This is a genomic window from Rhizobium sp. G187 (assembly GCF_051549525.1).
In the GTDB taxonomy this organism is placed as follows: Bacteria; Pseudomonadota; Alphaproteobacteria; order Rhizobiales; family Rhizobiaceae; genus Allorhizobium.
Genome location: NZ_JBPUGM010000001.1, coordinates 455,970 through 682,447, shown reverse-complemented (window position 1 = coordinate 682,447; position 226,478 = coordinate 455,970). Strand labels below are relative to the sequence as shown.

The window sequence follows — 226,478 nt, the reverse complement described above, 5'->3', positions numbered from 1 at the left end:
TGGGCTCGCCATCCTGTCCGGTGACCGGCCGGCGGTCGTGTCGCGGCTCGCTGGAGACCTTGGCATTGCCGACTGGCATGCCGCACTCACACCGCGTGAAAAGGCCGAGGCCTGTGCTGAAGCGTCTGCCGAGGGCCGGCGCATGCTGATGGTCGGCGACGGGATCAATGATGCACCGGCGCTCGCCGCCGCCCATGTGTCGATGGCGCCGGCGACAGCGGCCGATGTCGGTCGCCAGGCCGCTGATTTCGTCTTCATGCGCGACGGCCTCGAAGCCGTGCCCTTTGCGATCGAAGCCTCGCGTCGCGCTGGCCAGCTCATCCGGGAGAATTTTGTCCTTGCGATCGGCTACAATGTCATTGCCGTCCCGATTGCACTTCTTGGCTATGCGACGCCCCTGATCGCAGCCGTTGCCATGTCGACATCCTCGATCATCGTTGTGGTCAACGCGCTCCGGCTGAACCGGCTCACCCTTGACGGTGCGACCGCTGCGCCATCGACTGCCATCGAACGCGCCGCGGTATCAGGCGATGCGAGGCTCGCTGCATGAATATGCTGATTTACCTCATCCCGATCGCGCTGTTTCTCGGCGGCCTCGGTCTGTTTGCCTTTCTCTGGTCGCTGAAGAGCGGCCAGTATGACGATCTCGACGGTGCAGGTTGGCGTGTCATCACGCAGGACGACGACAAACCCGGCGATTGACACTGCGTTGACAATCGGGGCCCAATTTCCGTCTTGCCGCATCGGGCAACGAATGCGAGAAAGCCGCATCCTGAATGTGCATGCGGAGGTCTTGACGTGCAGCAAGCGGAAATTGGTCTGATCGGTCTCGGGGTCATGGGCTCCAATCTGGCGCTCAACATCGCAGAGAAGGGCAATCGCATCGCGGTCTTCAACCGCACGCCGGCCCGCACCGACGAATTCCTCGGTGAAGCAGGCGATCTTGCCGACCGGATCATCGGTTGCCAAACGATCGAAGAATTTGTCGCCGCCATCCGTCCGCCGCGCCCGATCATCATCATGATCAAGGCCGGTGAAGCCGTCGACCAGCAGATCGAAGCGCTGATGCCGTATCTGTCGAAGAACGACATCATGATCGATGCCGGCAATGCCAATTTCCGTGACACCGTCGCCCGCTTTGAAAAGCTTGCCGGCACTGACTTTACCTTTATCGGCATGGGCGTGTCCGGTGGCGAGGAAGGCGCGCGCCATGGTCCGTCGATCATGGTCGGCGGCACGGAAGACAGCTGGAAGCGCGTCGAACCCGTACTGACCTCGATCGCTGCGAAGTTCAATGATGAGCCTTGCGTAGCATGGCTCGGCACGGATGGTGCTGGCCACTTCGTCAAGACGATCCATAACGGCATCGAATATGCCGACATGCAGATGATTGCCGAGATCTACGGCATCCTGCGTGACGGTCTCGGCATGTCTGCAGCCGAAATTGGCGAGATCTTCGGCACCTGGAACAAAGGCCGCCTCAACTCCTATCTGATCGAGATCACCGAGAAGGTCCTGAAGGCGACCGACCCGGAAACCGGCAAGCCGATGGTCGATATCATCGTCGATTCCGCTGGTCAGAAGGGCACGGGGAAATGGTCGGCGATTGAGGCACAGAACCTCGCAGTAGCAGCCAGCGGCATTGAGGCCGCCGTTTCCGGCCGCGTGCTGTCGTCACTGCGCGAAGAGCGCCTTGCTGCCGAAAAACTCTTCGGCCTACCAACACTCACCGAAGCGCCGAAGGACAAGGCCGCCTTCATCGCCGATCTCGAAAACGCGCTGCTGGCCGCCAAGATCGCGGCTTATGCGCAGGGCTTTGCCGTGATGTCGTCGGCATCGCAAGAGTTCAACTGGTCTCTGCCCATGCCGACGATCGCCCGCATCTGGCGCGCCGGCTGCATCATCCGCTCGCAGTTCCTCGACGAGATCACCTCGGCCTTCACCAAGGATCCGAACGTTGCCAACCTCGTTGTGACCCCGGCCTTCTCGGCCATGGTCAAGGAAACGGATGGAGCACTCCGCCGGGTCGTCGCCCATGCCGCGCTTTCCGGCCTCCCGGTTCCGGCCCTGTCCTCGGCCTTGTCCTATTTCGATACCTATCGCCGCGGCCGCGGCACGGCCAACCTGATTCAGGCCCAGCGCGACTTTTTCGGTGCCCATGGCTTCGAGCGTCTCGACGGCAAGGACATCCATCATGGTCCGTGGGCGGGCCAGTTCTAAGCCGAACACAATCCGGTGCCACTTGGCACGGATCAGGCCCGGGGCTCCATGGTCCCGGGCCTTTTCTTTCGAAAGCGCCATCGGTGGCGTCGCCCCGGTTCTGCCATGCTCTCCGTGGCGCTGGCGCGATGTGCTCTGCACTTTTGCTGGAATTGCTCTGGAAGCGTTGAGTGCAGTCTTGCGTGTGTACAACCGCGCTCGATTAAAATCCTAGGAATTTCCTTACTCACCATTTAACGAATCGCGCCTAGCGTCGGCCTTCGGTTAACGAAATCTCTCGTATTTCAGGCGTTGTTTCATGTTTTCCTTTCATTCGCAGTCGCTTTTGCTGGCGAGCGTGGCTATTCACGCCGTCTTTTCACTCGTCTTCCTGCGCCTATGGCGGCAGGGTGGGCGTCGGCTGGACTTCCTGCTTTGGGCTCTGGCCGCGATGAGCGGCGCGTTCGGCGCCATCTTGGCATCAACTGGAACGGCTCTTTCCATACCGTTTGGGCAGGGCCTGCTCCTGATGTCGCTTGCGCTTGCCTGGCAGGGCCTGCGCAGCTTCGATCACCGAGCGGTACATCTGCAATTTGCCACTATGGGACCGGTTCTGTGGGCCGCGTTTACCGCGAGCTTCGCTGTCTTCAACGAGGACAGCGGCCTTCGTTTCGTTTTCTTCGGTCTGATCTCTGCCCTATATTGTGGCCTGATCCTGCGCGAACACTGGATCTCTGCTCGCAGCGAGCGCCTGCCGAGCCGAGGCCTGATCGCTGCATGGTTCGCCGTTCATGGGATCACCGGTCTTGTCCTCGCGGGCAATGGTATGGCCGAACTCTTGACGGGGCAGGGTGATGTCATCGTGACGACACCTTCGCTGTGGAGCGACCTCCTCGAAGTGGAATTCCTGCTGAGTGCCTTCCTCGGCAACTTCAGTGCCTATGTGATGGTCAAAGAGCGGCTGCAGCTCGAGAACCAATGGGTCGCAGCAACCGACACCCTGACTGGCCTGGTCAACCGTCGCACCTTCCTCGACATGATGCAGACTTTGTCCTTCAAAATCCGCGGCGAGGGCGCCTTTCTCTATGTCGATGTCGACCACGTCAAGCGCATCAACGACCGCTTCGGTCATTCCAGTGGCGATGAAGTCTTGCGAAGCTGCTCGCAGCTGATGGCCCGTGAACTACCGTCGAATGCGTTGATCGGCCGCTTGGCAGGAGCGGAATTTGCCGCCTATGTCCCGGATTGTGATGTCGACCGGGCGGCGATGCTCGGCAGTTTGATCCACGATACGGTGGCTGAGCAGATGTTCTTCTTCGGTGCCGAGATGGTGACGGTGACCGTCAGCGTTGGCATTGCCCATGGTGCCATGCAGGTCACGCCCGATGAGTTGCTGAAGCGCGCGGATGCGGCACTCCATACGGCCAAGGTTCGCGGTCGCAACGCGGTCGTTGTCTGGGATGAAGGCCAAGCCCCAGCTTTTGGATAGGATAGGTTCGGGAACGGCAGCCGCGCTTAGTCCCAGCGCGGCTGACTGATACTCTGCAGCAGGGACGGCTCGATCCCGTCGATCCGCGCAATGACGGCCTTGGCAAGTTCACGCCCCGCCTGGCGGACGTCTTCATGCGCGGTGATGATTTCAGGTCGCACCCATTTCAGAATGGGAGTGCCTTGCTTGGCGACCAGATCAAGCTCCCGGCCAACCCGCTTGCCAGCTGCTTCGATGCCGGCATTGGCGGCAATGGCGCTGCTGCCCGAAGACAGGACCAGGCCATCCGGCGCCTCCGGTCCGCTCATCAGGCCCTGAACCATCGTCCGGATCTCCTCAAGCGAGGCGTCGATATTGATTGGCAGCGACACTTCCTGGGCGCCAAAAGCCGTCATCGCCTGACTGAAGCCTGCGCGAAGATGGTCGTAATAGGTGAGCTTGCTTGGCGGCGGCAAGAGTGCGATGCGCTTGCGTCCCCGCGCGACCAGACGTTCCACAGCTCCATAACCGAAAGCTTCATTGTCGAAGTCGTGGAAGGGGTGCGGTTCGCCGAGCCGTGTGCGCCCGTGGGTCGCAAACGGCATGTTGCGCTCCATCAGCAGGCTGACCCGCGAATCCTCCGGCTCCAGCCGCGATATGATCACGCCGTCGGCTGACCCCGTCTCGAGGATATAGCGCACGGGCAGCATCGGGTCTTTGGTATGGGCGTGTGGCGTGACCACGATATGGTAGGGCGTGCCTGCCAGCACTTCCGAAATGCCGACAACCATCTGGTTGGAAAAGCCAAGGATCTCCTCGTCAATCCCAAGAACCAGCGCAATCACATTGGTTTTGCCTGTGCGCAAACGCACGCCGGCGCGGTTCGGCTGGTAGCCGAGCTGGCGGGCCACCATCCGCACCCGTTCTTTGGTGTCTGCACCAATATCGGGCGCATCCTTGAGGGCCCGCGACACCGTGGTGATGCCGAGCCCGGTCATGAAGGCGATCGTTTTGAGGGTCGGTCGTTCCGAGGCCCCGCCCGGCTGCGCCGGCATTCGTTCTTGCTGTTCCGTCATGCTGTCCCGCCACTCGCTTTCGCCCGCTTATAGTCGGTCCCAAGCCCTGTGCAAACCGGCCCGGCGGCACCATTTTTCAGCGCCACAGCCGTTAAATCTGAAACGATACAGTTTGTTTGTCGAGCCTTTATTTGCATCCAGGATCGCAGTCGCTCAACTCATAGGCGTGCGAGGAAGCTGCTGCATTGCAAGAAGGATTCGTATTGCGGCGCGAGACGTTTCATCTAGTGTGTCCGCAATTGTGAGACATTTCAGTTATATTAATCGTGATGCGTTGCAATATTTTTCTGAATATCTCCTGTCTCCTTGCTCGTTCCGCCCTGAGGTTTTGAGCGGAAGGAAGGCTGTTAACAAAATTTCTTCCGCAGCCGGTTGCGTGTGTCTGACACTTCGCATAAGTTTTTCCGGCAACGTTTCAGTGAGGGAGGAGACTCATGAATATTCGTAGCTTTGCGGCAGCTCTAGCCGCTACCGTCGTTATGCCGTTTGCGGCAGCGCAGGCCACCGATCTTGAAGTAACCCATTGGTGGACGTCCGGCGGTGAAGCCGCGGCCGTAGCCGAGCTTGCCAAGGCATTCGATGCCACCGGCAACAAATGGATCGACGGCGCCATCGCCGGGTCCGGCGGCACGGCCCGCCCGATCATGATCAGCCGCATCACTGGCGGTGACCCGATGGGCGCCACGCAGTTCAACCATGGCCGGCAGGCTGAGGAACTGGTTGAAGCCGGTCTGATGAAGGATCTGACGGCGGTCGCCGAGAAGGAAAAATGGAAGGACATCATCAAGCCGGCAAGCCTGCTCGATAGCTGCACGATCGACGGCAAAATCTATTGCGCGCCGGTCAACATCCATTCCTGGCAGTGGCTGTGGTTGTCGAATGCGGCGTTTGAGCAGGCCGGCGTTGCCGTTCCGAAGAACTGGGACGAATTCGTCGCAGCCGCACCGGCACTCGAAGCCAAGGGTATCATTCCGCTCGCCGTTGGTGGTCAGCCCTGGCAGTCTGCCGGTGCCTTTGACGTCCTGATGGTCGCCATCGCCGGCAAGGAAACCTTCGAGAAGGTGTTCAAGGAGAAGGACGAGGAAGTCGCGGCAGGTCCTGAAATCGCCAAGGTCTTCAAGGCCGCTGACGATGCGCGCCGCATGGCCAAAGGCAGCAATGTCCAAGACTGGAACCAGGCAACCAACCTCGTCATCACCGGCAAGGCCGGCGGCCAGATCATGGGTGACTGGGCGCAGGGCGAGTTCGCGCTCGCCAACCAGGTTGCGGGCAAGGACTATACCTGCCTTCCTGGCCTCGGCGTGAACGAGATCATCTCCACAGGTGGTGACGCCTTCTACTTCCCCGTCGTTGATGACGAGGCTAAGTCGGCAGCACAGGACGTCTTGGCTTCGACACTGCTCTCGCCGACCACTCAGGTGGCGTTCAACCTGAAGAAGGGTTCGCTGCCGGTTCGTGGCGACGTCGATCTGGCCGCTGCCAATGACTGCATGAAGAAGGGCCTTGATATCCTTGCCAAGGGCAATGTTATCCAGGGCACCGACCAGCTGCTCTCGGCTGATAGCCAGAAGCAGAAGGAAGACCTCTTCTCCGAGTTCTTCGCCAATGCATCCATGACGCCGGAAGACGCGCAGAAGCGTTTCGCCGACATCATCGCATCTGCCGAATGATTTGACCGGATGACGATCGGCCGGGGTTCGTCCCCGGCCGTTCACTGGCCAATTTCAACCGGGAGAGCGACGTGTCGCTCGGCAGCGGACCGCGTGGGAGGAGGGGCGCCTTGTGGTGCTCTCGTCGCGGACCTTGCTCGATCCCGGTGTCTAGGACGAGGAGGACGGACCCATGGCAAGCGCTCGGCATGCCGGTCGACCCAACAAGCTGTTTCGCAATCTCAATGCCAAGATTGCATCGATCCCGATGGTGCTCACCGCTCTGGTGATCTTCCTCGGCGGGACCATCTGGACGGTGGTCTATTCCTTCACCAATTCGAAGCTCTTGCCGCGCACGAATTTCGTCGGCTTCGACCAGTATGAACGCCTCTGGGATGCGCCGCGCTGGGTCATGTCGATCCAGAATCTGGCGATCTACGGCATCTTGTCCCTGATCTTCTCGATCGTGATCGGCTTTGTTCTCGCAGCATTGATGGACCAGAAGATCCGCTTTGAAAACGCTTTCCGCACGATCTTCCTCTATCCCTTTGCGCTGTCTTTCATCGTCACCGGCCTTGTCTGGCAATGGATCCTGAATCCTGATTTCGGTGTTCAGTCGATCGTCCGTTCGCTCGGTTGGGAAAGCTTCACCTTCAATCCGCTCTACAATCCCGACATCGTCATTTACGGCATCCTGATTGCCGGTCTCTGGCAGGGTACCGGTCTTGTCATGTGCCTGCTTCTGGCCGGTCTGCGCGGCATTGACGAAGATATCTGGAAAGCCTCGCGTGTTGACGGCATCCCGATGTGGAAGACCTATCTCTTCATCATTATCCCGATGATGCGACCCGTGTTCATCACCACGCTCGTCATCATCACCTCCGGCATCGTCCGTCTCTACGACCTGGTCGTAGCCCAGACGAGCGGCGGCCCAGGCATCGCCTCCGAAGTCCCGGCGAAATATGTCTATGACTACATGTTCCAGGCACAGAACCTCGGTCAGGGCTTCGCTGCATCGACGATGATGTTGCTGACCGTCGCCATCATCATCATCCCCTGGGCCTATCTGGAATTCGGAGGTAAGAAGCGTGGCTAATCCCGGTTCTCTCAACACTGCGGCTGCCGGTTTCGATGCAGTCTCCGGCCGTCTGGAAAAAGGCCCCCGTGGCGCCAAGCCCAAGCGGACCTTTTCCGGCCGCAACATCATGCTCTACGGCTCGCTGATCTTCTTTGCGCTGTACTATCTGGTGCCGCTCTATGTGATGGTCGTAACATCGCTCAAGGGCATGCCGGAAATCCGTCTCGGCAACATCTTCTCGCCGCCGATGGAGATCACCTTTGAGCCATGGGTCAAGGCCTGGGCCACAGCCTGCACGGGCCTCAATTGCGATGGCCTGTCGCGTGGTTTCTGGAATTCCGTGCGCATCACGATCCCATCGACGCTGATCTCGATCCTGATTGCCTCCGTCAACGGCTATGCGCTCGCCAACTGGCGCTTCAAGGGTTCAGAATTCTTCTTCACCGTCCTGATTATCGGTGCCTTCATTCCCTATCAGGTGATGATTTACCCGATCGTCATCGTGCTGCGCGAACTCGGTATCTACGGAACCCTGACCGGCCTTGTTATCGTGCACACCATCTTCGGCATGCCGATCCTGACGCTGCTTTTCCGCAACTATTTCACGTCGCTGCCCGAAGAACTGTTCAAGGCGGCGCGCATTGATGGGGCAGGGTTTTGGCAGATTTATCTCAGGATCATGCTGCCGATGTCGTTGCCGATCTTCGTCGTGGCCATGATCCTGCAGATCACCGGTATCTGGAACGACTTCCTGTTCGGCGTCGTGTTCACCCGCCCGGAATATTACCCGATGACAGTGCAGCTCAACAATATCGTCAATTCGGTCCAGGGCGTGAAGGAATACAACGTCAACATGGCCGCGACGCTTTTGACCGGCGCGGTGCCGCTCATCGTCTACTTCATTTCCGGACGCCTCTTCGTCCGGGGCATCGCAGCCGGCGCAGTCAAGGGTTAAGCTCATGTCGCACAGTGTATCGATCAAGGACCTCTCTTTGAGCTTCGGCGCCGTCAAGGTGCTGGAAAACCTAAACCTCGACATCGTCGACGGTGAGTTCATCGTTCTCCTCGGCTCATCCGGCTGCGGAAAGTCCACGCTGTTGAATTGCATCGCCGGCCTGCTCGAGCCGACCGACGGGCAAATCTTCATCAAGGGCAAGAACGTCACTTGGGAGGAGCCCAAGGACCGCGGCATCGGCATGGTGTTCCAGTCCTATGCGCTCTATCCGCAGATGTCGGTGAAAAAGAACCTCTCCTTCGGCCTCCAGGTCGCCAAGATGCCGAAGGAGGAAATCGAGAAGCGCGTCCAGCGTGCCGCCGATATCCTGCAGATCGGCCCACTGCTTGACCGCAAGCCGTCAGCGCTTTCCGGCGGTCAGCGTCAGCGCGTGGCGATCGGCCGCGCTCTGGTGCGCGATGTCGATGTCTTCCTGTTCGACGAGCCGCTCTCCAACCTTGACGCCAAGCTGCGCTCGGAGTTGCGCGTCGAAATCAAGCGTCTGCACCACAATCTCAAGAACACGATGATCTACGTCACCCACGACCAGATCGAGGCCCTGACGCTCGCAGACCGCATCGCAATCATGAAGAGCGGCGTGATCCAGCAGCTCGCAGATCCCAACACCATCTACAATCAGCCGAGAAACCTCTTCGTCGCGGGCTTCATCGGTTCGCCGTCGATGAATTTCCTGCATGGCGAACTCGTCAACGAGGGCGGCAAGGTCTTCTTCCGCACGCATGATGTGCTGTTCTCACTGGACGGCTACAGGTCGCAGGAGCCGCTGACCGCCGGCCGTAAGGTCGTGCTTGGCGTCCGGCCTGAGCATATCAAGGTCGACGAGGAAACGGGCATCACCGAACTGCATGAGGCTGTCGTCGATATCGAAGAGCCGATGGGTGCCGACAATCTTCTGTGGTTGAAACATGCCGGCCATACAATGTCGGTCCGTATCAGCGGTACGCGGCGTTATGCCCCGGGTGCGCGTGTGCGCCTCGCTTTCGACATGGAGGTCGCCTCCCTTTTCGACGCAAAGAGTGAAGACCGAATCTGAGTGATCCCCCCTGCGTCCCGGACCTGCGTGCCGGGACGCCTTTTTCTTCCAGGACGCGTATCATGAATGAGTATACGAGCGGCGGCACCATCGATCTCCAGGGAGCGTGGCATCTGTCGTCCGTGGACGGCGACCACGGGGCGTCGATCAGCATCCCCGGTGATGTCCACTCGGCGCTCCAGGCTGCCGGCCTCATCCCCGATCCCTATTTTGCCCGCAATGAAGAAGCGGTGCAGTGGGTCGCCGAGCGCGACTGGGCCATAGAGCGCAGCGTCATGGTCCCGGATGTCGCTGGCAGCTGGTATCTCGATATCGACTATCTCGACACCGTCGCCGTGGTCTTCGTCAACGATATCCCGGTGCTCTCAGCCGACAACTGCTTCCGGCGCTATCGCCCCGATGTCAGCCACGCGCTCCAGCCGGGTGAAAACAAGATCCGCATCCTCTTCCATTCCAGCATCACCGCGGGCGCCGAGCGCCAGGCGCGCCAGCCCTTCTATATCCCGTATTCGACCGCGAATTCGCCGATCCCCAACGGCAATATGCTGCGCAAGCCGCAATGCCATTTCGGCTGGGACTGGAACATCGCCCTTGCGCCGCTTGGCCTTTATGGGTCGATCGCATTGAAACAGCTTGATCCCGCCCGCATCGAACATGTCGAGACGGAGCAGGTGCATCATGCCGATGGCCGCGTTGACCTGAAGGTGATCGCCACACTGCATTCGTCTGAGCCCGCAGTCGTGCCAATCCATTTTGATCTCGACGGCGAGCGAGTCCGCCTCGATGTCGGTATCGCCGCCGGCGAAACGAAGATCGTGCATGTCTTCGAGATCGAGAGCCCGCGCCTCTGGTGGCCATCGGGTTCCGGCGCGCAGGCGCTCTATACGCTGACCGTCGATCTGCCGACGGAGGTCGTCACCCGCCAGATCGGCTTGCGCACTGTCGAACTCCTCACCGATTCCGACGCAGCCGGCAGTCGGTTCGCGCTCAAGGTCAACGGACGCGAGATCTTCTGCCGTGGTGCCAACTGGATCCCAGCGGACGCGCTCTTTTCGCGCGCGTCGGAAGAGAAGACGGAAGACCTGCTGAATTCCGCTATCGCGGCCAACATGAACATGATCCGCATCTGGGGTGGCGGGTTTTACGAGGCCGACTGGTTCTATGACCTTTGTGACCGGCTTGGTCTGATGGTCTGGCAGGACTTCATGTTCGCCTGCAATCTCTACCCATGCACCGAGGACTTCCTCGACAATGTCGCTCACGAGGTCGAATATCAGGTCAAGCGCCTGTCGAGCCACGCCTCCATTGTCATCTGGTGCGGCGACAACGAGCTCGTCGGTGCGCTGACCTGGTTTCCGGAATCGCGCGACAACCGCGACCGCTATCTCGTCGCTTATGACCGCCTCAATCGCGTCATCGAGCAGGGCGTAAAGAAGTCCTTCCCGCAAGGCATCTGGTGGCCGTCGAGCCCGGCCTCCGGCTATCTCGACTACGGCGATGCCTGGCATGCCGATGGTTCGGGCGACATGCACTACTGGTCTGTCTGGCACGAAAACAAGAGTTTCGATAATTACCGAACCGTCAAACCACGCTTCTGCTCGGAATTCGGCTTCCAGTCCTACACCTCGCTGCCCGTCATCGAGAGTTTCGCCGACAAGAGCGACATGAACATCGCGTCGCCCGTCATGGAACTGCACCAGAAGAATGTCGGCGGCAATGAGCGGATCGCGGGCACCATGTTCCGCTATTTCCGCTTCCCGAAGGATTTTGCCAATTTCGTCTATTTAAGCCAGATCCAGCAGGGGCTCGCCATCAAGACTGCCGTCGAATACTGGCGGTCGCTGAAGCCCCACTGCATGGGTACGATCTACTGGCAGCTCAACGACACCTGGCCCGTCGCCTCCTGGTCCAGCCTGAACTATGGCGGCAGCTGGAAGGCCATGCATTACATGGTTCGTCGCTTCTTCCAGCCGGTCGCGGTCGCTGCCATTCCTTCCGAGGATGCCACTTCCATCACGCTTTCCATGGTCAATGATACGCTGGATACCGTCACGGTCGATGCCAACCTCTTCGTCCTGACGCTTTCGGGCGAGCGCATTCCGTTGAAAAGCGTGCAGGGCGATTGCGGCCCCGACGCTGCGGACATTCTCGTCACGCTGGATGCCAGCGAAATCCCGGCGGATGGTCTTCTCGCCTGGAGCTTCATTGCATCCAACGGCATGACCGGGGAGGGGCATTTTATCAACGGCACCTATAAGGCGCTGGAGCTCCAGCCGGCGGGTATCGAGACCACCGTCATCGCCACGAATGATGGTGCGTTCGAGGTAACTGTCACCGCAAAGGGGCTGGCGCTTTTCGTCATGCTCGAAAGCGAGACCGCCGGTCGTTATTCCGACAACGCCTTCGACCTCACGGCCGGTGAAAGCCGCCGCATCACCTTCACCCCGGACACGGCACGACCATCAGGCACCTTGCCGGCATTCCGCATCTACGATCTCTACAGCTGCCAGTCGGTGGAATGACAGGCGACACCCATAAGGCCCTGGGCGCCCGATCCAGGGAAAACGAGGAGGAGTACCCCTATGACCACGCTCGGATTTCAGCTTTACAGCGCCCGCAATTTTCAGCCCTTCAGCGGCATCTACCCGAAGCTCCAGGCCGCCGGTTACGGTGAGGTCGAAGGCTACGGCGCGCTTTACGCCTCGCTCGCCGATGGTGAGCTCGATGCCTTCCGCAAGGAACTCGATAACAACGGCCTGACTATGCCGACCGCCCATTTCGGCCTCGACATGATCGAGGGCGACCCTGATCGCGTGATCAAGATTGCGAAGACGCTCGGCATCGAGGCGGTCTACTGCCCTTACCTGATGCCGGACCAGCGTCCGACGGATGCCAGCGGCTGGTTCGCTTTTGGCCAGCGCCTACAGGCCGCCGGCAAGCCGCTGCGCGATGCCGGCCTCGTTTTTGGCTGGCATAATCACGACTTCGAATTCGTGGCTTTGCCGGATGGCTCCACCCCGCAGGAGCAGATCTTCGCCGGTGGCCCGGAACTCGACTGGGAAGCCGATATCGCCTGGGTCATCCGCGGCGGTGCCGATCCCTTTGCGTGGATCGAAAGCTACGGTAAGCGCATCAGCGCCGTCCACGTGAAGGATATCGCACCGGCCGGCGAGAATGCCGACGAAGACGGCTGGGCCGATGTCGGCCATGGCACCGTTGACTGGAAGGGCCTTGTCGCTGCGCTGAAGAGCACCCGCGTCAAGCATTTCGTCGTGGAGCACGACAATCCCAAGGACATCGACCGGCTGATCACCCGCTCGATCGCGTCCTTCAAAACCTATTGAACCCAGCGCACAGAGCAGGACATTCTTATGGCACGCGAACTCGGCGTCGGCATCATCGGATGCGGCAATATCTCCACCACCTACTTTACGCTCGCGCCGCTGTTTCGCGGCCTGAAAGTCGTCGCTTGCGCCGACATCAACATGAGTGCGGCGCAGCTGCGCGCCGAAGAATACGGCGTGAAGGCACAGACGATCGACGAGCTTCTCGCCAATGACGAGGTCGATATCGTCGTCAACCTGACCATCCCGGATGCGCATTACCCGGTCTCCAAGCGCATCCTCGAAGCCGGCAAGCACGTCTATTCGGAAAAGCCGCTGGTGCTCTCGCTTGAACAGGGCGAAGATCTGCGTGCGATTGCCAAAGCCAAGGGCCTGTCCGTCGGCTGCGCACCCGATACCTTCCTCGGCGGCGCGCATCAGCTGGCGCGTGCCTATATCGACAAGGGTGGCATCGGCCGAGTCACCTCCGGCACCTGCCACGTCATGAGCCCCGGCATGGAAATGTGGCATCCGAACCCGGACTTCTTCTTCCTGCCGGGCGGCGGCCCGGTTCTCGATCTCGGTCCTTACTATATCGCCAACCTGATCAACTTGATCGGTCCGGTGAAGCGCGTAGCAGCCTTGACCTCGATGGCCAGCGAGACCCGCACCATCACCAGCCAGCCACGCAATGGTGAGCAGATCCCGGTCAAGACGCCCACAAACATCCATGCGCTTCTGGAATTCCAGAACGGCGCAACGATCACGCTGTCCGCCAGCTGGGACGTCTGGAGCCATCGCCACGCCAATATGGAACTCTACGGCACCGAAGGCTCGCTCTACGTGCCAGACCCCAACTTCTTCGGCGGTGTCGTCGAAGCCTCCGGTCGCGACAAGGATATCCAGCCGCTTGAAGCCTGGGATCATCCATTCGGCATCAACAACCAGGAAAGCCCGCAAGGGCCGCGCGCCAACTACCGCACGGCCGGTCTCGCCGACATGGCTGTCGCCATTCTCGAAGGCCGCGATGCCCGCTGCTCGCTCGACCGTACCCTGCACGGCGTCGACGTCATGGTCTCGATCCTGAAGTCGGGCGAGACGGGAGAATTCGTGACATTGTCGACAACCTGCACCCAACCGGCAGCTCTGGGTATCGACGAAGCGCAGGCTCTGCTTCGCTAGACCCATCGCCAACCCCTCCCCACAAGGGGGAGGGCTTTTCCGCCGCCGCCTCTGGGCTTTTGCTTCGTCTCCGCTAAGTTGCGGCTGGCGGAGAACGGGAGCGTCCCCGATCGGTCTCCCCCCTTGTGGGGGAGATGGCCGGCAGGCCAGAGGGGGTCTTCGTTTCCGCCGGGCACATGCATCTGGGAGAGAACCATCCATGACCTATACCCCCGCCGAAAACCGCTATGAGCGGATGACCTATAATCGCTGCGGCAAGAGCGGGCTGAAGCTGCCGGCGATCTCGCTCGGCCTCTGGCACAATTTCGGCAATGACACGCCGCATGCCACCAAGCAGGCGATCTGCCGCAAGGCATTCGATCTCGGCATCACCCATTTCGACCTCGCCAACAATTACGGTCCGCCGCCGGGCTCCGCCGAGGAAGCCTTCGGTGAGATCCTCAAGACCGATTTCCGGGGTTACCGCGACGAGCTGATCATCTCGTCGAAAGCCGGCTACAACATGTGGCCCGGCCCTTACGGCGAATGGGGCAGCCGCAAATACCTGATCGCCTCCTGCGACCAGAGCCTGAAGCGCATGGGCCTCGACTATGTCGACATCTTCTATTCGCACCGCTTCGATCCCGACACACCGCTCGAGGAAACCTGCGGCGCGCTCGATCACATCGTGCGGTCGGGCAGGGCACAATATGTCGGCATTTCCTCCTATAATTCGAAGCGCACCCGCGAAGCCTACGAGATCCTGAAGAGCCTGGGCACGCCGCTCCTTATTCACCAGCCCAGCTATTCGATGATCAATCGCTGGATCGAGGAAGACGGGTTGATCGATACGCTCGAAGAGCTCGGCGTCGGCTCGATCGTGTTCTCGCCGCTCGCGCAAGGGATGCTCACCTCGAAATACCTCAACGGCATTCCGGAAGGCACCCGCGCGACGCAGGACAAGTCGCTCGATCCGGGCTTCCTCAACGAGCGCAATCTCGAAAACATCCGCGGCCTCAACAAGATTGCCGAGAAGCGCGGCCAGACTCTGGCGCAGATGGCGCTGTCCTGGGTGCTGCGTGGTGGCCACATCACCACGGCGCTGATCGGCGCGTCGAAGCCCTCCCAGGTCGAGGACTGCGTCAAGGCCATCGAGACGCCCGACTTTACGGCAGAAGAACTCGCCGAGATCGACGTCTTCGCCAAGGACGCCGACATCAACATCTGGGCCGCCTCCGCCGAGCGCAAGGGCCCGCCCAGGAAGAAGAAATAGAAACCAATCTCCCCCCTTGCGGGGGAGAACGGGATTTCAGCAGCTTAGCGTCAGCTAAGTGCTAGAAATCCCAAGAGAGGGGCTTGTCAGCCAGGCAGCCCCTCTCCTGAAAAATTGAGGGCTTGAGCCTTTGGCTAAGTCCCTGGTTTTTCTTAGTCTCCCTCAGGGGGGAGAGGTAAGTGCGGAGGAGGACACACGCCATGATCATCAACCCCATCCTGCCGGGCTTCAATCCGGACCCGTCGATCTGCCGCGTGGGCGACGACTACTACATCGCCACCTCCACCTTCGAATGGTTTCCGGGCGTGCAGATCCACCATTCGCGCGACCTCGCCAACTGGGAGCTTGTGACCCGTCCGCTTACCCGCGCAAGCCAGCTCGACATGCGCGGCAATCCCGACAGCGGCGGCGTCTGGGCGCCGTGTCTGTCCTATGCCGATGGCATGTTCTGGCTCGTCTATACTGACGTCAAACGCTTCGAAGGCTCGTTCAAGGACGCGCATAACTACATCGTCACGGCACCCTCCATCGAAGGCCCCTGGTCCGATCCCATCTATGTCAATTCCTCCGGCTTCGACCCCTCGCTCTTTCATGATGACGACGGCCGCAAATGGTTCACCAACATGCAGTGGAACCATCGACCGGAGGCACGCAACACCATTGGTCACGCCAAGTTCGACGGCATCCTGCTACAGGAATGGGACCCGAAGACGCAAAAGCTCATCGGCCCGATCAGGAACATCTTCGAGGGCAGCAGCCAAGGTCTCGTCGAAGGCCCGCATCTCTTCAAGCGCAATGGCTGGTATTACCTGACGACCGCCGAGGGCGGCACCGGCTACGACCATGTCGTGACCATGGCGCGCTCCCGCTCGATCGACGGCCCTTACGAGATGCATCCCAACACGCATCTGATCACCGCGAAGGACAACCCGGAGGCAGTCCTGCAGCGCGCCGGCCACGGCCAATATGTCGAGACGCCGGACGGTCAGGTCTACCACACGCATCTGTGCGGACGCCCCATGGCCCCGAAGCGCCGCTGCACGCTCGGCCGCGAAACAGCCTTACAGAAATGCGTCTGGAAGGAAGACGGCTGGCTCTATCTCGAACAGGGCGGCGTCGTGCCATCCGTCGAGGTGCCGGCGCCCAATGGTGCGGTGAAGCGCGAGGAACCCGTCGAGATCGTCAGGACCTTCGACAGCCCCGACTTACCATCCGAATTCCAGTGGCTGCGCACGCCGCATCCCGAGCGCCTCTTCAGCCTGACCGAGCGGGCAGGGCGCTTGCGCCTCTTTGGCCGTGAAAGCATCGGCTCCTGGTTCGAGCAGTCGCTCGTCGCCCGCCGGCAGGAGCATCACCGCTTCCGCGCCGAAACCCGTCTCGAATTCTCGCCCGACACTTACCAACAGGTCGCAGGCCTGACGCACTACTACAACCGCTACAAATTCCACGCGCTCGGCATCTCCACCGACGAAAAGCTCGGCCGCTCGCTGATCATCCTGTCCTGCCCGGGCGACTATCCCTCCGGCAAGCTGATTTTCCCGATCGGCATGGGCCAGTCGATCCCCGAGGGTGCCGTGGATCTCGCCATGGAGATCACCGACAACGACCTGCAATTCTTCTGGCGCGTCGCGGGCGAAGGCGCATGGCAGGCTATCGGCCCCGTCCTCGACGCCGGTGTCATCTCCGACGAAGGCGGGTTCGGCGAACACGGCTCCTTCACCGGCGCCTTTGCCGGCATGTTCTGCTTCGACATAACGGGGCGCGGCAAACCGGCGGATTTCGAGCGGTTCGTTTATCGGCGGGGGTGAGGGGCGCAAGCGTTTCCGTCGTCATCCTCGGCCCTGTGCCGAGGATCTGCTGACGTCGCAATCCACTCAACGGCAGCGCATGCTCGGGACATCCTCGGGTTCAACCCGAGGACGAGCATGACGGCGCCCAATGACAACCGTCACACCGCCGCCACGATCCGAGCCAACCATGCGGTGACCCGACTATCAATGCCGAAGAGGGACTGTACGCCATCCACATTGCCTGTAAGCTTCCGCAATGGACCATCATCACGCCCATCTCTTTCCTGGTGTCCCGCTCGCCCTCGGCTCCGCCGTGCTCTTCGGCGCCTCAGCACCTTTGTCCAAATGGCTGCTCGGAAGCGTCGATCCCTGGCTTCTCGCGGGCATCCTTTATCTCGGTGCGGGGATCGGCCTGGCGCTCGTCCATTGGGGGCGGCCGCTGATCGGGCTTGAGCGGGTCGAGGCGCCGCTGTCGCGGTCCGATCTTCCCTGGCTTGCGGCGGTCGTGACCTTCGGTGGCGTGATGGCACCGCTGTTCCTCATGCTCGGCCTGTCGCTGACGACAGCCTCCTCCGCCTCTCTGCTCCTCAATCTCGAGGGGCTGGCCACCATGCTGATCGCCTGGCTGGTGTTTCGCGAAAATGTCGATCGCCGCCTGTTGATCGGCGCTCTTGCCATCCTTCTCGGCGCCGTCGTCCTGTCATTCGATGGCGGCGGCTTTGAGCTCGATCCCGGCGGTCTGTGGATTGCGGCAGCCTGCCTGTGTTGGGGCATCGACAACAATCTGACCCGCAAGCTCTCCTCTGCCGATCCCGTACAGATCGCGATGATCAAGGGGCTTACCGCCGGCTGCACGAATATCATCCTTGCCTTCACGCTCGGCGCTGCCATCCCGGATGTGACGATTACTGCCATTGGAGCCATCGTTGGCTTCCTCGGCATCGGCGTCAGCCTTGTCATGTTCATGCTGGGTCTGCGCCATCTCGGCACGGCGCGCACCGGCGCCTATTTCTCGCTTGCGCCTTTCATCGGCGCCCTGATCGCCGTCATCGGTTTCGGTGAGCCGGTGACGCTATCGCTCGCCGTCGCAGCACTGCTGATGGGCTTTGGCCTCTGGCTGCATCTGTCGGAACGCCACGAGCATGATCATCTGCATGAACCTCTCGAGCACGATCATCTGCATACCCATGACGATCACCACAACCACGACCATGACGGCTCCGTCACCGAGCCGCATGCACACTGGCATCGCCACGCGCCGCTCCGCCACAAACACCCGCATTATCCGGACCTGCATCACCGCCATGGGCATGGGTAACATGCATCGGGAGGCGAATGAGCCAAACCACCGTCATCCTCGGGCTCGTCCCGAGGATCTGCCGACGTCGTAATGATTTCAACGGTAGCGGGTGCTCGGGACAAGCCCGAGCATGATGAGCCCGTCCTTCTTCACCCCAACCGTTCCGCATGCCACTTCAGGTGATCCTCCATGAAGGTCGAAATGAAGTAGTAGGAATGATCGTAGCGCTCATGCATGCGCAGCGTCAGGCCGATATCCGTGCCCTTGATCGCTTCTTCGAACTTCCACGGCGCGAGGCCCGTCTCCAGAAAACTGTCCGCCTTGCCCTGATCAACAAGGAATTCCGGGAAGCGCGCTCCATCCTCGACCAGCGCACAGGCGTCGTATTCGCGCCATTTGGCGCGGTCCGCCCCGAGATACTTTTCGAACGCATCCTGCGTCCAGTCGGCTGTCAGCGGATTGACGATCGGCGCAAAGGCCGAGCAGCTCTTGAAGCGCTCAGGGTTCTTCAGCGCGATCGTCATTGCGCCGTGGCCGCCCATGGAATGGCCGAAGATCCCCTGGCGGGTCATGTCGGCGCGGAACTGTTCGGCAATCAGCGCTGGCAGTTCCTCGGTGATGTAGGAATACATCTGGAAGTGTTCGGCCCAGGGCGCTTCGGTGGCGTTCAGATACATGCCCGCACCCTTGCCCATCTTCCAGTTGGTAAGTTCGTCCGGCACGTCATTGCCGCGTGGGCTGGTATCCGGGCAGACGACGATCAGGCCGAGTTCGGCGGCCATCCTGCGATACTCGCCCTTTTCCATGACATTGGCGTGGGTGCAGGTGAGGCCGGAGAGGTACCAGAGCACGGGCCGCTTTTCTGCAATCGCCTGCGGCGGCACGAAGACGGCGAAGGTCATTTCGGTACCGGTCGTTTCCGACGGATGGGAAAAGACGCCCTGCATGCCGCCGAAGGCGGTGTTCTGGGAGATGATGTTCATGGGTGTTGCTTCCTTGTCGTGCGAATGGGTCAGCCGGCCAGCGACACCGCCGCATTGACGGCAGCCGCGACCAGCACGGTGTTGAAGAAGAACGAGGTGGTGGCATGCACAAGATTGAGCTTGCGCATCGCTGTCGAGGTGATGACGACGTCAGAGGTCTGGGCGGTCATGCCAATGACCAGCGAGAAGTAGAGGAAATCATGGCCGCATGGGTTCGGCGTCGCCGGAAACTCCAGCCCGCCGCGCCGTCCGTTCTCATTTGTCCGCGAAGGCCGCCAATAGACATGGGCATAGTGCATCGCCGCCATGGTGTGGATCGTCAGCCAGCCGAGGACCACGGAGGCGAAAGCCAGCGCCAGCTCTGTGTAACCGCTCTGGCTATCGGTGCGGTTCAGCGCCAGAAACAGCGAGCCGATTGCGGCGACGATCGCCAGCAGGGTCACCGCGAAAATGGCGAAGGCTGGCGCATCTGCGGCGTCCGCATGCTGCTTCAAATAGGAAGGGGTCAGCCGCCGCATCCTGAGCAGCGACAGGATCAGGTAGAGGAAAAAGAACAGGATGGCTGGCAGTTCGATGATGAGAGCAGGTTGAAACGCTGCCGCAACGGGCAGGCTCGCGACCGCCAGGCCACCGGCCAGGGCAAAGGAACGATAACGGTGGTCGAGCACCGAATTCATCAGGTTTTTCAAAAGCGCAGCGCCTGTGGTCTTGCCCGGGTGATCAGCCCTACTTCTTGATGCGGCGGCAGAGCCTGTCAAGCGTTTCGAGGAAGGCGGAGCGGTCGCGTGGAGAGAAGGCTGCATTGTAGCCCTTGCTCTCGCCGGTCTCGCGCAGGTGCGCCCCGAGATCGCGCATGGCGGTCGCCATGCCGATATTGGCCTTGTCGAAGATCCGTCCCGTCGGGCCCGTCACCTGGGCACCGGCCGCGACGCAACGCCCGGCCAGTGGCACATCGGCCGTCACGACGATATCGCCTTCGCCACAGCGCTCGGCGATCCAGTCGTCGGCCGCATCGAAGGCGCCGGATACGATGACGTTCTTCACCATCGGATCGCGCGACGGCCTCAAGCCCGAATTCGCCACAAATGTCACCGCCAGATCGTGCCGCTCGGCGACTTTCAGGATCTCCGGCTTCACGGGACAGGCATCGGCATCGACATAGATTTCGGGCATTTGATCAGTCGTCAAAGAATCTGCGATAGTCTCGCGCCGCACGCAGGAGACGGATGAGCTCGATCCCGTCCCCGGTGTCGAGTGGCTGGTAGATAATCAGGTATCGCCGGAAGGGGAATAGCCGCATCGTCGGATATCTGGGAAATCGTTGGACGCCGAGATGCGGACGTTCCGCCAATACCCGGTATCGCTCTTCCAACTCTGCGACGAAGCTATCGGCTGCGGCCTCATTGTCCGCTCCGATGAAGGGCCAAATGCCGTAAAGATCCTCGACGAAGAGTGGTCTTCGCAGGATCCGCGGCATGGGTCACCGCCGCTTCCGAAATTCTGTGACCAGGTCGTCAGCAGATTCCATCATAACCGGAGGGCCACTTTCCAATCCGAGGGCCGCTTCGCGCTCCAGATCCGTTAGAAACCGCGCAGCCTCCGCCTCGCGTTGCTCTAGCAGATCAAGGCTGTAGCCGATGACGTCTGTCGTTGAACTGAACCGACCCGATTCCACTAGCCGCTCGACCAAAGCTGCTTGTCTGTCATCCAACATAATGCGGTCATGCTTCATCACGTCAACTCCGCGAGACTACGTCAGTCTATCATGATTTCGTATAACCAGCCATCTAGCGAAACGATCGTGAAAACCTACCCCCGCCGCAGCATGTCGACATGCGGAATATCATCCTCCAGATATTCCTCCGAGATCACCTCGAAGCCCAGCGACCCATAGAACTTCTGCAGATGGCTCTGCGCCGAAATCTCGATCGGCTCACCGGGGTGGCGCTTCTCCACCTCGGCAATTGCCTCGCGCATCAAGGCTTCGCCCAGTCGCTTTCCGCGATGATCAGGCGACACCGCCACGCGTCCGATGCGGGGGTGATGCTCCGGTGTAGGACGCCAGAGCCGTGCACAGGCCAGAAGAGCGCCGCCATCTAGCAGCCTCAGATGCAGGCAGTCCTTGTCGTTGCCGTCGAGTTCCGGATAGGGGCAATGCTGCTCGACGACGAAGACGTCGACGCGCAGCTTCAGCATCTCGTAGAGGTCGGTGGCGGAGAACTCGTCGAGCCTCCGCACGTCGACAGTGTAAAGCACTGACATCAATAGACCACGACGCCGCGGATCGATTCTCCCTTGTGCATCAGGTCAAAGCCCTTGTTGATGTCCTCGAGCGGCATGGTGTGGGTGATCATCGGGTCGATCTGGATCTTGCCTTCCATGTACCAGTCGACGATCTTCGGCACGTCGGTGCGGCCGCGCGCGCCGCCAAAGGCGGTGCCCATCCAGTTGCGGCCGGTGACCAGCTGGAACGGACGCGTCGAGATCTCCTGGCCGGCACCGGCCACGCCGATGATGACGGATTTGCCCCAGCCGCGATGCGAGCTTTCCAGCGCCTGACGCATCACCTTGGTGTTGCCGGTGCAGTCGAAGGTGTAGTCCGCGCCGCCGATCAGGTCGTTGCCGCGCTTGGTCAGGTTGACGAGATAGGGCACGATGTCGTCACCGACTTCCTTCGGATTGACGAAATGCGTCATGCCGAATTTTTCGCCCCAGGCCTTGCGGTCCGGGTTGATGTCGACGCCGATGATCATGTCTGCACCGGCAAGCCGCAGGCCCTGCAGCACGTTCAGACCAATGCCGCCGAGGCCGAAGACGATGGCCGTCGAGCCGATCTCGACCTTGGCCGTGTTGATCACGGCGCCGATGCCGGTTGTGACACCGCAGCCGATGTAGCAGATCTTGTCGAAGGGCGCGTCCGGATTGACCTTGGCGACGGCAATCTCGGGCAGAACCGTGAAATTCGAGAAGGTCGAGCAGCCCATGTAGTGGTGGATCTTGTCCTTGCCGATCGAGAATCGGCTGGTACCGTCAGGCATCACGCCCTGACCCTGGGTGGCACGGATCGAGGTGCAGAGATTGGTCTTGCGCGAGGTGCAGGAATAGCATTCGCGGCATTCCGGCGTGTAGAGCGGGATGACATGGTCGCCCTTCTTGACCGAGGTCACGCCAGGACCGACATCGACCACGATACCAGCACCCTCATGCCCGAGGATCGCCGGAAACAGACCTTCCGGATCGGCGCCAGAAAGGGTGAAATCGTCGGTGTGGCAGATGCCGGTCGCCTTGACCTCGATCAGCACTTCGCCCGCGCGGGGGCCTTCCAGCTGTACAGTCATGACCTCGAGCGGCTTGCCAGCCTGAACGGCGACGGCGGCGCGTACATCCATGATGTGTTCTCCCTTGAATTTGTCTCTGACTGCGACTTTGGCACGCCAATGCGGACGGGCTCAAGAGGGCGCACCCCATTTTGTCAATAGTCTGATTTTTCAGCCGAATCAGGTTGTGGTCGGTTCACGTCTCTATCAGCGGAACGTGGCGGCCGGCATCGCGGTTGAGCATGCCCGACAGGCGCGGATCTTCAAACACTTCGACCATCCGATCATAGACGGTAAAACCGGAGCGCTGGTAGAAGGGAAGCGCCGCTGGGTGGTCCAGATGGCAGGTATGCACCCAGAACCGGTCGATCGGTTTCGACCATGCATGGTCGATCGCGGCATTCATCAGAATACGGCCGGCACCTGAGCCGACCGCAGACGCGTCAACGCCGAAAAAGGCCAGTTCGCACTCGCCGGCCTTGCGGAAGTCAAGCTCCAGGAGGCCGATGCGCTCGCCATTTCGCATCAGGCCAAAGATCTCGACCGCTGCACTGGCGAGGATAGCCCGCAGGGCTTCGTCTTCCATAGAAAGGCGCGACACCCAGAGCCATTCTTCCCCGACCCGGCGATAAAGCGCGCGGTACTCTTCAGGGTCGGGCGAAGGCCACGGGACAACGGAGAGGTCTGCCTCGGAAGGAGCCGCACGAAGCGGTGGTTTCTCCCGCATCTCGAGGCATGTCACCACAGTGGCAAGCGTTCCGGGAGGCAGTTTCGAATAGCCGATCGGCAAGGGCGTATTGACGGTGTCCATGCCCTTTTGGACCTGTTCCGTCCGTTGAAGTCAAGCGCGCGATTGCGTGTCGATGGGGGCGGCGCCGTTCATGGAAAGAGCAGGCGGCAGGAATAGATCAGGCCATAAATGTGGATCGAAAGCGCTGCATAGTAACCAAAGCCCGTCATCAAACGCTCTGCCGGCGTCATCGGGACAAGTTCAGCTCGCGGTTTGGCATTTTTCGTCTTGATCAGGCTCAAGAGCGTGAACACGGCAAGCGAGCCGATGAGCATCGTGTAGGATAGCCCGAGTCGCCAGCCCGTCCACAGGATCGCAGCCGTCACGATGAAACTTGCGACTGCCAAAAGTCGTTCGGTCTCGAAGATCTGTCGCAGGACCTGCCCTCCATCAAAGCGATAGGTCGGCAGGAGATTGAGCAGGTTGAACCCGCCGAGAATTACCAGAAAGACAAGAATAGGCCCATCGGTATCGAAGCCGTGACCAACGCCATCGGCCGACTGATGTGCTGCAATCAGGATGGGGACCAGAAGTGCCGAAACACCGGCGCCCATCAATGCGCAGGTCGCCACCTCGAAACGGCTGTGATAGGGGCGCCCCCCGATGGCGATGCCGCCGAGCAGCGGCACGAAGATCATTCGCGCACTTGGATGACCAAATGTTCGATAAGCGATCATATGGCCAAGCTCGTGCAGGACGATCACCAATGTCAGGAAAATGGAAATCATCAGGCCGGCTTCATTGAGACCGAAGAACGGCCAGAGCATCAGGGTCGACCCGATCATCAGAACAGCCTGCCACAGGGGATGCTCGAAATGCGCGAGGCTTGAAGAGGCGCGTTCCTCGACATGGTTCTTCAGCGCCGTCATTTCCCGGCGCAGCAGAAACAGACGGAAGAGGTAAGGCGCAAGCCCGCGATAATCATCAGTAATCTCGAAGGTGACACGTGTATCGAGACCCAGTCGCTCGACCGTTCGGTGCTCACGATAGCCCTTCCAATAGGACACATCGAGCGCGCTATCGGCTACAATTCGAAGATCACAGGAGAAACTTGCCCCGGCGGTCATCGCTGCCCGGTCAACGGCCATGATCCGGCGTGTCGGCCGGCCATGCCGGTCCGGGTGGCGGTAGGCGAATTCCACGCGATCAGGCGCACCTTCCACAGGCTCGACAGCAATCACGGACGGGTGCCAGGCCGTCATGTCGCCGGCCGGCCTTGTGATATTCCACACCTCTTCGGCGCGCGCGTTCAGCACGCGCGTTACCCGGATCGACCTTCGACCGAGCGGAGCGGCCATCATCAGCCATAACAGACCGAGATTGATGACGAGCAAGAACAGTGCAGCCTGATGCGACGCCAATTCCGGTCTCCGGTGAAACGCTGATGCTCAAGCAATAGGTTCAAAACTCTGCCATTTACTGACCTTTATCATTCGATTTTTAAGCAAGACCGAAACTACGCGTGCATCGACAATCACTTTTGATTGTCGAATTATCAGCGGATTGAACGACAAGAGGGTTTCATGAGCGCTCAACGGCCATTGTTGCGCGCGACTGGCGATGCTCGCGCCACAGGATGAATAGTCCCGAACCGACGATGATCAGGATGCCGAGCCACTTCGAGGGCGTCGGAAATTCATCGAACAGGAGATATCCCAGAGCGACAGCCGCAATGATCTCGAAATACTGGAAAGGTGCCAATACTGATAGCGGCGCCAGCCGAAAGGCGCGCACCACAAGAAGATGGATATGCCCGGAAATTGTCCCGAGCAGAACGAGAAGTGCAAGGCCCAGCAGCGAGGCGGGCAAGGCAGGCGCGAGGTCGGCATCTCCCGTGACGGTACCTGCGATCAGTGCCGCCGACATGAAGACAGTGCCCCCGATACCCGCCATGGTTTGCATCGTCATCGGGCTATCGGCCTCACCGATGGCGCGATTGAGGAACATGTAGAGCGCAAAGAGGAATGCACAGGCGATGGGGAGCAGCGCCTTCACTCCGAAGATCGCATAGCTCGGCTGTATCACGATCATCGCACCGGCAAAGCCGACAGCGATTGCCAACCAACGGCGCCAGCCGACCCGCTCACCGAGGAACAGCGCCGAAAGTGCGGTCAGGATGAACGGTTCGACGAAATAGATAGCAAACACATCTGCCAGCGGCATGTATTTCACCGCAACGAAGAACATCAGGCTTGCCGCCCCGTGGATGACGCCACGCAGCAGGTTCAACCATGGCCGATTCGCCTTGAGCGCTCCGCTTCCATTCAGCCACAGGAGAAGCGGCAAGGTCGACAGCAACTGGAAGAAGAAGCGGTAAAAGGTGATCTGGCCGGGCGACATTGCCTCGAAGGTCGCCATATATTTGGCGATGGCGTCCATCAAAGGCAGCACAAGCATGCAGCCAGCCATCAGGGCCATGCCGCGAACGGGATCGGAGGCGGAGGAGTGCATATCGGATCTCGTCAGGCTCGGGACAGGCTTCAGGGGCGGGGCCTCCACCATGCACACAGGGCGCGCGCGATCAAGGCAGAGTAGACGTGGAAAAGGCTCGCGGCCCATCGTGCATTTCGGCGAGGTCTGGCTTGTCCAAGTCGTGTCGAAGGTGGCCATCGGCGGATCGAGCCGCTAATATGGCATCAGGATCACTCCGGCGAGGCTCAAAAACGCTCCTCCGCCACGATCATCAGGGAGCAGGGTATGGCCTCGCGCAAGACGTTTTCCCGCAACACCGATGCCAGCGACGACACGCTTGGCGGGCGCCTCTCCATGGCCCGTGATGCGGTGGAACTGACCCCGGCGGATGTCGCCAATCGTGTCGGTGTCCGGCGTGACACCTTGCTGGCCTGGGAATCGGATCGTTCCGAACCGCGCCCGTCCAAGCTCGTGGATCTCGCCGGCATTCTCGGTGTGTCGCCGATGTGGTTGATGACGGGCCTGGGTTCGGGGCCTGTGCAGGAAAGTCTCGATGTGCCGATCGAGGGCTTGCGCTTGCAATTGCAGCGCCTGACCGACGCCCATATGGAATGTGGCCGGCTGATCGCCGACTTGTCCCGACAGATCGACCGATTCGAAGCCCGCAGCCAGCGCGACGCTGCGCTTGGCGACCTTGATGGTCCGATGGATGGTCCGATCATGGGCCGCGCCTGAGGAACGACCTGCCGCGATCTTCCGTCAGTTGGCGTTGGTGGTCGGCCCGAACACCGTCTCGAAAGCCTCCCTCAGGCGAATGTCGACATCGGCCATCATCACGGGCAAACCGAGATCGACCAAACTGGTGACGCCATAGGTGCTGATTCCGCACGGCACGATACCCCCGAAATGGGAGAGGTCCGGTTCGACATTCAGCGAAAGTCCGTGAAAGCTCACCCAGCGGCGAAGGCGAATGCCAAGTGCCGCAATCTTGTCCTCCGTCATTGAGCCATCCGGCAAGAGCGGCTTGTCCGGACGGCGAACCCAGACGCCAACCCGATCCTCCCGCCGCTCGCCCCGCACATTCATGGCGTCGAGTGTCTGGATGATCACCTCTTCCAGCGCCGAGACATAAGCCCGTACGTCCTGGCGCCGCCGTTTGAGATCGAGCATCACATAGGCCACCCGCTGGCCTGGCCCATGATAGGTATATTCTCCGCCGCGCCCCGTGGCGAAAACGGGGAATCGGTCTGGCTCGACCAAATCCTTAACATCGGCGCTGGTTCCGGCCGTATAAAGCGGTGGATGTTCAAGCAGCCACACCAGTTCGTCGGCATGACCTTCGGCGATGGCGGCCACCTCACGCTCCATCTCGGCCACGGCGTCCTCATACGGAACGAGCCCGTCCGAGATCCGCCAGCGGACCGGCGGAGAGTCGGGTGAGGCATGCATGATATGGTCGAGATCGGTGCGCAGCATGGCGAGGTCCGTCGTTTCGAAAGGCAGATCGCGATCAGCGAGTGCCTGTGGAAAAATCCTGAATTTCCCTCTACTTGGCAACAAAGCCCCTGGCTTGCAAGGCGTGTCGGTGCCGCGCCGCGAGAGACTTTTCCACCGGAGAGAAGTTTTTTCAAAATTCTGTCATGGCGGGCTTGTGGACCCCCGGGGCTTTTGCTACATGCAGCCCCGCCGGAGCAATTCGGCGCCTACCACGATGCGGTCGTGGCGGAATTGGTAGACGCGCAGCGTTGAGGTCGCTGTGGGGCAACCCGTGGAAGTTCGAGTCTTCTCGACCGCACCAAAGAAACCCGGCTTCGGCCGGGTTTTTTGTTTTTTATCCGAAAGTTGACCCTAATGGTGTCCCATGTGGAAAAAATCCATGGGACAGCTTGCTCGGCAAATATCAAAACCCCACCCAAAGCGTGTCCGCCACCGCTATTCTCTGCCTTGCCGGCTTGGCGCGGGCCGAAACCATGACCCCAGGTTAGAGCTTGAGGGGTGAGGCCGCACTGGTCATGAATTCAGGCCGGAGTGAAGCAAATATCATGTCGTTTCGGTACGCTGGATTTCGGTCACCATGCCGAGACGTTCGGGGATCAGCCGCTAAGCGATGGTACTTGAACTGGGCTGAGGGCTGAGTCCCTAATAAAAAAACCCGGCCATAGAGGCCGGGTGACTATGTTTATCGCGTAATGGTCAGTGTTCAAGGCCGAAAGTTACTTGCTCTTGTTCTGACCTGGTGCACTTCCGCTGCTGCCCGGAGATATGCCTCCAGTATTGTTCTGGCCACCATTGTTCGTGCCGCCCGTATTGTTTTGGCCGCCGTTGTTGTTCTGCTGACCGCCGCTGGTTCCGCCGGATGTTTCGCCTGTATTATTCTGGCCACCGTTGTTCGTGTCGCCCGTATTGTTTTGGCCACCGTTGTTGCTCTGCTGGCCTCCGCTGGTTCCGACGGATGTTCCGCCTGTATTGTTCTGGCCACCATTGTTGGTATCCCCAGTATTATTTTGGCCGCCATTGTTCGACTGCTGACCGCCGCTGGCTCCACCTGTGGTGCCGCCGGTATCTGTTTGCGTGCCACCGTTGTCGGCCGGAGCGCCCGAAACGTCCGTCTGCGTGCCGCCGGAATCGGAAGTTGTGCTACCTGATTCGGTTGGCGTACCGCCGGAATCGGGCGTCGTATTGTCTGTATTCGATGTCGTGCCGCCAGACTCGGCCGGTGAGCTTGCCGCGCCGGTTGGTGTGCTGGCTGAGTCGGCCGACGGACTTGCGACTTCAGTGGGAGTGCTGTCTGCTGTGGGGGCGCCATCGACCGTATCGACGGGTATGCTGACAGTATCCGTCGGCGTGCTGCCGCTAGTGACAGGAATGATGGCGCCATCTGTGGGTAGGCTGCCTTCGGTTGGCGCCTCCGCGACCGGTGAGGTCGGCAGCTTCACCGTCTCGCCTTTAACAAAGCCAACCGTTTGTCTTCGACCGTTTTCCTTGCCGCTATCGGTGACGAAATCTTCGGGCAAGGTTGCAGTCGGCCCGCAAAGTGCAGCTTCAACGGTTCCGGGTTTCACGATCTTGCAATCGATCACCTGAGCAGAAACGGGGCTGAGTGCCGTCGCTGAAAGGAGCGCTGCGACCGACATTGATGTCAGGATGCATGCCTTGTTCATTGTTTACCCTTTATTAGCGTTTACAAACCCCTAATATTAGAGGGTGTACGTGAGCCAGTTGCGGGTGGCAAAGACTATTTTTGTATTCAGGTGGGTGGTTTCTCTGTTTCTCAACGGAAGTAGCGACGTTAGGTCGCCGCATGCCTTTCAGAGGGAATTTGTGTCACCCCTATGCGCGGGGCTGGCCAATGATTCGGTGAAAGCTTGAGAAAGCAGATGCCAGTGGTCATGGATTGATCAGGTGTATACTTGGTGCTCGGCGTGCTGAACGGGATCGATTTTCGCGGTAGGGAAGCAATCATCAGAAAAAAAACGTCTAATCTGTAAAATTGTATTCAATTGCTTCAGTCGATCGGAACCCCGGTCAGATTATAAGGATCCCAAGATCAACAACGGCCACCAACGGCCGGACACGATGGGGTTTGATATGAAGCGTCATTTCATTGCGGCAGCGTTGTCTCTCGCTGCCATGCTCGTCAGCCACCAGAGCTTTGCCGGCAGTTTTCTTCCTCAGACCCGATCGATCGCCGCGCCGAAGGGATTTGCGTCTGCCTGTAGCCGTTATGACTTTCTCTGCGGCACACGCTCCGTAAAGGCTTTGCCGAATAACGAGGCGATGGCCCTGCTGCGCAAGGTGAATAGCAGCGTCAATTCCCATGTTCGCCCGATGCATGATCGTGCTGGTCGCGATCACTGGGCCTTGCCGGTCAACAACAGTGGTGATTGCGAAGACTATGCGCTGGCGAAGAAGAAACAGCTGATCGAGGCCGGTTTCCCGGCCAACAAACTGGCCATGACCGTCGTTCTTGATCGCCGTGGCAACAATCATGCAGTGCTTATGGCGCGGCTCGCAGATGGTGACTATATCCTCGACAACCTCTCCGGCTCCGTCAAATCATGGAAAAGCACAGGTTATACTTTCCTGGCTCGTCAGAACTTCGACAATAAGCGCAGCTGGAAGGTTATTCTGGCCGGTCCCCGCGCCAGAACCTTCATCAGCGGCTGACCATGGGGCGGGGCTAGTCAGGACCCGCTTTTTAAGAGCGCCTGCGCGAGATACAGAAAAACCGCGCCGTCTGACGCGGTCTTTCCTTCCGGTCGTTTGTATCAATCAGCGTCGGACGGAATATGGCTGTCCACGCCGAGTGTGGTGATGAAGTTCTTCACCGATCCGACACCGCGGACACCAAGCACCCGCAATTCCAGCATGCGCCGTTCTTCAGCCGTATCGACCGCCCCGCGCAGGGTGACGATCTCGCCGTCGACATGGATATCAAGCGCAGAGATGAGGCTGTCGTCGAGGTCTTCAAGCGCTGTGGCCACATCCGCCTCCAACGCGTCTTCGTCCACCCGGTGGTCCGTTGTGGGTGCGTCAGGCATTGCTGGCGCGGGCTGAAAGCCGTCCGCTTCCACCGTATCGACACGGAAGCCGCCATTCCTGTCACGGTCGAAATTCGCGTCAGTCTCGCCATAGCTGCGGTTGGCGACGGGCTGGTCCACGGCGCCTGCGCCGTCGCTGTAAGGCCATCCGTCGGCGATGTTGCGCTGGTCGTAGTCGCGATAATCGGCCTCGCGGGAAAATTCGGTCTTTCGGTCATCCTTGGCCATCGGGTCTTCCTTCCTCGGTTGCTTCAACAGCTAACGGGTGAGAGCCCGATTTGTTGCCGCCAAGGGTGTCACCGCCGAGGATATAGTCGTGCGCGCCGTTTGCGTCAGCGATGCGCCTTCTCAAAGCGCTTCACCAGCCTGTCCCGCTTCAGGCGCGACAGGCGCTTCAGCCAGAAAATGCCATCGAGCTGGTCGATTTCGTGCTGCATGCAGATCGCAGGAAAGCCCTCCAGCGCCTCCTCGGTCGGCGTCCCGTCCAGGGTCTGGTAGCGAACGGTCACTCGGCGTGGACGTTGCAGTTCGTCGGTGAAGCCCGGCATGGAGACACTGCCTTCAACATGCGTCATCATCTCCTCGGAATGGGAAAGGATTTCCGGATTGACGAAATTCCGGCGTCCGCCGAGTTCGGCAAGATCAAGAACGACCAGGCGCAGAAAGATACCGCAATGGGCGGCCGTGATGCCGACGCCGGGGGCGGCCTTCATGGTCTCGTAGAGATTGTCGGCCAGAGTGGAGAGTTCGGCATTGAAGGTCGTCACCGGCATGCATGGGGTCGAAAGCGCAGCGTCCGGGTATTGGCAGATTGTCAATTTCGTCACGGTCTCGTCATATCCTGGGGCTTGGCGTGCAATGGGTCTATCTCTATCCGGGGATCAGGCTATCAGGATGTGCAGTGCTTTGCATCGGCGGCAGGAAATTCTCTCTATCCGCTTGTTGACAAAGGCGTTTCAGCGGCCATTCTCCGGGCGGAAGCGAAGCAGCGAGCAGGCGAGGGGCGGACATGACCGAGAGAGAAGACGAGATGCTCGATCGCCTCCCCACTGACGAGGTGCAGGCCGACATCTATGACGAGGAAGGCTCGATCCGCCACGACTTCCTGACCATGGTTGGCGCTGCCATCGCCGATCGAGACGTGCTCTATCTGCGGCAGACCGTTGCCAAACTGCATGAGTCCGAGCTTGGCCACTTGATTGAGGCGATTCAGCCCGACCAGCGTCATGCGCTGGTCAAGCTGCTTGGCACCGACTTCGACCTCACGGCCCTGACAGAAGTCGACGAAGCGATCCGCATGCAGATCGTCGACCAGATGCCGAACGCGCAGATCGCGGCCGCGATCGGCGAGCTCGATTCGGACGACGCCGTTTACATTCTCGAAGACCTTGACGACGAGGATCGCGAAGAGATTCTCGCACAACTTCCCTTCACCGAGCGGGTCCGTCTGCGCCGCGCCCTTGACTATCCGGAAAGCTCGGCCGGTCGGCGCATGCAGACCGAGTTCGTCGCCGTTCCCCCTTTCTGGACGGTCGGCCAGACGATCGACTACATGCGCGACGAGGAGGACCTGCCCGAGAGCTTTACCCAGATCTTCGTCATCGATCCCACCTTCAAGCTGCTCGGCGCCGTCAATCTCGATGCAATCCTGCGCACCAAGCGGCAGGTGAAGATCGAGACGATCATGCACGAGACCAATCACCCCATCCCCGCCGAGATGGACCAGGAAGACGCAGCCCAGCTCTTCGAGCAGTACGACCTTCTCTCCGCCGCCGTCGTCGACGAGAATGAGCGGCTCGTTGGTGTTTTGACCATCGATGACGTCGTTGACGTGATCCAGGAAGAGGCGGAGGAGGACCTGCTTCGCCTCGGTGGCGTCGGCGATGAAGAACTGTCCGACAGTGTCCGCGAAACCTCGCGTTCGCGCATCCCCTGGCTCGCGGTCAACCTGGTGACGGCCTTCATGGCCGCCTCTGTCATCGGCCTGTTCGAGGCTACGATCGAAAAGATCGTGGCGCTGGCCGTGCTCATGCCGATTGTGGCCGGCATGGGCGGCAATGCGGGCTCGCAAACCATGACCGTCACCGTCCGGGCACTTGCCACACGCGACCTCGACATCCACAACGCCTTTCGGGTTGTGCGGCGTGAGGCCGGTGTTGGCCTGATCAATGGCGCTGTCTTCGGCTGCGCGGTCGGGCTTGTCGCCGGTCTGTGGTTTCAGGATGTGTCCATCGGGGGGCTGATTACCACCGCCATGATGATCAACATGTTTGCGGCCGCCATGGCCGGGATCATGATCCCGATGATCCTGAGCCGGGCAGGGGCCGACCCTGCCGTCTCGTCAGCCGTCTTCGTCACCGCTATTACGGATATGACCGGGTTTTTCTCGTTTCTCGGACTGTCTACCTGGTGGTTCATGAGTTGAGTGGCGAAAAATTGACTTGTACGTAAAAGTCAATATGATGCCTTTCCCGAGAGGAAACGGCATATCGTGAAGAAATACTACAGCATCACCGAACTGACGCGTGAATTCGGCGTCTCGACGCGGACCCTGCGCTTCTATGAGGACGAAGGACTTCTGCATCCCGAGCGCCGTGGACGCACGCGTCTATACCGCGCCGCGGACCGCCGCCTCCTCCAGGAAATCCTGCGCGGTCGCCGCATCGGCTTCACGATCGCCGAAATCCGCGAGATCGTCCATGTCTACAAGGAGCCGCCCGGCGAGATCGGCCAGCTCAAGCTGATGATGAAGAAGATCGACGAGAAGCGTGAGGATCTTCGCCAGAAGCGCCGCGATATCGACGAGACGCTTACCGAACTCGATCAGGCCGAGGAAGCCTGTCTCACTCGCATGGTCGAAATCGGCGTCGGCAGCTGAGGCACACTCTTCGTCTTGGCGATGCTTCGGCCGCGCTTGCGCCCGTTGTTAGATCCGCTATCGGTCGTCAACCAGCCGTCACTCAGATCCAGCGACGTGTCCGGCGGCAATAGTATTCATAGTCGATCCCGAACCGTGCGAGGAGGTGCTGCTCTTCGCAACGGATGACGGCAAACCGAATGCCGATTGCGGCCAAAAGGGCCGCCAGCAGCAACCACCCATTGCCCATCATCAGTCCAAGGCCAATCGTCGCCAGCGTGTAACCGAGATAGATCGGGTTGCGCGTCAGCCGGTACGGCCCGGTTTTCACCAGATGGCGTGCACAGCCTGTGTTGGTGAACGGCGTCTGGTGCTCGAAGAGCGTCTTCATCGCCCAGATATCAAGAAGGACGGCGGCAATGAACAAGAGGAGCCCGCCCGTTCGGAACAGCCATGGATGGCCACTGCCCATGGGCAAGGGGGCGAGCTGGGCCGCGACAAGCGCGAGCAACAGGGCCATGCCGTAAAGGACGGGCGGCCAGGGATAACGCAGTGGCTTCAAACGGTAGGCATTCATGATGAAGACTCCGTCAGGGTGCCTGGCGGCTCTTCACGGTGCATTCACCCGCAAGCGCCAGTACGCGTTCATCCTGCTCCGGCAAGATTGCGCCAGACTGGAGTGGTTCCAGCAGAGACTGGGCCTGCAGCCGCTCCAGCGTACAGGCACAAAAGCGCTGGCAAAGGCCTGCTTCATTTCCTTGCTCAAGGCAGGCCGCCTCACAGCTGCTGCTGTAGGCGGCGACAGGATCGGCAGCCGGCGGCGGCACGATCATGCTTGCGCCATAGAGGAAGGCGATCAGCACCGGTTGATGCAGGAGGTAGACGGTCAGCGAGTGGCGTCCAGCCAGCCGTAACCATCCAGGGCCGGCTGGCAGTCGGGCGACGACTCCCAGCGCCTGACGATCGACGAGGAAGCGGGCAACGGCGATGCCGGCCAGCAGAGCGCCGACCCATGGCAGAAGCGGCACATAATCATTCGAACGCGGCATGCTCTCGGAGAGCCCAAGGAAGAGCAGGGGCGGGCTGTCGAAGAGGGCAGAGCGGGCAAATGACGGAAGGATAACCGCAACGGCCGCCACTCCCGCCGTCAGGATGGGCGGCAGGCGCAGGAAAACGAGGCCGATCACGCTCGACAGCGCAATGGCATGCAGGATGCCGAAGAAGATCCAGGCATCGGGCGTGAACCACAAGGTCGCCACAGAGATCGCCGCCGCCGCCGCCGCCACCAGACCGAGCCGACGGAAAAACGGCCCGGGGCGCAGCCTTGGAAAATGCGCCAGCACAAGGCTGAAACCGGCGAGGAAGAGGAAGGTCGAAGCAATCACGCGGGCGTAAATGCGCAAAAAGCCATGCGTTGATGTGCCCGGCTCAAGATAGCCGAAGAATTCGAGGTCCCAGGAGAAATGGTAGGTGGCCATGGCAATCAGCGCCATCCCGCGTGCCGCATCCAGAAACGGCAGACGCTGTCTCGGCGCCTCGGGCTCTGCCTTCATGCTGTCCGACACGGCTCGTTCCTCTTGATTTTTCACGCTTTGCACCATCGCCCTTGTCGAGATTTAGGCCCCGCTGGCTCAAAGGCAAAGGCGGCGATTTCATGGCACACCGCCGCCTCGTCCCAGTTTCCCCCTCAATCCGCGCCATCGGCCAGAAGCGCCCGCCGCGCTTCGGAGAAGAATTGCCGCCGGATCAGCACAATGAAAACCAGCGTCGTGGCAACCATGAAGACGTAAGGGCTCACAAACCAGCCGAGATAGCCAATCGAATAGAAGATTGCCCGCAGGCCCATGTTGAAATGGGCAGCGGCGATAATGTTCATCCGGATGGTCCGCTCGGCGGCAGCTGCCGCCCGCGCCGGGTCCAGCTTCGCCTCTTCGATCATCGGGATCGTGCCGAAGAGAATGGTGCAGTAGTTGAACAGCCGATAAGACCAGCCGAACTTGAAGAAGGAATAGGCAAACAGCGCGATCAGCCCGCAGACCTTCAGCTCGAACATGGCGCGACCGCCTTGCACGATATATGGAATGTCCTTCAGGATCGCATCCACCTGTTCGGTCGCTCCCAAGAGCGCGAAGCAGCCGCCGATGGCGAAGATCGTGGTCGAGGCGAAAAACGCCGTGCCGTTCTGCAACCCGCCCATGATCTGCGTGTCGATCATCTTCAGGTCTCGATCCATCGAATTGAGGATCCATTCGCGGCGACGCTCCGCCATGGCCTTGGTCAGGCTTGTGCGCGACAGGATCCGCTTCTGGCCGGTGATCCATGCATAGGCAAACCAGAGAGCCATGAACGTCACGACGGCGGCGTAGTCGGGAAGGGTCATCATTCGGCTCCATCTGTTGCTCGCCACCCATTATCGCAAGCTGGGCTCGCTTCACAATGGTCGGTTAATTTTGCTCACCGCCCCCCGAAATCCAACGGGCGCGAATTCATTGATGATTAACTATGTCGAGATTCAACCCGTTGAAATCATTGGAGCCCATGCGTAGGGCGCATGGCTGACCCGAAACTGGTGCCTTGCTTTTGCCATTTTTGCGGTTGCGAAACGCTCAGCGATTGACTAGTGAGATGGCCAGAAAGCGGTCGGGGGACGGCTTTCTTCAACATGTGGTTCCACTGGAGTATACATGGAAGACAGTTTCCAGAAGTCGTGCTGGGGCGTTACCTTCCGAGCTCTGATGGGTTTCGCCGGCATCATGTGCCTGGCTTACCTTTTCGGCAGTCTCTGACGCTTCACATGCAAGTCTCGACGAAAGGCGCGGTCTGATCGACCGCGCCTTTCGCGCTTTCAGCGGTTCTCTGCACCCGCAGGGGAAAACCGCTCGAAGCCAGCGTCAGCGCGGGAATGTCGCGCCAGTGAAAGCCAATGTCGATTGCGAGGTGCATTCGTGCTAGGCGATGCTCTAGCTTCAGTGCTTTGTAGCCTACATGCGAGGAGCCTCATGTTTCTTTCGGTTTTCGACGTGTTCAAGATCGGCGTCGGCCCCTCGAGCTCCCACACGATGGGACCGATGACGGCGGCCAACCGGTTTCTTGATCTCATTCTCTCCGACCAGTGGCCGCGCCCGGCTGGCGCGCAGGTTGCCGCGTTGAAGGCAAGCCTGCATGGTTCGCTCGCCTATACCGGGATTGGCCATGGCACAGGCAATGCCGTCATCATCGGCCTGATGGGCGAGGCGCCCGACACGATCGACCCCGACCGCATGGAAGGCATCATTGCAGACGTTGAGCGGACGGGTCGCGTCATGCCGCCCGGTCATCCGGCCTATCTTTTCCAGCCGAAGGACGATCTGGTCTACGACAAGAAGACCCCGCTTTCCGGCCATGCCAACGGCATGCGGCTCTCGGCTCTGGACAAGGATGGCCGCGTCCTGCTCACCCAGATCTACTATTCGATCGGCGGCGGTTTCGTCGTCACCGATACCGAGCTCCTTGCTATGCAGAAGCAGAAGAAGCAGGCGAGCACCCACAAGGTGCCTTACCCCTTCGCATCCGCAAAGGAGATGCTCGCAATGGCAGCGTCCTCGGGGCTGACCATCGCCCAGATGAAGCGGGCGAACGAGGAGGTCGTTCGATCCCGCGACGATCTCGATGCCGGCCTCGACCGGATCTGGGATGCGATGCTGAGCTGCATCGACCGGGGCCTGCGTCAGGAGGGACAGCTTCCCGGCGGCCTGAAAGTTCGTCGCCGCGCCAAGTCGATCCATGACCAGCTGCAGGAAGAATGGCGCTCCAACCGCCTCAATCCCGTGCTCGCCAATGACTGGCTTTCGGTCTATGCCATGGCGGTCAACGAGGAAAATGCGGCCGGTGGTCGCGTCGTCACGTCGCCGACCAACGGGGCTGCCGGTGTCGTACCCGCAACCGTCCGCTACTATCTGCATTTCCATCCGGATGCCGACCAGGAAGGCATTCGCGACTACCTGCTGACGGCCGCCGCCATCGGCGGCATCATCAAGCACAATGCCTCGATTTCGGGTGCCGAAGTCGGCTGTCAGGGCGAGGTTGGCTCTGCTTCTGCCATGGCCGCTGCCGGACTTGCCGCCGTCATGGGGGGCACGCCGGAGCAGATCGAGAACGCTGCGGAAATCGCGCTTGAGCATCATCTCGGCATGACCTGCGACCCCGTCGCCGGTCTTGTGCAGGTCCCCTGCATCGAGCGCAACGCGCTCGGCGCCGTCAAGGCGGTCACCGCCGCTTCACTGGCGCTGAAGGGAGACGGCCAGCATTTCGTGCCGCTTGATGCCGCGATTGAAACCATGCGTCAGACCGGCAACGACATGAACGAGAAATACAAGGAAACCTCGCTCGGCGGCCTGGCCGTCAACGTTGTTGAGTGTTGATGCGGGCAGGGGAGTAGCCTTGTCCTGAAACGCCTCCGTCGTCATCCTCGGGCCTGTCCCGAGGTTCTGCTCCGCGAATTCGCGATAGGTCAGGTTCATGCCGCCGAGCCGCTCCGACCACAGCAGAGGATGACCGCCAGGGCGCAATCCGTGGAAACTGTTGAGCGCGAGCCGCCTGCGGCATTGCATCCCTTGACCCGGCCGCTGGACCAGCTATCTCGGTAGCCATGGCTTTGCATCTTCTCAAACTCTGCGTCGGCGCCGACTCGATCGATGACTTGCGCAACTGGGTCGCCGAGCGCTCGCTGATCGCCGTTGCGGCCGGCATGGAGCCGCAGTCCTCCCATGTGACGCGTATGGTCCCCAAGCGCGTGGAAGAACTCCTCGACGGTGGTTCGCTCTACTGGATCATCAAGGGTCAGCTGGCCGCCCGCCAAAAACTCCTCGACATCAAGACGTTCACCGGTGGTGACGGGATCACCCGCTGCGAGTTGATCCTGGGTCCCGAGGTGATTGAAGTTGCTCCGGCGCCGCGCCGCCCCTTTCAGGGCTGGCGTTATCTCGACGCGGCGTCAGCCCCGCGCGACCTCTCAGCCTCCGGGGCCGATATCGAGGACATGCCGGATGACCTGAAGCGGGAATTGGCGGAACTCGGCCTGCTCTGAAGGCCTCCAGGGAAGAGCGCGCGATTTTCGGCAGGTCGAACGCATGCTATCACTGCATTGACTGCGATCGAACCGAAACGCCGATAGCGTGGCCTGGAGCCCAAGACCATGAACACGACCCAAGGCCTCCCCGCAAACACCGGCCGCGCCGATGAAACGCGTCGCTTGATCAAGGGCGTGCGACGGATCGCTCTGGGTATTCTTTTCCTGGCGCTCGCCTTCGGCGCCTATGTCGGTATCCTGATCCTGTCGGGCAATTTTCATGAGGTTCTGCCTGGACGCTTCTATCGCTCTGCCCAGCTTTCCGGCGCGCGACTGGGCGAAGAGATCGATCGTTACAACATCAGGACAGTGATCAACCTCAGAGGTGAAAATCGCGGCAAAGGCTGGTATGACGACGAGGTGGCAGCCACCTCAGCCCATGGCGCCACCCATGTCGATTTTCGCATGTCCGCCAGTCGCGACCTGACCCCGGAGCGCACCCAGGAACTGCTATCCATCCTCAAGAGCGCCGAGCAACCCATCCTCGTGCACTGCATGTCTGGCGCCGACCGGACGGGCCTGGCATCCGTGATCTTCCTGCAACAGGTCGCGGGGATCGATGAGGAAGAGGCCGAGTGGCAGCTCTCCCCGCTCTATGGCCACATCAATCTTCCCTTTCTCGCCGCCTATGCCATGGATGACAGCTGGGAGGCCCTGGAAAAGGTGCTCGGCCTCGATAGCTGAGGCTGGCCGTCCTGCACCCGTGCCGAACATCCGGTGACCGGATATCACGTCAAATCTGTCCTGAATTGGAACATCCCGCGCCTGGCGCATGGCTGCGTTGTGCTGGCATGCAGTTCTCATCAGATCACCCGGCAGATATGGGGGGTATCATCCCACCCGTCTGCCACGAAGGCTTCCAATGAAATCAATATTGCCGTTTCTCGCTCTCGCCCTCCTGATTCTGCCGCTGGAGGCCCAGGCGCAGACCGCGACCCCGATGCCCGCAAAAGTGGAGACGCGCTTGGACGAGGCCTGCGGCGTGCAGGCCCCCCAGTTCATCGAGGCCGTGTGTCAGGATAAGGGCGTTCCGAATCTTTTCGTGCTGAATCTTCCGGGCATCTGCGCGCAATATGGCAAGACGGACAAAATCCAGGCGGCGGTTGCGGCCTGCACCGGCAGCAATGTCTATGCCGATCTGTGGAAATACAAATTCGGCCAGCCCAATGGTTTCCTGGAGCATTTCAAGTCCTACATCGCCGCGATCCGTGAGCATGAAAGCGAAGGTGAAAACGGATCTGCGCTGACCGCGCCGGCCGAGGCCTTCCGCATGTCGGTCCTCGCCTGTGGCCTTGATGCGAAATGCCATCGCGAGCTTTACGATGCGCTCGGACCGGGCATGAAAGCTGCCTTCGCCAGAACCCCCTATTTCTGCGATTACGGCACTGAAACCAGCTTCAACGACGCGGGGTACCGCGATCAGTTCTTCGATATCGCCCAGCCCGGCGGCATCGCGCAGCCCATGTGCCGTGCCTATTACTGCCAGAACCGCAGCTGCGACACGCCTGCCGCCGACGCCGGTCCGTTCATCCTGTCGGAAATCTTCGTGCGGCAGTACGACATGATCTACAAGGCAATCAAACCCTGATCTCTGCGTTACCGCAGCGCCGCCGGCCCTGTTGCCGACGGAGCCCTTGGTTTACGATAGTGCCGCCGCGTCCGCTACCGGACCGGCGACGCGATGGTTTTTAAGCATCAGGAAAGTGACGGCGTGAGCGGCAAGAAACTCTATGGCAACGCGCAGTTATTTGCCGTCCGATCGCGTGGTGCTGTCATTGAGCTCCAGCGCATAGGGAAGGGCCAGAAGCGGCTGGCTCTTGCCTTTCCGATAGATCGGTTGATGTCCATCCGCGCCGGGGCGACCGGCGCGTGCCATGGTCGTAACCGTCAGTCGCTGGTTTGCACCAACATGTCCGCAATGGTCGCCACGCGGCAGACGGGCTTTAGGGCTGCAAGGGCCGTTTCGTGCACGTCTGCCGAAAAGGCAGCGCAGCCGTCCGACAAGACGGTCACGTCGAAATCGCGCACATGCGCATCCCGCACCGTGGAGGCGACACCGCCGTTGGTCACGATGCCGCAAACGATGAGTTTGCGAATGTCACATTTGCGCAGTATCCATTCCAGCCGGGTCATGTAGAAGGCGGAATAAGCGACTTTCTCGATGCTGATATCGGCCGGTGCCAGGCGATCGACGAGACGGTGCCCCCAGGAGCCGGGAACGAAATCGCCTTTTGCCAGGAAGGGCCGGAGCGTCTTCAGATGCGGCGAGATCAGCGGCTCGCCGCCCTTCAGCGGCACCAGCGTGAACTGGGTCGAGATGATCCAGCTGCCGGCAGCCCGCATCTGGTCTGCAAGCGGCGCCAGCCGCTCGGGCAGGGCCGCGATCTCCGCCGCGGTCTGACCCGCCCGCCCGTAAGCGCCGTTGGGATGGAGGAAGTCGTTCTGCAGGTCGACGATCAGAAGGCCGGTCTGTGCGGCGGATACGGTCTCGTGCATCAGCGCCTCTCGATGATCACGTTGCCAAGCTCATCGACCCGTGCCTTCAGGTCGGGATCGACCAGGACCGTGGCGTCAGGCTGCTCCAGAATAGCCGGCCCCTCGATCTCAGCCCCAACAGGCAGTTCCAGCCGTGCATAGATGGCCGTGTCGTGCCAGGCGCCATTGAACCAGACCGGGCGGCTGCCGCGGGTAGCTTTGTCCACCGAGCATTCGGCATCGGGGGCGAGCGCCTTCAGGCTGAAATGCGGGCGACGGCCGATCGCGGCGGTCCGCAGGTTGACGATCTTGGCCTTCAAGCCCGGCAGCAGGCGGCTGAAGGAGGCGCGGTAGGCGGCATCGAAGGCCTCCTGCACGATCTGTCGGGTCACGCCTGAGGTACCATTCGAAATCGTCACCGGCAGCGGCACCGAGACCGTATGGGTCTGCCCGACATAATGCATGTCGAGTTCGAACAGGATGTCGACCCGATCCATCTGCAGGCCGGCCTCTTCGACGACGCGGCCCGCGGCCTCGGCTTCCGCCACCATGCGGGCATCCAGCACGGCCTCATCCAGTTCATCGACCGTCAGGTTTACCGTCTGCACCTGATCATGGCGGATATCGGCAATGACGCAGCCGAGTGCTGATGTGACGCCCGGATACCGCGGCACGAGTGCGGCTTGCAGGCCGACATCCTTGATGAGCGCCCCGGCATGCAGCGCACCGCCGCCGCCGAAGGGAACGGCGACGAATTTTGCCGGGTCGTGTCCGCGTTCGATGGAGACGAGACGGATGGCGCCGGCCATGCGGCCATCCGCCACGCGAACGATCGCTTCCGCCGCTTCCATGACGCCGAGGCCACAGGGCCCCGCGACATGCTCAGAGATGGCAGCCTTGGCCGCCTCGACGTCGAGCCTCGACAGCTTGCCACCGATCGGACGCTCTGCATTGATGCGGCCGAGTACGATATTGGCGTCCGTTAGGGTCGGGCGGGTGTTGCCCTGGCCGTAGGCGACGGGACCAGGCCGCGAGCCCGCGCTTTCCGGCCCGACCTGCAGCAGGCCGCCGGCATCGACATGGGCGATCGATCCGCCGCCGGCGCCGATCGTGGTGATCTCGATCATCGGCATGCGCACGACGAGACCAAAATCGATCGTCGTTTGGGCGGCGAGCGAGGTCTGCCCATCGACAACTATCGATACGTCGAAGGAGGTGCCGCCGAGATCGCCGGTGATGATGTTGGGATAGCCTGCCGCCTTGGAGATCGCGGCGGCCGCAATCACACCAGCCGCGGGGCCGGACAGCGCGGTGCGGACCGGCAGCCGGCTTGCGGTTTCCGTCGACATGACGCCGCCATTCGACTGGACGATATGGAAGGGGCCGGAAAAGGCCTCACCTTTCAGCGCATCGCGCAGCTTGCCGAGATAGCCGCCGACAACAGGCTGGAGATAGGCGTTCAGCGCCGTGGTCGAGGTTCGCTCGAACTCCCGGATTTCCGGCAGGATCTGCGCGGATGAGGCAAGATTGCCGTTCGGCCAGACGGAGCGGGCCGCCTCCAGCGCCGCCAACTCGTTGTCAGGGTTGGCATAGGCATTGATGAAGCAGATGGCGAGGGCTTCGGCGCCGGCGGCGAGCGCCTTCAAGGCGGCGGCGCGAACTTCGTCGGGATCGAGCGCCTCGCGCACGGTTCCATCCGCCAGCACGCGCTCGTTCACCTCGAAACGCATGTCGCGTTCGATGACGGGCGTGAAGTCGCCCCACAGGCCCCAGGTATTCAAGCGGTCGCGGCGGCGCATTTCCAGGACGTCGCGAAACCCCTTGGTGGTGATCAGCGCGGTCCGCGCGCCCTTGCGCTCCAGAAGCGCGTTGGTGCCGACGGTGGTGCCATGCACGATGGAGCCGAGATTGGCAATGGCGCCGAAGGATTTCAACCCGTCGATGAATCCGACGGCCTCATCGCCACGATTGGAGGATACCTTGGCGGTGCGGAATTTCCCGGTTGCTTCTTCGTAGTAGAAGAGATCGGTGAAGGTGCCGCCGACATCCACGCCGACGACCGCGCCCTTGAGGCTCTTGATATGGCTGTTCATGCGGCTTTTCCTTCACGCAGTCTGTTGGTCGCCTTGGCATCGACCTCACCGTCCTTGGTCACCTCGACGCCGTAAAGCGTCCGGGCATTCTCCCGGCTGACGAAGCCCAGCCGGACATCGCGCGCGACCCTTTCTGGCGGACGTGTCCACGGGTTGCCGTAACCACCGCCGCCGGGCGATTCAATGCGCACCTTCTGCCCCGCACGAACGCGCACGTCCGTGACCTTGGAGGCGAGGGGCGGCGTGCGCTCGCCTTCGTCGCTCTCCCAGGTGAAGCGGTTGAGCCCGCCTTCCAGGCCGCCGGCGACGCCCGGCGGGGCATAGACACCGCGTTCGCCAAGCAGGAAGACATCGGCGTCGGTCAGCGTCTCGACTTCGTAGACGGAGCCGACACCGCCGCGATGGTAACCGGCCCCGGCCGAGTCCGGTCGCAGCGCCCACTGGGTGAAGACAATGGGATAGGAGGCCTCCAGGATTTCGGCTGGCGGAATGGTCGCCATGGAAATCGGGTTATTGGCGTGGTTGAGACCGTCGCTTTCCGGATTTCCGCCCAGTCCGCCGCCGAAGAAGGAGAACATCACATAGCGGGAGCCATCGCCGCGATAACCCGCGATCGACAGCGCATTGATCGTGCCGAAGGGGGCGGCCGTTGCCCGGGCGGGATCGGCCTTGGCGAGCGCTCCGAACACGACGCCGATGACACGCAAGATGGTTTCGGTGTAACCGCCGACCGGCTTTGGCGGCTTCACGCCGAGCAGGGTGGTCTCGGGGATCACGAAGGTGATCGGGCGCAGGCATCCGGCATTGGCGGGCACCGCGGTGAAGACGTGCTTCAGCGCCACGTAGCAGCAGGCGGCGGCCGTCGAATAGGCGATGTTGAGCGGCCCGGCACAAGGCGCCGAGGAGCGGGAGAAATCCAGCACCATCTCGTCACCTTTGATGGTGAGGTCGAGCGCGATGGTTAGCCGCTCCGGCGTGATGCCATCATTGTCGAGATAGTCCTCGAAGCTGTAGGTGCCATCCGGCAGCGCCCGGATGGCGTCGCGCATCATGGCATCGGCCCGGTCGGAGAAGACATCGAAAGCCTGAGCGACGGTGTTGTCGCCATAGGCATCGAGCAGTTCCGACAGCCGTCGTTCGCCGAGATCGAGAGCGTTCAATTGACCGTTGAGGTCGCCGTAATTGGAGGTCGGAACGCGGGAATTTGCGGCCAGGATATCGAGGAGGTCACGGTTCATCACGCCTTTCAACACCAGCTTGACCGGTGGAATGCGGACACCTTCCTGGAAGCTTTCTGTTGCCTTGGCGTTGAACCCGCCCGGCACATTGCCGCCGATATCCAGCCAGTGGCCGACGGAGGCGATCCAGCAATAGAGGGTTCCACCGCGAAAGACCGGGCGCACCAGACGGAAATCGTTGAGATGGGTGCCGCCGGCATAGGGGTCGTTGAAGAGATAGGTATCGCCAGGATTGAGATCACCGTCGACGGCCACCTTGTCGATCACGGCCTTGACGGCAAAGGCCATGGCGCCGACGAAGATCGGCAGGCCACGCGTGCCCTGCACCAAGGTGGCGCCGGTCTCCGCGTGATAGAGGCCATGGCAGGCATCGCGTGCTTCGGCAATGATCGGATTGAAGGCCGAACGGTAGAGCGTCGCGTCCATCTCGTCGGCGATCTGCTCCAGACGACCGTTCAGAATGGCGAGGGTGACCGGATCAAGAGCGCTTTTCATGCGGCGTCGTCCTTCGAATTGCCTTCAGCGGATGAAGAGTGGGCAGCGGTACCGGACTGCTCATAGCGACGGCCGAGATCGAGCATTTGCGGCGTGCCGATGAGATCGTTCAGCCTGTCGAAATCGAACATGCGGTTGGAGAAGGGCGTGTTGGTCCCATGCTCTTTCAGCGAGGCGTAGTAGTCCTGAGCGGTGCGCGCGAGTGCCCGCACGATGCCGCCTGGGAAGATCACGATGCTGTAGCCCATCTCGCCAAGTTCGGCGGCGGAGAACATCGGTGTATTGCCGCCCTCCACCATGTTGGCCAGTAGAGGTCGGCGACCGGCAAGGGCGGAGCTTACTGCTGTCAACTGTTCGGCGGAACGGGGCGCCTCGACGAAGAGAATGTCCGCGCCGGCTTCGGCGTAAAGGGCTGCGCGGTCGATTGCCGCTTCCAGCCCCTCGATGGCGACGGCGTCGGTCCGGGCGATGATCAGCGTATCTTCGGAGGCGCGGGCATCGACGGCCGCCTTGACCTTGCCGGCCATTTCCTGGGCCGAGACGATGCGCTTGTCCTGCAGGTGGCCGCAACGCTTCGGCAGAGTCTGGTCTTCCAGCTGGATGGCGCTGGCGCCGGCCCGTTCGAAGGCTTTCACGGTCCGCTGCACGTTGAGCGCATTGCCGTAGCCGTTGTCAGCATCGACGATCAGGGGTGTTTCCACCCGCTGGCGGACCAGGGCGATGACATCGGCAACCTCCGTCATGGAGACGAGACCGATATCCGGTCGACCAAGTAGGGTATAGGCGATAGCGGCGCCGGAGAGATACAGCGCGGAGAAGCCGGCATCCGTGGCGATCGACGCGGTCAAGGCGTCGAAGACGCCGGGCGCGACGATCGTTCTGCCGCCGGCGATGTGGTTTTTGAGGCTTGTCATGTCTTGTCCTTCATCGCGGGAGCGCCCCTTGAGCGGGTACGATCCGGCGGATTGGCCGCAGCTGCGGTGGCCGCGACGGCATTCGATGGGGCATCCGACACCCACTTGCTGACGCGCCAAGCGCTCGCCGAGCATTGAGGGGGATGGAGAGGTGGGAGAGGAGTTTGCGTCATCGCCGATCTTCCCCCTCAAAGCCCGAGATAGGCGCGCTTGAGGTCGGGATCGGCCGCGATCTCCGCCGCTGAGCCGGACATCGTCACAAGCCCGTTCTCGATGATGTAGGCGCGATGGGCGATCTCGAGCGATTGCACGACGTTTTGTTCGACCAGCATGATCGGCAGGCCATCGGCATTCAGCCGCTTTACCAGATCGAACATTTCCTCGACCAGCAGCGGCGACAGGCCGAGCGAGGGTTCGTCGAGGATCAGCAGCTTCGGTTCGGCCATCATGCCGCGGCCGATTGCCAGCATCTGCTGTTCGCCGCCGGAAAGCGTGCCGGCCATCTGCGTCATGCGCTGCCGAAGCTTCGGAAAAGTGTCGTAGACCCGTTCGATGTTGCTGGCACGTCCGGCGCGCCCGCGGCGATAGCTTCCAAGCTCCAGGTTTTCCTGCACGCTCATATTGGGGAAGATCTTGCGCCCTTCCGGGACATGGATGAGCCCGGCCTCCACGGCTGCGATCGGTGACCCGCCCAGTCTTCTGCCATCGAAGGTGATCGAGCCGGAGGCGAGGGGAAGCAGACCGGACAGCGCCTTGTTGAGGGTTGTCTTGCCGACACCATTGGCTCCCAGCACCGCAACGATTTCGCCGCTGGCGACGGAAAGATTGACGCCGCGCAAAACTTCGACACCACCATACCCGGTGCGGATGTCTTTCACCTCAAGCATGGGCGCCTCCGAGGTTGGCCATACGCGCGGCGGCGCCCTTGCCGAGATAGGCCTCAATGACAGCAGCATCATTGCAGACCGAGGCGGGTGTCCCCTCGGCAATCATCTGACCCTGCGCCAGCACATAGACCTCCTCGCAGAGGTTCATCACCGCCTGCATCACATGTTCGATCATGAATATGGTCACGCCATCGTCGCGGATTGCCCGAATGACGGGGATGATGTCGCGGATCTCTGAAGGGTTAAGGCCGGCCAGGACTTCGTCGAGCAGCAGCAGCTTCGGCTCCGTCGCCAGCGCACGGGCAAGTTCCAGCCGCTTGCGCCCGGCAACCGTGAGGCTCGATGCCTGCTGCTCCAGCTCCGCACCAAGGCCGACCCGTTCGGCGACAGCCCGGGCCTTGGCAATGGCGTCGTCCGTCTGCGGGTGACGCAGATAACTGCCAACCGTGATATTTTCCAATACGTTCAGCCCCTGGAAGGGTTGGACGATCTGGAAGGTGCGGGCAATGCCCATCTGTGCCCGCTGATGGGGTTGCAGTCCCGTGATGTCACGACCCTGCCAGAGGACCTGCCCAGCCGTTGGCTGCAGGAAGCCGGCAATCACGGCAAAAAGCGTGGTCTTGCCCGCTCCGTTTGGTCCGATCAGTCCCGTAATCGATCCTTCCCGAACCGATAGCGATGCCTGGTCCACGGCGGTCAGCCCGCCGAAGCGCATGGTGATGGTTTCGGTGCGCATCATCATATCGCGATCCTCCGGGCAAGACGCGGCGCAAAGCGGCGCAGCAGCCCAAGGACACCGCCCGACGCGAAGGCAACGACGCCGATCAGTACGACGGCAAACACCATCAGGTCGATGCCGGGAATGCGGCCGGCAAAGCTCTTGGTCAGTTCGCCCAGCCCATGCAGCGTGAAGGTGCCAATGAGGGGACCAAGCACCAGCCCGCGGCCGCCAACCAGCGGTGCGAGCAGTGCCTCGACCGAGATCCAGACCCCAAAGCCGATATTGGCATCGATATAAAGGAAGTTCTGCGCATAGAGGACGCCGGCGGCAGCCGTCATGGCGCCCGACAGGCTGATCGCCTTAAGCTTGACGGACAGAACATCGACACCAAGGGCACGGGCGGCATCCTCGTTCTCGCGCACGGCGACCAGATGCGGGCCGAAACGGGAGCCCGATATGGCCCGGCTGATGATGAGGCCAACAAAGACGAAGGCGAGCGCCAGCCAGAGGAACGATGCCCGGCTTTCGAACTGCATGTTGATAAGGCCGGGATCGAGCTTGAGCAGAAGCCCGGCCGCGCCGCCGGTCCATTCGGACGCATTGGCGAGGATCCGCATCAGTTCGGCGAAGGCGAGCGTGATCAAGGCAAAATAGGAACCGCGAAGGCCGGCCCGAAAACTCAGGAAACCAAGCACGAAGCCTGCAGCACCACCGGCGGCCACGGCGATCATGAAGGTCACCCACGCATTGAGGCCAAGATGGACTTGCAGCATCGCGGTCGTATAGCAGCCGACGCCGAAAAACAGCGCATGGCCGAACGATGTCTGGCCCGCCACACCGCCGAGGATGTTCCAGCCCTGGGCGGCGAGCGTGATGATCAACGACATCACCATGAAGTTGAAGAGGGTGTTGGACGCGGAGACGAGCGGTACGACCGCGAGCGCCGCCGTGACCAAGACAAGAGGGATATAACCGCTGAGCTTCATGCCTTTGCTCCGAACAGGCCGGTCGGCTTCAGGAGCAGGACCAGGATGAAGATGACGAATATGCCGATCTGGCCGAGGCTCTCGCCGAGCAGCAGACCGCTCAGGCTTTCCACCACGCCGATCAGCAGGCCGCCGATCATGGCGCCGGGAATGGAGCCCATGCCGCCGAGGACGACGATGGTGAAGGCGATGTTGACGAAAGCGCCGCCGACGCGAGGGTTGACATAGAAGGTCGGCATCAGCAGTCCGGCCGCAACGGCCAGCGCCGCGCAGCCGAGGCCGAAGGTCAGCGCATAGACATGGCCGACATCGATACCCATCAGGCTCGCTCCAAGCTTTTCCTTGGCGACGGCGCGGATGGCCTTGCCGGCATCGGTGCGGCTCATGATGAACCAGAGGACGGCGGTAACGACAAGCGAGCCGGCAAAGCCGACGAGGCGTGGCGAGGAAATCAGAAAGGGCCCAGCTTCGACTATGGAGAAGGAGAAGTCCGAGTTGATCGAGCGCGTATCCGAGCCGAAGCTCGCCAGAAGCGCATTCTCAATGAAGATCGACAGACCGAGCGTGATCAGCAGGATGTTGCCGTCGTCTCCCTTGGCTGCAGGCCCGATGATCAGTCGCTGCACGCCATAGCCGAGACCGAAGAACAGGGGCGCCAGCACAAGGATCGACAGATAGGGGTCGATGCCGCCCAGCATGTTCAGGCCCCAGACGGCGAACATGGCGCTGGCCAGGATTGCTCCATGGGCAAAGTTGATGATGTGCAGAACGCCGTAGACCAGCGTCAGGCCAAGCGCGATCAGCGCATAGATCGCACCCGTCAACAGCCCGTTGATCATCGCCTCGATGAGGATGGTAGGGGAATACATCGTCAGTCCAGATACTTGGGTTGCAGGTGGGCAGATCCCGCGGAAACGGGATCTGCCACGGTTTGGCAACCTCAGCCGTTAGCCGGGAACATCGGCTTGGCGTCGGCAAAATCCTCGGGATAGACGACCTTGATCTCGCCCTTCTGCACCTGCGTGGACACAGGCGCCGCACCAGTGTTCTGGCCATTGACGAATTTGGTTTCGCCATAGGGCATCAGATGGTCCTTGAAGGTTGAGGTGTTCAGCGCCTCGATGACCTTGCCGCGCTCTGCCGCACCCGCACGCTCCAGGGCATCCGCCAGCAGCGCAACGGAGGAATAGTTGAGCGGGATATTGTAGTTGTATGGCTTGCCGGCGGCCTCGACGCGCGCCTGGACGGCTTTCGAGCGTTCATTGCGCGGATCGTACCAGTGATTGCAGTCCATCACGCCTTCTGCGGCTTCCGGGAATTCGGCGACGAAGCGACGGTTGGAGGCAGCCCCGTTCAATACGGCATAGACCGCCTTCGGGCGCACGCGCTGCTGTTGCATGGTCCGCGCCAGGAGAACGGTTTCGCCGTAATAGGTGCTCGGTATGATGAGATCAGGGTTGAGGCTGCGGAGGCGCAGGGTCACGTTTGAGAGATCGCGCGACGGCGTCGGGACGGAGATCTGCTCCAGGATTTCGAAGCCGTATTTCGGCAGTTCGGTCGCCATCAGCTTGGCAAGGCCGGAACCGAAAAGGCCATCTTCATGCACCAGCACAACGGTCTTTGCCGGTTTGCCGGCGGCCTCGTTGATCCGCACGAGGTTCTGGATCGCCGCCGCCGTGCAGATCGAGAAGCCCGGGGCAAAACGGAAGGTATTCTTCAGGCCGCGTCCTGTGATCTGGTCGGACACGCCGACATCTACCAGGTATGGCAGGTCATAGCGGGAGGCTGCCTGCGAGGCGGCAAGGCAGATCGGGCTGGCAAAACCGCCGACAACAGCGACGACGCCTTCTTCCTGCATGCGCTCGACTTCCTGCGTGCCGGCTTCCGGATTGGAGCGGGCATCGCCGAACACCATCTCCAGCTTGGCGCCTCCCATCGATTGGATGCCGCCGGCCTTGTTGATGTCTTCGATCGCGAGTTCAGCACCCAGGCGGCCATATTCGCCATCCTGCGCCAGCGCGCCGGTGACCGGTTGAAGGATCCCGACCTTGATCGGCGCGGGGCCCTGAGCCCGAAGGATAGCGGGCGCAGAGAGCGTTGCAATGGCCGCGGCACCTCCCTTGAGGATGGTTCTACGTTTCAGATTTGTCTGTAGCAGTGTCATGTGTTGTTCTCCTCTTGAGGGGTGGCCGCTTCTCGCGGGCATTCTTCTTGTCGTTATTTTCATTGGCCTCGGTCAGGCCGCGGCTGTCAGCCGCCGTCCAGCGGCGTGCGCCGCTGTCGCCTGTGCGGGCAAGTTCCATATGGAAGGAATAGCGGTCGGGGCGGTAGAGCGCCTGCAGGTGCTCAATACCGCGGCCGGATGCTTCGTAGACCACGCGGGTCATGGACAACAGGGCAGCGCCGATCTCGACGTCGAGGGCGGCGGCCACATCAGGGCTCGCCAGCGTCGCGCTGACGATTTGCTGCGCCTTGTCGGCCACGAGGCCGGATCGCTCCAGAAGTTCCAGCAGCGGGGTGGAGGCAAGATCGGCCTCGGAATAAGAAATGCCGATGTGCTCGGGCACATGGGTCACGAGATAGGAAAAGGGCTGTCCATCGATGAGGCGCACGCGGATCGATCGCTGCAGCCGCTCGCCGGGCTCCAGCTTCAATTCCTCGGCCAGTGCCTGGGTGGCATTCACATAAGAGAACGCAATCAGCCGCACGCCCGTCTTCCTGCCCATTTCTACGAGATGGGTCAGGGCATTGGCGAGATCGGCCACGACAGGCATGCGTGCATGCCCGCCGCTGACGAAGGTGCCGGATCCAGGACGGCGCTCAATCATGCCGTCGCTTGCCAGCTTGTCGAGCGCGCGCCGCACCGTGACCCTGGAAACCCGATGCTCCTGTGCCAGTTGCGGCTCGCTTGGCAGCTTGGCCGAGTCCGGAACCTCGCCGCTCAAGATCTGTTCCCGAAGCAGGAGATAGAGCCGGTGGGCCTTCATGGGCTCTGCTGTGGCGCCGCTTCGAGTCATCATTTGTCGTTCCCAGAAGACTATTATCTGTACTATAAAAGATACAGATCGCTGTATTGTCAATCAGTTTCGGAGTGTCTGTGATCAGGCCGTGCGCGAGGTAGGTACAAGCCATGGCCGTGCGCCGGAATCCTTCTCCTGAAAGGCATGGATCGCCGCGAAATGGCTGAGCGTCAGGTCGATGTCGTCCCAGCCGTTCAGCAGTTTCGTGCGCCAGATGGGATCGACCCGGAAAGGGATTATCAGGTTTGCCGCACGGATCTCGCGGGCTTCGAGATCGACCCGGACGTTGCCATCGCCGTCTTCCAAGCCGGCCAGCAGCGCCTCACAATCTTCCTCCGATACCGTTGCAGGCAGCACGCCGTTGTTGACGGCATTGCTGGCGAAGATGTCGCCGAAGGACGGGGCGACGACGCAGGCAAAACCATAATCCGCCAGCGCATAGACAGCCGCTTCCCGCGAGGAACCGCTGCCGAAGTTACGTCGGGTCACCAAGATTCGTGCGCCCTGCCAGCGCAACGCATTGAGCGGGCAATCCGGCTTCGGCCGGCCGTTCTCGTCAAAGCGCAGGTCGTAAAGCAGGTAATCGCCGTAACCGTCGGCGCGCGAGCGTTTCATGAAGCGCGCGGGGATAAGCTGGTCGGTATCGATGCCGGAGATTGGCAAGGGACAGGCGATCGCCTCGAGAGCCTTGAAAGCATCCATTCAGCGTCCTCCTGTCAGGCCGGTTTCGCGGCCTGCGAGTAGGGGGCGCATGTCGGTCAGATGTCCGGTCACAGCCGCCGCCGCGGCCATGGCAGGAGACATCAGGTGCGTGCGGCTTCCAGGCCCCTGGCGTCCCTTGAAGTTGCGATTCGTGGTCGAAGCACAACGTTCCCCGGGTGGTACCAGGTCGCCGTTCATGCCGACGCACATGGAACAGCCCGCGTCGACCCATTCGAGCCCCGCATCGATGAAGATGCGGTGCAGGCCTTCCTCTTCCGCCTGACGTTTGACGACCGCCGAACCGGGCGATACCAGTCCCGGCACCCGGGCCCGCCGTCCAGCGAGAATGGCGGCTGCGGCGCGCAGGTCTTCGATGCGGCTATTGGTGCAGGAGCCGATGAAAATCCGGTCCACGGCGATCTCCGTCAGGGGCTGACCAGGCCGAATCCCCATGTAGTCAAGGGCTTCGCGCACGTGGGCTGCCCGTGCCGGATCGCTCATCCGGTCAGGGTCCGGTGCGTTGGCTGTGATCGGAGCAGCATCCTCCGGACTAATGCCCCAGGTCACGATGGGCGCGATCTCGCTCGCATTTCGCACTATCTCCCGGTCAAACGAGGCGTCTTCATCGCTGCAGAGTGCTCTCCAGTCCTCGACCGCCTGATCGAACATCGCGCCGGCCGGGGCATACGGCCGGGCCTTGATATACGCAAAGGTCGTCTCGTCCGGCGCGATCATGCCGGACCGTCCGCCGGCTTCAATAGACAGGTTGCACAGCGTGAGCCGGCCCTCCATTGTAAGGGCACGAACGGCGCTGCCGGCATATTCGATCGCGTGACCGGCTGCGCCGTCGGCGCCGATGGTGGCGATTATCGACAGGGCCATATCCTTGGCGAAAACGCCAGGCGGAAGCTGACCTTCGACACGAATGCGCATGCGTTTCGGCTTCTTCTGCCAAAGCGTCTGGGTCATCAGAACATGTGCAACTTCCGACGCCCCAATACCAAAGGCGAGCGCTCCGAAGGCACCGTGCGTTGCCGTGTGGCTGTCGCCGCAGACGATGGTGAAACCCGGCAGTGTCAGACCCTGTTCAGGCCCCAGCACATGCACGATGCCCTGTGCCGGATCAGACAAACCGAACAGCCGAAGGTCGTGCGTGGCGGTATTGTCGCGCAACTGGCTGATCATGCGGGCAATCGCGGGGTCGATCATGCTGAGATCCCGTGTTCGGGTAGGGACATAGTGGTCCTCGACACCGAAGGTAAGATCCGGCCGGGCAACGCTGGCGCCGCGCGCCTTCAGCTTGTCGAATGCATGAAACGAGCCCTCATGCAGCAAATGCCGATCTATGAAGAGCAGGCGTTGGCCGTCTTCCCGCGCTACTACGACATGTTGATCGAATACCTTATCGAACAGGGTCCGGGGACCCGCATCGGCGCTGTAAACCATTCTTGCCTTCCTCGCTGGCTGAGGGAGTTTAGGCACGAGCTTGATGAGAAATCAAATGTTGTTATAAAAATAATACAGCTTATTGTTTGTTCAAAATGGCAGGTAACTGTCTGATGCGGGGAATGGAGCCAATCGTGTCTCAGTGCGTTCGTGTTGCGGAAAAGGCCTTCGATTATCGGGTACCGCTCATTGTCGTCGGGGCAGGGGCGGCGGGCCTTGTCGCGGCCCTGTCCGCCCATGAGGCGGGCGAGGAGGTCATCGTTCTTGAGCGGGATCCGCTGCCGCGTGGTTCTACAGCCCTGTCGGCTGGCCTTATTCCAGCCGCAGCAACACGTTGGCAGTGCGCTGCCGGTATTTCCGACACGCCGCAGCTCTTCGCCAGCGACATTCTGCGCAAGGCGCATGACGAGCCGGATGCCATGATCGTGGATCATGTCGCGCGCCTGGCCGGACCGACAATTGAATGGCTGGCGGACCGTCACGGACTGAATTTTTCAGTCATTGAAGATTTTAGCTACCCGGGGCATTCGGCACGGCGCATGCATGGGCTTGCCTCGCGGTCCGGTGAGGAGTTGATCGACGCCCTGCGGGCGGCGGCGGAGGCCTGCGAGATCCCGGTGATCTGCGATGCGCATGTGACGACGCTCTTCGCGGACGATACGAATCGGGTTCTCGGTCTCGCCTTCGCGCGGCCCGACGGAACCCTGGAGGAAATTGGCTGCGATCGGTTGATCCTTGCCTGCAACGGCTATGGCGGCAATCGGACGCTGGTGGCGCAGCACATACCCTCGCTGTCGGAAGCCACCTATTTCGGCCATGCCGGCAATCAGGGCGATGCGCTCTTGTGGGGTCAGAGCCTGGGTGCTGCGACACGCCATTTGGGTGGCCACCAGGGTCATGGCTCGGTCGCCCATCCCGCCGGCATCCTGATTTCCTGGGCGACAATCACCGAAGGTGGCTTTCAGGTGAACATTCGTGGCGAACGCTTTTCCAACGAGGCAATGGGTTATTCCGAACAGGCCGCAGAGGTCCTCAAGCAGCCGGATGGCTTGGCCTGGACAGTGTTCGATGCCCGTATCGCTGCAATCACCAGACAGTTCGAGGATTTCCGCCGTGCGGAAGTCATGGGCGCTGTCGTCACCGCAGAGAGCCCGGCGCATTTGGCCGCTCGTATCAATCTGCCGGAAGACCGGTTTGTGAGCACCTTCGGGAAGGTGGAGGCCTGCAAACGAGGTGAGGCTTCCGACGCATTCGATCGTGATTTTTCGGGATCCCAGCCGCTGTCCGCGCCCTTATGCGCCGTGCGTGTCACCGGAGCCCTCTTCCACACGCAGGGCGGTCTGGTGATTGATAAGAGCGCCCGGGTTTTGAATCCGGACGGTTTCGCATTGCCGAACCTCTATGCGGCAGGCGGAGCAGCCTGTGGTGTTTCCGGCAATGACGCGTCGGGCTACCTGTCCGGCAATGGTCTTCTGACTGCTGTAACCCTGGGCAGAACCGCTGGAGCAACTAGAGCACGTGCAATCTCGGCGGAGCCGCCTGCGGGGGCAGGGGCATCGATCGACTCCTGCAAGGTGGCCATCCAGTCCGGTAGTACCTAGCAGCATCACGCTTCCAGGTCGTCCATCAGCGCGTGCTGCATCGCTGAAGAACCGGCGCGAGGCGGCGTTAGGAACGCCGATGCTGAAGCCCGTCCCCGGGACTTCCAGTAAGTGTAATGCACGATCGCGGGAATATCCGTCGGCGCGGCATGGTCACTGTCTTCATGACTGCACTTTCAGATGTCACAGGATTTCAACCGGCTTCGTCCACTGGATGAGGACGACGCAGCCTTCTGCTGAGGACACGGAATGTACGGTGCCTTCAGGGTTGGCGACAAGCGAACCTGGCCCATAGTGGCCGTTTTCATCGCTTTGCGAGCCCTCCAGAACCAGAATGGTTTCGAGCCCTGTATGCCGGTGCTGCGGCACGCTGGCACCGGGCGCATAGCGCAAGAGCGCCAGTTCCGGTTCACCCTGGATGAGACGGCAGATCTCTACACCATCGCGAAAATGTTCGAAGGGGGCTTCCTTCCAGCGGCTCGCCAGGAACTGTGCCATATGCAGGGTCTCACGCATCGAGTGCCTCAACAATCTGGTCCACTGTCGCCGCCCAGCCAACGATCGCGCCTTGTGCGGTCATCATGTCGATGGCGGCTTTCTTGAATTCGGGGAAATAGCTTTCCGTCGCATCGGTCGCGAGGAGGCACTCATAGCCCCGGTCGTTTGCCTCGCGCATGGTGGTTTGCACGCAGACTTCGGTGGTCACGCCGGCAAAGACGAGCTGGGAAATGCCCTTTTCCTGCAGGATGTCGCTAAGCGGGGTGGCGTAGAAAGCACCCTTGCCGGGCTTGTCGATGACCGTTTCCCCGGGCAGGGGTGAAAGGGCGGCGACGATGTCGGCCCCGTCCTCGCCGGCAATCAGGATGCGACCCATCGGGCCGGGATCGCCGATGCGCAGCGCCGGCTTGCCCCGTGTCCGCTTGGCAGGCGGGCAGTCCGAAAGGTCTGGCGCATGGCATTCGCGCGTGTGGATCACCGGCAGGCCGGCACGGCGAAAACCCTCGATCAGCCGCGCGGTGGCAGGGATGATCGCCTGCAGCAGCGTGACGTCATTGCCGAGCGTGGCGCCGAAGCCGCCCGGTTCGATGAAGTCACGCTGCATGTCGATGACGATGAGCGCGGTCTTTTCCGAGGTGATCGTGATGTCGAAGGGCCGTGCCTTGATAACTGCCATTAGTGATGTCCTGCCATATGTCTTCCAATCTCTCCGATATCGGCTCCGTCAGCTTGCGTCTCAAAGACGATTGCGCCTTCCGACATGACAAGGATGCGGTCGGAGAGTTCGAGAATCTCGTCGAGATCCTCGCTGATCAGCAAGACGGCAGCACCTCCATTGCGCGCCGCCATGATGCGCGCGCGGATTTCCGCCACGGCCGAGAAATCAAGACCGAAGCAGGGATTGGCGATCAACAGCAGGTCTACCGCTCCGTTCAGCTCGCGCGCCAGCACGGCACGTTGAACATTGCCGCCGGATAGGGATGCAATTGGCGTCTCCAGCGACGCAGTCTTGACCTTGTATTCGCCGATCAAGCGGGCTGCCAGGGCGGTCATGCGGCGCCGATCCAGCCAGAGTTCGCGTTTGTCTGCTAAGTAATCGAAATCGCGAAAGAAGATGTTCTCGGCAACGCTCATCTTCGGCGCGCAGGCATTGCGCAGCGGCTCTTCCGGCAATGTCCGCACATTCAACGCCCGCATTTCGCTCCGCGTGGCGCGAAACGGCGTACCACAGACCTGCACACTGCCCGTCGAAAGCGGCCGCTGCCCGGACAGGATCTCCATCAATTCCATCTGCCCATTCCCGGAAATGCCGGCAATGCCGACGATTTCTCCAGAGCGCACCGCGAGATCATCGATGGCGATGGTCTTGAGGCCAGACCGATCCGGCGCCTTGGCGCCCGAAACAGTGAGCACCGGCGCGCCGTTCATCGCGATACGGGCGGCAGGTCGCACCAGCTCCTTCTCGCCGATCATCATTGCCGCCATGTCTGCGGTCGTAAGCTCGGCGACCTTGCCGCCCCCGACATGTTCGCCGCGGCGCAGCACCGAAACCGCATCGGCAAAGGCGGTCACCTCGCGGAACTTGTGGGAAATCATCAGGCAGGTGAGTTCGCCAGCCGTGGTCAGACCGCGCACCATGCCGAGCAGTTCGTCGGCCTCTGCAGGCGTCAACACCGAGGTCGGCTCGTCCAGAATGAGAAAGCGGCGTCCGAGATAAAGCTGCTTCAGGAGTTCCAGCTTCTGCTTCTCGCCCGCCGCGAGGCGGCCGACCGGCACGTCCAGCGGAACCGTGAAGGGCATTTTTTGCATGAAGGCGGCAAGCGCGGCGCGCTCCTTGTCCCAGTCGATGCGGGCCGGCACATCGGCACGGCTGATCACCAGGTTTTCCGCTGCCGTCAGTGACGGTACAAGCGTGAAATGCTGATAGACCATGCCGAGGCCGAGATCGTGGGCGTCACGCGGGTCTCGCACCTCCACCTCGCGGTCGGCGACCATCATCTGGCCGGATGTCGGCCTGTAGAAGCCCATCATGCATTTGACGAGGGTCGATTTGCCCGCGCCGTTTTCGCCGAGCAGGACATGGAAGGAGCCTGCTTTGATCTTCAGCGAGACGTCATTCAGTGCCGTGAACGATCCAAACCGCATGGTCATGCCGACAGTTTCCAGACCGATGGCGCGCGTCGGCGATGTGTCTTGCTGCTGCGGGATGCTCATGGCAGTGCCTCGACGAGCTTGGTACTGTTGGAGACCGCGCCGAAGACGCCACCCTGCATCTTCACCATCTTGATCGCAGCCGTATGGTTTCCGGGATCGGTCGCCGCGCAGCAGTCTTCGAGAAGCAGGCATTCGAAGCCGCGATCATTCGCCTCGCGCATGGTGGTATGCACGCAGACATCGGTGGTGATGCCCGAAAGCACAATGTTCTCGATGCCACGGGTGCGCAGCAGGAGTTCGAGGTCCGTGGCGCAGAAAGAGCCTTTGCCCGGTTTGTCGATAACGGGCTCGCCGTCCAGGGGCTTCAACTCGTCGATGATTTCCCAGCCTGGCTCGCCGCGCACCAGGATGCGTCCGCAGGGACCTGCATCGCCGATGCCTGCGCCGATCTGCTGCGAACGCCAGCGCTTGTTGGGCGGCAGGTCGGAAAGGTCCGGCCGGTGACCCTCGCGGGTGTGGATGATGTGGTAGCCCTTGTCGCGCATGGTGGTCAGCACGGCCTTGATCGGCTCGATCGGCGCGCGGGTGAGCCCGATATCGTAGCCCATTTTGTCGACATAGCCGCCCGGCCCGCAGAAATCCGTCTGCATGTCGATGATGATCAGTGCCGTATTGTCCGGTCTCAGATCTCCATTATAGGGCCAGAGATAGGGATCTGCCTGAATGGTGGTCATCGTGGTCTCCATTCGCTTGCCGCCGGTGCGGCACTCTTCACTTGATGATGCTGAGTTCGCCGGGTGCAGACGGCATGGCGCGGGTGCGCGAGCTTGTCGCCACCAGGAGCCCGAGGGTGAGAACGTAAGGGGCTGCATAGAAGAGGTAGTAGCCGCTGGTGATGCCGACAGATTGCAAAGCCGGACCGAGCGCGCCGGCTCCGCCGAACAGCAGCGATGCATAGAGGCAGTTGATCGGGTTCCAGCGGGCAAAGATCACCAGCGCCACCGCCATCAGCCCCTGGCCGGAGGAGATGCCCTCGTTCCAGCTGCCGGGATAGTAGAGCGAAAGATAGGCGCCGCCGATACCGGCAAGCGCCCCGCCTGCCGCCGTACTCCAGAGCCGTACCTGGTTGACGTTGATGCCGAGTGCACGGGCCGCATCGGCGCTGTCGCCGGCCACCCGGATCGTAAGCCCGACACGGGTGTTCTTCAGCATCCAGGCCGTGGCGAAGGCAAGCAGGATGCCAGCAAGGAAGAGCACATTGACATTCAGTGCGGCCTGCACCTGGGGCATGCTTGACCAGAAACCGAGCGGGATGGTCGGCAGATCGGGTGCGACGGGCTGCACATAAGGCTTACCGAACAGGAAGGCGAGGCCCGTGCCGAAGATCATCAACGCAATGCCAATAGCAATATCGTTGACGCGCGGCAGGCGGCAGAGCCAGCCATGCAAGAGGCCGAAAAGCAGGCCAGAAAAGGCGGCAGCCAGGGTGCCGAGCCATGGCGATCCGGTCTGATAGGCGACTGCATATCCGCTCATGGCGCCGAAGACCAGCGTGCCCTCAAGCCCGAGATTGATACGCCCAGAGCGTTCCGTCAGGCACTCGCCGATGGACACGAATATGAAGGGTGTGGAGACACGGATTGCACCGCCAAGGATCGCAAGGGGCACGCCCCAAAACCCGATATCATCGGTCATTTCTGCCTCCGCTCAAGGAGTGCAAGGAAGCGGATGCGACCCTGCAGCGTGTCGGACAGGAGTATGGCGATAAAGACCATGCCCTCCAGAACCAGCACGGCCGCATCCGGCAGGTCCATGCGCCTCTGTATGAGCCCGCTCGACGCCTCGATACCGGCAAACAGAATTGCGGCGGGGATGACCGCCAGCCCGTTATGGCGGGCGAGGAAGGCAATGAGGATGCCCGTATAGCCGTAGCCTGCGGCCAGCGAGGCATTGGCCGAGCCGTGGATCGCCGCGACCTCGATCATGCCGGCGAGCCCTGCGAAGGCGCCGCCAAGTGCGGTGAAGCCGATGGCGAGCGTTCCGGCCGGAAGCCCCTGGATCTCGGCGGCGCGCACATTGCCGCCAACGATGCGGGCCGCAAACCCGATGGTGGTACGCTCGATCAGGATCCAGGCGAGAATGCAGGCGAGAATGCCGAAGGCAAGCCCCCAGTGGACGCCGATGCCCGGCATCTCGCCGATCCGCCAGGCGTCGGGCAGCGGTGCGGTGGAGGGTTTGTTCAGACTTGCCGGATCGCGAAAGGGGCCCTCGATCAGGTGATTCATCAGGGCTATCGCGATATAGGCCATCAAGAGGCTTGAGATCGTCTCGTTCACGCCGCGCAGGTAGCGCAGCGCACCGACCGTGCCGATCCACAGCGCGCCGATGGTCATGCCGCTCACCGCCATGAGAGCGATGCCGATGACAGCTGGAAGGCCCGGCATCAGCATGGCGACCACGCCTGCCGCCAGGCCGCCAAGAACGATCGCGCCCTCGCCACCGATGATGACGAGCCCGAGCCGCGCTGGTAACGCAACGCAGAGCGCCGCAAGCAGCAGCGGGGCTGCTCGCGTCAGCGTGTTTGTCCAGGAGAAGGCGGTGCCGAAGCCCGCCTTCAGGACGAGCCCGTAAAATTCAGCCGGCGACTTGCCGAACAGGGAGAGGAAGACCGCGAAGGCCACCATGCCCGCAAGGACCGCAGCCAGCGGCAGAAGAGCCGCCTCGATGCGGCGGGCGCCGGCCTCCGTAAGGAAGCCAGTTCGTCCGGAGAGCGATGCCATCTGATCGACCTGCAGGCTCATGATCGACAACTCCTGCCCGTGCTGTTCTCTCAAGAGGTGGAGCCGACCACGCCTTCGACGAGGTAGTTCATGCTCTCAAGCGCGACATCGGTCTCGACCAGCGCCTGGCCGGCGGTCGCCACCACATTGCCCTTGTTGTCCTTGAGCGGTCCGTTGATGGCGGCAAAACCGCCCTTCATGATCTCGGCCTGCACGGCCTCGAAGCGGGTGCGCGCCTCTGGCGTCACGGCCGGCCCGAGCGGGCTCATCTTGATGAAGCCGTCTGCCAGCCCGCCGCGCACGAAGTTCTCGATCTTGCCGCCCGCAAGCGTTGTCTTGACCATGTCAGTATAGACCTTGGCCCAGTTCCACTCCGCTCCGGTCAGATATTTCTCCGGCGCCAGCGCGCTCTGATTGGCGTGATAGCCGCACAGGTACATGCCGCGACCGGCTGCGGTCTCCATCACCACTTTCGGGCCGTCCACATGACAGGTGATGACGTCGACACCCTGGTCGGCAAGCGCATTGGTGGCTTCCGCCTCCTTGACCGCCAGCGACCATTCGCCGGTGAAAATGACCTGGCAGGTGATCGTGGGATCGACGGCACGCGCGCCGAGCAGGAAGGAATTGATGTTCAGGAGCACCTGCGGAATGGGCTTTGCGGCCACGAAGCCGATCTTCTTCGTCTTGGTTGCATAGCCGGCCGCGATACCGTTCAAATATTGGCCCATGCCGATATAGCCGAAATAGGAGCCGACATTCATCGGGTTGCTCGGCGTCCAAAGGCCGCCGCAATGCTGGAAGCGGACGTCCGGGTTCTTCGGCGCCAAAGCGAGGATGTGGGGATCGAAATAGCCGAAAGAGGTCGGGAATAGGAGTGTCGCGCCATCGAAGCTGATCATGCTCTCCATGGTCTTTTGCACATCGACCGTTTCGGGAACCTGTTCTTCCTCGATAACCGTCACACCCTCTATCGCACGGACGGCCGCCGCGCCTTCGGCATGTGACTGGTTGTAGCCGAAATCATCCTTCGGCCCTACATAGATGAAACCGACGGTAAGGCCGGCGGCACGCGCCGCACCGGTTGGCAGCAGACCGGAAAGGGCCGCAGCACCGGCAAGGCCTGCTGAGTTCATCAGAAACTGGCGACGATTAGGCATCGGGATCCTGGACATGTGCACGTTCCCCATTGTGTTCGTTGGGCCGGCACGGCCCCGGTTCTGTGGGCTCGGTCTCCGGCTGTCGGAGGCAGTAATCCAGTTGGACGCGCTTCTGTCTTGTGCTATGTTTTGGCCAGCCTGCTGCAAAAAATGCAGCACCGTAAACAGGGCCTTTCATGCGCTATCTCGCCTCCATCCGCTACATCGATGCAGTGGTGAAGGCCGGCTCGATCCGCGCCGCCGCCGACACGCTTGCCATCACGTCGACGGCGCTCAACCGGCGCATTCTGGCGATGGAGGAAGAACTGGGCGTGCCAATCTTCGAACGGCTACCGCATGGGGTGCGCCTGTCGGCTGCCGGCGAGATCTATATTCACCACATCCGCAACCAATTGTCGGACATGGAACGGGTGCGTTCGCAGATCGCAGATCTTTCAGGCGTGCGACGCGGCCATGTATCGATTGCCTGCAGCCAGGCACTCTTGCCCTATTTCTTGCCGAGTCAAATCGCGCTCTATCGCAAGGAACACCCGAACGTCACCTTCAGCGTCCACCTGAGGGATCGTGAGGCGGCTGAGCACGCGCTCGTGGATCACAGTGCCGATCTTGCTATCGTCTTCGAGCCTGTGCGTCTGACGGACTTCATGACGCTTATCCGTGTGCGCCAACCGGTGCATGTCGTCATGTCCCCTGACCATCCGTTGACAGCAAGGGCAAAGGTCAGGCTATCTGATTGTGTCGACTACCCGATCGCGCTGCCGACGACGGCCTATGGTGTACGCCATCTGCTCGACATTGCCATGCGCGTTGCCGGAGTGCGCCTCGATCCGGTTATACAGTCCGACAATTTTGAATTCCTGCGCAACCACGCGGTGATCGAGAACATCCTCACATTCCAGATCCCCATAGGTCTCTCGAACCAGACCTCGACCGGCTGGATGGTTTCACGCCCGCTCGATGGGCGCGACGTTCCCGCCGGCATCCTCTACCTCGGTCAGTTGAAGGGTCGCACCTTGCCAGTGGCAGCCGCACGTTTTGCCTCGCAACTCACCAACTGCCTCGCCAGCCAGTTTGAAGTCTCTTAAAGCCCTAACGAGATCGCCCCAGAGTTGGGGAGGTAATCCCGCCACCTTGGTCTCTGCTAGGGGCGCTGCCGTAATTTGCAGGGCCACCTTCTATGCGGGCGGTGTTGTCACCGCAATTTGCCGAGGCCGATAAGGACATGAGGTTCCTGGATTTTCCGGGGAGGTAGGCCGCGCTCCTGGCGATCGGTGGCCTTGCACGGTTCGTTTTGGAAACGGTATTGCTGTTCGCGCCCGATTGTGGAGGTACTTGTGTGTCCAATGGTCGACGCCGGGCGCCGCTTCGGACTTTCCCGCTCCATATGAGTGAAACCTCTTGGGTGACTTCCGCTTGGGAGCATAGAGATATTGCTGCATAGACGAAACCAGCAGGCGATTGGCGGCTCTATTGTCGCGGTGCCTACAGCAAGATTTCTTCGAGCACCGTGCCATGCTGATCAACCGTGCGCCAAAGCCAGAGCTTGGTTCCGGCGCATTTCACCACGACTTCATCCGGACAACAATTTCCCCGACGCGCGCCTGTCACCGCCTCAGATTGCGAAGGATCTGAGGTCCGAACTTGGCTATTCAACGACTGATAGGAAACGGCGATCCCACGCTCGAGCAGCATTTCCTCAACTTCAAGCAGGCTCAGGTCAAAACGTGACTGAAGCCAAACTGTTTGAGCAACGATCTGCGGCGGAAAGCGGCGACGCTTGATGCTGAATCTGCTGTCTGCAGTGCCGACATTAACGCCCAGCAGTCAGGTAATCGCGAGTCGGTTAGTGTAACAAAACCGTGCCGACTGCGCGCGCGGTTTGTAGCAACTTGTTCGATACGCGGTAGAACGTTTTAGGCCCGTCCATCTCAGCGCATTGACGCAATGCCTAACGTCTTCTACCCAACAGATACATCAAACACGGAGCACCGAGTAGGGCAGACACCAGCCCTGCTGGAATCTGGTAGGGCGCCGCGATGGTACGGCCGACGAAATCGGCGATGACCATGAGTCCGCCACCGATAAGGGCTGCCCCGATCATCTGCGGCAGTGCACGTTTAAAACCAGCTTCTCTCGCAAAATGCGGGGCCATAAGGCCGACGAAAGAGAGCGGACCAACGGTCAGCGTTGCTGCGGCCGTCATCAGACCGGCAAGCCCAAACAACATCAATCTCGATCGCGCCAGCGGTATGCCCACCGCAGTTGAAGGTGCCGGGCCGAGCGGCAGGATATCCAGCCAACGGCGCGCGGCAAATGCGATTGCGATCAGCACCGCTGCGATGATGACTTCCACTTGAGCCATCGAGCCGTTGACCAGATATGTCGAACCGCTCATCCAGCGCATGAGCAGAACGGCTCTCGGAACTCAGAACGCCGACGGCCGCGTCAACCATGGCGCTCAGTGCGGTGCCGGCCAGCAGCACCCGTTCCGGGGCGAAGGTAGAGCGACGTGAAGTCAGAAGTATGACGCCGAGAACCGCAACAGCGCCAGCGACGGCGAAGACAAACTGCCCTTAAAGACCGGGGCTGACGGCAAAAAGCGCGATCGCAACGCCAAAGTTGCGCCAGCGCTGATACCCAAGACCTCGGGGCTCGCCATCTCGTTGCCAGTCAGCTTTTGGAGAATGAGGCCAGCAACGCCAAGCATTGCCCCGGATGCAAAAGCCGCAAGGACCTTCGGTGTCCGGACCGCGAGAATGTCGCCGAGGAACTCTCCGGAGACAACAGCCAAGGTGCCGCCGGGACCGCGACCGATAAAGAGGCTGATGGCGATAACCATCAGGAGGCCAACGACAACAATGATGACGGGGACTTTTGAATTCCATCGGCGCAGGCTTTGACGCGCTGCTGATACCCATCCGACGTGCAACCTTGACAGCATCCTTCATCTCCTGCTCGTCGAGCCGATGGCGCCAGATCGGCTGCGCGATTGCGAATATCGCCACAAGATGACAATCGAAATATTCAAGTGTCTGTTGTTGCCTTGTCATGTATTTCAGTAATTCAATGAAATCTTTCTAATTTGTGGAAGAGTAGCGCATTTTTGTGATATTGAAACTATTCTCGCCTTCAGAGATTTAACGTTTGTGCACAGAATATCTTTTATGGTCTCATCGGTGTAGCGCTGTGTGAAATTGGACGATGTTGTCCGATCATCATTTTGAAATTGGTGGGGACCCCTGGTTTGGACAGGTACTGTTCGCGTTTTGAAATCCAGGCTGCGGTCGCAGGACGTCTGTCAAAGGTCTCGGTCTCGTGATAAGTCACGCCATCCTACATGCCCCCAGCTCGCGCTCGGTAAGCGACGCTGCCATCTTGCGCGCGCCGATAGTGCCCATGGGCGGCTCCGAGTTGGGTCCACGGATTACCGTATTTGGTCAACTAGACCAGATACGGTGCCGGAATTGGCGAAAATAGCGCTTAACGAGCATGAACAAGACGATGAAAAGGTCCAGCAAGTGTCTGTAAATCCTAAAAACGTCAATTATTTCATGGCTCCCGTTTTTGCCGTTGCGCCGATGATCGACTGGACGGACCGGCATTGCCGCGTCTTCCATCGCATGCTGACTCGTGAGGCTTTGCTCTACACCGAAATGATCGTGGCCGATGCGATCCTGCACGGCCCGCGCGACAAGCTGCTGGGTTTCTCGGTGCAGGAACATCCCGTCGCCCTGCAGCTCGGCGGCTCGGATCCGGTAAAGCTCGCCGAGGCGGTGAAGATCGCCGTCGACTATGGCTATGACGAGATCAACCTCAATGTCGGCTGCCCCTCAGACCGCGTGCAGTCCGGCACGTTTGGCGCCTGCCTGATGCAGACACCGGCCATTGTTGCCGATTGTGTCTCGGCAATGAAAGCGGTGGCCACCGTCCCGGTGACGGTCAAATGCCGGATCGGGGTAGACGATCAGGAGCCTGCCGATGTGCTGCCGGATTTTCTCCGCCGGATGATCGGGGCAGGGGCTGACGCAATCTGGATCCATGCCCGCAAAGCCTGGCTGAAGGGGCTGTCACCGAAGGAGAATCGGGAAATTCCCCCGCTCGACTACGAGCTTGTCTACCGGATGAAGCGCGAAAACCCTCACGTCTTTCTCGGACTCAATGGCGGCATTACCGATCTCGATCAGGCAAGTGAGCATCTGACCGTCATGGACGGCGTCATGCTGGGCCGGGCCAGCTACCATAATGCGACGCTGCTGACCGACGTCGATCACCGCATTTATGGCACAGCCCACGTGCCGGTCGATTGGGACGGTATTCGCGATGCGATGATGGCCTATGCCGATCAGGTGATGGCGGGTGGTGGACGACTGAATCACGTGACCCGCCATATGATCGGCTTGTTCCAGGGCTTTGCCGGAGCGCGGCGTTACCGGCAGATCCTGTCGTCCGATGCAACGAAGCCCGGTGCCTCGCCGGCGCTGATCGCGGAGGCATTCGCCGCCGTCGATATCACCGCCGGTCCGAAGCTCCAGCCCGGGCCGGCTGCCGAGGCCGCCGCCGAATAATCTGCGAAACAATCTGCGGTGCTCGCAGCGGAAGAAAGTACCGAAAAACGAAAACGGCGCCCGTGGGGCGCCATTTCCTTGTTCATGCTGGAGCAGCGATGTCGCGCTCCGGTCCTTGTCTATCAGCCGGCCTGGATATTGACGGCCTTCGGGCCCTTGCCCATGCGGTCCGGCTCGGTGTCAAAGCTGACCTGTTGACCTTCTGACAGGGTGTCGAGGCCAGATGCCTGAACGGCAGAGATGTGCACGAACACATCTTTTGCGCCGCCATCCGGCGTAATGAAGCCAAAACCCTTGTCCTGGTTGAAGAATTTGACGGTGCCCTTGCTGGCCATGGGAGATGTTCCTTGATGTCCCGAGTGTGTCTCAAGCCCACCCGGCGACCGGGAAAGCCGTTGGCGTCCCGCCGTGGCAGGACCGTCGAGTGGTCGCGATAACGGGGAAAGAACGTCTACAATCGGGGAGGAAGCCCCCCTTGACCGCTTGGCGGTCGCTACAGCCAGTCCAGTCTCCGGGATCCGTAGTGCCCGAACAATCAAAGACGTATGGGCAATTCCAGCTGGTGACAAGAGCGAAAGAGTTGGCCGCTTGCCGAAATTCCTCCGCAATCGACACGGATCCTCCCAATCGAGGGGGGCTTTTGTCGCGCGTATGCCTCCCGTTAATCGGTTTCGATTAGCATCGTCGTTAATCGTAACCAACGAAACGTGATAGCCGTCGCTTGATGACCGGGGGACGACACGGTAGTCACACCATCTCGGGATGGCGTGATGCAAGCAGAGGCAAGACGGGGTGCCAGAGTGATCGATCCCTATGACATGCTCGGTGTCGGGCGCGAAGCCGACGAACCGACCATCAAGGCAGCCTATCGCAGGCTCGCCAAAACGGCGCATCCGGATGCCGGCGGCGACGCGGACCGATTCGCCAAAATTTCCGCCTGCTACGACCTCCTGAAGGATCCCGTCCGCCGCAAGGTCTATGACGACACCGGCTATGACCCGCAGCTCGCCGAGCCGACTGACCTCAAGGGTCTGATGGTGCTCGAATCGCTGGTCAATGACATGATCCTTGACGAGCGCGAGCCGGGCAGCTTCGATCCGGTCGCCTCGCTGCGCCGCAAACTGACCGACGATATACTGAAGGCGCGCTTCCATATCCTCGAGCTCGAGCGCCATCGTGGCCGGGTGCGCAAACATATCGACCGTCTCGGCAAGCGCCCCGAGGCCGACGTCCTCGGCTCCATGCTGCGCGCCCGCACCCAGTCGATCACCGATGCGATCCGTGCCTCCGAGACCCAGATCCGGGCCATTGAGCGCGCCTATAGCATGCTCGACGGCTATTCCTACGAGATGGAACAGGCGGCCGAGGTCGAGGTCGAATTGCCCAAGGCAGCAGAATAGGCCGAGGCCTTGGCTCGTCGGCAATTTCCTCCGGCACGCGATTCTTTGGCGCCGGAGCGGCGTCATCCTCCGCGCCCCATCCAGATGCGAAGCCGAATTTGGAAACCCCGAAGGCCGGTCGATTACCTTAATTTGTAACACATACAGTCCTCCTTGCCTGATTCACGCATGGGGAAAAACATTATGGTTTCATCGATTTCATCCAGTTCCGGTAGCGTTGCCGTCTCGACCCTGTCCTCTTCCGGGTCGGTTTCACAGCTCAAGGCGCAGTTGGCGGCCAAGCAGTCGGAATTGGCGGCTGCGACCACTGAAGAGGAAAAGGCGACCCTCACCGAGGAAATCGCGACGCTGAAGGCAAGCATTGCCGCGCTCGAATCGACCGGTGCCGCCGATAGCGCCGCCAGCACCGGAAACGCGACCCAGTCCCAGACCAAGTCTGCGCCGACGGTCAGCGTCACGACGGCCGACCGGGCAGCACCGGAGGCGAAGATATCGTCGGCCGCCGCCGATGTGCTGATGTCGCTCCAGGCGAGCGGCGTCTCAAGCCGTGACGACGAGTCCGCGACCGAAGCTGCAACGGCCGCAGCCGAGGCCGAGGATGCGGCAAAGGCACAGGAGCAGCTGGACGCAGCCGCCGAGGACGAGAACCGCGTCTGATCCGCCGCGATCCGAACGAGCTTGAACGAGGCGAGGAGGGGTGCAAGCGGCTTGCACCCCTTTCTCAATATCGTCAGGCCACTTGCAAGCCGAGCGCGACTCTCATCCAAAGGTGTTGGGCGGGCAGGATCACGGGGTTGGGCATGGACGAGACGGGCCGGATGAACGGCGAGGGCAGGCGGCAGCCGCTGCGGCGGGGGCCCGGCCGGCCCCGGCAGAACCAGGATGACGAAATCCGCACCCGGCTTGTCGGCATCGCCTTTTCGTTCTTTGTCGCCCATGGCTATGAGGCGACCTCCGTCGCTGCCATTGCGGCTGCGGGCCAGGTCTCGAAGCGCACCGTCTACCAGCTCTTCCCCGGCAAGATCGACCTGTTTGCCGCAAGCGTCGCCCATCACCGCAGCCTGATGTTCGATGTCACGCCGCCCGATCAAGACACCGCCGCAGAAGAACAGCTGGCGCGGCTCTTCTGCATCGACATCGACCCGCAGACCGCCGCCATCCGCGAAGCCTTTCTCGCCCGCGCCGTCGAGGCCATGCGGCTTGAACCGGCGCTGGTGCCAATCATCGAGGCCGAGGGCGTCGAGGCCTCGCGCCGCGCACTGACCGACTGGCTGGCCGAAGGCAGCCGGATCGGCCTCCTGTCGATCGACGATCCCTTGGAGACGGCGCATATCCTGATGGAAATTGTCTTCGGCGCCATGGCGCTGAAAACCGGGCAGGGCACCGAATGGCCGGGCGGAGCCGACCGTGCCGCCTTCCTGCGCCGCTGCTTCCGGCTTCTGGTGACGGGCATCGGCGCCCGCTAAGCCGAGGAGCGCAGGAGGGCTCCGTCGCCACCGGAGACCGCACCAGGTTCGAGCAGGTCCGAACAAGTCCGCAGCCATCGCCAATTTTGGGGACAAGGTGTCAATGAATGTTGACACATCCATATGGTGTTTTAGTGTTGCGACATACTCAGGTGGGTTAGCCGTTGTTGAAGACGGTATAGGCTCGGTCACCCCAGTAAGACTGGCAGGCAGTGAACGGGTCGGGTTCGGCAGATCATGGATCGTCGAAGCAGGAAGTCGTTTCACTGGATGAGACTTCAAGCACAGCAATATGAGATTGGCTGGAGAACCCCCACATGCAGCAGGACGACTTTGTTTCGACGCGGGTCGAAATGATTCTATACTTTCCGCTGGCGCGCCGCGCCGAACTGGTACGCAACTCCGCCCACAGGCTGGACCAGCTGAACGGTCCGCCCGCCACCGAATTCTGGAGGGCACTGTGCCGGGACCTGGCCCAAGAGCTTTTGGCGCTGGGCCACCCCTATGACGAGGCACGGGATGAAATCCTGAATTTCCAGGATGCCGTTCATCTCGAATTGCGCCGGATGCATGATCACCAGAAGCGCCCTCTCGACCGTCAGATGACAGCCAGCTGAGCCCAGGCTTGCAAGGCCGCGCGACGGCGGATCCGGTTTGCCGGCTCCAGCCGCCGCAGCCTCCCGGCGATCTGTGCCGGAGCCACGCTGTCATGGCAGGTTTAGCGGAGGGAGGAGCAAATCCTGGCAAACTGCTTGGGATCGGGATCGCGGCGCAGCCAGGCGCGCAGTCCGGCGCGTTCGCGGTCGGGATGCAGGCCGGGGCGCGCATGCACCTGCTGCAGCAGCGCCATCGAGTGACGCAGGCGCTCGGCTTTGTCAGGGTCCGCAGGCCAGGGCTCGCGTGCCTCGCTCCCGTAGATGAAATCCATGATGACCCGGCTGACCACCGCCTGTTGGCGCACAAACGTCGCATCGACCCCATGAATGCAGGGCGGCAGTTCGGTGGCCCGCCAGATCGGTTCTCCGAGCGGAGTGACACGGCCCATGCAATGGCCGCTGCGGCGGCATTGCCGGGTGCGGCAGGTCGCCGGGTATCTGGCCAGGGCAACCATATTGCGCATCATGCGCAGGTCCAGCATTTCGGCATTGGGTCCGTTTGCGGTGTCCAGTTTGGGCATGGTGGTCTCCTTTCCGTGGGTTGGATGGGGTGGGCGGCTTCTCGTCTCCCCCACAGCGGGGGGGGGGAACTGAACTTTCAAAAACCCCAAGCTTCGCCGCCGGTCGGGATCACTCCCTCCGGGGATGGCTTTATTTGTCTCGGACGGGGCGCCAGAAGCAGCCTGTCTAAGTATAAGTATGTGGCTCCTTCCGGCGCCCCGTTCGGCGTCTATTCCCGCTTGCATGCGTCTCTCTGGCAAGGCGGCGACGGTCTTCGGGGTGATCCCCAAAGATGGACCGGGCTAAGGGTCCGGCTTGGCAACAACTCCCGAGGGAATGTCTGCCATAGCCTGGCCGGTGGCCCGGGAGGTTCCCGCCGGATGGTGCACCATTCCGACCGGGACCCTCGCCCGGGGGATGGGATCTGTCTTGCGACTGACCCCGATCCCCGCCGTTTGTTTCGCCCCGCCGTCAGGTCTTGTTCGCGACAGCGTTGGCGCCTTGTCTGTGTGCCTCTGAGGCACGCCCTTCCGATCGAGTATCCGGGTTCTGAGGCATCCGACCCCATTACCCTCGTCCAGCTCTTCGTCCGGAGGGAGACCGTTGCAAGCGGGCCGGGGTTTTATGCCTGCGACAGCACATCGCCCCGGCGCCGATCCCGCCTCGCCTGACATCGCATCGTCAGGTGTATCCGAGGGCGGAACGGGGAAGAGTCTACGAGAGGAAAAATGGGCGGGGATGAAAAAACTTTGTTTTGTTGATTTTGCTGCGGGATTTTCGGAATTCATCCCCGGGCAACTGCTGGAATTGAGGGGCTTTTGGTGGCCCCGCCTATCTCCCCCCTTGCGGGGGAGAAAGCGAAATCGAGGAATTGGCCCGATCAGGGCCAAACCTCAGATTTCGCAAGAGGGGGGCTCGGTCAGGTTATTGCCAACGGAACTGTGCCCCTCTCCAGGAAAATCTGAAGTTTAGGCGGCTTACGCGCGCCTAACCCTTCGATTTTCCGTCCTCCCCCGCATGGGGGGAGGTGGGATGCGGCGCTACACGGAGCGAGACCGTTGCAGAAGGCCGCCTCCGCTTCATGTTGCCTTGCCGCATCCAGGATTTGCGCTAGCCGCTCGCATGAACCTTTGGTACATCGTCTCGGGGGAATGCAGCTTGCACGGGGGACGTCACCGATGACAATTCGACCGCCCGACAAAGTGATGGCATGGCTCGGGCCGCTGGCATTGATAAACGTCTTCGTCTGGATTGTTCTATGGACGCCCGAAGCAAATCAGACGATTTGTGCCAAGTCCGATAACTGTTTGGTGGACTGGACTGGTGCTCTAAGCGGGTGGGCCGCAGCTTTCGGGGCACTGCTTGCCGGTTGGTGGACGATATCAGGTCTCCGAAAGCAGATAGAGCAGCAGCAGACCCAGATTGATTTCCAGCTCGGCGATGGTTCGCCAACAATACAACCCCTCGGGAAGAGAAATGATCATACGCGAGCACGATTCAAATTCGTGAATTGGAACAGACGTACGGTCACCATTACTAAAGTCACCGCAACAGCTGGTGCTTTCACCGCACCCTTGATCGCTGTTGAACATGAAGTCACTTCCGAAAAGGGGGTAAGCGAATATCCGGTGAGGCCCAACGGCACGTTGGATTGGAAGCCATTTATCAACGGTTGGCTTGATCGAAGCAAACCTGCTCCATTCTTGGACTTTAGGCTAAAATATAACGAAGAGGATCTCTCCATTTTTCCACCACACCCGCGAGAGCCGGTAACGATCCGGTTGACCGCCCGAGCTGTTGGTGAAGTGTCGGCTGTGGAGTGGCAACTTGAGCTTGTAATGGATCGATGGGGCGTTTTCCCAATTAGTGAGGCTTATCGTCTTGAGCATGACCAAGTGCTTCGTGAAGGGGGCTATGATCAATACTAGATTTAGTCTTCGTTCCCACCAGAGGATAGCATCACCGCCCCGGTCGTCCCGTTTCCCTTTGGTCCTCGCCTCACGCTTGCCGTCGGCTGTATCCTCGTAGGAGCCAGCGCGAGCGCGGATGATGGGGCGAGGAGCGGGGATGCCCCTCATCCGCCCTTCGGCACTGCCGGCTCTTCGCAGCGCTCAGCGCGTACGTTACTGCCATCGATCCATTGGATCGATGGCTTCGTTTCACGAACCGTGCCTCACCCCCGCAGGCGGGGAGAAGGAAGAGCCGTCACCGCCCCGGTCGCCCCGTCTTGCCCTTCGTCCGGCCCTTGCGCTTCTGATCCATCGGATCCTCGTAGGAGCCGGCGCCAGCGCGGGCGCGGATGATGGGGCGGGGGTCGTCTGAGCCCCTGGAGCCTGGGGTCCCCCCCTCTGCCGCCTGCGGCGACATCTCCCCCACAGGGGGGGAGAGCGGGCTGCGGCCCGACTCGGGCTTCGGCTTCTCCGGCAGCTTACCGGTCACCGGTTTTTCGGTGCGGCCAACGGTCATTTCGTCGAGCGTGTTCTTGCGGAAATAGGAGCTTTCCGGGCCCGATTTCGGCATCGGCACGGCGCCGTCGGTGCCGGGGCCCATGTCGTCGATATGGGGTTTGGAGAAATAGCTGCCCTTGCCCTCCGGCACGCCCGACTTGTTGCGGCCTGAGGTGGAGATGCGGGGTTGGTCAACAGACCCCTCTCCAGCCCGCCCCACAGGGGGGAGGGAGTCCGTCGCGTTTGGAGCGACCTTGCGGCTTCCTCCGCCGCCGCTCTCCGTTGCCTTCGCCTCCTGCTTGGCGATGGGGTCGTCCATGGCGGCGAGTTCGACGGCTTTGAGGCGCTTGATTTCGTCGCGCAGGCGGGCGGCCTTTTCGAAGTCGAGATCGGCGGCAGCGTCGCGCATGTCCTTTTCCAGCGCGTTGAGATGGCTCTGGAGATTGTTGCCGACGAGGTGGCCGCCATCGGCAAAGCCCTTGCCGGAGACGCCGGAGATATCGGCGCGGACGTGGTCGCGCTCGTAGACGCTGTCGAGAATGTCGGAGATGCGGGCCTTGACCGATTCCGGCGTGATGCCGTGTTCGATATTGTAGGCCACCTGCTTTTCGCGGCGGCGCGCGGTTTCGTCCATGGCGCGCTGCATGGAGCCGGTGATCTGGTCGGCATAGAGGATGACCTTGCCGTCGACATTTCGCGCGGCGCGGCCGATGGTCTGGATGAGCGAGGTTTCCGAGCGCAGAAAACCTTCCTTGTCGGCATCGAGGATGGCGACGAAGCCGCATTCGGGAATGTCGAGGCCTTCGCGCAGCAGGTTGATGCCGACGAGCACATCGAAGGCGCCGAGGCGCAAGTCCCGGATGATCTCGATCCGCTCCAGCGTGTCGATGTCGGAATGCATGTAGCGGACGCGCACGCCCTGTTCATGCAGATATTCGGTCAAGTCTTCGGCCATGCGCTTGGTGAGCACGGTGACGAGGGTGCGGTACCCCTTGAGCGCGGTTTCGCGGATTTCGCCGAGCACGTCATCGACCTGGGATTTTGCCGGACGGATCTCGACCGGCGGGTCGATCAGGCCTGTCGGGCGGATGACCTGTTCGGCAAAGACGCCGCCGGCGGCTTCCATTTCCCAGTCGCCGGGCGTGGCGGAGACGGCGATGGTCTGGGGGCGCATGGCGTCCCATTCCTCGAAGCGCAGCGGACGGTTGTCCATGCACGACGGCAGGCGGAAGCCGTATTCGGCCAGCGTCGCCTTGCGCCGGAAGTCGCCGCGATACATGCCGCCGATTTGGCTGACGGAAACATGGCTTTCGTCGATGAAGAGCAGGGCGTTGTCGGGAATGTATTCGAACAGCGTCGGTGGCGGCTCGCCGGGTTTGCGGCCGGTAAGGTAACGTGAATAGTTCTCGATGCCGGCGCAGGAGCCGGTGGCTTCGAGCATTTCGATGTCGTATTTCGTCCGCTGTTCGAGGCGCTGGGCTTCCAGCAGGCGACCGCCTTTTTCCAGCTCGGCGAGGCGCATTTTCAGCTCCTCCTTGATCGACTTGATCGCGCCGTTGAGGGCGGGGCGCGGCGTGACATAGTGGCTGTTGGCGTAGATCTTCACCGATTTCATGTCGCCGGTCTTCTTGCCGGTGAGCGGGTCGAATTCGGTGATCGACTCGATCTCGTCGCCGAACAGCGTGATGCGCCAGGCGGCATCCTCCAGGTGGGCGGGGAAGAGTTCGATCGTGTCGCCGCGCACGCGGAAGGAGCCGCGGACAAAGTTGATGTCCTGGCGCTTGTATTGCTGGGCGACGAGGTCGGCCAAGAGCTGGCGCTGGTCGATGCGGTCGCCGACCGACATCTGGAAGGTCATGGCGGTGTAGGTTTCGACCGAGCCGATACCATAGATGCAGGAGACGGAGGCGACGATGATGCAATCGTCACGCTCGAGGATGGCGCGGGTGGCGGCGTGGCGCATGCGGTCGATCTGTTCGTTGATCGACGATTCCTTCTCGATAAAGGTATCCGAGCGCGGCACATAGGCTTCCGGCTGGTAGTAGTCGTAATAGGAGACGAAATACTCCACCGCATTGTCGGGGAAGAAGTTCTTGAACTCGGAATAGAGCTGGGCAGCCAGCGTCTTGTTCGGTGCGAGGATGACGGCCGGGCGCTGGGTGGCTTCGATCACCTTGGCCATGGTGAAGGTCTTGCCGGAGCCGGTGACGCCGAGCAGGACCTGGGTTCGGTCGTCATTCGACAGACCCTCGACGAGGTCCTTGATCGCGGTCGGCTGGTCGCCGGCGGGCTCGAAATCGGAGGCCATGCGGATCTTGACGCCGCCTTCGGATTTCGCCGGGCGGGCCGGGCGGTGGGGCATCCACAGTTCGCCATTCTTGAACAGCGGATTGCCGCTTTCAATCAGCGCCGAGAGCGCCTCGACGGTGGCGGTCACGGCGCCGGTCGCCAGCGATTCGGCTTCTTCCAGCGACACATCCATGCCGGCGATGGGATTGAGGCCGGCAGCGGCGCGGGTCTTCGGGTCGGAGGACGCGCCGATCGAGACGCCGCGGGACGTCTTGGTCGAGGTGGTGTTCTTGGCGGTCGTTGGCTTGGCCTTTTCCAGCGCCACCTTTTCCGCATGGCGGCGGGCCTCGATCTCGATCTTCTTGCGGTGCTTGCCGGCTTTCGACGCCAGTTCCCGCTGGCTCTCGACGGTCGAAGCCTCGGCTTCCGCCTCCAGTTGCTTCACCCAATCCGAAACCGAGCCGGAGAGCGGCGCGCCTTCGAAAGCGGTCTGCGGGGCTTCCTCGAAACCGGTCGAGGGGGCGGAGGATTTGGGAGACTTGGCCATGGCCGGAATATGGAGAAGCCCGCGTGGGATTGGAAGGGGCGGCGGCGGTTATTCGGAACAAAAACGCAACGGGGAGGCGGGTTGTTGCCAGGGTGGTGGCAGGAGGAAATACCGGATTGAGTGAGGGATCTATTGCGAAGGCCCAACGGGTTGCGCATAGTGGGATGCAAGCTCGGGGAGATGCCGTATCAATCCTATCCTCAAGCCCGCGCTAGAGACGAGGTCGTCGGAACCCGACTGGTCCGCAGTCCGGGCCTCCGTGATTGTCCAGAACAGTGAACGCGCCATCACACTGCGACGGCTCAGGGGTCTCAAGGCTTTTGGCTGGGTGGGTTTCGCGTCGATCTGTGGCGTCGGACTCTGGATCAGCCATATCCGGTCCGAACCGGAGATCTTCGCCGCGACGCTGTTTCCGGCAGTGCTGGGGCTCGTAGCTTTCTCCCTGCTCATCGCGGCGAAGGAGCGCCGCCTCCAGACGGACTCCTATGTCGCGATTCTGCCCCTGCTGCTGCTGTCGCTGGATACCTGGTCGATCGTCACGCGGCGTCCCGCACGGCAGATCGCACGCATGCCGGGCCACTATTTCGTTCCGCGTGACGAGATCGATTGTGACTTTCATATCGAAGGCTCGATGCGCGGCATCCCATTCTCAGTGACGCAGGCTGTGCTGACACGGTCACCCGGTGACGAGACCGCCGAGACGACGTTTCGTGGCTTGATCGTCTGGACCCGGGCTTCGACTGCGTTTCCAGGCGACTTCGCGGCGCTGCGGCGGCCACCTCAACAGCGGTCGCTTTTGCGTGGCACGATGCTGCCGGATGGACTGATCCCTCTTCCGAACACCACGCATCTCGGGCGTTGGGCCTACGACTTCGTCACGACCGATCTGGGTGCGGCCAGCACCCGGTTGAAGGGAATGGTAGAGGCGACCAACGCCCTACTAACGCTCAAGCTCGAGGACTTGCCGCAGGTGGCAATCAGGGGCTCTGACATATATGTGCTGCTTCCTGCGGCGCGCTTTGGCTGGGATGGACAGGAGCCAGTGCCGGTTCTCGATGTCGAGATCCATCTGAAACCATTTGTCTTGAACCTCATGAACGTGGTCGCATCGTTGGCCATAGTGCGAGCTGTATAGACGCGACGCCTCTACGCCTCTACGCCTCTACGCCTGCATCAATCCGCCACTGTCAGCACAGTACCAGCCTCGGCCAGCAGCCGGTCGAAGGGCGCGGCCGGCGGGCTGTCGGCGATGATTTCGTCGACATCGGAGAGATGCGCGAGTTTGACAAGGGCGCGGCGGCCGAATTTGCTGGCGTCGACGGCGAGAATGATGCGTTCGGCCTGGCGCATGGCGGCCTGGACGGCGGCGACTTCCGCGTGGTCGTCATCGCCGATATCGCCGGCGCTGTCGATGCCGCTCACCGAGATCACGGCATGGTCGAACTTGAAGCGGCTGATGAACTCTGGCGTTTCGGCCCTGAAAACACCGGCATCGACGGGCCGGACGAAGCCGCCGGGCACGGCGACGGTGAAATTCGTGCCTTCCGCCAAAAGAGTTGCAACGCGCAGGCTGTAGGTGACGATCCGCAGGCCTTCATGACGCAGGAGGGCGTGGGCAACCGCTTCGCAGGTCGTCCCCGTATCGATGAACAGCGCCGAGCCATTGGCGATACCAGAGGCGACCGCCTCGCCGATCCGGGTCTTGGCTTCGGCGTTTTCGACGCGTCTGGCGCGCAGAACCGTCGGGTCAATCGGCTGGGCAAGGGTGACCCCACCATGCAGGCGGCGGACCTTGCCGAGATGTTCGAGTTCGAGGACATCGCGGCGGGCGGTCTGGGTCGTGACGTCGAAATGCCGGGCGACGTCTTCGAGCGAAAGATAGCGCGCCTGCTCAAGCTGCCGCAGCAGCGCGGTCTGGCGGCGCGTCTTCTTGTCGATTGTCGTCATCAAAATCATCCCCCGATGTCTGCGACCGCAGCCAAGGCCGCTGCGACAGCACGCTGAAGTCGCGCGCTGATTGCGATCATCTGTGGTGTCGTTCGGCGGTTTTGCCTCAGACGAGGGACAGGCGGGTGCGACCTGTTGTCTTACTGCGGCGTTCGACGCGCGCCGGACCGGCATTGTCGGCCAGCCAGTCGACCAGGGCAACCGCTGTCATGGCGCGGGCGAAAAGGAAGCCTTGTGCGGTGGTGCAGCCGAGCCGCTTGAGTTCGGCGGCATCTTCCTCGGTCTCGACGCCCTCGACGACGATGTCGAGCGAGAGCGAGCGACCGAGGCCAACCAGGGCGGTAATCAGCTTCTGGTTCGTTTCGCTCAGTGAGACGTCCTGGACGAACTGTCGGTCGATCTTCAGGCGATCAAGTTTGAGGCCGATCAGATAGGCGAGGGAGGAATGGCCCATGCCGAAATCGTCAACGGCAAGACGGTAGCCGGCCTGTCCGAGGGCCGTCAGCTGCGTGTCGGCATGAGCCGGATCGAGGATCGCTTCCTCTGTGATCTCGATCTCAAGCCGATGCGGTTCGACGCCATGCGCACGCGTCACGCGCTCCAGCATGGCATCGACGGGGTAGAGGGCGAATTCGCGCGGTGACAGATTGACGGCAACCGTGATGTCGGAATGGCCGAGCGCATCGAGCTTGCGCACCAGCAGGCAAGCATCGGCGACGATGCGGGCCGTCAGCGCCTCCGATTGGTCCGTCGCGCGCGCGGCATTGACGATTTCCGGCGGGGGGATGAAGCCGAGCGTTGGATGATGCCAGCGGACCAGCGCTTCGACGCCGGTGACGCGGCGAGAGCCGAGATCGACCTGTGGCTGAAACCAGGCGCAGAGCATGTCGCCCTCGATCGCCTTCAACAGGTCCTGTTCGATCATCCGGCCCCGTTCGGCGTTGCGGCGCAATTCAGGATCGAATTCGCGCAGCCCGCGGCGCTCCTGACGCTTGGCGTCATAGAGCGCCATGTCGGCGCAGGCGAGCAGATCCTCGGCATTTTCGGCATGGCAGGGATAGACCGCAAGTCCGCCGTTGAGGGCGATCGTCGACTGGCGCTGGCGCCAGGTCAGTGGCGAGCGGAAGGCCTCGAGCACGGCATCCGCATGGGCATGCCCGCGAGAACCCGCATTCTTGCCGGTGACGATGATGGCGAATTCATCGCCACCGAGCCGGGCAATCAGGCTGCCATCGTCCACCACCGAAGACAACCGGCGGCCGATCTCGCGCAGGAGCGCATCGCCGTTGCTATGGCCCAGCGTATCGTTGATCGCCTGGAAGCGCACGACATCGAAAATGACCAGAACGACCTGCTCTCCGAGAACGGCGGCCCGGGCGATGTCGCCGGCAAGGCGGCCATGAAAGTGGACGCGGCTTGCCAGATCGGTCAGCGGATCGCGATTGGCCAGGGCCTCGAGCCGTCTGTTCTGGCGCAGGATGTCGCTGTTGGCGCGCGTCAGACTATCGGCCAGTGCTGTCGCATCCCGCCGTGCCAGCTGGCTGCTGATGAACAGGCGCTCGGCCCAGAGACTGCGATGGATGAAGACCCCGATGATGAAACCAAGCAGGGTGCCGACCAATGCGGCATCCAGTCCACCCTGAAAGAGCAGGCTGACCATCAGCGATATGAAGATGGGCAGGGAATAGGACATGGCCATCGGCGTGTAGCCGATCTGGCGAATGACGGAGCCTGCTGCCATGCCCCCCATGATGATCAACAGCGAGGCATGCGCGCCGATGGCATCAAAGCGCGGGATCACAACGGGCAGGGCCGCCCAGACCATGCCCAGGCCGAACCCGCCGATCCACAGGACACGAAGACTGAGAAGAGGTGCCGATTGCAGAAGGCCGCGATGCTTGAGCAGCCAGAGAGACAAGGCACGAACGCCGATGACGATGAGGGCTGCCGCATACCAGAGAGCAACAGCAGGATCGGCCTCGCCCTGGCCGCGGAGAATGAGGATGGCTGCCGTCAGGCTGACGAGATTGAGAAGAAGCGCCGTGCGAAATCCGCCGACGATGTCTGCGACCTGCGCTTGCATCACAATAGGCAGAAATCGTCCGTCCCGGCCTTCCTGAATACTCATAAATCAACGCCTGTACAATTTGAATACACCCCAATAGCAGCTAGGGGTTTAACGCGTCGTTACAGTCGATGTGTCGATTCTAACCCAAAAAATCACGTATTTTCCAGCGTTTCTGCATATGCAGTTAGTTGAAATATCGACAGGTCGATTGGGTCCTCGCCAGCATTGTTGCAAGCGAAGCGAGCATTTCGGCTCCTGTTTATCGAAGTCTCGAGATACAACCTGCAGACTCCTTGCAGCAGTCGCAAAAGCGGCCAGTATCAAGACTTCGATTCGCGAGGCTCCTTGCCGATCACGCCCAATCTCCCTCGTTCCTCCGGTGCTCCGCTCATGCCAACTTTTTCGCCTGCCGCCCTCTGGCCCATCCTGCTTCTGTCCCTGTCGAACATCTTCATGACCTTCGCCTGGTATGGGCATCTCAAATACAAGACGTCCGCGCTCTGGATCGCCATCGTCGCGAGCTGGGGCATCGCCTTCTTCGAGTATTGCCTGGCGGTTCCCGCCAACCGGATCGGGGCCGAGGTCTATTCGGCCGCCCAGCTGAAGACGATTCAGGAAGTCATCACGCTGGTCGTGTTTTCGGTCTTCTCGGTCTTTTTTCTCAAGGAAAGCCTGACGATCAACCATGCCATCGGTTTCGCGCTGATCGCGACAGGCGCGGCTTTCGTCTTCCGCGCCTGAGGACGTTCGCCCACGCCGACCTTGGCGGCGGCGTGGGCACGCCCTTCATTCACCGGCAAGAGTGCCGGCTCCACTGGTCCTATGCGCCTGCCGGTCTCGGTACGCGCCCAAGCGACCAGGCGGGATAGACGATCATCAGCATCAGCCCTGTGTTCAGCACCATGTTGATGTGGCCACCGGCGAGGAAGGACCCGGTCGTGTCGACCAGATACCAGGCAAGCGTCCCCTCGATGAACAGCAGGCGCGCAAGGCTCGGATCAGCCGGCAGAAGACGGGTGGCGATCAGCCACATCATCACGCCCCAGCCGACCATGACGCCGCCGCTGATCGCCATGAACAACCGTGTCTCCTCGGCCGCGATCTGCTGAGCGCCATCGAAGGGAAAGAAGACGAGATCGGTCAACCAGACTGTCGGTAGCGACAGGGCGGGATGAGAGGCGAGGGCGACAAGTGCGCCAAGCAGGATGACGGCGACGCTGGCAAATTTCAGCCAGATACTGGCAGTGTCGATGGACATGACGGGTTCTCCTTTGCAATGTCACGGCCATGACGATCAGGCTTGGAAGCCCGAGGTTCAATTACCAGGGAGGTAAGTGACGAAAGGATGGGGCAGCCTTAGGGTGGGTTATGGAGGGGCTGATGCTGATCGAATTCGGCAGACATCTGAAGGATTGGCGCGGCAGGCGGCGCATGAGCCAGCTGCAGCTGGCACTGGTGGCAGAGGTCTCGGCCCGGCATGTTGCATTTCTCGAGACGGGGCGGGCAAAGCCGAGCCAAGCCATGGTGCTGCGCCTGGGCGAAGCGCTGGAAATGCCACTGGCGGCCCGCAACTTGATGCTCGATGCGGCCGGATTTCGGGCCACCTATGCGGCGCGGCCGCTGGAGAGCGAGGCCATGGCCGCGGTAAAAGCCGCAATCCGCCATATCGTCGACAATCACGCGCCCTATCCAGCCGTGGTGCTCGATCGCCATTGGACCGTGCTGGACGGCAATCGACCGGCAGGTGCCATGCTTGCCGCACTGGGACTACAAAAGGGCGACAGCCTGCTTTCCCTTGTGACGGAGCCGGGGCGCGGTGCAGCGCTGGTCGAAAACTGGCCGGAGCTGGCAAGCCATTTCATAAGCCGGCTCAGGATCGAAAGCGCCCATGTCGGCGGCGATCCCGTGCTTGACCGGGCGGCCTCGATTCTGGCGGCGGACCCGGCCTTGACCGGCGCGGTGCAGCATGGAGACATGCCGCCGGTCCTGCCGTTGAGGCTGAAGGTCGGCGGGGACGTGTATCCGATGTTCTCGACGATTACCCAATTCGGAACCGCGACGGATATCGCGCTCAGCGATATCAAGATTGAAATGTTCTTTCCTGCCGACGCAAAGACGAAGACCCTGTTCGACGAACTGGCAGCGACGGGCGACGCCGATGGATGAACCCGGCCGGCAGCAAACCTCAAGTGTTACCCGCAGGCGCGGTCGCCGATCCCGTCAGTTTGGCGGAACCGGCGTCGGTGCGCCTGAGGCGTCCAGCGCCACCATGACGAAACTGGCATGGGTCACCTTTTCCATCACATGGGTCAGATAGCGCTGAGCCCAGACCTCGACCGCAAGCGTGATCGATGTGTTCCCGACCCTGACGACATCCGTATAGACACAGAGCGTATCGCCGATCTTCACCGGAAGGGCGAACGCCATTTCGTTGACGGCAGCCGTCACGACGCGACCGCGCGCCCGTTCCGCCGCCCGGATGCCACAGGCCAGATCCATCTGCGCCATGACCCAACCGCCGAAAATGTCCCCGGCGGCATTGGCATCGGCCGGCATGGCGAGCGTGCGGAGGGTCAGTTCGCCGGTCGGCGCGGCATGGATTTCGGCGGTCATGGCTTGCTTTCACAGTCAACGGAGAAGACCGAGATGATCACGCTGCGCGAAATTAGGCAATCAGTTCAATAGTGTCATCCGCAACGATCACCTGAAATTTAGCAGTTATTTATTCATGCAAATTAGAATGGGTTAACATCAAAATTTTCCCCAAATCTAATGGGGGTACAAATGAAATCCATGTCCTTGTCCGTGCGGCTCTATGCGCTGGTTGCGCTGTCGCTGGCCGTACTGATCGGAACGCTGACCTACAGCCTGTTCTCATCCTATGATGCGTTGACACAGGAACGACGTCTGGGGCTTGCGCAGATCAACGACAATGCCATGGCCATCTTCAACAAGTACCACAAGATGGAGCTCGAAGGCTCGCTGACGCGCGAGGAGGCTCAAGCGCGAGCCAAGGACGTTGTTTCGGCCATGCGCTATGCCCCCGATGGCTACCTGTGGATCAATGACATGCAGCCGGCCATGGTGATGCATCCGATCAAGCCAGAACTCAACGGCAAGGATCTGAGCCAGAACAAGGATCCGAACGGCAAGCATCTCTTTGTCGAGTTCGTCAATGTCGTGAAGGCGCAGAAGGAAGGCTTTGTCGACTACTACTGGCCCAAGCCAGGATTCGATGCTCCGGTCGAAAAGTTCAGCCATGTCATCGGCTTCGAGCCCTGGGGCTGGGTGGTGGGCACTGGCGTCTATTCCGACGACCTTGCAGCACTCTTCCGCCAGACAGCGCTCAAATACGGTCTTTTGATTGCGGTTGCGATCGTTGCCATGCTGACCTGTGCCTATCTCGTCGTGCGCAGTGTCGTCCAGCCAATCAACCGGCTGAAATCGGCCATGAGCGATATTGCCGCCGAGCGCGTCGACACTGAAATCACCGATATCCGCCGCAAGGATGAGATTGGCGGCATGGCACAGACACTGGAGGTCCTGCGCGGCAGCGTTCGCGAACGCATCGACATGCGCCGCCGCGAGGCCGACCAGCAACACAGCCTTGATGGAGAGCGGGCCGAAAACGAGTACCGCCTGCGCAGCGCCTCTGACCGCCAGGCGCACGCAATCGGCACCATCGGCCAAGCCCTGGAGCGTTTGGCCGATGGTGACCTGACGGTGCAGATCGACGCGCTCGGCGCCGATTACGAAAAGCTCCGCCACGACTTCAACCGCGCCGTCGAATCGCTGTCGGGTGTCGTGTCGGCCATCAATCACTCCAGCGATGTCGTCACATCGAGTGCCGCCGATATCAGCGATGCGACCAACAACCTGTCGCGCCGAACCGAACAACAGGCGGCAGCCCTGGAAGAGACCGCAGCGGCCCTGGACGAGATCACGGCCACCGTGCGCACGGCAGCCGAACGGGCCGTCGAAGCCCGCGAACTGGTCTCCGAGACGAAACGCAGCGCCAACAAGTCCGGCGAGATCGTTCGCAATGCCGTGAATGCCATGGGCCGGATTGAGGGTTCGTCGCAGAAGATCAGCCAGATCATCTCGGTCATCGACGAAATCGCCTTCCAGACCAATCTGCTCGCGCTCAATGCCGGTGTCGAAGCGGCAAGAGCTGGGGAAGCCGGTCGCGGCTTTGCCGTCGTCGCCCAGGAAGTGCGTGAACTGGCCCAGCGCTCGGCCAATGCCGCGAAAGAAATCAAGGAACTGATCAGTGCCTCCGCCACAGAGGTCGGCACTGGCGTCAGTCTGGTGCGCTCCACCGGCGATGCGTTGCTGGAGATCGAGGCGCTGGTCAACCGCGTCAACGACAGTGTCGAGACCATTGCGACCGCCGCACGCGAACAGGCGACAGGCCTTGCCGAGATCAACACCTCCGTCAACCAGATGGACCAGATGACCCAGCAAAATGCGGCAATGGTCGAGGAGACCTCTGCAGCCGGACAGTCGCTGGCGCAGGAAAGCCACAAGCTGCGCCAGTTGCTGGCACGCCTGAAAGTGCATCATGCCGCCATGGCCGGCCGCCGCGCGGCCTGATCGAGCAACCGAGGCAATGAGGCATAAGGGCCGGTGCGACATGCGCCGGCCCTTATGCCAAATCCCGAACACAGATACCGATGGGATGGTTTAGAACAGCCCCCTGCGAGGCGCGACGCGCTGGGGGCTCCTTGCGCATCGGCCAAACGGCACAAGCAAGGCGCGGGGCCTGTCAGCACCACCTTCAGCCGACTTCTCGGCCCCGCTGGCCTCGTCGAGATCCTGGACCGATGTGCATCGCTCTTCAAACATCTCCTGGCCAACAGGACCGATGGAGCCGGTGTTCCAGGTTCCTATTTTCGAGGTTTGGTATTCACCTTTTGCTGAGGCTAATCTTTCTTAGTTCGCGTCAGGCCATCGCTTTGGTCGGCGGAATGGTTGCCGTTCATGGCGCGTTAAGCCGCCCGGGCTTAGCCTCCGGTTGATTGGCCCGTTTCGGGTCAACCGGGGAGAAATGAGTATGGTGTTTTCATCCCTTGCTACGCGCTCGGCCCTGGTCGTGCTCGCCATCGTTTCCCTGCAGGGCTGCAGTGGCAGCGACCGCGTACCGCTGCTCGACATCGGAGCCGGTCCCGCCCGAGGCGACGTGCTGATCGGACGGGTCGATCCGCGGCGCGATGGCCGCCAGTTGATTGGTCGTGTCGATGCGCCAACCGCCTATGCGCCAGCACGCGCCAACACGGCTGCGCAGTCCGGCATCGCGGAACTGTCCCCGACCTCCGCCCCAACAACGCAGTTCGAGCAGCCACTGGCGGCAGAGGCCACGGTCATTCCCGACGGTGGCGTCGATATGGATGCAGGTCTCGGTGTCGGGGCAGGGACCTATGCCTCGGCGGATCTTCCGAGCACCCAGCACACCTCCGCGGAACAAAGCCCGACAGGCGATGGGATCGAGCCGCAGATCGTCACGCCCGTGGGCGCCATGGCGATTGCCGAAGGCTCCACCAGCCAGCCGGTGGTTGATGGCATCGGCTTCGACGATCCCGAGCAGATTGCGACGGGACCAATCACCGACGGCAATGCCGCGCCAGCACCGATGCAACTTGCCTCCGATGGTGCCGGTGAGATCCTGCCGCTGTCGGTCGACAACGGCAACACCGGCATGACGGCAGACGAGTCGGTTGCCCCCGTCGAGCCGGAGGTGGATTGCTCGCTCTACCTCGACAAGCGGAATTGCCCGCGCGGTTGATGCGTTGGTGTACTGATCCGGGACCATTGGGGCTTGCCCTGTTGGGGGCTGGGGCATAGATCGGGCGCCACGACTTGTCCATTCGTGGCGCGGCTCATGCGCTACGACCTCCTCCGGAGCCATGCCATGCCGCCCTTAGCCGACCTCCTGATGTTTGCCGCCCTCCTGATTGTCGCCGGCGGCGTTGCAGGCCTGCTGGCCGGCGTTTTCGGCATTGGCGGCGGCGCAGTACTGGTGCCGGTCTTCTATCAGGTCTTCGGTTACGCCGGCATTCCCGACGAGATCATCATGCATCTCGCCGTCGGCACCTCGACCGCAATCATCGTGCCGACCTCGATCCGCTCCTTCAAGGCGCATCAGGCGCGGGGTGCGGTCGATATGGATCTCCTCAAGGGCTGGCTGATCGCCGTACCGCTTGGCGCAGTGCTGGCGACGGTTGTGGCCGCCTATGTCTCGAGCGAAGGACTGCGGTTGATCTTCGCCGTGATGGCGCTTCTCCTGGCGGCCCGCATGCTTTTTCTCACCAACCGCTTCCACCTCGGCACCGACCTGCCGGGCCAGCCGGCCCGCTTCATCACCGGCTCCGTGATTGGCCTCTTTTCCGGTTTGATGGGCATTGGCGGCGGCGTGTTCAACAACACATTCATGACGCTTTACGGCCGACCGATCCATCAAGCGGTTGCCACCTCGTCCGGCGTTGGCGTGCTGATCTCGATCCCGGCGCTCGTCGGCTTCGTTATCGCCGGCTGGGGCGAAGGCGGCCTGCCGGCGTTTTCAACCGGCTACGTCAACTGGATCGCTTTTGCGCTGATCATCCCGATTGCCATGGTGGTGACGCCCTATGGGGCCAAACTGGCCCATGCATTGAGCAAGAGACAACTGGAAACGGGTTTTGCCGTGTTCCTGCTGTTCGTTTCGGCACGGTTTTTCTGGAGTTTGTTTGGCGGGTGAGGGGATGGGACACGGCTTGCCTTCAGGTGGCAACTCAACCGGATAGTTTATTCAAATACTGTGATCTCTTCTCTTCCAAACGGGCCAACTCGGCGACGCCAGCCTGCCACTCTTGATAACCCGGATCATTCCTCATGGCCTCATAGTCTATCTCTGGTGAAATCACCGATAGCCTTTCAAAGCTCTTTTGATCCATGGCGGTATTCGCCACGACAAGCTCTCCACCGAGAAACTTCGCGATCTGCTTTGCTCGCGCCTGGGCCAGATCCGGGCCATTTGTATTTGTCAGTTCATTTTCGAAGAGATTTTGCAGCCTGCGCCCGACTGCATCATTCTCAGTGCGAACAACACCCTGATTATCAATGGTGGCAACAGTCCTGCCAGCCATCATCACTGTCGCATAGGGCTTAAGTCGCTGATCAGTTGATGGATCTGGATAGTGACTGTGTTCGATCTCCAGAGCTCGCTTTTCCATCTCCCGGAAACCTCGCTCCGTCGCAAGAAAGTCCTGATACTCTGCTTCGGGCAATTCCCAGATCGGGCGCCCTACAATTGTCTCGCTTCCGATATGCAAGGAAGACAAGACAATTAACTTGCCTTGAAAATTGATTGTTGCAGAAGATGGCAGCGTTCCGTCGATAACGCTCGGAGCCGGTGTTGAAGTCCCATCTCCGGCGTCGGTCGCCGGTTTTGTATCCAATGCTTCGAAGGTTTCCCAATGGAACTCGTCTGTCGTCTCACTTGATCGCGCAGTGCCCGCGACAGTGGCGACGGATAAAGAATATGATGTCGATCCAATAGCAGTCACTGCGTCCTCCTCATGGCTACCTCCGCAACCTAGGGTTCGCAACTTGCCTCAACCTTTTCATGCGTCGATGAAAAATACACGGAAAAATAGATATTCCGTTTCTCGCCCTCATCCCCGCCCGGTTTTCCGCAGCCTGCTTGCGGGCAAGCGGTAGCCTCGAAACGAACCGCCCACACACAAAGCAGACGGGCGGTTCGGCTCGGACCTCCCGCCCTTTGTGGCTCGTGGCTTACACCACGATCCCCGTCCGGTTGCTCGACATGGTGAGCTTGCGCTCTGCGCGCTCCTGCTGAGGCGAGCGGTTGTAGAGTTCGCGGTAACACTTGGAGAAGTGCGAGGCGGAAACAAAGCCGCAGGCGACGGCGACTTCAACAACCGGCATGGACGACTGGACGAGCAGGTGGCGGGCGCGGTCGAGGCGGATTTCGAGATAGTAGCGGGCGGGGGAGCGGCCCATCTCTTGTCTGAACAGGCGTTCGATCTGGCGGCGGGAGAGACCGGCGTCGTCGGCGATTTCGAGGAGCGACAGCGGCTCGGAAAGGTTTGCTTCCATCAGCTCGATGATCTGCAGCACCTTGGAATTCTGCACGCCGAGGCGCGCGCGGAGCGGAAGCCGCTGGCGGTCATTGGCGGAGCGAACGCGGTCAGTCAGGTGCTGCTCGCAGACACGGTTGACCAGGCCTTCGCCGAAATCCTGGCCAATCAGGTTCAGCATCATGTCGAGCGAGGCAGTGCCGCCGGCACAGGTGTAGAGATTGCCGTCGACTTCGTAGAGGTCGGCATAGACCTCCGCCTGCGGGAAGGTTTCGGAAAAGCCCGGCAGATTTTCCCAGTGGATCGCGCAGCGCTTGCCATTCAACAGGCCGGCCTGCGCCAAAACATGGGCGCCCGTACAGAGGGAACCGACGGCGACATTGCGGTTATAGGCTTCGCGCAGCCAGGCATTGACCGACTTGTTGTTGAACTCCTCGACATAGATGCCGGAACAGACGATCGCCATGTTCGGGCGGTTTTCACCCCCGAGGAAGCGGCGTTCGTCGGCCAGCGACGAGTTCACCTCGATGCCGATGCCGGAGGAGGAATAGACCTTCTGGCCATCGACCGAGGCGAGCCGCCATTCGTAAGCCGCATAACCCAGCATGCGGTTGGCGATGCGGAGCGTCTCTATGGCGCCGGCAAAGGGCAGGAGGGTGAAATGCGGAACGAGGAAGAAGACGAGCGATCGCTTCCGGCTCTGCTGCTGTTTGCTTGTGGTCATGCCCAATGTTCCCTTGTTTTTTGTCATGCTCGACTGGAAACGATCGCAGGGATGTTCTCTCCGCGACATTGGCATGAAATCGCGCGGCAGAAAAGTATTCGTGTCCGCTAAAATGCGACATTTTTCGCGGTTTTCGGTTTGCGACGGACCCAAATCCCGGATCGGGACATTCCTAGACAGTTTCTAGGGATATCAGGGCTTACCGTTGTTTTTGCAGATTGTACAACCTCGAGGATGATCGGCCTGTTTGCGACGCGGGGACACATCCGCGTCGCGACTGATTACGGAAGCCGGCGCCGATGGCCTGTGTCGCCGGCAGGCCAGCCCAAATCCTTGCGGAGATCGAACGGCATGGCCTGCAGCGCGGCCTGTTCGCGACGAAGACGGCGTGCCGTACGCATATGGTCGACAGCCCGCGCGATACGGTTGGAGACGAACGAGGAAAGGCGCAAGGGCAGGCTCGCGGCAATATGCGCGATCACTGCCGCAATTTCGGAGCCGCGGCCGGTTCGGACAGATGGTGTTTCGGCATGGAACAGGGTCATGACCTTCATCCTTTCGGGTTTGACGCTGACTGATGTGGCAGTCATGCTCCGCTCACGTCCATCAATCAATCGAATGTTTTTGATGCCGTGCATTCGTTTGACTGATGAATCCGCAGGGCACCGATGGTGAGCAAATCGCGCTGCACATGCAGCGGAAAACGATCAATCTCGCCTATGGCGACGCAGCGGTCGCTGATCAGTTTGCGGCGACGTTCGGCGCTGCGCCAGCATGCGAAGACCGGCTTGATTGAGAACAAAAGTGACATGGCGGCACCTCCTTCGGTTGGCCTGGTCGGAGTGTCCTGGGGAATTGACATTCAATCAAACGCAATAGTATCGTCCTTAGGATCAATTTTCCTGAAGGTCGGTCGCCATGACACTGATGCTCCGCCAACCCCTGCCTCTTCTCGACAATGATGTTTTGCGGACCTTCGTCGCCATTGCCGATACCGGCAGTTTCACGACGGCAGCCGACCGGGTGTTTCGAACACCCTCGGCGGTCTCGATGCAGATCAAGAAACTCGAAGAGCAGCTGAACGTGACACTCTTCCTGCGGGACGCCCGATCGGTGTCGCTGACCGAAGGCGGGGAAGTGTTGCTGCCTTATGCGCGCCGCATGCTGGCACTGTCCAACGAGGCTGTCGGACGCTTTCGCATGCCGGAAATGAAAGGCGTGGTGCGGCTCGGCGCACCCGACGACATCGGCGAACGCTTCATGCCCAGTATTCTCCGGCGCTTTGCCGAACTCTATCCGCTGATCATGGTCGACCTGACGGTTGATACGTCGGGCGCGCTCAGGCGGCGCCTGCAGGAGCAAAGGCTCGATCTGACGCTGGTCAATTGCGCCCCCGGGACGGTGGTGCATGAAGGGGAAGTGATCCATCAGGAACAGCTCGTCTGGGCAGGCGCCAAATGCGGCACCGCCCATCTGCGCGACCCGCTACCGGTGTCGATCTGGGAGGATGGCTGCTGCTGGCGGGCCGATGCGCTGGCGAGGCTCGACAAGGACAAGCGGCCCTACCGCATTGCCTATCTATCGGCGCATACCATGGCGCAGCGGGCAGCCGTCATCGCCGATCTGGCAGTCGCACCGCTTCCGCGCAGCTACCTCACCGACGACATGACCGCGCTGGGGGTCAAGCACGGGCTGCCGGAACTCGGATCTTTCGAGGTTCGGCTTTTGACCGGCAAGGAGACATCGGAGACGATCCAGGCGGTGGCCGATAGCGTGCGTTATGCCTTCTCCGAAATGATCGGCATGGCTGCGTAAGCGCTTGCGTAATTCGGCAATGAGCGAAATACGCAAGGGACGAAGCGCGATGCGGTTTGAGATGATGACGATCAGGATGTGAATGCCGTGAGTGACGGAACGAAGACCGACCTTCGGCTCGAGGATTTCCCCGGCCGGGCCTATGACAAGCTGCGCTATGGCGACACCGACCGCCAGGGCCATGTGAACAATGCAGTCTTCGCCACCTTCATGGAGACTGGCCGCGTCGAACTGATCTATGCCGAAGACGAGCCCTTGCTTGAACCCGGCTTTTCCTTCGTACTCGCCAAGCTCGATATCGACTACCTCGCCGAAGTGCTCTGGCCCGGCACGGTGGAGATCGGCACGCGGGTGTTGAAGGTCGGGCGCTCGTCGGCAACGATGGAACAGGCAGTGTTCCAGAACGGCATCTGCTGCGCGCGGGCGCTGACAGTCGTCGTGCATTTCGACCAGCAAACACGCAAGTCGCATCCGTTCAGCGAGGACCAGCGGTTTAAGCTCGAGCGATGGATGCAGGTTAAGTCAGACTAAGGTTGAGAGATGCGCCGTATCGCCGAGCGCGATCACGGCGCGGCTTTTCCAGACCGCATGTTCCGCGAGATGGGTGATACTGCCTGACGAGACCGGGAAGTTCACCCGTCCGAGGCTTTCGATCGGCATGCCGATCCACCAGGCGATGACGAAGGTAAGCGCGAAGCCGTGGGTGGCGATGATGTGGCAGCCGGCGGGATTGGCGAGGATCTCATCCATGGCGCGGTAGATGCGGGTCGCCACCGTGCGACGGCTTTCGGCGCCTTCGATGCCGCCAGTGTCATCAAGACCAGCCTCGTCCGGCACGGGCAGGCGGCGGGCGTCGAGCCAGGCTTGCGGCCGACCTTCGGCGACGCCGTAACTCATTTCCCGCAAGTCGCGCGTTCGGCGCGGTATGAGAGACAGTCTGCGACCGATGATCTCGGCGGCTTCACTGCAGCGCAAGAGGTCCGAAGAGAACAGGCTCGCAGAATGGTCGGCGCAAAGGGCGGCGAGGCGGGTCGCGATCACTGCCGCCTGGCGGCGGCCAAGGTCGGTCAGTGCGCTATCGTACCAGCCACCGACCTTGCCTTCGACATGGTGGACCGATTGCGGATGAGTGACGACATAAAGGGTCTTCATACGGGGCCTCGCAATCGCTGCGGGCCCCGCATGGGGAGGCGCGCTCAGCCCTGTTTTTCGTAGAGCAACTGGCTCTCCGTCAAGACCTCGTCGAGCCGGCGCCCGCCTTGAAAATGGGCGAGGTGATCGGGATAAGCGACACCATCCGGCACCTTGGGGCAGATTTCGGGCGCACGAAGTCGTGTCTCGACCGGGATGACGCCGGCCCAGACGCGAGCGTCGATATCGGCGGGATCGTCTGAGACGCCGCCGGTGCGGACCTTGGCTGAGGCCTCCTCGATGCGCATACCAATGACCATTGTGCCCTTGGCTTCCTGTGGGTCGGTTTCACGCAGTGTTTCCGTGCGGCCGGGATAGAAGCGGTCAACGACGGCTTTCAGTGCCTCGGCCTTTTCCTCCGGATCATCGATGATGTGGGCTGTGCCGAAGCACATGGCAGATCGGTAGTTGGCGGAGTGGTGAAAACCGGAACGGGCGAGCACGAGGCCATCGAGAAGAGCGACGGTGAGGCAGACGGGAATACCTGCCTTCTGGGTCTTCAACATGCGGCTCGCAGATGAACCATGCCAATACAGCCAATCGCCCTCGCGCCAGTGGATGGTTGGCGTGCAATAAGGTTGACCATCGATCACATAGGCGACGTGACAGAGGAGGGCCGCGTCGAGGACAGAATAAACCGCTTCGCGATCATAGGCCGCGCGTTCGTGCAGGCGTTTTGCCCGGTTGCGCGGGGTGACGGGAAAGGTTTCTGCGGCTGGTCTCTCGTTCATGCTTGTCTCCTTGGTCCAATGCGGTAAGGCATAGGCGACGCAATTGGTCTGAAGAAGATCCACCATGGCAAAGAAACTGCGAACCAATTCTGACTGGTCCGCCGCGACCCCGATGCTGCCAGCAGCCGGGCCAAGGCGACTGGCCCTGTATCGATCGTTGCGAGGGTTGATCGAAGGCGGGCAACTGGCGCCCGGCGATAAGCTGCCGACGACGCGGGATATCGCCAGCCGTTTTTCCATCTCCCGCGGCGCCGCGGTGGCCGCCTATGACATGCTTGTGGCTGACGGCTTTGCCGAAGCACGGGTTGGCGCAGGGACTTTTGTGGCAATGAACGTGCCGCAGGTGATGCTCCATGGCGGCAATACCGCGGCCCATCCGGTCGCTGGCGAATCGGCGCCTGAACGCATCGTGCCCAGGCAGGACGAGCCGCCTTTACCAGGTACGCTCGGCTGCTCGACAGCCGATGCGGCAACGCTGCGGGTCTTTCGCATGCTGATGAACCGGCATCTGACCAATCCGTCCGCCCGACACTTTCAATACAACGATCCGGCAGGGAGTCATGCACTGCGGGTCGAGGTTGCCCGCTACCTGCAGGCAGCCCGCGGTGTGGTCTGCACGCCAGACCAGGTCATCATGACAGCTGGCACGCAGCAGGCACTCGACCTCACCGTGCGCGCGCTCCTGACGCCGGGGGATCAGGTCTGGATCGAGGATCCCTGTTATGCGGCGGCCCGCGAACTTTTTGTCGCGTCAGGTCTGCAGGTGGTGCCTGTTCCGGTGGATCGCGAAGGCATCGTTGTCGATGCGGGGCGCGGCCTGGCGTCGACGGCCAGCGCCGTTTACGTGACGCCATCGCATCAATATCCGCTCGGCGTCACGCTCTCCATGACCCGGCGGCTGGCCTTGATCAATTGGGCGCGTGAGGCCGGCGCCTATATCATCGAAGATGACTATGACAGCGAGTTCCGCTTTGCCGGACCGCCACTGAGTGCCCTTCAGGGCATTGATGATGCGGGAAGGGTGATCTATGTCGGCACCTTCTCGAAAACGCTGCTGCCTGGTTTCCGCTTTGGATATCTCGTGGTGCCGGAGGCACTGCGTGATCGGGCGCTGACCATACGCCGCCTGGCCGATCGCTTTCCCTCGACGCTGGCCGAGGATGCGCTCACCGAATTCCTGCGTGACGGGCATTTCTCGGCGCATGTGAAACGGGCGCGGCGACGGGTGAGGGCGGCTCGCGACGCGCTTGTTGAAGCGTTGTCCAGTAGCCGGCTAATGGTGACCTCGCCGGAGCAGGGGCTGCATCTCCTCGCGGAACTCCCCGGGGATGCCGACGATGTCGCACTGGCAAGACAGGCTATGGACTGCGGTTTCGGCACCAAGGCCCTGTCGCCACTCTATGCGGCAGGGACAAGGCGGCGCGGACTGGTGATCGGCTTTGCCGGCTTTGCCCCCGACGCGCTGTCGGAGGCTGCCCGGCGCTTCGTCCAAACGCTCTGATCCGGGCGCTCCGGCTAAGGCTCAGGCGGCCTGGCGCCGAACGGAGGTGATGACGCCGTGCGGATCGCGGATCGTCTTGCGGCGGTTCAATTTGAAGAGATCCACGAGCGTCTTCATCTTTCCCGAGCCGCGTGCCATGACGCTGGCCGCATTTCCAATGCTGCTGACAAGCGCAGCATTGGCCTGGGTGGCCTGGTCGAGCTGATTGACGGCGGAACTGATCTCGCCAAGGCTGGTGGCCTGCTCGGTGGCTCCGACAGAGATCGCGTCAATGCTGCGGTTGATCGTTTTGACGAAGGCATCGATGCGCGCCAATGCATCGCCGGTTTCGGTCACGAATTTCACGCCCTGACCCACTTCGATCGAGGAATTGTTGATCAGGGCCGCGATTTCCTTTGCGGCCTTGGAGGACCGTTGAGCCAGTTCGCGCACTTCCTGGGCAACCACCGCAAATCCCTTGCCGGCTTCACCGGCGCGGGCAGCCTCGACACCGGCATTGAGGGCGAGAAGGTTGGTCTGGAAGGCAATCTGGTCGATGACGTCGATGATCTTGGAAATCTCACCCGATGCCTGTTCGATCCGGCCGATGGCTTCGATCGCAGACTGCACGACACGAACGCTATCGCCGGTCGCTGTCTGCGCTTCCCGAGAAACTTCGCGAGCCTGAGTGGCCTGGCGCGAGGCCTCTTTCACGGTTGCGGTGATTTGCTCAAGGGCGGCAGATGCCTCCTCGAGCGCGGCAGCCTGGCTTTCGGTACGGTTGCCCAGCGACAGGGAGTCGGCCTCGAGCCGATGACTGTGCTCGCTCATCTCGCCCGTTTCGCCAAGCACCTTTTCCAGTGTTTGCTGGAACTGGCTGATCGCGGTGTTGAAGTCGTTGCGAAGACCTTCGAATTCCGGGATGAAGGGTTCGTCCAGGGTGATGCGGATATTGCATTCGGCCAACCGATTGAGGCCCGCCGCGATCTCGTCGACCGCCCGGACACGACCGGTCACATCGGTCGCATATTTGACCACTCGTATGACACGGCCTTCATGATCGAAGATCGGGTTGTAGGACGCCTGGATGTAGACCGATTTGCCCTCCTTGCCGAAGCGCTGGAATTCGCCAGCGGCAAACTTGCCCGACCGCAGCATCTCCCAGAAGGCGTGATAGTCGGCCGAGGCCGCATAGGTCTTGTCACAGAATATCTGGTGGTGGCGGCCCACGATTTCGCTGAGCTCGTAGCCAACCGTATCAAGGAAATTCTGATTGGCGGAGAGGATCTTGCCGCTCGGATCGAACTCGATCACCGCCTGCGAACGGCCAATGGCTTCGAGCTTGCCGGTATTGAGCATCTGCTCCGTCATCTGCGCTGTGATATCGACGGCAACCTTGACGACGCGCACGACCTTCTCGCCCCGCTTGATTGGCATGTAGGAGGCCTCGATCCAGATTTCACGACCACCCTTGGCAATGCGCTTGTACCGGCGGCTCTCGGTTTCGCCCTTGCTCAGATCCAGCCAGAAGTTCCGATATTCTGCCGAACCGGCATAGGTCGGATCAACGAACATCGAATGGTGTCGACCGACGATTTCTGACAGTTCGTAACCGATGGCGGCGCAGAAATTTGCATTGGCATCCAGGATCTTGCCTTGCGGATCGAAGTGGATCATGGCCTGTGCCCGGCTCAAGGCCTCGACCACTGCGCTGTCCTGCGATGCAAATATGGAAAAGCCGTTCACGGTCCTGAAACTCCCTAGGGTTGTGGGTCTCAAGATAGGCGGGATGCCATTGTGGCGAAGTTAATCAGACCAGGTCGCTATAATTGATAAATAACATTTTTTGACGGCGGGATGCCCAAAGGCTAATTGTCGGATCATCTTGCCTGTCGCGTTCGCTCGTTTTGCGTTCAAAGGGCGGCATTTGCGCCCGCCAGCCAGATGGTGATGAACTGGCGCAGCATGTTTGACGATTCCGCGTGATCCGGGACCCATCCCGAAAGTCGATAGACGATCACTTCGTGGAACAGCGCCTGCAATCCCCGACTGAGAAGGAGACTGCGCTCTGCCGTGCAGTGGGGCAGGCGATCTGCAATCACGGCTGCGACCAATCTTTCCAGTTCCTGACACACACCGACAAACCGCTTGGTCCAGGGACCGCCGGACAGGCCGGACTGGCTGAGATAGAGCCGCGCGAAGGCCGGATCCTCGCCAAAATAGGCGAGCCATGGCTCAAAGACGTGGAACAACTGGGCGGCGAGGGGGGCGTCATGATCGTGACCGCAGAGGCTGCGGCTTTCAACGAGAAGTTCCTCGATCCGAGCAATGCCAAGGGCAGCCAAGAGATTGGTCTTGTCGCCGAAATGGGCGAAAATGCTCGCCTTGGCCACGCCGGCCCGTGCCGCGACCTGCTCGATGCTGGTGTCGTCGAAGCCAGCGGTTGAGAACAGCGCGCGTGCGGCCTCCAGGATCTGCTCTCGGGTCTGGCGGCTGCGTTCCTGGCGGAGCTTCATGAGCGAATCCTTCTTTGTCGCTTTGGACGACGAATATATTGACCGCGGTCAAATTTTGCGCATATTTTGACCGTGGTCAGATAATTGGAGGTCAGCATGCCGTTCCTGTCAAGCAGCGCTCAGCCGTCACGCCTCCTGGTGTTGAACGGGAATCCCGGTCGAGACACACTCTGCGCGGCCATGGCGGAAAAGATCGCCACTGTCGCACAGGATCGGGGACAGACGGTGCGGCTGGTGCATCTCGCGGATCTGACCTTCGACGCCAATCTGCAGGAAGGATATCGCGTCCGCATGGACTGGGAGCCGGACCTTCGGGCTCTGGCCGAAAGCGTCACATGGTGTGATCGGCTGGTCATCGTGCATCCACTCTGGTGGGGCTCAGCCCCCGGACGACTGAAAGGCCTGTTCGACCGGCTCCTGATGCCGGGTTTCGGCTTCGAGTATATCGAGGGCAAGGCGCTGCCAAAACCCTTGCTGAAGGGCCGCAAGGCCCGCGTGGTAATCACCTCGGATACGCCCACCTTCTTTTTAAAGTGGTTTTACGGCAATGGCTGGGTGAAGGTGCTCAGGCGGCAGATCCTGGCCTTTTGCGGCTTCTCGGATCTGAAAGTGATGTATTGCGCGCCTGTTCGAGGCGCACCGCCGGAGCGCATCGCTGGCTATATCGCACAAGCGCCGAAGATCCTGGATTGAGTTTCTCAATCCCGGCTCCGCCGGCGCCTCCGACCACCACCCTCGCCATCGCCTTCCGAGAGTATCTTGCGCTCTGGCAAGGTGACTGCCGCCGAAAGCTTCGGGAAGGGATCGACCTTGTTGGGCAACGCCATGGCGTCGATGAAGAGCTGCTGGAAATGCGGCTCCAATGCGGTTTCGATCTTTTCGATGCGGGTGACCGTGTCCTCGATTTCGCGCCGGTGGTCGCGGTTGAGGAGGGCCATCAGGGCGCCGGTGCCGGCTGCGTTGCCGACGGCCTTGACCTCCGAGAGTTCGCAATCGGGGATGAGACCAAGCACCATCGCGTATTTCGGATCGATGAAGGAGCCGAAGGCGCCGGCGAAGCGGATCGTGTCGACGGTTTCGACCTCCAGCTTTTCCATCAACAGCTTGATGCCCGCATAAAGCGCGGCTTTGGCGAGCTGGATGGCGCGAACATCGTTCTGCGTCACCGTGATCTTCTGGGCGCCGTCATGCAGCAGGTAGGAGAAGGTGCGGCCGTTTTCGAGGATGCGCGGGCTTTTCGCCGCCATGCCGCCGTCGACCACGCCATCGGTCGAGATGACGCCGGAGAGATACATTTCGGCAACGACCTCGATGATGGCCGAGCCGCAGATACCGGTGATTCCGGTTTTCTCCGCCGCCTCGGCAAAGCCTTCCTCATCCGACCACTGCTCGACGCCGATGACCTTGAAGCGGGGTTCGAGGGTTTCGGGGTCGATGCGGACGCGTTCGATGGCGCCGGGGGCGGCGCGTTGGCCACAGGAGATTTCAGCGCCTTCAAAGGCGGGACCGGTCGGGGAGGAGGCGGCGACGGTCCGCTCCCGGTTACCAAGCACGATCTCGGCATTGGTGCCGACATCGACCAGCAGCATCATTTTGTCCTGGCGGTGCGGGCCTTCCGAGAGCGTGGCGCCGGCGGCATCCGCCCCGACATGGCCGGCGATGCAGGGGAGCAGATAGGTGCGCGCACCGGGATTGAGCGAGAGCTCGATGTCGGAGGCCTTGCAGGCGACGGCACCGGAGACGGCGAGCGCAAAGGGCGCCTGGCCAAGCTCGGTCGGGTCGATGCCGAGGAAGAGGTGATGCATGATCGGGTTGGCGACGAAGACGGCATCGAGGATGTCGGTTCTCGCCACGCCGCCGGAGGCGCAGACCTGGTCGACGAGATCAGAGACGGCCTGGCGGACGGCTTTGGTCATGGCTTCGCGGCCATCGGGGTTCATCATTACATAGGAGACACGGCTCATCAGATCCTCGCCGAAGCGGATCTGCGGGTTGGACGCACCAGAGGAGGCGACGATGCGGCCCGAGAGCAGCGAGACGAGATGCATTGCGATGGTCGTCGAGCCGATGTCGCAGGCGATACCATAGGCCTCATTGTGCAGGCCGGGCCAGAGGGCAATCACCGTCGGGCGCGAGGTTTCGCTGTCGCGGTGGATCGCGGCAGTGACGGTAAAGCTTTCCTTGCGCAGGATTTTTTGCGCAAGCGGCAGGAGATAGGGTTCGATCTGGAGATCGGTATAACCCCAGTCCTTTTCCAGCATGACCTTCATGCGGTCGAGATCGCCGAGCGGCTTGTGCATGTCGGGTTCGTCGACTTCGACATAACAGAGATGGACGGCGGGGTTGCGCTCTATGACGCGGTCTGAAGCCGCCTTGCGCACGACCTGGGCATTGACCACGGTATCCTGCGGCACATCGACGACGAGGTCGCCCTGGATGGTCGCCGAACACGAGAGGCGGCGTCCCTCGGGCAGGCCGCGGACACGGTCGTAGCGCTCTTCCTTCGGGCCGACAGGCGAAATGTGGTCGTTGGACGAGGTGATGCCGTGTTTGGCGAACTGGCCTTCCTGGACCTCGATCTGGCAGCGCCCGCAAGTGGCACGGCCGCCGCAGACGCTCTCGACATAGACCCCGAGCGTGCGGGCCGCCTCCAGCACGGACGTGCCGACGGTGAAATGGCCACGCTTGCCGGAGGGCATGAAGAGGACGAGGGGATCGGTGGTCTCGGTCATCAGGGTCTTTCGGTTTCGAGGGACGTCTCCCTCATTTGCGTTACGAGGCGGTTTTACCCCCCTCTGTCACTGCGTGACATCTCCCCACAAGGGGGAGCGTGGTTTGCTCCTCTTCTCCCCAGCGGGGAGAAGAGGCCCGAAGGGCAGACGAGGGGGCTGCTCGTCGAGACGGTGGTTCGCCGCAATTATGGCTTCGCCCCTCATCCTGCGCGCTATGCCACCTTCTCCCGCAGGAAAGAAGAGAGCCGGCCGGCGTCTCGCCCACCTCGGGTAAGTTACTCCGTTGCAGCGCCCGAACCTGCCCGTGCCGCACGGCCACCACGACGGCCGGAGGCGGCCGCCGGGGCGGTGGTGGAGGCGGGGGCGCCGGCTTCGGCGGGCTTGTGATCGCGGTAGGTCATGATCCAGTTGCCGCAGTTCGGGTCAGTGCCGTTCAGGACGTTGGCCGCGCGCACGGCTTCCATTTCCTGCGGGCGGCAGGGGTTCATGATGGCCGACGTCATGCCCGCACCAATGACCATGGGGATGAAGCCGGCATTGATGCCGTGGCGGTGCGGCAGGCCGAAGGAGATGTTGGAGAGGCCGCAGGTGGTGTTGACCTTCAGCTCGTTGCGCAGGCGGTAAAGCAGCTGGAAGACCTGGCGGCCAGCATCACCCAACGCACCAATCGGCATGACCAGTGGATCGACAACGATGTCATGCGGTTTGATGCCGTAATCCATGGCGCGCTCGACGATTTTCTTGGCGACGGCGAAACGCACGTCCGGGTCCATGGAGATGCCGGTCTCGTCATTGGAGATGGCAACGACCGGCACGTCATACTTTGCGCAGAGCGGCAGGATGGCTTCGAGTTTCTCTTCCTCGCCGGTGACGGAATTGACCAACGGCCGACCCTTGGCGACCTTCAGGGCTGCCTCGATGGCGGCGGTGACGGATGAGTCGATCGACAGCGGCACGTCGACCAGCCCCTGGACGATCTCCATGGTCTTGACCAAGAGGCCCGGCTCGGTCTCGTTCGGGTTGACGGAGGTGACACCGGCATTGACGTCGAGCATGGTGGCCCCAGCGGCGACCTGTTCCAGCGCATCCTTGATAACCGTGTCGAAGTTGCCCTCGATCATTTCGGCGGCCAGCTTCTTGCGACCAGTCGGATTGATGCGCTCGCCGATGACGCAGAAGGGCTGGTCGAAACCGATGATGATTTCCTTTGTGGCGGATGCGACGATGGTGCGTGTCATTTCAGTCCTCCGGTCGGTGCCGGCTGTTGCGCGGCGATAAAGGGATGTGCCGGCATGTGCCGGGAGAAATCAATGCGGTTGCGGATGGGCAGCGCGGCCGGCGAGTTCCTGCTGATCCTGGACCGTGTCCGTACCGATCTCGTGCATCCGCTTGGCTGCGATGTCATCGGCGCGAGCATGCTCGCGCTTCCATGGCTGACGGCCTTTCAGCACGCCCGATTCGTGTACGATCTCGGCGACATACTCCTCCTGCCGGTAGGCCATCACATGCACGCCGGAGACGCCTTCGATCTCCTTGACCTCGTTGATGATGTCGATGCAGAGCTGCTTGCCTTCCTTCTTCTGGTCGGCGGCACCTTCGAGGCGTGCAATGACGTGATCGGGAATATGGATGCCGGGCACGTTGGAGCGGATCCACTTCGCCGTCTTGGCCGAAGCGAGCGGCCCGACACCGGCAAGGATGAAGCATTTCTCGTGGAAGCCGAGGTCGCGGACCTTCTTCATGTATTCGCGGAACATCGGAACGTCGAAGCAATACTGGCTCTGGACGAACTGGGCACCGGCCTCGATCTTTTTCCCGAGACGATAGGGGCGGAAATCATAGGGCGGCGCGAAAGGATTGATCGCGGCGCCGAGAAAGACCTTGGGCGGTGTGCTGAGCTTGCGGCCAGACAGGAATTTCGCCTCATCACGCATGGTGCGCACGGTCTCAAGCAAAGACATGCAGTCAAGATCGAAGACCGGTTTCGCACCCGGCTGGTCACCGGCCTGCACACCGTCACCTGTGAGGCACATGATGTTCTGGACGCCCATGGCGGCAGCCCCCAGGACGTCCCCCTGAATCGCGATGCGGTTCTTGTCGCGGCAGGCGATCTGCATGATCGGCGCATAGCCCATGCGGGTCAGCAGCGCGCAGATGCCAACGGACGACATGTGGCAATTGGCACCGGATGCATCGACCGCGTTGATGCCGTCGACCCATCCGTCGAAAACCTTGGCGCGCTCGTAGACGTCTTCAGGATCGGCGCTGTCTGGCGGGTTGAGTTCGGCGGTCACGGCGAATTCGCCGCGACGCAACACGCGTTCCAGGCGGCCGAGTGAGGAATGGCCGGGCAGGGGATCAAGCGGCAGATGGGCGCCAAGTGGATTTTCATCGATATGGGCCATGGCTCAGGCTTCCTTTGCCGAATTCTTTTCCCGCTCCGCAGCCGCCTCGGCGGTGACGCGCAGCCAGGAGGATGTTTCGCGCAGCGACTGGTTCACCGGCTTCTGCACCTTCAGGATCGCATCGCTGGCGACCATATTGCGCGAACCGTTCCAGGCCTGAACCCAGACGCAGGGCATATCGGGCTCGACTTCACAATTCCCATTGGCGCGCACGCCACCGCAAGGACCGTTGCGCAGTTGCTTGGGACAGTTCATCGGGCAGGACATGCCGGTGGACGACAGCACGCACTGGCCGCACATGCGACAGTCGAAGAGCAGGCCCTTCACATTGCGCTCGACGAAGGTGACCGGGGTCTCGACCCTGTTGTAGCCGAGTGCCTTCCACACAGGATGGAGGAACAGGAAAGCATTGGCGAAGTTGCGGTAAAACCATTCGAGGAAGCGCGAATTGCGCACGGCCCACAGGCGGATGGTGTAGGAACGGCGGGCGCGGCGGTTTGGCGAAACGCCAGAGGGCGTGAAGGCGCCGGCAGCAGCCTTGGCGCCGGGTGCGGCATTACCCTTTTTCGGCGGACCGGGCTCCAGGAGTTTCGGCTCAGCCATTGTCGCGGCCTCCGGCATGCACGAGGGCGACCAGTCGGGCCTTGTCATAGGCAGCTTCGATCTCGGCGACTGCGGCATCGGCTTCCGCGTCAAGATCGTCACCGACCGGGACCGGATCGGCCTTGCGCCAGTCGGCAAGATAAGCATCGGTTTCGGCAGCGCCTGAGCGCATTGCGGCCATGTCGATGGCCTCGGTGAAACGCAGAGACAGCTCACGCTTTGCGTTCGCGCGTCCCTTTTTCACGATGACCTGAGCGGGAATGTCCCGCCAGAAAACGACGATCTTGTCTGCCATGCCACTCTCTCCCTTTAAGGCCAGAATGCACGGGGGGCATTCGCCGGACTGCGCTTTTCACGACGTCGCTTGTCGCCAAAAACGACGCTGCCATGAGTCCGGTTGTTTTTACCAGATTCGTCGGGTGATACCGCACCAGATCCAGGACCAGAGCGTGGGCGGGAAACGCAAGGCGGATGGGCCTGCGGGTGGGACCGGACGGAGCGTGCCATTCAACGCGTCACTGATTGCGCGTGCGGTGATGTCGAGCGCAGCAAGGGTCAGCACAAGCGGATACGTGGAGATGAAATCGCCTTTGGCGGGACGCGTCCGGGCCTCATACAGCGTACCGCCCGTATCCGTGCCAGCATCGACGAGATGAATGGTTGCCCCGAAATTACCAGCGTCATTTTCACGCAAGGACCAATAACCGCCCATCTGGCCACGATAGTTCGGGTTGATCCCGGCATGCAAATTGATGACCGGGCAGGGCATGGATGCGAGCTGCGCTGCAGTCATGAGGCGTGTCGAGACGAGCAGGATGGCGGCGGGGTTCAGATCCCTGACAAGGCCTGCCGTCTCGCCGGCATTGATCGAGGTGACCGGATGGATCGGAACCGTCTCGGGCAAGGTTTTACCGATACCATGGGAGGCCAGAAGTTGACTGACGCGGCGGTCGGCGAAACGACGCAGGAGCCGGGCAGCGATCATGGTGCCGAGCTGACCGAGGGCGGATGTCCAGCCGAGCTTGCGGGCGCGGCGGCGGGTAATCTCGCCCTTTCCTTCCGGCTGTTCGAGGCAAACATGGACGTTAAAGCCGCGCCTTGCCAGGTCGGCGACGACGATGGTCGGGTTCATGCCACCGGCTGTCATGACGAGAACGATGGGACGGGCGTTGGCGGAATGTGTCGAGACTGGACCCGGCATCAGACCACGAGCATGATGACGGCACAGGCGGTGTAGACGACGAAACCGGCGACCAGCAGCGAGGCAAGCCCGATAACGCATCCGGCGATGACGCCAAGGCCGTCCCGCTGGGAATGGGCAAAACCGAGGACGGCGAGCGCAAAGGCCGGCGGCCAGTTGCCAAGCGGGATCGGCAGGAAGACGACGATGGCAAGGATGAGCGCGAGAAGGCCGATCAGCCGCTCGGCAAAGCGGCTTTCAAACAGCCAGAAGCGCGGAACAACGAGCTTCTCGGCCCAGCGCATCCATGGCACCAGGCGATTGACGATGGCTTCGAAGGTCTCCGGCTGGACACCGTAATCGCCCACACGGCTGGGAAAGAAGACTCGACCACCGGGAGAGGCCGTCATCTGCCACGCGACAAAGACCAGGGGCAGCCCCAGGATGAAGGTGCTCCCAGGGGGAAGGGGAACGAGATTGGGCAAGGCGAAGACCAGGAGGAAGGCGCCGAAAGATCGGTCCTGAAGCGCGATCGCGATGTCGCGAATCGTCACCTTGCGGTCCCGCGTACGGGCCAGCCGGACCAGAAGGTCCGAGAGATTTTCCGGTGTCTGCCGTTCTGTCGCGGTGGCGATCGTTGCGCCCCACGTTTCCGCCCTGTCGGTCATGCCTGCTTCTCTTGGTTTCTTCGTTGACCTGAAGGCGAGTGTCGCCGGATATGATTACAGGGCAATTAAGGGGGCCATCTCGATGAACCGCGATCGGGCCGGATGGTAAAGGCATGGTGAATGGTTTCTGAAGGAGCGCCTCATGCTATCCCGGCAAGCTTACAAGCTTACCGTCCTGCCTTGATTTCTCCCTGATCCTTTGCGACCGCTTCTCCTTTGAGTGTCGCTTGACCGGGGAGATTCGTCATGGCCCAGCAGATTCTGAACCACTCGGCGCGTATCGCGCTTGCGCTGTCCCTCGTGCTCGGACTGTCCGCTTGCGGCAATACCATCCGTGGCATCGGCAATGATGTCGGCAATGTCGTGGATGCCACGCAGGATGCTGGACGCAGCGTCGCAAGATCAGCGCGCTGACGGCGCTGATCCGGGCGCTCAGGACGCTCTGACTGCTGCCACGAGCTCTGGCTCCAGGTCGCCATAGCCGGTAAACCGGTATTCATAATCCAGTTTCAGATAGTCCGCGGCCCAGCGGGCCTTCTGCTGTAGCTCCGGATCTTCGGTCTGGGCCAGATACACGATTTTCGTGTAATTGCCGAACACCATGTCCCGGAGCTCCGGGTGACGATCGAGCTTCAGCGGTTCGATAACAAACGCCTCGAACTGTCGGGTAATCAGGTCGGTGAGGTAAAATGCGGTGATCTCTTCGCCGCATTCGGCCAAAAACTTCTGCGTGCCGGTGAAGAACGCATAGCAGTGCGGCCCCTCGACACGGCGGATACCTTCCTCGCGACAGATTCGGTCGATTTCACCCTGCGTGCCGCATTCGGCATAGCCGAGGAAGATATTGTCGTGGCCGGCTGCGCGAGCTTCGGCAATCTTTTCGCGCAGCGCCGGCGCGATCTTCTGCGGATAGACATGCCAGATGGCCGGCAGACATTCGAGTGTCAGGTGATCGAGCTGGTTAAGGGCTTTGACAGCCAGAATCTCACGCGCAATCGCGCCGCAAGCGATGACGTGAACCTTTTCCGTTTTGGCGCGTTGTTCCATCGTATTCCACTCGTGACACCAGAAGGTAGATCAACATGATGGCGAAAAAACTGACAGCCGGCGCAGCCCTTGTTCTCACCGTTTTCGCACTCGCATCCTGCGGCAACACGATCCGTGGCGTTGGCCAGGATGCCGCAAACACGGTCAATGCGACTCAGGATGCCGGTCGCACGGTCGACGGCGCAGCCTCGCGCTAAGGTCTAAAACGGGATCGGGGGACAGAGCATGACGCTCGAAGGTATTGCCAAGGTCAGTGCCATCTACATGATGACCGCAATTTTGATCGCCATGGGCCAGCTGGCCTATGACCGTCTGGCGCAGTCTACGCAGAACCCCGTTACCATCGAAGCCGGCCTTTAAGGCCGGCTTCGTATCACTTGCACCGACAGCTCTTGGCGCCGTCAGCCGATCAGGCGCGGGCGCCGAGGCTGTTGTGTTTGCGGGTGATGAAGTCCTTGGCTGTTTCCACGGCCACGGCAGCATCGCGACAATAGGCGTCTGCACCGACGGCCTTGCCGAATTCTTCGTTCAGCGGTGCGCCACCGACGAGAACGACGTAATCGTCGCGGATACCCTTTTCCTTCATCGTGTCGATAACGACCTTCATGTAAGGCATGGTGGTCGTCAAAAGCGCGGACATGCCGAGGATATCCGGCTTTTCGCGTTCCATTGCTTCCAGATAGTTCTCGACCGGATTGTTGATGCCGATATCGATGACGTCGAAGCCTGCACCTTCCATCATCATGCCGACAAGGTTCTTGCCGATGTCATGGATGTCGCCCTTGACGGTGCCGATCACGACCTTGCCCTGCTTCGGTGCGCCGGTGGCGGCAAGAAGCGGGCGCAGGATGTTCATCCCCGCCTTCATGGCATTGGCCGATAGAAGAACTTCAGGAACGAAGAGAATGCCGTCGCGGAAGTCGATGCCGACGATCCGCATGCCTTCGACCAGGGCCTGGGTCAGCACGTCATACGGTACCCAGCCGCGATTCAGCAGAATCTGCGTCGCTTCCTCGATTTCTTCCTTCAGGCCATCATAGAGGTCGTCATGCATCTGCTGCACAAGTTCCTCGTCGGAGAGTTCGGAAAGGATGATGTCGTCGTCGGCCATGTTGGTGCTTCCCGCTTTGCTTTTGCGCGCGATTCCGGTCGCGTTCGGCATGAGACTGCCTGAGGCAGAGTAAAACCGCAACTTGATGAAAAACTCTTTTCGAAAGCGACGCCGCGGATGTGAAAAGCGACGGTGTCAGGCAAGTGACAAGTCCCCCCGATGTCTGTGGAATGCAAGTCCTTGGCGCATAAAGGATGGTTTCGCGACAGGATTGGAATAGCATAAAGAAGGATGAGAGCAGCGCAGTCGAGCGCTCGAGCGAGGAAACAGGACATGGATGACATTTCGGCAGAACAGGGTGCAGGTCGACGCTCGCGCGGCGAGGGACGGGGAGCGGCCGCTCGCAGGGCGTCGCGCAGCGGCGCAGGTGCCGGTCCGTCCATGCCTTACATCACACGCAAGATCCGTACCTACGAAGTGCTGGATGAAGAAGGCCTGACGCTGATCGAGCGCAATGCCGACACCGTGCTTGAAGAAATCGGCATCGAGTTCCGCGACGACCAGGAGGCACTCGATCTTTGGAAACAGGCAGGCGCCGATGTGCGAGGTCAGCGTGTGCATTTTCCGAAAGGTCTGTGCCGCGAAATCCTGAAAACGGCGCCTTCCGAATTTACCTGGCATGCGCGCAATCCCGAGCGCAGCGTCCAGATGGGCGGCAATGCGACCGTATTTGCCCCGGTCTATGGCTCCCCCTTTGTCCGCGACCTCGAAGGCAATCGTCGCTATGCAACGCTCGAGGATTTCCGCAATTTCGTAAAACTCGCCTATATGGCGCCGTCGATCCATTCGTCCGGCGGCACGGTCTGCGAGCCGGTCGATATCCCGGTGAACAAGCGTCACCTCGATATGGTCTACAGCCACATCAAATATTCCGACAAGCCGTTCATGGGATCCGTCACTGCGCCTGAGCGCGCCGAGGATTCGGTTGCCATGGCCAAGCTGGTCTTCGGTGACGACTTTGTCGAAAACAACTGCGTCATGCTGAACCTGATCAATGCCAACTCGCCGATGGTCTTCGACGAAACCATGCTCGGCGCAGCCAAGGTCTATGCACGCCACAACCAGGCCTCTGTGATTTCGCCCTTCATCCTGTCCGGCGCGATGAGCCCGGTGACGGTTGCCGGGACACTGACGCAGATCCTGGCCGAAGTTCTGGCTGGGGCAGCCTTCACCCAGCTGATCCGTCCCGGCGCTCCGGTCCTGTTCGGCACCTTTGCCGCCTCGATTTCGATGCAGTCCGGCGCCCCGACCTTCGGCACACCGGAACCGGCGCTGGTTTCCTATGGTGCTGCCCAGCTCGCACGGCGCATGGGTCTGCCGTTCCGAACCGGCGGCTCGCTCTGCGCCTCCAAGGTTCCGGATGCACAGGCAGCGCATGAGAGCGCCAATACGCTCAACATGACACTGCTCGCCGGTGCAAATTTCGTTCTTCATGCCGCCGGCTGGCTCGAAGGTGGCCTGGCCGCCTGCTATGAGAAGTTCATGATCGACCAGGATCAGCTCGGCATGATGCAAAAGCTCGCCCAGGGCGTCGACTTGTCGGAGGACGGCCAGGCGATGGACGCAATTCGTGAAGTTGGACCGGGTGCCCACTATCTCGGCTGCGCGCACACCCAGGCCAACTTCCAGACGGCCTTCTATCGCTCGCCGCTCGCCGACAACAATTCCTTCGAGCAGTGGGATGTCGAGGGACGCAAGCGCATCGAAGATCGCGCCAATGCACTCTGCCGCTCCTGGCTCGAATCATACGAGCCTCCGGCGCTCGATCCGGCAATCGACGACGCGTTGTTGGCCTTCATTGCCAGCCGTAAAGATTCCATGCCCGACGCCTTTACCTGAAAGGGTCCCGCAGCCAGGGAGCAAGGCGGAGCAGACAAGGTCGCCGACATGATTCAGACGGAGGTCTGGCGACCGCATTACAAGTTCGAGGGGCCGCGATGAGCGGCCCTTTCGGCATGATGGAGAAGGCGAGGCAAATCCTTGTGGAGGCGGGGCTGCATGGTCTCGGCCATTTGCACTTCCAGGACCCGCAACATGCGCCACACCTCGCCAATGGCGAAAAGGCGGCGAGACTCATCTTGATTGGCCCCATCGGCGGCTCGTTATGGCCGGCTTTCTCCGCATGGCGAGACCGCCAGTCAGACGGTGGCGGAGACAATCCGCTGGACACCTGGTCGCGAAGAGTCATGGAAGGCGTTGCCAGCATGGTAGGGGCAACGGCCTATTTTCCGTTCGACGAGCCTTACCACCCCTTTCAGAACTGGGCGATGCAGGCCGAGGGTCTGGCGACTTCGCCGCTCGGTCTATTGATCCATCCGCGCTTTGGCTTGTGGCACAGCTATCGCGCAGCGCTGGGGTTTTCAGATCAGAGTGCAATCGGGGCGTGGCACTTGCTCAATCCGTCAGCGGAAAGGTCCAGGGCCGATATCTGCGGCAGCTGCGTCGATAAACCTTGCCTGACGGCTTGTCCGGTCGGGGCGGTTCATCTGGACCATTTTGACGTGACGACATGCCGGATGCATCTGGCAACCCTGGCACCTGGCCAAGGCTGCATGGGTGAAGGCTGTCTTGCCCGAAACGCCTGCCCGATCGGAGAAGCGTATCGTCCACCGGCAGAGCAATTGCGATTTCACATGGCGGCGCTGTCGCTACCGCCGAGAGGCCATATCACGCCGCAGAGCGAAGGCTGACTCCGGCGGAGGGGCGGCGCAAAAGGGCGCGCTGAGGCACAAGCTGCATCACTTCATCGGCAAAGCGGGCGGCATTGTCGAGCGCACGCGACAGGTTGGACACTTCCATCGGGTCGAGATCGTGGATCAAACCACCCTTGTCGAAGACATCGCGGTAGGCAGCGCGTTCGGTGATGGCGGTCCCCATGGTTTCAATGCCCCGGGCCGCGAGAAAATCCTTGGCCGCATGCAGCGCGCGTGTGGTCACCGCGGCGTTGACCCGGGTGAGCACGACGGAATGGGCGATCTTGACGTTGCAGCGCGTGTCGAGCTCGTTGAGAAGGTCCAGCACTTCCGCACCGCCCTGGGCATCCATGGCGCATCCTTGAACCGGAACCAGCACGCGGTCAGCCAGTGCAACCGCGCGGGCAAGAACCGTCTCACCGGAGGAGGGCAGGTCGATCAGCACGTAACCACCGGCCTTCTTCGCCTTCATCGTCGCCTCTTCGATGGTCTCATCCGTGACCTGCTGCACGGTCAGGAAGGGCGTGACGACTTGCTTGTGCCACCAGCGCGTCAGCCAGCCGCTCGGATCGGCATCAAGCATGGTGACACGGATGCCGCGGGTCGAAAGCTCCGACGCGAGCACGAGGGCTGCCGTCGTCTTGCCGGCGCCGCCCTTGGTATTGGCAAACGTTACTACTGGCATAAATCTTTCCCCGTGAATAAGGAGCCGAGGCCGGTCATTGTTTTGTGAGATGCGTCGCTGTTCATCGTCCGCGTAATGGATGATCAAGCGGCACGGTTAATCAAAGGTTAACGCAGTGCAGGATTTGTTAATGGAATGGCGCATTGGCCAAAAATGAGACCATCATGTCACTGATTGACCACATATGCGGCGCCTCCCGCCCCATTTTGGCGTTGCTTTTTACCTTGGTCGGTTCCAGCAGCGTTTCGGCCATGCCCGAATGTCGGCAGATATTCGAGGAATCGGTAGCTTACACCGTATGCAGCATCGATCCGAAAGAGGCGGAGATTCGCATCCATCTGGCCGATCCAAATCACGCGATTTATGGAGGGTTCGATCCGTTGCGCCGCCAACTCTGGGCCGAGCGCCGCGTGCTGTTGATCGCGATGAATGCCGGCATGTATCACGACGATCGGAGCCCGGTCGGCTATCACGTCGAATACGGTCAGGAGATCAAATCCGCAGTGACCGGTTCGGGCTATGGCAACTTCCATCTGCTGCCGAATGGTATTTTTTATATGCGAGAAGGCCAGCCGGGCGTCATGGAGACGAAGGCCTTTCTCCGCTCTGGCATCAAGCCTGATTTCGCGACGCAGTCTGGCCCAATGCTGGTCATCAACGGCAAGCTGCATCCGCGCTTCGTGCCGGACAGCGACAGTTTCAAGATCAGAAATGGCGTTGGCGTGGACGCAGAAGGCCGCGTCCATCTGGTCGTATCGAGGAGCCCTGTATGCTTCTACGACATCGCAAGGCTCTTCCGGGATCGACTGAAGTCACCGAACGCGCTCTATCTCGACGGAACGGTCTCTAGCCTCTTTGATGCAGCGACCAACCGCCGGGACCGGCTCTTTCCGATGGGCCCGATCGTGTCGGTCAGCGTGCCGATCCCACAATAGCGCTTGTCAGACCGCAGCCTTTGGATAGGCACGCTCAAGCCCGCCAGACCGCGTCAAACCGGCGCGGAAGGCCGCATAGGCGGGATGCTGGGCGGAGCGGGCAGCCTCCGTCAGGCGGATCTGCAGGCGCGCTGGCGCATTCAGGCCGATCCATTCGCCGGCGCGCTCAAGTTTCAGGGAATTCAGGAAAGGGGCCGCGGACGCCCTCTGCAGATAGAGATGAATGCCTTCCAGCAAAGCTTCGTCCTGCACCGGATTTTCGAACAGCAATTGCAGAAAACCCTGATCGGCATCCTGCAGCGCAGCGATCTTGTCAGCGACGGTGTCGCGATCCGGAAAAGCGGACATGAACTTACTCCTTGGTCGTCATCTCTCAACTGGTACCGTTACTGTCACGGCTCCATTAGCCAGATCTACAGCATGAAGACTTTGCCCGAGGCTTGCCCGAAGCGCAGCCAGGTCGAGAAATGCAAAACGGCGACCCGAAGGCCGCCGTTTTCAGGGTTCTCATCAGCCTGTCAGGCGCCGCGACGACGGTTTCGGCGGGAGCCCTCCTGGCTGCCCGATTCGGATGCGGTCTTGTTGCGCAAGGGTCCGATCCGCTCGACGATGACGTCAAGGGTCGGACGTGGCCCTGGCGTATAGTCATCAAGCGCCGCACGCATCGCGGCCAGATGGTTGCAGGAGGTGCCGCAGCAGCCGCCGATAATCTTCGCACCAGCGTCGCGGGCAAGCCGCGCATAATCGGCCATCAAAGGCGGCGTGCCGGAATAGAAGATCTCGGTGCCGCGGAATTCCGGAATGCCGCAATTGCCCTTGACGATCACGGTCGCCTCCGGATTGGCAGCGGTCATGTCGAGGAGGCTGGCCAGGATATCCGAAGCGCCCACGCCACAATTGGCACCAACGGCCAGCGGGCCCGCTCCGATGTCGCCAGCAACGCCATGGATGTCTTTGGGGTCAAGGCCCATCATCGTCTTGCCGGCCGTATCGAAGGAGCCTGTGAATGTGTAGGGCAGACCAACTTTTACGGCGGCCTCCGCCGCGGCCCGGATTTCCTCCGGCGAAGACATGGTCTCGATCCAGGCGACATCCACGCCGCCGGCCTTCAGGCCTTCCATCTGCTCGACGAAGGCAGCAACCGCTTCATCATAGGTCATGGCGCCGAGTGGGACCAGCAATTCGCCGGTCGGGCCAACCGAGCCGGCAACGATGACCTTGCGCGGCGCTTTGTCAGCGACAGACCGCGCGATCTCGGCGGCCTTTTTGTTCAACTCATGCACGCGGTCCTGCGCATGGTGGAGCTTCAGACGATGGCGCGTGCCGCCGAAGGAGTTGGTCAGAATGATATCCGCACCGGCATCGACAAAGTCCTGATGCAGCTTGACGATCTTTTCCGGCTGCGCATCGTTCCAAAGCTCTGGTGCTTCGCCTGCTTCGAGACCCTGAGCGAACAGGTTGGTGCCTGTCGCGCCGTCGGCGAGAAGCACGCCTTTTTCAAAAAGGAGATCGGTAAGCGGATTGGACGGGCTGGCCATGACGGATCCTCAAAATTGTTTGATAGATCATATAAAGAAGTCCTTATGTCCTTACAATCGCTAAAAACGACAACGGCCCCGCCATGAAGGACGGGGCCGCGTGATATACGCGACAAGGCTTCTTATTCGGCGGCGATCTGATGATCTTCATGGCTACGCGGCGTGACCATGGCAGCAATGATCTGCTGCAGGTCAATACGGCCGATCGGCATTCCCGCATCATCGACGATCTGGGCCGAAGTCTGACCGACTTCCGTCAACTGCCGGGCGGCCGCCTCAAGTACGGTCGCCCGTGGCAATTGCAGGCCATCGCCCTGAGCCGGTGAGGGGGACATGATGGTGTCGACACGAATGACCCGTCCGCGGTTCACTTCCTTGACGAAGGCGGAGATGTAGTCGTCGGCCGGTTGCAGGACGATGTCCTGGCCGGTGCCCTGTTGGATCACTTCGCCGTCCCGGAGGATGGCGATCTTGTCGCCGAGGCGCAGGGCCTCATCGAGATCGTGGGTGATGAAAACGACGGTTTTCTTCAGTTCCTGCTGCAGATCCAGCAGAACAGTCTGCATGTCGACGCGGATCAACGGGTCGAGCGCGGAATAGGCTTCGTCCATCAACAGGATGTCGGCATCGTTGGACAGTGCCCGCGCCAATCCGACACGCTGCTGCATACCGCCGGAAAGTTGGTTCGGATAATGACCTTCAAAGCCGGCGAGGCCGACGCGATCAATCCAGCGCCGACCGATTTCTTCGCTCTTCGAGCGGGGCATGCCCTGGATATCGAGACCGTAGACGGTGTTTTCGAGCACGGTGCGATGGGGCAGGAGGGCGAACTTCTGAAAAACCATCGCCGTCTTGTGGCGACGGAATTCGCGCAACTCGGTCTCTGACATCTGACAGACATCGACGCCATCATAAAGGACTTCGCCAGCGGTGGGATCGATGAGCCTGTTGATATGGCGGATCAGCGTCGACTTGCCAGAACCGGAGAGCCCCATGACGACCGTGATGCCGCCGGCCGGCATCGAAATGTTGATATCCTTGAGACCGAGGACATGTCCGTGCTTCTCATTGAGCACGGATTTGGACATACCCGCTTTCACCGCATCGATATGCGCTCGGCCATTCGGACCGAAGATCTTGTAGAGATTGCGGATTTCAATGCCGTGACTAGCCATGGACGACCTCCGTGTGGCGCTGAAGGCGCTTGCCGTAAGCCTGGCTGGCGCGATCGAAGATGATGGCGATGGCAACCAGCGCAAAGCCGTTGAGGAAGCCGATGGTGAGGAACTGGTTTGAAATGGCCTGCAATACGTTCTTGCCCAGACCACCGACACCGATCATCGACGCAACGACGACCATGGCGAGTGACATCATGATGGTCTGGTTGATGCCGGCCATAACGGTCGGAAGCGCCAGCGGGATCTGCACATTCATCAGCTTCTGACCAGGCGAAGAGCCGAAGGCGTCTGCGGCTTCGAGCACTTCGCGGTCGACGAGCCGAATACCGAGATTGGTCAGTCTGATCATTGGCGGCACGGCATAGATGACGACTGCAATCACGCCGGGAACCTTGCCGATCCCGAAAACCATGACGACAGGGATAAGATAGACGAAGCTCGGCAGCGTCTGCATGACGTCGAGGATCGGATTGACGATCGACTGGGTCCGGTCGGAGCGTGCCATGAGGATGCCAATCGGAATCCCGATGGCGATGGCAAGCAGCGTCGAGACCGTCACGATGGCAAGCGTCACCATCGTATCCTCCCAGAGGCCGACGAAACCGATGAACAGCATGCCGATAATGGTCAGCGCGACGATGCGCATGTTGCGGCTGGTCAGATAGACGATGACGACCATCGCCAGCAGGAAAACAAACCAGGGCGCATTGACGAATAGCGCCTCAAGCCAATTGAGAAAGAGCTGCAGCGGATGCGTCAATGTATCGATGACATTGCCATAGGCCCGCACGAAACCCTTGAAACTGTCGTCGACCGATTTTCGGACACCGCGCATCAGGGTGTCGTCGATCTCCGGAAACCGGCAGAGCAGTTCCGGTAGGAAATTGCATAAAGTTGAAGCCATTATAGTCCCCTTGCTGACCCCTCGCTCACTGGCAACGCTTGGGTTCGGCGACGCCCCTCTAGGAGTTCGTCGCCTCGCTGCGCGGCTCGGGTTGCCCAGAGGCTAACCGAGTTCCAAGGTAAGTTTCATGCCGAATGCGACGTTGGGTGCCGTCGATTGGCGCCAGTATCCGGCATACGTCGCGCCATAGAGAGCTCGGCGGGCTGGATGCCCGCCGAGTCTGTTCATCAAGCTTAAAGCGCTGCCTTGACCTTCTCGGCAACTTCAGGAGCGACCCAAGTGGACCACATCTCCGGGTAGGTTTCGAGGAAGTGCTTCGCGCCGTCCTCGTTGGTGCCCTGGTTCTCATCCATCCAGGCCAGAACCTTGCCGACGGTGCCATTGTCCCACTTGCGGGTCTTGACATAGTCCATCGCAACGCCAGCCTTGGTGGCGAAATCCTTGGTCACGACCGTGTAGACGTCGGAAACCGGATAGGCATTCACCTTCGGATCCGGGCAGTCCGGGATGGCGGTGCAGGCATCCCATGCGGCCTTGTCGTGTTCGACGCCGAAGGAGAGCTTCACCATTTCGTACTTGCCGAGGATCGCGGTCGGAGCCCAGTAATAGCCGAGCCAGCCCTTCTTGTTTTCGAAGGCATTGGCGATCGAACCATCAAGGCCGGCGGCCGAGCCGGTGTCGATCAGGTCGAAGCCCTTTTCCTTGGCGCCGACGGCGCGATAGAGGTTTGCGGTCGAAACCTGGCAATTCCAACCCGACGGGCAGTTGGTGATTGCAGCCTTGGTTGCATCTTCCGGTGCCGGGAACAGTTCCGGGTGGTTCAGTGCATCCTGCACCGTCTTGATATCCGGGTTAGCATCGGCGATGAACTTCGGAATCCACCAGCCTTCAACGCCACCGTCGGAAAGCAGTGGGGCGGCCTGGATCAGGCGACCTTCGGCAATGGCCTGGTCGAGCGCCGTGCGCACGGCGTTGACCCACATTTCGGGCGCCATGTCAGGCTGACCCTTTTCGTTCATCGATGCGAAGGTCGGCATGGTATCACCGGTGACGACGGTGACCTTGCAGCCATAACCGCTTTCCAAAATGATCTTGTCGACATAGGCGGCGACACCGGCCGATGCCCAGTTCATTTCGGCGATGGAGACGTCACCACATTCGGCGGCCTGGGCCGAACCGGCAGCGGCATAGAGACCAGCGGCGAGGATGGTGGACGCGAGGAGCTTCTTCATGGAGTTAAGACCTCCCAGTCTTATTGTGCAGCGTTCAACGGAACGGGCAGACGCGGCTACTGCTTACCGCACTGCCAATGATTGCTCTTGATCGGAACGCGTACCGGCTATCATCCGGATGCGCAGTCCCGGCACGACCGGCCCTTGTCTTGAGAGGCATCACGCCTGTTCGAGCTCGTATCGCAAAGCAAGCCTACGTTTTTGAACTGAGAAATCAACCTCCCGGCGGGCAACCCTCCATCGAGAGGCCGGCTTCAGGCAGGTGCGCGCGACGAAATTTGCCGCAATTTCGCGTGCGTTATTCAGCGATCCGCTCAATAGGAGGGCATTTGCGCCTGTGAGGCCAAATGCTCGCGACGCCCGCAGTCTCAGAAAAGACGTGGATTGTCTCAAGGACGCCAATATCGGACATGGCCGGACCCATGCTGAGACCGACAAAAAAATCAGAAAAAAATTTTGAAAGCGACGACGCTAACCGTCCGGTAACACCTGGACCATTAGATCAGGCGGTCGGACAAAGCGCCGACGACGCTCCCGGCTTCCAGTTGTGCGTACCGGGTGCGTCAGTTTTTCAGTCGCTGAGGCAATGCCTCATAGAGCGACCGGCCTTTAAGGCGCGGATTTCAGATTTTCTTCAAACCGAAACGGCTGCGCAGGTTCAGCACTTCCCAGCGCGCAACAGTGTGCTGCTGTGGAGCGCGGCCATTCCAGGCGATGGCCAACCTATTGCGGTTCTCAAGGATGTAGAGCATGGGTGTTTCCTCGTCACTGCCTGCCGCGTTTCTCGGGCTGGCTTTCGCAGCGAGATAGTCCTTTGCCGAGGGCTGCGCCAGAGCACAATCCGTCATGACGCGTCGCAAAGAGACAACTGCGGTGAAAGTCGGCGCGGCAGGCTGTCGCAGCGACGCAATTGGACCAGTCTCTCGACGGATCCTCATGCGAGGCAGTACTTATTAGGGCATTTTCGTGGCGGCGCGAACAGGACATCGACGAATGACAAAAGCCATAATGTTACAAGGAACGGGATCGGATGTCGGAAAGACGATACTGGTCGCGGGCCTCTGCCGTCTGGCGTCCAATCGCGGCTTGAATGTTGCCCCCTTCAAGCCGCAGAACATGTCGAACAACGCGGCCGTCTCGGATGATGGGGGCGAGATTGGCCGGGCACAATGGTTGCAGGCGCTGGCCGCCCGCACCAAGTCCTCGGTCCACATGAACCCCGTGCTCTTGAAGCCGCAAAGCGAGACCGGCAGCCAGATCATTCTGCAAGGCCGTGTCTTTGGGCAGGCCAAGGGGCGCGACTACCAGAGGCTGAAGCCGCAGCTTCTATCCGCGGTGCTCGAAAGCTATGCAATCGTCGCGGAAGGCCGCGATCTGGTGATTGTTGAAGGGGCCGGCTCGCCGGCCGAAATCAATCTGCGCGCCGGTGACATTGCCAATATGGGCTTTGCCACGCGGGCCAAGGTCCCGGTCGTGCTGGTCGGCGACATCGATCGTGGCGGCGTTATCGCTTCGCTGGTCGGCACGCACACGATCCTGCCGGAAGAGGATCGCCAGCAGATTGCCGGCTATATCATCAACAAATTCCGTGGTGATGTCAGCCTGTTCGATGACGGACTGAAGGCGGTCGAAGCCTTTACTGGTTGGCCGTGCTTTGGCGTCGTGCCCTGGCTGAAATCGGCCGGACGGCTCCCGGCCGAGGATTCGGTCGTGCTCGAGCGGTTGGTGCGGGCCACTGGTGGCGCTTTGAAGATTGCCGTGCCAGTATTGTCACGCATCGCCAATTTCGACGACCTCGATCCGCTCGCCGCCGAGCCGCAGATCGATCTCGTCTATGTGCGGGAAGGCGAGCGCCTTCCGGCCGATGCTGGTCTCGTGGTCTTGCCGGGATCGAAATCGACGATTGCCGACCTTCTGGAATTTCGCAGCCTCGGGTGGGATGCAGATCTCACCGCGCATGTTCGACGGGGCGGGCGGGTCATCGGTCTTTGTGGTGGATATCAGATGCTCGGCAAGACAGTGTCGGATCCGCTTGGGCTCGAGGGCGCCCCCCGTTCCGTGGAAGGGCTCGGCCTCCTCGACATCGCGACGGAAATGGCCTCGGAAAAAACCGTACGTAACAGTGCTGCACGCTCTCTCGAATATGACGTGGCCCTCAGCGGCTATGAGATCCACCTTGGCATCACCTCCGGCCCCGATTGCGTGCGTCCAGCCGTCAGTATCGAAAATCGACCCGATGGCGCAATGTCAGCCGACGGAAAGGTCGTTGGCACCTATCTGCACGGGCTATTTTCCAGCGACGCATACAGGGCAAAGCTGCTTGAAAGCTTCGGGATCGAGGGGGGAGCGCAAAACTATCGTGCGATGGTCGATCAGGCACTCGACGACGTCGCATCAGAACTGGAAGCGCGGCTATCACCCTCATGGCTGGCCAGCTTCCTCGACTGAAAACACGCTGAGCCTCAGCTGGCGGCCTTGGCATCCATCGGCGACGCCATCAGCTCACCGCCGCCCAGCGAATTGTTGGCGTATTTGAAAGCCAGAATGCTGAGCACCGAGGCAATCAGCACCACGAATATCCATCTCATCTAATTGCTCCTGCAATAAGGATGTTGAACGAGAATGCGGCAAAACCGGTTCCAGCCGCTGAAAATTATCGGTAAAATTTGAGAGTGATTGGCGAAATGAACCGAAATGCAACAGATTTGCCGCGCCGCCGCGAAATCATGGCGCGCATACACACATAAATTACAACCTGAAAGCGCATTTTGGCGGATGGGGTGGGATTCGAACCCACGGTAGGCTCTCACCTACGCCGGTTTTCAAGACCGGTTCCTTAAACCACTCGGACACCCATCCGGACGCTGGCGTTTATGCTGAAGTCGAGCGCGGTTGGCAAGTGTGATTATCACATCCGGCAAGTGCTTTTCTGGGTGCGGCGATTAACCTTTGGCAAACCATAAAATCAGATCGCGACCTCAGAAACTGTGGCTTTCCCAATTTGGTCATATTCGGCAGGCCTCTTGGCCCGCGAACGTTTTCGATCGCGCGCCACCAGTGGGGTACTGTGGTGCGCGTGTTCGATGTGATCAGAAGTGGGACACATGCATTCTTCAAGCTTCGGCCGGCTGGCCGCCGGTGGCAAATGGCTCGGGCTCATCATGCTCTGCGCCATGACAGCTTCCTGCACCTCGACCAAACAGGCGGCCGACAAGCCGAAGCGCTCGAAGGAATACTTTGCCGAATCCGTCTATGGCGTAAAGGCGAGTCCGCGCATGGTCACAAGCGGTCCCGTGCCCAAGGGCGGCGGTCGCTATCTGGTCGGCAAGCCCTACGTCGTCAAGGGCAAGACCTTCGTGCCAAAGGAAAATCCGGCTTATGACAAGGTCGGCATCGCGTCCTGGTATGGCGATGCTTTTCATGGCCGGATGACCGCCAATGGCGAGCTCTACGACAAAGAACATCTGTCGGCCGCCCATCCAACCATGCCCTTGCCGAGTTATGCCCGTGTCACAAATGTCAGCACCGGCAGTTCGGTGATCGTGCGGGTCAACGATCGCGGACCATTTCATCAGGGCCGGATCATCGACCTGTCTCGCAAGTCAGCCGACATGCTTGACATGGCCCATAGCGGCACCGGCGAGGTTCGCGTCCAGTATATCGGGCCAGCCCGCATGGATGGTCACGATATGCCCTATTTGATGGCCTCGTATGTCAAGAAGGGCAATCGCGGCCCGGTCATCGATCCAGCCGGCCAGATCGCAACGGGCGTCATGGTTGCATCGAACGACACCCGTATGCCGACGCCGAGCCTTCGTACCGCACTGGCAGGAACCACGCCAAGCGGCGGCACGGCAGGAACGCTCGACGCGCAACTGGCAGCACAGTCCATTCTTTCCCCCACCGCAACAGAGGGGTCAGAGGTTTTCGCAGCCCTCCCTGACTGGGGTCCGGTCCCAACTGCCCGGCCGCATTACGTTCCCGGTTATGACGGTACCGGATTTGCATCCGCCTATGCGGCAGAAAACGGCGGCGCAGCCAATCTTGCCTTTGATGCCATTCTCGTGCGCAATGAAGCTCTCACTGAGCGTTCGATTCTCTCTTCGGTCGCAAAAGGCGGCATTCGGCTGAGCAACAGCCGCTGATGCGCCTTGCGAGACGGGGCGGTGGCTTCGGTGAGCCTGCGGCCTTTTTTCCGCCTGCTTTCCGTAGCCGAAGAGTGATCATGCACCATCGTATTCTCCTAGCCCTTCTGCTTGCCATGTCGACCCCGTTGGGCTTGCCGCAACATTCGGCATATGCGCTCTCCGTCGAACCGCAGCAACTGATCGAAACGAAGGCAAGCCGCGTCTATCTGGTGGAATCCTCGACCGGCACAGTGCTTCTGTCCAAGAATGAAAAACAGAGCTTTGCGCCAGCATCACTTGCGAAGCTGATGACGCTGGAGGTGGTATTTGACGCTCTGGTCAAAGGTGAAATCCGCGAGGACACGGTCTACCCTGTCTCGGAGTTCGCCTGGCGAACCGGTGGCGCGCCATCGCGGACATCGACCATGTTTGCGGCATTGAAATCTCAGGTGCCGGTCGCAGACCTCGTGAAGGGGATTGCGGTACAGACAGCCAATGACGGCTGCCTGATTGTCGCGGAGGGGCTTTCGGGTTCAGAGGCGAAATTTGTCGAGCGCATGAACAGGCGGGCGGCTGAGCTGGGGCTGTCCGACAGTCGCTTCGGCAATGCGACCGGTCTTCCGCATCCCGAAAACCGCTCGACGCTGGTGGATCTGGTCAAGTTGGCCCGACATCTCCAGTCAACCTATCCAGACCTCTATGCGACATACCGCCTGCCGGAGTTCGAATGGAACAAAATCCTGCAGCGCAATCGCAATCCACTCTTGACCATGGGTGCTGACGGTCTTGGAACTGGCTTCTCCGAGGACGGCGGCTTTGCCATCGTCGCCTCGATGGAGCGCAATGGTCGACGGCTCTTTCTTGGCCTGTCCGGCATCGCGACCGACAAGGAACGGACCGAAGAAGCGACACGCCTCCTGAACTGGGGTTTCGACAGTTTCGAGATGCGCACGCTCTTTAAGGCCGGCGAAGTGATCGGTGATGCAAGCGTCTATGGCGGCGCGCAATCGACCGTGCAGCTTCAGACCGACAAGCCGGTTGAGGTTTATGTACCAATCAACAACCCCGACCGACTGCAGGCGCGCATCGTCTATCGCTGGCCACTGCGGCCGCCGGTCGCTGCAGGCCAGGAGATTGCCACCCTCAACGTACTGTCTGGCGAGCGCCCCTTGACATCGTTGCCTCTAAAGAGCGCCCAGTCTGTCGAACCCGGCACGCTTCGGCAACGCGCCGTCGATGCCCTGATAGAAGCGCTTTTCTTCTGGCTTTGAGGCGGTCATCCCCCTCGAATTTTCATGGGACGTCGACGTTCGGCGGTTCCGTTGCGTCCCATCTTGGTTTACAGCCCTTGAGCGTTGTGAGTTCGATCTGACGGGCGAAGTGTCTTGGACTGTCGAACTGCAACGGGTCCATTGCTGGCGGAAAGAGAGCAGGCATTGTCGAACGGACGCGGATTGTTCGTGACTTTCGAGGGAGGCGAGGGGGCTGGGAAATCGACCCAGATCCACCTGCTGGCCGAGAACCTGCGCCTGAAGGGCTTTCAGGTCGTTACCACACGTGAACCGGGCGGATCACCGGGCGCGGAAGCCTTGCGACATGTACTGCTATCGGGAGCTGCCGAACCGTTTGGTGTGCGCATGGAAGCGCTGCTTTTCGCTGCCGCCCGTGCTGATCACCTCGACTGCGTGATACGGCCAGCGCTTGCGCTCGGCCAGATCGTGCTCTGTGACAGATTTGTTGATTCCTCCCGTGTTTATCAGGGCGTCACCGGCAATCTCGAGCCGCCTCTGATGGCGGCTCTCGAGCGCGTCTCGATTGGCACGACGATGCCGGACCTGACCCTCGTCCTCGATCTGCCGGCAGAGATCGGGCTCCTGCGCGCGCGTCGCCGGGCAGATGCCACTGTTGAAGGCAGTGCGCCCGACCGGTTCGAAAAGGAGCGCATCGACGTGCACGAGATGCGTCGCCAGGGCTTTCTCGACATTGCCACACGGGAACCCGAACGCTGCCGCGTCATCGATGCGACGCTCGACGTTGAACGGATCGCCCGCGACATCCTCTCCGAAGTCACACTTGTGATGGCGCAGCGGAAGATATCGCTGAAGGGCGAAGAGACCGGCTTAGCTGGACGGGAAGGCCGTTCATGAGTGATGAGAGGGCAGGCGTTCTCGAAGGCGCAATTGCGCCAGTGCTCAACACACATCTCTTTGGCCATCGCGAGCAAGAGGATTTTCTCGCCCGCAGCTACCGTTCTGGCAAGGGTCACCATGCCGTCCTGATCGAGGGGCCGGAAGGTATCGGCAAGGCGACACTTGCCTTCCGCTTCGCCAACCACATTCTGCGGTACCCGGAACCATCTCTGGCACCGGACACGATTGCCGACCCGGACCCTGCTCATCCGGTAAGCCGCCAGCTTGCCTCCGGCGCAAGCCACAATCTGCTGCATCTGTCGCGACCGGTGGATGAGAAGACGGGCCGGGTGAAGAGTGCGATCACGGTGGATGAAGTCCGCAAGGCCGGACACTTCTTCGCCCAGACATCAGGGACCGGCAATTGGCGGATCGTTATCATCGATCCGGCGGACGACCTCAATCGCAATGCCGCGAATGCCATTTTGAAAATCCTGGAGGAACCGCCGAAGCGGGCGATGTTCCTCGTTCTGTCCCATGCCCCGGGCAAGTTGCTCCCGACAATCCGCTCACGCTGTCTGCCGCTCCGGCTGCACGAACTGTCGCCAACCGCCATGGATCAGGCACTGGGCGGCTTGGGCCTCACCATCCCCGCAGACAGACGCGACCAGGTCCTCTCACTGGCAAAGGGCAGCGTGGCGCGTGCGCTGAAGCTGGTAAACTATGGTGGCGCCGAGATTCTTGAGGCCTTTGAGGCCATGCTCGGCGCAAGTGGTCCGACCCAGCGCAAGATGATGTTCAAGATCGCCGATGCGCTCTCTGCCAAGGACAGCGATGTGGCCCATGGCTTCTTCATCGAGCATCTCGGTGACCACCTCGCCGAAACCGCCCGCCGGCTGGCGCTGTCCGGTGACCTCACGGGAGCCGACCACTATGCGCGGCTGACATCAACCATTGGCGAGCAGCTGACGGTCGCTGCTGCCTACAATCTCGACCGCAAGCAGACCATCCTCGACGTACTGGCGGCTGTGACCCGCTGATACCTTTGCACCCTGTCTGAAACGCGCAGACTTGCGCGGCATTGCAGCAAAACAATATTCCTAAAGGCACCGGAATGCTCTATGAGCGTTCCACCCCATTTGATTTTGCCGTGCGTGCTTGGCCCGTTTGCGGCCATCATCCGGCCGCTGATATCGCAACCGACGAAAAGACAATAAGAAGCCATGAGCGATCCCTACTACATCACCACTGCCATCTCCTATCCGAACGGCAAGCCGCATATCGGCCATGCCTATGAGCTGATCGCGACGGACGCCATGGCGCGGTTCCAGCGGCTCGACGGCCGCGACGTGTTCTTCCTGACCGGCACGGACGAGCATGGGCAGAAGATGCAGCAGACGGCGCGCGCCGAAGGGATTTCGCCGGAAGCGCTGGCTGAGCGTAACTCAAACGCCTTCCGCGACATGGGCCAGTTGCTCAACGCCTCGAACGACGACTTCATCCGCACGACCGAGCAGCGCCATCACCAGACGGTGCAGGAAGTCTGGCGCCGCATGGAAAAGAACGGCGACATCTACAAGGGCGGTTATGCCGGTTGGTATTCCGTGCGTGACGAAGCCTTCTACCAGGAAGAAGAGACCGAGTTGCGGGCGGACGGCGTGCGTTACGGACCGCAAGGCACGCCGGTCGAATGGGTGGAAGAGGAAAGCTATTTCTTCAAGCTCTCGGCCTATGAAGACAAGCTCTTGAAACTCTACGAGGACCAGCCGGATTTCATCGGCCCGAACGAGCGCCGCAACGAGGTGATCTCCTTCGTCAAATCGGGGCTGAAGGATCTCTCCATCTCCCGGACCACCTTCGACTGGGGCATCAAGGTGCCCGGCGACGACAAGCATGTGATGTATGTCTGGGTTGATGCGCTGACCAACTACATCACCGCGACGGGTTATGTCGAAGACGAAAACGGCCCGCGCGCCAAATACTGGCCGGCGGACGTGCATATCATCGGTAAGGACATCATCCGCTTCCATGCCGTCTACTGGCCGGCTTTCCTGATGTCGGCAGGCCTGCCGTTACCGAAACGCGTCTTTGCCCATGGCTTCCTGCTCAACAAGGGCGAAAAGATGTCGAAGTCGGTCGGTAATGTCGTCGATCCCGTTGATCTCGTTGGTCATTTCGGCCTCGATCAGGTGCGCTATTTCTTCCTGCGGGAAGTTTCCTTTGGCCAGGATGGCAGCTATTCGGAAGAGGGGATCGCAACCCGCATCAATGCCGACCTCGCAAACGGCATCGGCAATCTTGCGTCACGTTCGCTTTCGATGATCAACAAGAACTGCGAGGGCAGGGTGCCGACACCGGGTCCGCTTTCTCCGGAGGACGAGGCGATCCTGAAGGTGGCGGATGACGCCATTGCAATCTGCCGCGAAGAGATGGGCAAGCAGCAGATCCACAAGGCGGTCGCCGCCATCATCAATATCGTCAACGAAGCCGACCGTTATTTTGCGGCCCAGGCGCCGTGGGTCTTGAAGAAGACCGACGAGGCGCGCATGGGAACCGTGCTCTATGTGACGGCGGAAGTGGTGCGCCAGATCGCGATCCTGTTCCAGCCGATCATGCCGGCATCCTCGGCAAAGATCCTCGATCTCGTGGCGGTGGCCGAACACGATCGGGTGTTTGCGAAACTTGGTGTTGTCGGTCGTCTGACGCCGGGCTCCGAACTGCCGGCTCCATCGCCGGTCTATCCGCGTTACGTCGCGCCGGACGCGGCCAAGGCCTGAACCGATGCTGATTGATACGCATTGCCATCTCGACTTTGCCGATTTTGACAGCGAGCGCGACGAACTCGTCACGCGGGCGCATCAGGCCGGCGTGAAGCAGATGGTGACCATTTCCACGCGAGTCCGTAAGCTCGACACTCTCCTGGCGCTGACCGAACGTTATCCGAGCGTCTTCTGCTCTGTTGGTACGCATCCGAACAATGCCGGCGACGAGCTGGATGTAACGGCAGACGAATTGGTGCGGCTGGCGGAAAGCCACGACAAGATCGTGGCGATCGGCGAGGCCGGGCTAGACTATTTTTACGACACGCAGAAGCCCGAGGACCAGAAGACCGGCCTCATCCGCCATATCGAAGCGGCACGGCGTACGGGGCTGCCGCTCGTCATCCACAGCCGGAGCGCCGATGAGAACATGGCGGCAATCCTGACAGAGGAGACAGGGAAGGGTACCTTTCCCTTCATCCTGCATTGCTTTTCGTCTGGCCAGGCACTCGCCGATACCGGCGTTGCACTTGGCGGTTACATCTCCTTCTCAGGCATCGTAACCTTCCCGAAATCGGAGGAGCTTCGCGCGATTGCCAGGACCGTGCCACTCGACCGGCTGTTGGTTGAGACCGATGCGCCGTACCTGGCGCCGAAACGCTGGCGTGGAAAACGCAACGAGCCTTCTTATGTGGTCAACACGGCCGAGGTTCTGGCCGAGGTCAAAGGCGTGAGCTACGCTGAGATGGCCGATATCACCACGGAAAACGCCTTCCGTTGCTTCTCGAAAATGCCAAGGTTGGCATAAGGGGGGCTCTGATGAAGGTCACGCGCCGGTTTACGCTGCTCGGCTGCTCGTCGTCTCCGGGCGTTCCCAGAATTAATGGTGACTGGGGAAATTGCGATCCAAACAACCCGAAGAACCGGCGGACACGTGCTTCCTTCCTGATCGAACAAATCGGCGCGGATGGCGGGAAAACGACAGTGGTTGTCGATACCGGCCCGGATTTCCGCGAGCAGATGATCCGCGCCAAGGTTGGCCGTATTGATGCGGTGATCTACAGCCATGCCCATGCCGACCATCTGCACGGCATTGATGATCTTCGCGGCTATTTTCACACCCAGCACGAACGCATCCCGATCCATGCCGAACCATTCACGATGGGTCGCATAGAGGAAGGTTTCGGCTATTGTGTGAAAACGCCGCCCGGCAGCAACTATCCGCCCATCGTCGAACCCCGGATCATCGAGGATCTCGACCAGCCGATCGTCATCGCGGGCGCGGGCGGACCGCTCTCGCTTCTACCGTTGAAGCAACAGCACGGCGATATCGTTTCCATCGGGATCCGGGTCGGCAACGTCGCCTATTGCTGCGATGTGTCTGACTTCCCGCCGGAGACGGTGGCAAAGCTGGGCGGGCTTGATCTCCTTTACATCGATGCCCTGCAATACAGGCCACATCCGAGCCACCTTTCGCTGGAACAGGCGCTCGACTGGATCGCCCGACTGGCACCGCAACACGCGGTACTGACCCACATGCATACGCCGCTGGACTATGAGACCGTAATGGCCGAAACGCCCGCGCACGTGGAGCCCGGTTACGATCAGTTTATTCAAGAATTTCAGATGGATATTTGATAAACTTCAAACTTTGATCGCGGTTCGTCATTCAGGCTTGAGAGACAGGTTGGTTTGATCTTAAGACGCATATGGATCTCCTCGTAAAAGCAGGCCTCGGTCATGCTTGATCGCAAATGTCTGCTTTCCAGTGCCCAGGATGTGAAACCCGATGTTTGCCAGAGCCGGATCGCCGATATGTTGTTGCCTCAACACGCAGGAGCCAGGCATCGCAGAACCGGCATCAGACCCGTCTGATAGGCATTATTTGGAGACGCAAGAGCAGCCTCGATCAACCAACGCGCCACGCCGGATCGACGCTGGAATGATCGTCCATAAAGACCTAGATCAGACCGATATGGCGGGTCTTTGAGCCTTTTACGAAGGCAAGTGGAGGCGGTCCATAAACCCATAAAAGCGCTTCGCCTCTAAACATTGCACATCCAATTGTTCCATAATCTATCTTATGCGATCCCCATGTGGGGTCGGGTGGGTTCAAGGATGAAGTGCGACCTGCCCTTTCCTCTGCCTTCATGACCACGACCAGCACCAGACACGCGTAACGTTCGGGACCAAGTCTGCGGATCGCTTGTCGCAAGGTCCACCCAGATGTGACCGTTTGATCCGAGACCGGCCCCTAAGCTTCCAGGGATGCGCGTCACGATATGCTGCCCTAAACTCACAACGTATAGTTTTATACCAAAACGATCACGGAGTTTGTCATGTCGCAGTCGCCAGCGGATATGCCCATGCGTTTCAACCAGTCCAGTGGCGGCGGTTGGCATCCGAAGGACCCGGCCGTCGTTGCTGGATGGATTGCCTGGCTGCGGGCAGAAGCCGCCACGCGCAATCTTGCTGAAGCGCCGCCGATTGCTGCATTGCGGACTTTGGTCACTTCTGTTCCCTATCTCAATGCGCAGGCAGAGGCGATGTTTGCCGATGCCCTCAAACGCTGCCCCACCACACCGCTCGGTCAGCCATCCGTCATCGACTTCAACGAGTTTCTGCTGTTGCTGAATGTCATCATGCAAATGGCGCCGGAAGCCTATCAAACCTATCCGGCCCTTGAGCCGGCAGGCCTTATCGGCTTCCCGATCAATGCTCTGCTCAACTGGCCAATGGCGACGGAATTCGGTTACACGTTCTTCTCCGACACCATGGTCAACGAGCGCTTCCGCGCCATCCTCATCTACTGGTCGCGTTTCCTGACATCTGCGGCTTCGACCTACGTGCTGACAGAAACACCACGCAAGGTAAGCCCGACGACGATAGCCCTGCCGTGGCTTGGCGCCCAGGCCCAATCGGAGATGGTAGCAGTGGCGCAGCAGGCGCTGGGTGATGGGCCCAATCCGACACCGGCAAGCTTTGCTCAGATCTTCAATTGCGATCCGTCGCAGCCAAGCTACGGGTTCGGCTCCTGGGATGAGTTCTTCACCCGGACCTTCAAGGCCGGGGTACGGCCAATTTCTGCGCCATCCGACGACAGCGTCATTGTGAATGCCTGCGAATCCGCGCCTTTGCAGGTGGTCACGAATGCTCAGGCGCACGATCAGTTCTGGCTGAAAGGCCAGCCCTACTCCCTGGCCGACATGATGGCCAACGACCCGTTTGCCCCTCAGTTTACCGGCGGCACGGTCTATCAGGCCTTTCTCAGTGCTTTGAGCTTTCACCGCTGGCACAGCCCTGTCTCGGGCACACTTGTGCGATCATTTGTGGCACCGGGCAGCTATTACCTGGAGAATCTGTATCAGGGCTTCGTCAATCCCGCTGGGGCAGATCCGAGTGCTCCCAATCAGTCGCAGCCCTTCCTATCCTCCGTCGCGACGCGGGCCGTGATGTTCATCCAGGCAGACAATCCGAAGATCGGTCTGATGTGCGTTGTGGCCATTGGCATGGCGGAGGTGTCCAGCTGTGAAGTCACGGTGAAGCCCGGTCAGCATATCAACAAGGGCGACCAGATCGGGATGTTCCACTTTGGCGGATCGACCCATTGCCTCGTCTTCCGACCCGGCGTGAATCTAAACTTCGATTTCTACGGCCAGCAACCCAATATCAACGCCACGAATATGCGGGTCAATACGCGGATCGCTGTAGTCAGCTAGGAGAAGGCTGCGGATTCCAGCCCCTGAATCATCGGGGATTCAGAGATCGGCTACATGCAGGATGGTCTTGGCCGAAATTTCGGTCTCTGACGGATAACCGAAGGCATTGTTGATATAGGTGACGCCGTCCAGCACCTTGTTGCGGTTCAGGTGGCTGTGCCCATAGAAATGCATGGAGGAGCCGAGTGCGCGAATGCGGGCCTCAATCCGGTCGGTGCCGAGCACGGGAAACAGCGCCTTGTGCTTTTCCGGATAGCGTGCCGGCATTAGATCGAGCCGCGGCACGAAGTGCGAAACGCTGTAAACCCTGTCGAATCCGACAGTATCCGGCAACATATTCAAGGCGTCGAAGCGTTCGGCAACCTGCGCCGGCTGAAGGCCTTCCCAGTTGCACTTGTAGAAGTCCATCCAGCCGCGCCGGATGGTCGGTCCTGGCTCGCCGAAGGAATAATCATACCAGCCAAGTATTGGCACAATCAGGCTCGAACCTATGGCCATCGAGCCCGTCTCGATCCCGTAGTCGTGGCATAGCGTCTGCAATTGCTCGAATTTCTCGAAGGACGACCCTCGCCCGCTTCTTGAGGTCCAGAGATCGTGATTTCCCGGCAAAAAGAGAAGCCTGCGGTATCGCATCGATAGGGCATCAAAGCAGGCTTTGACGAGATCAATCTCGTCCGACAGGTCACCGGCAATCACAAGCACATCATCGGTAAAGTCGCTGCGGGACAGGCCCCGCAACCAGTCGAGGTTCTCCCTGTAGTCAACATGGAAATCGGATCCGAGGAAGAGACGCATGTTTCAGGGGATCCGTAAGGCTATGACGATCATGACCATGCCATATAGGGTTTGCCAACGCCCGTACAGCCAGCTGGGAAATCGATACCATCGCGATCATGAACCGTGATCATGCGACTTGCCAGAGAACCCGGAATCCATCGGAATTTGGTCACGAAATCGCGATGTCGGACAACAATGCACGAAGGGGCCTTTTCGAACACGGGAATCGTCCTATTCTTTTATTTCGGATGTTCTGAATTACGGGGGGTTGAAGATGCGCAGGCAGATTGGAATTGCCCTTTTAATCACGGCTGGCCTTTTCGGCTCTCCGGCGGCAAGCCAGGATGGGAAAGATGAGGTGGCAGGCCTTGCCCAAAATATCATCGCCCAGCAGATCAACGCTTTCCTGAATGACGATGCGAAGGCGGCCTATTCTCTGGCCTCCCCCGAAATCAAATCAGTGTTTCCGAATGCAGAGCGCTTCTTCGACATGGTCAAAAAGACCTATGCTCCAGTCTACAGACCCGGAAACTATGCCTTCGGGAGAAACCAGATTTCGAAAGATGGCACAGTGGCCTTCCAGGAGGTGCTGATTTCAGCCCCCGATGGAAAAGACTGGGCCGTATATTATGAGCTGAAGAAGCAGCAAGATGGCAGCTTTGCCATCAATGGTGTTCGGATGAAACGCGAAACATCGAGTCAGGGCATCTGACAAAGTCACCTGCCAGACGCCGATGCCCTGCCCGATCCCTGCCCTTCGGCCGATCGATTAGACCGGGTCTATGTCGCCGCGCGCCCACATCTCGATGGTCTCGGCCTTGAAATCTTCGAAGCGATCTTCGGCGATCGCCTGACGGATGCCCTGCATCAATTCCTGATAGTAGCTGAGGTTGTTCCAGGAGAGCAGCATGCCGCCGAGTGCCTCATTGGAGCGCACGAGGTGATGCAGATAGGCGCGCGAATAGTCGCGGGTCGCCGGGCAGGACGACTGCTCGTCGAGCGGGCGCATGTCTTCTGCATGGCGGGCATTGCGGATATTGACCTTGCCGCGGCGGGTAAAAGCGAGACCATGGCGTCCGGAGCGGGTCGGCATGACGCAGTCGAACATGTCGATGCCCTCCGCAACCGATTTCAGCATATCGTCGGGCGTGCCGACGCCCATCAGATAGCGCGGCTTTTCGGTGGGCAGAACCGGCAGCGTAATGCGCAGCATGTCGAGCATGACGGACTGGGGTTCGCCAACGGCCAGACCGCCGATCGAATAACCCTTGAGGTCCAACTGCTTCAGGCCTTCCGCCGAACGGATGCGCAAAGCCGGCTGGTCTCCGCCCTGGACGATACCAAACATGGCCTTGCCGGGCTGATTGCCGAAGGCGACGCGGCAACGCTCGGCCCAGCGCAGTGACAATTCCATGGCGCGTTCGATCTCGCGCGGCTCGTTGGGCAGCGCCACACATTCGTCGAGCTGCATCTGGATGTCACTGTCGAGCAGGCCCTGGATCTCGATCGAGCGTTCCGGCGACATGTGATGGAGAGAACCGTCGACATGGCTCTTGAAGGTCACGCCCTGCTCGTCGAGCTTGCGCAGGCCCGACAGCGACATGACCTGGAAACCGCCGGAATCCGTCAGGATCGGGCCGGGCCAGCGGATCAGCTCATGCAGACCGCCGAGGCGGGCGACACGTTCCGGGCCGGGGCGCAACATCAGGTGATAGGTATTGCCGAGGATGATGTCCGCGCCGCCTTCCTTGACCTGGTCGAGATACATGGCCTTGACGGTGCCGACCGTACCGACTGGCATGAAGGCAGGCGTTCGGATCGTGCCGCGCGGCATGGTGATCTCGCCAAGGCGGGCCTTGCCGCTGGTGGCCTTCAGATTGAATGTGAAATTCTCGGTCATCGGTCAGTTGTCTTTCCGGAAGAGCAGGCTGGAATCGCCATAGGAATAGAAGCGGTAGCCGGTCTCGATGGCGTGAGCGTAAGCGTCGCGCATCGTGTCGAGGCCGGCAAAGGCGGAAACCAGCATGAAGAGCGTGGATTTGGGCAGGTGGAAATTGGTCATCAGCATGTCCACCGCCTTGAAGCGATAGCCGGGCGTGATGAAGATGCCGGTCGCACCCGACCAGGCGGGGATGTGGCCATTGTCTTCGGCAGCGCTTTCTAGCAGGCGTAGCGAGGTGGTGCCGACAGCGATGATGCGGTTGCCGCGCGCGCGAACGGCGTTAAGGGCTGCGCCCGTTGTCGCGTCGATATAACCGATTTCCTCGTGCATCTTGTGTTCGGCAGTATCGTCAGCCTTCACGGGCAGAAACGTACCGGCGCCGACATGCAGCGTGACGAAATGGCGCTCGATGCCGGCGGCTTCGAGTTTCGCGAAGAGATCGTGCGTGAAATGCAGGCCGGCGGTGGGTGCCGCAACGGCGCCCTCTTCGCGGGCATAGATGGTCTGGTAGTCGTTGCGGTCTTGTCCGTCTTCGGGCCGCTTGGCGGCGATATAGGGCGGAAGGGGAATGTGGCCGACAGTGGCGATCGCCTGGTCGAGATCAGGTCCCGAGAGATCAAAGGCCAGGTCGATTTCGCCGGCTTCGCCTTTTTCGGCGACGGTTGCCACCAGTGCCCCGGCGAGACAGGCAGCGCTATCGCCCTGCCCTTTGCCGAAATCGATCCGGTCGCCCTGCTTGATGCGTTTGCCAGGCTTGGCAAAGGCCTTCCATCTGGAGGCGCCGACGCGCATATGGAGCGTGCAGGAGACAGCGATTTCCTCGGCGCCGTCCCGGTGACGAATGCCCTCGAGTTGGGCCGGAATGACCTTGGTGTCGTTGAAGACCAACGCGTCCCCGGGCTTCAGGAACGATGGTAAATCAAAGACCTGACGATCTTCGAGCATGTGCTCTGCATCCGGTCGGACCACCAGAAAGCGCGCATGATCCCGCGGGCTTGCGGGCCTGAGCGCAATATTCTCGTCCGGCAGATTAAAATCGAAAAGGTCTACACGCATCGTCGTCAGTTCGCTTTTATGCTGGCGTTCATCAGAACGCGAAAACCCGCCCGGGTGCTCAGCACCGAGGCGGGCTTGGTGTGCCTTAAGCCGATCAGGCGTCGGCAGCAACCTTCATCGAGAGGATCGAATCCGGATCGCTGACCGGTTCGCCCTTCTTGATCTGATCAATCACATCCATGCCTTCGATGACCTGACCCCAGACGGAGTACTGCTTGTTGAGCCAAGGCGCATCGGTGAAGCAGATGAAGAACTGCGAATTGGCCGAGTTCGGGTTCTGCGAACGGGCCATGGAGCACGTGCCACGTACATGCGGCGTTGCCGAGAATTCAGCCTTGAGGTCAGGCTTTTCCGAACCGCCCATGCCGGCGCGGCCTGGGTTGAAGTCGGCGCCACCCTTCTTGCCGAACTTGACGTCGCCCGTCTGGGCCATGAAGTCGGGAATGACGCGATGGAACACGACGCCGTCATAAGCGCCTTCGCGCGACAGTTCCTTGATCCGGGCTACATGGCCAGGGGCCAGATCCGGGAAAAGAGCGATGACAACCTTGCCCTTGGTGGTTTCCATCAGGATGGTGTTTTCCGGATCCTTGATCTCGGCCATGGTGTTTCTCCTTGGTTGGGGCCCTCGGGCCCAGTAGATATCAGTTGCGGCCGACAGTAACCTTGATCATGCGGTCCGGATCGGTGACTTCGCCATTGCCACCTTCGCCACGCTTGATCTTGTCGACATGATCCATGCCGGCGACGACCTTGCCAACAACCGTGTACTGGCCGTTCAGGAAGCTACCCTCGGCGAACATGATGAAGAACTGCGAGTTGGCCGAATTCGGATCCTGGCTGCGCGCCATGCCGATCGTGCCGCGTTCGAACGGGGTGTTCGAGAATTCAGCAGGCAGATCGCCGAGGCTGGAACCGCCGGTACCGGCACGCGCTGCGTCGAATCCATTCTCCATGTCACCGAATTCGACGTCGCCGGTCTGAGCCATGAAGCCATCGATAACACGGTGGAAGGCGACATTGTCGTATTCGCCCTTGGAGGCAAGTTCCTTGATCTGCGCGACATGCTTGGGTGCGATCTCAGGCATGAGCTGGATGACGACCGGGCCATCCTTCAGCTGGATGGTAAGGAAATCGTCATTCGACTGCGCCTTGGCAGGCCCGAAGGCTGCGACGGCAAGGAGGAAGGCGGTTGCGATATGGGCAAGCTTCATGGTCACTCCGGTTCTGATCGGGGGCTCAGCGCCCGTATTTGGAATTCAGGGCGGCGAGCACGGGTCCGGGAACGAAGGCACTGACATCACCACCAATGCCGGCGATCTGGCGGACCAATGTGGCGGTTATGGGCCGAGAGAGCGTGCTCGCCGGCAGGAAGATGGTCTGCAACTCAGGTGCCATTGTTGCATTCATGCCGGCAAGCTGCATTTCATAGTCGAAATCCGTGCCGTCGCGCAGGCCGCGGACCATGACGCGGGCGCCGTGGCGGCGCGCAGCATCAACCGCAAGGTCGGCGAAGGAAACGACCTCGACATCCCCTGCCCGTCTGGGCAAAACGGCAGCAAGTGAACGGCGGATCAGATCAGCGCGCTCATCAAAGGTGAAAAGCGGCGCCTTGCCGGGATGCACGCCAATTGCCACGACCACCTTGTCGACGACATTCAGCGCCTGGACGAGGACGTCCAAGTGCCCGTTTGTCATCGGATCGAAGGAGCCGGGGTAGAATGCGCTGGTCATGAATGCCCGATCAATATTTTTCGACCGCCTTTTGTCACGGACCGCGTCTAACCGCAAGCGCCTTGCCTTTGCGAAGACGCTGGATTGCCTCGGTTAGAGCACATGAATGCCAGATGAACGCAGCGTTCAAGGCGACTTCAGGACGTCTCCTCTATGTTGCCAGCATTGACATAACCAACGGACTGCAAAGGACGTTTCCATGCTGGTACTGCTGATCGTAACCGCCGTCGCTGCTTCGCTTCTGGTCGAACTCGGCCTGATGGTTGCTCGCGAGATTTCTGAAGCTGCCCAAGATGTTCGCAAAGATGAACGCCAGATGAACGGCGCGTTCAAGACGACTTCAGGCGCTCGTTGATAGATTGATCTTACGCTGCGCTGGAACCATTTCGGCGTATGGACATTTACCGGTTCGAATGCCGGCATTCACAAGGACTAAAGCAATGCATGATAAAGTTACCATGATCAACCTCGTATGGGTGATGCTGATGACTGCCATGGTTGCGACTTCGGCAACCTTTTACGTGAAAGACAGCACAAACGGCAAGTTCAACGGCCCGCCGATGACGGCCCGTTACCACAGCTTCGGGCACTGATCTCAAGGCCGGCAGCTTCTCTACTGAATTTGACGTTCACGCTGAAAAAGAAAGGAAAGACCCATGATACTCACCCTCACGGTTCTCGCCGCTCTGATCAGCGGCATGTTCGTCGCTTCCGTCGCCTCGACGGTCGCCGCTTTGAAGCGCGAAGACGAGGATTTCAAAGCCATGGTCGAACGCCAACGGGCGTTCTAAGGCTCGACGCACTGACCAAACATCAAAAAGCCCGCCCGGATCACGATCCGGCGGGCTTTTCTCATTCTGGCTTGACATGACAAAGGCCGGACCCTGAAAGTCCGGCCTTCTTTTCAAGATTACTCGGTCGGCGTTTCGCTGTCCGCGCTACCGTCTGCTGCCGCGCCAGTGTCCAGACCGACTTCCAGTTCTGAAGCTTCGGCGTCCACCGCATCTTCCTCGCCTTCCGGCTCGCTGATGCGCTCGACAGACACAACCTTCTCATCTTTCGCGGTGGAGAAAATGGTCACGCCCTTCGTTGCGCGGCTGGCGATGCGGATGCCATCAACCGGCACGCGGATCAGCTGACCACCATCAGACACCAGCATCAACTGGTCCTTGTCCTCGACCGGGAAGGCCGCGATCAGTTCACCGATTTCGCTTGTCTTGGACGTGTCAGTGGCCCGGATACCCTTGCCGCCACGGCCCGAAATGCGGAAGTCGTAGGACGACGAACGCTTGCCATAGCCCTTCTGGGAGACCGTCAGGACGAACTGCTCACGCGACTTCAGTTCCTGATAACGCTCCTCGGTGAGTTCACCTTCCTCGGTGACTTCCTCGCCAACCAGCGCGATATCATCTTCTTCAACACCGCTTGCACGCCGTTCGGCGGCAGAGCGCTTGAGATAGGCTGCACGCTCCCATGGTTCCGCATCGACATGGCCCAGAATGGTCATGGAGATGATGCGGTCAGTCGCAGCCAGGGAAACGCCGCGGACACCGATCGAATTGCGACCGGCAAAGACGCGGACATCATCGACCGAGAAGCGGATGGCCTGACCGAGCGCCGTCGTCATCAGAACATCGTCCCGATCGGTACAGGTCTCGACGGCGAGAATCTGGTCGCCCTCTTCTTCAAGCTTCATCGCGATCTTGCCGTTCCGATTCACCTGGATGAAGTCGGAGAGCTTGTTTCGGCGCACGGTTCCGCGTGTCGTCGAGAACATCACGTCGAGGTTTTCCCAGTTCTTTTCGTCCTCAGGCAGCGGCATGATCGAGGTAATACGCTCGCCGGGCTCCAGCGGGAACATATTGATCATGGCCTTACCGCGCGAAGTTGGCGTCCCGATCGGCAGACGCCACACCTTTTCCTTGTAGACAATACCGCGCGAGGAGAAGAACAGAACGGGCGTATGCGTATTGGCGACAAACAGGCGGGTGGCGAAATCTTCGTCCTTCATCGCCATGCCCGAGCGGCCCTTGCCGCCACGACGCTGAGCGCGATACGTGGTCAGAGGCACGCGCTTGATGTAGCCGGCATGCGAAACAGTGACGACCATCTCCTCACGCGCGATCAGGTCCTCGTCGTCCATATCCGGGCCGCCATCCATGATGACGCTCCGACGCGGCGTGCCAAATTCATCGCGCACGGCCGCGAGTTCATCCTTGACGATCGTCTGGATGCGGACACGCGAAGAGAGAATATCGAGATAGTCGGCGATTTCCGCACCGATCTTGTTCAATTCCTCATCAATTTCATCGCGACCGAGTGCCGTAAGGCGGGCCAGGCGCAGTTCGAGAATGGCGCGCGCCTGTTCTTCCGAGAGATTGTAGGTCAGGTCCTCGTTGATCCGGTGACGGGGATCGTCAATCAGGCGGATCAGAGATTCGACGTCCTTGGCAGGCCAACGGCGCGTCATCAACTGCTCGCGGGCCGTTGCCGGATCCGGCGCCTTGCGGATCAGCGCAATGACTTCGTCGATATTGGCAACAGCAATCGCAAGACCGACCAAGACATGCGCCCGGTCGCGCGCCTTACGCAGGAGGAACTTGGTACGGCGGCTGACGACGTCTTCGCGGAAGGCGACGAAGGCGCGCAGCATGTCGAGCAGCGTCAGCTGTTCCGGCTTGCCGCCGTTGAGCGCCACCATATTGCAGCCGAAGGAGGTCTGCAGCGGTGTGTAGCGATAAAGCTGATTGAGGATGACCTCGGCATTGGCATCGCGCTTCAGCTCTATGACAACCCGGTACCCCTGACGGTCCGACTCATCGCGCAGGTCGGAGATGCCTTCGATACGCTTTTCGCGCACCAACTCGGCCATCTTCTCGATCATCGTCGACTTGTTCACCTGATAGGGGATCTCGGTGATGATGATCTGTTCGCGGTCGCCGCGCATCGGCTCGACGCGGGCAACGCCGCGCATGATGACCGAGCCCCTGCCCGTCTCATAGGCCGACTTGATGCCGGACCGGCCTAGGATCATCGCACCGGTCGGAAAGTCGGGACCCGGGATGATCTGCATCAGTTCCGGCAGTTCGATCGCCGGATCATCGATCAGCGCAATACAGCCATTGATGACTTCGGAGAGATTGTGCGGCGGTATATTGGTCGCCATGCCCACCGCGATGCCGCCTGCACCGTTGACCAGCAGGTTCGGGAATTTTGCGGGAACGACAACCGGCTCCGACATGGTGCCGTCGTAGTTGTCGCGGAAATCGACGGTTTCCTTGTCGAGGTCGTCGAGCAGCGCGTGGGCGACCTTCTGAAGGCGGCATTCCGTGTAACGCTGGGCCGCCGGTGGGTCACCGTCGACGGAGCCGAAATTGCCCTGACCATCGATCAGCGGCATACGCAGCGACCAGTCCTGCGCCATACGGGCGAGCGCGTCATAGATCGCGGCGTCGCCATGCGGATGGTATTTACCCATCACGTCACCGGTGACGCGGGCGCTCTTGACGTATTTCTTGTTCCAGTCGAGGCCGAGTTCATTCATCCCGAAAAGGATGCGGCGATGAACCGGCTTCAGTCCGTCGCGCACGTCTGGAAGCGCGCGGCTGACGATGACGCTCATGGCGTAATCGAGATAGGACCGCTGCATTTCCTCGATGATGGAAATCGGCTCGATGTCGGACGGAAACTTGCCGCCGCCGGGAGTGCTTTGCTCAGTCAAATCAGGTCACGATCTTTGTTCGGAATCACTGGGAATTTTATAGCGGAACAGGCGCTGGAGCGCCAATTTTGCGCCTCGTTATAAACAGGCTTTTGGGCTGAGGGAAAGGCGCAGCGGACAATAACCGGCGCTATCTCTTGCAAGCCGCTCCCCAGTTTGACTTTATGGGCGCAACTTAAGGGGAGAAATGTGATGGCCGTGACCGAAACGATGATCAGCGCGCTGACAACTTTGCTGGTCACCGTCGATCCACCGGGGCTTGCACCGCTGTTTCTCGGCCTGACCCAGGGGATGAACACGGCGCAGCGGCAACAGGTGGCGGTGCGCGGCGCAGTAATGGGTTTCGCCATCCTGACTGTCTTCGCCCTGTTTGGCGCGGCAATCCTCGGCGCGCTCGGGATCTCCATGGGCGCATTCCGCATCGCCGGCGGCCTCATGCTGTTTGCCATCGCCTTCGAAATGATCTTCGAGAAGCGCAACGAGCGGAAGGAAAAGACCACAGGCGACGCAATCACCAAGGATCACATCCACAATCTTGCCGTCTTCCCGCTGGCCATCCCGCTGATCGCCGGCCCCGGCGCCATCTCTGCAACGGTGCTGATCTCTGGCACGATGGAGGGATTTATCGGCAAACTCCAACTGATCGCCGTTATCGCTGCAGTCCTCGGCCTGGTCTTTGTCTCGCTTTTCCTCGCCGAACGCCTCAACCGATTCCTCGGCGTTACCGGTCGAGCGCTCCTGACCCGACTGCTCGGTGTACTGCTGGCGGCCTTGTCGGTCCAGTTCGTTGTCGACGGTGTAAAGTCTGCTTTCGGCGCGTAGGCGGTGAGGGACGCGAACCCCCAACATGGTGCAGGCGCAGCTAGCGCCCTTATAACGCCGCTGGCATGAAAACGGGGGCCAAAGCCCCCGCCTCTACCGAATATTGATCAGAACGGAATGTCGTCGTCGAGATCGCGGGAGAAGCCGCCAGACGGCGCACTGCCGCCGCGGCTTGCGCCACCGCCGGACGAACCGCCGCGCGACGGTGCCGGCGAGCCGTAACCACCATCATAACCGCCACCGAAATCGCCGCCGCCCATGTCGTTGCCGCGTGATCCGCCGGCACCGTCACCACGACCACCGAGCATTGTCAGGTTGCCGTTAAAGCCCTGAAGGACGACTTCGGTGGAGTAACGGTCGTTGCCGGTCTGATCCTGCCACTTGCGGGTCTGCAGCTGGCCCTCAACATAGACGGTCGAGCCCTTCTTCAGATACTGTTCCGCCACCTTGCACAGACCTTCATTGAAGATCACGACACTGTGCCACTCCGTTTTTTCCTTGCGCTCGCCGCTGTTCTTGTCGCGCCAGGTTTCGGAGGTGGCGATGCGAAGATTGGCGATTGGACGACCGTCCTGGGTCCGGCGGATCTCGGGGTCAGCCCCAAGGTTGCCGATCAGAATGACCTTGTTGACGCTACCAGCCATGACACTCACCTTACTGCCGCGCCGCCGCGGCTTTCAAAATTCGATCAAAAGCTACCTTATCCCATTCGCTTGAGCGATTGGGCAAGTGGAGGCTTAAATCCACAGCGAAAATGTTCTTTATTTGTTCTATTATTTCTGTAGGATCTTGTCAACAGAATCGAAAAACCGCCTCGGTCGCCGCTTGCGGCTCGACTCGAGGCTTCCTGTGACTACATAAGGACAGTCCTCCCAGGAACAGTCCCTTCCCTTTGCCGATCAGAGCCCGACATGAGCGAACTCAAGACCATTTCCATCCGCGGCGCCCGCGAGCACAATCTCAAGGGGATCGACCTCGATCTGCCGCGCAACAGTCTGATCGTCATGACCGGCCTGTCCGGCTCCGGCAAGTCGTCGCTTGCCTTCGACACGATCTATGCCGAGGGCCAGCGGCGCTATGTCGAGAGCCTGTCAGCCTATGCACGCCAGTTCCTCGAAATGATGCAGAAGCCCGACGTGGACCAGATTGAGGGCCTGTCGCCGGCAATCTCGATCGAGCAGAAAACGACCTCACGCAACCCGCGCTCGACGGTCGGCACGGTCACCGAAATCTACGACTACATGCGCCTGCTCTTCGCCCGTGTTGGCATTCCCTACTCGCCGGCGACCGGATTGCCGATCGAAAGTCAGACGGTGAGCCAGATGGTTGACCGCGTACTGGCCTTCGACGAAGGAACCCGTCTCTATATCTTGGCCCCGATGATCCGGGGACGCAAAGGCGAGTACAAAAAAGAACTCGCCGAACTGATGAAGAAGGGGTTTCAGCGCGTCAAAATCGACGGTCAGTTCTATGAGATCGCCGATGCGCCGCCGCTCGATAAGAAATACAAGCACGATATCGATGTCGTGGTCGACCGCGTTGTTGTGCGCCCGGACATTGCCAGCCGCCTCGCGGATAGTCTTGAGACGTGCTTGAGACTGGCCGACGGGCTCGCTGTGGCAGAATTCGCCGATAAGCCTTTGCCGCCGGAAGAAACCTCCGCCGGTGGCTCGGCCAACAAGTCATTGAACGAGACGCATGAACGGGTCCTGTTCTCGGAAAAGTTCGCCTGCCCGGTCTCCGGCTTCACCATTCCGGAAATCGAGCCACGTCTCTTCTCCTTCAACAATCCCTTCGGCGCGTGCCCGACCTGCGACGGGCTCGGCAGCCAGCAAAAGATCGATGAAGCGCTGATCGTGCCTGAGATGAACCGCCGTCTGAACGACGGCGCGATCGCGCCCTGGGCCAAGTCGAGTTCGCCATATTACAACCAGACACTGGAAGCGCTGGGCAAAGCCTTCGGTTTCAAGATGACTGCCAAGTGGTCCGAGCTTGGAGACGCCGCGCAGAAGGCGATCCTGCACGGGACCGAAGAGAAGATTGACTTCCACTATGCGGATGGCGCGCGCTCCTACACCACAACCAAAACATTCGAAGGCATCGTGCCCAACCTTGAGCGTCGGTGGAAGGAAACCGACAGTGCCTGGGCGCGTGAGGAGATCGAGCGCTACATGTCGGCGGCCCCCTGCCCTGCATGCGCCGGCTTCCGCCTGAAGCCCGAGGCCTTGGCGGTCAAGATCAACGGCTTGCATATCGGCCAGGTGACCGAAATGGCGATCCGCAACGCAGGCGCATGGTTCGAAACCTTGCCTGCAACGCTGAGCGACAAGCAGAACGAGATCGCGACGCGGATCCTGAAAGAAATCCGCGAACGCCTGCGCTTCCTCAACGATGTCGGTCTCGACTATCTCTCCATGTCGCGCAATTCCGGCACGCTGTCGGGCGGCGAAAGCCAGCGCATCCGGCTAGCCTCGCAGATCGGGTCCGGACTGACGGGGGTTCTCTATGTGCTGGACGAGCCATCGATTGGCTTGCACCAGCGCGACAATGCCCGCCTCCTCGACACGCTGAAGCACCTGCGTGATATCGGCAACACGGTGATCGTTGTCGAACATGACGAGGATGCAATTCTGACCGCCGATTACGTGGTCGATATCGGCCCTGCGGCCGGCATCCATGGTGGCCAGGTGATCGCGCAAGGCGCGCCAAAGGACATCATGGCCAACCCCAATTCGCTGACCGGCAAATACCTGACCGGCGAACTCGGGGTGAAGGTGCCCGCTCAGCGGCGCAAACCGAAGAAAGGCCAGCAGATCAAGGTCGTCGGCGCCAAAGGCAACAACCTCAAAAACGTGACGGCGGCCATTCCGCTTGGCGTTTTCACGGCGGTGACCGGGGTCTCCGGCGGCGGCAAGTCGACCTTCCTGATCGAGACGCTGTACAAGGCCGCCGCTCGCCGGGTTATGGGGGCCCGCGAAAATCCGGCCGAACACGAACGCATCGACGGTTTCGAATTCATCGACAAGGTGATCGACATCGACCAATCGCCGATTGGCCGCACGCCGCGATCGAACCCCGCCACCTATACCGGCGCCTTCACGCCGATCCGCGACTGGTTTGCGGGGCTGCCGGAAGCAAAGGCACGCGGCTACCAGCCGGGCCGCTTCTCGTTCAACGTCAAGGGTGGACGCTGCGAGGCCTGCCAGGGCGATGGCGTCATCAAGATCGAGATGCACTTCCTGCCGGATGTCTATGTTACCTGCGATGTCTGCCACGGAAAGCGCTACAACCGCGAAACGCTCGACGTACACTTCAAAGGCAAGTCAATTGCCGATGTGCTCGACATGACAGTCGAGGAAGGCGTCGAGTTCTTCCAGGCAGTTCCAGCGGTGCGCGATAAACTGCAGGCTCTGTTCGATGTCGGGCTTGGCTACATCAAGGTCGGCCAGCAGGCAAACACCTTGTCAGGCGGCGAGGCGCAACGCGTCAAGCTGGCGAAAGAACTGTCAAAGAAGTCGACAGGGCGCACGCTCTACATCCTCGACGAGCCAACGACCGGCCTGCATTTCCACGATGTTGCCAAGCTGCTGGAAATGCTGCAAGAACTCGTCAATCAGGGCAACAGCGTTGTCGTCATCGAGCACAATCTCGAAGTGATCAAAACGGCCGATTACATCCTCGACTTCGGCCCGGAAGGAGGCGATGGCGGTGGCCAAATCGTGGCCCAGGGCTCACCGGAAGAGGTTGTGAAAGTCGAAGCTTCCTATACGGGCCAATTCCTCAAGGAATTGCTGGAACGGCGGCCGATGAAAAAGGTCGAGGCGGCGGAATAGCGAAGTGATCAGGACTTGGGCAAATAGAATGTTTGCGAAGCTGCCAAGCTTGAACTCTGGGCTAGGCCAGGTGGCGTATGAAACGCCTCCGATTAAAGGTCAGATTTCAGGGGCAATGCTTCAATGGCGGGTCAAGCAATCGATTGACGGCAAAGCCTATTTCATAGGCTTGAAGCTGCGCCGAGACAATCAACGTGCAATGTAAGCGTTGTGAACCGCTACAGGCATCTGCAACAGATCTACGATTTTTCCATCGAAATTAATCAATAGCTTGGCGAATTTCAGCGGGAGGTGTTTTGATGACGAAGTCAGGGATAATCCGTGCCGGTATCGGCGGTTGGACCTTCGATCCGTGGGAGGGCACATTCTATCCCGAAAAGCTCGCCAAGAAGAAGCAGCTGGACTATGCCAGCCGGCAGCTGACGGCCATCGAGGTGAATGGCACCTATTATTCCAGCCAGAAGCCGGCAACCTTTGCTAAATGGGCATCAGAGGTGCCAGAGGGTTTCATCTTTTCGCTGAAGGCGAGCCGCTACTGCACAAACAGGAAGATCCTGGCCGAGGCTGGCCCCTCAATTGAAAAGTTTCTGACGCAGGGCATTGCGGAGCTCGGCAGTCACCTGGGTCCAATCCTCTGGCAGTTCATGGCGACGAAGAAATTCGAGCCAGAGGATTTCGAAGCATTTCTGGCGCTGCTACCGAAAACGCTCGACGGTTTGCCTCTCCGGCACGTGGTCGAACCGCGGCACGCCTCCTTCCAAAGTCCGGAATTCATCGAGATGTTGGGCCGGTATAACGTGGCCGCCGTATGCGCAGATCATCACGAATATCCGATGTTTGCAGACCCAACGTCCGACTTCGTCTACGCGAGACTGCAGAAGGGCACGGATGACGTGTCGACTTGCTATCCGCCCGATGAGATCGACACCTGGGCGCGGCGCTTCGAAACCTTTGCCCAAGGCGGCACGCCCGCCGACCTACCGATGATTGCCAAGGACAGGACGGCAGAGAAGCAACCGCGCGATGTCTTCGCCTTCTTCATTACCGGCGGCAAGGTCAACGCCCCGCGGGGCGCGTGCGAGCTCCAGGCGAGGCTCAAGCCGGTCCGTCAAGGCTGAACGGGCACCGCCAAAAGATGACAGATTTGTGACGGCGGCGAAACTGGACTAGGCTCGGTCGCAGAGTCGCGCGTCTATGCGGCCACAGGACCGTATGGTTTCCTCTCGGATTCCGACGTCCGCGTCGAGAGCATCATCGGGGCCATATATGTCGGGTATCGTCGTCTTCATCCATCTTGCCGGCGCCGTTGCTCTTTTGTTGTGGGCAACGCGCATGGTCCGCACGGGGATAGAACGCGCCTATGGCGGCGTCCTGAAAGACAAACTCCGCTTGGCCGTGAGCAATCGATTTTCGGCAGCGACAGCCGGTTTTTTCTTCGCAGTTGCCCTGCAGAGCGCAACAGCCGTGGCCTTGATCGTCGCCTCCTTCACGGCCGGTGGCTACATTACCTCGGCAATCGGGATCGCCACGCTTCTTGGCGCCGACTTCGGATCCGCCTTCGTCGTCCGAATTTTGCGTTACGACTTGTCGCTTCTGGTTCCGGTCCTGCTGCTGGCCGGTACCGTTGCATTTCGAGCTTCAGAAGAACGCCAATGGCGGCAGATCGGCCGCATCCTCTTCGGGCTCGGTCTCCTGCTCTTGTCATTGCGGATGATCGGCGAATCCTCCGAGCCGTTGCGGCAGAGCAGCCTCCTGCCTGTGCTGTTCAATTATCTCGCCAGCGACTGGATCAGCGCCTTCCTGCTGGCCGCGCTGCTGGCCTGGGCCTTCCATTCGAGTGTTGCCGCCGTGCTGTTGGTCGCCTCGCTGGCCGACAAGCACCTCCTCCCCGACGCCTTGATCATTCCACTGGTGCTCGGCATCAATTTCGGGGCCGCAGTCATTGCGGCTCTTCTGACCAAGAATGCAGAAGCAACGGCCCGCATTGTGCCGCTCGGCAATGTCGTCATCCGCGGCATGATGACATTGGTGGCGCTCGCCCTCCAGTTTGCCATCCAAGCCAGTCCATCGCTCTTTGCTGGCAATCCCGGTGAGGCGGTTGTCATGGTGCACTTGGCGCTAAATGCATCGGTTCTTGTGCTCGGCCTACCCTTTGCCGGCATGGTCGCATCGACACTGGAAGCCCTGCTCGCCGCCCCCACAGAAACTCCGGCGAATGACGATCGATACTCCGCTCTCAACCCTGCCCATCTCGACAATCCGCAACAGGCAATCAGCAATGCCACTCGCGAAGTCCTGACCGTCTGCAACAAGACGGAAATCATGTTGAACAGCATTTTCGACCTGTTCGAACATTGGGATCTCAAACGAACCCAAAAGATCGAAGCGCTCGACGACCAGATCGATTCCATTCATCGGGACATCAAGTTCTACCTGGCTCGGATCTCGGCGACGGCCCTTGACCAGCAATCGGCTGCGCTTTCGCAAAACCTGCTCGGAGCCACAATCAAAATCGAGCAGGCGGCCGACATCATCTCGCAGAACATGCTGACGAGGGCACGCAAGAAGCATGAGCGCCATGTCGCTTTTTCCGGTGAGGGCTGGGCGGAACTCTGTGCCATGCATCGCGAAGTTCTGCAAAACGCCCACCTCGCCTTCAACCTGCTGGTCACCCGAGATGTAGAACATGCGAGGCAACTGGTAGCGCGCAAGGAAGCGGTCCGTAACCTGGTCAAATCCAGCGAGGAAAAACATCTCGATCGACTGCGACAGGGCAATGCTGCGAGCTTTGAATCCAGTTCGCTGCATATCGACACAATGCGGGACCTGAAGGAGATCAACTCCCTGTTTGTATCAATCGGCTATCCGCTGCTGGAGGGCGAAGGGCTGCTGCGCCGAAGCCGCTTGGTTCAGCCCGTAGATCTCTGAACGTCAGAACACCGCCGCGCCGCGCACCATGCAATCACGCAGGTCGTACAGCGAGTGCGAGTTCCTCCGCCGTCAAACCAGGACCAAGTCTCAACGCGGCCTGGCCGTGCAGCTGGACGGCCGCGCAAGCGGACTCGAATGGTCGAAGGCCTCTGGCAAGAAACGCGCCGATCATGCCGGCAAGGACATCGCCCGACCCTGCCGTTGCAAGCCAGGGCGGAGCATGCTCTTCAATCACGGCACGCCCATCTGGCGCACCAATCACGGTATCGGCACCCTTGTAGACCACAACCCCGCCAAGAGCCTCAGCAGCAGCAAGCGTCTTTTCAACCTTATCCAGATCGCTTCGCCCAGCGATCTCCGGGAAGAGCCGTGAAAACTCACCCTCATGGGGCGTGGTGACAATCGTCGCCCCCTCTTGCGTGAAGGCATCGGCAAGGTCGGATCGCGAATCGCGAAAAGCGGTGATGCCGTCGGCATCAAGCACAAGACTGCGCCCTGCCCTGCCAAGCCGAAGCGCGAAATGGCGAGCACGCTCAAGGTCGCCAAAGCCGGGACCAAGCACAAAGGCCTGGCGTCGCGTGTCTGCCAGATAGGCCTCCAGATCGGCCTCAGACTGCAGCATTGAGAGCATGATTGCAGTCAGATGACCAGCATTGACAGTCAGCGCATCGGCGGGCGACGCGAGCGTCACCAGACCAGCACCGGACTTCAGTCCCGCCATGGCGGCTAGCCGAGCAGCCCCGCTCGTGGTCGGACCACCAGAAAACACGGTCAGATGACCACGCCGATATTTGTGATCGGCGGCAGAGGCGGCAAGCGGCAGATGCTGCCAGAGATCCGGGCCATTGCTGACCAAAGGCGAGGCCTCGAGTTCAACGACACGCCAGGGAATCCCAATATCGGCTATCTCGACCACGCCGCACTGCATCCGTCCCGGCAGCAGAACATGCCCTGGCTTGCGACACATGAAGGTCACGCAGTGTGTGGCATTGAAGGCCGCTCCGCGGACCCCACCCGTCTTGCCATCAATGCCGGACGGCAGGTCTACAGCAATCACGGGCGTGCACGCCCGGGTCACGCGCGCAATCAAATCCGCAACATCACCCGTCAGCTCCCTCGATAGCCCCGCGCCGAATAAGGCATCAATGACAACATCCCCGGGTTGAGGCTGATAGTCGAGAATATTGGAACCCGGCTGACCGCCTTCACGCCACGCTCGCGCCGCATCTCCTTCCAGCTTCGCTGGATCGCCGAGGTGAAATACCACCACCGCTGCACCCGCACCAAGCAAGGCTGCGGCTGCAACATACCCATCGCCACCATTGTTGCCGGGACCACATAAGACGCAGAAGCGTATCGCCCCGGGAAAGAGACGCAACGCCGCTGCTGCAACCGCAAACCCCGCACGCTGCATGAGCCCATAGCTGTCGAGACCCGACAAAGCCGCAGCACGATCGACGCGTGCCATGACCTGGGGTGAAAGCAGAAGATTGTTTGGATGATAGCGCATGAAACGAGATTAGGCCCTAAACCACGCCAACGCAAAACGGCGCAGAAATGGGCACATAGCGATGCGCAAGATTTATGCTTATGCACACAAATTAATCATCTCGAAGCGCTTTTCTTGAGAGCCAACAATACGTTAGCAAACCTCAATTCACGAAAAAAGATCGGCAAGACGTGATAATTTCGGCGATTTGGGCTGGCTTTTCCCTCCGTTTTGCTGGAGATTTGCCTTGCCGCCGGGAGGAAGAGGCACATTTTGCCGTGTTTTTCAAAAAGACTGGCACGGTATCTGCATCCTTGGCGGCGGGCGGGGATAATCCTGCTTTAATGAGAGAAGCGGAGAGAAATTTTCTCATGAAAAAGATCGAAGCGATCATCAAGCCCTTCAAGCTCGATGAGGTGAAGGAAGCCCTTCAGGAAGTCGGCTTGCAGGGTATCACCGTTACGGAAGCCAAGGGCTTCGGACGCCAGAAGGGCCATACAGAGCTTTATCGCGGCGCCGAATACGTTGTGGACTTCCTGCCAAAGGTGAAGGTCGAAGTGGTTCTGGCAGACGAAAATGTGGAAGCCGTCATCGACGCCATCCGCAACGCGGCCCAGACCGGCCGTATCGGAGACGGCAAGATCTTCGTCTCCAACGTCGAGGAAGTCGTCCGCATCCGAACCGGCGAAACCGGTATCGACGCCATCTAATCCTACCCGATACCGTATAACGGTCGGGCCCCATCGTCAGCTTATGCGAGGAACACAAGATCATGACGACCGCCAACGATATTCTCAAGCAGATCAAGGACAACGACATCAAGTTCGTCGACCTGCGCTTCACCGACCCGAAGGGCAAGCTTCATCACGTGACGATGGACGTGGTTTGCGTCGACGAAGACATGTTTGCCGATGGCGTCATGTTCGACGGCTCGTCGATCGGCGGCTGGAAGGCCATCAACGAGTCTGACATGGTTCTGATGCCTGATCCGGAAACGGCCCATATGGACCCGTTCTTCGCACAGTCGACGCTGGTCATCATCTGCGACATTCTCGACCCCGTCTCGGGCGAAGCCTATAACCGCGACCCGCGCGGCACTGCCAAGAAGGCCGAAGCCTATCTCAAGGCCTCGGGCATCGGCGACAGCGTGTTCGTTGGTCCGGAAGCCGAATTCTTCGTCTTCGACGACGTCAAGTACAAAGCTGACCCCTACAACACAGGCTTCAAGCTCGATTCGTCGGAACTGCCGTCGAATGACGACACCGACTACGAGACGGGCAACCTCGGCCATCGTCCGCGCGTCAAGGGCGGCTACTTCCCGGTCCCGCCGATCGATAGCCTCCAGGACATGCGCTCCGAAATGCTCACGGTCCTGTCGGAAATGGGCGTCGTCGTCGAAAAGCACCACCACGAAGTGGCAGCTGCCCAGCACGAGCTCGGCATCAAGTTTGACGCGCTGGTCCGCAACGCCGACAAGATGCAGATCTACAAATATGTCGTGCATCAGGTTGCCAATGCCTATGGCAAGACGGCAACCTTCATGCCGAAGCCGATCTTCGGCGACAACGGCTCGGGCATGCATGTGCATATGTCGATCTGGAAGGACGGCAAGCCGACCTTCGCCGGCGACGAATATGCCGGTCTCTCGGAAAGCTGCCTTTTCTTCATCGGCGGCATCATCAAGCATGCAAAGTCGATCAACGCCTTTACCAACCCGTCGACCAACTCCTACAAGCGCCTCGTCCCGGGCTATGAAGCACCGGTTCTGCTCGCCTACTCGGCACGCAACCGTTCGGCGTCGTGCCGCATTCCCTTCGGCTCAAACCCGAAGGCCAAGCGCGTCGAAGTCCGCTTCCCGGATCCAACGGCGAACCCCTACCTCGCTTTCGCCGCCATGCTGATGGCCGGCCTCGACGGCATCAAGAACAAGATCCATCCGGGCAAGGCCATGGACAAGGACCTGTACGACCTGCCGCCGAAGGAACTGAAGAAGATCCCAACCGTCTGCGGCTCGCTGCGCGAAGCCCTGGAAAATCTCGACAAGGACCGCAAGTTCCTGACCGCTGGCGGTGTATTCGACGACGATCAGATCGACAGCTTCATCGAACTGAAGATGCAGGAAGTCATGCGTTACGAAATGACCCCGCACCCAGTCGAATTCGACATGTACTACTCGGTCTGAGGCATTCGCCACCCTCACGACAGGCTGCGCGTAAGCGCTGCTTGTCGTGCACTGAACGCCTCGTCTCCATGATGCTTCAAGCCGCATCAAGACACGGCATTAAAAAACCGGCAGGCCCGAAACGGCGCTGCCGGTTTTTTTTAATTCATCCCGCTCAGACTTGTCCGCGCGGGCAGAACGGTAAAGTTACTGCTTCATATGGGTGCGCAGCAGGTCCAGATAGTCCTGATTGGCGCTATCGGCAGCTTTCGGTGCTGTGCATTGCACTTCATAGGTCGGCTCCAACCCCCTGCGGACGCAATCACCGATAGTCCAGCCCTGCGGAATTTCCGTCAGATCGATGTCTTTCCACTTCGGGTGACCTGTCCGACGCAGTTCGTCGATGTTGTCGACAATCAGCTTGGTAAAGTCGGACACCGCCTTGCACGCTTTTTGCGAATAGGCATTTTTCTTCGCACCGTATTCATAGGTCATGATCACGGTTTTGACGGCGATGGTCTCAATGGCGGTCGGCTGGAACTTGTAAAGGCCAGCCTGCAGTGTTGTTGGCTTGTAGCTAGCCTTCAAAACACTTTCGGTGATTGGCACCATATGGAAGCGCTCGTCCAGGCGACCGTCAGCAAGCGCCTCAACAGGCGCGCCTGCGACACGCAGCAGTGCATCGATCTTGCCGTCGCGCAGCTGATCAATCATCTCGTCATTCGACCCCTTGACCAGTTCGACCCCCTTCACGCCAAGAATGTCGAAAACCAGCTGGCCGGTAAGGTTGGCAGCGCTATCTTGCGGTCCAACCCCAACGCGCAAACCGGCAAGATCGGCCAGAGAGTTGATGCCAGAGCGAGCGACGACTTGAACTTCAGCGTCATAGAGGGGCAGCATGATCCGCATGCCCTGCACCGCTGCACGAACATCCGCATTCTGGCTCTGATAGGAGTTCATGTAGTTCAATACGTCGGCAGCCACGATACCGAACTGGGTATTGGCCCGGTTTCGCACACCGAAGAAGTTTTCCAGCGAACCGCCAGACTCGACGAGATTGAGGTCGAGGCCACATTTCTTGCCGACTCTGGCAATATCCTCAGCGAACGGCCAGTGCGTCCCACCGGGTTTGCTGGCCATGATATTGTATTCTGCTCCCTCTGCCTGAACGGCGCCCGGCACAAGGCCGGCAAGCAACGTCAGGGTCAGCATCGATAATGTCGCTAGCCTCACAGGTATTCCTCCCAAAAATGATGACTACGGTTTCAAATGTTGCTTCAACAGGTCGAGGTACTGCTCGTTACCGCCGCCCACAGACGTCGCCGCACATGTCGGTTCGAAGGACGGATGAAGGCCTTCCCGCACGCAAGTACCGACCTGCCACCCAGGGGGAAGCGCTGAAAGATTCACCTGCTTCCACTTCGGATGCCCCTCGCCTTGCAATCGCTCCAAGCCATCGACGATCAGACGGCTGAAATTTTGCACCGAATGACAGCTTTCCCGATGATAGGCATTCCGGCCCGGCTCGTATTCGAAGGTCATCAGCACTGCCTTCACGGCAATCAGATCGACCGGCTGCTCCTGGAAGCTATAGGTGCCAGCAGCGATCGTTGTCGGGGTATAAGTCCGCATCAACGCTTCGTCACGGATCGGAAGAAGGTGAAAGCGCGATCCATCGATTGTGTTTTTCACGAATAGAGACGCAGGCGCCCCTGCAACATAGAAGAAGGCGTCAATTTCCCCGCGCTCGAGCATAGGCAACGCCTCGTCTTGTGAAAATTCGAGACGCTGCGCTCCCTTGATACCAAGAATGTCAAGCATCAGGCTGGCGGTCAGATATGTGCCACTATTGACCTTGCCAATCGCCACACGCCGCCCGGAAAGGCTGCGCACATCGGCGATATCCTTGCGGGCCAGGATATGGATTTCTTCGTTATAGAGCGGCAGCATGATGCGCACACCGCGGACAGCCTGCTGTATCTCGGGGTCGGCGGATTCATAAGTCTTCAGATATTCGAGGACATCGCTCTGGACGATGCCGAACTGTGTATTGCGACGATTACGAAGCGCGCTGAAATTCTCAAGCGAGCCGGCGCTCTCAACGACATTGAGATTGAGACCACAGGATTTCCCAAGCGCAGCGATATCACGACCAAACTGAATATAGGTGCCACTTGGGCCGCCCGTCATGATGTTGCGTTCAAAATTGTTCGCAAATGACGCGCTGGAAACGAGGCACGCCGTCATAAGGACGACGAAGCCCACGATGCTTCTCACATACATAAATAATCCCCTTGCCCGCCCCTTATGGGTTTGTCCGCGCAGAGTCCGGGCAAGGTTATCTGTGCGGTTCTGGTCAGCGTCTGGCCGCAACCAGACGCTCGAACGGAAAACACCGGCCATCAGACCGGTGTTCGCCATTCAATTCTTGAGGTGCAGCTTCAGCAGATCCAGGTAATCCTGGTTGAAGCTATCTGCCGGAGCGGCAGGCGCTGCAGCGCATTCCACCTTGAAGTCAGGCTGGAGGCCCATCTTCACGCAGTCACCGATTTCCCAGCCTGGCGGAATTTCAGTGAGATCCATGTCCTTCCACTTCGGGTGGCCATTCTTCTTCAACTCGTCCAAATGATCGACGATCAAACGAGTCATACTGGCAACGGCGTTGCAGGCCTCTTTGTAGTAAGAGTTCTTCATAGTCCCATATTCATAGGTCATGAGAACAGTCTTCGAAGATACGATCGGTACATCTGTCTTCTGGAAAGCATAGGTGCCAGCTGGAATGACCATCGGCTTGTAGGTCGCCTTCAGCAGCTCGTCCTCGATCGGCACGATGTGGAAGCGCTCGTCGAGACGACCGTCAGCAATCGCAGGATTGGGCGCGCCTGCGACATGCACGAATGCATCGAGCTCTCCCTGTCGAAGCAATTCGATCATATCATCCAGCGACTGATTGACGCGCTCCGCCGGACGAATATTGAGGATATCGAACACCATCTGGGACGTCAGATTGGCAGAGCTCTCCTTGTTCCCCACACCAACGCGACGACCATTGAGATCCTGCAGTGTCCGGATATCCTTGGTAGCGATGACATGGATTTCAGTATCGTAAAGCGGCAGCATGATCCGCATGCCCTGAACGCTCTGCTGAACTTCCTTGTCTTGCGACTGATAGCTCTTCAGGTAGTCCAGCAAGTCGGCACTAACGAGGCCATACTGCGTGTGCGTCCGATTGCGAACGCCATAAAAGTTTTCGAGCGAACCCTTAGATTCCACGATATTCAGCGGCATTCCACATTTGCGGGTGACGCCAAGAATGTCCTGGGCGATCGCGTAGTGCGTCGACCCCTTGTACATGGACATCAGGTTTTGTTCGAGCGACTGAGCTGGCGCTGCCACGAAAGCAGCCGAACACAGCGCCGAAATCATTACGAAAACGCGACTAAACTTCACGCCTCTCTCCCTTTTGGATCAGCAGTCACTATCAAGATTGCGGATAAGATCCCGCAAAGGTACGACCGGGACGTGGTTATTGAATGCAGTAGCGAGACTGCTGGATACGCACTCACCCCTGACGAGGCGAGCCTCAAGATCCTGACGCGCAGACCCAGTCAAGGCATCGAGACCAGGAGCCTTTGACAAGGCATCTGCTACGGCGAATGTGGAACGCGGCGTAAGATTGCCGCTGGCACTTGGCGACGTCTCCGGCGCAGTCTCCGTAACAGCCGCAGTCATATCCATCGACGACTCAGGCTCAGGCTCACCGGACAAGTCGGGGCCACCAACTGGCTCAGACGCCGGCGAAATAACCTCGGAGACACCTTCCAAAGATGACGAAGAAGACGCAGGCTCCGATGCAAGCGCCAGCGCATTGACAGCACCGCCAGCAGTCTCCTGCTCTCCCTCAGCCGGAGCGAGCCGATCAGACATCTGTGAAGCACCAGACGTCATAACGCGAGCGACCTCAGCTTCTGCAGCAGCCTTATCAGCCAGGGCGGAGGCGACCTTACGCTCGGCCTCTTCCTTCTCACGCGTCGCAGCAATGACCTGAGACTGCAAAGCCTCCAGCTGCTGACGCAGACCCGCCGCGTCGGCACGATTTGTCTCAACCTCAACAGCGCAGCGCTTCTGCTCATCGAGCGTCCACAACTGACCGTCCAGTCCACCGCCAGATTGAGCCTGAGCGACCGACTGCTGCGCCTGATCCGGAGCCTCCGGAGACATGCTAATGTAACTTGTGATTGCCGCACCAGCTATGAATGCGACAGGAACAGCCATTCCGAGCGCAAGCGGCAGAATGCTGAATTTGCGGTGATGGCCCTGCGCCACGACAGAGTCTTCTTCCCAACGAGTACGCAACTACTTTACCCCTTGTTAATTGCGGTGTTCTTAGCGAAGTACTCTGCGCTCCACAAGTTTGTATGTTCAAAACTAGCACGCGATTACTGATTTAGAGTTAACTCGCCGAGCACCGACCACAATGACACACCTGAATTTGGCGGATTTATGAGCACGACCCTAACGTATTGCCCCTTGAAGTTCTAGGATAAACCGGGTTTTTGCCTTACTCGACTGTGACGCAGGACACAAACTGAGTGACAAGTTTTCACCGCCAACAAAGTGTACATCGGTTTATTCAAAGTTTATTAAATTAAGATCTCATTACATGCTCAGTCCATGTAAAGCATCTCACTTAACTTATGGGTGTGTTGCTCACCCAAATACTCTAGCGCGGTGCCTGCGCCTCCCCGAGCCAAGAACCGGCCAGGCCTCCAGCCGGAATGAGCCCTCCGTCACCTGCACCAGAGCATGGATCCACCCTTGCCCAAGGCGCAGCGCGAACGACATGCGACAACAGAAGCGCCACCCTAACCCTTGATTTGGAGGGTCTTTCCACCCAAATATGTGACAGAAAGGAGAAATGCCATGAAACAACGAAGCGCCAAGTTTGGCATCGGAGATGTAGTACGGCATAAGTTCTTCCCGTTCCGTGGCGTGATCTTCGACGTCGATCCGGAGTTCGCCAATACGGAAGAGTGGTGGAATGCCATTCCGGCAGAGGTGCGGCCCAGTAAGGACCAGCCGTTCTATCATTTGCTCGCGGAAAATTCCGAGACGGAATACGTCGCGTATGTATCCGAGCAGAACCTCGAATCGGATTCCAGTCAAATTCCGCTGCGCAACCCGCAGATACAGCAGATCTTTGTCATGGAACAGGCAGGGCGCTACAAGCCTCGGATGAACTTCGCGCACTGAGCAAAGCCAAAGTCACAATTGCAAATGCCCGCATCGGCGAATAGCCGATGCGGGCATAATTCATTCCATCAGACGCGCTGATCAGTTGCCGGTCTTGGCAGCGTTCTGCGCGTCGTTGATGGCCTTACTGCGCTCTTCCTGACGCTTCTGCATGGCTTCCTGCAGAAGGCGCTGGCGCTCTTCAGCCTGCGACTGCGACATCGCCTCGCCATCGAAAGCACCGGTAAAGCCGGAGAGCGAAATCTTGATCGGGTTCGGCGCGCGACGGAAGTTGATCGAGGTAAAGACCACTTCCTGACCCTTCTTGAGGCTGGCGATCAGCGCATCCGTCAGAGGAATTTCAGCCGTGCAGCGATCTGGAAGGCAAACTGCGTAGTCAACCTTCGTACCTTCGGAACCGTCGATCTGCATGAGGATACCCGGCGGGATCAGACGCGCGGACGGCACCGTCACCTGAAGCAGCTTGCGATTTACCTTGCCTTCGACGGTGATGAGACCGACGGCGGTGATCAGCTGGCCATTGGCAGCCACAATCTGGTTCTGGACGACGCAGACGTCCGACTCCTCCTGCTTCGAGCAGGTCTTGAACCACTTCGCAGCAGAGGCTTCCTGCGCCTGTACGGCAACCGGCGCGGACGTTACCGCGAAGGTCAGAGCCAGTGCAGACATTGCGGTCCGCGTTGCATTCTTAAAATTGAACATCATAGGTATTCCGTCTCCTGAAAGCCCCTGTCGCGCGACGTTTTCCGTCGCGTCGTTGACCGATCCTGCATGCCGGTGACCTGTCGCCCAAATAAGGCAAATGCATGACCTGGCGATCGTCGCACCTGTTACATGCTGGTGGCCGGAATATCCAGCACTTCTTTGCTGCAGGATCGATTCACGCCGCCTAATTCTCATCGCGATGTGTTGGTTTTGTGGTCGCCATGCTAGGTTCCAGCATATTCGAGATTCCACGCCTGAGGAGAAACAGTGTGCGTCGCCTTATCTTCAGCCTGCTTTTGATGTCATACGCCTCCCTCGGACATGCGGAACCGATGCATGGCCTCGCCATGCATGGCGAACCGGCGCTGAGCGCCGATTTTGCCCATTTCCCCTATGTAAACCCAGCGGTAAAAAAGGGCGGCACCATCAATTACGGGGTTGTTGGGACTTTCGACGCACTCAATCCCTTCGTGCTAAAGGGCATGCGGACAAGCGCCAGAGGCCTTTGGGATCCAGAACTCGGCAACTTGTTCTACGAAACCCTGATGACCCGCTCCTCGGACGAGGCCTTTACGCTATATGGCCTCCTGGCTGAGACAGCCGAGTGGGACGACGCACGTAGCTTTGTCCAGTTCAACCTTAATCCATCAGCGCGCTGGCATGACGGCAAGCCGGTGACACCTGAGGACGTGATCTTCTCGTTCGAGCTGCTGCGCGACAAGGGACGCCCACCATTCAGTTCGCGCCTTGCAGCGGTTGCGAAAATGGAAAAGGTCGGCGAGCACGGGGTAAAGTTCACGTTCAATGAAAAAGCCAACCGCGAAACGCCACTGATCTTTGCGACCGCAACGCCAATCCTGCCGAAACATGCGATCGATCCGGAAAAATTTGACAAGGCTGGCCTCGACATCCCGATCGGTTCGGGCCCCTATAAAATTAAGGCGCTGCAACCGGGTGACAAGATCACATGGGAACGCGACCCGAACTACTGGGGCAAGGATATCCCTTCGAAAGTCGGGTTCGACAATTATGATGAGATCACCGTCACCTATTTCTTGCAGGAGAACACCCTCTTCGAAGCCTTCAAAAAGGGGGCCATAGATATCTATCCCGAAGGTGACGCCACCCATTGGCAGCGCGCCTATGATTTCCCGGCAGCCACCAAGGGCGATGTCATCAAGGAAACCTTCAAGCCCGGCCTGCCCTCAGGTATGCTCGGCTTCGTCTTCAACACTCGGCGCCCGATATTCGCCGATCAGAAGGTCCGCGAAGCCCTTAGCACGGCCTTCGACTTCGAATGGCTGAACAAGACCCTTTATGAAGGCGCCTTCAACAGAACGCAGAGTTACTGGCAGAATTCGGCGCTCGGCGCCTATGGCAACGCTGCAGACGCCCGCGAACTGGCACTGCTCGGCCAAGCCAAGGATCGATTGTCCGCAGAAATCCTGGCAGGCACCTACACGCAGTCTGCAACAGATGGATCAGGCACTGATCGCAAGGCCCTTTCAAAAGCCGTCAAGCTCTTCGCCGAGGCGGGCTACAAGATCCAGGGCGGCAAGATGGTCGACGGATCCGGTCGCCAGCTGGCCTTCGAGGTCATGACGCAGAACGAAGGCCAGGAAAAAATGGCCCTCGCCTTTCAGCGTACGTTGAAGCTGATAGGCGTGGAGATGGGCATCCGCACGGTCGACGACGCACAATATCAGGCGCGATCAAACAGCTTCGACTACGACGTGATCATCAAGGCTTACACGTCCTCTCTATCGCCAGGGGCAGAGCAGGTGAACAGATGGGGCTCCGAATCGCGGGATGCGAACGGCAGCTTCAACTATGCCGGTGTCGCTGACCCAGACATCGATCGGATGATCGAAGCGCTGCTTCAGGCCCGCAGCACCGAGGATTTCCAGGCTGCCGTACGCGCCTATGACCGCCTGCTCGTCGCCGGCCACTATGTGGTGCCACTTTATCACGTCGGCGAACAATGGGTGGCTCGGTGGAAACACATCGGCAGACCGGAAACTCAGCCCCTCTACGGCTACCAACGCGCCACCTGGTTCGACGCGCGGATGCAGTAAGTCCCCGGCGGCTCGATTGGAAACCGGCCGGACCTTGTTCCCGGCCAGTTTTGCTTTAAGTGAGCCGTTATCAAACGCTGCCGGGCAGCCTTGCTTGAAAGGATGACATCATGGATCGCATCACCATCGACCTCGTATCCGACGTGGTCTGCCCCTGGTGCTACCTCGGCAAGGCGCGGTTGGAGCTTGCGATTGCCGAAGTGCAGGACGAGGTCAGCGTCGACATCAACTGGCGTCCCTACCAGCTCAACCCGGACTACCCGCCGGAGGGTGTCGACCAGCAAGTCGAACTCGCCAAGAAGCTCGGCGGCAAGGAAAACATGGACCGGGCGCATGCACAATTGACGGCGCTCGGTGCGGAAGTCGGGATCAAGTTCAACTTTGCCGCCATCAAGATCGGCCCGAACACGCTCGATGCCCACCGTCTGATCCACTGGGCCGGACAAGAAAGCCGCGAAGTCCAGGGACGCGTGGTCGACCTGTTGTTCAAGGCGAATTTCGAAGACGGACGCAATATCGGAGATCCGATAGTCCTGCAGGATATCGCAACAGAAGCAGGATTGTCTCGCGACGTCGTCACTTCGCTGCTGTCGGGAGACGCCGATGTGGAACATGTACTGGCCGAAGTCGACGCCGCCAAGCAGATGGGCGTCAATGGCGTGCCATTCTTCATCTTCGACCAGCAATATGCGGTAAGCGGCGCACAGCCTCCAGATGAACTCGCCAATGCGCTGCGGGAAATCGCCAAAGCCAAGGCGGAAGCACTGCGCAATCTGAATTGACGGTGTGGCCGAACAGTCCTATCCCGGTGGTCTGAAGTTTTTTCCCCCGGGATATTCACCTTGTCATCTGACACGACTTTTAAAGGCGTCCTTTTCGCCTTCATATGCTTTGCCGCCTATTCCTTCAGCGATGCATCGGTAAAACTTGTCGAAGGGCGCGTGCCACCTTTCGAGGCCGGCTTTATCGGCAGCCTGTTCGGCTTTGTTGCCATCCCCTTCCTGATGAAGCGCGGCGACCGTTGGAGTGATCTGGTCCGGAGCACCAACTGGCCTCTCTGGTCTCTTCGCTTCCTCTGCTCCTCGGTCGGCACCGTTGGCAGCATCATCGCCTTTACACAGCTGTCGATGGCAGAAGCCTTCTGCCTGATCTTCCTCCTGCCCTCGTTTGCCACGGTGATGTCGGTGGTCTTTCTCAAGGAGAAGGTGGGGATGAAGCGCTGGGCGGCCGTCATCATCGGCTTCATAGGCGTGCTCGTGGTCTTGCGACCCGGCTTTCGGGAATTGCAGTCCGGCCATCTGGCGGCCCTCGTTTCCGGCTTCGCCGGCGCGATCTCGATTGTCATCTATCGGGCAATCGGCCCACAGGAAAAAAACATATCGCTCTATGGCGCAGGACTGCTCGGCAGCATCATCATATGCGCGGTGTTTTCGCTCCCGCATTTCGAGGCACCGGGCGGCAATGACCTATGGCTGCTCGCGGCCTTCGGGCTTCTGGCGGCAGTTGGCAATGTCTTCATGATGCTGGCTTCCTTTTATGCGCCAGCGGCCATCGTCGGCCCGATCCAATATAGCCAAATGCTCTGGGCAATCCTGCTCGGCTATCTCGTCTTCGGTGACAAGGTCGATTCGGCCATGGCGATCGGCATTGCCCTGATCGTCGGATCAGGCCTGCTCACGCTCATGCGCGAACGCAAACGTGGCGTGGCACTCCCGCCGCCGGTGGCCGGCAAAACGGATGCGGCGCTGGCTATCAAGCCAGAAGATGGCGAATGATCGGAGCAAGCGATCCGGCACAACCATCCGAAGAAGACGCTCTGACCATCCGAAGAGCAGAAACCTTTGACCTTGCAGGACTTCTGGCGCTGTATCGCGAACTCAATCCCGATGATGCCGAGATATCGGTCGACAAAGCTCACGATAATTTCGACGCACTGAGCCGATTTCCAGGAAGCGCGATCTATGTTGGGCTCATCGATCAGACAATTGCCACGACCTGCACTCTGATTGTCATTCCAAACCTGACGCGAAGTGGCCGACCATACGCACTGGTCGAGAATGTAGTCACCGCAAGTCCATATCGCGGGCGCGGCTATGGCCGCAAAGCACTTTTGCAGGCCGTATCAGCCGCTTGAGAGAACGATTGCTACAAGGTCATGCTACTTACCGGAACCACACGACCTGAGACGTTGGCCTTCTACAAGTCAGTTGGCTTCGAACAGAACAAGACAGGCTTCCAGATTCGCCGCATTGCGGCTCGTGCTGACTGACACCCGCGATCAGCCCTTCGCCAGTTCCGCCAGCTGCGTCATCACGACAGCCGCGCCTGACAACCGCTTGTCCGGCGTCGGCAGATCGCGGGTGAGGAAGACCGAGTGGTCGGGACGAATTTTCGCCATCGTGCCTTGTTTGGCGATATAGCCGACAAGCGCTGCCGGGTTCGGGAACTGCTTGCCGCGAAACTGTACGACAACCCCCTTCGGCCCCGCCTCCAGCTTCTCGACATTCGCCTTGCGGCAGAGCGCCTTGATGTAGACCACCTTCAACAGGTGCTGAACCTCCACCGGCATCGGCCCAAATCGGTCGATCATTTCGGCACCAAAGGCATCAATGTCGGCCAACTCGGTGATTTCGCCCAGGCGGCGGTAGAGGCCGAGCCGCAAGTGGAGATCTGGCACATAGTTGTCCGGGATCATCACCGATGTACCGACCTGGATCTGTGGCGACCAGCCGGTGTCATGCACCTCGTCGACGCCCTTCACTTCAGCGACCGCCTCTTCCAGCATCTGCTGGTAAAGTTCGAAGCCGACTTCCTTGATATGGCCCGACTGTTCCTCACCCAAAAGATTGCCCGCACCACGGATATCGAGGTCATGGCTTGCGAGCTGGAAGCCGGCACCGAGGGTGTCGAGCGACTGCAGCACCTTGAGGCGCCGTTCGGCGCCGGCTGTCAGCACCTTGTTGACCGGTAGCGTCAGAAGCGCGAAGGCGCGCACCTTGGAGCGGCCGACGCGGCCACGGATCTGATAGAGCTGAGCCAGTCCGAACATGTCGGCGCGGTGCACGATCAGCGTATTGGCTGTGGGCACATCGAGGCCGGATTCGACAATGGTCGTTGAGAGCAACACATCATACCGACCTTCATAGAAGGCATTCATGATGTCTTCGAGCTCGCCAGCGCCCATCTGTCCATGCGCAACGGCAACCTTCAACTCGGGCACGTTTTCATCAAGGAAAGACTTGATGTCGGCGAGATCGGCGAGACGTGGGCAGACATAGAAGCTCTGACCACCGCGATAGTGTTCGCGCATCAGCGTCTCGCGGATCACGAGTGGATCGAAAGGCGAGATGAAGGTGCGGACAGCCATGCGGTCCACCGGCGGCGTGGTGATCAGCGACAGTTCACGCACCCCGGTCATGGCAAGTTGCAGCGTGCGCGGGATCGGCGTTGCAGAGAGCGTCAGTACATGAACGTCGGATTTGAGATCCTTCAATCGCTCCTTGTGCTTAACGCCGAAATGCTGCTCTTCGTCGATGATCAGCAGCCCCAGATTGGCGAAGCTGACGCCCGAGCCGAGCAGCGCATGGGTGCCGACAACGATATCGGTCTTGCCCTCGGCCACCTCCTTCTTGACCAGGTTCAGTTCCTTCGTGCCGACAAGGCGTGACGCCTGCTGAACACGGATCGGTAGGCCGCGGAAGCGTTCAGAGAAGGTTTTGAAATGCTGGCGGGCAAGCAGTGTGGTCGGTACGACGACGGCCACCTGGATGCCGTTCATGGCAGCAATAAAGGCAGCGCGCAGCGCCACTTCCGTCTTGCCGAAACCGACGTCACCACAGACGAGGCGGTCCATCGGCCGGCCCTGACCGAGATCCGAGCGAACCTGCTCGATCGCGTTCATCTGGTCTTCCGTTTCGTCATAGGGGAAACGGGCGGCAAACTCGTCGTAGAAGCCCTCCTGGGTGGTGAGGACCGGTGCTGTGCGCGTCATGCGCTCGGCTGCAATCCGGATCAGGGCACCCGCCATATCGAGCAGGCGCTTCTTCAGCTTGGCCTTGCGCATCTGCCAGGCGCCGCCGCCCAGCTTGTCGAGCTGCACTTCCGTCGCCTCGCCGCCGTAACGCGACAGGAGATCAATGTTTTCGACCGGTAGGAAGAGCTTGGCATCATCCGCATACTGAAGCTCAAGACAGGCATGCGGCGCACCGGCCGCCTCGATCGTGCGCAGGCCGACGAACCGGCCAATACCGTGCTCTGCATGGACAACGACCGCCCCCTCGTCGAGACCGGCGGCCTCGGAGATGAAGTCGGCGGCCCGCTTGCGACGCTTGGAGCGCCGGACCATGCGGTCACCGAGAATGTCCTGCTCACCGACAATGACGAGATCGCGTGTTTCGAAGCCGCCTTCGAGGCTGAGCACGGCGGTGCCTGCCTCGCCCTTCTTCAATGTCTGGACGTCCTTCAGGGACGAGATCGGCACAAGCCTTTCCAGACCATGTTCGTTCAGGACCTGCAACAGACGATCGAGCGAGCCTTCCGACCAGCCGGAGACAATGACCTTGGCGCCGGTGGCACGCTTGTCGGCGATGTAGCTGACCGCCTGGCCGAAGACGTTGGTCCGGTTGCCTTCTTCGCTTGCTTCATTGGCACTCTTTGCCCAGCGGGGCGTCGGTCTGGCATCGATCTCGACCACCAGCCGGCTGTCGCCGCGTGCTTCGGCAAAGGGTGTGATGCGGATCGGATCGAAGGCATCAAGGGCCTTTCCGAACTCGCCGGCAGCGAGATAGAGGCGCTCCGGCGGGACTGGCTTGTAGGGCGTACCCTGGGCCAGATGACCTTTGCCGGGTGTCGCCGAGTTGAGGCGCGCCTCGTAATAGTCGCGGATCAGCTTGGCGCGCTCTTCGGCTGCCTCACGCACAGTATGGTCTGTGACCATACGGAAGCCGCGCAAATAGTCGAAGGTGGTTTCCAGCTTGTCGTAGAACATCGGGAGCCAATGCTCCATGCCGGCATAGCGGCGACCTTCGGATACGGCGGCATAGAGCGCGTCGTCGCGGGTGGCGGCACCGAACAGCGAGAGATAGTTCTTGCGGAAACGGCTGATGCTCTCGGGCGTCAGCGTCACTTCGCTCATCGGATTGAGATCGAGCGAACGGACCTGAGCGATAGTGCGCTGGTTTGCGGGATCGAAGGAGCGGATGCTCTCCAGCGTATCTCCAAAGAAATCGAGGCGTACGGGTTCTTCCGCGCCCGGGACGAAAACGTCGAGGATGCCGCCGCGAACGGCGAATTCCCCAACTTCGCGCACCGTCGCGACCCGGTCAAAACCGTTTCGCTCCAGACGTGCAGCAATGTCGTCCATGCGCACCTGGTTGCCAGGCTTCGCCGAAAAGCCAAGGCTGTCGATGACATCCGCCGGCGCCACCTTCTGCAACATAGCATTGACCGTGACGAGCACGATCGCCGGGTGCGGATTGAGGTAGAGCGAAATCAGTCCCGACAGTGCCGAAAGCCGACGTGCGGAGACATCAGCCGACGGCGAAACTCGGTCATACGGCAAACAGTCCCAGGCCGGCAGGCTCAAGACCGGGATATCGGGTGCGGCAAAACTCAGCGTCTGTTCAATGTTCTGCAGCCGCTGTCCGTCCGACACCACATAGGCAACCGGTCGACCTTGACGGGCAAGCTCTGCAAGAATGAAGGCATCCATGCCATCAGGGACATGGGACAACGTCAGGGCAGATTGCGCCTCGACGATCCGCTTCACATCGATCAGGGACATCATCGCTTACTTTGCAGCCTTCTCATCGACAACCGGCGAAAAATCCGGGCGCAGCGCCGAAATCCGTTCGAAGAGCGGAGTCTGGAGATGGGCGGGAACCGGTTCCGCTCCGGTAATGTAGCGGACAAGATCGTTGTCTTCCTCGGCCATGATCCGTTCGAGCTCGTCGAGATCTTCGTCGCTCAAGCCCGCGATCTCGGCCTCGCAGAACTGACCCAGCATCAGGTCCATCTCGCGGATGCCGCGGTGCCAGCAGCGGAACAGGATACGCCGGCGGCGCGGATCGAGGTCGACACTGCTTCTCACCAGTCCAGTCATTTTCGCATCCTTCGTCTTGTTGCGCCTCTATAGAACAGGGTTCAGCAAATGTCAGCTTGCCAAGCCGGCAAATTGCGATGCATTTTGCCGCCGTCATGCGTCCAAACATTCTCGATCCCCTCTTCGCCTCCGTCTCGTCTCTTCCCGGCGTCGGCCCGAAGGTCGCCAAGCTCCTTGCCACACTCGTCGGTCGCGACGAAGGTGAGGAAGCGCGCGTGCTCGACCTTCTCTTTCTTGCGCCACACCGGCTGATCGACCGCCGGCATCAGCCGGGAATTGCCTATGCCCAACAGGGGACGCTGGTCACCATCACCGGCCGGGTCGACCGCCACCTGCCCCCTCCGCCGGGCAAGAACAACATGCCGTATCGCGTGATGCTCCATGATGAGACGGGGGAATTGGCGCTCACCTTCTTCAGGGTCAAGGGCAACTGGCTGGAGAAAGCGCTTCCCGTCGACGAGATCATCATGGTGTCGGGCAAAGTCGACTGGTTCAACGGCCGCGCCTCCATGGTCCATCCCGACCTGATGGTGAAAGCGAGCGAAGCGGAGAACCTGCCGCTGGTCGAGCCGGTCTACCCCCTGACATCAGGCCTTTCTCCGAAAGTTCTCCGCAAGGCGGTCGAGGCGTCGCTGGAGAAAACACCCGATTTTCCCGAATGGGCAGACGGTGCGCTGGCCGCCAAACAAGGTTTTGGTAGCGTGCGTGACTGCCTCCTGGCCCTACACAATCCGCGCGACGAGAAAGATATCGATCCTCAGGCACCGGCGCGGCGCAGGCTCGCCTATGATGAGTTTTTGGCAGGTCAGGTGTCTCTTGCATTGGTGCGGCAGAAGCTGAGGCGCGTGCCCGGAACACCGATCCGCCCCACAGGCGAATTGAGCGGCAAGATCCGCACAGCCCTGCCCTTCACCCCGACCAACAGCCAGTTGACTGCGATCGACGACATTCTGAAAGACATGGGATCCGACCAGCGCATGCTGCGGCTCGTCCAGGGCGATGTGGGCGCCGGCAAGACATTGGTCGCTCTGTTTGCCATGGCGGCCGCCGTCGAGGCTGGCGGACAGGCCGTGCTGATGGCGCCAACGGAAATCCTGGCGCGCCAGCATCACGCGACGCTCTCCAAACTCGGTGCTCCGGCTGGACTGCGCATTGACGTTCTGACAGGTCGCACCAAGGGCAAGGAGCGCGAGGCAATCCTGGAGCGCATCGCCTCCGGTGAGGCCCAGATCGTCATTGGAACACATGCGCTGTTCCAGGACGCGGTAAGCTATCGGAACCTGACGCTTGCTGTTGTCGATGAGCAGCACCGGTTTGGCGTGCATCAGCGTCTCCGGCTGACATCGAAGGGTATATCCCCGCACATGCTCGTCATGACCGCGACCCCAATTCCCCGCACACTTGTCCTTGCCGCTTTCGGTGATATGGACGTCTCGAAACTGACGGAAAAGCCCGCCGGACGGAAGCCGATCCAAACGGTTACCGTCCCGACCGAACGCGTACCCGACGTGATCGAGCGACTGCGCGCTGCCATTGCCGATGGCAAGAAAGCATACTGGATCTGCCCTCTGGTCGAAGAAACCGAGGAAAGCGAGCTGATGTCAGCCGAGGAGCGTCAGTCAGTGCTGGCGCAGTTTATCAAATCACCCATAGGACTGGTGCACGGACGTATGGCCGGACCCGAAAAGGATGCCGCCATGCTCGCCTTCAAGAACGGCGAGACACGCCTTCTGGTCGCGACAACCGTGGTCGAGGTCGGCGTCGACGTTCCGGATGCAACGATCATGGTGATCGAACATGCCGAGCGTTTCGGACTGGCGCAGCTTCACCAGTTGCGTGGTCGGGTGGGCCGCGGAAGCGAAGCGTCCAGCTGCATCCTCCTCTACAAGGGGCCTCTCGGCGAAACCGGCACCGCGCGTCTATCGATCTTGCGGGATTCGGAAGACGGGTTCCTGATTGCCGAAGAGGACCTGAAGCTGCGTGGCGAAGGGGAAGTCCTCGGAACACGCCAATCGGGAACACCAGGCTTCAAGATCGCCAGCCTCGAGCACCACGGCGATCTGCTGGAAATCGCTCGAAAGGATGCGGCCTACCTGCTGGAGCGAGATCCTGAACTGTCGTCAGAACGCGGCCAGGCTGTGCGCACGCTGCTGTACCTGCATCGCCGCGACGAGGCGATCCGTTTCCTGCATGCGGGATAGTGTCCTTGAAAGTCAGCTCAGCCCGACCTTTTGGGGCGGCGCAGGCCGGTCTTCAGCTGCGAGCTCGGCAAATGCGGCCATGGTATCGGCCGCAGACGGCTTGTAGTCCGGCGTGACCAGGCCTGCACTGATCAGGAGTTTGACACCCTCTTCGGGTGTCATATCCAGCAACATCAACTTGCTGCGCGGCACGAACATCAGAAATCCAGCCGTCGGCACCGGTGTCGGAGCCAGGAACACGGCGACCATCTCTTCCCCGTGTTCATTGAGCTTTGCCGCAATCTCACCCTTGGCATCCGAGGACACGAAGACCAGCGCCCAGGTGCCCGCGCGCGGGAACTCGATCAGACCCACCTTCTTGAAGGAATTGCCCTGCTCCTTCAGCACCGTCTCGAAAATTTGCTTGGTGCTCTTGTAGACCGTGCGCACCAACGGCATGCGGTTGAGGATGTTCTCGCTGTAACCGACGATAGAACGTCCGATCAGATTACGGCCCAGGAAACCGACCAGCGTAATGAAAGTGATGGCAATCAGAAGGCCGGTGCCAGGGATAGCGAACTTGAGATAGGCCTCCGGATTGTAGCGATCCGGGAGATAGGGTTTGACCCAGCTGTCCGCCCAATGGATGAAGGTCCATGTCAGATAGATCGTGATTGCCATTGGCGCACAGATGATCAGTCCCGTCAGGAAATTGTTCCTAAGGCGGGTCGCCAGCGAAATTCTGTCCGTCGAATCAGTCATGCCTCGCCATCATTGTGCAGCGCCGTACAGCGAGGACATTGCCGGACACAGGCCGTGGGCGCAAGGGCGACATCCGCCCGCGACCACGGACAGAGATCACTCGACCGTGACCGACTTTGCCAGATTGCGCGGCTGGTCGACATCCGTGCCCATGAAAACAGCCGTGTGATAGGCGAGCAGTTGGATCGGGATCGAGTACACCATGGGCGAGATGATCTCAGCAACGGTCGGCAGGACGATCGTTGCCATCGTCGCGAGCTTTGAGGCAGCAGCCCCCTTCTCATCCGTGATGAAGATGATCCGGCCACCACGGGCCGCCACTTCTTGCATGTTCGACACGGTCTTTTCGAAGAAGCGATCGAAAGGCGCAATGACGATGACAGGCATGTTTTCATCGATCAGCGCGATCGGCCCGTGCTTCAGCTCACCAGCGGCATACCCCTCGGCATGGATATAGGAGATTTCCTTCAGCTTCAGCGCGCCCTCAAGCGCCAATGGATAGCTGGTACCGCGACCGAGATAGAGCACGTCCTTGAATTTTGAAAGATCGCGCGACAGTGCCTCGATCTGTGGCTGGATTGCGTTGAGCACCTGGCTCATGATCCGCGGCATTTCGATCAGGCTGTGAACAAGCTGCGTTTCCTCGAGTTCTGTCAGCGTGCCACGGGCACGACCGGCGGCCACGGCGAGCGACGCCAGAACCGCGAGCTGGCAGGTGAAGGCCTTGGTCGATGCAACACCGATTTCAGGCCCAGCCAGGATCGGGAAGACAGCATCCGCTTCGCGGGCAATCGTCGATTCCTTCACATTGACCACGGCGCCGATCTTCAGGCCATTTTCACGGCAATAGCGCAGTGAGGCAAGCGTATCAGCCGTTTCGCCCGACTGAGAAATGAACAGGGCTGCCTGATCCGGAGAAAGCGGCATTTCGCGGTAGCGGAATTCGGAGGCGACATCGATTTCAACCGGCAGACGGGCATAACGCTCGAACCAATACTTGCCGACCAGTCCGGCGAGATAGGCCGTACCACAGGCGGAAATGGCAAGACCGCGCAGAGTGGTGAAATCGATCCCGGTATTGACGGGCCGCACCTTCTGCTCGGCGAAGTCGACATAATGCGACAGAGCATGGGAGATCACCTCCGGCTGCTCATAAATCTCCTTCTCCATGAAGTGACGATGATTGCCCTTGTCGATCATGTAGGCGGAAGCAGAGGAAATCTGCACGGGACGTTCGACGCAATTGCCGTCGAGATCGAAGATTTGGGCCCCCTCTCTGCCGATGACGGCCCAGTCGCCGTCATGCAGATAGGCAATACGATTGGTGAAGGGCGACAGCGCGATGGCATCCGAACCGAGGAACATCTCGCCATCGCCAAAACCGATGGCGAGCGGGGGACCGGAGCGGGCGGCCATGATCGTCGACGGATCATCTTCGAAGATGACGGCAAGCGCATAGGCGCCGGTCACGTGGCGCAACATCTCATGCATTGCCTCCCGACGGCCAAGTCCCTCACGGCGATATTTGGCGAGAAGCTGAGCCACAACTTCCGTGTCGGTCTGGGTGACGAAGGTCGCCCCCTCTGCTGCAAGGATGTCCTTGATCTCGGAGAAGTTCTCGATGATCCCGTTATGGACGACGGCAACGCCATCGACGAAATGCGGATGGGCATTGGTCTCGTTCGGCACGCCATGGGTCGCCCAGCGGGTATGTGCGATGCCGATGAGGCCCGGCAGCGGATCACTGGCAAGCTTGGTCTCAAGGTTGAACAGCTTGCCCTCGGCGCGGCGCCGGTCCAGCCGGTTGTCATGGATCGTCGCAACACCGGCAGAATCATAGCCGCGATATTCGAGGCGTTTCAGCGCATCGACCAGACGTTCCGCGACCGGCTTGTTACCGACGATGCCGACAATACCGCACATGAGCTTCTCCGTATTCCGTAAGACTTCGCGCACTGTCCTACCGTCTCCGGCAGGATTGGCAATCGCGCGACCTGTCAAATTGCGTTTCGTCTCGTAATGCAACGCAGCATTACGCTCTGTGATAAAGGGATCAGGTCTTGGCTTTCTTCGCCGCCTTGATCGCCAGATTGCGTTCGCGGATGACGGCAGCACGGCCCGGCTTCATGTCCTGGCGGGCGCGCCCGAAGGCCAAAGCGTCGGCCGGGACATCCTGCGTGATTACGCTGCCGGACGCGACAAGCGCGCCGTCACCGATAGAAACCGGCGCAACGAGCGAGGAATTTGAGCCGATGAAGGCACCCGCTCCAATCCGCGTCTCGTGCTTGTTCACCCCGTCATAATTGCAGGTGATCGTGCCCGCGCCGATATTGGTGTCCGCACCGACGACGGCATCGCCGATATAGGTCAGGTGATTGACCTTGGCGCCCCTGCCAATCTCGGCCTTCTTAACCTCGCAGAAATTGCCGACCTTCGACCCTTCACCGAGATTGGCACCGGGCCGCAGCCGGGCAAAGGGACCAACGGTAGCACCGGCGGAGACATGGCAGCCTTCAAGGTGGGAGAACGCATGGATCACCGCCCCCCCTTCAATGCTGACGCCGGGCCCGAAGACCACGTTCGGCTCGATCAGCGCATCCTGGCCAATCACGGTGTCATGGCTGAGGAAAACGGTCTCCGGCGCAATCATCGAAACGCCGGACACCATCAACTCGTGCCGGCGGCGCTCCTGCCACAGGCGTTCGACTATTGCGAGCTCGGCGCGATTATTGCACCCCGTCAACTCGCTCTCGGGCGCATCTACTGCCACAGCCTTGCCGCCCAGCGAACGCGCGATCTCAACGACGTCGGTCAGGTAATACTCACCCTTGGCATTGCTGTTGCCGATCCGCTCCAGAAGATCGAGCGCCATGCGGCCATCGATGGCCATCAAACCGCTGTTGCACCAGGTAATCGCTCGCTCGGCCTCGGTCGCGTCCTTTTCCTCGCGGATAGCTACCAGTTCGCCGTTCTCCACCAGAAGACGGCCATATCCTGTCGGTCGCTCGGTATGGAAACCGATCACGGCCACATCCGCGCCGCTCGAAAGTGCGTCCCTCGCAGCTTTAAGCGGACCCGCCGTAATCAGCGGCACGTCGCCATAGGCAATCAGAATTTCGTCATATCCGCGCGCGATGGCATCCCGGGCCATCAGCACGGCATGTCCTGTCCCCAGCCGTTCGGTCTGCAAGAAACTCTCGACCTCGACGGCACCGATCTTCGCGGCAGCTGCAACACGCTCGGCGTCGCGCCCTAGCACAAGCGCCACATCCGATATTCCTGACCCGGCGATGGATGCAACCACATGTGCAATCATCGGCCATCCACCGACCGGGTGCAGGACCTTTGACATCGAAGATTTCATTCGGGTGCTGTCGCCAGCGGCGAGGACGACGGCGAGACATTTGCGTGTCATGCGAGGCTCCAGGCAGGGGTAAAAGTGCGCGTTCAGTACCCTTCAGGGATGCCGGCCGCAAGCGGTATCACCAGAATCACTTCGCAGCGGGCTGACGCAGGATGCCTGCAAGCGCTGTCGACCGGCCGCCTTCGACAACGGCATGGGTGGCAGCCCTTGCTGCCTCGGCATCCCCCGCCTCCAGCGCCTCGACAATCGCCAGATGGGCGGCAACGATATTGTGCCGACAATCAGACAGGACTGGCGCGAGAGAAATCATTAATGCTCCTTCAAGGGCTGCCTTGATGAAGCCGATCATGCTGTCGAGGAAAATATTGCCACCCAGCAGGGTCAGGAGAATGTGGAAGCGGAGATCCGCCTCGACCTGTTCATCGAACGAAACGGGAGCATCGAGAAGAAGAGCGTATTGACGCAGTGCCGCACAGTCTTCCGCCGTCGCATGTTTGACAGCTGCAGCGGCCGCAGCCGGCTCAAGCAGAAGCCTCACATCATAGAGATGGTTGATGAATTCCGCAGTGACCCCCGCTTCAAAATGCCACCGCAATACATCCTCGTCGAGCAGATCCCAATGGCACTTGTCGGTCACACGGGTCCCGACCCGCGACTTTGCGATGATCAAGCCTTTTGCAGACAGTGTCTTCATCGCCTCGCGCAGCACAGAGCGAGACACGTCGAAGCGTCTTTCCAATAGCGGATCACGCGGCAGCGTCTCACCGACCGGAAACTCGCCGCTCACGATGGCAAGACCAATTTCCTCGACGACCTTGGCGTGACTGCCCTTGAGCTTCGTGCCCAGCTTCAACCCGCTCACATCCTGCCTGCGCATGCCAAAGCCTCCTGTAGAAGAGGCTAGTTACATGAGGTGCCAGGAACGGTGAAGCCCGTAGTTGAGCACATTCACAATTAGACAAAGAAAAGAGGGCGCCAGTGGCGCCCTCCAGATGCAAAGATACGATCAAGACTTACTGTGGCAGCTTGTCGTCGACACCTTCGATGTAGAAGTTCATGCCAAGGATCGTGCCGTCGTCGGCCGACTCACCAGCCTTCAACCAAACGCTGCCGTCCTGCTTGTTGACTGGACCGGTGAACGGCTTCAGCTCGCCAGACTTGATCTTGGCTTCCGTTTCCATCGCCATAGCCTTCACGTCGTCGGGCATGTTCGTGTAGGGAGCCATGGTCAGAATGCCATCCTTGAGACCATCAAAGGTCTGCTGCGACGTCCATGTGCCATCAAGGACAGCCTGGGTGCGCTTGATGTAATAGGCAGCCCAAGTATCGACGATGGCGCTCAACTGCGCCTTTGGACCTGCGGAGATCATGTCGGAAGCCTGACCGAAGGCCTTGATCCCGCGCTCTTCAGCAACCTGCATCGGCGCCGTCGTGTCGGTGTGCTGGGTCAAAACGTCAACGCCCTGGTCGATCAGTGCCTTGGCGGCGTCTGCTTCCTTGCCGGGATCGAACCACGTATTGACCCAGATGACTTTCAGCTTGAAGTCCGGATTGACGCTGCGCGCGCCATGCAGGAATGCGTTGATGCCGCCGACGACTTCCGGAATCGGGAAGGAGGCAATGTAGCCTGCAACACCCTTCTGGGACATTTTACCGGCGATCTGGCCGTTGATGTAACGGCCTTCGTAGAATCGCGAATTGTAGGTCGCGACATTGGCAGACGACTTGTAGCCGGTCGCATGCTCAAATTTCACATCCGGAAACTTCTCGGCAACCTTCAAAGTTGCGTCCATGAAGCCGAACGATGTCGTGTAGACCATGGCGCAACCCGACCGCGCCATGCGCTCGATCGCACGCTCGGCGTCTGGACCTTCCGGCACGTTTTCCAAGAATGGCGTTTCGATCTTGTCGCCGAAATGTGCCTGAAGCGCCTGGCGACCGATGTCATGCGCCTGGGTCCAGCCGCCATCAGTCTTCGAGCCAACATACACGAAGCAGATCTTGGTCTTGTCCTGGGCGGCGGCCGGTGCCGCGACGGCAACGATCGCAGCCGCCGATGCGGCGAGCGCGAGAAGGAAAGTCTTCATGGTTTACCCCTGTCTGGTTAGGTTGGAATTCTTGTTCTTAGCGATCCGGCACGAACGGCTTGCCGAGCGAGGCCGGCGTATTGATCAGTGTCGTGCGGCGATTATGCGAGATGATCACCAGGACGACAATGGTCGCCGCATAGGGCAGAGCGGACAGAAATTGTGAAGGCAAGCCCAGCCCGAGCGCCTGGGCATGCAACTGACCGATCGTCACAGCCCCGAACAGATAGCCGCCGGCCAGAACTCGCCAAGGACGCCATGCGGCAAACACGACGAGGGCGAGCGCGATCCAGCCCCGACCCGCCGCCATGTTCTCTACCCATTGGGGCGTATAGACCAGCGACAACTGGGCACCTGCGAGGCCAGCGCAGGCCCCACCGAACAGAACCGCGAGATAACGCGTGCGGATCACCGGCAGCCCGAGCGTATGCGCCGAGCCATGGCTGTCTCCGATCGCACGCAGCTTCAGGCCTGTCCGGCTTTTGAACAGAAACCAATTCACGCCGACGACCAACACGATCGACAGATAGAAAAACAGATCCTGGCGGAAGAAGATTGGGCCGACAAAGGGAATGTCAGCCAAAAGCGGCACCGCGATCGGCTGCATCTTGATCCCCGGCACACCAACGACGCCCTCGCCGATCATGCCTGACAGCCCAAGTCCAAGGATGGTCAGCGCAAGGCCGGTCGCTACCTGGTTGGCAACAAGCGTCAGTGTCAGGAATCCGAAGAGCAATGAGAAGGCTGCACCAGTCACGATGCCGGCCAGAAGCCCCATATAGGGAGATCCGGTTGCCTGCGTTGCGATGAACGCACAGACGGCGCCAATGATCATCATGCCCTCGACGCCGAGATTCAATACGCCCGAGCGTTCCGTCACCAGTTCACCCATGGCCGCAATCACCAGTGGAGTGGACGCCGTGATGATGGTCAGAAGAATGGCTTCAATGATCATGATACGGCCTTGCCGGATGCGCTGCGAGCCCGATCGAAGACGAGGCGGACCCGGTAGAGGATGAGGGTATCGCAGGAAAGAACAAAGAACAGGAGCAAGCCCTGAAACACGCGAGTGACCTTGTCGGACACCCCAATCGACAGCTGCGCCGCCTCCCCGCCGAGATAGGTGAGCGCCAGCACGAAACCAGCCGCGATAATGCCAAGCGGATTAAGCCGACCGAGGAAGGCAACGATGATCGCAGTGAACCCGTAACCAGGCGATATAGACGGCTGCAGATGGCCGATTGATCCCGAGACTTCCGATATGCCGGCAAGCCCAGCTAAGGCACCCGAAAACATAAGTGAGAACCAGACCATCTTGCGAGCCGAAAAGCCGGCAAAGCGCCCTGCCCGCTCAGACTGCCCGAGCACGACAACCTGGAAGCCCTTCAGTGTGAAACGCATCATGAACCAGACAGCCAAGGCCGCAACCAGAGCGAAGATAAGCCCCATATGGGCGCGTCCGGAAGACAGGATCTCGGGGAGAACGGCTTCCGTCACGAAAGACCTCGACTGGGGGAAGTTGTAACCGGCCGGATCCTTCCAGACGCCGCGTGTCAGCCAATCCAGGAACAGCTGGGCGATATAGACCAGCATCAGGCTGGTCAGGATCTCGTTCGTGTTGAAACGAGTCTTGAGGAATGCTGGAATGGCCCCATAGACCGCGCCGCCGATTGCTCCCATGATCATCATCAGTGGAAGAAGCAGGGGGGAATGCCACTCGTAGAAGGTAATCGGCAGGATGGACCCGATAATCGCGCCAACTGTGAACTGCCCCTCGGCGCCGATATTCCAGTTGTTTGACCGGTAGCAGACGGAAAGGCCGACCGCGATCAAGATCAGCGGTGCAGCCTTGATCGCCAGTTCATGCAGCGACCAGACCTCAAGCAGGGGTTCAATGAAGAAGCTGTAGAGCGCTGACAAGGGATCCTTGCCGAGCAGCATGAACATGATCCCGCCGAACACGAGGGTAAGCCCGAGCGCCAGCAGCGGCGACACGATTGCAAAGACAGGCGACTGGCGCGACCGACGTTCCAGTTCAATGCGCATGATCGCTCTCCAGTCCGTGAAGTCCGCCCATCAGGACACCAATTCGTTCGCGCGTCATGTCGCTGGCTGGATAGGCAGCAGACAGGCGCCCTTCAGAAATGGCGGCTATGGTGGATGCGACTTCGAAGATCTCATCGAGATCCTGACTGATCACCACCACGGCCGAGCCGCTCCTTGCCAGATCGACGAGCGCCTGGCGGATACGGCTAGCCGCCCCCGCATCCACACCCCAGGTCGGCTGGTTGACGATCAGCACAGAAGGCTGACGGTCGAGCTCGCGACCGACGATGAACTTTTGCAGGTTGCCGCCGGATAGCGAACCCGCGGCCGGATCGTCGCCACTCTTGCGCACATCCATCATCTCGCAGATCCGTCTCGTTGCCTGCTGCACGAGCCCATGGCGAATAAGACCAAGCCCGCCACCGGCCAGATAGGCAACACGGTCCGAGGCGTTGCGCGACAAGACGAGGTTTTCCGATAGGCTGAGCGCTGGCACAGCCGCGTGACCATGGCGTTCTTCTGGAACGAAACCGGCCCCCATCAGGCGCCGCTCATTTATGCCAAGGCGTCCAACCGCCCGCCCCCGCAACTGAATGGCATCGTTTTCCGGCACCGGATACTCACCAGACAGCGCATCGAAGAGTTCGCTCTGCCCATTGCCCGCGACCCCCGCAATCGCCAGGATTTCGCCGGCGCGCACGCGCAAATTGATCGACTTCAGCGGCATGGCAAAAGGGGAGCGCGGATTGACGGAAAGTGCCTTCACTTCCAGCTGGATTGGACCCGCTCCGACAGATGCAGGTCGCTCGACGCCAGCCACATCGGCACCCACCATCATGCGAGCAAGCGACGCCGGCGTCTCCGTGCGCGGGTTGCAACTACCCGTCACCTTGCCGTGGCGCAGGACAGTCGCGCGATCACAGATCCGCTGAACTTCCTCCAGACGATGGCTAATATAGAGGACTGACCGGCCCTCAGACTTCAGCTTCAACAACGTCTCGAACAGCTTGTCAGCCTCTTGCGGCGTCAGCACAGACGTTGGTTCGTCGAGAATGATCAGCTTTGGATTCTGCAGGAGCGCCCGAACGATCTCGATCCGCTGGCGCTCGCCGACGGACAAGTCCGCAACATGCGCGTAAGGGTCGAGCGGAAGCCCATAGGCTTTCGATAGATCTGCCGCCTTGCGAGCAAGGTCCGCCATTGAAATTTCTTCATCAAGCGAAAGCGCAATATTCTCGGCGACTGTTAGTGCCTCGAAGAGGGAAAAGTGCTGGAAGACCATACCAATACCAAGCCGCCTTGCCGCAGCAGGATTGGCGATCAGGGTCTCGTGCCCCTCCCACGAAACGCTCCCGTCGGAAGGCGCAAGAATGCCGAACAGCATCTTTACCAGCGTCGACTTTCCAGCGCCATTCTCACCAAGTAGAGCGTGAATTTCACCATGACCAATGTCGAGATCAATTCCATCGCACGCCTTGAAACTGCCGAACAGCTTCGTCAGGCCACGGACGGCCAAGAGCGGCTTCTCACCCCCGGATTGCGATTGCGACACGTATCCCCCTCACACACACACTGGTCTCGGCCGGATCTTTCGTCCAGTCCTCGCTCAATTCATAACCAGTTTGCGGCGGCGCACAACATATGGGCAGAAGGATTTTTTGGTTTTCCCCGAAGCTCGGAGACAAACGTCAGGCGGTTTTCCCGAGCCAGGGGAGAATCTGCAGAATGCCGCCGATCACATAGAGGTAGATACCGCTGACAACCATGCCGATCTCAACCCACATCGGCGTCTCGAAATGCAGGAGCAGCGCATAGCCGCCGAACCCACACCATGCAAAGAACACCGCCATATTCAGCGGTCGCAGGCGCTTCACGCGGACGGGATGCAGGAAATGGATCGGCAGGAATGTGAGAAAAACTGAAAGCAGCACCGCAATCAACGCGGCCGTAGCGCTGGCATCGACGACGAACAGTGTGAAGATCAGCATGTTCCAGACAACTGGGAAACCGGAGAAGAAATACTCATCCGTCTTCATTCCCATATCAGCGTAGTAGATCGCGCTCGAAACGACAATCAATCCCGCAGCGACGAAGGACCATGGCTCACCGATCATGCCGCTCTGATAGAGCGCAAAGGCTGGCAAAAGCACGTAAGTCACGTAGTCGATGATATTGTCGAGCGTATCACCCGACCAGTTGGGCAGAACTTCCTTGACCCGGACCTTGCGCGCGATCGGGCCGTCTATGCCATCGACCAGGAGAGCCAGCCCGAGCCACCAGAACATGTCGACAAAACGATGTTCGGCCGCGGCAACAACGCCGAGAAATGCCAGAAAGGAACCGGAAGCTGTCAGAATGTGCACCGAGAACGCGCGGATCTCCGCATAGGGCACCCGCTTGTAGTTGAAGATCTTCATCCTTGCTCCAGTTCGGCAGGCCGGGAAAGCGAACGGTATCGGATGAAATGTCGGCATTTGCAACAACATGACGCGCAATTCACCGTTCAGGCGTGACTGACGACACGTCCACTGCGCCAATTCGGCCCATGGATTTCACCGAGAGGGAGAGCTAGATAGACAGGATCGAACAAGAGGACAATCCGAGATGCAGGAAAGCTTTGACATCGCCGTTATCGGATCGGGACCAGCGGGGCAGATCGCCGCCATTGCTATGGCCCGTGGTGGACGACGAGTCGCTCTCATCGGACCGGAAGCGGATCTTTCGGACCGCAGAACGACCGCCCTGATGGACCAGTCACTTGCAATGATGGCGCGTCTCGGTCTTTGGGAGGTGATCAAGCCGCATGCCGCCGCGCTTTCGATCATGCAGATCCTCGATGGCACGAACAGGTTGCTGCGCGCGCCGACGGTGGCATTTCGAAGCGCCGAGATCGGTCTTGATGCTTTTGGCTACAACATTCCAAACACTGCACTGCTTAGTGCCTTGGCAAGCGCCGTTTCGGCAGAACCGCTGATCGAGCGCTTCGCGGTAGCTGCCGATACCATTTCGATGACGCAGGATCAGGTCGAAATCTCCCTTGCAGATGGCCGCCCCATCTCTGCAGCCTTTGCCATCGCCGCAGACGGCAAGCGATCGATGACAAGAGAGGCAGCAGGTGTTGGGGTCAAGACATGGTCGTATCCGCAGACCGCCCTTGTCCTCAATTTCAGCCACACGCTCCCGCACCAGAATATATCAACGGAATTCCATACCGAGTCGGGCCCCTTTACCCAGGTGCCACTGCCTGGCCTGCGTTCAAGCTTGGTCTGGGTCGTGACACCCGCTGAGGCGGAGCGATTGCTGACGCTTGATGCCGCCGGGCTTTCCCTTGCCGTCGAAAACCGGATGCAATCGATGCTGGGTAAGGTCACTGTCGAGAACGGGGCACAAGCGTGGCCACTGTCTGGCATGACCGCACATCGCTACGGCAAAGGGCGGGTCGCTTTTGTTGGTGAAGCGGGTCACGCGTTTCCGCCAATTGGAGCGCAAGGACTCAATCTCAGTCTGCGCGACATTGCGGCCCTTGAAGAAATCGTGCTCGATCGCACCTCGCGCGCAATCCCGGCTGATGCCGGTGATCGGTTCGACCAAAAGCGGCGGATCGACATTACGAGCCGCACCGTCAGCGTCGACCTGCTTAACCGCTCATTGCTGTCCAGTCTTCTGCCTGTCCAGATGCTGCGCGCGGCTGGCCTTCAGGCGCTGTCAAGCGTCTCGCCCTTGCGTCATCTCGTCATGCAGGAGGGTGTAGCGCCAGGTCGCAGCCTGCGCAATTTGCCAACGATGCTACGGGAAAAGATCCGGCGGTAACAAGCCGTTGGTGATTGCAAAAAGCAGAGCGGATACGGAAAATACGGAGATCACCGTTGTGATCAGGATTGTGGCCGACGCCCTCTCCTGCCAGACGCCATATTGCTGACCAAGAACAAAGACGTTTGTAGCAGTCGGAAGTGCCGCGAGTAAAACGGCAGCCTGGATCCACACAGGCTTAAAGCTCCCTGCTAGGCTGAGAGTGATCCACATCAGCATGGGATGGACGACGAGCTTGATCGGGACAAGATAGCCGATCTCAACCGGTATCCGTTTAAGCGGCCTTAAAGCCAGCGTTACCCCCATGGCAAAAAGCGCGCATGGTGCGGCGGCCTGCGCGAGATAGTCGACAAGTCGCAGTGCGGCCACCGGAACTTCGAGCCTGAGCGCCGCAACGAGAAAGCCAAGCGCGGTTGCCGCAATAAAGGGGTGGGTCGCCACCTTTTTCACCACTTCAAGAACAAGCTGGTGAGCAGGCCGTCTCTCATCACCAGCGATTGCCATCATCGCAGGTGCCACCATGAAATGCAGCGCATTCTCGAAACACACGATGAGCGCCACGGGCACGGCAGCCTGGTCCCCGAAGGCAAGAAGCCCAAGCCCCGGCCCCATATAGCCAATATTGCCATAGGCACCCCCGAATCCCTGAATCACGCATTCATCGAAGCGGTTGCGCCGAATGTAGCGGCCGATCAGGAAGGCGAGCGCAAAGACCAGATAGGTTCCGAAAAGATCGGCAGCAATGAAGTCAACCTGCGCAAGGTCCTCGATCGGCGTGCGAGAGACGAGCTTGAAGAAGAGTGCCGGCAAGGCGACGTAGATGATGAAGACATTGAGCCAGCCAAGCGTTTCGGCCGGCTGATGCTTGAGTTTGGCAACGACAAAGCCGATCAGGATCAGCCCGAAGAATGGCAGAACCAGTGCCAGAATATCTGCCATGCGAAACCCCGCCAGTTACCCCGGACGCGCATGTCGGGAATGCCCCTCGCTTAGCCGATTTGCGACAGGATTGGAAAGGTCTGCTGAAACCAGATCGCCATGTCTGAGACATAACCGAAAATGAAGGCGAGACCAGTCAACACCAGGAGACCGCCCATTGCCTTTTCGACATGGCCGAGATGCCGGCGGAAGCGTCCGAGGAACCGCATGAAAGACCCGGAAAAGCCGGCTGCAATCCAGAAGGGAACTGCAAGGCCGAGCGAATAGATCGCAAGCAGCAGAGCCCCGTCCCCAACCGTTTCCTTCGAAGCGGCGACCCCCAGAATAGCGCCGAGGACCGGTCCAATGCAGGGCGTCCAGCCAAACGCGAAGGCAAGGCCCATGACATAGGCACCCGACAGCGTTGCAGGCTTTCCGCCGCCAGCAAACCGATATTCGGATGACAGAACACCAAGCCTGAAGACACCGAGGAAATTGAGGCCCATGACGATGATGATCAGGCCGCCGATCTTGGCAAGCACATCCATATGCTGCCGCAACAGGCTGCCCATTGTTGATGCGCCGGCCCCGAGGGTGACGAAGACCGTTGCGAAACCAAGAGTGAAGACGACGGACGTGAGAAGTACCGCACGTCGGGCGGCGGCGTTCTGAGCCTGCTCTCCACTGCGAAATTCATCAACCGAAATTCCCGCCATGTAGCACAGATAGGGTGGCACCAAAGGAAGGACGCAGGGCGACAAGAACGATAGCGCGCCTGCCAGCAATGCACTCCAAAACGAGATATCGGCAATCGACAAACTGTTGCTCCCTACACGGATCGGTGCCCTTCCTAATGCCGCGACAGCACGCTTGCCAATCACCTTTGTGTAGTCTGCGACAATTGCGTTGGAATTTGCCGGGAGAAATGTAATTTTCCGGTTGACCGGCCAGAGGTGTCTGCCTATGTTCCGCGCACTTCGTGAGGCGGCCTTGAAGCCACTCGGGAGAGCGTAGCTCAGCCGGTAGAGCAACTGACTTTTAATCAGTAGGTCCAGGGTTCGAATCCCTGCGCTCTCACCATTTTCATCAAAATTATCAGTGTATTACCGCCAATAATTCATGTTGTGCATGAAGTTGCTGCCATCGCTCATTCGTGATCGCGTACATCACTGCGGAGATTGCCAATGCTGCAACTGCGAAGTATGACCCCGAAATGAGCAAATCCATCTTCAAGCCTGTTGCCTGGCTGGCACTCGGGCTCTGCCTGGCGGCAACCGTCGTACCGATCCGCCTCAGACCGCACATGGCTATGCCCGCGGATGCGGATCGGATCCTCGCCTTCATCGGTCTAGGCTTGCTGTTCGGGCTCGCCTATCCGCGTCGTTGGTTGATGGTGGCAGCCTTCTTGGTCCTGGCTGCCTTCATGATCGAATCGACACAATATCTGTCTCCGTCACGGCACCCCCGCCTCGACGACGCGGCGATCAAGGCTGCCGGAGCGGTACTTGGCATCGCAACTGCCGCTGCCCTTCACTGGCTTGCACGCCGCATCCGGGCAAATTGACGGCAACGCTTGGCCGATCAGATAATCGCATACTGCCGATGCGAAACCTTACCGATCTTTCACTAGGGATTTCCTGCGTACGTACTAGAAGAACGATAACCAACCTTAGGGGATCGCAAGCTGGTTTTGACCCTGATCAAGCAGGGTCTCATCGGAATGCGCGATGGTTTGATGATCGACGACGTGATGGGAATTCAGGTGACGACGCAAAACGACAAGACGCCCGCGGGCGAAATCTCAGGCAAAGACGAGTTGCGCAGCCTTCTGTCTTCGGCCGGCCGACCACGCCCCCGCTGGATGTTGCGGATCATTTCCGCAGCGGTCATCCTCGTCGCAGGCTACTTTGGCTACGCCTATGTGAGCAAAGATCAGAGCTATAGTTACACGACCACACCCCTTGGACGCGGCGATGTCACGGTCATCGTGACCGCAACCGGTTCCGTCGAGCCGACCGTTCAGGTGGACATATCGAGCGAACAATCCGGCACTATCCGCGAGGTCCTCGTCGATCACAACAGCCAGGTGAAGACCGGCGACGTTCTCGCGCGGCTCGACACCGACAAACTGACCGCCGAACTGAAAGCTCAGGAAGCAGCACTCGCGGCCGCACGTGCGAGCGTGGCAAAGGCACATGCTGACGAATTGTCTGCCAAGGCGAGCCTCGAAAGGCTGAAAGCCCTTGTCGTCAGCCGCGTCTCGAGCCAGCAGGATCTCGATTCGGCCGACTTCACCTATCAGGCGGCCGAGGCCGCACGCCAGAGCGCAGAAGCGAACGTTCTGGCAGCCGAGGCTTCCCTCGAACAGGCGCAACTCGCCCTGTCCAAGGCCACAATCGTATCACCGATCGATGGAATCGTCCTCTCGCGCGACGTCGACAGCGGCGCGACAGTGGCCGCCTCACTGGAAGCACCGACCCTTTTCACCATCGCTGGCGATCTTCGGCAAATGGAATTGCAAGTTTCGATCGATGAAGCAGATGTCGGCCAGGTAGCGGTCGGGCAAAAGGCGACGTTCACAGTTGACGCCTTCCCAGACCAGCGTTTTCCCGCCGAAATCACCTCGGTTCGGTATGCAGCGGAAACAGTTAATGACGTGGTGACCTACAAGGGCATCCTCTCGGTGCGCAACGATGACCTGTTGTTGCGCCAGGGCATGACGGCGACCGCCGACATTGTTGTCAAATCTGTCACTGACGCTCTGGTCATTCCCAACGCTGCCTTACGTTATTCCCCGCCTCAGACCACGGCAAACGAAAGCGATTCATCCGGAGGTGGCGTCTTCAGCATGTTCCGTCCACCCCGCCAGTCTGCGATCAGCGCGCCTGAGCCGACGGGGACGGAAAGGACCATTTGGCTGTTGCGTGATGGCGTTCCCGTCTCGGTCAACGTGGAAATCGGCGCCACCGATGGCCAGAAGACCGTCATCGTCAAAGGCGACATCAAGGAAGGCGATGCAGTGATCACCGACTCCGTCTTGCGGGCGGGCTGAGGCGATCATCATGGCCCCCGCCCCCCTGATCGAATTCAAACGCATTGCACGCATTTACGGCGAGGGCGAAGCCACAATTCGCGCCCTCGATTCGATCGATCTCATCATCGAAGAAAAGGAATTTGTCGCAATCATGGGACCGTCCGGATCGGGAAAGTCCACGGCGATGAATATCATTGGTTGCCTTGATGTTCCCTCATCCGGCCAGTACTTCTTCCAGGGCATCGACACGACGGGGTTCGACCGGAGCCAGTACACGCTGCTGCGCCGCCACATGCTGGGCTTCGTCTTCCAGGGCTTCAACCTCCTGGCGCGGACATCGGCGGTGGAGAATGTCGAGTTGCCGCTCATCTATCGCGGCGTGGATCCGCGAGAGCGCCGCCGCAAGGCCATGCATGCGTTGAGCCAGGTCGGGCTTTCAGGTCGAGAAGGGCACACAACGCAGGAACTGTCGGGAGGGCAGCAGCAACGCGTGGCGATTGCACGCGCCATAGTCACCAATCCAGCCGTTCTGCTGGCCGATGAGCCGACCGGCAATCTGGACACGAAAACCAGCCGCGAAATCATGGATCTCATTAGCCAGCTGAACCATGAAAACGGAATCACGGTGATCATGGTAACGCATGAAGACGACATCGCGGCCTATGCCAAGCGCAACCTCCGCTTTGTCGATGGTCACATCCAGTCCGACAGCCTGCTTGCCCCGGAGCGCGCTGATGTTCTTTGAAACGATCAAGCTCGCGCTGCGCGCCATCCGACGTAATCTGCTGCGCTCCTTCCTGACGGTACTGGGCGTCGTGATCGGGGTTGCGGCGGTGATCGCCATGGTCACCATCGGCAACGGCACGACGGCGCAGGTCAGCGCCGAGATCTCGAAACTGGGCACGAACCTGCTCTTCGTCCGGCCCGGGCAGTTCGGACCCGGGCGCGCATCGACAGATGCGAAGAAGTTCACACTGCGCGATATCGAGGCGATACGCGAGCAGGTCGGCGGATTGAGGGCTGTAGCCGGGGTAAACCAATCGACACAGACTGTGGTCTTTGGTGGGCAGAGCCGATCCGTCACCATTATTGGATCCGGTGGGGACTACTTGGTCGCCCAGGACTGGGAACTGGCATCCGGTCGCAGCTTCATGACCTCCGAAGAGCGTGGCGGACAATCGGTCTGCCTCATCGGCGAAACCGTACGGTCCCGCCTCTTCGGCTCCACCCCGGCGCTAAACCAGAGCGTAAGGGTTGGCAGCGTGCCCTGCGAGGTGATCGGTGTTTTGGCGAAGAAGGGTCAAAGCGGCATGGGCAACGATCAGGATGATGTCGTGATGATGCCGCTCAAGGTGTTCCAGCGGCGGATCGGCGGATCGAATGATGTATCCAGCATCATGGTGTCGGCGGAGAACGGCATATCGACCTCCAAGGTCCAGGCAGACATGGAGCGGCTTTTGCGCGAGCGACGCAAGATCGTTGCCGGGCGCGAGGATGATTTCTCCGTCAATGACATGACCCAAATGGCCGCGACCCTGACCGGCACCACGACACTGATGACAGGCCTGCTGGGTGCGGTCGCAGCCGTCTCCCTGCTCGTCGGCGGCATCGGCATCATGAACATCATGTTGGTCTCCGTCACAGAACGCACCCGCGAGATTGGTATTCGCCTTGCGATCGGGGCGGTAGAAGGCCAGGTATTGATGCAGTTTCTTGTCGAAGCCGTCACCCTCTCGGTGTTTGGAGGCTTGGTCGGCATCGCACTCGGCCTGGCGATCGCCTATGGTTCCGTGACGCTGATGTCCGTGCCCTTCGTCGTCAGCCCGTCTATCGTGCTCCTCGCCTTCGTTTTCTCGGCCGCGATCGGCATGGTCTTCGGCTATTTCCCAGCCAGACGGGCAGCGCGGATGAACCCGATCGACGCCTTGCGGCACGAGTAGTTGGTCCTCCGGCAAATGAAAACGCCCGGCACCAGGCCGGGCGTATCAATATTAGCCTCGCTTAGCGTTTAGCCGACGAACGCGCGTTCGATAACGAACTCGGCTGGCTTGTTGTTCGCACCTTCGGTAAGACCCGCCTTTTCCAGCAGGGCCTTTGTATCCTTCAGCATCGCGGTCGAGCCGCAGATCATGCCGCGATCGACGGCAGGATCGAGCGGGGGAACACCAAGATCGGTAAACATCTTACCATTCTCGATCAGGTCGGTGATCCGGCCCTTGAAGGGGTAGTCTTCGCGCGTCACCGTCGCATAGTGCTTCAGCTTGTCGCCGACCAGTTCCGCCAGGAATTCGTGGTTCTTGATTTCGTCGATCAGATCGAAACCGTATTTCAACTCCGCGACGTCGCGGCAGGTATGCGTGAGGATGACTTCCTCGAACTTCTCATAGGTTTCCGGATCGCGTATCAGGCTCGCAAAAGGCGCGATGCCGGTACCGGTCGAGAACATGTAGAGGCGCTTGCCGGGGGTAAGCGCATCCAGCACCAGTGTCCCCGTCGGCTTCTTGCGCATGAGCACCTTGTCACCCGGCTGGATACGCTGGAGATGCTGGGTCAGCGGACCATCCGGCACCTTGATCGAGAAGAACTCAAGCTCTTCATCCCAGGCAGGACTTGCGATCGAATAGGCGCGGTAGATCGGCTTGCCATCAACCATCAGGCCGATCATGGCGAATTCGCCCGAGCGGAAGCGAAAACCGGCCGGGCGGGTCATCCGGAAACGGAACAAGTGGTCTGTATAGTGCGTCACGCTCAGAACCGTCTCGGCGAATACGCCGTCCGGTACGATCAGTTCCGCATTGTCGGTCTTTACGGGAGCATTCATAGGCTGTTGGTCCTATCGTTCGGTCGATTGGGAGGAGCCTATAAACCAGACCTTCCCATTCCACAATTCAGCCGGCATGCGCATTTCGCAGCCGAGATATCCGTTAAAGCGAAGGCGGCAACCTTGACCGAAGTCAATTTGCCGCCCTTTGATAGCGATATTTCTATATCTCAGGCGCCAGTGGTGCCGAGGCGACGCCAGCTGAAACCGGCGACAGCGTCGGAAGACCGGGCTGTCGGCTGATAGCGCTGGGCAACGCCCGTGAGACAGTTTTCGGCAAGCCGGCGCTGGGCGACCGGATTTGTGACGGCAAAGCTGTCGAAGCCGGTGCGCAGCATCAGTGGCACCTGGTCGATCAGGACATCGCCGACGGCGCGGAGCTCGCCGTTGTAACCAAGGCGTTCGCGCAGCAGCGTGGCGTGACTGAAGCCACGACCGTCGTTGAAGGCCGGGAAGGCAACGGCGATCAGCGCGATGCGATCAAGATGCGGCTCGAGCTTCTTTACGTCATCGGCCGGGGCGATGAAAACGCCAAGGCCGATGTCATTGCTCTCGGCCACGGCGTCGAGAAAAGCGTCCAGCGGCAGCAGGGCTTTTTCGCCCTCGCCTGCCTTGCGGTCTTCGGTTTCGGTTACCCAGATATCGCCCTCGACGAAACCGGTTTCTTTCCAGATCTTGGTCATTTGTCTTCCCGTCTCACGCGGCTTCAGCAGAGGCGTTGCCGTAGAGCGCGTCCTTGAACGGCTTCGGACCGACGCGGCGGTAGGCTTCAAGGAAGGTTTCCTTCGGATCGAGGCGCAGGCCGATATAGGTATCGACGATCGTCTCGACCGCATCGGTGACCTTTTCGGGCTCAAAGCCGCGACCGATGATCTCGCCGATCGAAGAATTCTCGTCACCAGAACCACCCAGCGTGATCTGGTAAAGCTCAGCACCCTTCTTCTCCACACCAAGAAGACCAATATGCCCGACATGGTGATGTCCGCAGGCATTGATGCAGCCGGAGATCTTGATCTTCAGCTCACCGATTTCCTGCTGGCGTGCCTGCGAGCCGAAACGCAGCGACAGCTCCTGGGCAACCGGGATCGAGCGGGCATTGGCAAGCGCACAATAGTCGAGCCCGGGACAGGCAATCATATCCGTGATCAGGTTCGAATTCGCGGTGCCAAGACCGGCCTTTTCGAGCGCCTGATAGAGCGGATAGAGATCTCCCTTGGCAACATGCGGCAGGATAAGGTTCTGTTCATGGCTGACGCGGATCTCGTCGAAAGCGTAGCGCTCGGCAAGGTCGGCGACGAGGTCCATCTGCGCATCGGACGCATCGCCCGGCGTGCCGCCGATCGGCTTCAACGAGATCGTCACCATTCCATAGTCAGGATGGACATGTGCCTGCACGTTCTGTGCGACCCAAGACGCGAAGGCCGCATCGGCCTTCTGCGCACGGGCAAGAGCTTCCCACCCGTCGGCGCGGGCGGTGAGTGCTGGTGGGGCAAAATAGGTTTCGATCGCACGGATATCCGCATCCGGCAGCTTCAGTTCGCCGTCGCGGATCTGGTCGAACTCAGCCTCGACTTGACGCGTCAGTTCCTCAACGCCGGTTTCATGCACTAGAATCTTGATGCGTGCCTTGTACTTGTTGTCGCGGCGGCCGTGCAGATTGTACACGCGCACGATCGCGGTGACGTAGGTCAAAAGATCGGCCTCCGGCAGGAAGTCTCGGATCTTCTTCGCGATCAGCGGTGTGCGGCCCTGACCGCCGCCGACATAGACGGCAAATCCGAGTTCACCCGCTTCGTTCTTCTTGAGGTGCAGACCAATGTCGTGAACTTGGATCGCGGCACGGTCCTTTTCGGCACCGGTGACCGCAATCTTGAACTTGCGCGGCAAAAAGGAAAACTCAGGATGCAGCGAGGACCACTGACGGAGTATTTCGGCATAGGGGCGCGGATCGGCGGCCTCATCGGCTGCTGCACCAGCAAAATGGTCTGCCGTCACGTTGCGGATGCAATTGCCCGAGGTCTGGATGGCGTGCATCTCGACGCTGGCGAGATCGGCAAGGATGTCGGGCGTGTCTGAAAGTTTCGGCCAGTTGTATTGGATGTTCTGGCGTGTGGTGAAGTGGCCATAGCCGCGGTCATACTTGCGGGCGATATGGGCCAGCATGCGCATCTGCTTGGAATTCAGCGTCCCATAAGGAATAGCAACGCGCAGCATGTAGGCGTGGAGCTGGAGATAGACGCCGTTCATCAGGCGTAGTGGCTTGAACGCGTCTTCCGCAAGCTCCCCCGACAGGCGGCGGGCCACCTGGTCGCGGAACTGCTCTACGCGCGCCGACACAAAAGCGTGGTCGAATTCGTCATAACGATACATGTGTTACCTCAGGCCTCAAGCCGCAATGAATGCCGGGTCGGCATAACCGTGACCCTCTGCATATGCAATGGTGGGGCCTTCAGCCCGGATACGTTCCCGCAGACGCAGTGGACGCAACTTGCCGTCCTTTTCCTCGATTTCAATGACATTTACGTCCACAACGAGGTTACTGGCAAAGGCCTGCTTGCCGGCGGTCTCGAGGGCCTCGACCGCCTCGGCATGGCGGGCAACGAAGGCTTCCTGCAGACGCTCGGTCCACTGGCCATTGGCGTCCAGCCAGACGGCGATGCCGTCGGTCAGGCGGTTTGCTGTGAGAACCTTGTCTACCATCCTCAAATCCTTGCAAGTTGCGGTTCGGCCGGAGCGAGCGCGCCAAGCGGCTCGGAACGGCTGAAATCGGCGCCGGCGACAGCGTCGCCGATGATGACCATGACCGGACCAGACAGCTCGGTACGAGCCTCCAAACCCGGCAATTCCTTTAGCGTACCGTGCAGCAGGCGGCTATCGCGACGCCCGGCATTTTCGACAACGGCAACCGTCGTATCCTCGGCGAGACCGCTTGTCATCAGACGCTCGGCAACGGAGGCTGCGACCGTGCGGCCCATGTAGACGGCGACGGTTGCGCCCGACAGCGCAAGCCGCGCCCAATCCGGCAAAACATTACCCTGCAAATCATGGCCGGTCGTGAAGACAAGCGACGAGGACACGCCGCGCAGCGTCAGCGGCAGTTCGAAATCGGCGGCGGCTGCGAGTGCCGAAGTAACGCCGGGCACGATCTCGTAGGCAATACCTGCATCCCGCAGGGCAGCCATTTCCTCGCCCGCCCGGCCGAAGACCAATGGATCGCCAGACTTCAGCCGGACGACACGCTTGCCAGCATGGCCAAGCTCGACGAGGAGCGCGTTGATCTCACTCTGGGACTTGGAATGGCAGCCCTTGCGCTTGCCGACCGGAATCCGCTCGGCGTCACGGCGCCCCATATCGACAACCTCGCGCGGCACCAGCGCATCATAGACGATCACGTCGCATTCCATCATCAGGCGATGTGCGCGCAGCGTCAGCAGGTCCTCGGCACCCGGACCGGCACCGACGAGGAAGACGCGGCCCTCAACGCGGTCAGCGGCAACGCCCTTCAGGAGACGGGTCGCTTCGCGGCGGGCAAGACTGATCTCGTCACCCTCGACATGGTCAGCCACCCTGCCCTTGAAGAAATTGCGCCAGAACAGCCGGCGCGGTGCACCGCGCGGCACGAGGCGATCAACGGCACGACGATAGGAATTGGCAAGGCGGCCGAGTTTACCGAGCGAGCGCGGCAGGAGGCGGTCGATATCGGCACGGATCATCTGGGCAAGCACCGGGCCGACGCCTTCCGTGCCGATGGCAACAGCGATCGGGGCGCGGTTGACGAGGGCGGGCGTGTAGAAATCGCAATAGTCGGGCTGGTCGACCGCATTGGCGGGGATGCGGGCGGCGCGGGCGGCAGCCACGATCTCGCGATCGAGAGCACCCTCACCCGTTGCGGCAAACACAAGGCGCGCGCCATCCACCTGGGAAGGTTCGAAGGACAAAGCCACCTGCTCAATGCCGCTCTGGGCAAGGAAGGCAGCGTAATCCTCTTGCGGGTCATCGGCGTAGGCAATGATGCGGGCTTCGGTGTTCTTCAACAGACGCGCCTTCGCATAGGCCTCATCGCCGTTTCCGAAAACGGCGGCGACCTCGTTCTCGACCTTGAAGAAGGCCGGAAAGACCGAAAGCTGTTTGTCCTGCTGTATCATGAATCATCCGATGTCAGAGGGTCACACTATCGCTTTTGCGCCGGCAAATTTGAAGAAACATAAATCCCCTCGCCCTTGGCCCTGCGTATTTCTTTCCTAGTCATATCGCTGTTGCGAGCAAAAGTGACCGGAGCATAATTCTCTATAAGTTCAGTGAAGATCTGGCGCACCGAACCGCAAAAAGTTGGAGACAGGCAATCATTTTGCTTTCTGCGGCTGTCGCCCAAGCGCTAGGATCGCACGGCAAAACGATGCGGAGCGACCCACTTGACCACGGCCGAACTTACTCGTCGACTGCTTGATGTAATCGAGCACGACATTCTTCCATTGACTGCCGAAGGCGTAGCCGCAGGCAACAAGATCTTCGGTGCAGCTATTCTGCGCAAGTCAGATCTCTCTCTGGTGCTGGCGGAAACCAACAACGAGTTGGAAAATCCGCTCTGGCATGGCGAAGTCCACACGCTGAAACGTTTTTATGAACTGGGCGAGCGGCCAAACACGAAGGATCTGCTCTTCCTCTCAACCCACGAACCTTGCACCATGTGCATGTCGGCGATCACCTGGGCTGGCTTTGACAATTTCTACTACTTCTTCAGCCATGAGGATAGCCGCGACGCCTTTTCCATTCCGCATGACCTGAAGATCCTGAAAGAGGTTTTCGGACTGGAGCCAGGCGGCTACCGCAAACACAATGCCTTCTGGCACAGCCACGCGATGATCGAAATGGTCGCATCCGCAGACGACGAGGAGAGACTTGCCTTGTTCGAACAGGTCAGCCGGATCAAGGGTACTTATGACGGGCTTTCACAGGCCTATCAGTCGTCAAAGACCAGCAACGACATTCCGCTCAACTGAGCACGCAGACAGGACATCATGGAAGCTTCCACCGACATTCACCGCCTGCTTGAAATCATGGCAGCGCTGCGCGATCCCGAAACTGGGTGTCCGTGGGATATCGTCCAGACATTCGAGACGATCAAGCCCTATACGATCGAAGAAGCCTATGAAGTCGCTGATGCAATTGAACGGAAGGATCCGGACGACTTGTGCGAAGAACTGGGAGACCTCCTGCTGCAGGTCGTCTTCCATGCCCGCATTGCCGAAGAAGCGGGCCAATTCGACTTCGGCGCAGTGGTCGAAGCCATCACGCGAAAAATGATAAGGCGGCATCCGCATGTGTTTGCGCGCTCCGATGCCGACACGCCCGAAGCGGTGAAGGCACAGTGGGACAAGATCAAGCAGCAGGAGAAGGCGGAGCGGGCGGCAAGGCGCGCGGCGCGCGGTATAACCTCCGATCCACAGGCTGGCCATCTCGGCTCCGTGCAACGCTCATTTCCGGCGCTGACCGAAGCTCTCAAATTGCAGGAGCAGGCCGCCAAGGTCGGCTTCGACTGGTCGGAAGCGGCCCCAATCCTCGACAAGATCGAGGAAGAGATCGGCGAATTGCGAGAGGCGCTGGCCGAGAACCGGCCCGACAAGGTCAAGGACGAACTCGGTGACTTGATCTTCGCGCTGGTCAATATTGGCCGGCACGTGGGCGCGGAGCCAGAACAGTCGTTGCGAGGAACGAATACAAAATTCCGAAATCGTTTCAGGTACATCGAAACAGAAATTCAAGCGAACGATGAGAATTTGGAGAATGCCACGCTGGATCGAATGGAAGAGCTCTGGCAGGCGGCAAAGACCCTTGAGCGACAGATCGGCTGAACCTGCATGAAACTCGACGGTCTCGATGTCGCCATCGCAGGTGCCGGTGTCGGGGGCCTCGCGCTTGGCACCATGCTCGCCCGGTTCGGCGCCCGCGTCACGCTTTACGACCAGATGGAGGCACCGCGGCCTGTGGGCTCCGGTTTTGTGCTACAGCCGACCGGAGCCCAGGTTCTGGCAGCGATTGGCTTGCTTGCCCCGGTGGCCACACGCGGGCGACGCGTCGACCGGATGGTCGGGCGACTGAAGGACGGGGGCAAGCCCGTGCTCGATGTGCGCTACAGGTCGGACGAATTCGGCATCGCCGTTCAGAGGGTGGCGCTGTTCGATGTGCTGTTCGAGGCGGCGCGCGCTGCTGGTGTTACCTTTGAAGCATCGGCACGGATCAGCGGCGTCGAGCCGGGGGAGCATCCTCGCTTTGTCTTCGTTGATGGCCAGCGATCAACGCCAGCCGATCTTGTCATCGACGCCATGGGGGCCAATTCCCCGATCGGCAACCGCCCGGACAGCGAACTGAGCTACGGCGCGCTATGGGCGACCGTACCCTTTCCGAAAGGCGACGTATTCCAGGAGAACCTGCTCGAACAGCGGTATGACCGCGCTTCGCGTATGGCCGGCGTGCTGCCGGTCGGGACGGCCCGTGCGGGGGCACCCGCCATGGCAACCTTTTTCTGGAGCCTGCGGACGACAGACTATGCGGCATGGCAGGCGGACGGCCGCGACGCATGGCTGGAAGCGGTAGGAAGGCTCTGGCCGGAGGCCGTTCCGCTCGCCGAAGTCGCCGAACCGGTCCATGCCCGCTATCGCCATCTGACCCGCCAGCCGGTGCTCGGGCGCCACGCACTGAAGATCGGCGATGCCTGGCATGCGACCAGCCCGCAACTCGGCCAGGGCGCCAATATGGCACTGCTAGATGCAGCGTCGCTGGCATCCGCACTGATCCACGCCGAGGACATCGGCGCAGCCATAGGTCGGCATCTGCGGCAAAGGCAGATGCATGTGCACAGCTATCAGTTCCTGAGCCATTGCCTGACGCCCTTTTACCAGTCGGATAGCCGCCTACTGCCGGCGCTCCGCGACCACCTGATCGCGCCAGTGACGACGCTGCCGGGCATTCGCTCCATCATCTCGACGCTGGTGACGGGCGATCTTCTCGATCCGGTTGGGCGGTTGCGCCTCGCAGAGGCCTTCGCGCGTACATGCAGTCGCGGCGAAAAGCGTCGTGAGGATGAGGGCTCGCCCCTCTAGAGTTTACCCGTCCATTTTTCCGAGTCATAGGCATCATCAGCGCGTGTCTGGGGTGCCCCAGACCCTGGCGTGAAGGCCTTCAGAAGGTCCGACAGCTCCCGTGAACGCTTGTCCCAGATTACACCGAGATGATGCATGATCTCAGGACTCCTGGCGCTATCGTCTCCAGTCGAAGCCCTAACAACCTGCAGATAGTGTTCGGGAAGGCTTCCATAAGTGCTCCGAACAAGCGTGATCCGATCGATCTCACCCCATGCCAGCGTTAAATTGGTCGGAGACCCGAGCGTGATGCCGTTGTCGGAAACTTCAAGGATCAAGGCGTTGCGTGGATCAAAAACCGGCAGCCGCTTCGTGAGGCTTCCGACGAGGGCAACGCTCAAGCCTGAGCAGAAAATAGAAACGGCAATGTCAGCGACCACAGGGGTCGAAAGCCAATCAGACACGCCCCGCCCTAGGTGCCACCCCATTACCACGAGCATAACGGTCAAGAGTGTTTTGTAAATCTTTCGACTGCGCCGAAGCTCGAAAACAACATGACGGTCAGGCGCTGCATCATCGCGATTACTGCCTGCGCCTCCCATCTCGCCCCTCAAGCCAGAGCACTTAGCGCTCCCAGTCTTCCTTGTCAGTCGCCTTCTTGCTCCCGAGCTTGCGCTCGAGTTCGTCCGCCTGGCGGTCGGTCAGCCGCACATCAAGGCTGACGCTGCCATCTTCGTGGTCCTCGCGACCGCTGACGACAGCATTGCCATAGAGCCAGGACACGACCGCCTGCTTGTCAGCGGGAACCATAATCGTGGCCTCAGTCAAAACGCCTGAGAGCCGCTGCGAGATCGTCTCCAGCAGGACATCGACACCCTCGCCCGAAATCGCCGATACAGGCCGGACATTCTCTCGACCGGCAGCCTTTTGCAGAATGCCGTCATGATTTTCGGGATCAAGACGATCGATCTTGTTCCAGACCTCGATGATCCGCTCCGAGCGCTCCTTCTCGTCGATCCCGAGATCGTCGAGAATGCGCAGAACATCTGCGGACTGGGCGCCGTTATCAGGATCGGCCATATCACGCACATGCAGGATCAGATCGGCTTCCAGTACTTCTTCAAGCGTGGCGCGGAAGGCGGCGACAAGGTGCGTTGGCAAGTCAGAAATAAAACCAACCGTATCCGACATGATGACGGTGCGGCCATGCGGCAGCTTCATTCGCCGAAGCGTTGGATCAAGCGTGGCGAACAGCATGTCTTCGGCCAGAACACCGGCACCGGTGATCCGGTTAAACAACGTCGACTTGCCCGCATTGGTATAACCGACCAGCGCGACAATCGGATGCGGCACCTTGCGCCGCTTGGCGCGGTGGAGCTGACGGGTGCGGACCACCTGCTCCAGCTCACGCTCCAACTTGATGATCTTGTCCTGCAGCTGCCGGCGGTCGGCTTCGATCTGGGTTTCACCCGGCCCGCCCATGAAACCAGCACCACCGCGCTGCCGTTCAAGGTGGGTCCAGGAGCGCACGAGGCGGCCCTTCTGGTAATTGAGGTGCGCGAGTTCGACCTGCAGCGTTCCTTCCTTGGTGGACGCCCGGCGGCCAAAGATTTCAAGGATGAGGCCCGTCCGGTCGATGACCTTGGCGTTCCAGGCCTTCTCCAAATTGCGCTGCTGAACCGGTGTCAGCGGATGATCGACAATGACGAGACCCGCATCGTGCTCGTCAAGCAGCGCGGTTACCTCGGCAATCTTACCGGTGCCGAGAAGCGTCGCCGGCCTTGGCTGATTGACAGCCACGATCAGCCCCTGAACGATGGTGAGATCAATCGCCCTGGCAAGACCGATCGCCTCCTCGAGGCGCGCTTCGTTAGATCGTCCGGGAGCGGGCGGCGCTCCATCGGGCAGGCTCTGGGGCCTTGCCTGCTTGAGGACTGGGACGAGCACGAGGGCGCGCATATCATCCCGGTGCTTTTCGCCTTCCGGGATGATCGACTCATTCTTGGTATCGCGGGTTGTTATGATCTCAGTCCTGTGTGGAAGCGTTTTCGTCGTTCTCGAACATCGTCATCGGCTGGCCCGGCATGATGGTCGAGATGGCGTGCTTGTAGACCAATTGCGAATGGCCGTCGCGACGAAGAAGAACGCAGAAATTGTCAAAGGAAGTTACGACACCTGTCAGCTTCACACCATTAATCAGGAAGATCGTGAGGGAGATCTTCTGCTTGCGGACGGTGTTGAGAAAAAGATCCTGCAGGTTTTGAGAACGTTCCGCCATGGCGCCGCTTCTTTCTTTATTGCCGGCCGTTTTCGACCGGTGTGATTATTCTTGACTGCTGGTAAGGAAGCAGGGCCTTGCCCTCGCACCCCTCCTCAGGCGAATGTGGTATCAAATCGCCGTCTTCTCCGCAATGTCGAAAAACGCCGGGCAAGAGCGTTCACGCGCCCTGTTCAAGACGGGATGGCAGTGACGGAACGATCACAATCCACGACCTGAACCAGGTGGCCTAGACGCTCGAGACACTGCGAACCTATGCGCCCAGCCTCAGAAATACTGGATCGACACACGAAAGAGCTGCTCGACATGGCGCACAGAGTCGGCAGCCGCAAAAAGCACGACCCGATCCCTGGCCTTGATCTTCGTATCCCCATCCGGACGGATCACGGTCTTATCGCGATAGATGGCGCCAATCCGGAGCCCCGGCGGCAATTCCAATTCGCGAAACGGCCTGCCGACCAGAGGTGACGTCTCAAGTGCCTCAGCCTCGATGACCTCTGCCTTGCCCTTCTGCACCGCATACACTGCGCGGATACGGCCCTTGCGGACATGCTGCAGAACGCGCGAGATCGTCACGGCCCGTGGATTGATCGCCGCATCGATCCCGATGGAACCGGCAATATCGTGGAAGGACGGGTTGTTGATCAGCGCCATGCCCGACTTGCAGCCGAGACGTTTTGCCATCGCCGTACCGAGAATATTGGTCTGGTCGTTGTTTGTCAGCGCCACCATCAGATCGGCATCCTGAATATCGGCCTGCTGCAGAATATTCTGATCGAGAGCTGACCCATGCAGGACGATGCCGTTCGGCAATTGGTCGGACACCATCAAAGCGCGATCGCGATCGCTCTCGATGATCTTCAGCCGCACGCGCGGCTGCATCTTCTCGATGGTTTGCGCAACATAGTAGCCGATGTTACCACCACCGGCGATGACGATCCGGCCCGCCTCCTGCTCTTCGTGGCCAAACAGGCCAAGGGTCCGCCGCGCATGATCCTTCTGGCAGATCACATAGGCGAGATCGCCGACATGAAGCTGATCCTGGGATCGCGCCACGCTGAGGCGACCATTGCGATAGATCGCGCATACTGTCGCCATCAGATCGGGAAAGAGCTCGCTCAACTGGTTGAGAGGCGTATCGACGACTGGGCAGTCCTCCATGCATTCGATGGCGAGCATGGCAATCGTGTCATCAGCGAAACGAACGATGTCGGTGGCCCCGGGGAAAGAGATGCGGCGCAGCACCATTTTGCCGACCTCGATTTCGGGCGAAATCGTCACGTCGATCGGAAGGTTGTCACGGCTGAAGAGATCGGAATATTCGGGCCTGAGATAATTCTGCGAACGGATACGCGCAATCTTGGTCGGCACATTGAACAGCGAATGCGCCACCTGACAGGCCGTCATGTTGATTTCGTCATACAGCGTCACCGCAATCAGCATATCTGCCTGATCGGCACCAGCCAGCGCCAGAACGTCCGGATGCGCGCCGTGCCCGACATAGCCGCGAACATCCAGCGTTTCCGTGATGTGTGTAATCAGCGAGGCCGACGTATCGATGATCGAGACGTCATTGTCCTCCTGAGACAGACGTTCGGCGATACCGTAGCCGACCTGTCCGGCTCCGCAAATGATGACCTTCATGCCGTTCTCCCCCTGCCTGACGGCGTAAAAGCCGGACTCGACCCCGACCGCTTATACGCCAAGGGATTTCAGTTTGCGATGGAGGGCCGACCGCTCCATACCGACAAATTCAGCGGTCCGGGAGATGTTGCCGCCAAACCGGTTGATCTGAGCGATCAGATAGTCACGCTCGAACATTTCACGCGCCTCCCGGAGCGGAAGGGTCATGATATGCGTGTCACTGCGGGCAGACACCTTCGGCAGCATGTCGGAGAAATCCTGCGGCAGCATATCGGCCGAAATCGGCGTATCAGGGCTGTCGCTCTGAACGAGGATCAACAACCGCTCCATGTTATTGCGCAGCTGGCGGATATTCCCCGGCCAGTCATTGGCCTGCAGCACCGCCATCGCGTCGTCACCGATCCGGCGCTGACGAATACCAGCCTGTTCAGCAATCTGGCGCATGAAGAGATCGACCAGGAACGGAATGTCCTCACGGCGCTCGGCGAGCGCCGGCACTTTGATGGGCACGACAGCAAGCCGATGAAAGAGATCCTCGCGAAGCCGCCCTTCGGCGATCATGCCTTCCAGGTTATAAGCGCTGGACGAGATGATGCGCACATCGACCTTAACCCGCTTGGAGCCACCGACGCGCTCGAACTGCTGGTCGACCAGGACCCTGAGGATCTTGTTCTGCGTCTCGCGCGGCATTTCACCGATCTCGTCGAGATAGAGGATACCACGATGGGCTTCCTCAAGCGCGCCGATCTTGCGCGGCTGTCCAGGCGCGCCCTCTGTCCCAAATAGCGCAATCTCCATGCGCTCAGGCGTAATCGCGGCAGCATTCAAGGAAACGAACGGCCCAGCGGCTCTGCTGGACCGCTTGTGGATCATCCGCGCCACCAGTTCCTTGCCGGAACCAGATGGACCCAGGATCATGATACGGCTGTTGGTTGGCGCCACCTTCTCGATGGTCTGGCGCAGCTGCGATACCGCAACCGAGGTGCCGATCAGCTCCATCGCATCACCGGTCCGCCGTTTCAGCTCGGAAACCTCGCGCTTCAACTTGGAGTTTTCGAGCGCGCGCTCGGCGATCAGAATGAGACGGTCGGCCTTGAACGGCTTTTCGATGAAATCGAAGGCGCCCCGCTTGATCGCCGAGACCGCCGTTTCGATATTGCCATGGCCGGATATCATCACCACCGGCAAGTCGGGATGGCGTATCCGGATCTCATCGAGCAGGGAAAGCCCGTCAAGACGGCTGCCCTGCATCCAGATGTCGAGAAAGACGAGACGCGGAACACGATCCGAAATTGCTGCGAGAGCGCTGTCAGCGTCATGCGCCGTGCGGGTTTCGTGTCCCTCATCGCTGAGGATCCCGGAGACGATCTCGCGGATGTCCTCTTCGTCATCGACTACCAGAATATCAGAGGCCATTGATCACTTCCTTGTCGTTCACGCTTTCGGCAGACGGCGCATCCGCGCGCGGCAGGATAATGCGAATCATCGCACCCCGACCTCGATCGAATTCCGCCGGCGCATCGTGCAGCTCGAGCTGTCCGCCGTGCTCTTCAATGATTTTCTTGACGATAGCGAGACCGAGCCCTGTGCCCTTCTCGCGCATCGTCATGTAGGGCTCCAGGATGCGGTGCCGGTTTTCAGTCGGCAATCCGCGACCATTGTCGATGACATCGACCATGAAGCGATCATTCTGGTCATCGAAATGCGACCGGACCATGATCTTGCCGCCCTCGCCCAATTCCTCCCGAGGAACGGACTCGATCGACTCGACCGCATTCTTGACGATATTGCCAACCGCCTGGGCCAGCATGCGAGCATCGAAGCTGCCGATTAGAGGGGCATCGCCGAAATCGCGCTGGAAATCGATATCCGCACTACCAATTTCGCGAAGGAAGACGGCATCCGTCAGCACTTCGCGCAGATCCACCCGCTGTTTCGTCGGCTTCGGCATGCGAGCAAAGGAAGAGAACTCGTCGACCATGCGGCCGATATCCTCGACCTGCCGAATGATCGTATCCGTGCATTGGTTGAAAACCGCCTTGTCGTCCTCGGCGATCTGCTTGCCATAACGACGCTTGAGACGCTCGGCGGAGAGCTGGATCGGGGTCAGCGGGTTCTTGATCTCGTGTGCGATCCGCCTTGCGACATCGGCCCAAGCGGTGGAACGCTGCGCCACCACCAGATCAGTGATATCGTCGAGCGTGATGACGTAGCTGTCTTCTGATCCGCGCGTTTCTTCGCGGGTAACCTGAACGTTGAGTGTCCGCTCTTTACCGCCACGAATCATGTTGATCTGTTCTCGGTACTCGCCGCGATGGCGAACGGCCGCCTCCGACAAGACACGATCGACTTCGGGCGCAACAAGGGCGAGCTTCTGACCAATCAACTCATCGGCGGGCAAAGCAAGAAAGAATTCGACGGAGGGGTTAACGATGGAAATGATGCCGTCGCCCTCAACGCCGATGACGGCAGCAGTGACACCGGAAAGCACCGCTTCGATGAACCGGCGCCGATCGTCGACCTCGTCTTTCGCTTCAAGGATTTCGTCGCGCTGCGACCGGATCTGGGACACCATCTTGTTGAATGTCCGCGACAGACTTCCGACATCACCATCAGCTGCCCGGACCGGAACCAGAACATTGAGATTGCCGGAGGCAATGCTGTCCGCGGCACCGATCAGAAGTCTAATCGGACGCACGATCCGGTCCGCCACGGCAATCGCGGTCCAGATGGCTGCCAGAAGCACGATCAGGGCAAAACCCAGATAGAGAATCGCAAAGGCGATCTGCAGTGTCGTTCGCCCGTCTTCCATCGCCTTGTATTCGGCGGTGTTGTCTTCCATCAGGCGCATCGCCTGCATGACCTTCGGGTCAACCGCCCGGATCGTGTAGAGATAGGTACCGGAAAGCGAATCGAGCTTGATGATCGCCCCGACAAGATTGGTTACACCCGGCGGAATGAGCGTCGGCTGACCGGCTGCAGCGCTTTGCAGCGCATCCCGCGGGATCGCCGGCAGCGGCTTGTCCGTATCAATATCCGCCTTGGTGATCGACGAACCGTCCTCGCGGACGAGAAAGGCGCCGAGCATGCCACGACCTCTGGCCTGTCGTGTCATGAGTTCCACGAAGCCGGTCCGGTCGAGATAAAAGAGAGCCCGATTCCGCTCGAGGTCATTAGCCATCGAGATTGTCTGCCCCTGCAGATAGCTCGCATTTTCGAGCATATAGGCCTGGGCAACGTTCAGCGAAGACGAAACGATCGACTGTGTTCGGATCGAGAACCAACGATCCAGCCCGACGTTAAGGGTGATTGAGGCAAAGATCGCGACGAGAATGGCCGGCGTGATGGCGATGACGGAAAACAGCGTGACGATGCGAACATGCAGTCGCGCCGCAGCTCGGCCGCGATTACGCGCCTTGAACAGCCGCAGAAGCTCGCGCACGATCAGCACCATCAACCCGACGATGAACAGCGAATTGATCACGGCCGAGGCGGCCAAAACTCGCGTCGTCGGCTCGATGGGCGTCAGCCCGAGCAGAATGGGCAGCGTGAAGCTGGCGCTGAGCAGAGCACCGCCGGCGAGCAGAAGTCCCGGCAGGGCAAATGAAGCCCTGCGGTCTTTGGCCAATGCGGCATCAAATTCCGCAACTGAGGTCACCCCCACGCCTGCCATTCCATATTCCCCCGGGTCCGTATTGCGCGGACCTCTATGCATGCAACATCGTCATGGGCCGTCACCGGGAGCAAACTGCCGGTTCGACACAGTCAACGTGGCTTTTGAGCAACGTATTGTGGCGAAATTGCAACGGAGGTTCCCGGCATGTCAAGCCGAGCGGGAGCTGCGATAGACGGAAACGCCGAGTTCGCGGATCTTCTTGCGCAAGGTATTGCGATTGAGCCCGAGAAGATCAGCAGCCTTGATCTGATTTCCGCGTGTTGCCGTCAGCGCGGCAAGGATCAGCGGATACTCCATTTCGGTCAGCACACGGTCATAGAGGCCAGCCGGCGGCAGGGCGTCACCAAAGCCTGCAAAGTAGGTGCGCATATTTTCCTCGACCGCCTGCGCGATCGTCATGCTGCCAACGGGCACGCCGGCCTTGGTAATTGGACTGTCGGAAATATCCGCCCGCAGCTCCTGCTCGACGATTTCGCGGCCTATGACATCCTGTGGATAAAGCGCCATCAGGCGGCGAACAACATTCTCAAGCTCGCGAACATTGCCCGGCCATGCATAGGACTTCATCACTTCGAGCGCATCCTGGTCGAAACGCTTTGCGTCCAGCCCTTCCTTCTCGCCCTGCTGGATGAAATGCCGGACGAGGTCGGGAATGTCCTCCGCGCGATCGCGCAGCGGCGGCAGCCGCAACGGAACCACGTTGAGGCGATAATACAAATCCTCGCGGAAAAGCCCCTGATTGATGGACTGCTTCAGGTCCTTGTTGGTCGCAGCAACAATTCGGACATCTGTGCGGATCGGCGTGCGTCCGCCCACGGTCGTATATTCACCTTGTTGCAAGACGCGCAGAAGGCGCGTCTGCGCATCCATCGGCATGTCGCCAATCTCGTCAAGAAAGAGCGTGCCCCCCTCGGCCTGTTCAAAGCGGCCTGTGGAGCGTGTCTGCGCACCGGTGAACGCACCCTTCTCGTGACCGAACAGCTCGGATTCGATCAGGTCTCGTGGAATGGCGGCCATGTTGATCGCAACGAAGGGACCGTGGCGGCGCTTGCCATAGTCGTGAAGGGCCTTGGCCACCAGTTCCTTGCCGGTGCCGGACTCACCCGTGATCATCAACGTCAGGTCAGTCTGCATGAGGCGGGCAAGGACGCGGTAGATTTCCTGCATGGCTGCAGAACGACCGACAAGCGGCATCCCATCCTGCATGTCGTCGTCGAGGCGCGCCGGACGCTTCTTCGGTTCGGACAGTGCCCGGCCAATGATCGCGATCAGTTCGGTGAGATCGAAAGGCTTCGGCAGATAGTCATAGGCGCCTTTTTCGGAAGCCTTGATTGCCGTCATGAAAGTGTTCTGCGCGCTCATCACAAGCACGGGCAAGTCTGGCCGGGCCTTCTTGATCCGCGGCAGGAGATCAAATGCATTCTCGTCCGGCATCACGACATCGGTCACCACGAGATCCCCCTCGCCGGCCGACACCCAGCGCCACAAGGTGGCGGCGTTCGAGGTGATGCGCACATCATAGCCTGCCCGGCTCAAGGCCTGGTTCAGGACAGTGCGGATCGCAGCATCGTCGTCTGCAACAAGAATTGTGGCCGTCATTCGTATGTTCCCGTGGATTTGGCAATCGGCGCGTCGTCGAGTGCAATTTCTTTCGACATTGGCATCAGGACGCGGAAGGTGGTGCGGTTCGCCTGGCTCTCGCATTCGACGATGCCGCCATGGCCGCCGATAATCTTGGCGACCAGAGCCAGCCCCAACCCCGAACCATTGGTCTTGGTCGTAATGAAGGGATCGAAGAGATGCGGCAGAAGGTCGGATGGAACGCCAGGACCGTTGTCATGGACGCAGAATTCGAGCGGCAGGGAAATCTTCTCGCGCGAGCCGGCAACCGAGAGACGGATACCCGGACGATATGCCGTCGTTAGCTGGATCTCTCCGTCCGACCGTTCGCCAATGGCCTCGGCGGCATTCTTCACCAGGTTCAGGAACACCTGCACCAACTGGTCGCGATTGGCAAAGACCGGGGGCAACGACGGGTCATAGCTTTCGGTGATGCGAATGTTGCGCGCAAAACCCGCTTTGGCGACCGCCTTCACCTGATCGAGGACCGAATGGATGTTGATCGACTGGCGATCCACCGGACGCTCATCCGAGAACACTTCCATGCGATCGACCAACGACACAATCCGATCGGTCTCATCGCAGATGAGCCGTGTCAGAGCCCGATCTTCATCGGTAACGGCAGTCTCCAGCAGCTGCGCGGCACCTCGAATGCCCGAAAGTGGGTTCTTGATCTCATGCGCCAGCATCGAGGCAAGCCCTGTGACTGATCGCGCGGCCGCACGATGCGTCAACTGCCGGTCGATCTTGTCGGCCATCGAGCGTTCCTGAAAAACGACAACGACATTTCCCGGCTGGCTCAGCACCGGTGCGACATAGAGATCAACGAGTTTTTCCTGGCCAAGTCGCGGCGAACTAAGGTCGACGCGGTATTCATTCACCGGCGCGCGACGTTCGCGCACCTGCTCGATAAGGGATAGAAGCGGACTGCCAAAGGGAATGAAGGTCGAGATACGATAGCGAGACAGATGTGTCGCGCTCGCGCCGAAAAAGGCCTCAGCCTCCCAATTGGCAAAAGCGATATGGCCGTTGGCATCCACCATCACCACGGGATTCTGGATGGCGTTCAAGACGGCCATGGCGAGGCCGGTCCCCTTGTCATTCGCCGTCATGCGGCCTCCTGTATGGCCTGGCCGGCAATCCCTTTGGAGAGAGCCTGCATCAAAGCCTTCGCAACCTGTTCGGGGTCCTTGGATGTCATCAGCGCGGCTTTTTCATCGGGCGCCACATCTTTTGCATGGCGATCGATATACCAGCCGAGATGCTTGCGGGCATGCCTGACGCCAACATCCGCGCCATAATGCTCCAGCATCATCCGGTAGTGTTCCAGTGCGATGGCCGGAATTTCGGCAGTCTGCGGCCCATCATGCCCCGCCAACTGACCGGCATGCCAGGGACGTCCCTGGCAGGCCCGGCCGAGCATCACGGCATCCGCCCCCGACCGACGCAGGATATCGGCTGCGTCATCAGCCGTTTCCACATCGCCATTGGCGACCAGGGGAATCCGGATCGCGTCGCGCACGGCAGCAATCGCGTCCCAGTCGGCCCGCCCCTCGTAAAACTGCATCCGGGTACGGCCATGGACCGTGACCAACTGCACGCCAGCATCTTCAGCGCGCTTGGCGATATAGGGCGCATTGATGGAAGCACTGTCCCAGCCAAGCCGCATCTTGACGGTCACCGGGATCTTGACGGCCTTGACTGTCGCCTCGATCAGCGACAGCGCGTGGTCCGGTTCGCGCATCAGGGCAGATCCGGCATAACCGCCGATCACCTTCTTCGCCGGACAACCCATATTGATGTCGATGATATCGGCCCCGTTAGCCTCGGCAATCACGGCGGCCTCTGCGAGCCATTTCGCGTCTCGGCCGGCAAGCTGCACCATGTGGGGAGACAACCCTGCTCCCTTAAGCCGCGACCAGCTTTCAGCCGCATTAAATACCAGCTCCCGGCTGGCAACCATTTCAGTGACAACCAGCCCTGCGCCATAGCGGAAGGCCAGCTGGCGGAACGGCAGGTCGGTGACGCCCGACATCGGCGCGAGCACAACACGGTTGCGTACGCGGACGGGTCCGATCTGAAACGGACTATCTAGGGTGACAGACGTCAAATGACTATCTTTCGAGCATCAGTGCATTCTGCACTATTTTTAGACAGTACCGAGGCGATTGCCAAGAGGCAAAGCCATGCCGTCGATAAAAAATCGTGCAGATGCTGGAAAAGGGATGTTCGAGCCGATAGAGCACGGTTGCGAAGATAATGTGTCATGGACCAGGCAGGGCAATGGAGCAAGAGCGGAGCAGAACAATCGGGATCATCCTCGTCGCTGCAGGCCGCGGGGAACGCGCAGGCGCTTCAGTCGAGGGACCCAAACAGTATCGGCGGATCGGTGGCAAGCCGGTCATCTGGCACACACTGAAGCTTTTCCTCGAATGGCCCAAAAGTGGCCCCGTAGTTGTCGTCATTCACCCAGACGATGACACACTTCTAAAGGCCGCCACCTCGGATTTAGCCAGGCAGGATCAGTTTATGATCGTGACCGGCGGTGCAACACGGCAGGAATCGGTCCTGAACGGATTGAGGTGCTTACGGGAAAGCGGCGTCGAACACGTCATGATCCATGACGGCGTTCGGCCCTTTGCGAACCATGCGCTCTTGGATCGGATCGCGACAGATCTCGCCGCCGGTAAAGCGGCGCTTCTGCCGGCCGTTGCCGTTACCGATACAATAAAACGGGCCGACGCATCCAAGGTTGTGATCGATACGGTTCCTCGCAAGGATCTCTTCGCCGCCCAGACACCGCAGAGCTTCCACTATGAAACCATCCTGGCCGCTCATGAGCGGGCCGCACGCGAGGCAAACATCGACTTTACGGACGACGCCTCGATTGCCGAGTGGGCCGGCATCCCGGTTCATATCGTCGAAGGCTCAATCGACAATATCAAACTCACAGTGCAGAGGGATATCACCATGGCCGACGAAAAACTGAAGCGGGCCGCCCTCCCCGATGTCCGAACCGGCAACGGCTACGACGTCCACCAGCTCGAATCCGGCGAGGGCGTGACTCTGTGCGGCGTCTTCATTCCACACGACCAGAAATTGAAGGGCCACTCGGACGCGGATGTCGCCCTTCACGCTCTGACGGATGCGCTGCTCGCCACCTGTGGCGCAGGCGATATAGGCGATCACTTCCCCCCTTCCGACCCTCAATGGAAGGGCGCACCCTCGCGGATTTTCCTTGAGCACGCAGCCGACATCGTTCGCAAGGCGGGCGGCACGATCATGAATGCAGACGTTTCGTTAATTGCCGAAGCACCTAAAATCGGCCCGCATCGCCAGGCCATGCGCGAAAAACTCTCCGAAATCCTGGGCATCTCGCTCGACCGCTGCTCGGTCAAGGCAACAACCAACGAGACGATCGGCTTCGTCGGCCGTCGTGAAGGCATCGCGGCAATCGCCACCGCGAGCGTCGTCTTTCAGGACATGAGCTGATGGGGCTGTATCCCGCAGATATAGAAACCAAGGCTGCGACAATCATCGCTGCCTACCGCGAACGACGATGGATGATCACAACGGCGGAATCCTGCACCGGCGGCTTGATCGCCGGCGCTCTGACGGAGATCTCTGGCTCCTCCGCCGTGGTGGACCGTGGCTTCGTCACCTATACCAATCAGGCGAAGATGGATTTGATCGGCGTCTCAGCCAAAACGCTGGAGGCCTTCGGGGCAGTCTCTAAGGAGACAGCGCTGCAGATGGCCAGTGGCGCGCTGATGCGCTCGAACGCACATGTTGCTGTGGCCGTCACCGGAATTGCCGGACCGGGAGGCGGATCGGACGAAAAGCCGGTCGGGCTCGTGCATCTGGCATTGACGACCCGAAGCGGGCTGACCAATCACCGGGAAATGCGTTACGGCGATATCGGTCGTCACCCGGTAAGGCTTGCAACGATTAACACGGCCCTTGAAATGCTACTCAGAGCTGTGGAATAAGTCGATGTCAGCGGCATCGCAATTTTGCCACGTGACTATCCCTTGCCCAATTTCCTGAAGGTTTGCATTTTCACATTTGGAGCAGCCGAATGAAGGCCTGGCAGATTTTCCGGCACGCCCTACGTCAACTCGCAGGGAATTTCAAAGCAGCCGTCTCGGTCTCTGCCTAACCTCTAGGACTGGCGCTGATCGGATTATTGTTAGTGTCGGGTGACATCCTACTCCTTTCCCCAGAGCAGATGCAGCAGCGCGTCAGCACCGGCCAAGCTGCGGGTGATGCCGGAAGATCCTTGATTGCGGTTGTTATCTTCGGTGTCGCATTTCTCTGGACAGCCGTTGCATGGCATCGTTTCGTGCTGCTGGGCGAACTGTCAGGTTGGCGCCCGCCCTTTCACGGGCGCCGAATGGCGGCTTACTTCGGCAAAGGGCTGTTACTCGGCCTGATCCTCATCATTCCGGCGCTCATGCTGATGGCATTCATCGCCATGCTCGCTGCGAGCCTGCCCGCTGGTCTTGTCCCCTACACCCTCTTTCTCGTCATTCCGGCCTATCTCGCCCTTTCCACGATCACCCTTCGGCTGGCAACGATACTGCCAGGAGTTGCTCTCGGCCATCAGACTCCGCTTCTTGAGGGGCTGACGACGACTGGCGGAAACGGCCTTGTTTTTCTCGCGCTCGTGGTAATCCTGGCGCTCGCAGGACTAGTCACCGACCTAATCGCTCAGGCTCTCGCCGGCATCTCGCTAGGTTTGGCGTTTGTCTGGTACATCCCTGCCCAGTGGTTCATGACCATGCTCGGGCTCTCTGTCCTCACCACGCTGTACGGCCATTACATCGAGCAGCGTCCGTTGATATGAATACTCAGAGCTCGGCGTAGATCTTATCCGCCCGCGTCTCGAAGGCTTCCGAGAACATCCGGAATGCACGGTCGAACATCGAGCCCATCAAGGCGCCGAGAATCCGGTTCTTGAATTCGTAGTCGATGAAAAAATGCACGGCGCAACCGCCATCGCCCGCCTCTTCGAAACGCCAGCGATTGTCGAGATACTTGAACGGTCCCTCAATGTATTTGACATCGATCGCCCGCTCCGCCGCGGTCAGCAGGACTTGGGTCGTAAAGGTCTCGCGGATCGCCTTGTAACCCACCGTCATGTCCGCCAGCAGCAGCTCTTTGCCATCACGTTCGCGGCGCGAGCGAATGCTCAAGGCCTCGCAAAGCGGCAGGAACTCCGGATAGCGCTCGACATCTGCCACAAGGGCATACATGCGGTCGGGCGAGTGCTTGACAAGGCGGCGGGTTTCGAACTGTGGCATATCTGGGACTTAAGCAGGGATGGCCTCGAGATCAAGAAGCTTGGCCATCTCACCATAGGATTTCAAAGCCAGAACAGCGGCACCAGAGTGACCGCGACGACCAGCCGCTGCCCCACGTGCTTACATCAAGCGCGAGTGAGCAACTTCTCCCGCGCCGCCTTCAGGCGTGCAAAATCATCACCGGCATGATGCGAAGAGCGTGTCAGCGGGCTCGAGGACACCATCAGGAAGCCCTTGGTGTAAGCAATGTCCTCATAGGACTTGAACTCTTCCGGCGTAACGAAGCTCATCACCTTGTGGTGCTTGCGCGTCGGCTGGAGATACTGGCCGATGGTCAGGAAATCGACATCGGCAGTGCGCAGGTCGTCCATCAACTGCAGCACTTCATTGCGCTCCTCGCCAAGGCCGACCATGATGCCAGACTTGGTGAACATGGTCGGGTCGAGTTCCTTCACCCGCTGCAACAGGCGCACCGAGTGGAAGTAGCGCGCACCGGGACGCACCGTCAGGTAATTGCCGGGAACGGTTTCCATGTTGTGGTTGAAGACATCCGGTTTGGCGGCAACGACGCGCTCAAGAGCGCCCGGCTTCTTCAGGAAGTCCGGCGTCAGGATTTCGATCGTGGTTTCTGGAGAAGCCGCCCGGATGGCCCAGATCACCTTTTCGAAGTGCTCGGCGCCACCATCGGCAAGATCGTCCCGGTCGACGGACGTGATGACCACATGCGAGAGGCCCATCTGCTTGACGGCCTTCGCAACATTCTCAGGCTCAGCCATGTCGAGAGCATTGGGCTTGCCCGTCGCAACATTGCAAAACGCGCAGGCACGGGTACAGATCTCACCCATGATCATGAAGGTCGCGTGCTTCTTGTCCCAGCACTCGCCGATATTCGGGCAGCCGGCTTCTTCGCAGACAGTCACCAACTTATGGCTGCGCACCAGTTCGCGGGTCTCATGATAACCCTTGGAGGTCGGCGCCTTGACGCGGATCCATTCCGGCTTGCGCATCACCTCGGTGTCCGGCTTGTGCGCCTTTTCCGGGTGACGAACGCGCTTCTCGTCCGCGGCTGCTGCTGTCGGATTGATCCTGTCGAGGATAGTGACCATGGTCTGACCCTGCCTGCACCGCCAAAAGCGGAATTATCGATGTTACCGCCGAAGAAGCTTGGCGATGAAGAGAAGAAGGCTGGCGCCAATGAAACTGGTGAGCAGATAGCCCAACCAGTCGCCTTCAACGAAAATGCCGAGACGGCGGAAGATCGCCGCAGCAACCGCAGCACCAACGATGCCGATCACGATGTTCATTAAGATGCCGAAGCGCATGTTCATGAACTTGCCGGCAAGCCAGCCCGCAAGACCACCGAAGAAAATTGTCGCGATTATGCCGACTTCGAACCCTGCCACGAACTGCTCCCGTCAAATATCCCCAAAGGGCACCTGCCGCCTATATAGGCGGCAGCATCTGCTGTCACAACAGGCTGTCAGGCGTTAAGCACGCGACCATAGGCGTCCAGCACGCTTTCCTTCATCATTTCCGACAGTGTCGGATGCGGGAAGATGGTGTGCATCAGTTCTTCTTCCGTTGTCTCGAGGTTCATCGCGACAACGAAGCCCTGGATGAGTTCGGTCACTTCCGCGCCGACCATATGGGCACCGAGCAGTTCGCCTGTCTTCTTGTCGAAGATGGTCTTGATCATGCCCTGGTCTTCGCCCAGCGCGATCGCCTTGCCATTGGCGGCAAAAGAGTAGCGACCGACGCGGATCTCGCGACCCTCGGCCTTGGCCTTGGCTTCCGTCAGACCGACAGAAGCGACCTGCGGGTTGCAATAGGTGCAGCCCGGGATCTTCGCCTTGTCCATCGGGTGAACGCCCGGAACACCGGCGATCTTCTCGATGCAGATGACGCCCTCATGCTCGGCCTTGTGGGCGAGCATCGGCGGGCCGGCAACGTCGCCGATTGCATAGATGCCCGGCACATTGGTCTTGCCGTAGCCGTCGATGACGATGCAGCCGCGATCGGTATTCACACCGAGCGTTTCGAGGCCGAGGTTCTCGATATTGCCCTGGACGCCGACGGCGGAGATCAGGCGGTCAGCGGTGATCGTCTGGACCTTGCCGTCCTTGGTCTCGACATGAGCGGTGATGGAGTTTGCGCCCTTCTCGACCTTCGAGACCTTGGCCTCGGTGATGATCTTCAGGCCGCGCTTTTCCAGCTGCTTGCGGGCGAAGGTGGAGATTTCCACGTCCTCGACCGGCATGATGTTCGACATCAGTTCGACCACGGTGACGTCGACGCCCATGGAGCGATAGAAGGAGGCGAATTCGATGCCGATGGCTCCCGAGCCCATGACAACCAGCGACTTCGGCATGAAGTCCGGCTTCATCGCTTCGAAATAGGTCCAGATCAGCTTGCCATCCGGCTCGATACCCGGAAGCGCACGCGGACGGGCGCCCGTGGCGACGATGATGTGCTTCGCGGTGTAGGTGCCCTCGCCCAGCACGCCCTTCGGAACCGGGTTCTGCGGCTCGACGACGGGCTTTGACATCTTGCCGACGACGACTTCGCCGGGCTTGGAAAGCTTGGCTTCGCCCCAGATGACGTCGATCTTGTTCTTCTTCATCAGGAAGGCGACGCCGCCGTTGAGGCGAGCCGAAACGCCGCGCGAACGGGCGACTACGTCCTTCACGTCGGCGGTCATCGTGCCGTTCAGCGTCAGACCATAGGATTTTGCGTGATTGGCGTGATCGAGGATTTCGGCCGAGCGCAGCAGGGCCTTGGTCGGGATGCAGCCCCAGTTGAGGCAGATGCCGCCCAGATGCTCGCGCTCAACGATCGCGGTCTTCAGACCCAATTGAGCGGCACGGATGGCGGTAACGTAACCGCCAGGGCCGGAACCGATGATGATGACGTCATAGGCATTCGACATGGGTGCTTCCACTCCTCGGTTTACGGACCTCCGATCGGCAACCGCCGGAGGTCCGGTGCGGGATTGGAAGCGAACCCCTGCTTAAACGGCAGGCAAGCCGGCTTCCGGTTCATGACGAACCAGCATCCCGTAGATTTCATCCTTGAGCTGCATCCGCTTCTTCCGAAGTTCGACGATGTGGAAGTCGTCTGCAGGCTCGATATCGGTTTCGGCCCGGTGAATCACCCCGTTGACCTCATGATAGGCCTCGAACAGTCTGGCGAAATGTCCATCCGTTTCCTTCAGATGGCGCATCAGCGCGACGTGTTCCGGGAATTCCGCTGCCAGTTCGTGCGGTGTGTTTGACATGATCCCATCTCCTCTTGCGGGTTGATGGGCTCAGGTTAGACGCAGCGCAGAAGACCTCCTTGATATTGATCAACGCGCCCTGCCAGAGGATGCAGGATGCGACCTTTCTTCAAAGCCCGAGCATCATCCGGACGATCGGCTCGAGGCCTCGTCCAATGGCGCGGGTGTTTTCGGCGTCCAGATGGATGCCATCAAGCGGCGTGGTCTTTGCAACGGACCCTGCATCGAAGAAGCCACAGCCGGTCTCATCGGCGAGGTCACGGTAGTAGCTCGCGAGCATGGCCGACTCTTCCAATCCACCCTTGAACATGGCCGCGAAATGCACATTCGCTGTGGCACAGATCTGCGGCGGCGAGACGAGCAAGATATCCGGCCCTTCGTAACCGAAACCCCAGTCATGATGGCGAACAAGCTTTACCAGCCGGTCGATGCCCTTGGTAGCCGCGATGGCCGAGCCACCGATCCCTCGCTTCATGTCGTTAGTTCCGAGCAGGAAGATCACGAGATCGATTGGCTTGTGCGTCTCAAGAATGCTCGGCAACAGCTTCACGCCGTTGCGTTCGCAGTCCGCGAGATGGTCGTCATAGGCGGTGGTGCGGCCGTTCAGGCCTTCGGCGATCACCCGGACCCCATGACCGAGCGCCTTTTGCAAGACGCTCGTCCAGCGGTCCTCGTAGGCATGCCGACCCAGATTTACCGGGTCGTATCCCCATGTCAGGCTGTCGCCGTAAGCGAGAACGGTCTTCATGGCACCGCTCCCTCAATCAGACCAGCATGCCCATCGGATTTTCGATGTAGCGCTTGAAGGCGCCGAGCAGCTCGGCACCGAGCGCGCCATCGACGCAGCGGTGGTCGGTCGACAGCGTCACGGTCATGACATTGGCGATCTTCATCTCACCCTTCTTGACGACAACCCGTTCTTCACCGGCGCCGACCGCGAGGATCGTTGCATGCGGCGGGTTCACGACAGCCGAGAAGCTCTTCACGCCCATCATGCCCATGTTGGACACGGCAGTCGTGCCGCCCTGATATTCCTCGGGCTTCAGCTTGCGGTCCTTGGCGCGCTTGCCGAGATCCTTCATCTCGTTGGAGATCGTGGACAGGCTCTTTTCCTCGGCCTTGCGGATGATCGGGGTGATCAGGCCGCCCGGGATCGAGACCGCCACGCCGACATCGGCATGCTTGTGCTTGACCATGTTGGTGTCGGTCCAGGAGACGTTGGCATCCGGCACGTCGCGGAGCGCGAGTGCGAGGGCCTTGATCACCATGTCGTTGACCGAGAGCTTGTAGGCCGGCTTGCCATCTTTTTCTGGGGCAGCGGCGTTCAACTGGGCACGCAGTGCCAGCAGTGCATCCAGTTCGCAATCGACGGAGACGTAGAAATGCGGGATGGTCTGCTTCGATTCCTGCAGGCGCTTGGCGATCGTCTTGCGCATGCCGTCATGCGGCACGAGCTCGTAGGAGCCTTCAGCAAAGTTCTTGAGAACGGCCTCTTCCGACGCACCCTTGGCGAGAACTGGAGCGGCGGCCGGAGCAGCAGCCGTTGCCGGAGCAGTCTTGACGCCACCGGCGGCAGCCTTCTCGACGTCGCTCTTGACGATGCGCCCCTTTGGACCGGAGCCGGACACAGACTTGATGTCGAGACCGGCATCCTTCGCCATTCGACGGGCAAGCGGCGAAGCGAACACGCGCTCGCCGGTCGCGACGGCCGGCGCGGCAGAAACAGCTGCCGCAGGAGCGGATGCCGCAACCGGTGCCGGAGCAGCTTCAGCCTTCGGCGCAGGTGCAGCCTCGGCTTTCGCTGGCGCCGAACCACCGCCTGCTGCGGCATCGGCCACGTCTTCGCCGTCCACGGCGAGAATTGCGATCAGCGCATTGACTTTAACGGCCTCGGTACCGGCCGGAACGACGAGCTTCGCAACGACGCCTTCGTCGACAGCTTCCACTTCCATGGTCGCCTTGTCTGTCTCGATCTCGGCGATGACGTCACCGGCTTTTACCGTGTCGCCTTCCTTGACCAGCCACTTGGCCAGATTGCCCTCTTCCATCGTCGGAGAGAGTGCCGGCATGGTGATGTTAACAGGCATGTGCCTCACCTCCCCTTATTTGTAGCAGACGGCTTTGACGGCCTGGACCACTTCGCCGACATTCGGCAGAGCGAGCTTTTCGAGGTTTGCCGCGTAAGGCATCGGCACATCCTTGCCGGCGATCGTAATGACCGGAGCGTCAAGATAGTCGAAGGCTTCGCGCTGAACTACGTTGGCGATGAAATCACCGACGGAAGACTGCGGATAGCCTTCTTCAACGGTCACCAGACGGCCGGTCTTCTTCACTGAAGCAAGCACAGTCGGCAAATCCATCGGACGGAGGGTGCGCAGGTCGATCAACTCGACATCGATCCCGTCCTTGGACAGTTCTTCGACTGCCTTGACCGCATAGGTCATGCCGATGCCGAAGGACACGATCGTCGCATCCTTGCCGGTTTTGTGGATCCGCGCCTTGCCGATCGGCAGAACGAAGTTGTCCATCTTCGGCACTTCGAAGGAATGACCGTAGAGGATCTCGTTTTCCAGGAAAATGACCGGGTTCGGATCGCGAATGGCAGCCTTGAGCAGACCCTTGGCGTCGGCTGCCGTGTACGGCATGACGACCTTGAGACCCGGGATTTGGCTGTACCAGGCAGCGTAGTCCTGGCTGTGCTGCGCGCCGACGCGGGCAGCCGCACCGTTTGGACCGCGAAACACGATCGGCGCACCCATCTGGCCGCCGGACATATACAGCGTCTTGGCGGCCGAGTTGATGATCTGGTCAATCGCCTGCATGGCGAAGTTGAAGGTCATGAACTCGACGATCGGCTTCAGGCCCGCCATGGCAGCACCAACGCCAACACCGGCAAATCCGTGCTCGGTGATCGGTGTGTCGATGACCCGGCGCGCCCCGAATTCCTGCAGCAAGCCCTGCGTGATCTTGTAGGCGCCCTGATATTCGGCGACTTCTTCACCCATGACGAAGACGTCGTCATCCGCGCGCATCTCTTCGGCCATGGCTTCGCGCAGCGCTTCACGCACCGTCATCGTCACCATTTCCGTACCGGCCGGCACATCCGGATCGGCAGCAATCTCAACCTTCGGCTGGGCCGGGACCGCAGCAGATGCAGCCGGCGCGGCAGCGACTGGTGCGGGTGATGCTTCTACCGAGGCGGCAGCGGCCTTCGGGGCCGGAGCAGCATCGGCACTCTCGCCGTCCTGAAGCAGGATGGCGATGGCCGTGTTGACCTTCACGTTCTCGGTTCCGGCCGCAATCAGCAGCTTGCCGAGCACGCCCTCATCGACGGCTTCCACTTCCATGGTCGCCTTGTCGGTCTCGATTTCGGCGATCACATCGCCGGACTTGACGGTGTCACCTTCCTGCTTGATCCACTTGGACAGCGTGCCTTCCTCCATCGTCGGAGAGAGCGCAGGCATCAGAATCTCGATTGGCATCGTTTCCTCACCAAATTTAGAATTATACGGCCGGAGCTTTCGGCCAGACCAGCAGCACCACAAGTAGAAGCAGCAAGCATAACTTCACAACAATGACCAAACGAGCGACGGCACTCCCACTCTGAGCCTGTCGCAAAATTTCAGCCATCGCGGTAAAGTTGGAGACCATGCCAAAGCAAAGTCTGGCACGCCCCTCATCTACCGCTTTCCGCCCTAATCGCTGCCCATACAATATCACGGGTACGAAAAACAAAAATGCCAATACAAACAATTTCATGGCCCAGCCAGCCGCCAATGGCGGGAGACTTCCCCATGCATTTGCTATGGCATCCATTCCACCCCACCTTTTTCGTTACAGCAGAATGTCGGTGTAGAGCTCGGAAACATCCGGCTCCGGATCGGCCTGGGCGAAATCGGCACTATCAGCAACGATGTCGCGCACATCCTTGTCGATGGCCTTCAGCTGGTCTTCCGAAGCCCACCCATTTTCCAGGAGACGAGCCTTGACCTGTTCGATCGGATCCTGCTCCGACCGCATCTTCTGCACTTCTTCCTTGGAACGATACTTCGCCGGGTCGGACATGGAATGGCCGCGATAGCGATAGGTCAGCATTTCAAGAATGATCGGGCCCTTGCCGGAACGGCAATGCTCGAGCGCCTCGTCGGCAGCGGCCTTCACGGCGCGCACATCCATGCCGTCCACCTGGATGCCGGGAATGCCAAAACCGATACCGCGCTTGGAATAGTCAGCCTGCGCGGTTGCGCGCGCGGTCGACGTACCCATGGCGTAGCGGTTGTTCTCGACGATATAGATGATCGGCAGCTTCCAGAGCGCCGCCATATTGAAGCTTTCGTAGACCTGGCCCTGGTTGGCTGCGCCGTCGCCAAAATAGGCAACAGACACCGAGTCATTGCCGCGGTAACGGTTGGCAAACGCCAGACCGGTGCCGAGCGAGACCTGAGCACCAACGATGCCATGACCGCCATAGAAATGCTTCTCTTTCGAGAACATGTGCATGGAGCCGCCCTTGCCCTTCGACAGACCGCTGCGGCGACCCGTCAATTCGGCCATGACGCCACGGGCGCTCAATCCAAGCGCCAGCATGTGCCCATGGTCGCGATAGGCGGTAATGACCTGGTCACCTTCCTTCTGCGCCATCTGCATGCCGACAACGACAGCTTCCTGGCCGATGTAAAGGTGACAGAAACCACCGATGAAGCCCATGCCATAAAGCTGGCCGGCCTTTTCCTCGAATCGGCGAATGAGGAGCATTTCACGATAGGCGTGAAGCTCTTCGTCAGCGGTGAAGTCCGGTGTATTTTTACCGGTGAATTCCTTGCTGGCGGTTTTAGCGGGTGACTTCCGGCTGGAAGCGGTCGCGGATTTGCGCGGCGCCATACATCCCTCCCATGGTTATTATGGTCCAAAGTGAGCCACAGAATAGGGAAGAATGACGGCCGCCGCAATGCCATAAATGCATGGCTCGCATTCCACGCAAACCATTGAAAAAAAACAAATATATCGGATTAACCGAATTCCGGTTAATCAAAAATACGTATTGAATATGACGATTTCGTCCGGCCTCGACATATTGAGCTGATAGCGCGCCTTCTCATCAATGATGTCTTCGTCAAGCGAACCATCACTCAGCAGACTGACATCCTTCTCCAGCGTCGCGCGCTGCTCCACGAGCTTGGCAAGTTCGGCGCTGCGCTCAATGCGCAGTTTTTCGTATTGCTGCCCAGCCCGGAGACCATAGTCCCCATGAATGGAATGATAGCCAAAATAGGAGAGGAAAGCGATGGCAACGGCGGGCAAGACGAAGCGACCGTATTTTTTCTTCTTGTAGTGTCTGGTCCACATGCCGACGAAAGCCCTGAAACGCGTTACTGGCCTTCAGTCTAGCTGGCAACCCTTAACCCTTCGTTGACCCTGTCAGGCAAGGCGTGAGAAACCTGCGCATCGCCCCCCAGCACCGGCCAATCAGCCGTCGACAGTGAACACCCTTTGCCGCAAGTCCTGCCAGGCATCAATGTCAGCTGCAACCAGAAGCCCACCTGACACATGCTGCGGCAGATAGGCCGAACCATCGAACCTGGCAACATGCGCTCCGGCCTCCTGCATCATCAGGCTGCCAGCGAGATGGTCCCAGGGCATAAGCTTGTTATACATGGCAAAATCCATGTGGCCCTGCCCCAGCAGCCGATACTCGTGCGCTGCGCAACGGTAGCTGGTGAACAGTCGCACCTCCGCGAGGTTGGAGAGAATGCGACGGCGAGCTTCGATGTCGAAGAAACCGGTATTGGCGATGCCGATCATCTGCGAAAGCGGCCGGCTCGGGCGCATGAACATCTGCTCCTGACTTCCGTCCGGCCTGCAAAGCCAAGCACCACTGCCCTTCTCGCAGAGGGCCCAGTCATTGCCGATCGGATCATAGATGATGCCGGCGACCGTTTCGCCCTTGCTGATCACCGACAGCATGACCCCGAACAAAGGCAATCCCGACGCAAAATTGAAAGTGCCATCGATCGGATCGACCACGACGGCGAGATCCGCATCCGTCAGCTTCTCCAGAAGGCCCGGATCCGCTGCGACCGATTCCTCACCGACGAAAAGCGCATCGGGCATCAATGCCTCGACGGCCGTTCGGATCAGGCGTTCGGCAGCCTCGTCGGCCTCCGTGACGAGATCGATCGCCTCAGATTTCATCCGCACATCGCCATCCCCCAGATTGCGGAACCGTGGGAGGATCTCCACCACAGCAGCCTCCTGCAGGATGTTGGCGAGGGCTGCGATGTCGACGGTGCTCGTCATGAAATCTCTCCGATAAAACAGTCAGCCAAGACCAAGGCTTCAACATCCGACCTTCTAGCCGCTGGAAGGCGTCAAAGTACAGTGCGAAAGCCTGGACGATCGGTTGTCTCGGCTCGGGAAACATGCATGATCTTGAAAACAACACAATTCGGAGTCGGCCCCTGCCATGATTTCCAGGCGTTCCCTGATATCGACCGCCACCCTCCTCCTAGCGTCATCTGTCCTCCCGGCCGAAGCGGCGACGAAGAAAAAGGCGAAACTGGCAACGGGCCAGATCTACCTCTTCCGGGGCTTCGCCAATGTTTTTTCGATGGGCCTCGACACGCTCGGAAAACAACTCGCCGCGGAAGGCATCAAGGCCGAAGTCTTATCCCTGCCAAACTCTGCGAGCTTCGCGAAACGTATTGCGGATCGTTACAAGAGCTCCAAGGAGGCGCGACCCATCGTGCTCATCGGGCACTCGCTTGGCGCCGACATGACCTTTGCGATTGCGAGCGCACTGAAACCGATGAAGATACCCGTCGAGCTGATCATCAGCTTTGACCCGACCGGCAGGGGGCCGGTGCCCGGCAATGTGAAGAAGACACTGAATTTCTTTACCGGCGACGAGAGCATCTGGTCACCTGTGCTACCGGCGCCCGGCTTCAAGGGCGAACTTACCAACATCAACCTGCGCCAGGGCGAAACGGCAGTGAAGGGCATCGGGCACTTCAACGTTGACAAGAACCCCGAATTGCACGCCCGGTCGATCCAGGAAATCAAGAAGGTCCTTCGCCGCCGCGCGTAGACGAAATCAGGTCAGTTACAGCCCGAAGCGACGCGCCACACTGCCTGATCTAGAACACTCCCGGGACGAGCCTCTTGGTACGCGCGCAATAGGCGTCATACTCAGCGCCGAACGTCTCGCGCATCATTGCTTCTTCACGAGACTGGCGCACGCAGTAGAGGGCAAGGACCGCCACGAGCCCGGCGAATCCTGCGATCCAGTTGGGGATAAGCAGCGCTTGCGCGATGCCCCAGAGCAGAAACGACGCATACATCGGATGGCGGACATGGGCATACACACCCTGCGTTACCAGCCGATGCCCTTCGCGGACCTCGAGAGTCACCGACCAATTCGTGCCCAGATCCTTGTGGCTGCGGCGAAACAGCCAGAGGAAGACGGCACCCGTCAGGACACCGGCGATGACGAGAATGGGCGAGTGCGAGCGATCGGCAAGGCCACCCAGCAAACCAGCACGCCAGGCAATCGGCATGAAGGCCAGCCCGAGAGCGCAAAGCGTGAGCAGGGAAATGTCGAGTGGTGTCCGCTTGTCGAGCCTGGTCTTCTGCCGGCGCGCCCGGCGCATGGCCGGATAGCGCATAGCGCACCACGCCACGAGCATGATCGCCCAGAGAACGAAGGAAAGCCTGATCATGGAGTACCCTTTACCTTTTCCGGATCGACGCCTGCAAGCGGCAGGGATCCCGGTCTTGCCTCTTCTAGCCGCCGCGTACCGCAGCAGATCATGAAGAAGTCGTAGAAATATCGCCGGCTGTTCGCCGAAATGAACTGGTAGTGCACGCGGAAGAAGTTGCGCTTGATCCGTTTATAGACGTCGGGCTTGAGCATTTCGCGAAAACGCACCTGAAACTGCTGCGGAAAGACGTCGCGGCGTTGATGCGTAAGACCAGCCAGGCGATAGGGGTCGCATTTATAGAAGTTGATGATGTCGGTCAGCGCCTGGAACTCGGTCCAGCGAATTTCGGAACATTTCGCCAATCCCGCCAGCCGCTCCCGGGCACGCGCTGCCGCCGGGTGAAGGGCGACCTTCAGCGATGTCGACCCGACCGTCAGCAGGGTAAAGTTGACGGGCTCGCCCTTCTTCTCAAGCCGATCGGCCAGCAGCGATGCAACATCGAGGATCAGCGCGCCGCCGGTGGAGTGGCCGATCAGCAGCACTTCGTCGTGGCGGCCCTCTGACAGTCGGCCGTCAATCATCGCCACCCAGGATTGGATCCGCCCATCCATGTCCGTCCGTCGGCAATGCAGATGCTCGCGACTGAACGACCAAAGGTCCATCAGGTGGAAAACGAAATAGCGCTTTCCAAGATAACGGCCCGCGGCATAGGCAACGGCGGCACCCGCGGCCGCAGGCAAAATGGCGCCACCTGGCAGGCCGAGCAATGACACAATCCGGAACGCGATATGCCCTAGCCACAGGAAACCGAGAAGGGCAACAAACGGATAGAGGAAATAGAGGGCAAAGCGCCAATTGGTCTGAAAGAACCGAAACATCGTGCCGCTAACGACATAGTCGAAGAAGGCGAGCAGATAGGCCCACAGACGCACCGGAAATGCCCGTGCTCCATCGCGCCTCACGATATCGTCGAAGCTCAGGAACGTGATGTCGGCATCGCAGGCGCCGTCCGGCCCCGTGTAATGAACCGTTGCGGTCGCGGAGGAATGATCGTCCGCATGAACTGGCACATCCATGCGCGCGTCGACTGACCAGCAGACGCAGAACCGCTCCAGTTCCCTGCCGATCCTGCGAAAGAAACCCTCGGCATCGTTGCGCTCATAGCCGCCGACGAGAAATACGGCACGTCGGGCCACCACCGGCCGGCTCAACTCAGACATACAGTCTCCCCAACCCCTCACAATTTCCGATATGCATAGGCACATCGGCCACCCTCTCTTCGCCAATCTGCAAGATGGCTCAAGCCGCGTCCAGCATCTCGCGGAAATTCAACAGATTTATGAGAGAATTTCCTCGTATCCAAGCCGGATTGTATCGGCACGACGGCGCGACATCACTCCTTCGGCTGCGCCATCAATCCAGCAAAATCGAAGAGCTTCGGATCCAGCAGATGCGAGGGGTCGACATGGGCAAGAGCCCGCAGCATGGCATCCTTGCGCCCGGGCATCTTGGCTTCGATCCCGGCCAGCATATCCTTCATTGCATTGCGCTGCAGCCCATCCTGCGAGCCGCAAAGGTCGCAAGGAATGATTGGGAATTCCATTGCCTGCGCAAAACGCGCCAGATCGTCCTCTGCAGCATAGGCAAGTGGCCTCAGCACGAAGAGATCCTTTTCGTCGTTCAACAGCTTGGCCGGCATTGCCGAGAGGCGTCCGCCGTGGAAGAAATTCATGAAGAAGGTTTCGAGGATGTCCTCTCGGTGATGGCCAAGCACCAGCGCTTGGCAGCCCTCCTCCCGAGCGATTCGGTAGAGATTGCCCCTGCGCAGTCGCGAACAGAGCGAGCAGTAGGTGCCGCCGCTCGGCACCTTTTCCTTCACGATCGAGTAGGTGTCGCGATATTCGATGCGATGCTTGACACCGATCGATGCGAGATAATCGGGCAGGACATGCTTGGGGAAATTCGGCTGCCCCTGGTCGAGATTGCACGCCACCAATTCCACAGGCAGAAGTCCCCGCCATTGCAAGTCGAGCAGAATGGCGAGCAGTCCATAGCTATCCTTGCCGCCAGAAAGTCCGACGAGCCAACGCTTCTGGCCCTTCAACATGTCAAAATCTGTCATCGCCTGGCGCACCTGCCGGATCAGGCGCTTGCGCAACTTATTGAACGATACGGACTGGGGGGCGTGTGTAAAAACCGCATGAACACCCGAGAGATCGAGCTCGTCATCGGCCTCGACGGGCTCAGACCCCTGCATGTCGATCGCCCCGGTCGCATTGACAATGTTCATGATGGCTCCAGCCTTCGCGGCATTTCGAAATTGCAATGCCCGCTCCCGCCGCCAAGATCAAGTCCTGATGACGGCCGGACCGGAATGCTTGATCAGGCCCCGAACACGGACCAGCCCGTCCTGGAGGCCAGCATTTCCAGCGCAGCCGAGCCAAGCGCAGAATTGCCGACCTTGTTCAACCCTGGCGACCAAACGGCGATCGATGCCTTGCCAGGCGCCACGGCCAGGATCCCGCCGCCGACACCGGATTTGCCCGGAAGACCGACCTGATAGGCAAAATCACCGGAACCATCATAGTGACCGCACATCAGCATCAAGGCATTGATACGCCGCGCACGCTTAGGCGACACCACCGAAAACCCGGTCAGCGGATTGGTGCCGCGATTGGCGAGAAACAGGCCCGCATGCGAGAGCTGCACGCAGCTCAGCGCCAACGCACACTGGTGAAAATAGACGCCGAGGACATGCTCCACCGGATGATCAAGATTGCCGAATCCGTGCATGAAATTGGCAAGGGCGAAATTTCTGTAACCCGTTCGCTGCTCGGACTGCGCAACCTTTTCGTCGATCGTCAACGTGTCGTCATCGGCCAGGTAACGCATGAAGCGCAGATATTCACCAATCGCCTCACGCGGTGCATGCCCGGCCAACACCATATCACTGACGACGATGGCGCCTGCATTGATGAAGGGATTGCGCGGAATGCCGTGCTCGTGTTCGAGCTGAACGATGGAATTGAAAGAGGAACCAGAGGGTTCTCGACCAACCCTTTTCCAGATCGCCTCACCCGCTTTGCCAAGCGCCAGCGTCAGCATGAAGACCTTGGAGATACTCTGTATGGAGAAGGGAACATCGGCATCGCCAGCCCTAAACGTTTGCCCCTCGACGGTCGTGATGGCAATGCCGAACTGCTTCGGATCAACGCGTGCAAGCTCGGGGATGTAATCGGCGACCTTACCCTCACCAAGCCTCGGCTCGAGCGTCTTGACGATATCGTCGGCGATCGCTTGCAGATCCATTGTCATTCCCCTGCCCAAACGGATATCGCGCCATCATCGCGGCTTGATCTTGCAGTGCAAACAGAAAAAGCCGCCCCGAGGGGCGGCTTTCCACAAATCCGTCGCGCTGAGATCAACGCGAGTAGAATTCGACGACCAGCTGCGGTTCCATGATGACCGCATAAGGAACGTCCGACAGCATCGGCACGCGAACGAAGGTCGCAACCATCTTGTTGTGGTCGACTTCGATGTAATCTGGAACGTCGCGCTCTGCGAGCGAAACCGATTCCAGAACCGTGACCAGCTGCTTCGACTTCTGACGAACTTCGATAACGTCGCCAGCCTTGCAGCGGTAAGAACCGATGTTGACGCGAACGCCGTTGACAGTGACGTGGCCGTGGTTGACGAACTGACGGGCAGCAAAGACCGTCGGTACGAACTTGGCGCGGTACACGATGGCGTCCAGACGCGACTCGAGCAGGCCGATCAAGTTTTCGCCAGTGTCGCCCTTGCGGCGGTTGGCTTCTTCGTACGTTGCGCGGAACTGCTTCTCGCGGATATCGCCGTAGTAGCCCTTCAGCTTCTGCTTTGCGCGCAGCTGCACGCCGAAGTCAGAAAGCTTGCCCTTGCGGCGCTGACCGTGCTGGCCAGGACCGTATTCGCGGCGGTTCACCGGGGACTTCGGACGGCCCCAGATGTTTTCGCCCATACGGCGGTCAATTTTGTACTTAGATGATGCGCGCTTGCTCATCGTATTTCCTTCTCAAAGGGTTACAGCGGCTTGTTACCAATCCACCTTAAGGAAACACGCCCTCCTCTTAGCCTCCGTTTCCGAGGCTCTGACAGGCTTCTCACGTAAGCTAACGGAGAAAACCACGGGACATGTCAAAACAAACACCGGGCATTTCGGCCCGGCGTTGCGGCGTCATTAGGGGGCAGATGAAAAAATGTCAACAACCGGACTTGAACTTCGCCCATTCCAATCCAATTATGGCAATAACGTAGCACCGGGCCCCTCTGACGCGAGTGCCGGATTCCCGTGATGTCGGAGCTGCGAGTATCAACATAATCCGGCAAAGGATGTCCGCAATGGATTTTCTTTGGATTGACATTCTGGGCAAGCCTGCCTGGATGTGGCTCACCTTTATCGTCGTCGTTCTCTTTCTTCTCGCACTTGATCTTGGGGTCCTTCACAAGGACAGCCGTGAAATCGGCATCAAGGAAAGCTTCATCCTCTCTGCTTTCTACATCACGCTCGGCCTTGCCTTCGGTGGCTGGATCTGGTTCCAGAGCGGCGAACAGGCAGGCCTTGAATATCTGACCGGTTTTGTTGTCGAAAAAAGCCTCGCAATGGACAACATCTTCGTCATTGCGATGATCTTCAGTTATTTCTCCGTCCCCCGTGCCTACCAGCATCGGGTGCTCCTCTGGGGTATCCTTGGTGTGATCGTGCTTCGCGGCGTAATGATCGGCGCTGGCGCTGCCATCGTCGAAAATTACAGCTGGGTTCTCTACATCTTCGCGGCCTTCCTGATCATCACCGGCATCAAGATGCTGATGACGGCCGACCAGGAATATGACGTCTCGACCAATCCGGTGCTGAATCTCTTGCGTCGCAGGCTGCCCGTTACCGATGGTCTGCGCGACGAGAAGTTCGTGGTGCGCGAGATCGACCCAAAAACCGGCAAGCTGAAGCGTTTCGTCACCCCGCTTTTCCTGGCCCTGGTCATGGTTGAACTGGCGGATGTGATCTTTGCCGTCGATTCGATCCCGGCGATCTTCGCAATCACCACCGACCCCTACATCGTTTACACCTCGAACATCTTCGCAATCCTTGGCCTGCGCGCACTCTATTTCGCGCTGTCTGCCCTGATCCACCGCTTCGCCTATCTGAAGTACGCGCTAGCCGTCGTGCTGATCTTCATCGGTTCGAAGATCTTCCTGGCCGACATGCTGGGCCTTGCAAAGATCCCGCCGGTCGTCTCGTTGACGGTCACCCTGGGCATTCTCGCAGCCGGTATTCTGGGCTCGCTCTGGGCGACGCGCAACGACGTGGCAGAGCCACAGGAGACGCCGCCCAAGGCCTGATATCAACCGAACAGACAATGGAAAGAGGGGCGGCCAAACACCGCCCCTCTCTTTTTGTTGAGCCGTTTTCTTCCAGAAAATCGATCGCAAGGACCCCATAAGGCTGACAGTCCGACGTAATTGGGCTATCCCATAGCTCCCTCCCCTATGAGCTTATTGCCCTGATGATCTCCCCCACAGTTCGCCTGATTGCCTTCGCCCTCTCATTCGTCGTCGCCCTATCGCCTTGCCTAACAATGGCCGAGGCTGCGGCACCGCCCCACGCGACCATCCTGGTCGATGCAGCGACCGGCCAAGTGCTTGAAGCCTCGAATGCGGACCAGCGCGTCTACCCAGCATCACTGACCAAGATGATGACGCTCTATCTGACCTTCGAAGCGCTGCATTCCGGCAGGCTCAACTGGGACCAGAGACTGGTCGTTTCGAAGAATGCGAATGACAAAGAGCCCTACAAGTTTGCGATCGGCGCCGGAAACACGATCACCGTTCGCGAAGCCGTAACCGGCATGGTGGTGCTGTCCACCAACGATGCGGCCACTGTTATCGCTGAGACACTTGCCGGTTCGGAAGCAGCCTTCGGCCAGCTTATGACCACCAAGGCCCGCGATCTGGGCATGGCGAGCACTGTATTCACCAACCCGTCCGGCCTGCCCGATCCCGCGCAGGTGACGACCGCCACCGATATGGCACGCCTAGGCCTGGCGCTGATCCGAGACTTTCCCGAGGAATACAAGCTGTTCACTCTGCGGAGCATGACATTTCGCAGCATGAAATTGCGCGGCCACAACGCCTTTCTGACACAATACCCCGGCGCAGACGGCATCAAGACCGGCTATACAAAAGCATCCGGCTACAACATCGTCACCTCAGCCACCAGAGGCGGCCGCCGTCTGGTCGGCGTCGTGATGGGCGCCAGAAGCGGTGAGGCGCGGACGGAAGAAATCGTTGGCATGTTCGAACGATATCTTGGACCGCGCATGATACAGGACATTACCAATGTAAAGGCAAAGCCATGACGGACACTGTTCTCGACCGACTTCTTCGCTACGTGGTGATTGACACCCAGTCCGATCCGACCTCGGACAGCCAACCCTCGACAGAGAAGCAGAAAGACCTCGCCCGTGTTCTGGTCGAGGAATTGCTTGGACTCGGCCTGACCGACGCCCATATGGACGAGCACGGCAACGTCTATGCCACCATTCCCTCGAACTCCGACAAGGACGTTGCGGTCATCTGCTTCTGCTCGCATATGGACACCGCCCCGGACTTCACCGGGACCGGCGTGAAACCGCAGTTGGTCCGGAATTATCAGGGTGGAGACATCAGACTTATCGGTGACACGAGCCAGGTAATCCGGGTCGCAAGCCACCCCGAGCTTCTGAACCAGATTGGCAACGACATTGTCACCACCGATGGCACAACCTTGCTCGGCGCGGACGACAAGGCCGGAATCGCCGAAATCATGACTGCCGCTGCCATCCTGATCGCCAATCCGGACATCCGGCACGGCACGATCAAGATCCTCTTCACAACCGACGAAGAGATTGGCCGGGGTGCCGACAAGGTGAACCTGGAAAAACTCGGCGCACGCTTCGCCTATACGATGGACGGCAGCACCGTCGGCGAGATCGAAAACGAGACGTTTTCGGCAGACGGCGTGACGATCGACATCACCGGCCTCGCCATGCATCCCGGCTACGCCAAGGACAAGATGGAAAACGCGATCAAGATCGCCAGCGACATCGTCGCCCGTCTGCCGCGTGACATGGCACCGGAAACGACGGATGGCCGCATCGGCTTCATTCATCCCGTAGGCATCTCCGGCAGTATGGAATCGGCGTGTATCCAATTGATCCTCCGGGATTTTACCGAAGAAGGTCTGAGGGAAAAGCAAGCATTGCTGCGGGCGATCACCACGGACGTCTTGGCGACCTATCCGGGCTCGACCCATACGTTCCAGGTCAAGCACCAGTATCGCAACATGAAGCAGGTGCTCGATCAGCATCCTGAAATCATGGACAACCTTGCCGAGGCCGTCCGCCGCGTCGGCCTCGAACCCGTTCAGCACAGCATCCGGGGCGGCACCGACGGCTCACGGCTTTCCTTCATGGGCTTGCCCTGCCCCAATATCTATACGGGCGGCCACGCCTATCACTCGCCGCTTGAATGGGTCAGCGTTCAGGATATGGAAAAGTCGGTCGAAACGATCGTCGAACTGGTCCGTGTCTGGGAAGAACGCGCAGCCTGATTGGGTGCGCGAACAGCGGCGGCCTATTCGGCCGCCGTCTGCGCTGGCGCGTCGACATCCATCAGATTGGGATCACCCGGCCGGGTCTCGGCTTCGAGATCCGGGAAGGCAACGATGCGCTTACCGGCAAAATCGGTATGCACGACCACCAGCCCCTGCTCTTCGAAATAGCCGAGAAGACGCCGCGCCCGGCGCGCTGAATGCGTGCCATAGGCCTTGGCGATACGCGGATCGGAGGGGCATTCCTCCTGGCGCAGGGCCGCCTTTGCCAGAAGCAGGAAAACGCCCTGTAGATCGTCGGAAACGCGAACAGAAAGCTCGAGCGCCTGCGCCCAGCCTTCGCTGGCAGCCGTCTCCTCGTCGACACCAGCCCTGGCAATCGCCACGCGACGGCGGAATTCGCCCATCGGCATCGGCGGACCGTTGACGCGGCGCATACGCGCCCGCACCAGAAACTCCTGATAGAGAACGCTGTCCGTGCGATAGGCTGCCTGCGGATCGCTCAGAATTTCCGCCAGAACCGCCGAAAGCCGATCCTCTCGTTCTTCCGCCGACATCTCCGGCGTCCTCGGCGCGCTTTCAGCCGCCGATGACATCCCGGACAGCGGTGTCGACCGGGACAATTCCGCAAGAATATCCGTCGTCGGTCGGGGTGCAGGTGCTGCACGCCGAACGACCGGCCGCGTGAACTCCTCCGGGTCAGGCGTGAAGATCAGGTCCTCGACGTCCTGCGGCGCATCGGGCAAGGGCATCAGCATCGGCGACGAAGAGCGCGCAGAAGTCTCGACCGCGCCGATCACGATCGGCAGCGGACGACGCGACATCGCCGGCCCGAGAGCGACGAAGTTGCCGCGCTGCAGATCGCGGAACATTTCCGCCTGACGGCGATCCATGCCGAGCAAGTCGGCCGCACGCGCCATATCGATGTCGAGAAAGGTTCGGCCCATCAGGAAGTTTGACGCTTCGGCCGCGACGTTCTTGGCAAGCTTTGCGAGGCGCTGCGTCGCGATCACGCCCGCCAGACCACGCTTTCGCCCGCGGCACATCAAATTCGTCATGGCGCCCAGCGACATCTTGCGCGCATCTTCAGACACATCGCCGCCCACCGACGGCGCAAACATCTGCGCCTCATCGACCACCACAAGCACCGGGAACCAGAATTCACGATCCGCATCGAATAGGCCATTGAGGAATGCGGCCGCGGCACGCATTTGCTGTTCGATATCGAGACCTTCCAGCGTCAACACACAGGAAACACGATGGCGTCGGATGCGGTCAGCAATGCCCGCAAGCTCGGCTTCAGTCCGCTCGCCGTCCACCACCACATGACCGTATTTGTCGGACAGCGTCACGAAATCGCCCTCGGGATCGATGATGACTTGCTGGACCCATTGGGCCGACTGCTCGAGCAAGCGCCGCAGAAGATGCGACTTGCCGGAGCCGGAATTGCCCTGAACCAGAAGACGCGTTGCCAGCAGCTCCTCGATATCGAGCTTTGCAGGCTGGCCGCCCTGCACCGTTCCCATATCGATTCCGACTTTCACTGACGCCACCCTTGCATGCTCACAGACTCAGACCGACCGACACGGCCTGCCAGACACTTCCTGCTTTAGCAAAAAATTCACCCTGCTACGCAGCGAAAGACACGACATCAACAAGGAATTTCCGACTGCCAATCCCGACGCCGTCATGGATCGCGCATCGCCAGGGATGCGCGATCCATTTCTGCAGCTCAAACTCTCAGATCCCATAGAGACAGCCGCCGCGGACCCAACTCCTCGTCCAGGGGCAGACCGATATCCCGCAGCATGCGCGGGGGCAGCCCGGAGATGGAATTGCTCGTCGTGCGCCGGCGCAACAGACCCTCCAGAAGCGCCAAGACGATGCGCCACCCGCCGAACCGCTGAAGCAGCTCGTCGATCCTTTCGTTCAAAGGAATTTCAATCATAGATTGTTCTTGAGACATGACTTGACCATCCCGGTTCGCGCCAGCGACCAGGTCCTTTCGGTTGAAAAATGATAGATGTCGGCCGGAAGAACGCGATGACACGCGCGCATCGACCTATCGGCTCAAAAATTGAGAAAGACGCCTAAACGGCTGGGAAAAGAGCCTAGAGGCTCATCGGGTGCATAGCACTGGCATATATGCCGGGGCCGATACCGATCCGCCAGAGAGGCGCGTGAACGAATGAAAATGAGTCATATGTCGCCTCCTGTAAGTTGAGAGTTGCGGATGGCGAAAACATGCCACGGGACTCTCCGCCCCGCAAGGCTGCAATCGAGAATTGCGCTAAAATGCTCGAAAGCGTGGCAAGACTGCAACATAATGTCGCAGTGGGCTCGTCTCAAATCAGTCCGTCAACCGGCGGAGCGACCGACAGACCCATGCCCTGCATCAGGCGACGGGTGGCAAAGTCCTGGCTGCCCGAGGTAAAGACGGCAAAATCAAAGCCGTCCGGATGCTCCGCGCCCTCGACTTGAGGCACGAGGCGGCGCGCCTGGCGTGCAATGGCCTCGGCCGGATCGAGCCAATCCACCGGCCAAGGCGCCAGCCTGCGAAAGACATTGGCGAGAAAAGGGTAATGCGTACAGGCAAGCACCACGATATCGGTGCGCGCGCCATCCTGTTCGAGGAAACAAGGGGCAATCTCGGCGCGCACGGCATCGTCGTCGACGGCGTCGCCACGAATATAGGCTTCTGCGATCCGGGCAAGGTTTTCCGACCCGACAAGCCGGACATGGCATTGAGAGGCGAAGGACTGAATGAGGTCGCGCGTATAGGCACGTTTGACCGTTCCAGGCGTCGCCAACACCGATACGAGCCCAGATCGCGTCCGCTCCGCAGCAGGCTTGATCGCCGGCACGGTTCCAATGAACCGCATCGTGGGGAAGGCCAGCCGAAGCTCGGCACCCGCCAGTGTGAAGGCGGTATTACAGGCCACAATCACCGCTTCGGGATCGTATCGGTCGAGCAGTTTGCCGAAGAGATTGACGATCCGCGCCTTCAGTGGCGCCTCTTCCCAGCCACCATACGGGAAACCGGCATCGTCTGCGACA

Annotated in this window: 219 protein-coding genes, 3 tRNA genes and 1 pseudogene (2 of these 223 cut by a window edge); 88 read left to right on the top strand and 135 right to left on the bottom strand. The window is 60.1% G+C overall.

What is annotated here, in order from left to right:
- The 4 genes from ACSV9I_RS03205 to ACSV9I_RS03190 all read left to right on the top strand — a co-directional run.
- Window positions 1-550, top strand: the 3' portion of a protein-coding gene (locus ACSV9I_RS03205; protein ID WP_438327186.1) for a cation-translocating P-type ATPase. Its footprint begins 1,763 nt before the window's first position; only the last 550 of its 2,313 coding nucleotides appear in the window; the start codon falls outside the window, past its left edge; the stop codon is at window positions 548-550.
- The gene (gene ccoS / locus ACSV9I_RS03200; protein ID WP_082352508.1) at window positions 547-702 is read left to right on the top strand and encodes a cbb3-type cytochrome oxidase assembly protein CcoS; all 156 of its coding nucleotides are present in this window, start codon (window positions 547-549) and stop codon (window positions 700-702) included. The genes ACSV9I_RS03205 and ccoS overlap by 4 nt, the downstream gene beginning before the upstream one ends.
- Window positions 703-798: 96 nt before the next feature.
- Window positions 799-2,220, top strand: coding sequence for an NADP-dependent phosphogluconate dehydrogenase (gndA, locus tag ACSV9I_RS03195; RefSeq protein WP_438327184.1), 1,422 nt, complete (start codon window positions 799-801; stop codon window positions 2,218-2,220).
- A gap of 298 nt (window positions 2,221-2,518) precedes the next feature.
- Window positions 2,519-3,688: a diguanylate cyclase gene (locus ACSV9I_RS03190; RefSeq protein WP_438327182.1), complete on the top strand. Its 1,170-nt coding sequence runs from the start codon at window positions 2,519-2,521 to the stop codon at window positions 3,686-3,688.
- A 26-nt stretch (window positions 3,689-3,714) separates the two neighbouring features.
- Here the strand turns inward: ACSV9I_RS03190 and ACSV9I_RS03185 are convergent, their stop codons facing one another.
- Window positions 3,715-4,743, bottom strand: a complete 1,029-nt coding sequence (locus ACSV9I_RS03185) for a LacI family transcriptional regulator (RefSeq protein WP_438327180.1) — start codon at window positions 4,741-4,743, stop codon at window positions 3,715-3,717.
- A gap of 434 nt (window positions 4,744-5,177) precedes the next feature.
- On the opposite strand from ACSV9I_RS03185, the gene ACSV9I_RS03180 reads away from it, so the two are divergent.
- The 10 genes from ACSV9I_RS03180 to ACSV9I_RS03135 all read left to right on the top strand — a co-directional run bounded on the left by ACSV9I_RS03180 (window position 5,178) and on the right by ACSV9I_RS03135 (window position 18,383).
- Window positions 5,178-6,413 carry an ABC transporter substrate-binding protein gene (locus ACSV9I_RS03180; RefSeq protein WP_054158460.1) on the top strand — a complete coding sequence of 412 codons (1,236 nt, stop codon included), beginning with the start codon at window positions 5,178-5,180 and terminating at the stop codon, window positions 6,411-6,413.
- Window positions 6,414-6,585: 172 nt separating this feature from the next.
- Entirely contained in the window at window positions 6,586-7,488 is a 903-nt protein-coding gene (locus ACSV9I_RS03175) for a carbohydrate ABC transporter permease (protein ID WP_438327177.1), read from the top strand.
- Entirely contained in the window at window positions 7,481-8,425 is a 945-nt protein-coding gene (locus ACSV9I_RS03170) for a carbohydrate ABC transporter permease (RefSeq protein WP_438327174.1), read from the top strand. Before ACSV9I_RS03175 ends, ACSV9I_RS03170 begins: the two co-directional genes overlap by 8 nt.
- Window positions 8,426-8,429: 4 nt before the next feature.
- Window positions 8,430-9,518, top strand: a complete 1,089-nt coding sequence (locus ACSV9I_RS03165; protein ID WP_438327172.1) for an ABC transporter ATP-binding protein — start codon at window positions 8,430-8,432, stop codon at window positions 9,516-9,518.
- Between the two features lie 62 nt (window positions 9,519-9,580).
- Window positions 9,581-12,040, top strand: a complete 2,460-nt coding sequence (locus tag ACSV9I_RS03160) for a beta-mannosidase (RefSeq protein ID WP_438327171.1) — start codon at window positions 9,581-9,583, stop codon at window positions 12,038-12,040.
- 60 nt (window positions 12,041-12,100) lie between these two features.
- Window positions 12,101-12,862, top strand: a complete 762-nt coding sequence (locus ACSV9I_RS03155; protein ID WP_438327169.1) for a sugar phosphate isomerase/epimerase family protein — start codon at window positions 12,101-12,103, stop codon at window positions 12,860-12,862.
- Window positions 12,863-12,889: 27 nt separating this feature from the next.
- The gene (locus tag ACSV9I_RS03150; protein ID WP_054158466.1) at window positions 12,890-14,023 is read left to right on the top strand and encodes a Gfo/Idh/MocA family protein; all 1,134 of its coding nucleotides are present in this window, start codon (window positions 12,890-12,892) and stop codon (window positions 14,021-14,023) included.
- 199 nt (window positions 14,024-14,222) lie between these two features.
- Window positions 14,223-15,275: an L-glyceraldehyde 3-phosphate reductase gene (gene mgrA, locus ACSV9I_RS03145; protein WP_438327166.1), complete on the top strand. Its 1,053-nt coding sequence runs from the start codon at window positions 14,223-14,225 to the stop codon at window positions 15,273-15,275.
- Window positions 15,276-15,475: 200 nt separating this feature from the next.
- Window positions 15,476-17,083: a glycoside hydrolase family 43 protein gene (locus tag ACSV9I_RS03140; RefSeq protein ID WP_438327164.1), complete on the top strand. Its 1,608-nt coding sequence runs from the start codon at window positions 15,476-15,478 to the stop codon at window positions 17,081-17,083.
- 238 nt (window positions 17,084-17,321) lie between these two features.
- Entirely contained in the window at window positions 17,322-18,383 is a 1,062-nt protein-coding gene (locus tag ACSV9I_RS03135; RefSeq protein WP_438327161.1) for a DMT family transporter, read from the top strand.
- A 131-nt stretch (window positions 18,384-18,514) separates the two neighbouring features.
- On the opposite strand, the gene fghA is transcribed toward ACSV9I_RS03135, so the two are convergent.
- From fghA to ACSV9I_RS03085, 10 genes are all read right to left on the bottom strand, one after another.
- Window positions 18,515-19,348, bottom strand: coding sequence for an S-formylglutathione hydrolase (gene fghA, locus ACSV9I_RS03130; RefSeq protein ID WP_438327159.1), 834 nt, complete (start codon window positions 19,346-19,348; stop codon window positions 18,515-18,517).
- 29 nt (window positions 19,349-19,377) lie between these two features.
- Window positions 19,378-20,025: a DUF1345 domain-containing protein gene (locus ACSV9I_RS03125; protein ID WP_438327157.1), complete on the bottom strand. Its 648-nt coding sequence runs from the start codon at window positions 20,023-20,025 to the stop codon at window positions 19,378-19,380.
- Window positions 20,026-20,074: 49 nt separating this feature from the next.
- Complete coding sequence (locus tag ACSV9I_RS03120; RefSeq protein WP_438327156.1) at window positions 20,075-20,521, bottom strand: YaiI/YqxD family protein; 447 nt, start codon at window positions 20,519-20,521, stop codon at window positions 20,075-20,077.
- A gap of 4 nt (window positions 20,522-20,525) precedes the next feature.
- On the bottom strand, window positions 20,526-20,825 hold the full coding sequence (locus tag ACSV9I_RS03115; protein WP_438327154.1) for a type II toxin-antitoxin system RelE/ParE family toxin: 300 nt from the start codon (window positions 20,823-20,825) through the stop codon (window positions 20,526-20,528).
- A 3-nt stretch (window positions 20,826-20,828) separates the two neighbouring features.
- Window positions 20,829-21,080, bottom strand: coding sequence for a ribbon-helix-helix domain-containing protein (locus ACSV9I_RS03110; RefSeq protein ID WP_082352509.1), 252 nt, complete (start codon window positions 21,078-21,080; stop codon window positions 20,829-20,831).
- A gap of 77 nt (window positions 21,081-21,157) precedes the next feature.
- Window positions 21,158-21,610 (bottom strand): GNAT family N-acetyltransferase, encoded by a 453-nt coding sequence (locus ACSV9I_RS03105; protein WP_438327152.1) that lies wholly within the window; start codon window positions 21,608-21,610, stop codon window positions 21,158-21,160.
- On the bottom strand, window positions 21,610-22,737 hold the full coding sequence (locus ACSV9I_RS03100; protein WP_438327150.1) for an S-(hydroxymethyl)glutathione dehydrogenase/class III alcohol dehydrogenase: 1,128 nt from the start codon (window positions 22,735-22,737) through the stop codon (window positions 21,610-21,612). The genes ACSV9I_RS03105 and ACSV9I_RS03100 overlap by 1 nt, the downstream gene beginning before the upstream one ends.
- Window positions 22,738-22,861: 124 nt before the next feature.
- The gene (locus ACSV9I_RS03095) at window positions 22,862-23,476 is read right to left on the bottom strand and encodes a GNAT family N-acetyltransferase (protein WP_438327148.1); all 615 of its coding nucleotides are present in this window, start codon (window positions 23,474-23,476) and stop codon (window positions 22,862-22,864) included.
- A 68-nt stretch (window positions 23,477-23,544) separates the two neighbouring features.
- The gene (locus ACSV9I_RS03090) at window positions 23,545-24,816 is read right to left on the bottom strand and encodes an SRPBCC family protein (RefSeq protein WP_054158478.1); all 1,272 of its coding nucleotides are present in this window, start codon (window positions 24,814-24,816) and stop codon (window positions 23,545-23,547) included.
- A gap of 160 nt (window positions 24,817-24,976) precedes the next feature.
- Entirely contained in the window at window positions 24,977-25,906 is a 930-nt protein-coding gene (locus tag ACSV9I_RS03085; protein WP_438327146.1) for a DMT family transporter, read from the bottom strand.
- Window positions 25,907-26,152: 246 nt separating this feature from the next.
- Here ACSV9I_RS03085 and ACSV9I_RS03080 point away from each other — a divergent pair, with 246 nt between their 5' ends.
- A complete protein-coding gene (locus tag ACSV9I_RS03080; RefSeq protein WP_054158480.1) occupies window positions 26,153-26,602 on the top strand; it encodes a helix-turn-helix domain-containing protein in 450 nt (149 codons plus the stop codon).
- 24 nt (window positions 26,603-26,626) lie between these two features.
- Here the strand turns inward: ACSV9I_RS03080 and lipB are convergent, their stop codons facing one another.
- Complete coding sequence (lipB, locus tag ACSV9I_RS03075; protein ID WP_438327142.1) at window positions 26,627-27,343, bottom strand: lipoyl(octanoyl) transferase LipB; 717 nt, start codon at window positions 27,341-27,343, stop codon at window positions 26,627-26,629.
- Between the two features lie 237 nt (window positions 27,344-27,580).
- Here lipB and ACSV9I_RS03070 point away from each other — a divergent pair.
- Window positions 27,581-27,665: transfer RNA gene (locus tag ACSV9I_RS03070), tRNA-Leu, on the top strand.
- A 415-nt stretch (window positions 27,666-28,080) separates the two neighbouring features.
- On the opposite strand, the gene ACSV9I_RS03065 is transcribed toward ACSV9I_RS03070, so the two are convergent.
- On the bottom strand, window positions 28,081-29,028 hold the full coding sequence (locus ACSV9I_RS03065; RefSeq protein WP_438327141.1) for a hypothetical protein: 948 nt from the start codon (window positions 29,026-29,028) through the stop codon (window positions 28,081-28,083).
- Window positions 29,029-29,455: 427 nt separating this feature from the next.
- Here ACSV9I_RS03065 and ACSV9I_RS03060 point away from each other — a divergent pair, with 427 nt between their 5' ends.
- Window positions 29,456-30,034, top strand: a complete 579-nt coding sequence (locus ACSV9I_RS03060) for a transglutaminase-like cysteine peptidase (protein ID WP_438327139.1) — start codon at window positions 29,456-29,458, stop codon at window positions 30,032-30,034.
- 101 nt (window positions 30,035-30,135) lie between these two features.
- Here ACSV9I_RS03060 and ACSV9I_RS03055 read toward each other — a convergent pair whose 3' ends face one another.
- Both ACSV9I_RS03055 and ACSV9I_RS03050 read right to left on the bottom strand, forming a co-directional pair.
- Window positions 30,136-30,636, bottom strand: a complete 501-nt coding sequence (locus ACSV9I_RS03055) for a BON domain-containing protein (protein ID WP_438327137.1) — start codon at window positions 30,634-30,636, stop codon at window positions 30,136-30,138.
- 104 nt (window positions 30,637-30,740) lie between these two features.
- Window positions 30,741-31,235, bottom strand: a complete 495-nt coding sequence (locus ACSV9I_RS03050; RefSeq protein ID WP_438327134.1) for a peptide deformylase — start codon at window positions 31,233-31,235, stop codon at window positions 30,741-30,743.
- 182 nt (window positions 31,236-31,417) lie between these two features.
- On the opposite strand from ACSV9I_RS03050, the gene mgtE reads away from it, so the two are divergent.
- Entirely contained in the window at window positions 31,418-32,833 is a 1,416-nt protein-coding gene (gene mgtE, locus ACSV9I_RS03045; protein WP_438327131.1) for a magnesium transporter, read from the top strand.
- Window positions 32,834-32,899: 66 nt separating this feature from the next.
- Window positions 32,900-33,286, top strand: coding sequence for a MerR family transcriptional regulator (locus tag ACSV9I_RS03040; RefSeq protein ID WP_438327129.1), 387 nt, complete (start codon window positions 32,900-32,902; stop codon window positions 33,284-33,286).
- A gap of 82 nt (window positions 33,287-33,368) precedes the next feature.
- Here ACSV9I_RS03040 and ACSV9I_RS03035 read toward each other — a convergent pair whose 3' ends face one another.
- The 3 genes from ACSV9I_RS03035 to ACSV9I_RS03025 all read right to left on the bottom strand — a co-directional run bounded on the left by ACSV9I_RS03035 (window position 33,369) and on the right by ACSV9I_RS03025 (window position 35,645).
- Complete coding sequence (locus ACSV9I_RS03035) at window positions 33,369-33,842, bottom strand: methyltransferase family protein (RefSeq protein WP_438327127.1); 474 nt, start codon at window positions 33,840-33,842, stop codon at window positions 33,369-33,371.
- A gap of 13 nt (window positions 33,843-33,855) precedes the next feature.
- Complete coding sequence (locus ACSV9I_RS03030) at window positions 33,856-34,818, bottom strand: heparan-alpha-glucosaminide N-acetyltransferase (protein WP_438327682.1); 963 nt, start codon at window positions 34,816-34,818, stop codon at window positions 33,856-33,858.
- A gap of 134 nt (window positions 34,819-34,952) precedes the next feature.
- On the bottom strand, window positions 34,953-35,645 hold the full coding sequence (locus tag ACSV9I_RS03025; RefSeq protein WP_054158530.1) for a DUF599 domain-containing protein: 693 nt from the start codon (window positions 35,643-35,645) through the stop codon (window positions 34,953-34,955).
- A gap of 619 nt (window positions 35,646-36,264) precedes the next feature.
- Here ACSV9I_RS03025 and ACSV9I_RS03020 point away from each other — a divergent pair.
- The 4 genes from ACSV9I_RS03020 (at window position 36,265) to ACSV9I_RS03005 (ending at window position 39,960) form a co-directional block, all read left to right on the top strand.
- The gene (locus ACSV9I_RS03020; protein WP_438327125.1) at window positions 36,265-37,665 is read left to right on the top strand and encodes an L-serine ammonia-lyase; all 1,401 of its coding nucleotides are present in this window, start codon (window positions 36,265-36,267) and stop codon (window positions 37,663-37,665) included.
- Between the two features lie 227 nt (window positions 37,666-37,892).
- A complete protein-coding gene (locus ACSV9I_RS03015; protein ID WP_438327124.1) occupies window positions 37,893-38,330 on the top strand; it encodes a DUF1489 family protein in 438 nt (145 codons plus the stop codon).
- A 108-nt stretch (window positions 38,331-38,438) separates the two neighbouring features.
- Window positions 38,439-39,056 (top strand): tyrosine-protein phosphatase, encoded by a 618-nt coding sequence (locus tag ACSV9I_RS03010; RefSeq protein ID WP_438327122.1) that lies wholly within the window; start codon window positions 38,439-38,441, stop codon window positions 39,054-39,056.
- 178 nt (window positions 39,057-39,234) lie between these two features.
- Complete coding sequence (locus ACSV9I_RS03005) at window positions 39,235-39,960, top strand: hypothetical protein (RefSeq protein ID WP_438327121.1); 726 nt, start codon at window positions 39,235-39,237, stop codon at window positions 39,958-39,960.
- Between the two features lie 156 nt (window positions 39,961-40,116).
- Here the strand turns inward: ACSV9I_RS03005 and ACSV9I_RS03000 are convergent, their stop codons facing one another.
- From ACSV9I_RS03000 to leuC, 13 genes are all read right to left on the bottom strand, one after another.
- The gene (locus ACSV9I_RS03000; protein ID WP_438327119.1) at window positions 40,117-40,248 is read right to left on the bottom strand and encodes a hypothetical protein; all 132 of its coding nucleotides are present in this window, start codon (window positions 40,246-40,248) and stop codon (window positions 40,117-40,119) included.
- Window positions 40,249-40,259: 11 nt separating this feature from the next.
- Window positions 40,260-40,868 (bottom strand): cysteine hydrolase family protein, encoded by a 609-nt coding sequence (locus ACSV9I_RS02995; RefSeq protein WP_438327116.1) that lies wholly within the window; start codon window positions 40,866-40,868, stop codon window positions 40,260-40,262.
- Window positions 40,868-42,940 carry a hydantoinase/oxoprolinase family protein gene (locus ACSV9I_RS02990; protein ID WP_438327114.1) on the bottom strand — a complete coding sequence of 691 codons (2,073 nt, stop codon included), beginning with the start codon at window positions 42,938-42,940 and terminating at the stop codon, window positions 40,868-40,870. Before ACSV9I_RS02990 ends, ACSV9I_RS02995 begins: the two co-directional genes overlap by 1 nt.
- A complete protein-coding gene (locus tag ACSV9I_RS02985) occupies window positions 42,937-44,673 on the bottom strand; it encodes a hydantoinase B/oxoprolinase family protein (RefSeq protein WP_438327113.1) in 1,737 nt (578 codons plus the stop codon). Before ACSV9I_RS02985 ends, ACSV9I_RS02990 begins: the two co-directional genes overlap by 4 nt.
- Entirely contained in the window at window positions 44,670-45,587 is a 918-nt protein-coding gene (locus ACSV9I_RS02980) for an isocitrate lyase/PEP mutase family protein (RefSeq protein ID WP_438327111.1), read from the bottom strand. The genes ACSV9I_RS02985 and ACSV9I_RS02980 overlap by 4 nt, the downstream gene beginning before the upstream one ends.
- Window positions 45,588-45,775: 188 nt before the next feature.
- On the bottom strand, window positions 45,776-46,474 hold the full coding sequence (locus tag ACSV9I_RS02975; RefSeq protein WP_438327109.1) for an ABC transporter ATP-binding protein: 699 nt from the start codon (window positions 46,472-46,474) through the stop codon (window positions 45,776-45,778).
- The gene (locus ACSV9I_RS02970; protein WP_438327680.1) at window positions 46,467-47,213 is read right to left on the bottom strand and encodes an ABC transporter ATP-binding protein; all 747 of its coding nucleotides are present in this window, start codon (window positions 47,211-47,213) and stop codon (window positions 46,467-46,469) included. The genes ACSV9I_RS02975 and ACSV9I_RS02970 overlap by 8 nt, the downstream gene beginning before the upstream one ends.
- Entirely contained in the window at window positions 47,213-48,181 is a 969-nt protein-coding gene (locus tag ACSV9I_RS02965; RefSeq protein ID WP_438327107.1) for a branched-chain amino acid ABC transporter permease, read from the bottom strand. The genes ACSV9I_RS02970 and ACSV9I_RS02965 overlap by 1 nt, the downstream gene beginning before the upstream one ends.
- On the bottom strand, window positions 48,178-49,050 hold the full coding sequence (locus tag ACSV9I_RS02960; protein ID WP_438327104.1) for a branched-chain amino acid ABC transporter permease: 873 nt from the start codon (window positions 49,048-49,050) through the stop codon (window positions 48,178-48,180). Before ACSV9I_RS02960 ends, ACSV9I_RS02965 begins: the two co-directional genes overlap by 4 nt.
- Window positions 49,051-49,121: 71 nt before the next feature.
- Window positions 49,122-50,345 (bottom strand): ABC transporter substrate-binding protein, encoded by a 1,224-nt coding sequence (locus ACSV9I_RS02955; protein WP_438327103.1) that lies wholly within the window; start codon window positions 50,343-50,345, stop codon window positions 49,122-49,124.
- The gene (locus tag ACSV9I_RS02950) at window positions 50,314-51,201 is read right to left on the bottom strand and encodes a GntR family transcriptional regulator (protein WP_438327102.1); all 888 of its coding nucleotides are present in this window, start codon (window positions 51,199-51,201) and stop codon (window positions 50,314-50,316) included. Before ACSV9I_RS02950 ends, ACSV9I_RS02955 begins: the two co-directional genes overlap by 32 nt.
- 81 nt (window positions 51,202-51,282) lie before the next feature.
- Complete coding sequence (leuD, locus tag ACSV9I_RS02945; protein WP_438327100.1) at window positions 51,283-51,903, bottom strand: 3-isopropylmalate dehydratase small subunit; 621 nt, start codon at window positions 51,901-51,903, stop codon at window positions 51,283-51,285.
- Window positions 51,904-53,349 (bottom strand): 3-isopropylmalate dehydratase large subunit, encoded by a 1,446-nt coding sequence (leuC, locus tag ACSV9I_RS02940; protein WP_438327098.1) that lies wholly within the window; start codon window positions 53,347-53,349, stop codon window positions 51,904-51,906.
- A gap of 134 nt (window positions 53,350-53,483) precedes the next feature.
- On the opposite strand from leuC, the gene ACSV9I_RS02935 reads away from it, so the two are divergent.
- The gene (locus ACSV9I_RS02935) at window positions 53,484-54,950 is read left to right on the top strand and encodes an FAD-dependent oxidoreductase (protein ID WP_438327095.1); all 1,467 of its coding nucleotides are present in this window, start codon (window positions 53,484-53,486) and stop codon (window positions 54,948-54,950) included.
- 183 nt (window positions 54,951-55,133) lie between these two features.
- Here ACSV9I_RS02935 and ACSV9I_RS02930 read toward each other — a convergent pair whose 3' ends face one another.
- From ACSV9I_RS02930 to ACSV9I_RS02900, 7 genes are read right to left on the bottom strand one after another with little or no spacing between them, the layout of a single operon-like run.
- Entirely contained in the window at window positions 55,134-55,466 is a 333-nt protein-coding gene (locus ACSV9I_RS02930; RefSeq protein ID WP_082352514.1) for a cupin domain-containing protein, read from the bottom strand.
- Window positions 55,459-56,124 (bottom strand): cysteine hydrolase family protein, encoded by a 666-nt coding sequence (locus ACSV9I_RS02925; protein ID WP_438327094.1) that lies wholly within the window; start codon window positions 56,122-56,124, stop codon window positions 55,459-55,461. The genes ACSV9I_RS02930 and ACSV9I_RS02925 overlap by 8 nt, the downstream gene beginning before the upstream one ends.
- Window positions 56,124-57,662: an ABC transporter ATP-binding protein gene (locus ACSV9I_RS02920; protein ID WP_438327092.1), complete on the bottom strand. Its 1,539-nt coding sequence runs from the start codon at window positions 57,660-57,662 to the stop codon at window positions 56,124-56,126. Before ACSV9I_RS02920 ends, ACSV9I_RS02925 begins: the two co-directional genes overlap by 1 nt.
- Window positions 57,659-58,336: a biuret amidohydrolase gene (biuH, locus tag ACSV9I_RS02915; RefSeq protein WP_438327090.1), complete on the bottom strand. Its 678-nt coding sequence runs from the start codon at window positions 58,334-58,336 to the stop codon at window positions 57,659-57,661. Before biuH ends, ACSV9I_RS02920 begins: the two co-directional genes overlap by 4 nt.
- Before the next feature lie 37 nt (window positions 58,337-58,373).
- The gene (locus tag ACSV9I_RS02910) at window positions 58,374-59,297 is read right to left on the bottom strand and encodes an ABC transporter permease (RefSeq protein ID WP_438327088.1); all 924 of its coding nucleotides are present in this window, start codon (window positions 59,295-59,297) and stop codon (window positions 58,374-58,376) included.
- On the bottom strand, window positions 59,294-60,382 hold the full coding sequence (locus ACSV9I_RS02905; protein ID WP_438327678.1) for an ABC transporter permease: 1,089 nt from the start codon (window positions 60,380-60,382) through the stop codon (window positions 59,294-59,296). The genes ACSV9I_RS02910 and ACSV9I_RS02905 overlap by 4 nt, the downstream gene beginning before the upstream one ends.
- Before the next feature lie 50 nt (window positions 60,383-60,432).
- Window positions 60,433-61,557, bottom strand: coding sequence for a BMP family ABC transporter substrate-binding protein (locus ACSV9I_RS02900; protein WP_438327086.1), 1,125 nt, complete (start codon window positions 61,555-61,557; stop codon window positions 60,433-60,435).
- A 161-nt stretch (window positions 61,558-61,718) separates the two neighbouring features.
- On the opposite strand from ACSV9I_RS02900, the gene ACSV9I_RS02895 reads away from it, so the two are divergent.
- Window positions 61,719-62,627 (top strand): LysR family transcriptional regulator, encoded by a 909-nt coding sequence (locus tag ACSV9I_RS02895; RefSeq protein ID WP_438327085.1) that lies wholly within the window; start codon window positions 61,719-61,721, stop codon window positions 62,625-62,627.
- A gap of 171 nt (window positions 62,628-62,798) precedes the next feature.
- Here ACSV9I_RS02895 and ACSV9I_RS02890 read toward each other — a convergent pair.
- The 3 genes and pseudogenes from ACSV9I_RS02890 to ACSV9I_RS02880 all read right to left on the bottom strand — a co-directional run.
- Window positions 62,799-63,363, bottom strand: a pseudogene (locus ACSV9I_RS02890) (DDE-type integrase/transposase/recombinase); the annotation flags it as partial.
- 127 nt (window positions 63,364-63,490) lie between these two features.
- Window positions 63,491-63,946 carry an iron chelate uptake ABC transporter family permease subunit gene (locus ACSV9I_RS02885; RefSeq protein WP_438327083.1) on the bottom strand — a complete coding sequence of 152 codons (456 nt, stop codon included), beginning with the start codon at window positions 63,944-63,946 and terminating at the stop codon, window positions 63,491-63,493.
- A 111-nt stretch (window positions 63,947-64,057) separates the two neighbouring features.
- On the bottom strand, window positions 64,058-64,483 hold the full coding sequence (locus ACSV9I_RS02880) for an iron chelate uptake ABC transporter family permease subunit (RefSeq protein ID WP_438327082.1): 426 nt from the start codon (window positions 64,481-64,483) through the stop codon (window positions 64,058-64,060).
- A 577-nt stretch (window positions 64,484-65,060) separates the two neighbouring features.
- Between ACSV9I_RS02880 and dusA the strand changes: the two genes are divergently transcribed.
- On the top strand, window positions 65,061-66,107 hold the full coding sequence (gene dusA, locus ACSV9I_RS02875) for a tRNA dihydrouridine(20/20a) synthase DusA (protein WP_306765501.1): 1,047 nt from the start codon (window positions 65,061-65,063) through the stop codon (window positions 66,105-66,107).
- Between the two features lie 122 nt (window positions 66,108-66,229).
- Here the strand turns inward: dusA and ACSV9I_RS02870 are convergent, their stop codons facing one another.
- Window positions 66,230-66,442 (bottom strand): cold-shock protein, encoded by a 213-nt coding sequence (locus ACSV9I_RS02870; RefSeq protein ID WP_054160253.1) that lies wholly within the window; start codon window positions 66,440-66,442, stop codon window positions 66,230-66,232.
- A 435-nt stretch (window positions 66,443-66,877) separates the two neighbouring features.
- Here ACSV9I_RS02870 and ACSV9I_RS02865 point away from each other — a divergent pair, with 435 nt between their 5' ends.
- The 4 genes from ACSV9I_RS02865 (at window position 66,878) to ACSV9I_RS02850 (ending at window position 69,590) form a co-directional block, all read left to right on the top strand.
- Window positions 66,878-67,507, top strand: coding sequence for a J domain-containing protein (locus ACSV9I_RS02865; protein ID WP_438327079.1), 630 nt, complete (start codon window positions 66,878-66,880; stop codon window positions 67,505-67,507).
- A gap of 183 nt (window positions 67,508-67,690) precedes the next feature.
- Window positions 67,691-68,164: a hypothetical protein gene (locus ACSV9I_RS02860; RefSeq protein WP_438327077.1), complete on the top strand. Its 474-nt coding sequence runs from the start codon at window positions 67,691-67,693 to the stop codon at window positions 68,162-68,164.
- A gap of 143 nt (window positions 68,165-68,307) precedes the next feature.
- Window positions 68,308-68,973, top strand: a complete 666-nt coding sequence (locus tag ACSV9I_RS02855; protein ID WP_438327076.1) for a TetR/AcrR family transcriptional regulator — start codon at window positions 68,308-68,310, stop codon at window positions 68,971-68,973.
- Window positions 68,974-69,290: 317 nt separating this feature from the next.
- Window positions 69,291-69,590 carry a DUF6074 family protein gene (locus ACSV9I_RS02850; RefSeq protein ID WP_438327074.1) on the top strand — a complete coding sequence of 100 codons (300 nt, stop codon included), beginning with the start codon at window positions 69,291-69,293 and terminating at the stop codon, window positions 69,588-69,590.
- Window positions 69,591-69,691: 101 nt separating this feature from the next.
- Here the strand turns inward: ACSV9I_RS02850 and ACSV9I_RS02845 are convergent, their stop codons facing one another.
- Window positions 69,692-70,150: a hypothetical protein gene (locus tag ACSV9I_RS02845; RefSeq protein WP_438327073.1), complete on the bottom strand. Its 459-nt coding sequence runs from the start codon at window positions 70,148-70,150 to the stop codon at window positions 69,692-69,694.
- 1,158 nt (window positions 70,151-71,308) lie between these two features.
- Here ACSV9I_RS02845 and ACSV9I_RS02840 point away from each other — a divergent pair.
- Window positions 71,309-72,058 (top strand): hypothetical protein, encoded by a 750-nt coding sequence (locus tag ACSV9I_RS02840; protein WP_438327072.1) that lies wholly within the window; start codon window positions 71,309-71,311, stop codon window positions 72,056-72,058.
- Window positions 72,059-72,335: 277 nt separating this feature from the next.
- Here the strand turns inward: ACSV9I_RS02840 and uvrB are convergent, their stop codons facing one another.
- Window positions 72,336-75,413: an excinuclease ABC subunit UvrB gene (gene uvrB, locus ACSV9I_RS02835; RefSeq protein WP_438327071.1), complete on the bottom strand. Its 3,078-nt coding sequence runs from the start codon at window positions 75,411-75,413 to the stop codon at window positions 72,336-72,338.
- A gap of 259 nt (window positions 75,414-75,672) precedes the next feature.
- Here uvrB and ACSV9I_RS02830 point away from each other — a divergent pair, with 259 nt between their 5' ends.
- Window positions 75,673-76,548, top strand: a complete 876-nt coding sequence (locus ACSV9I_RS02830; protein WP_438327069.1) for a hypothetical protein — start codon at window positions 75,673-75,675, stop codon at window positions 76,546-76,548.
- Between the two features lie 38 nt (window positions 76,549-76,586).
- Here the strand turns inward: ACSV9I_RS02830 and ACSV9I_RS02825 are convergent, their stop codons facing one another.
- Together ACSV9I_RS02825 and ACSV9I_RS02820 are read right to left on the bottom strand one after the other, a co-directional pair.
- Entirely contained in the window at window positions 76,587-77,360 is a 774-nt protein-coding gene (locus ACSV9I_RS02825; protein WP_438327067.1) for a DeoR/GlpR family DNA-binding transcription regulator, read from the bottom strand.
- 106 nt (window positions 77,361-77,466) lie between these two features.
- The gene (locus tag ACSV9I_RS02820; RefSeq protein ID WP_438327065.1) at window positions 77,467-79,488 is read right to left on the bottom strand and encodes a putative bifunctional diguanylate cyclase/phosphodiesterase; all 2,022 of its coding nucleotides are present in this window, start codon (window positions 79,486-79,488) and stop codon (window positions 77,467-77,469) included.
- 330 nt (window positions 79,489-79,818) lie between these two features.
- Here ACSV9I_RS02820 and ACSV9I_RS02815 point away from each other — a divergent pair, with 330 nt between their 5' ends.
- Complete coding sequence (locus tag ACSV9I_RS02815) at window positions 79,819-80,169, top strand: DMT family protein (RefSeq protein WP_438327063.1); 351 nt, start codon at window positions 79,819-79,821, stop codon at window positions 80,167-80,169.
- A gap of 79 nt (window positions 80,170-80,248) precedes the next feature.
- On the opposite strand, the gene ACSV9I_RS02810 is transcribed toward ACSV9I_RS02815, so the two are convergent.
- Window positions 80,249-80,686 carry a hypothetical protein gene (locus ACSV9I_RS02810; RefSeq protein ID WP_438327061.1) on the bottom strand — a complete coding sequence of 146 codons (438 nt, stop codon included), beginning with the start codon at window positions 80,684-80,686 and terminating at the stop codon, window positions 80,249-80,251.
- Between the two features lie 122 nt (window positions 80,687-80,808).
- On the opposite strand from ACSV9I_RS02810, the gene ACSV9I_RS02805 reads away from it, so the two are divergent.
- Window positions 80,809-81,594 carry an MmyB family transcriptional regulator gene (locus ACSV9I_RS02805; RefSeq protein WP_438327059.1) on the top strand — a complete coding sequence of 262 codons (786 nt, stop codon included), beginning with the start codon at window positions 80,809-80,811 and terminating at the stop codon, window positions 81,592-81,594.
- 54 nt (window positions 81,595-81,648) lie between these two features.
- Here ACSV9I_RS02805 and ACSV9I_RS02800 read toward each other — a convergent pair whose 3' ends face one another.
- Window positions 81,649-82,029, bottom strand: a complete 381-nt coding sequence (locus tag ACSV9I_RS02800; protein ID WP_438327676.1) for an acyl-CoA thioesterase — start codon at window positions 82,027-82,029, stop codon at window positions 81,649-81,651.
- 183 nt (window positions 82,030-82,212) lie between these two features.
- On the opposite strand from ACSV9I_RS02800, the gene ACSV9I_RS02795 reads away from it, so the two are divergent.
- From ACSV9I_RS02795 to ACSV9I_RS02785, 3 genes are all read left to right on the top strand, one after another.
- Window positions 82,213-84,021 carry a methyl-accepting chemotaxis protein gene (locus ACSV9I_RS02795; RefSeq protein WP_438327057.1) on the top strand — a complete coding sequence of 603 codons (1,809 nt, stop codon included), beginning with the start codon at window positions 82,213-82,215 and terminating at the stop codon, window positions 84,019-84,021.
- A 460-nt stretch (window positions 84,022-84,481) separates the two neighbouring features.
- Complete coding sequence (locus ACSV9I_RS02790) at window positions 84,482-85,210, top strand: hypothetical protein (protein WP_438327055.1); 729 nt, start codon at window positions 84,482-84,484, stop codon at window positions 85,208-85,210.
- Between the two features lie 126 nt (window positions 85,211-85,336).
- Window positions 85,337-86,161 (top strand): sulfite exporter TauE/SafE family protein, encoded by an 825-nt coding sequence (locus tag ACSV9I_RS02785; protein ID WP_054158544.1) that lies wholly within the window; start codon window positions 85,337-85,339, stop codon window positions 86,159-86,161.
- 34 nt (window positions 86,162-86,195) lie between these two features.
- On the opposite strand, the gene ACSV9I_RS02780 is transcribed toward ACSV9I_RS02785, so the two are convergent.
- From ACSV9I_RS02780 to ACSV9I_RS02765, 4 genes are all read right to left on the bottom strand, one after another.
- Window positions 86,196-86,969, bottom strand: a complete 774-nt coding sequence (locus ACSV9I_RS02780) for a hypothetical protein (protein WP_438327053.1) — start codon at window positions 86,967-86,969, stop codon at window positions 86,196-86,198.
- 229 nt (window positions 86,970-87,198) lie between these two features.
- Entirely contained in the window at window positions 87,199-88,227 is a 1,029-nt protein-coding gene (locus ACSV9I_RS02775) for a GlxA family transcriptional regulator (protein ID WP_054158724.1), read from the bottom strand.
- Between the two features lie 281 nt (window positions 88,228-88,508).
- Window positions 88,509-88,817 (bottom strand): hypothetical protein, encoded by a 309-nt coding sequence (locus ACSV9I_RS02770; RefSeq protein WP_438327051.1) that lies wholly within the window; start codon window positions 88,815-88,817, stop codon window positions 88,509-88,511.
- 20 nt (window positions 88,818-88,837) lie between these two features.
- Window positions 88,838-89,038 (bottom strand): hypothetical protein, encoded by a 201-nt coding sequence (locus ACSV9I_RS02765; protein WP_438327050.1) that lies wholly within the window; start codon window positions 89,036-89,038, stop codon window positions 88,838-88,840.
- 107 nt (window positions 89,039-89,145) lie between these two features.
- Here ACSV9I_RS02765 and ACSV9I_RS02760 point away from each other — a divergent pair, with 107 nt between their 5' ends.
- Window positions 89,146-90,042: a LysR family transcriptional regulator gene (locus tag ACSV9I_RS02760; protein ID WP_054158547.1), complete on the top strand. Its 897-nt coding sequence runs from the start codon at window positions 89,146-89,148 to the stop codon at window positions 90,040-90,042.
- An 87-nt stretch (window positions 90,043-90,129) separates the two neighbouring features.
- Entirely contained in the window at window positions 90,130-90,573 is a 444-nt protein-coding gene (locus ACSV9I_RS02755) for an acyl-CoA thioesterase (protein ID WP_438327048.1), read from the top strand.
- Here the strand turns inward: ACSV9I_RS02755 and ACSV9I_RS02750 are convergent.
- Window positions 90,565-91,194, bottom strand: a complete 630-nt coding sequence (locus tag ACSV9I_RS02750) for a histidine phosphatase family protein (protein ID WP_438327047.1) — start codon at window positions 91,192-91,194, stop codon at window positions 90,565-90,567. The two genes, ACSV9I_RS02755 and ACSV9I_RS02750, sit on opposite strands and share 9 nt — an antisense overlap.
- A gap of 44 nt (window positions 91,195-91,238) precedes the next feature.
- Window positions 91,239-91,964: a pyridoxamine 5'-phosphate oxidase family protein gene (locus tag ACSV9I_RS02745; protein WP_438327046.1), complete on the bottom strand. Its 726-nt coding sequence runs from the start codon at window positions 91,962-91,964 to the stop codon at window positions 91,239-91,241.
- 64 nt (window positions 91,965-92,028) lie between these two features.
- Here ACSV9I_RS02745 and ACSV9I_RS02740 point away from each other — a divergent pair, with 64 nt between their 5' ends.
- The gene (locus ACSV9I_RS02740; protein ID WP_438327044.1) at window positions 92,029-93,465 is read left to right on the top strand and encodes a PLP-dependent aminotransferase family protein; all 1,437 of its coding nucleotides are present in this window, start codon (window positions 92,029-92,031) and stop codon (window positions 93,463-93,465) included.
- Between the two features lie 21 nt (window positions 93,466-93,486).
- Here the strand turns inward: ACSV9I_RS02740 and ACSV9I_RS02735 are convergent, their stop codons facing one another.
- Window positions 93,487-95,190, bottom strand: a complete 1,704-nt coding sequence (locus ACSV9I_RS02735; protein ID WP_438327042.1) for a methyl-accepting chemotaxis protein — start codon at window positions 95,188-95,190, stop codon at window positions 93,487-93,489.
- A 167-nt stretch (window positions 95,191-95,357) separates the two neighbouring features.
- Window positions 95,358-95,960 (bottom strand): TetR/AcrR family transcriptional regulator, encoded by a 603-nt coding sequence (locus ACSV9I_RS02730; protein WP_438327040.1) that lies wholly within the window; start codon window positions 95,958-95,960, stop codon window positions 95,358-95,360.
- A 96-nt stretch (window positions 95,961-96,056) separates the two neighbouring features.
- Between ACSV9I_RS02730 and ACSV9I_RS02725 the strand changes: the two genes are divergently transcribed.
- Window positions 96,057-96,653: an NAD(P)H-dependent oxidoreductase gene (locus tag ACSV9I_RS02725; protein WP_438327038.1), complete on the top strand. Its 597-nt coding sequence runs from the start codon at window positions 96,057-96,059 to the stop codon at window positions 96,651-96,653.
- A gap of 5 nt (window positions 96,654-96,658) precedes the next feature.
- On the opposite strand, the gene ACSV9I_RS02720 is transcribed toward ACSV9I_RS02725, so the two are convergent.
- The 7 genes from ACSV9I_RS02720 to ACSV9I_RS02690 form a co-directional block, all read right to left on the bottom strand.
- Window positions 96,659-98,692: an ASKHA domain-containing protein gene (locus tag ACSV9I_RS02720; RefSeq protein ID WP_438327037.1), complete on the bottom strand. Its 2,034-nt coding sequence runs from the start codon at window positions 98,690-98,692 to the stop codon at window positions 96,659-96,661.
- Between the two features lie 275 nt (window positions 98,693-98,967).
- Entirely contained in the window at window positions 98,968-99,930 is a 963-nt protein-coding gene (locus ACSV9I_RS02715; RefSeq protein ID WP_054158555.1) for a methyltetrahydrofolate cobalamin methyltransferase, read from the bottom strand.
- Between the two features lie 69 nt (window positions 99,931-99,999).
- Entirely contained in the window at window positions 100,000-101,097 is a 1,098-nt protein-coding gene (locus tag ACSV9I_RS02710; RefSeq protein ID WP_438327035.1) for a methylenetetrahydrofolate reductase, read from the bottom strand.
- Between the two features lie 3 nt (window positions 101,098-101,100).
- On the bottom strand, window positions 101,101-101,700 hold the full coding sequence (locus tag ACSV9I_RS02705; RefSeq protein ID WP_054158557.1) for a methylenetetrahydrofolate reductase C-terminal domain-containing protein: 600 nt from the start codon (window positions 101,698-101,700) through the stop codon (window positions 101,101-101,103).
- On the bottom strand, window positions 101,693-101,995 hold the full coding sequence (locus ACSV9I_RS02700) for a virulence factor (protein ID WP_054158558.1): 303 nt from the start codon (window positions 101,993-101,995) through the stop codon (window positions 101,693-101,695). Before ACSV9I_RS02700 ends, ACSV9I_RS02705 begins: the two co-directional genes overlap by 8 nt.
- A gap of 108 nt (window positions 101,996-102,103) precedes the next feature.
- On the bottom strand, window positions 102,104-102,901 hold the full coding sequence (locus tag ACSV9I_RS02695) for a formyl transferase (protein WP_438327034.1): 798 nt from the start codon (window positions 102,899-102,901) through the stop codon (window positions 102,104-102,106).
- Window positions 102,901-103,548, bottom strand: a complete 648-nt coding sequence (locus ACSV9I_RS02690; protein ID WP_054158560.1) for an exopolysaccharide biosynthesis protein — start codon at window positions 103,546-103,548, stop codon at window positions 102,901-102,903. Before ACSV9I_RS02690 ends, ACSV9I_RS02695 begins: the two co-directional genes overlap by 1 nt.
- A 261-nt stretch (window positions 103,549-103,809) precedes the next feature.
- On the opposite strand from ACSV9I_RS02690, the gene ACSV9I_RS02685 reads away from it, so the two are divergent.
- Window positions 103,810-103,962 carry an entericidin B signal peptide protein gene (locus tag ACSV9I_RS02685; protein WP_197278340.1) on the top strand — a complete coding sequence of 51 codons (153 nt, stop codon included), beginning with the start codon at window positions 103,810-103,812 and terminating at the stop codon, window positions 103,960-103,962.
- A gap of 18 nt (window positions 103,963-103,980) precedes the next feature.
- On the opposite strand, the gene ACSV9I_RS02680 is transcribed toward ACSV9I_RS02685, so the two are convergent.
- Window positions 103,981-104,595: a DUF1638 domain-containing protein gene (locus ACSV9I_RS02680; RefSeq protein WP_438327032.1), complete on the bottom strand. Its 615-nt coding sequence runs from the start codon at window positions 104,593-104,595 to the stop codon at window positions 103,981-103,983.
- A gap of 35 nt (window positions 104,596-104,630) precedes the next feature.
- Between ACSV9I_RS02680 and ACSV9I_RS02675 the strand changes: the two genes are divergently transcribed.
- Window positions 104,631-104,792: a hypothetical protein gene (locus ACSV9I_RS02675; RefSeq protein ID WP_054158562.1), complete on the top strand. Its 162-nt coding sequence runs from the start codon at window positions 104,631-104,633 to the stop codon at window positions 104,790-104,792.
- Between the two features lie 28 nt (window positions 104,793-104,820).
- Window positions 104,821-104,955 carry a hypothetical protein gene (locus ACSV9I_RS02670; RefSeq protein ID WP_306765479.1) on the top strand — a complete coding sequence of 45 codons (135 nt, stop codon included), beginning with the start codon at window positions 104,821-104,823 and terminating at the stop codon, window positions 104,953-104,955.
- Window positions 104,956-105,004: 49 nt separating this feature from the next.
- On the opposite strand, the gene ACSV9I_RS02665 is transcribed toward ACSV9I_RS02670, so the two are convergent.
- Window positions 105,005-105,706, bottom strand: a complete 702-nt coding sequence (locus tag ACSV9I_RS02665) for a corrinoid protein (RefSeq protein ID WP_438327028.1) — start codon at window positions 105,704-105,706, stop codon at window positions 105,005-105,007.
- Window positions 105,707-105,979: 273 nt separating this feature from the next.
- Here ACSV9I_RS02665 and ACSV9I_RS02660 point away from each other — a divergent pair, with 273 nt between their 5' ends.
- Window positions 105,980-107,545 (top strand): trimethylamine methyltransferase family protein, encoded by a 1,566-nt coding sequence (locus ACSV9I_RS02660; protein WP_054158563.1) that lies wholly within the window; start codon window positions 105,980-105,982, stop codon window positions 107,543-107,545.
- A 98-nt stretch (window positions 107,546-107,643) separates the two neighbouring features.
- On the top strand, window positions 107,644-108,396 hold the full coding sequence (locus ACSV9I_RS02655) for a ferredoxin (protein WP_438327026.1): 753 nt from the start codon (window positions 107,644-107,646) through the stop codon (window positions 108,394-108,396).
- Here the strand turns inward: ACSV9I_RS02655 and ACSV9I_RS02650 are convergent.
- The gene (locus tag ACSV9I_RS02650; RefSeq protein WP_438327024.1) at window positions 108,374-109,084 is read right to left on the bottom strand and encodes an AAA family ATPase; all 711 of its coding nucleotides are present in this window, start codon (window positions 109,082-109,084) and stop codon (window positions 108,374-108,376) included. The two genes, ACSV9I_RS02655 and ACSV9I_RS02650, sit on opposite strands and share 23 nt — an antisense overlap.
- 164 nt (window positions 109,085-109,248) lie before the next feature.
- On the opposite strand from ACSV9I_RS02650, the gene ACSV9I_RS02645 reads away from it, so the two are divergent.
- Window positions 109,249-110,019, top strand: a complete 771-nt coding sequence (locus tag ACSV9I_RS02645) for a phosphodiester glycosidase family protein (protein ID WP_438327022.1) — start codon at window positions 109,249-109,251, stop codon at window positions 110,017-110,019.
- A gap of 6 nt (window positions 110,020-110,025) precedes the next feature.
- On the opposite strand, the gene ACSV9I_RS02640 is transcribed toward ACSV9I_RS02645, so the two are convergent.
- From ACSV9I_RS02640 to ACSV9I_RS02615, 6 genes are all read right to left on the bottom strand, one after another.
- Window positions 110,026-110,367, bottom strand: a complete 342-nt coding sequence (locus ACSV9I_RS02640; protein ID WP_438327020.1) for a hypothetical protein — start codon at window positions 110,365-110,367, stop codon at window positions 110,026-110,028.
- A 170-nt stretch (window positions 110,368-110,537) separates the two neighbouring features.
- On the bottom strand, window positions 110,538-111,557 hold the full coding sequence (gene bmt / locus ACSV9I_RS02635) for a betaine--homocysteine S-methyltransferase (RefSeq protein WP_054158567.1): 1,020 nt from the start codon (window positions 111,555-111,557) through the stop codon (window positions 110,538-110,540).
- 122 nt (window positions 111,558-111,679) lie between these two features.
- Window positions 111,680-112,732 carry a quaternary amine ABC transporter ATP-binding protein gene (locus ACSV9I_RS02630; protein WP_054158568.1) on the bottom strand — a complete coding sequence of 351 codons (1,053 nt, stop codon included), beginning with the start codon at window positions 112,730-112,732 and terminating at the stop codon, window positions 111,680-111,682.
- Window positions 112,725-113,639 (bottom strand): ABC transporter permease, encoded by a 915-nt coding sequence (locus tag ACSV9I_RS02625; RefSeq protein ID WP_054158569.1) that lies wholly within the window; start codon window positions 113,637-113,639, stop codon window positions 112,725-112,727. Before ACSV9I_RS02625 ends, ACSV9I_RS02630 begins: the two co-directional genes overlap by 8 nt.
- Window positions 113,640-113,872: 233 nt before the next feature.
- Window positions 113,873-114,871, bottom strand: coding sequence for an ABC transporter substrate-binding protein (locus tag ACSV9I_RS02620; RefSeq protein WP_054158570.1), 999 nt, complete (start codon window positions 114,869-114,871; stop codon window positions 113,873-113,875).
- Between the two features lie 623 nt (window positions 114,872-115,494).
- Window positions 115,495-115,623 carry a hypothetical protein gene (locus tag ACSV9I_RS02615; RefSeq protein ID WP_306765480.1) on the bottom strand — a complete coding sequence of 43 codons (129 nt, stop codon included), beginning with the start codon at window positions 115,621-115,623 and terminating at the stop codon, window positions 115,495-115,497.
- Window positions 115,624-115,864: 241 nt separating this feature from the next.
- Between ACSV9I_RS02615 and ACSV9I_RS02610 the strand changes: the two genes are divergently transcribed.
- Complete coding sequence (locus tag ACSV9I_RS02610; protein ID WP_438327015.1) at window positions 115,865-117,319, top strand: cobyric acid synthase; 1,455 nt, start codon at window positions 115,865-115,867, stop codon at window positions 117,317-117,319.
- 14 nt (window positions 117,320-117,333) lie between these two features.
- On the opposite strand, the gene ACSV9I_RS02605 is transcribed toward ACSV9I_RS02610, so the two are convergent.
- Window positions 117,334-117,459, bottom strand: a complete 126-nt coding sequence (locus tag ACSV9I_RS02605) for a hypothetical protein (RefSeq protein ID WP_306765481.1) — start codon at window positions 117,457-117,459, stop codon at window positions 117,334-117,336.
- A 181-nt stretch (window positions 117,460-117,640) separates the two neighbouring features.
- Window positions 117,641-117,730 (bottom strand) — tRNA-Ser (locus ACSV9I_RS02600).
- 245 nt (window positions 117,731-117,975) lie between these two features.
- On the opposite strand from ACSV9I_RS02600, the gene ACSV9I_RS02595 reads away from it, so the two are divergent.
- From ACSV9I_RS02595 to ACSV9I_RS02560, 8 genes are all read left to right on the top strand, one after another.
- Window positions 117,976-119,016, top strand: coding sequence for a septal ring lytic transglycosylase RlpA family protein (locus tag ACSV9I_RS02595; protein ID WP_438327012.1), 1,041 nt, complete (start codon window positions 117,976-117,978; stop codon window positions 119,014-119,016).
- Window positions 119,017-119,096: 80 nt separating this feature from the next.
- On the top strand, window positions 119,097-120,269 hold the full coding sequence (locus ACSV9I_RS02590) for a D-alanyl-D-alanine carboxypeptidase family protein (RefSeq protein WP_438327009.1): 1,173 nt from the start codon (window positions 119,097-119,099) through the stop codon (window positions 120,267-120,269).
- A gap of 165 nt (window positions 120,270-120,434) precedes the next feature.
- Window positions 120,435-121,145, top strand: coding sequence for a dTMP kinase (gene tmk, locus ACSV9I_RS02585; RefSeq protein WP_054158574.1), 711 nt, complete (start codon window positions 120,435-120,437; stop codon window positions 121,143-121,145).
- Window positions 121,142-122,167: a DNA polymerase III subunit delta' gene (locus ACSV9I_RS02580; RefSeq protein ID WP_438327006.1), complete on the top strand. Its 1,026-nt coding sequence runs from the start codon at window positions 121,142-121,144 to the stop codon at window positions 122,165-122,167. Before tmk ends, ACSV9I_RS02580 begins: the two co-directional genes overlap by 4 nt.
- Before the next feature lie 183 nt (window positions 122,168-122,350).
- Entirely contained in the window at window positions 122,351-123,904 is a 1,554-nt protein-coding gene (gene metG / locus ACSV9I_RS02575) for a methionine--tRNA ligase (RefSeq protein ID WP_438327004.1), read from the top strand.
- A gap of 4 nt (window positions 123,905-123,908) precedes the next feature.
- On the top strand, window positions 123,909-124,694 hold the full coding sequence (locus tag ACSV9I_RS02570; RefSeq protein WP_438327001.1) for a TatD family hydrolase: 786 nt from the start codon (window positions 123,909-123,911) through the stop codon (window positions 124,692-124,694).
- A gap of 11 nt (window positions 124,695-124,705) precedes the next feature.
- Window positions 124,706-125,524, top strand: a complete 819-nt coding sequence (locus ACSV9I_RS02565; RefSeq protein WP_438326998.1) for an MBL fold metallo-hydrolase — start codon at window positions 124,706-124,708, stop codon at window positions 125,522-125,524.
- A 701-nt stretch (window positions 125,525-126,225) separates the two neighbouring features.
- Entirely contained in the window at window positions 126,226-127,605 is a 1,380-nt protein-coding gene (locus tag ACSV9I_RS02560; RefSeq protein ID WP_438326996.1) for a phophatidylserine decarboxylase associated domain-containing protein, read from the top strand.
- Window positions 127,606-127,644: 39 nt separating this feature from the next.
- Here the strand turns inward: ACSV9I_RS02560 and ACSV9I_RS02555 are convergent, their stop codons facing one another.
- Window positions 127,645-128,400 (bottom strand): metallophosphoesterase, encoded by a 756-nt coding sequence (locus tag ACSV9I_RS02555; protein WP_438326993.1) that lies wholly within the window; start codon window positions 128,398-128,400, stop codon window positions 127,645-127,647.
- A gap of 118 nt (window positions 128,401-128,518) precedes the next feature.
- Here ACSV9I_RS02555 and ACSV9I_RS02550 point away from each other — a divergent pair, with 118 nt between their 5' ends.
- Window positions 128,519-129,094 (top strand): DUF4864 domain-containing protein, encoded by a 576-nt coding sequence (locus ACSV9I_RS02550; RefSeq protein ID WP_438326990.1) that lies wholly within the window; start codon window positions 128,519-128,521, stop codon window positions 129,092-129,094.
- A gap of 57 nt (window positions 129,095-129,151) precedes the next feature.
- Here ACSV9I_RS02550 and tgt read toward each other — a convergent pair whose 3' ends face one another.
- The 5 genes from tgt to coaD form a co-directional block, all read right to left on the bottom strand.
- Window positions 129,152-130,282, bottom strand: a complete 1,131-nt coding sequence (tgt, locus tag ACSV9I_RS02545) for a tRNA guanosine(34) transglycosylase Tgt (RefSeq protein WP_054158582.1) — start codon at window positions 130,280-130,282, stop codon at window positions 129,152-129,154.
- A 3-nt stretch (window positions 130,283-130,285) separates the two neighbouring features.
- Window positions 130,286-131,380, bottom strand: a complete 1,095-nt coding sequence (queA, locus tag ACSV9I_RS02540; RefSeq protein WP_438326986.1) for a tRNA preQ1(34) S-adenosylmethionine ribosyltransferase-isomerase QueA — start codon at window positions 131,378-131,380, stop codon at window positions 130,286-130,288.
- Window positions 131,381-131,474: 94 nt separating this feature from the next.
- Entirely contained in the window at window positions 131,475-131,984 is a 510-nt protein-coding gene (locus ACSV9I_RS02535) for a peptidylprolyl isomerase (RefSeq protein WP_438326983.1), read from the bottom strand.
- A gap of 40 nt (window positions 131,985-132,024) precedes the next feature.
- On the bottom strand, window positions 132,025-132,594 hold the full coding sequence (locus tag ACSV9I_RS02530; protein WP_438326981.1) for a peptidylprolyl isomerase: 570 nt from the start codon (window positions 132,592-132,594) through the stop codon (window positions 132,025-132,027).
- 25 nt (window positions 132,595-132,619) lie between these two features.
- Entirely contained in the window at window positions 132,620-133,114 is a 495-nt protein-coding gene (gene coaD / locus ACSV9I_RS02525) for a pantetheine-phosphate adenylyltransferase (RefSeq protein ID WP_438326978.1), read from the bottom strand.
- Window positions 133,115-133,313: 199 nt separating this feature from the next.
- Here coaD and ACSV9I_RS02520 point away from each other — a divergent pair, with 199 nt between their 5' ends.
- The 3 genes from ACSV9I_RS02520 (at window position 133,314) to ACSV9I_RS02510 (ending at window position 133,905) form a co-directional block, all read left to right on the top strand.
- Window positions 133,314-133,469, top strand: coding sequence for a hypothetical protein (locus tag ACSV9I_RS02520; protein WP_156318560.1), 156 nt, complete (start codon window positions 133,314-133,316; stop codon window positions 133,467-133,469).
- An 85-nt stretch (window positions 133,470-133,554) separates the two neighbouring features.
- Window positions 133,555-133,707: a hypothetical protein gene (locus ACSV9I_RS02515; protein WP_156318561.1), complete on the top strand. Its 153-nt coding sequence runs from the start codon at window positions 133,555-133,557 to the stop codon at window positions 133,705-133,707.
- A gap of 63 nt (window positions 133,708-133,770) precedes the next feature.
- The gene (locus ACSV9I_RS02510) at window positions 133,771-133,905 is read left to right on the top strand and encodes a hypothetical protein (RefSeq protein WP_306765482.1); all 135 of its coding nucleotides are present in this window, start codon (window positions 133,771-133,773) and stop codon (window positions 133,903-133,905) included.
- A gap of 119 nt (window positions 133,906-134,024) precedes the next feature.
- On the opposite strand, the gene gyrA is transcribed toward ACSV9I_RS02510, so the two are convergent.
- A complete protein-coding gene (gene gyrA / locus ACSV9I_RS02505; RefSeq protein ID WP_054158586.1) occupies window positions 134,025-136,835 on the bottom strand; it encodes a DNA gyrase subunit A in 2,811 nt (936 codons plus the stop codon).
- Between the two features lie 192 nt (window positions 136,836-137,027).
- Between gyrA and ACSV9I_RS02500 the strand changes: the two genes are divergently transcribed.
- Complete coding sequence (locus tag ACSV9I_RS02500) at window positions 137,028-137,657, top strand: MarC family protein (RefSeq protein ID WP_054158587.1); 630 nt, start codon at window positions 137,028-137,030, stop codon at window positions 137,655-137,657.
- 107 nt (window positions 137,658-137,764) lie between these two features.
- On the opposite strand, the gene ACSV9I_RS02495 is transcribed toward ACSV9I_RS02500, so the two are convergent.
- The gene (locus ACSV9I_RS02495; RefSeq protein ID WP_054158588.1) at window positions 137,765-138,301 is read right to left on the bottom strand and encodes a single-stranded DNA-binding protein; all 537 of its coding nucleotides are present in this window, start codon (window positions 138,299-138,301) and stop codon (window positions 137,765-137,767) included.
- A 267-nt stretch (window positions 138,302-138,568) separates the two neighbouring features.
- On the opposite strand from ACSV9I_RS02495, the gene uvrA reads away from it, so the two are divergent.
- From uvrA to ACSV9I_RS02480, 3 genes are all read left to right on the top strand, one after another.
- Window positions 138,569-141,490 (top strand): excinuclease ABC subunit UvrA, encoded by a 2,922-nt coding sequence (gene uvrA, locus ACSV9I_RS02490; RefSeq protein ID WP_438326971.1) that lies wholly within the window; start codon window positions 138,569-138,571, stop codon window positions 141,488-141,490.
- Window positions 141,491-141,789: 299 nt separating this feature from the next.
- Complete coding sequence (locus ACSV9I_RS02485; RefSeq protein WP_438326969.1) at window positions 141,790-142,608, top strand: DUF72 domain-containing protein; 819 nt, start codon at window positions 141,790-141,792, stop codon at window positions 142,606-142,608.
- A 148-nt stretch (window positions 142,609-142,756) separates the two neighbouring features.
- The gene (locus ACSV9I_RS02480) at window positions 142,757-144,418 is read left to right on the top strand and encodes a Na/Pi cotransporter family protein (RefSeq protein ID WP_438326966.1); all 1,662 of its coding nucleotides are present in this window, start codon (window positions 142,757-142,759) and stop codon (window positions 144,416-144,418) included.
- Between the two features lie 34 nt (window positions 144,419-144,452).
- Here the strand turns inward: ACSV9I_RS02480 and ACSV9I_RS02475 are convergent, their stop codons facing one another.
- Window positions 144,453-145,931, bottom strand: coding sequence for an NAD(P)H-hydrate dehydratase (locus tag ACSV9I_RS02475; RefSeq protein ID WP_438326963.1), 1,479 nt, complete (start codon window positions 145,929-145,931; stop codon window positions 144,453-144,455).
- Between the two features lie 350 nt (window positions 145,932-146,281).
- Between ACSV9I_RS02475 and ACSV9I_RS02470 the strand changes: the two genes are divergently transcribed.
- Together ACSV9I_RS02470 and glnA are read left to right on the top strand one after the other, a co-directional pair.
- Window positions 146,282-146,620: a P-II family nitrogen regulator gene (locus ACSV9I_RS02470; RefSeq protein WP_006727717.1), complete on the top strand. Its 339-nt coding sequence runs from the start codon at window positions 146,282-146,284 to the stop codon at window positions 146,618-146,620.
- A 62-nt stretch (window positions 146,621-146,682) separates the two neighbouring features.
- Window positions 146,683-148,092, top strand: coding sequence for a type I glutamate--ammonia ligase (gene glnA, locus ACSV9I_RS02465; RefSeq protein WP_054158594.1), 1,410 nt, complete (start codon window positions 146,683-146,685; stop codon window positions 148,090-148,092).
- A 186-nt stretch (window positions 148,093-148,278) separates the two neighbouring features.
- On the opposite strand, the gene ACSV9I_RS02460 is transcribed toward glnA, so the two are convergent.
- Genes ACSV9I_RS02460 through ACSV9I_RS02445 form a run of 4 tightly spaced genes read right to left on the bottom strand, consistent with a single transcriptional unit; the run spans window position 148,279 to window position 152,427 of the window.
- Window positions 148,279-149,283 carry a TAXI family TRAP transporter solute-binding subunit gene (locus ACSV9I_RS02460; RefSeq protein WP_438326959.1) on the bottom strand — a complete coding sequence of 335 codons (1,005 nt, stop codon included), beginning with the start codon at window positions 149,281-149,283 and terminating at the stop codon, window positions 148,279-148,281.
- Between the two features lie 45 nt (window positions 149,284-149,328).
- On the bottom strand, window positions 149,329-150,492 hold the full coding sequence (locus ACSV9I_RS02455; RefSeq protein WP_438326957.1) for a TAXI family TRAP transporter solute-binding subunit: 1,164 nt from the start codon (window positions 150,490-150,492) through the stop codon (window positions 149,329-149,331).
- A complete protein-coding gene (locus ACSV9I_RS02450) occupies window positions 150,493-151,521 on the bottom strand; it encodes a TAXI family TRAP transporter solute-binding subunit (protein WP_156318562.1) in 1,029 nt (342 codons plus the stop codon).
- Window positions 151,522-151,539: 18 nt separating this feature from the next.
- Window positions 151,540-152,427, bottom strand: coding sequence for a hypothetical protein (locus ACSV9I_RS02445; RefSeq protein ID WP_438326955.1), 888 nt, complete (start codon window positions 152,425-152,427; stop codon window positions 151,540-151,542).
- 567 nt (window positions 152,428-152,994) lie between these two features.
- Here ACSV9I_RS02445 and hspQ point away from each other — a divergent pair.
- Window positions 152,995-153,324 (top strand): heat shock protein HspQ, encoded by a 330-nt coding sequence (gene hspQ, locus ACSV9I_RS02440; protein WP_054158600.1) that lies wholly within the window; start codon window positions 152,995-152,997, stop codon window positions 153,322-153,324.
- A gap of 81 nt (window positions 153,325-153,405) precedes the next feature.
- On the opposite strand, the gene ACSV9I_RS02435 is transcribed toward hspQ, so the two are convergent.
- Window positions 153,406-154,029 carry an invasion associated locus B family protein gene (locus ACSV9I_RS02435; protein WP_054158601.1) on the bottom strand — a complete coding sequence of 208 codons (624 nt, stop codon included), beginning with the start codon at window positions 154,027-154,029 and terminating at the stop codon, window positions 153,406-153,408.
- 299 nt (window positions 154,030-154,328) lie between these two features.
- Here ACSV9I_RS02435 and ACSV9I_RS02430 point away from each other — a divergent pair, with 299 nt between their 5' ends.
- The 4 genes from ACSV9I_RS02430 (at window position 154,329) to ACSV9I_RS02415 (ending at window position 158,238) form a co-directional block, all read left to right on the top strand.
- Window positions 154,329-156,104, top strand: a complete 1,776-nt coding sequence (locus ACSV9I_RS02430; RefSeq protein ID WP_438327675.1) for an extracellular solute-binding protein — start codon at window positions 154,329-154,331, stop codon at window positions 156,102-156,104.
- A 110-nt stretch (window positions 156,105-156,214) separates the two neighbouring features.
- Window positions 156,215-156,886, top strand: a complete 672-nt coding sequence (locus ACSV9I_RS02425) for a DsbA family oxidoreductase (RefSeq protein ID WP_438326952.1) — start codon at window positions 156,215-156,217, stop codon at window positions 156,884-156,886.
- 60 nt (window positions 156,887-156,946) lie between these two features.
- Window positions 156,947-157,879: a DMT family transporter gene (locus ACSV9I_RS02420; protein ID WP_438326951.1), complete on the top strand. Its 933-nt coding sequence runs from the start codon at window positions 156,947-156,949 to the stop codon at window positions 157,877-157,879.
- Window positions 157,876-158,238, top strand: coding sequence for a GNAT family N-acetyltransferase (locus ACSV9I_RS02415; protein WP_438326949.1), 363 nt, complete (start codon window positions 157,876-157,878; stop codon window positions 158,236-158,238). The genes ACSV9I_RS02420 and ACSV9I_RS02415 overlap by 4 nt, the downstream gene beginning before the upstream one ends.
- Before the next feature lie 144 nt (window positions 158,239-158,382).
- Here ACSV9I_RS02415 and mfd read toward each other — a convergent pair whose 3' ends face one another.
- Both mfd and ACSV9I_RS02405 read right to left on the bottom strand, forming a co-directional pair.
- On the bottom strand, window positions 158,383-161,886 hold the full coding sequence (gene mfd / locus ACSV9I_RS02410) for a transcription-repair coupling factor (protein WP_438327673.1): 3,504 nt from the start codon (window positions 161,884-161,886) through the stop codon (window positions 158,383-158,385).
- Between the two features lie 6 nt (window positions 161,887-161,892).
- Window positions 161,893-162,204 (bottom strand): succinate dehydrogenase assembly factor 2, encoded by a 312-nt coding sequence (locus ACSV9I_RS02405; protein WP_438326947.1) that lies wholly within the window; start codon window positions 162,202-162,204, stop codon window positions 161,893-161,895.
- 95 nt (window positions 162,205-162,299) lie between these two features.
- Between ACSV9I_RS02405 and recG the strand changes: the two genes are divergently transcribed.
- Window positions 162,300-164,405, top strand: coding sequence for an ATP-dependent DNA helicase RecG (recG, locus tag ACSV9I_RS02400; RefSeq protein WP_438327672.1), 2,106 nt, complete (start codon window positions 162,300-162,302; stop codon window positions 164,403-164,405).
- Between the two features lie 12 nt (window positions 164,406-164,417).
- On the opposite strand, the gene ACSV9I_RS02395 is transcribed toward recG, so the two are convergent.
- The 9 genes from ACSV9I_RS02395 to pcsA all read right to left on the bottom strand — a co-directional run bounded on the left by ACSV9I_RS02395 (window position 164,418) and on the right by pcsA (window position 175,060).
- Complete coding sequence (locus tag ACSV9I_RS02395) at window positions 164,418-165,146, bottom strand: DUF502 domain-containing protein (protein ID WP_438326944.1); 729 nt, start codon at window positions 165,144-165,146, stop codon at window positions 164,418-164,420.
- Between the two features lie 96 nt (window positions 165,147-165,242).
- Window positions 165,243-167,069, bottom strand: coding sequence for a glutamine--fructose-6-phosphate transaminase (isomerizing) (glmS, locus tag ACSV9I_RS02390; RefSeq protein ID WP_438326943.1), 1,827 nt, complete (start codon window positions 167,067-167,069; stop codon window positions 165,243-165,245).
- 130 nt (window positions 167,070-167,199) lie between these two features.
- Window positions 167,200-168,561 carry a bifunctional UDP-N-acetylglucosamine diphosphorylase/glucosamine-1-phosphate N-acetyltransferase GlmU gene (gene glmU / locus ACSV9I_RS02385; protein ID WP_438326941.1) on the bottom strand — a complete coding sequence of 454 codons (1,362 nt, stop codon included), beginning with the start codon at window positions 168,559-168,561 and terminating at the stop codon, window positions 167,200-167,202.
- A 76-nt stretch (window positions 168,562-168,637) separates the two neighbouring features.
- The gene (locus tag ACSV9I_RS02380; protein ID WP_438326939.1) at window positions 168,638-169,387 is read right to left on the bottom strand and encodes a FadR/GntR family transcriptional regulator; all 750 of its coding nucleotides are present in this window, start codon (window positions 169,385-169,387) and stop codon (window positions 168,638-168,640) included.
- A gap of 136 nt (window positions 169,388-169,523) precedes the next feature.
- On the bottom strand, window positions 169,524-170,597 hold the full coding sequence (locus ACSV9I_RS02375) for a BMP family ABC transporter substrate-binding protein (RefSeq protein ID WP_054158611.1): 1,074 nt from the start codon (window positions 170,595-170,597) through the stop codon (window positions 169,524-169,526).
- Between the two features lie 37 nt (window positions 170,598-170,634).
- Window positions 170,635-171,555 (bottom strand): ABC transporter permease, encoded by a 921-nt coding sequence (locus tag ACSV9I_RS02370; protein ID WP_438327670.1) that lies wholly within the window; start codon window positions 171,553-171,555, stop codon window positions 170,635-170,637.
- Window positions 171,549-172,643 (bottom strand): ABC transporter permease, encoded by a 1,095-nt coding sequence (locus tag ACSV9I_RS02365; protein WP_438326936.1) that lies wholly within the window; start codon window positions 172,641-172,643, stop codon window positions 171,549-171,551. The genes ACSV9I_RS02370 and ACSV9I_RS02365 overlap by 7 nt, the downstream gene beginning before the upstream one ends.
- On the bottom strand, window positions 172,633-174,195 hold the full coding sequence (locus ACSV9I_RS02360; protein WP_438326934.1) for an ABC transporter ATP-binding protein: 1,563 nt from the start codon (window positions 174,193-174,195) through the stop codon (window positions 172,633-172,635). Before ACSV9I_RS02360 ends, ACSV9I_RS02365 begins: the two co-directional genes overlap by 11 nt.
- A 136-nt stretch (window positions 174,196-174,331) precedes the next feature.
- On the bottom strand, window positions 174,332-175,060 hold the full coding sequence (pcsA, locus tag ACSV9I_RS02355) for a phosphatidylcholine synthase (RefSeq protein ID WP_438326932.1): 729 nt from the start codon (window positions 175,058-175,060) through the stop codon (window positions 174,332-174,334).
- 187 nt (window positions 175,061-175,247) lie between these two features.
- On the opposite strand from pcsA, the gene ACSV9I_RS02350 reads away from it, so the two are divergent.
- Window positions 175,248-176,453 (top strand): UbiH/UbiF family hydroxylase, encoded by a 1,206-nt coding sequence (locus ACSV9I_RS02350; protein WP_438326931.1) that lies wholly within the window; start codon window positions 175,248-175,250, stop codon window positions 176,451-176,453.
- Here the strand turns inward: ACSV9I_RS02350 and ACSV9I_RS02345 are convergent.
- Together ACSV9I_RS02345 and ACSV9I_RS02340 are read right to left on the bottom strand one after the other, a co-directional pair.
- A complete protein-coding gene (locus ACSV9I_RS02345; RefSeq protein WP_438326929.1) occupies window positions 176,430-177,392 on the bottom strand; it encodes an AEC family transporter in 963 nt (320 codons plus the stop codon). The genes ACSV9I_RS02350 and ACSV9I_RS02345 overlap by 24 nt on opposite strands.
- A gap of 50 nt (window positions 177,393-177,442) precedes the next feature.
- On the bottom strand, window positions 177,443-178,189 hold the full coding sequence (locus ACSV9I_RS02340; protein WP_438326927.1) for a cytochrome c biogenesis CcdA family protein: 747 nt from the start codon (window positions 178,187-178,189) through the stop codon (window positions 177,443-177,445).
- A gap of 186 nt (window positions 178,190-178,375) precedes the next feature.
- Between ACSV9I_RS02340 and ACSV9I_RS02335 the strand changes: the two genes are divergently transcribed.
- The 5 genes from ACSV9I_RS02335 to ACSV9I_RS02315 all read left to right on the top strand — a co-directional run bounded on the left by ACSV9I_RS02335 (window position 178,376) and on the right by ACSV9I_RS02315 (window position 182,345).
- Window positions 178,376-178,451, top strand: a tRNA-Lys gene (locus ACSV9I_RS02335).
- 133 nt (window positions 178,452-178,584) lie between these two features.
- Complete coding sequence (locus ACSV9I_RS02330) at window positions 178,585-178,935, top strand: VanZ family protein (RefSeq protein ID WP_438326925.1); 351 nt, start codon at window positions 178,585-178,587, stop codon at window positions 178,933-178,935.
- Between the two features lie 156 nt (window positions 178,936-179,091).
- Window positions 179,092-180,423, top strand: coding sequence for an efflux RND transporter periplasmic adaptor subunit (locus tag ACSV9I_RS02325; protein ID WP_438326923.1), 1,332 nt, complete (start codon window positions 179,092-179,094; stop codon window positions 180,421-180,423).
- Window positions 180,424-180,433: 10 nt separating this feature from the next.
- Window positions 180,434-181,150 (top strand): ABC transporter ATP-binding protein, encoded by a 717-nt coding sequence (locus ACSV9I_RS02320; protein ID WP_438326921.1) that lies wholly within the window; start codon window positions 180,434-180,436, stop codon window positions 181,148-181,150.
- Window positions 181,140-182,345, top strand: coding sequence for an ABC transporter permease (locus ACSV9I_RS02315; RefSeq protein ID WP_438326920.1), 1,206 nt, complete (start codon window positions 181,140-181,142; stop codon window positions 182,343-182,345). Before ACSV9I_RS02320 ends, ACSV9I_RS02315 begins: the two co-directional genes overlap by 11 nt.
- A 68-nt stretch (window positions 182,346-182,413) precedes the next feature.
- Here the strand turns inward: ACSV9I_RS02315 and ACSV9I_RS02310 are convergent, their stop codons facing one another.
- The 5 genes from ACSV9I_RS02310 to cysG all read right to left on the bottom strand — a co-directional run bounded on the left by ACSV9I_RS02310 (window position 182,414) and on the right by cysG (window position 187,371).
- Complete coding sequence (locus ACSV9I_RS02310) at window positions 182,414-183,226, bottom strand: ferredoxin--NADP reductase (RefSeq protein ID WP_438326918.1); 813 nt, start codon at window positions 183,224-183,226, stop codon at window positions 182,414-182,416.
- 170 nt (window positions 183,227-183,396) lie between these two features.
- Complete coding sequence (locus ACSV9I_RS02305; protein WP_438326916.1) at window positions 183,397-183,909, bottom strand: DUF934 domain-containing protein; 513 nt, start codon at window positions 183,907-183,909, stop codon at window positions 183,397-183,399.
- A 13-nt stretch (window positions 183,910-183,922) separates the two neighbouring features.
- Entirely contained in the window at window positions 183,923-185,596 is a 1,674-nt protein-coding gene (locus tag ACSV9I_RS02300; protein ID WP_438326915.1) for a nitrite/sulfite reductase, read from the bottom strand.
- A gap of 15 nt (window positions 185,597-185,611) precedes the next feature.
- Window positions 185,612-185,926, bottom strand: coding sequence for a DUF2849 domain-containing protein (locus tag ACSV9I_RS02295; protein WP_054158624.1), 315 nt, complete (start codon window positions 185,924-185,926; stop codon window positions 185,612-185,614).
- Between the two features lie 2 nt (window positions 185,927-185,928).
- Window positions 185,929-187,371 (bottom strand): siroheme synthase CysG, encoded by a 1,443-nt coding sequence (gene cysG, locus ACSV9I_RS02290; RefSeq protein WP_438326913.1) that lies wholly within the window; start codon window positions 187,369-187,371, stop codon window positions 185,929-185,931.
- Window positions 187,372-187,638: 267 nt separating this feature from the next.
- Here cysG and ACSV9I_RS02285 point away from each other — a divergent pair, with 267 nt between their 5' ends.
- The 3 genes from ACSV9I_RS02285 to ACSV9I_RS02275 are packed head-to-tail and all read left to right on the top strand — an operon-like array spanning window position 187,639 to window position 190,326.
- Complete coding sequence (locus ACSV9I_RS02285; RefSeq protein WP_438326911.1) at window positions 187,639-188,226, top strand: deaminase; 588 nt, start codon at window positions 187,639-187,641, stop codon at window positions 188,224-188,226.
- 18 nt (window positions 188,227-188,244) lie between these two features.
- Window positions 188,245-189,078 carry a nucleoside triphosphate pyrophosphohydrolase gene (mazG, locus tag ACSV9I_RS02280; RefSeq protein ID WP_438326910.1) on the top strand — a complete coding sequence of 278 codons (834 nt, stop codon included), beginning with the start codon at window positions 188,245-188,247 and terminating at the stop codon, window positions 189,076-189,078.
- 6 nt (window positions 189,079-189,084) lie between these two features.
- The gene (locus ACSV9I_RS02275; RefSeq protein WP_438326909.1) at window positions 189,085-190,326 is read left to right on the top strand and encodes an FAD-dependent oxidoreductase; all 1,242 of its coding nucleotides are present in this window, start codon (window positions 189,085-189,087) and stop codon (window positions 190,324-190,326) included.
- Here ACSV9I_RS02275 and ACSV9I_RS02270 read toward each other — a convergent pair.
- From ACSV9I_RS02270 to dusB, 9 genes are all read right to left on the bottom strand, one after another.
- Window positions 190,323-190,769 (bottom strand): hypothetical protein, encoded by a 447-nt coding sequence (locus tag ACSV9I_RS02270; protein ID WP_438326908.1) that lies wholly within the window; start codon window positions 190,767-190,769, stop codon window positions 190,323-190,325. The two genes, ACSV9I_RS02275 and ACSV9I_RS02270, sit on opposite strands and share 4 nt — an antisense overlap.
- Window positions 190,770-190,929: 160 nt before the next feature.
- Window positions 190,930-192,264, bottom strand: coding sequence for a GTPase HflX (gene hflX / locus ACSV9I_RS02265; protein ID WP_438326906.1), 1,335 nt, complete (start codon window positions 192,262-192,264; stop codon window positions 190,930-190,932).
- A 67-nt stretch (window positions 192,265-192,331) separates the two neighbouring features.
- Complete coding sequence (hfq, locus tag ACSV9I_RS02260; RefSeq protein WP_438326905.1) at window positions 192,332-192,583, bottom strand: RNA chaperone Hfq; 252 nt, start codon at window positions 192,581-192,583, stop codon at window positions 192,332-192,334.
- A gap of 267 nt (window positions 192,584-192,850) precedes the next feature.
- Window positions 192,851-194,227 (bottom strand): Trk system potassium transporter TrkA, encoded by a 1,377-nt coding sequence (gene trkA, locus ACSV9I_RS02255; protein ID WP_054158632.1) that lies wholly within the window; start codon window positions 194,225-194,227, stop codon window positions 192,851-192,853.
- 51 nt (window positions 194,228-194,278) lie between these two features.
- Entirely contained in the window at window positions 194,279-195,643 is a 1,365-nt protein-coding gene (gene ntrX / locus ACSV9I_RS02250; RefSeq protein ID WP_438326903.1) for a nitrogen assimilation response regulator NtrX, read from the bottom strand.
- Window positions 195,633-197,900, bottom strand: coding sequence for an ATP-binding protein (locus tag ACSV9I_RS02245; protein ID WP_438326901.1), 2,268 nt, complete (start codon window positions 197,898-197,900; stop codon window positions 195,633-195,635). The genes ntrX and ACSV9I_RS02245 overlap by 11 nt, the downstream gene beginning before the upstream one ends.
- Window positions 197,901-198,050: 150 nt before the next feature.
- Window positions 198,051-199,502 (bottom strand): nitrogen regulation protein NR(I), encoded by a 1,452-nt coding sequence (ntrC, locus tag ACSV9I_RS02240; protein ID WP_054158635.1) that lies wholly within the window; start codon window positions 199,500-199,502, stop codon window positions 198,051-198,053.
- Window positions 199,499-200,635 (bottom strand): two-component system sensor histidine kinase NtrB, encoded by a 1,137-nt coding sequence (locus ACSV9I_RS02235; protein WP_054158636.1) that lies wholly within the window; start codon window positions 200,633-200,635, stop codon window positions 199,499-199,501. Before ACSV9I_RS02235 ends, ntrC begins: the two co-directional genes overlap by 4 nt.
- Complete coding sequence (dusB, locus tag ACSV9I_RS02230) at window positions 200,632-201,633, bottom strand: tRNA dihydrouridine synthase DusB (RefSeq protein WP_438326898.1); 1,002 nt, start codon at window positions 201,631-201,633, stop codon at window positions 200,632-200,634. Before dusB ends, ACSV9I_RS02235 begins: the two co-directional genes overlap by 4 nt.
- A 173-nt stretch (window positions 201,634-201,806) precedes the next feature.
- Here dusB and ACSV9I_RS02225 point away from each other — a divergent pair, with 173 nt between their 5' ends.
- The 3 genes from ACSV9I_RS02225 to ACSV9I_RS02215 all read left to right on the top strand — a co-directional run bounded on the left by ACSV9I_RS02225 (window position 201,807) and on the right by ACSV9I_RS02215 (window position 204,369).
- Window positions 201,807-203,015, top strand: coding sequence for a bifunctional 2-C-methyl-D-erythritol 4-phosphate cytidylyltransferase/2-C-methyl-D-erythritol 2,4-cyclodiphosphate synthase (locus tag ACSV9I_RS02225; RefSeq protein WP_438326897.1), 1,209 nt, complete (start codon window positions 201,807-201,809; stop codon window positions 203,013-203,015).
- Window positions 203,015-203,512, top strand: coding sequence for a CinA family protein (locus ACSV9I_RS02220; RefSeq protein ID WP_438326895.1), 498 nt, complete (start codon window positions 203,015-203,017; stop codon window positions 203,510-203,512). The genes ACSV9I_RS02225 and ACSV9I_RS02220 overlap by 1 nt, the downstream gene beginning before the upstream one ends.
- A gap of 290 nt (window positions 203,513-203,802) precedes the next feature.
- Window positions 203,803-204,369: a hypothetical protein gene (locus ACSV9I_RS02215; RefSeq protein ID WP_438326893.1), complete on the top strand. Its 567-nt coding sequence runs from the start codon at window positions 203,803-203,805 to the stop codon at window positions 204,367-204,369.
- A 4-nt stretch (window positions 204,370-204,373) separates the two neighbouring features.
- Here ACSV9I_RS02215 and ACSV9I_RS02210 read toward each other — a convergent pair whose 3' ends face one another.
- The 12 genes from ACSV9I_RS02210 to ACSV9I_RS02155 form a co-directional block, all read right to left on the bottom strand.
- Window positions 204,374-204,826, bottom strand: a complete 453-nt coding sequence (locus ACSV9I_RS02210; RefSeq protein ID WP_054158641.1) for a type II toxin-antitoxin system RatA family toxin — start codon at window positions 204,824-204,826, stop codon at window positions 204,374-204,376.
- Window positions 204,827-204,951: 125 nt separating this feature from the next.
- Window positions 204,952-205,932 (bottom strand): lipoyl synthase, encoded by a 981-nt coding sequence (gene lipA, locus ACSV9I_RS02205; protein WP_438326891.1) that lies wholly within the window; start codon window positions 205,930-205,932, stop codon window positions 204,952-204,954.
- 42 nt (window positions 205,933-205,974) lie between these two features.
- Window positions 205,975-206,229 carry a GlsB/YeaQ/YmgE family stress response membrane protein gene (locus tag ACSV9I_RS02200; protein ID WP_438326889.1) on the bottom strand — a complete coding sequence of 85 codons (255 nt, stop codon included), beginning with the start codon at window positions 206,227-206,229 and terminating at the stop codon, window positions 205,975-205,977.
- Window positions 206,230-206,306: 77 nt separating this feature from the next.
- Window positions 206,307-207,752 (bottom strand): dihydrolipoyl dehydrogenase, encoded by a 1,446-nt coding sequence (gene lpdA / locus ACSV9I_RS02195; protein WP_438326887.1) that lies wholly within the window; start codon window positions 207,750-207,752, stop codon window positions 206,307-206,309.
- A gap of 81 nt (window positions 207,753-207,833) precedes the next feature.
- A complete protein-coding gene (locus ACSV9I_RS02190; protein WP_054158645.1) occupies window positions 207,834-208,100 on the bottom strand; it encodes a YdcH family protein in 267 nt (88 codons plus the stop codon).
- 109 nt (window positions 208,101-208,209) lie between these two features.
- On the bottom strand, window positions 208,210-208,848 hold the full coding sequence (locus tag ACSV9I_RS02185; RefSeq protein ID WP_438326885.1) for an SGNH/GDSL hydrolase family protein: 639 nt from the start codon (window positions 208,846-208,848) through the stop codon (window positions 208,210-208,212).
- Between the two features lie 16 nt (window positions 208,849-208,864).
- Window positions 208,865-210,187 carry a pyruvate dehydrogenase complex dihydrolipoamide acetyltransferase gene (locus ACSV9I_RS02180; RefSeq protein WP_438326883.1) on the bottom strand — a complete coding sequence of 441 codons (1,323 nt, stop codon included), beginning with the start codon at window positions 210,185-210,187 and terminating at the stop codon, window positions 208,865-208,867.
- Between the two features lie 15 nt (window positions 210,188-210,202).
- Window positions 210,203-211,582, bottom strand: a complete 1,380-nt coding sequence (locus ACSV9I_RS02175; protein ID WP_438326881.1) for a pyruvate dehydrogenase complex E1 component subunit beta — start codon at window positions 211,580-211,582, stop codon at window positions 210,203-210,205.
- A gap of 22 nt (window positions 211,583-211,604) precedes the next feature.
- The gene (locus ACSV9I_RS02170) at window positions 211,605-211,916 is read right to left on the bottom strand and encodes a hypothetical protein (RefSeq protein ID WP_438326879.1); all 312 of its coding nucleotides are present in this window, start codon (window positions 211,914-211,916) and stop codon (window positions 211,605-211,607) included.
- A gap of 18 nt (window positions 211,917-211,934) precedes the next feature.
- The gene (pdhA, locus tag ACSV9I_RS02165) at window positions 211,935-212,981 is read right to left on the bottom strand and encodes a pyruvate dehydrogenase (acetyl-transferring) E1 component subunit alpha (RefSeq protein ID WP_054158649.1); all 1,047 of its coding nucleotides are present in this window, start codon (window positions 212,979-212,981) and stop codon (window positions 211,935-211,937) included.
- 147 nt (window positions 212,982-213,128) lie between these two features.
- Window positions 213,129-213,446, bottom strand: coding sequence for an FtsB family cell division protein (locus tag ACSV9I_RS02160; RefSeq protein WP_054158650.1), 318 nt, complete (start codon window positions 213,444-213,446; stop codon window positions 213,129-213,131).
- Between the two features lie 120 nt (window positions 213,447-213,566).
- Window positions 213,567-214,397 carry an inositol monophosphatase family protein gene (locus tag ACSV9I_RS02155; RefSeq protein WP_438326878.1) on the bottom strand — a complete coding sequence of 277 codons (831 nt, stop codon included), beginning with the start codon at window positions 214,395-214,397 and terminating at the stop codon, window positions 213,567-213,569.
- Between the two features lie 166 nt (window positions 214,398-214,563).
- Here ACSV9I_RS02155 and ACSV9I_RS02150 point away from each other — a divergent pair, with 166 nt between their 5' ends.
- On the top strand, window positions 214,564-215,184 hold the full coding sequence (locus ACSV9I_RS02150) for a thioesterase domain-containing protein (protein WP_438326875.1): 621 nt from the start codon (window positions 214,564-214,566) through the stop codon (window positions 215,182-215,184).
- A gap of 49 nt (window positions 215,185-215,233) precedes the next feature.
- On the opposite strand, the gene ACSV9I_RS02145 is transcribed toward ACSV9I_RS02150, so the two are convergent.
- The 5 genes from ACSV9I_RS02145 to rpsD form a co-directional block, all read right to left on the bottom strand.
- Complete coding sequence (locus tag ACSV9I_RS02145; RefSeq protein WP_438326873.1) at window positions 215,234-215,815, bottom strand: protein-S-isoprenylcysteine O-methyltransferase; 582 nt, start codon at window positions 215,813-215,815, stop codon at window positions 215,234-215,236.
- Window positions 215,812-217,017, bottom strand: coding sequence for a lipase (locus tag ACSV9I_RS02140; RefSeq protein WP_438326870.1), 1,206 nt, complete (start codon window positions 217,015-217,017; stop codon window positions 215,812-215,814). The genes ACSV9I_RS02145 and ACSV9I_RS02140 overlap by 4 nt, the downstream gene beginning before the upstream one ends.
- A 173-nt stretch (window positions 217,018-217,190) precedes the next feature.
- On the bottom strand, window positions 217,191-218,054 hold the full coding sequence (gene ttcA, locus ACSV9I_RS02135; protein WP_438327667.1) for a tRNA 2-thiocytidine(32) synthetase TtcA: 864 nt from the start codon (window positions 218,052-218,054) through the stop codon (window positions 217,191-217,193).
- Window positions 218,055-218,179: 125 nt separating this feature from the next.
- Window positions 218,180-219,106: a glutaminase gene (locus tag ACSV9I_RS02130; protein WP_438326868.1), complete on the bottom strand. Its 927-nt coding sequence runs from the start codon at window positions 219,104-219,106 to the stop codon at window positions 218,180-218,182.
- A gap of 112 nt (window positions 219,107-219,218) precedes the next feature.
- Complete coding sequence (gene rpsD / locus ACSV9I_RS02125; protein ID WP_054158657.1) at window positions 219,219-219,836, bottom strand: 30S ribosomal protein S4; 618 nt, start codon at window positions 219,834-219,836, stop codon at window positions 219,219-219,221.
- A 338-nt stretch (window positions 219,837-220,174) separates the two neighbouring features.
- Here rpsD and ACSV9I_RS02120 point away from each other — a divergent pair, with 338 nt between their 5' ends.
- The 3 genes from ACSV9I_RS02120 to pepT all read left to right on the top strand — a co-directional run bounded on the left by ACSV9I_RS02120 (window position 220,175) and on the right by pepT (window position 223,421).
- Window positions 220,175-221,173 carry a TerC family protein gene (locus ACSV9I_RS02120; protein WP_438326867.1) on the top strand — a complete coding sequence of 333 codons (999 nt, stop codon included), beginning with the start codon at window positions 220,175-220,177 and terminating at the stop codon, window positions 221,171-221,173.
- A gap of 164 nt (window positions 221,174-221,337) precedes the next feature.
- Window positions 221,338-222,189 carry a D-alanyl-D-alanine carboxypeptidase family protein gene (locus tag ACSV9I_RS02115; protein WP_438326865.1) on the top strand — a complete coding sequence of 284 codons (852 nt, stop codon included), beginning with the start codon at window positions 221,338-221,340 and terminating at the stop codon, window positions 222,187-222,189.
- Complete coding sequence (gene pepT / locus ACSV9I_RS02110; protein WP_438326863.1) at window positions 222,186-223,421, top strand: peptidase T; 1,236 nt, start codon at window positions 222,186-222,188, stop codon at window positions 223,419-223,421. Before ACSV9I_RS02115 ends, pepT begins: the two co-directional genes overlap by 4 nt.
- Before the next feature lie 23 nt (window positions 223,422-223,444).
- Here pepT and ACSV9I_RS02105 read toward each other — a convergent pair whose 3' ends face one another.
- The 3 genes from ACSV9I_RS02105 to murI form a co-directional block, all read right to left on the bottom strand.
- Complete coding sequence (locus tag ACSV9I_RS02105) at window positions 223,445-224,965, bottom strand: helicase HerA domain-containing protein (RefSeq protein ID WP_438326861.1); 1,521 nt, start codon at window positions 224,963-224,965, stop codon at window positions 223,445-223,447.
- A gap of 188 nt (window positions 224,966-225,153) precedes the next feature.
- A complete protein-coding gene (locus tag ACSV9I_RS02100) occupies window positions 225,154-225,387 on the bottom strand; it encodes a DUF1127 domain-containing protein (RefSeq protein ID WP_438326860.1) in 234 nt (77 codons plus the stop codon).
- A gap of 379 nt (window positions 225,388-225,766) precedes the next feature.
- Window positions 225,767-226,478, bottom strand: the 3' portion of a protein-coding gene (gene murI / locus ACSV9I_RS02095; RefSeq protein ID WP_438326859.1) for a glutamate racemase. 131 nt of this gene lie beyond the right edge of the window; only the last 712 of its 843 coding nucleotides appear in the window; its start codon lies beyond the right edge, outside the window; it ends in the stop codon at window positions 225,767-225,769.

Bases quoted from the DNA above. Each gene is read 5' to 3' on its own strand.
- ACSV9I_RS02520 (WP_156318560.1), top strand. From the start codon at position 133,314: ATGCTGGTACTGCTGATCGTAACCGCCGTCGCTGCTTCGCTTCTGGTC.
- bmt (WP_054158567.1), bottom strand. From the start codon at position 111,557: ATGGCCAGCCCGTCCAATCCGCTTACCGATCTCCTTTTTGAAAAAGGC.
- mazG (WP_438326910.1), top strand. From the start codon at position 188,245: ATGGAAGCTTCCACCGACATTCACCGCCTGCTTGAAATCATGGCAGCG.
- ACSV9I_RS02825 (WP_438327067.1), bottom strand. From the start codon at position 77,360: ATGACGACAATCGACAAGAAGACGCGCCGCCAGACCGCGCTGCTGCGG.
- ACSV9I_RS02305 (WP_438326916.1), bottom strand. From the start codon at position 183,909: ATGACCAAGATCTGGAAAGAAACCGGTTTCGTCGAGGGCGATATCTGG.
- ACSV9I_RS02405 (WP_438326947.1), bottom strand. From the start codon at position 162,204: ATGACTGGACTGGTGAGAAGCAGTGTCGACCTCGATCCGCGCCGCCGG.
- ACSV9I_RS03180 (WP_054158460.1), top strand. From the start codon at position 5,178: ATGAATATTCGTAGCTTTGCGGCAGCTCTAGCCGCTACCGTCGTTATG.
- ACSV9I_RS03080 (WP_054158480.1), top strand. From the start codon at position 26,153: ATGGCCTCGCGCAAGACGTTTTCCCGCAACACCGATGCCAGCGACGAC.
- ACSV9I_RS02610 (WP_438327015.1), top strand. From the start codon at position 115,865: ATGACAAAAGCCATAATGTTACAAGGAACGGGATCGGATGTCGGAAAG.
- ACSV9I_RS02975 (WP_438327109.1), bottom strand. From the start codon at position 46,474: ATGCTTGAGGTGAAAGACATCCGCACCGGGTATGGTGGTGTCGAAGTT.
- ACSV9I_RS02570 (WP_438327001.1), top strand. From the start codon at position 123,909: ATGCTGATTGATACGCATTGCCATCTCGACTTTGCCGATTTTGACAGC.
- tgt (WP_054158582.1), bottom strand. From the start codon at position 130,282: ATGACCGAGAATTTCACATTCAATCTGAAGGCCACCAGCGGCAAGGCC.
- hfq (WP_438326905.1), bottom strand. From the start codon at position 192,583: ATGGCGGAACGTTCTCAAAACCTGCAGGATCTTTTTCTCAACACCGTC.
- pdhA (WP_054158649.1), bottom strand. From the start codon at position 212,981: ATGGCGCCGCGCAAATCCGCGACCGCTTCCAGCCGGAAGTCACCCGCT.
- ACSV9I_RS02325 (WP_438326923.1), top strand. From the start codon at position 179,092: ATGCGCGATGGTTTGATGATCGACGACGTGATGGGAATTCAGGTGACG.
- ACSV9I_RS02790 (WP_438327055.1), top strand. From the start codon at position 84,482: ATGGTGTTTTCATCCCTTGCTACGCGCTCGGCCCTGGTCGTGCTCGCC.
- ACSV9I_RS02275 (WP_438326909.1), top strand. From the start codon at position 189,085: ATGAAACTCGACGGTCTCGATGTCGCCATCGCAGGTGCCGGTGTCGGG.
- ACSV9I_RS02700 (WP_054158558.1), bottom strand. From the start codon at position 101,995: ATGGCAGACAAGATCGTCGTTTTCTGGCGGGACATTCCCGCTCAGGTC.
- ACSV9I_RS02680 (WP_438327032.1), bottom strand. From the start codon at position 104,595: ATGGAACAACGCGCCAAAACGGAAAAGGTTCACGTCATCGCTTGCGGC.
- leuC (WP_438327098.1), bottom strand. From the start codon at position 53,349: ATGGTTTACAGCGCCGATGCGGGTCCCCGGACCCTGTTCGATAAGGTA.
- ACSV9I_RS02150 (WP_438326875.1), top strand. From the start codon at position 214,564: ATGATTTCCAGGCGTTCCCTGATATCGACCGCCACCCTCCTCCTAGCG.
- ACSV9I_RS03115 (WP_438327154.1), bottom strand. From the start codon at position 20,825: ATGCCGCGGATCCTGCGAAGACCACTCTTCGTCGAGGATCTTTACGGC.
- ACSV9I_RS02630 (WP_054158568.1), bottom strand. From the start codon at position 112,732: ATGGCTAGTCACGGCATTGAAATCCGCAATCTCTACAAGATCTTCGGT.
- ACSV9I_RS02730 (WP_438327040.1), bottom strand. From the start codon at position 95,960: ATGAAGCTCCGCCAGGAACGCAGCCGCCAGACCCGAGAGCAGATCCTG.
- ACSV9I_RS02960 (WP_438327104.1), bottom strand. From the start codon at position 49,050: ATGTATTCCCCTACCATCCTCATCGAGGCGATGATCAACGGGCTGTTG.
- ACSV9I_RS02430 (WP_438327675.1), top strand. From the start codon at position 154,329: ATGTCATACGCCTCCCTCGGACATGCGGAACCGATGCATGGCCTCGCC.
- ACSV9I_RS03155 (WP_438327169.1), top strand. From the start codon at position 12,101: ATGACCACGCTCGGATTTCAGCTTTACAGCGCCCGCAATTTTCAGCCC.
- ACSV9I_RS03065 (WP_438327141.1), bottom strand. From the start codon at position 29,028: ATGAACAAGGCATGCATCCTGACATCAATGTCGGTCGCAGCGCTCCTT.
- ACSV9I_RS02745 (WP_438327046.1), bottom strand. From the start codon at position 91,964: ATGAACGAGAGACCAGCCGCAGAAACCTTTCCCGTCACCCCGCGCAAC.
- ACSV9I_RS02770 (WP_438327051.1), bottom strand. From the start codon at position 88,817: ATGACTGCCACATCAGTCAGCGTCAAACCCGAAAGGATGAAGGTCATG.
- ttcA (WP_438327667.1), bottom strand. From the start codon at position 218,054: ATGCAGGGGTCTGAGCCCGTCGAGGCCGATGACGAGCTCGATCTCTCG.
- ACSV9I_RS02470 (WP_006727717.1), top strand. From the start codon at position 146,282: ATGAAAAAGATCGAAGCGATCATCAAGCCCTTCAAGCTCGATGAGGTG.
- ACSV9I_RS02320 (WP_438326921.1), top strand. From the start codon at position 180,434: ATGGCCCCCGCCCCCCTGATCGAATTCAAACGCATTGCACGCATTTAC.
- ACSV9I_RS02120 (WP_438326867.1), top strand. From the start codon at position 220,175: ATGGATTTTCTTTGGATTGACATTCTGGGCAAGCCTGCCTGGATGTGG.
- ACSV9I_RS02350 (WP_438326931.1), top strand. From the start codon at position 175,248: ATGCAGGAAAGCTTTGACATCGCCGTTATCGGATCGGGACCAGCGGGG.
- leuD (WP_438327100.1), bottom strand. From the start codon at position 51,903: ATGGATGCTTTCAAGGCTCTCGAGGCGATCGCCTGTCCCTTGCCAATC.
- ntrX (WP_438326903.1), bottom strand. From the start codon at position 195,643: ATGGCCTCTGATATTCTGGTAGTCGATGACGAAGAGGACATCCGCGAG.
- ACSV9I_RS03015 (WP_438327124.1), top strand. From the start codon at position 37,893: ATGGCTTTGCATCTTCTCAAACTCTGCGTCGGCGCCGACTCGATCGAT.
- ACSV9I_RS03105 (WP_438327152.1), bottom strand. From the start codon at position 21,610: ATGTCAGTGCTTTACACTGTCGACGTGCGGAGGCTCGACGAGTTCTCC.
- hflX (WP_438326906.1), bottom strand. From the start codon at position 192,264: ATGCGCGCCCTCGTGCTCGTCCCAGTCCTCAAGCAGGCAAGGCCCCAG.
- ACSV9I_RS03025 (WP_054158530.1), bottom strand. From the start codon at position 35,645: ATGACCCTTCCCGACTACGCCGCCGTCGTGACGTTCATGGCTCTCTGG.
- ACSV9I_RS02650 (WP_438327024.1), bottom strand. From the start codon at position 109,084: ATGCCAGTAGTAACGTTTGCCAATACCAAGGGCGGCGCCGGCAAGACG.
- glmS (WP_438326943.1), bottom strand. From the start codon at position 167,069: ATGTGCGGTATTGTCGGCATCGTCGGTAACAAGCCGGTCGCGGAACGT.
- mgrA (WP_438327166.1), top strand. From the start codon at position 14,223: ATGACCTATACCCCCGCCGAAAACCGCTATGAGCGGATGACCTATAAT.
- ACSV9I_RS02415 (WP_438326949.1), top strand. From the start codon at position 157,876: ATGATCGGAGCAAGCGATCCGGCACAACCATCCGAAGAAGACGCTCTG.
- ACSV9I_RS02965 (WP_438327107.1), bottom strand. From the start codon at position 48,181: ATGAAGCTCAGCGGTTATATCCCTCTTGTCTTGGTCACGGCGGCGCTC.
- ACSV9I_RS02840 (WP_438327072.1), top strand. From the start codon at position 71,309: ATGACAATTCGACCGCCCGACAAAGTGATGGCATGGCTCGGGCCGCTG.
- ACSV9I_RS02895 (WP_438327085.1), top strand. From the start codon at position 61,719: ATGCGCTATCTCGCCTCCATCCGCTACATCGATGCAGTGGTGAAGGCC.
- ACSV9I_RS02805 (WP_438327059.1), top strand. From the start codon at position 80,809: ATGCTGATCGAATTCGGCAGACATCTGAAGGATTGGCGCGGCAGGCGG.
- ACSV9I_RS02145 (WP_438326873.1), bottom strand. From the start codon at position 215,815: ATGATCAGGCTTTCCTTCGTTCTCTGGGCGATCATGCTCGTGGCGTGG.
- ACSV9I_RS02710 (WP_438327035.1), bottom strand. From the start codon at position 101,097: ATGGCCCATATCGATGAAAATCCACTTGGCGCCCATCTGCCGCTTGAT.
- ACSV9I_RS02880 (WP_438327082.1), bottom strand. From the start codon at position 64,483: ATGCTGTCAAGGTTGCACGTCGGATGGGTATCAGCAGCGCGTCAAAGC.
- ACSV9I_RS02995 (WP_438327116.1), bottom strand. From the start codon at position 40,868: ATGCACGAGACCGTATCCGCCGCACAGACCGGCCTTCTGATCGTCGAC.
- ACSV9I_RS02760 (WP_054158547.1), top strand. From the start codon at position 89,146: ATGACACTGATGCTCCGCCAACCCCTGCCTCTTCTCGACAATGATGTT.
- uvrA (WP_438326971.1), top strand. From the start codon at position 138,569: ATGAGCGAACTCAAGACCATTTCCATCCGCGGCGCCCGCGAGCACAAT.
- queA (WP_438326986.1), bottom strand. From the start codon at position 131,380: ATGCGTGTAGACCTTTTCGATTTTAATCTGCCGGACGAGAATATTGCG.
- fghA (WP_438327159.1), bottom strand. From the start codon at position 19,348: ATGAACATCATCTCCCAGAACACCGCCTTCGGCGGCATGCAGGGCGTC.
- ACSV9I_RS02180 (WP_438326883.1), bottom strand. From the start codon at position 210,187: ATGCCTGTTAACATCACCATGCCGGCACTCTCTCCGACGATGGAAGAG.
- ACSV9I_RS02715 (WP_054158555.1), bottom strand. From the start codon at position 99,930: ATGACACGCACCATCGTCGCATCCGCCACAAAGGAAATCATCATCGGT.
- ACSV9I_RS02485 (WP_438326969.1), top strand. From the start codon at position 141,790: ATGACGAAGTCAGGGATAATCCGTGCCGGTATCGGCGGTTGGACCTTC.
- ACSV9I_RS03135 (WP_438327161.1), top strand. From the start codon at position 17,322: ATGGACCATCATCACGCCCATCTCTTTCCTGGTGTCCCGCTCGCCCTC.
- ccoS (WP_082352508.1), top strand. From the start codon at position 547: ATGAATATGCTGATTTACCTCATCCCGATCGCGCTGTTTCTCGGCGGC.
- trkA (WP_054158632.1), bottom strand. From the start codon at position 194,227: ATGAAGGTCATCATTTGCGGAGCCGGACAGGTCGGCTACGGTATCGCC.
- ACSV9I_RS03175 (WP_438327177.1), top strand. From the start codon at position 6,586: ATGGCAAGCGCTCGGCATGCCGGTCGACCCAACAAGCTGTTTCGCAAT.
- ACSV9I_RS02295 (WP_054158624.1), bottom strand. From the start codon at position 185,926: ATGGTAGACAAGGTTCTCACAGCAAACCGCCTGACCGACGGCATCGCC.
- ACSV9I_RS02605 (WP_306765481.1), bottom strand. From the start codon at position 117,459: ATGAGATGGATATTCGTGGTGCTGATTGCCTCGGTGCTCAGCATTCTG.
- ACSV9I_RS02460 (WP_438326959.1), bottom strand. From the start codon at position 149,283: ATGCTGACCCTGACGTTGCTTGCCGGCCTTGTGCCGGGCGCCGTTCAG.
- ACSV9I_RS02625 (WP_054158569.1), bottom strand. From the start codon at position 113,639: ATGGCTTCAACTTTATGCAATTTCCTACCGGAACTGCTCTGCCGGTTT.
- ACSV9I_RS02690 (WP_054158560.1), bottom strand. From the start codon at position 103,548: ATGACCGACAGGGCGGAAACGTGGGGCGCAACGATCGCCACCGCGACA.
- ACSV9I_RS02810 (WP_438327061.1), bottom strand. From the start codon at position 80,686: ATGTCCATCGACACTGCCAGTATCTGGCTGAAATTTGCCAGCGTCGCC.
- ACSV9I_RS02140 (WP_438326870.1), bottom strand. From the start codon at position 217,017: ATGTCTGAGTTGAGCCGGCCGGTGGTGGCCCGACGTGCCGTATTTCTC.
- ACSV9I_RS02535 (WP_438326983.1), bottom strand. From the start codon at position 131,984: ATGGCCGAGATCAAGGATCCGGAAAACACCATCCTGATGGAAACCACC.
- biuH (WP_438327090.1), bottom strand. From the start codon at position 58,336: ATGACCACCATTCAGGCAGATCCCTATCTCTGGCCCTATAATGGAGAT.
- ACSV9I_RS02170 (WP_438326879.1), bottom strand. From the start codon at position 211,916: ATGGATGCCATAGCAAATGCATGGGGAAGTCTCCCGCCATTGGCGGCT.
- ACSV9I_RS02175 (WP_438326881.1), bottom strand. From the start codon at position 211,582: ATGCCAATCGAGATTCTGATGCCTGCGCTCTCTCCGACGATGGAGGAA.
- ACSV9I_RS03110 (WP_082352509.1), bottom strand. From the start codon at position 21,080: ATGAAGCATGACCGCATTATGTTGGATGACAGACAAGCAGCTTTGGTC.
- lipB (WP_438327142.1), bottom strand. From the start codon at position 27,343: ATGCTGCGCACCGATCTCGACCATATCATGCATGCCTCACCCGACTCT.
- ACSV9I_RS02785 (WP_054158544.1), top strand. From the start codon at position 85,337: ATGCCGCCCTTAGCCGACCTCCTGATGTTTGCCGCCCTCCTGATTGTC.
- ACSV9I_RS02345 (WP_438326929.1), bottom strand. From the start codon at position 177,392: ATGGCAGATATTCTGGCACTGGTTCTGCCATTCTTCGGGCTGATCCTG.
- ACSV9I_RS02310 (WP_438326918.1), bottom strand. From the start codon at position 183,226: ATGAATGCTCCCGTAAAGACCGACAATGCGGAACTGATCGTACCGGAC.
- uvrB (WP_438327071.1), bottom strand. From the start codon at position 75,413: ATGGCCAAGTCTCCCAAATCCTCCGCCCCCTCGACCGGTTTCGAGGAA.
- metG (WP_438327004.1), top strand. From the start codon at position 122,351: ATGAGCGATCCCTACTACATCACCACTGCCATCTCCTATCCGAACGGC.
- ACSV9I_RS03185 (WP_438327180.1), bottom strand. From the start codon at position 4,743: ATGACGGAACAGCAAGAACGAATGCCGGCGCAGCCGGGCGGGGCCTCG.
- ACSV9I_RS02645 (WP_438327022.1), top strand. From the start codon at position 109,249: ATGTCACTGATTGACCACATATGCGGCGCCTCCCGCCCCATTTTGGCG.
- ACSV9I_RS03165 (WP_438327172.1), top strand. From the start codon at position 8,430: ATGTCGCACAGTGTATCGATCAAGGACCTCTCTTTGAGCTTCGGCGCC.
- ACSV9I_RS02815 (WP_438327063.1), top strand. From the start codon at position 79,819: ATGCCAACTTTTTCGCCTGCCGCCCTCTGGCCCATCCTGCTTCTGTCC.
- ACSV9I_RS02620 (WP_054158570.1), bottom strand. From the start codon at position 114,871: ATGAAGAAGCTCCTCGCGTCCACCATCCTCGCCGCTGGTCTCTATGCC.
- ACSV9I_RS02870 (WP_054160253.1), bottom strand. From the start codon at position 66,442: ATGGCCAGCAAGGGCACCGTCAAATTCTTCAACCAGGACAAGGGTTTT.
- ACSV9I_RS03000 (WP_438327119.1), bottom strand. From the start codon at position 40,248: ATGGCACGCGCCGGTCGCCCCGGCGCGGATGGACATCAACCGATCTAT.
- ACSV9I_RS03035 (WP_438327127.1), bottom strand. From the start codon at position 33,842: ATGAATGCCTACCGTTTGAAGCCACTGCGTTATCCCTGGCCGCCCGTC.
- ACSV9I_RS02740 (WP_438327044.1), top strand. From the start codon at position 92,029: ATGGCAAAGAAACTGCGAACCAATTCTGACTGGTCCGCCGCGACCCCG.
- ACSV9I_RS02425 (WP_438326952.1), top strand. From the start codon at position 156,215: ATGGATCGCATCACCATCGACCTCGTATCCGACGTGGTCTGCCCCTGG.
- mgtE (WP_438327131.1), top strand. From the start codon at position 31,418: ATGACCGAGAGAGAAGACGAGATGCTCGATCGCCTCCCCACTGACGAG.
- ACSV9I_RS03190 (WP_438327182.1), top strand. From the start codon at position 2,519: ATGTTTTCCTTTCATTCGCAGTCGCTTTTGCTGGCGAGCGTGGCTATT.
- ACSV9I_RS03125 (WP_438327157.1), bottom strand. From the start codon at position 20,025: ATGAATTCGGTGCTCGACCACCGTTATCGTTCCTTTGCCCTGGCCGGT.
- ACSV9I_RS02510 (WP_306765482.1), top strand. From the start codon at position 133,771: ATGATACTCACCCTCACGGTTCTCGCCGCTCTGATCAGCGGCATGTTC.
- ACSV9I_RS03055 (WP_438327137.1), bottom strand. From the start codon at position 30,636: ATGGCCAAGGATGACCGAAAGACCGAATTTTCCCGCGAGGCCGATTAT.
- rpsD (WP_054158657.1), bottom strand. From the start codon at position 219,836: ATGAGCAAGCGCGCATCATCTAAGTACAAAATTGACCGCCGTATGGGC.
- ACSV9I_RS02435 (WP_054158601.1), bottom strand. From the start codon at position 154,029: ATGATGTTCAATTTTAAGAATGCAACGCGGACCGCAATGTCTGCACTG.
- ACSV9I_RS02315 (WP_438326920.1), top strand. From the start codon at position 181,140: ATGTTCTTTGAAACGATCAAGCTCGCGCTGCGCGCCATCCGACGTAAT.
- ACSV9I_RS02845 (WP_438327073.1), bottom strand. From the start codon at position 70,150: ATGCCCAAACTGGACACCGCAAACGGACCCAATGCCGAAATGCTGGAC.
- ACSV9I_RS02595 (WP_438327012.1), top strand. From the start codon at position 117,976: ATGCATTCTTCAAGCTTCGGCCGGCTGGCCGCCGGTGGCAAATGGCTC.
- ACSV9I_RS02985 (WP_438327113.1), bottom strand. From the start codon at position 44,673: ATGAAAAGCGCTCTTGATCCGGTCACCCTCGCCATTCTGAACGGTCGT.
- ACSV9I_RS02380 (WP_438326939.1), bottom strand. From the start codon at position 169,387: ATGCGCAGGCAGGATGTGAGCGGGTTGAAGCTGGGCACGAAGCTCAAG.
- pcsA (WP_438326932.1), bottom strand. From the start codon at position 175,060: ATGAAGATCTTCAACTACAAGCGGGTGCCCTATGCGGAGATCCGCGCG.
- ACSV9I_RS02980 (WP_438327111.1), bottom strand. From the start codon at position 45,587: ATGACAAGCCTCAAAAACCACATCGCCGGCGGCAGAACGATCGTCGCG.
- ACSV9I_RS03020 (WP_438327125.1), top strand. From the start codon at position 36,265: ATGTTTCTTTCGGTTTTCGACGTGTTCAAGATCGGCGTCGGCCCCTCG.
- ntrC (WP_054158635.1), bottom strand. From the start codon at position 199,502: ATGACGGCCACAATTCTTGTTGCAGACGACGATGCTGCGATCCGCACT.
- ACSV9I_RS03150 (WP_054158466.1), top strand. From the start codon at position 12,890: ATGGCACGCGAACTCGGCGTCGGCATCATCGGATGCGGCAATATCTCC.
- ACSV9I_RS02455 (WP_438326957.1), bottom strand. From the start codon at position 150,492: ATGGCGAACACCGGTCTGATGGCCGGTGTTTTCCGTTCGAGCGTCTGG.
- ACSV9I_RS03005 (WP_438327121.1), top strand. From the start codon at position 39,235: ATGAAATCAATATTGCCGTTTCTCGCTCTCGCCCTCCTGATTCTGCCG.
- ACSV9I_RS02920 (WP_438327092.1), bottom strand. From the start codon at position 57,662: ATGAGCATCCCGCAGCAGCAAGACACATCGCCGACGCGCGCCATCGGT.
- ACSV9I_RS02955 (WP_438327103.1), bottom strand. From the start codon at position 50,345: ATGACACTGCTACAGACAAATCTGAAACGTAGAACCATCCTCAAGGGA.
- ACSV9I_RS02850 (WP_438327074.1), top strand. From the start codon at position 69,291: ATGCAGCAGGACGACTTTGTTTCGACGCGGGTCGAAATGATTCTATAC.
- ACSV9I_RS02860 (WP_438327077.1), top strand. From the start codon at position 67,691: ATGGTTTCATCGATTTCATCCAGTTCCGGTAGCGTTGCCGTCTCGACC.
- ACSV9I_RS02235 (WP_054158636.1), bottom strand. From the start codon at position 200,635: ATGACGGCGAATGACAAGGGGACCGGCCTCGCCATGGCCGTCTTGAAC.
- ACSV9I_RS02855 (WP_438327076.1), top strand. From the start codon at position 68,308: ATGGACGAGACGGGCCGGATGAACGGCGAGGGCAGGCGGCAGCCGCTG.
- ACSV9I_RS02930 (WP_082352514.1), bottom strand. From the start codon at position 55,466: ATGCGTGAGACCCTGCATATGGCACAGTTCCTGGCGAGCCGCTGGAAG.
- ACSV9I_RS02515 (WP_156318561.1), top strand. From the start codon at position 133,555: ATGCATGATAAAGTTACCATGATCAACCTCGTATGGGTGATGCTGATG.
- ACSV9I_RS02480 (WP_438326966.1), top strand. From the start codon at position 142,757: ATGTCGGGTATCGTCGTCTTCATCCATCTTGCCGGCGCCGTTGCTCTT.
- ACSV9I_RS02300 (WP_438326915.1), bottom strand. From the start codon at position 185,596: ATGTATCGTTATGACGAATTCGACCACGCTTTTGTGTCGGCGCGCGTA.
- ACSV9I_RS02695 (WP_438327034.1), bottom strand. From the start codon at position 102,901: ATGCCGGGTCCAGTCTCGACACATTCCGCCAACGCCCGTCCCATCGTT.
- ACSV9I_RS02220 (WP_438326895.1), top strand. From the start codon at position 203,015: ATGGGGCTGTATCCCGCAGATATAGAAACCAAGGCTGCGACAATCATC.
- lpdA (WP_438326887.1), bottom strand. From the start codon at position 207,752: ATGTCGAATGCCTATGACGTCATCATCATCGGTTCCGGCCCTGGCGGT.
- ACSV9I_RS02375 (WP_054158611.1), bottom strand. From the start codon at position 170,597: ATGAAGACTTTCCTTCTCGCGCTCGCCGCATCGGCGGCTGCGATCGTT.
- ACSV9I_RS02640 (WP_438327020.1), bottom strand. From the start codon at position 110,367: ATGTCCGCTTTTCCGGATCGCGACACCGTCGCTGACAAGATCGCTGCG.
- ACSV9I_RS02365 (WP_438326936.1), bottom strand. From the start codon at position 172,643: ATGCGCATTGAACTGGAACGTCGGTCGCGCCAGTCGCCTGTCTTTGCA.
- ACSV9I_RS02910 (WP_438327088.1), bottom strand. From the start codon at position 59,297: ATGACCGATGATATCGGGTTTTGGGGCGTGCCCCTTGCGATCCTTGGC.
- ACSV9I_RS02885 (WP_438327083.1), bottom strand. From the start codon at position 63,946: ATGCGCTGGATGAGCGGTTCGACATATCTGGTCAACGGCTCGATGGCT.
- ACSV9I_RS03085 (WP_438327146.1), bottom strand. From the start codon at position 25,906: ATGCACTCCTCCGCCTCCGATCCCGTTCGCGGCATGGCCCTGATGGCT.
- ACSV9I_RS02775 (WP_054158724.1), bottom strand. From the start codon at position 88,227: ATGACCACAAGCAAACAGCAGCAGAGCCGGAAGCGATCGCTCGTCTTC.
- ACSV9I_RS02555 (WP_438326993.1), bottom strand. From the start codon at position 128,400: ATGCGTCTCTTCCTCGGATCCGATTTCCATGTTGACTACAGGGAGAAC.
- ACSV9I_RS02615 (WP_306765480.1), bottom strand. From the start codon at position 115,623: ATGCTCTACATCCTTGAGAACCGCAATAGGTTGGCCATCGCCTGGAAT.
- ACSV9I_RS02655 (WP_438327026.1), top strand. From the start codon at position 107,644: ATGAGCGGCCCTTTCGGCATGATGGAGAAGGCGAGGCAAATCCTTGTG.
- ACSV9I_RS02660 (WP_054158563.1), top strand. From the start codon at position 105,980: ATGGATGACATTTCGGCAGAACAGGGTGCAGGTCGACGCTCGCGCGGC.
- ACSV9I_RS03140 (WP_438327164.1), top strand. From the start codon at position 15,476: ATGATCATCAACCCCATCCTGCCGGGCTTCAATCCGGACCCGTCGATC.
- ACSV9I_RS03095 (WP_438327148.1), bottom strand. From the start codon at position 23,476: ATGGACACCGTCAATACGCCCTTGCCGATCGGCTATTCGAAACTGCCT.
- ACSV9I_RS02795 (WP_438327057.1), top strand. From the start codon at position 82,213: ATGAAATCCATGTCCTTGTCCGTGCGGCTCTATGCGCTGGTTGCGCTG.
- ACSV9I_RS02225 (WP_438326897.1), top strand. From the start codon at position 201,807: ATGGAGCAAGAGCGGAGCAGAACAATCGGGATCATCCTCGTCGCTGCA.
- ACSV9I_RS02580 (WP_438327006.1), top strand. From the start codon at position 121,142: ATGAGTGATGAGAGGGCAGGCGTTCTCGAAGGCGCAATTGCGCCAGTG.
- ACSV9I_RS02115 (WP_438326865.1), top strand. From the start codon at position 221,338: ATGATCTCCCCCACAGTTCGCCTGATTGCCTTCGCCCTCTCATTCGTC.
- ACSV9I_RS02905 (WP_438327678.1), bottom strand. From the start codon at position 60,382: ATGGCATCGCTCTCCGGACGAACTGGCTTCCTTACGGAGGCCGGCGCC.
- mfd (WP_438327673.1), bottom strand. From the start codon at position 161,886: ATGTCCCTGATCGATGTGAAGCGGATCGTCGAGGCGCAATCTGCCCTG.
- ACSV9I_RS02925 (WP_438327094.1), bottom strand. From the start codon at position 56,124: ATGGCAGTTATCAAGGCACGGCCCTTCGACATCACGATCACCTCGGAA.
- ACSV9I_RS03120 (WP_438327156.1), bottom strand. From the start codon at position 20,521: ATGCCCGAAATCTATGTCGATGCCGATGCCTGTCCCGTGAAGCCGGAG.
- ACSV9I_RS02245 (WP_438326901.1), bottom strand. From the start codon at position 197,900: ATGGCAGGCGTGGGGGTGACCTCAGTTGCGGAATTTGATGCCGCATTG.
- ACSV9I_RS02665 (WP_438327028.1), bottom strand. From the start codon at position 105,706: ATGGCCGACGACGACATCATCCTTTCCGAACTCTCCGACGAGGAACTT.
- ACSV9I_RS02705 (WP_054158557.1), bottom strand. From the start codon at position 101,700: ATGGCTGAGCCGAAACTCCTGGAGCCCGGTCCGCCGAAAAAGGGTAAT.
- ACSV9I_RS03100 (WP_438327150.1), bottom strand. From the start codon at position 22,737: ATGGATGTACGCGCCGCCGTCGCCGTTCAGGCTGGCAAGCCGCTCGAG.
- ACSV9I_RS02990 (WP_438327114.1), bottom strand. From the start codon at position 42,940: ATGAACAGCCATATCAAGAGCCTCAAGGGCGCGGTCGTCGGCGTGGAT.
- ACSV9I_RS02160 (WP_054158650.1), bottom strand. From the start codon at position 213,446: ATGTGGACCAGACACTACAAGAAGAAAAAATACGGTCGCTTCGTCTTG.
- ACSV9I_RS02500 (WP_054158587.1), top strand. From the start codon at position 137,028: ATGGCCGTGACCGAAACGATGATCAGCGCGCTGACAACTTTGCTGGTC.
- ACSV9I_RS02820 (WP_438327065.1), bottom strand. From the start codon at position 79,488: ATGAGTATTCAGGAAGGCCGGGACGGACGATTTCTGCCTATTGTGATG.
- ACSV9I_RS03030 (WP_438327682.1), bottom strand. From the start codon at position 34,818: ATGAAGGCAGAGCCCGAGGCGCCGAGACAGCGTCTGCCGTTTCTGGAT.
- ACSV9I_RS02865 (WP_438327079.1), top strand. From the start codon at position 66,878: ATGCAAGCAGAGGCAAGACGGGGTGCCAGAGTGATCGATCCCTATGAC.
- ACSV9I_RS02900 (WP_438327086.1), bottom strand. From the start codon at position 61,557: ATGTCCAGGATCCCGATGCCTAATCGTCGCCAGTTTCTGATGAACTCA.
- ACSV9I_RS02670 (WP_306765479.1), top strand. From the start codon at position 104,821: ATGACGCTCGAAGGTATTGCCAAGGTCAGTGCCATCTACATGATGACC.
- ACSV9I_RS02130 (WP_438326868.1), bottom strand. From the start codon at position 219,106: ATGGATCTGCAAGCGATCGCCGACGATATCGTCAAGACGCTCGAGCCG.
- ACSV9I_RS02475 (WP_438326963.1), bottom strand. From the start codon at position 145,931: ATGCGCTATCATCCAAACAATCTTCTGCTTTCACCCCAGGTCATGGCA.
- coaD (WP_438326978.1), bottom strand. From the start codon at position 133,114: ATGACCAGCGCATTCTACCCCGGCTCCTTCGATCCGATGACAAACGGG.
- ACSV9I_RS02970 (WP_438327680.1), bottom strand. From the start codon at position 47,213: ATGATGCGCACCGAAACCATCACCATGCGCTTCGGCGGGCTGACCGCC.
- ACSV9I_RS02100 (WP_438326860.1), bottom strand. From the start codon at position 225,387: ATGTCTCAAGAACAATCTATGATTGAAATTCCTTTGAACGAAAGGATC.
- hspQ (WP_054158600.1), top strand. From the start codon at position 152,995: ATGAAACAACGAAGCGCCAAGTTTGGCATCGGAGATGTAGTACGGCAT.
- ACSV9I_RS02675 (WP_054158562.1), top strand. From the start codon at position 104,631: ATGATGGCGAAAAAACTGACAGCCGGCGCAGCCCTTGTTCTCACCGTT.
- ACSV9I_RS02190 (WP_054158645.1), bottom strand. From the start codon at position 208,100: ATGTCAAACACACCGCACGAACTGGCAGCGGAATTCCCGGAACACGTC.
- ACSV9I_RS02395 (WP_438326944.1), bottom strand. From the start codon at position 165,146: ATGACTGATTCGACGGACAGAATTTCGCTGGCGACCCGCCTTAGGAAC.
- ACSV9I_RS02155 (WP_438326878.1), bottom strand. From the start codon at position 214,397: ATGACGAGCACCGTCGACATCGCAGCCCTCGCCAACATCCTGCAGGAG.
- lipA (WP_438326891.1), bottom strand. From the start codon at position 205,932: ATGGTCACTATCCTCGACAGGATCAATCCGACAGCAGCAGCCGCGGAC.
- ACSV9I_RS02210 (WP_054158641.1), bottom strand. From the start codon at position 204,826: ATGCCACAGTTCGAAACCCGCCGCCTTGTCAAGCACTCGCCCGACCGC.
- ACSV9I_RS02950 (WP_438327102.1), bottom strand. From the start codon at position 51,201: ATGATGACTCGAAGCGGCGCCACAGCAGAGCCCATGAAGGCCCACCGG.
- ACSV9I_RS02720 (WP_438327037.1), bottom strand. From the start codon at position 98,692: ATGACCGAGACCACCGATCCCCTCGTCCTCTTCATGCCCTCCGGCAAG.
- ACSV9I_RS02750 (WP_438327047.1), bottom strand. From the start codon at position 91,194: ATGAAGACCCTTTATGTCGTCACTCATCCGCAATCGGTCCACCATGTC.
- ACSV9I_RS02330 (WP_438326925.1), top strand. From the start codon at position 178,585: ATGAGCAAATCCATCTTCAAGCCTGTTGCCTGGCTGGCACTCGGGCTC.
- recG (WP_438327672.1), top strand. From the start codon at position 162,300: ATGCGTCCAAACATTCTCGATCCCCTCTTCGCCTCCGTCTCGTCTCTT.
- ACSV9I_RS02590 (WP_438327009.1), top strand. From the start codon at position 119,097: ATGCACCATCGTATTCTCCTAGCCCTTCTGCTTGCCATGTCGACCCCG.
- glnA (WP_054158594.1), top strand. From the start codon at position 146,683: ATGACGACCGCCAACGATATTCTCAAGCAGATCAAGGACAACGACATC.
- ACSV9I_RS02765 (WP_438327050.1), bottom strand. From the start codon at position 89,038: ATGTCACTTTTGTTCTCAATCAAGCCGGTCTTCGCATGCTGGCGCAGC.
- ACSV9I_RS02560 (WP_438326996.1), top strand. From the start codon at position 126,226: ATGTCGCAGTCGCCAGCGGATATGCCCATGCGTTTCAACCAGTCCAGT.
- ACSV9I_RS03010 (WP_438327122.1), top strand. From the start codon at position 38,439: ATGAACACGACCCAAGGCCTCCCCGCAAACACCGGCCGCGCCGATGAA.
- ACSV9I_RS03160 (WP_438327171.1), top strand. From the start codon at position 9,581: ATGAATGAGTATACGAGCGGCGGCACCATCGATCTCCAGGGAGCGTGG.
- ACSV9I_RS02495 (WP_054158588.1), bottom strand. From the start codon at position 138,301: ATGGCTGGTAGCGTCAACAAGGTCATTCTGATCGGCAACCTTGGGGCT.
- ACSV9I_RS02725 (WP_438327038.1), top strand. From the start codon at position 96,057: ATGCCGTTCCTGTCAAGCAGCGCTCAGCCGTCACGCCTCCTGGTGTTG.
- ACSV9I_RS02185 (WP_438326885.1), bottom strand. From the start codon at position 208,848: ATGAAGACCGTTCTCGCTTACGGCGACAGCCTGACATGGGGATACGAC.
- glmU (WP_438326941.1), bottom strand. From the start codon at position 168,561: ATGACACGCAAATGTCTCGCCGTCGTCCTCGCCGCTGGCGACAGCACC.
- pepT (WP_438326863.1), top strand. From the start codon at position 222,186: ATGACGGACACTGTTCTCGACCGACTTCTTCGCTACGTGGTGATTGAC.
- ACSV9I_RS02565 (WP_438326998.1), top strand. From the start codon at position 124,706: ATGAAGGTCACGCGCCGGTTTACGCTGCTCGGCTGCTCGTCGTCTCCG.
- ACSV9I_RS02530 (WP_438326981.1), bottom strand. From the start codon at position 132,594: ATGAAGCTTGCCCATATCGCAACCGCCTTCCTCCTTGCCGTCGCAGCC.
- cysG (WP_438326913.1), bottom strand. From the start codon at position 187,371: ATGATACAGCAGGACAAACAGCTTTCGGTCTTTCCGGCCTTCTTCAAG.
- ACSV9I_RS03060 (WP_438327139.1), top strand. From the start codon at position 29,456: ATGAAGCGTCATTTCATTGCGGCAGCGTTGTCTCTCGCTGCCATGCTC.